Consider the following 227,281-nt stretch of genomic DNA (forward strand, 5'->3'; position numbering starts at 1 on the left):
GTTGGCGTTGGCGTTGGCGTTGGCGTTGGCGTTGGCGTTGGCGTTGGCGTTGGCGTTGGCGTTGGCGTTGGCGTTGGAACCGGTGTCGGTGTGGGCGTGGGTGTGGGTGTGGGCGTCGGTACGGGCGCGGGAACCGGAGTCGGTACGGGTGTTGGCGTTGGCGTCGGTGTTCCGCCGCTACACGCTCCGAGATCTTCCCATACACCATACGCGCCCGACTGCGCGGGGTTGTCACCCTGCGTCCACCACTTGTTCCGATAGTTGCGCCCGTTGTATGTCACGCGCGTGCCGGGCTGCGCATAGGTCTGATCCGCGGACCATGACGTATTGCATCCTGCGGGCGTCGGCGTCGGCGTCGGCGTCGGCGTTGGCGTTGGCGTTGGCGTTGGGGTTGGCGTTGGGGTTGGCGCTGGCGCTGGCGTTGGCGTCGGCACGGGAACAGGCGCGGGAACAGGCGTCGACGTCCCGCCCCCCGTGCCGATGTCGCGCCACAAGGTCGGCGTGCTCGACGGCGTCCATCCCGCCCCCGGATACGCGGTATGCGACTGCAGCGCCTGATAGACGCGGCCGTTGTACGTCACCGTCGCACCCGGCGCGTAGGTCGCGCCTTCGCGCCATGCCTCCTGAGCGAGCGTCATCCCGGCGTGAAGCATGAGCGCGGCCGGCAGCACTGCCAACTTTCTGCGAATCGATAACATCACTGTTCTCCAGATATGATCGGCGCGCACGCGGTCGATGCGATCGCCGGATAGGTCGGGCTACCGCCGGCTCATGTTTCTTTCCGGGTAGTAGGTGAACTTCCATTCCGAATAGCTCGTCTGCGTGGCGAAGCTCGCGTAGAGGTCGGGAAAGCCGTCCTTCTTCAACGGCGCCTCCGTCGACGCGCTGTACACGCCGTACAACTCTCCGTCCGGGCCGCGCACGGTCTGCCACTCGCCGTTGGTCATCGGGTCGGCATAGGCGGCGCGCAGATAGCGCTGCACGAACGAAGCGCGCGGGTCGCGCAGCAGATCCTCGAAGCGCTTCGGAAACGCGCCGCTCTTGTCGGCCTTGACATACGCCGCGATGGCCGCGCGAATGGCGTCGCCCTTGCGCAGGAGTTCGTCCTCCTTCGCGCGCTGCACTTGCGTCGTCCAGACTTCACCGACCTGCATCAGATAAATGGCGATCAGCGCGACGCACATCAGCGCCCACAACATGCCGAAGCCGCGTTGCCGCGCGGCGCCCGGCCGCTTACCACGAGCTGTAGTCGGTCCCATCCTTTGCCTTGCCTTTGGCGCCGCTGCGCACGTTGTAGACGCCGGGCGTGCCGTCGGCGGGCGGCTCCGTCGTCCATGTGGCGCGGCTTTGCGCGACGGGGTCCATCGGCACCTCGCGCAGATAGCGCTTCTGCACCAGTTCGTCGAGCGATTGCGGATAGCGCCCCTGATCGGCGCGAAAGCGGTCGATGGAATCGCGCAGCGCCGCGAGGTTCTGATGCAGCACGGTTTCGCGGGCCTTGTCCGCCTGGCCGAAATAGCGCGGCACGACGAGCGTGAGCAAGGTCGCGACGATCGCCAGCACGACCAGCAACTCGATCAGCGTGAATGCGCGGCGCAGCTTCGTCAGCATGACGGTCACCATTTGCGATAGGGCACGCCGTTCAGCCCCGTGCCCTCGGAAAGCGAATACACGTCGTAGACGTCGTCGCCTTCGCTCGGCGAGTCCGCGTCGCTCGCGTAGCTGCGCTTGCCCCAGGTCGAATCGTCGGAGCGGCTCGGGCAGTCGCACATCGGATCGCGCGGCACGCGCCGCAGGAAGTAGATGCGCGTGTGCTTCGGATTGGTCTTGTCGACCACGCCCTCGACCAACGTGCCGAGCTTGGGCGGATAGCCCGTTTCGCCGAGCGGACGGTCGAACTTGCCTTCGTCGCCGGCCTTCTTGTACGCATCGATCGCATCGCGGATGCTCCACAGCGCGCGCCTCAGATCGTCTTCCTTCTGGCGCTGGACGGCCACCTGCACGAGCGGCGCGGCGACCATCGCCAGCGCGGCGAGGATCGCGAGCGTGACCAGCAGTTCGATGATCGTGAAGCCTCGTTGCATCGCGGGGGCTCGTAGCATGGGTCAGGGCTGGGTGCGCGTCGTCGGCTCGGGCGCGGCGCCCGGTCTGGGCGACGGCAAAGCGGCGACGGGCGGCGGTGCGGGCGCAGCGGGTGGCTGGGGCGGCTGGGGCGGCTGCGGCATGGCGGGCGGCGCGGGCATGGCGGGCATCGCGGCCGGCGGCGGCAACATGCGCACGCTTTCGTTGCTCGCGACCGGATCGCGCTCGGTCGTGATGCGGTTCTCCGTGCCGGAGTCGAACTGCATCACGTTGCCGGCGGGCATCGTCTGATTGCGCACGATGCGCGGCGTCAGCAGCAGCACGAGCTCGGTCTGCCGGTCGTCGTTGACGCGGTCGCCGAAGATGCGGTCGAGCAGCGGAATGCGGCTCAAGCCCGGCAGGCCGGAGCCCGCGGCGCGCTCGTTGCGCTGCAGGAGCCCCGCGAGCATCTGCGTTTCGTTGTTGCGCACGCCCATCACGGTTTCGGCCGTGCGCGTGCCGATCTGATAGGCGACGAGTCCCGTGGACGTCGTGATCGTATCGGTGACGTTCGACACTTCCATGCGCAGCTTCACCTGCACTTCGTCGGAATTGACGATCACCGGCGCGACCTCAAGCGTCAGGCCCACGTCCTGATAGTTGATGCTCTCCGAGCTGAAATTGCTCGACAGCGTGGTCGTGACGACAGGCAGCCGGTCGCCGATCAGCACCTTGGCCTTCTCGCGGTTTCTCACGCGGATGCTCGGATTGGCGAGCGTGCGGGTCTTGCCCTGCGTCTGCAGGAAGTTCACGCCGACCGGCCCGATCCGCACCAGCACGTCGCTGCTGTTGAGATTGCGCAATTGCTGCAGCGTGACGGTGTTCGGCGGAAGGGTCGTGCCGTCGTCGGCGGTACCGGACTTCAGGCCGAACTGCACGCTGTCCGGATACTGAATGCCCATGTGCAGCAGATCGGACGACGACACTTCGAGAATCTGCGCATCGATCACGACTTCGGCGGGCGTCACGTCCAGCGCGCGGATGAGGCGCTCGGCGACCTTGATGGTGTCCGGCGCGTCGCGCATGATGATCGCGTTGGTGCGCTCGTCGAGCACGGCGTCGCGCGTCTTGACCATCTGCTTGAGCACGCCGAGCACCTGCGCCGCCTGCGCGTTCTGCAGATAGAACGTCCGCACGACGAGATCCTTGTACTCGGTCTCCTTGTCGGGCCGCTTCGGATAGATGAGGATGGAATTGCCGCTCACCACCTTGCTCGCGAGCTGGTTGGCCTGCAGCACCATCGTCAGCACCTGCTTGACGGGCGTGTTGCTCGCGTAAATGGTGGTCGGCGTGGCGGCCTGCACTTCGCGGTCGAAGGTGAAGTTCAGCCCGGTGATGTTCGCCACCAGCTCGAAGATGCTGATGAGCGGCTGGTCGCGGAACTGCACCGTGATCGGCTGGTTGAGATCCTGATTCAGCTTCGGGGCGAGATCCGCCGCCTTCGGCGCGAGCAGGTCGTCGCGCATCCGCGCCGCGCGTGCGTTGTCGGGCTGCTTCGCGAGCACGTCGTTGAGGATCGCGAGCGCCGTTTGCGGCTGATCCAGCCGGATCGTGTCGGCGTATTGCACGGCGCTGTCGATCCCCGCCTGCTTGTCGATCCAGGCGATCATCTCGCGCGCGTTGTCGTCGCCGGGCGCGGCGGCTTGCGCCTTGTGCGCCCACGCGAGCGCCTGCGCGGCGTCGCCCGCGCGGTACGCCACGGTCGCGCGCTGCAGATACTCGGTCGACAACTGGCGCTGCAGCCGCAGATGCCAGCTCTTGATCTCGAGATCGTCGGGATACTGCGCGCTTTGCTCCGCGAGCAGGGCCAGTTGCGCGTCGGGCGGCATGCCGGCGAGCCGGTTCTGCAAGTCCTGACGATGCAGATCGCCCGCGCACGACGCGATGAGCGGAAGCAGAAGCCAGATGGTCACATCCTTGAGCCGGCTCATTTGAGTTCCCCGAGTGACAGCGTTTGCCGACGCTTCAGCGGCAGATACGTCAGGCGCACTTCCTTGCGCGTGATGTCCTCGATCCGCCATGCGTTCAGAATGACGTCGCCGCGGCGCAGGAAGCCTTTCTTCTGGCAGTCCGCGCAAAGCGCGAACTCGCGCCCGGTGCTGGCGAGCACGATGTAAAACGCGCCTTGCTGATCCAGCCAGAGCGTGCGAACGGTGAACGGCAGCGGCGGCGGCTCCGGCGGCGGAGGCGGCTTGACCGATCCGGGCGGAGGCGGCGGTGGCGGCGGCGGAGGGGGCGGCTGCCAGTTCTGGCTGGGAAAAAGATCGATGCGCGGCCGATCGTCGGCGGCGACCGCGGCCGGCGCGCTGGCCTGTGCCGCCGAGGCGGGCGCAGGCGCCGTGCGCGTCGGCGCTTCGGTGTCCTGCGCGGGTGCGTCGTCCTTCGCGCCCCGGAAATACGAGAACACGATCAGGCCGAGCGTGACCGCGAGCAGGGCCCGTATCGGCTTCGAGATCTTCAGCGTGCGGACATCGAGCGGCTTCATTTCGACGCCTCCACGAGAAACGCGCATTGCAGACGCACTTCCAGCTGCGTCTCGCCGATATTCGGCCGGGATATCGTGAGGCGCTCGCAGCGCACGCCCGGCAAAGGCCGCAGTTCCGCGAGGAAGCCGCGCAGTTGCGGATAGCTGCTGGTGAAGGTCGTGTCCACGATGTAGCGCCGCAACGTCGAGTCCTTGTCCTGCGCGGCGAGCTGGTAGGAGATCTGCGGAATCGCCACGCCGTTTCTCGCGGCGATCGCATGCAGACTGTGCAGGAAGACGAAATAACGCTGCTCGGCGCTGACGGGCGCGAGCGCCTGGTCGGGCGAGGGCGGCGGGGGCTGGGTGAGCTTCGCGGCGCGCGCGTCCAGATCGGTTTCGCGCGCGGCGATGTCGCTCCGCAAGGGCAGCGCCTCCACGAGCGTGATGACCGCCGCGCCGCCGACGAGCAGCAGCGCGAGCAGGCCGAAGGTGCCGAGGCGCCATTGCGCGCGTTGCAGCTCCCATCGCCACCGGTTCATCGGCGCCCCCCGCTGGACTGGCCCGCGGACGGCGGCGGGGAGGGCGCGGGCGATGCCGCCGTTGGCGCGGACGATGCCGCCGCCGGCGCGGAAGCGGGCGCCGCGTCCGCCGCCTGGCTGGCCAGCGGCTGCGCGACGAACGGTTTCCACGTGACCTGCAACGCGGTTTCCACCGATTTGACCGGCGGCCCCGGCTTCTCCGACTGGCGCTTCACCGACACGCTCTCGGTGCCGGGCTGGGCCTGGAACCAGTCGGCATAGGAGAGGGCTTCCTGCGCGGAGCGCGTCTCGAATTGCATGTTGATCTGCCGCGCCGCCGTGACGATATCCACGGTGAGCAGCGCGATATTCGGATGCCAGCCGCCCTCGATCAGATCGCGCGCCGGCTCGGCCGCATAGCGCTGCTGCGCCATCAGCGTCGCCTGCTGCGCATCGCCGGCGGCGCGATTCGCGTTGCTGATGGTCTTGAACTTCGCTTCCTTTCGGGCGATGACCGATTCGCGCTCGTCGAGCGCCGCGCCGTGATCCTTGAGCACATCGAGGTATTGCATCGCCGCGATCACGACGACCACGCCGATGACCAGCGCGACCAGTCCGGCCACGGGATTCGCCCGGTTGGGGCGATGCAGGTCGATGACGGGGGCTTTCATGCGGCGCCGTCCCAGGGCGACGGCAGCCACTCGATGAGCGATGCGTCCGCGGCCCAGTGACGGGCGTCGCGTGGCCCGATCACGTAGCGTCGCTCGGGCGGCGCGTCGACGCATAGCGCGAAGGCGTCGCGCAGCACGTCGTCGAGCCCGCCGCCCGTCGCGCGGAACACCGGCAGCCCGATGAACGCCGTCCAGCCGCCGCCCCGGCGCACACCGATGTGCGCGATCGCCGCATCGCCCTGCGCTTGCTCCAGTTCGACGATCGCGATCGCGCCGTCACGGATGCGCGCCGCATGCTTCTGGAGCGCGAACGTGTAGCCGGGCTCGATGCCGAGCAATTGCAGCCTGCGCTTCTTGCACAGCCGCTCGATGCCCGCGCAGAGCGCTTCGGGTATCGCGGCGGCGAGACGCCCCTGGCCCCACGCGCCGTCGCTGACGGCGTAGCGCCAGGCTTCGCCGCCCGCGCCGCTTCGAAGCGCCAGCGCGCGCGCGGCCGGCACCCAGTCCTGCGGCTTCGCGAGCGCCTGCCACGGCAACGCGTAGTAGCACGCGAACGGCGCACCGACCACCACGCGCAGCGCGTGCAAGCCGGGGCTCGCCGGCTTCGGCGCGAGCGTTTCGATCGCGGCGAGCGCGGCGGCAACGTCGCCCGGCGCGGGCAGCGGCAGCGGCGCATCGGCGTCGCGCGCGGGTTTGAGCGCGCGGGCGTGCTGGCCGTCGACCCAGAGGGTGGTGCGGCTCATGAACGCGGCGCTTTTCGCGGACGCCGCCCTGAACGGCGCAGCGTTCGCGAGCCCGGGCTTGCGCGCCATCGTGCGCCATGCCTCGATCCGGTCGGCCCAACGTGACATGGTGTTCTCCGTCAGGCGTCGACTTTCGTGACGCGGTTCACTTCGGCGAGTGTCGTGCGCCCGTCCGCGACCGCGCGCAGCGCGATTTGCCGGATCGGCACGAAGCCGCCCTGATAAGCGAGCTGCTTCAACTCGATGACCGGCCGGCGCTCGACGAAGCATTGCTTGATCGCGTCGTTCAGGCGCAGCACTTCCGCGATCGGCTGACGTCCGAGATAGCCCGTGCGTCTGCACATCTCGCAGCCCGCGCCCTTGCAGAAGCGCCAGTTGGCGACCTGTTCCCGCGTGAGCGCCGAGGCGCGCAGGAGCGCGTCGTCGGGCGGCGCGTCCTCGCGGGCGCAATGCGGGCAGTTCTTGCGCATCAGCCGCTGCGCGACCGCGCCGAGGAGCGCGTCGACGAAGCTGTGCATGTCGACGCCCATGTGCAGGAAGCGGTCGAGCACGGAGAACACGTCGTTCGCGTGCACCGACGTCAGCACGAGGTGGCCCGTCAGCGCCGCCTGCACCGCAATGCCCGCGGTCTCGCCGTCGCGAATCTCGCCGACGAGGATCTTGTCCGGATCGTGGCGCAGGATTGAGCGCAGGCCGCGCGCGAACGTCAGTCCTTTCTTGTCGTTGATCGGGATCTGCAGCACGCCCGGCAGCTCGTATTCGACCGGGTCCTCGATCGTGATGATCTTTTCCTCGCCGGTGTTGATCTCGGTGAGCGTGGCGTACAGCGTCGTCGATTTGCCCGAGCCGGTCGGCCCCGTCACGAGCAGCAGGCCGTACGGCTCGTGCGCGATCGAGCGGACCAGCTCGACGATCTCCGGCTCGTGTCCGATCGAATCGAGCCGCAACGCGGTGCTGCTCGCGTCGCCGCGCTGCTTGTCGAGCACGCGCAGCACCGCGTCCTCGCCGTGGATCGACGGCATGATCGACACGCGGAAGTCGATCTCGCGCTGATTGATGAGCGCCTTGAAGCGCCCGTCCTGCGGGACGCGCCGCTCGCCGATATCGAGGTCCGCCATGACCTTGAGGCGCGATAGCACCTGCTCGGCCGTATCGGTGCCCGGCGCGCTCGCCGTTTCCTGCAGCACGCCGTCGATGCGGTACTTGATGACGAGGCCCGCCTTCGTGCTCTCGATATGGATGTCCGACGCGCGCGCCTTGAGCGCGTCGTACAGCGACGAATTGACGAGACGGATCACCGGATGCACATCGGCGGCGAGGGTCGCCAGCGTGATCTCGACGCCGGTATCGGCCGATGCGCCGCTCTTGCCGTCGACGCTGATCTGCGTGAGCGCCTGATGCGCCGACTCGTGCAGCGCGAGATACGCCATCAGTTCGGCGGGCACGCAGAAGGCGAAGCGGAACGGCTTCTTCACGCGGTTCATCGCCCAGGCGCGCAGCGGCGCATCGAACGGATCGGCGAGCACGAGCCAGAGCGCGGCGTCGGCGTCGGAGGCGAGCAGGCACTTGCGCGACATCGCGTCGCCAAAGGACAGCAACTCGAAGCGCGGATCAAGCGTTTCGAGCGCGGCGGCGTCGAAGCCGCGCAGGCTGAGCATCTGCGTCACGCTGTGCAGATAATCGACGGGATCGCGCTGCGCGTCTTCCCAGACCTGCTGCTGCCGGGGACGCGGGACGGGGGCGGCACTGCTGGCTCGTTCCATGATTTCACCCCACCGCGCCGGCGAGCTGGAAGATCGGCATGTACAGCAGAAAGATGATCGTCCCGATGACGCCGCCGACCACCAGCATCAGCACCGGTTCGACGACGCGCATCAGGGTGTCGATGGCGCGGTCCAGCTCTTCGTCGCAGAACTCGGCCGAGCGCGTGACCATGCCGGGCAGCTCGCCGCTCTGCTCGCCGACGCGGATGAGCCGCTCGGCCACCGGCGTCGTCAGGTTCGCGGCGGGCAGCGCGCCCGACAGCGGCTTGCCCGCGCGAATCTCGTCGAGCGCCTGCGTGAGCGCGGTGCGCAGCTGCGCGGGCAACACCTGCGCGGCCAGTTCCATCGACGTCACCATCGGCATGCCGCCCGCGAGCAGCAGCCCGAGCGTGCGATAAAAGCGCGTGAGCGCGAAGAGGCGCTGATAGTCCGCGAGCTTCGGCAGCGCGAGGAACGCCGCGAACAGCTTGCCGCGCACCTTCGCGCTGCGCAGCGACAAGCCCGCGCCGACGAGCGCCGCGAGTATGCCCGCGAGCAGCACGCCGCCGTGCGCCGCGACGAGGTTGCCCCAGGCGAGCATCACGCGGGCGGAGAACGGAATGTCCTTCATCGATGCGAACACCTGACTGAACTTCGGAATCACGTAGAACGCGAGGAACAGGACGATGAGCGCGCCGGTCGCGATGACGATCGACGGGTACACCATCGACGACACGACTTTCTTGCGCACCGCGGAAAGCCGCGCGTCGTAGTGGTGATAGCGCTTGAGCGCCTCGGCGAGATGGCCGGTCTGCTCCGCCGACGCGACGGTCGCGACATAGAGCGGCGGAAAATGCTCCGGCTGACGCTCGAGCGCGCGCGACAGCGGCTCGCCTTCGTACAGCGCGGCGACGATCCGTTGCAGCACGGTCCGGTTGAGGCCTTCCTTGCTCTTGTCGCGCAGCGTCTCGACGGTTTCGACGAGGCTCAACCCCGCATCGAGCAGGGCGATCAGCTCCTGCGTGAAGAGCGCGCGCTCGAACACCGGCTTGCGGAAGGTGAAGCCGGGCTTCTTTCGATCGACGGGGGCCGCATCGACCAGCGACAGCCCCATCTCCGCGACGCTCTGGCGCAGTTGCGCGTCGTCGGCGGCATCGAGCTCCAACTCCTGCCGGCCGCTGTCCGTGTCGACCTGAACGCGATATCGCATGGCGGTCACCGCGCCCGTCATTTGTTGACGATGTCCGCGTCTTCGCCGCTTCCGCCGGGCTTGCCGTCGGCGCCGTAGGTCATCAGGTCGTAGTCCTTGCCGTTTTCTCCAGGCGTGCGGTAGATATACGGCTTGCCCCACGGATCGTTCGGGATCGCGCTGCTCATGTAGGGGCCTTCCCAGCCCGAGGTGTTGCCGACGTTCGTCATCAGCGCGGCGAGGCCGGCGTCCGTCGATGGAAAGTGGCCGGTGTCGAGCCGGTAGCGGTCGAGCGCGCTTTCGATGCCCTTCATCTGCGAGGCGGCCGTCTTGCTTCGCGCCTTGCCGACTTCGCCGAACAGCTTCGGTCCGACGTAGCCCGCCAGCAGCGCAATGATCAGCAGCACCACCAGCAGTTCCAGCAAGGTGAAGCCGCGCCGGCGCAGGCCGATGTCCGGTCGCGCCAGTCTCGTTCGCAATGCGCTCGCCGCCGGCGATCCGGCGTTGCTCAATCGTTCAGGCATGGCTGCTCCTGCAAGTTCGAATACGTCGCCATGCGCGCGATCGCAGATGCGGCGTCATGCGATCGCGCGCCCTACACCGGACGTCACTTGAGTCCGTCGCTCATGACTTTCAGGAGCTCCGCGTTGGGACCGTCGCCGTCGAGTTCCCAGCTGAAGGCGCCGCGCAGGTTCTGCGCCTTGACGTAGTCCATCTTGATCTTGATGGCGGCCTGCGAGTCGTAGGACCACCACTGAGTGCCGTCGAACTTGTAGGACGTCTTCGCGACGGGATGCTCATACAGGGTGCCGCCCGCGCTCTGAGGATGCGGTAGTCCTGGATGCCCTCCTCGTATTTGCCGGGCGCGGGCTTGCTGGCCTTCTGATAGAGACCGTTGCCTTGCGGCCCTGCGCTGACCCCCGTCCATCCCCGCCCGTAGAACGGAATGCCGACCACGATCTTCGACGTCGGCACGCCCGCCTTGAGCAGGCTCTTGACCGCACTGTCGACGTTGTAGGTCGGCGCGTACCCGCCCACCTTGTAGTTGGGGCTCTCGGGGTCGGCGTAGAGCGGCGCCTGGAAGTCCGTCGGTCCGGTGGCTTCCCAGCCGCCGTGGAAGTCGTAGGACATGATGTTGATCCAGTCGAGCGACTTGCTGTATTCGCCCGGCTCCGTGTTGTCGATCTTGTCGCCGCCCGTGCCGATCGCGACCGTCAGCGAATAGTGCTTGCCGTTCTGCGAGCCGATCGCGTCGAGCTGTTTGCGGAACTCCGCGAGCAGGAGCGTGTAGTTCTTCTTGTCGTTCGGATCGACAGTGTTGTACGGCTGACCGCCGCCGCCCGGAAATTCCCAGTCGATGTCGATGCCGTCGAACACGTCTGCCCCGATGCCGTCGCCGCCCGCGTTGGAGCCGGCGTCAAACGGCAGGTTGCCCTTGATGTAGACGTCGATGCAGGACGCGACGAGCTGCTTGCGCAGCGCATCGGTGGTCGCCGCCTTGCCGAACCATCTGGACCAGGTCCATCCGCCGAGCGAGATGATGATCTTCACGTTCGGATACTTGGCCTTCAACTGTTTCAACTGGTTGAAATTGCCCTTGAGCGGTCCGGCCTTGCCGCCGCCGTAGCGCGGATCGTTTTGCGGGAAGTCCCAGGCGTCGCTCTTGCCGTTGACCGATTCGTTCGCGCTGAAGCCCTTCTGATAGTCGGCCCACGCGTCGCCGCCGGTGCCGGCGTCCTGGGCGTTGGGGTTGGTCGCGCCGGGCTCGGCCTTGTTGATGATCCCGCATTCGTAGCCGCCGTTCTTTTGATAGATGTTGCCGAACGCGTAGTTGATGAACGTGAGCATCTTGGCCGAGCCGGACGTGTCGACGTCCTTGAGCTTGAAGTTGCGATCGTAGATGCCCCATTGCGCGAAGTAGCCGCCGACTTCGCGTCCGCCGGTGGGGGCGGGAGCTGGAGCTGGCGCGGGCGCAGGCGTTGGCGTTGGCGTTGGCGTCGGGGCCGGAGCGGGCGTTGGAGTGGGTACGGGCGTTGGCGTTGGCGCGGGTGTCGGGGTTGGCACGGGCGTCGGCGTCGGCGTCGGTGTTGGCGTAGGTGTCGGAGTCGGAGTCGGAGTCGGCGTTGGTGTCGGAGCGGGTACGGGAACCGGCACGGGTGCAGGCGCCGGTGCCGGCGTCGGACCACCTGCGCAAGCGCCGATGTCCTCCCACACGCCGTACGCTCCGGATTGCCCCGGATTGTCACCCTGCGTCCACCACTTGTTCCGATAGTTGCGGCCGTTATACGTCACACTCGTGCCCGCATTGGCATACACCTGCGTCGCCGACCATGCCGCAAAGCATGCAGAGGGCGTTGGGGTCGGAGTCGGTGTAGGCGTCGGCGACGGAGTAGGCGTTGGTGTCGGAGTAGGCGTAGGCGTAGGCGTCGGAGCCGGAGCCGGAGAAGGTGTTCCCGACCCGCCGCCCAGATCTTTCCACAGCGTCGGCGTGGTGGATGGCGTCCAGCCTGCGCCGGGATAGGCCGTGTGCGTCTGCAAAGCCTGATAGGTGTGCCCGTTGTAGGTGACCGTCGTGCCTGCCGAATAGGTCACGCCTTCTGCCCAGTCCGCGCCGTATGCGCCGACTGAATAAGCGACGAGCATGGCCAAGGTCAGCGTCGTGGATTTGGAGTGCTTACGAATGAGATTCACAGGACGGCCCCCTTTGTTTCACCTTCTGTTCGTTTCGACTCTTGGTCTGATCCGGCATTTGAGCGAAATAACACAATTGCCGAGCGCGGTAATGCCGATATATAGATAACTCACCCGACCGCTTGAAGCAAGATTGAAGTTGACGATTAGTTTTCCTTTGGATTCGATTTTATGAATAAACAGGACGCGAAAGCCGCCTGTCCATTTTGCGGAAAACCGAGGCGTTGATTTCGATCGTTTCGTTTCGGCGCGTGCGCGCGCAATGCCTGACGCATTGCCTTCGACACATTCGAAACGGACGGGCAAGTGATTGCCATGCCGGAACCGGCGCGTTGCTTTCGATGGAACCGGACACGCGCATCGTTGATAAAACGACGATGCGAATCGGAAATGCAACGCCGCTTTAGACGCGAATTCGATTGATGCGGAAATCAACCGGCCGGCCAGCGCAGAGTCGAAGATCGCGCATTATCCGCTTCTTCTTTTGCGCTTCGGGACAACGGCAGGCAATCATGCCCGCCATGTAAAACACCCCAAAGGCCGGACGGATATCCAGCCTTTGGGGTGCGGATGAACCGATGCGGAACGTTTAGTCGAGCGCCGCGCGCGCCGCCTTCGCTGCCGCCCGCACCTGATCCGGCGCGGTGCCGCCCGCGTGATCGCGGCTCGCGACGGACCCTTCGAGCGTCAGATATTCGAACACGTCTTCGCCGATGAGATGCGCGACGTTCGGCAGTTCCTTCTTCATTTGTTCGAGCGACAGGTCCGCGATATCGCACTCGCGGTCTACGCAGATGCGCACCGCATGCGCGACCGCTTCGTGCGCGTCGCGGAAGGGCAGGCCGCGCTTCACGAGATAGTCCGCGAGGTCGGTCGCGGTCGAGAAGCCCTGCAGCGCCGCCGCGCGCATCGCTTGCGGCTTCACCGTGATGCCCGCCGCCATTTCCGCGAAGATGCGCAGCGTGTCCGCGACCGTATCGACGGTATCGAACAGCGGCTCCTTGTCTTCCTGATTGTCCTTGTTGTACGCGAGCGGCTGGCCTTTCATCAGCGTGAGCAGCGCCATCAGATGGCCGTTCACGCGGCCGGTCTTGCCGCGCGCAAGCTCGGGCACGTCGGGGTTTTTCTTCTGCGGCATGATCGACGAACCCGTGCAGAAGCGGTCCGCCAGATCGATGAAGCCGACGCGCGGGCTCATCCACAACACGAGCTCTTCGGAAAAGCGCGACACGTGCGTCATGATGAGCGCGGCCGCCGCCGTGAATTCGATGGCGAAATCGCGGTCGGACACGGCATCGAGCGAGTTCGCGCAGATGCCGTCGAAGCCGAGCGTCTTTGCGACCGCGTGACGATCGATCGGATAGCTCGTGCCCGCGAGCGCCGCCGCGCCCAGCGGCAGGCGATTCACGCGCTTGCGTGCATCGCGCATGCGTTCGGCATCGCGCGAGAACATTTCGACGTAGGCCAGAAGGTGATGCCCGAACGTCACCGGCTGCGCGACCTGCAGGTGCGTGAAGCCGGGCATGATGGTGTCGGCGTGCTTCTCGGCCATGTCGATGAGCGCGACGCGCAGATCCTTCAGCAGCTCGCCGATGCGGTCGATCTCGCCGCGCAGCCACAGGCGGATGTCGGTCGCGACCTGATCGTTGCGCGAGCGGCCGGTATGCAGACGCTTGCCCGCATCGCCGATCAGCGCGGTGAGGCGCGCTTCGATATTCAGATGCACGTCTTCCAGATCCAGCTTCCACTCGAACTCGCCGCGCTCGATTTCGCCCTTGATCTGCGCCATGCCGCGCTCGATCGCGGCGACGTCGTCGGCGCTGATGACCTTCTGCGCGGCGAGCATCGACGCGTGCGCGAGCGAGCCCTGGATGTCGACGAGGGCGAGGCGCTTGTCGAAGAACACCGACGACGTATAGCGCTTGACGAGCTCCGACATCGGCTCGGAGAAGCGAGCCGACCAGGCCTCGCCTTTTTTGTGGAGTTGGGACGTCATGGTGATGTGCAGTGGCGGTTGAGGCGGCTTTTTCGGCAAGCCGGAAGCCTACGATTTTAACAAAACGAGCTACGCGTCCCCGACGAGAATCACGAGCTTCAAATCCTCCCGGTGCGCCGGCTTGAAGGTGATCTGATTGAACACCACGCGTCCGCGCGCCGGATGATTGAACGCGCGCTCGCCGCCTTCGCGCTCGAACACGTCCTGCGACGCCCAGTAGCGCGCGAACGCATCGCTGGCGGCGCTCAGATTGTCGATGAGCGCGCGCGTCGGCGCATCGTTCAGATGGCGGATCGAATCGGCGCGGAATTCGGCGGCGAGGCGTCGCGCGCGCGTCTCCCAATCGACGATGAGATCGCGCGCCGCCGGCGACGTGAACGTGTAGGTCAGCAGATTGCGATCGTTCGTGCCGTCGAGCCAGCCGACGAAGAGATCCGCCGCATGCTCGTTCCAGCGCAGCGCGTTCCATTGACGATCGAGCACATAGGCCGGCGCGCCGATCAGCGCCACCGTCTGAAGGAGCGCGGCGGGTGCGTCCTGGCTCGCGGGATCGGGCTCGGCGGGATCGCGCTGCGCCGCCAGCTCGAAAAGATACGCACGTTCGGCACGCGACAACTGCAGCGCGACCGCGATGCGCGCGAGGGCATCGGCGGAAGCGGACACCGGGCGGCCTTGCTCGATCCACGTGTACCAGGTGGGGCTCACGCCGCAGAGTTGCGCCACTTCCTCGCGGCGCAAGCCGGGCGTGCGGCGGCGCGGACCGGGCGCGAGCCCGACGGCTTGCGGCGACAGCCGCTCTCGATGCGCGCGGATGAATTCGCCCAGCGCGTGCGCGGGCGTTTCGGCGAAGGGGTCGTGCTTGTCGGGATGATTCATTCAGACTTCAAACGCGCGTTCTGGCGTCGACGGGTGGTTTAGATACCAGAATATCTGCTCAACTTGTACTGGTACAAAGCGGGCTCTATTGTAGCGGCAGGCACTAGAGCCATAACGAAACCGGAGCCCACGATGAAACACCACGACCAGGTCGCCGATGCCTTCGGCAGCACCGCCGCCGCCTATCTCACGAGCGCCGTCCACGCGAGCGGCGCCGATCTGCAGAATCTCTCCGCGACCTTCGCGGCCACCTGCGGCAACGCGAGCGTGCTGGACATGGGCTGCGGAGCGGGCCACGCGAGCTTCGCGATCGCGCCGCACGTGCGCGAGGTCGTGGCGTACGACATCGCGCCGCAGATGCTCGCGACGGTCGAAGCCGCCGCGACGGAACGCGGCCTGACGACGATCCGCACGCAGCAGGGCGCGGCCGAAACGCTGCCGTTCGCGGACGCCGCGTTCGACTGGGCCGTGAGCCGCATGAGCGCGCATCACTGGCGCGACGTGCCGGCCGCGTTGAAGGAAGTGCATCGCGTGCTGAAGCCGGGCGGGCGGCTGAAGTTCATCGATATCGCGGGCATCGACGATCCGCTCTACGACACGCACATTCAGGCGATCGAAATCCTGCGCGATGCATCGCATATCCGCGACTATCGCGCCGACGAATGGATCGCGATGCTCGATGCCGCCGGCTTCGACGCGCAAGTCACGGAGCGCTGGCGCATTCCGCTGGAATTCGAATCGTGGGTGACGCGCATGCGCACGCCGCCGGAGCGCGTGACGGCGATCAGGTCGATGTGGAAAAGCGCGCCCGATGAAGTGCGTCAGTATTTCGGCGTGAAGGACGACTGCTCGTTCGAGCTGGACGCGATGATGATCGAAGCGAAGCGAAGGGGCTAGGAAGGAAAAACGGCGTCGTGCCCCAACGACACGACGCCGCGAAACATCAACCCGTATTGCGCAGTCCCGCCGCAATCCCGTTGATCGTCAGGTGAATCCCGCGACGCAGCCGCACGTTCTGATCGCCGGCGCGGTGGCGCTTCAACAGTTCCACCTGCAAGTGATTGAGCGGATCGAGATACGGGAAGCGGTTCTTGATCGAGCGCGCGAGCAGCGGGTTGTCAGACAGACGCTCGCTTCTGCCGGTGATCTCCGCGAGCACGTTCGACGTGCGCTCGTGCTCCGCGACGATCTTGTCGAACACCGTCTTGCGCAGCTTCTTGTCGGTGACGAGCTGCGCATAGCGCGACGCGACGGCGAGATCGGTCTTCGCGAGCACCATGTCCATGTTCGACAGCAGGTTCTTGAAGAACGGCCATGTCTTGTGCATCTTGCGCAGCGTCGCGAGCCGCTTCGCGCGTTCTTCGTCCGAGCCCGCCTTGTCGAGATAAGCGGTCACCGCGCTGCCGAAGCCGTACCAGCCCGTGAGCAGCAGACGGCACTGGCCCCACGAGAAACCCCACGGAATCGCTCGCAGATCCTCGATCTTGCGCTGCTTCGGGTCCTGCAGCTTGCGCGACGCCGGCCGGCTGCCGATGTTCAGCTCCGCGATCTCCGAGATCGGCGTGGACAGGAAGAAGTAGTCGGTGAAGCCGGGCGTCTCGTAGACGAGCGCGCGGTACGCGGCCATCGCCGAATCGGAGAGCGTCTGCATCGTCGCTTCGAATTGCGGCAACTGCGCGGGCGCGTTCTCGTGCGGCAACAGCGATGCTTCCAGCGTCGCCGCAACCACCGTCTCCAGATTGCGTCGCCCGATTTCCGCGTTGGCGAACTTGCTCGCGATGACCTCGCCTTGCTCGGTGAGGCGGATCTGCCCGTCGACGGTGCCGGGCGGCTGCGACAGGATCGCCTGATAGGTCGGGCCGCCGCCGCGGCCGACCGTGCCGCCGCGGCCATGGAAGAGCCGCAAGGTCGTGCCGCGTTCCTTGAACAGCGCGACGAGCGCCAGCTCCGCGCGATACAGCTCCCAGTTCGACGTGAGGAAGCCGCCGTCCTTGTTGCTGTCGGAGTAACCGAGCATCACTTCCTGCTCGTTGCCCGCGTTCTCGATCAGTTTGTCGATGCCCGGCAGCGCGAAGAATTCGCCCATGATGACGGGCGCGTTGCGCAAGTCGGCGATGGTCTCGAAGAGCGGAATGACCATGAGGCCGTCGCGCGCCGGATCGTCCTTGGCGCCGAGACAACCGTGCAGCACGCCCGTTTCCTTCTGCAGCAGCATCACTTCCAGCAGGTCGCTGACGGTTTCCGTGTGCGAAATGATGTAGTTGCGCACCGCGCGCGCGCCGAACTTCTCGCGCGTTTCGCGCGCCGCTTCGAGCACGCCGAGCTCGCTCTTCGCGAGATCGGAATAGTGCGCGTAGGGCAGACGCAGCGGGCGCGGCTGCGCCAGTTCCTTCAGCAGCACCTCGCGCTTCTGTTCCTCGGACAGCGACGCGTAATCCGCGACGACGCCCGCACGCGCGAGCAGTTCGGTCACGACCGCTTCGTGGATATCCGAGCTTTGCCGCAAATCGATGCTCGCCAGATGAAAGCCGAACACTTCGGCGGCGCGCGCGAGCGGCGACAGACGCAGGATCGACATCGACGCGCCGTGATGCTCCGCGAGCGAATCGATCAGCACGTGCAGATCGCGCACGAATTCGGACGCATCGGCGTAAGGCTTCGCGCGAATCTGCGGCGCGCCCGGCCCCGCGCTGCGCACCGCGACGACGCCTTCGCCGAGCCGCACGCGCGCGCTCGCCGCGAGCCGCGTATAGATGCCGATGAGCGCGCGGCGATACGGTTCGTCCGTGCGATGCGGCGACTGGTCGGGCGAGGCATCGGCGAGCGCCTTCAGGGCATCGCTCGAACCGGCGAGCAGGTTCGACACGGACAGTTCCGCGCCGAGCTTGTGCACCTCTTCCAGATAGTGTTCGAAGATCACGATCGCCTGACGCGTGACCGCGGTTTCGAGCGTCTCGCCGGTGACGAACGGATTGCCGTCGCGGTCGCCGCCGATCCAGCTTCCCATCTGGAAGAACGGCGGCAGGCGCACGGGCAGGCCGTGCTCGGCGAGCGCGCCTTCGATATCGGCGTAGAGCGCGGGAATCTCGGCGAGGAAGGTCGCGCGATAGTAGGACAGCGCGTTGTCGATTTCATCGGTGACGGAGAGGCGCGCGTCGCGCAGCATGCGCGTCTGCCATAGCGAAGTGACTCGCGCGCGCAGCACGGCTGCATTCTGCGCGCGCTCGCGGTCGGTCAGTTCCTGATCGCGCTCGGCGAGCAGGCGCGCGATGTCGTGCTGCGCGTCGAGAATGCTCTTGCGCGAGACTTCGGTCGGATGCGCGGTGAGGACGGGCACGATCAGCGCATCGCCGAAAAATTTCTCCAGCATCTTGCGCGTCGCGCTGATGTTCTTGTGCTCGCGCATGCGCTCGATCGCATAGGCGATGGTGCCCGGCTGCGAGCCCGAGCCCGCGAGCGCGTGAATGCGGCGGCGGCGATTGTGATGCCGGTCCTCGGCGATATTCGCGAGATGCGAAAAGTAGCTGAACGCGCGCACGACGGACACCGTCTGCTCCGGCGTCAGCGCGCGCAGCTTCTTCTCCAGCGCCTGGGCGGCTTCGCTGTCGTCCTCACGGCGGAACTTCACGGCCGTCTGACGAATGGCTTCGACGACATCGAACACGGCGTCGCCTTCCTGCTCGCGCAGTACTTCGCCGAGCAGGCGGCCGAGGAAGCGGATGTCTTCGAAGAGCGGGCGGTCCTTGTCGTCGCGCGTGCGGCTCGCGGGCTTCGGACTGGCCGCGCCGTTCGCACGCAGCGTTTTCGCCCGCTTCGCGACGGGTTTCGCGGCGGCCTTGATGCCTGGCTTCGCCTTCGGCGCAATGGCCGCTTTCGATGCCTTCGCGGCCGTGGCGGCCTTCGTGACGATGGGCGACGACGCCGGGCGGGGCGCGTCGGAGGAGGAAGACTTGGGCAATGCGGCGTTGCGGCGCGCCGCGCGAGCCGATCCAGAAGACGTCACGTTGGGTTCCTCTCAGAAGCTGCGAAGCCAGGGCACATCGACGCGACGCCGCGACCCGAAAAGGGCGAAGCATCGAGCAGGAAACCGCAGACCGTGCGAACGGCCGTGCGTCAAACCGGCGACAGCATGCCGCGGCGTTCGGCGCGCCCTGAAGCGTTCATCGCGCGCGACGCGGCGAGCGCCGCTGTTCACATCGATGGAAACGCACCGCGGACGCCCCGAAAGGCGCATCGGACAAGGCTCTCGCGCGCTGCCTGGGTGTCGGTGGACCGTGGCGTGCGTGCTACCATTGTTCGCTAATGTCTATTCATCCATCCCGTCATTCGATCGAGCATCAATGAATTCCGAGACGCATTCCACGACACCGCCCACGAGCATAACCATCGCTTCGCGGGAAAGCCGGCTGGCGATGTGGCAAGCCGAGCACGTGCGGTGTGCGCTGCACAAATTATATCCATCTTGCGACGTGAAAATCCTCGGAATGACGACGCGCGGCGATCAGATTCTCGATCGTACGCTGTCGAAGGTCGGCGGCAAGGGTTTGTTCGTGAAGGAGCTCGAAGCCGCGCTCGCCGATGGCCGCGCCGATCTCGCCGTGCATTCGCTCAAGGACGTCCCGATGGAACTGCCCGAAGGCTTCGCGCTCGGCGCCATTCTCGAACGTGAAGACCCGCGCGATGCCTTCGTGTCGCCGCATTTCGAATCGCTCGACGCGCTGCCGGCGGGGAGCATCGTCGGCACGTCGAGCCTGCGCCGCGAAGCGATGATCCGCGCGCGCTTTCCTCATCTCGAAGTGCGTCCGTTGCGCGGCAATCTCGACACGCGTCTCGGCAAGCTCGACCGCGGCGAGTACGCGGCCATCATTCTCGCGGCGGCGGGCCTGAAGCGGCTCGGGCTGGAAGCGCGCATCCGTGCGCTGCTCGATCCATCGGAGAGTTTGCCGGCGGCGGGGCAGGGCGCGCTCGGCATCGAGATTCGCGCCGATCGCGCCGATATGGCCGCGTGGCTCGCGCCCTTGCACGATGAACGAACCGCGCTCGCGGTCGAAGCGGAACGCGCGGTGTCGCGCGCGCTCGGCGGCAGTTGCGAAGTGCCGCTCGCGGCGCATGCCGTATGGCGCGAGGGCGCCCTGCATCTGCGCGGCGCGGTGTCGATGCCCGACGGCAAACGCGTGCTGCGCGCCGAAGAAACCGTGCGTTCGCCCGATCTCGCCGCCGCGCTCGCGCTCGGCCAGCGCGTCTCCGCCGATCTCGCAGCGCAAGGCGCCATGGACATCGTCGACGCACTCACGACGATGAGCCGCGCGGACGGCCCCAACACCGCGCCCTCGGGGCCGAAGTCCTGATGGCGAGCGCACGCCGCGCCACCGTCATCGTCACGCGTCCGGACGGACAGTCGTCCGCGTTGCTCGCGCTGCTTACCGGCGCCGGCTTCGATACGCTGGAATTCCCGCTCATCGATATCGCGCCCGTCGCCGACGATGCCCCGCTGCGCGCCGCGCTCGACGAACTCTATCTGCCGCCGGATGCCGCGGCGCGCTACGCGCTCGTCGTATTCGTGTCGCCGAATGCGATCGACCATGCGTTCAGCCGGCTCGGCGCGCCGTGGCCCGCGGATCTGCCGGTCGCGGTCGTCGGTCCCGGCTCGGTCGCGGCGCTCGCGCGACAGGGCGTGCACGCGCCGTCGCATCGCGTGATCAGTCCGTCGACGGAAGAAGCCGATCCGCGCTTCGATTCCGAAGCGCTCTACGCCGCGATCGAAGCGCATTTCGGCACGAACGGTCTGGAAGGCAAGCGCGTGCTGATCGTGCGCGGCGACGGCGGCCGCGAGTGGCTCGCCGAGCGGCTCATCGAGGCGGGCGCGCAGGTCGAAAAAGCCGCCGCCTATCGTCGCGTGCTGCCCGAGCCGTCGATGCAGAAATGGGAGCGCATCCACGAACTGCTGGCAGGCGAGCCGCATGCGTGGCTGCTGACGAGCTCCGAAGGCGTGCGCAATCTCGCCGAGCTCGCGCACGAGCATCTCACCGCCGACGAAATCGTGCGCCTGAAGCGCGCGCCGATCGTGTGCCCGCACCCGCGCATCGCCGAAGCCGCGCGCGGGGCGGGTTTTGATAGGATTACGGTGTCCGGCGCGGGCGACGAACGCATCGCACACTCGCTGGAGGCGCTGTTCCCGCCCGCTACCGCCGCCGCGTCCGCGCATGCGGCGACATCACGCGATCCGGAGGCCCACGCACAAGCGAGCGCATCGAGCTCGATCCATTCCTCATCCGCGCCGACGGACGCCAACCCGGCCACCGCGCCGGCCCACCAAACGGCTCAATCACGCATGACTGACTCGAACGATTCCAAGAAAGCTTCACCTCAGCCGAACGTGACACCGCCCTTGCCGCCGAACACGCCCTTCACGCCTTACGAGCAGCAGAAGCGCCGCGGCGGCGCGGGCATCGTGGTGTTGTGGTTCGTCGTCGTCATTCTGGCGGTGGCGGCGGGCGCGGGCGCCTTCGTCCTGAACCGCAAGTTCGACCGCGCCGACGCGCAGCTCTCGCAACGCGTCGCCCAGTCCGACGAGCAGAACGCCGATCTTCGCGCGAAGGCCGATCAGGCCGCGAGCGCCACCACGGCGCTCAACACGCAGATCATCCAGTTGCAGGGCAAGCTCGCCGACGCCGAAGCGCACAGCCAGGCGCTGCAACAGCAATATCAGGATCTCGCGAGCAACCGCGACGACTGGACCGTCGCCGAAGTCGAGCAGATTCTGTCGAGCGCGAGCCAGCAGTTGCAACTGACCGGCAACGTGCCGCTCGCGCTCTTCGCGCTGCAAAGCGCCGATACGCGCCTTGCCGCGACTACCGGCCCTCAAGTGGTGGCGATCCGCAAGGCGATCGCGCAGGACATCGACAAGCTGAAGGCCACGCCCACGACCGATCTCACCGGCCTCGCGATCAAGCTCGACACGGCCATCGATCAGGTCGACCAGTTGCCGCTGTCGGGCGAGGCGCCGATCGCCCGTGCCCGCGCGCAGGCGGCCGAGCCGGCGAATAGCGCGTCGATCGCGGCGGCGACCGGCGAGCCGCGCTGGAAGGTGCTGTGGCATCAGATCACGAACGGCATCGGCCAGCAGTTGTCGAGTCTCGTGTCGGTGCGGCGCATCGACAATGCCGACGCGATGCTCGCATCGCCCGATCAGGGCTACTTCGTGCGCGAGAACGTGAAGCTGCGTCTGTTGTCCGCGCGTCTGTCGCTGCTGTCGCGCAGCGAGACGACGCTCAAGGCGGACCTGCACGCCGCCGACGCCGCGCTCGCGCGCTACTTCGATGCGTCGTCGAAAAAGGTTCAGGCCGTGCGTGAGCTCGTGAAGCAGGTCGATCAGGCGTCGCTCGCCGTCGCCGTGCCGAACCTGAACGCGAGCCTCGCCGCCGTCCATCAGTTCAAGCGAGGCGGATGATGACGATTCGTGGACTCATCTGGCTCGCGCTGCTGTTCGCCGTCGCGGTGATCGTCGCGACCGTCGGCGGCTTCAACAACGGACAGATCCTGCTCGTGATCCCGCCGTATCGCGTGGACATGTCGCTCAATCTGTTCGCGGTGGCGCTCGTCGTGCTGTTCATCGTGCTGTACGCGATCATCCGCGCGGTACGCGGCGTCTGGAAGATGCCGTCGCGCGTGGCCGCGTATCGGGTGCGCAGCCGGCTCGCGAAGGCGAATGCCTCGCTGCGCGATGCGGTCGGGCATCTGTACGCCGGGCGCTTCTCGAAGGCCGAGAAAGCCGCGCGCGATGCGCTTTCCGTCGATGACAACAAGGGTGCGGCCGGGCTCATCGGCGCGAACGCGGCGCATCGTCTGCATGAATACGCGCGCCGCGACGAATGGCTCGCGCAGGTCAGCGGCGCGGACTGGCAGGATGCGCGTCTGATGGCCACCGCCGACATGCGCGCCGATGGCCGCGACGCCGACGGCGCGCTCGTCGCGCTCACCGAGATGCAGGCCCAGGGCGGACGGCGCATCCACGCGCAGCAGATCGCGCTGCGCGCGCAGCAGCAGTTGAAGAACTGGAGCGAGGTGCTGAAGCTCGTGCGGATGCTGGAAAAGCGCGAAGCGCTGCATCCGGCGGTCGCGGTGCGTCTGCGTCAGGTTGCGGCGGAAAACCTGCTGCGCGATCGCCGGCACAATCCGGACGCGCTGATGGAACTGTGGCAATCGCTGTCGGCGACGGAGCGTCAGTCGCCGCGCCTCGCCGATCTCGCCGCCGAACTGCTGATCACGCTCGAGCGCCGCGCGGAGGCGAAGAAGATCGTCGAGGACGCGCTCGCGCATAACTGGGACGCGCGGCTCTTGCGGCGCTATCCGGATTGCGTCGTCGGCGGCGACGCGTTCCCGCTGATCCAGCGCGCCGAAGCGTGGCAGAAGGAGCGCACCGAAGACGCCGACCTGCTGTTCACGCTCGGCCGGCTGTGCCTGCATCAGCAGTTGTGGGGCAAGGCGCAGGCGTTCCTCGAATCGGCGCTGAAACTCGCGGACAACGAGCCGCTCAAGATCCGCACGCATCGCGCGCTCGCCCGTTTGCACGAGCAACTGGGCGACACGGAGAAGGCGGCGGAGCATTACCGCGCAAGCGCGCTGGCGATGAACGTCGTGTAATCCGGCGGCACTGCGCTTGCTTGGGGAAAGGGCCGCGTCGAGCGGCCCTTTTGCATGGCACCCGATGCGTACGGCGCTTTTCGCGTTGTCTGTACGGCATCGCACGGCTACCGTACGGGCAACATGGTCTAGTTTTGTTCTACCAATTGGATGATGGCGACGTGCGTTCAATGCGTCGTTGCCATCGGAACAGGGAGGCGGAGTGAAACGAGGGCTGCACACGTTCATCGGGCTCGCGCTCGTCGTCGTCCTGTCATGGCCCGACACGTCGCACTATTTCGCGCAGGGCATCGTCACGACGGCGCCGTGGACCGGAAGCTGGTCCACCGCACCCGCCATCACCCCCGATTCCGGCTTCAACAATCAGACGATTCGCCAGATCGTGCATACGAGCATCGGCGGCACGGCGGCGCGTCTCAAGTTCTCGAATCTCTTCGGCGAGAAGCCCATCACCATCGGCGACGTTCATATCGCGCGCCATTCGCGCGGCGCGCGCACGATCGCGAACACCGATCGCCAGGTGACCTTCAACGGCCAGACTTACGTGACGATTCCCGCGGGCGGCTCGGTGCAGAGCGACGCCGTCGCGTTCCAGGTGCCGGCGCTCGCCGACATCGCCGTGAGCATACACATACCGTCGCAGACGCCGCCGCGCTCGACCGGCCATATCGACGCCATGCAGGACGTCTACATCGCGCCGGGCAACGCGAGCGCCGATTCGACGTTTTCCGGCGGCGTCGCGAATGCGGCGGGCGGCCAGTCGTACTATTTCCTCACCAATGTCGACGTGATGAACGCCGCCGCGACGGGCGCGGTGGTCGCGTTCGGCGCATCGATCACGGACGGGATGGAATCCACGCCGAACATGAACCGGCGCTGGCCGAACCGGCTGGCGGACCGGCTGATCCGCGCGGGCATGAACGTCGGCGTGCTGAATCAGGGCATCAGCGGGAATGACTTCTTCACGGACGGCTCGGGCCAGGCCGGGCTCACGCGCTTCGGCCGCGATGTACTCGGGCAGGCAAACGTGAAGTGGGTGATCATTTCCGACGACGCCGTGAACAATCTCATCGGCGGCGATCCGCCGACCGCGCAGCGACTCATCGACGCGTATCAGCAACTGGTGAAGCAGGCGAACGACGCGCATGTGGGCGCGATCTGCTCGACCCTGACGCCGTTCGAAGGCGTGGCCGAATGGACGCCCGACATCGAGAGCACGCGGCAGACGGTGAATGCGTTTCTGCGCGGCCGAACCAGCGGCTGCGATGCCGTACTCGATCTGGCCGCGGTGCTGGGCGATCCGGCAGGCGCGGATCGCGCGTCCGCCTATGCGCCTTCCTACAACAGCGGCGACGATCTGCATCCGAACGACGCGGGCATGCAGGCGATCGCCAATGCGGTCGATCTGAACTGGTTCGCCGCGCTGCCGCCGATCGACGCGCCGAGCGCGTGCGGCCGGCTCACGTCGGGAGAAGGGCTCGGGGCCGGGCAATCGCTCGCGGCGTGCAGCGGGAACGTGGCGCTGAGTATGCGGGACGACGGCTATCTGGTGGCGGTGCTGAACGGCCAGGCGATCTGGTCATCGCGTGTGAGCGGCACGCCGGGCGTCGAAGTCCGCATGCAGGAGGACGGCAACCTCGCGATGTTCGACAGCAACGGCGCGATGGTCTGGCAGACGCATACCTCGGTTCCCGGCTCCTATGCGCTGATCCAGAAGGACGGGCATCTCGTCATCTATTCGCCGCACGGCACGGCGCTGTGGTCGAGCGCGGGATGAGAGAGGGATGGGCGCGCCGTCCGGAAGAAATCAGTACGTGGGAACCGACGGATCGACCTGACGCGACCACGCATCGATGCCGCCGTAGAGATTGAACATCTGCGTGAAGCCGCGCGATTCCAGGAACATCGCGACCTGCGCACTGCGCGCGCCGTGATGGCAGATGCAGACGATCTGCGCTTCGTCGTCGAGCTCCTCGCTGCGCGCGGGGATGTCGCGCATCGGAATCGTCACGATGTTGGCCATCTGCGCCGTCTGGATTTCCCACGGCTCGCGCACGTCGAGCAGAACGGGAGCGGGGCGCGAGGTATCCGCGAGCCACGCGGCGAGTTCGGGTGCGGTGAGGTTTTGCATGGAGATTCCTGCAGGATGCGCGCTGCCGGACGGGCAGGCAGCGCGCTTTCGGCTGTTAGAACTTGAACAGCGACGGATGCACCGCGTTCGTGAGCGGCGCGACGAGCGTCTCGAACACGTCCGACACGCGGAACTGCTTTTCATCGACGCGCGTGATGATCTGCGCCTTCATGACGGGCGCCGAGCCGACGAACGCCGCAATGCGCCCGCCGATCTTCAGTTGCTCGAGAAACTCCTGCGGCATGACCGGCAGGCCGCCCGACACGCAGATCACGTCGTAAGGCGCGCCCTGATTCCAGCCGAGCGCGCCGTCGCCGGTGATGACCTCGACGTTCGCCACGCCGTTTGCAGTCAGGTTCTGCTTCGCGAAATCGGCGAGTTCCGGCGAGATTTCGACCGTGGTCACGCTGCGGCCGCGATGCGCGAGCAGCGCCGCCATATAGCCGGAGCCCGTGCCGATTTCCAGCACGGTTTCGCCCTTGTGAACCGCGAGTTCCTGCAGGATGCGCGCTTCGACCCTGGGCGCGAGCATGCGCTCGCCGCCGGACAGCGGAATTTCGAGGTCCGCGAAAGCGATGTTGCGGTACGCGGCGGGAACGAAGTTCTCGCGCTTGACGATCGTGAGCAGATTCAGCACGTCCTGGTCCAGCACTTCCCACGGACGAATCTGTTGCTCGATCATGTTGAAACGCGCTTGCTCGATGTTCATGTTCTGTGTGCGTAATGGCGACCGGAGGCAGGCGTGCATCGCGGCCGGATGCGGGGCTAGAAAACTACGGGATTGTAGCAAAAGGACGGGTTTTCCCGCCTGTTTCGCGCATCGGGCCGGCTGGCGCTAGTGCGGCAGCCGGATATCGAACTTGAAGGTGACGAGCCGCGCGAGCAGGATGAACGCCGTCGAAATGAGCACGTTGTAGATCGTGTCGACGTCGAGCCGGTCCAGCCCGAGATAGATCCAGCAGCCCGCGAACGCGCACACGGCGTAAGGGCGCGAGTCGCGCAGGATCAGCGGGATTTCGTTGCACAGCACGTCGCGCAGCACGCCGCCGAACACGCCGGTGACGACGCCCATCATCGTCGCGGTGAAGGCGGGCATTTGCGCGTCGAGCGCGATCGAGGTGCCCGACACGCTGAAGAGGCCGAGCCCGACCGCATCGGTGACGAGCAGCGCACGCTGGTCGAAGAGGCGCGATGTCACGCGGAGAAAGAGCGGCGCGAAGATGGCCATCGCGAAGATGAAGAGCACGTAATCCTGATGCTCGACCCAGTAGAACGGGCGGCGCGAGAGCAGCACGTCGCGCACGGTGCCGCCGCCGAACGCCGTGACGAGCGCGACGAGAAAGGCGCCGACCGCGTCGAGCCGGCGCTTGCGCGCCTCGATGAGTCCCGAGAAGGCGTACGCGAAAATCGCGAGCGCCTCCATGACGGCGATGGCGAGGCTGAGTCTAGGATGCACTGTCCGGCCCGGGGTGAGGGTGTTTCCCGAGGCTCTTGTCCTGCGGATGATTGTGATGACGCGGCGCGCCGCCCGGCTGCAGCAGCACGAGCACGGCGCCCGCGCCGCCGTCGTGCGGGCGCGCCTGACAGAACGCGATCACTTCCGACTTCTGCACGAGCCATGCGCGCACCTTGCCCTTCAGCACCGGCTCCTTGCCGATGGACCCGAGCCCCTTGCCGTGGATCACGCGCAGGCAGCGCAAGCCGCGCTTCACCGACTCACGGATGAACGCCGCGAGCGCTTCGCGCGCTTCCTCGCGGCGCATGCCGTGCAGATCGAGCTGCGCCTGAACGATCCACGCGCCGCGCCGCAGCTTCCTCACGACTTCCTGGCTGATGCCGGGACGGTAGAAGGACAGCGTTTCGTCGATGTCGAGCAGGCTTTCCGGGTCGTATTCGTCGGAAAGCGCTTCCTGCAGCACGGCTTCCTCGTCGCGCTGGCTCTGCAGCGGCACGGGCGGGGGCGGCACGCGCGTGACGGTCGTGCGCGGCGGCGTCTTGAGCGGCTCGACTTCGCCGATCGCGCGGCGGAACTCGTCGGCATCGGCGACGGCTTCGCGCTCGGCGCGCGCCGCCGCGACGCGCTGCACTTCGCGTTTCGCGGCGTCGGCCTTGAGCGCGCTCTTCAGCGACGAAAGTCCGCCGAAGCCTTCGCGTTTCACGGCGGCGGCAACATCGCGCGCATCGAGCGGCTTCGCTTCAGCGGGCGCGGCCGGGCGCGGCGCGACCTTCTGCCGGGCTTTCGGTTCGTTCGGGTGAGGGAGATTCTTCGGCATCGTTCGGCCAGCGAAAATCGTCAAGGAACGTGAGCGGACACGACGCATTGCGCGCCGATTGTGCCACGCGCGCGCCGCGTGCCGGATGCCGGCGCATGAAACGATGGCCCGCGGCTACGGCCCGCGCGCGTCGAAACAAAAACGGGCCGGCGGTGCGAACCGTGGCCCGTCGTTCGTGCGGACGCGCCGTCTCGCGCCCGCGCGGGTCGATCAGCGATCCGCTTCGTGGCTCATCGAATGCGGCGTCGGCGTCTCGTTGATGGTCTCGAGATAGCGTTGCGCGTCGAGCGCGGCCATGCAGCCGGTGCCCGCGCTCGTGATGGCCTGGCGATAGACGTGATCCTGCACGTCGCCCGCCGCGAACACGCCGGGGATGCTCGTCGCGGTCGCGTCGCCGGTGGTGCCGCCCTTCGTGATGATGTAGCCGTTCTTCATCTCGAGCTGGTTGACGAAGAGATCGGTGTTCGGCTTGTGGCCGATCGCGACGAACACGCCCTGCAGCGCGATGTCCGTGGTCTTGCCCGATTGCGTGTCCTTGATGCGCAGGCCGGTGACGCCGGACTGGTCGCCGGTGACTTCGTCGAGCACGTGGTTCCACTTGATGTCGACGACGCCTTCCTGCTCTTTCGCGAGCAGGCGGTCGATCAGGATCGGCTCGGCGCGGAACTTGTCGCGGCGATGCACGACCGTCACTTTCTTCGCGATGCCCGCGAGGTAGATGGCTTCCTCGACGGCCGTGTTGCCGCCGCCGATCACCGCGACTTCACCGTTGCGATAGAAGAAGCCGTCGCAGGTCGCGCAGGCCGACACGCCCTTGCCCATGAACGCCTCTTCCGACGGCACGCCGAGATATTGCGCCGATGCGCCCGTCGCGATGATGAGCGAATCGCAGGTGTACTCGCCCGAATCGCCGATCAGGCGCAACGGACGCTCGTTGAGCTTCGCGGTGTGGATGTGATCGAACACGATCTCGGTGTTGAAGCGGCGCGCGTGTTCCTCGAAACGCTGCATCAGTTCGGGCCCTTGCACGCCCGACGGGTCCGCCGGCCAGTTCTCGACGTCCGTGGTGGTCATCAGCTGGCCGCCTTGCGCGAGGCCGGTGATGAGCAGCGGCGACAGGTTCGCGCGCGCGGCGTAGACGGCGGCGGAGTAGCCGGCGGGGCCGGAACCGAGAATCAGCACTTTGGCGTGTTTGGGCGAAGACATGATGATGGTCCGTTATTAATGGTCGGCTCGGAAGTGCGCCGGTTGTGCGTTTTACGGCGCTCCGTCGATAACTGTCGGGCAGCAATATCGACGCCAGCCGCGCGGCGCGTAGCCGCGAGAACGCGCCGGAGCGCTTCCGATGAACCGTATCTAGGTGCAAAAGGGGGATTATAAAGGCCGCCGGAAAAGCCTTCCGAATGAACCTTTCAATCGGATTGATAGGCGGCGGGCGCGGCGCCGGCCGCATGACGGGCGCGTGACGAGTGTTACAGGTTGCAAGTACGTGCCCGGTTTTGCGCCTTTCACCGCAATGCAGCGTTTACAATAGGCCACCGTTCCATGCGGCCTGTGCATAGGCGCGAGGCCGCAAAAAGCGACACAACGCGACACCGAATCAATGGCCAAAGCAACCTATTCCGCGAGCCCGCAGGCATTGCCGCACCGCATGTCACGGCTCTTCACCGAGATTCGCTGGATTCTCCAGGTCGCGCTCGGACTGTTCCTCGTGATGGCGCTTCTCTCGTACAGCCGCAAGGACCCGAGCTGGACGCACGCCGTGAGCGTCGATCACATCGCGAACTGGGCGGGGCGTGTCGGCGCATACACGTCGGACATCCTGCTGCTCATCTTCGGACTGTCCTCGTACTGGCTGATCGTGCTCCTCGCGCGGCGCATCGTCGCGAACTATCGGCGGCTCGTTCAGCAGACCGCGCAGCCGCCCGTCGCCGATGAAGACGCGCCGAAGGACCGCACCTGGCTCGCCGAGGCGTTCGCTTTCGTGCTCGTGCTGCTCGCGAGCGACGGCATCGAGGCGCTGCGCATGTGGTCGCTCAAGGTGCAGTTGCCGCGCGCGCCCGGCGGCGTGGTCGGCGACGTGATCGCGCGGCATGTCTCGCATGCGCTCGGCTTCACGGGCGCCACGCTCTTTCTGTTGATCGCGCTCGCGATCGGCTTGTCGATCTATTTCCGCTTCTCGTGGCTGTCCGTGTGCGAAAAGGTCGGCGACGGCATTCTCAACGCGATCACCGGCGCGCAACTGCGCCGCGAAGCCGGGCGCGACCGCAAGCTCGGCGAAGCGGCCGCGGTCAAGCGCGAGGGCAAAGTGGTGCGCTCGCGCGAGAAGAGCGAGGATCACGAGCCCGTGATGATCGTGCCCGCGGCGCCCACGCCCGCGCGCTCCGAACGCGCCGAGAAGGAAAAGCAGGTGCCGCTCTTCAAGGACCTGCCGGGCGATTCCACGCTGCCGCCGCTCGCGCTGCTCGATGCGCCGCCGAAGACGCAGGAAACCATCGCCGCCGATACGCTCGAATACACGTCGCGTCTCATCGAGAAGAAGCTGAAGGATTTCGGCGTCGAGGTGAGCGTGGTCGCGGCCTATCCGGGGCCGGTCGTCACGCGCTACGAAATCGAGCCCGCGACGGGTGTGAAGGGCAGCCAGATCGTCGGTCTCGCGAAGGATCTCGCGCGCTCGCTGTCGCTCGTGTCGATTCGCGTCGTCGAGACGATTCCGGGCAAGAACTTCATGGCGCTCGAACTGCCGAACCAGCGCCGTCAGACCGTGAAGCTCTCTGAAATCCTCGGCTCCGAGGTCTACGCGAACGGCGCCTCGCCGCTCACGATGGGCCTCGGCAAGGACATCGGCGGCAATCCGGTCTGCGCCGATCTCGCGAAGATGCCGCACCTGCTCGTCGCGGGCACGACCGGCTCGGGCAAGTCCGTCGGCATCAACGCGATGATCCTCTCGCTGCTCTACAAGGCGAGCGCGGAACAGGTGCGCCTCATCCTCATCGATCCGAAGATGCTCGAAATGAGCGTCTACGAAGGCATTCCTCATCTGCTGTGCCCGGTCGTCACCGACATGCGGCAGGCGGGCCACGCGCTCAACTGGGCGGTCGCGGAGATGGAGCGCCGCTACAAGCTCATGAGCAAGATGGGCGTGCGCAATCTCGCGAGCTTCAACACGAAGATCGACGAAGCGAAGAAGCGCGACGAAAAGATTCCGAACCCGTTCAGCCTGACGCCGGACGAACCCGAGCCGCTCACGCGCCTGCCGAACATCGTCGTCGTGATCGACGAGCTCGCCGACCTGATGATGGTCGTCGGCAAGAAGGTGGAAGAGCTGATCGCGCGGATCGCGCAGAAGGCGCGCGCGGCGGGCATCCATTTGATTCTCGCGACGCAGCGTCCTTCGGTCGATGTGATCACCGGCCTCATCAAGGCGAATGTGCCGACGCGTATGGCGTTCCAGGTGTCGTCGAAGATCGATTCGCGCACGATTCTCGATCAGCAGGGCGCCGAGTCGCTGCTCGGCATGGGCGACATGCTGTATCTGCCGCCGGGCACGGGGCTGCCGGTGCGCGTGCACGGCGCGTTCGTGTCGGACGAGGAAGTGCATCGCGTGGTCGACAAGCTGAAGGAGCACGGCGAGCCGAACTATATCGAGGGCATTCTCGAAGGCGGTCTCGCGGGCGACGGCGATGAAGGTTCCGCGGGCGCGGGCGGAGCGGGCGGCGCCGATGGCGAAGCCGATCCTTTGTACGATCAGGCGGTCGAGGTCGTCATCAAGAACCGGCGCGCGTCGATATCGCTCGTGCAGCGGCATTTGCGCATCGGCTATAACCGGGCGGCGCGCCTGCTCGAACAGATGGAGAACTCGGGGCTCGTCTCGGCGATGTCGTCGAACGGCAACCGCGAGATCCTCACGCCGGCGCGCGACGCGGAATGACGCGTCTCATCACGCGCGGCGGGCATTACATGGAGAACAAGACGATGAAGCAATACACGGGGCGCACGGCGATCAAGGCAATCGGTGCGGCGATGTTCTCGGCGTCGATGCTCTTCGCATCGCACGCATTCGCGAGCGGCACGGAACAGTTGAAGGCGTTCGTGTCGCAGGTCCGCGCGGCGCGCGGCGACTTCACGCAGCAGGAGATCAAGGCGCCGGGCAAGGCGAACAACGGCGCGACGTCGACCACGGTGCCGACCAAGGGCGCCACGTCGAGCGGCACGTTCATGTTTGCGCGGCCGGGCAAGTTCATCTGGTCGTATCAGAAGCCGTACTCGCAGATCCTCCAGGCCGATGGCGACAAACTCTACGTCTATGACAAGGATCTCAACCAGGTGACCGTGCGCACGCTCGGCGGCGCGCTCGGCGCGAGCCCGGCGGCGATCCTCTTCGGCAGCAACGATCTGGAAAAGAACTTCAATCTGCGCGATGCGGGCGAGAAGGGCGGCATCGACTGGCTCGAGCTCACGCCGAAGTCGAAGGACACGCAGTTCGAGACGGTCGGCATCGGCTTCAAGGACGGCAACCTGCAGGCGATGGAGCTGCACGACGTCTTCGGCAACGTCACGCTGCTCACGTTCTCGAACATCCAGAAGAACCCGCCGATCAAGAGCGATACGTTCAAGTTCACCGTGCCGAAGGGCGCGGACGTGATCAACGGATAAGACGCTGCTGCGCGGCTCCGAGCGGGCCGCGCGATCCTGCATCAGTCAACGATAGCTCGTGACGAGCGTCACCGCGGTGCCGGACGGCGGGGCATCGTCCTTCGTGCGCATCGACAGCGTGCCGCCCATCGCGCCCACGAAATATGCGCCGCTCGGACCGGGCTTCACGACACGCCCCTTGTGATCCGTGAAGCTGGCGGTCAGGGCGTCCGCGGTGCGCGCCTGGCCCACCACCGACAGCGACACGTCGGCATTGGTCGGACTGTACGGCATTGGCAGGAAGCTCACAAAGGTGGTGCCGCCACTCGTGCCGGTTATCTGGGTCGGCGCCGCGGTCGAGCCTTGCGCGTGCGCAGCAGACCCCACGGACATCGCAAACGACGGCGCCAGAATTGCGCCGATGAACGTGACGGTGCCGCCCGCCGCCGCGGTTGCTTCGCCCGCGATCGAAAAACACGCGGTCGCGCTCATCACGGCGATTTTTCCAATCAGTGCTGCAACTCTCAGGTTCGCTGTGTTCATCTTTTCCCCCATTGAAAAGAAGGTCGTCTGCTTTATCGCGGCTGCATATCCGGCACGGCAGGAACGCACATCGGGCCGTCCGGGGGAGGTCGGTGGTCTTATTTTTGAGATGTGTGCCGACAGATATTAGGAGAATTCGTATTGGTGGGGCAATACGAATTTGATAGTTAAACTGTAAAAATAGGTGTTATTGGTCTGGGGGCATTTCTGCTGTCAATTAACTTGATTAGTGGCAGTTAAATCGACATGCGCTTGCTGTGAATATCAGGCGTGGGCGGCTTGCATGTCGGCGATGAATGCCTCCACGATCTCGTGCTTCGCACCGCGCGCGACATTCCCGCGCTCGGCGCGCGTGACCATCTGAAACGCGACGCGATAGCGCATCGACTTCGGGTTCAGCGGCGCGAGCAGACCTTCCTTCACGTAGGGCGCGGCAAAATGCTCGGGCAGATAGCCGAGATGGCGTCCCGACAGCACGAGCATCGCGACGGCCTCCATGTTGTCCGCGACCGCGCCGATCTTGCGCGGCGTGAGTTCGCCCGCTTCGGGCAGCGGATAGCTGCGCCACGCCCAGTCGTGCTCGAACGCCTGCGCGACGCCGACGCGTCCCGCGCGCGCGAACAACGGATGCTCGCGTCCGCAGTACGCCAGTTGATCCTCCGCGAAAATCTCCGTGTATTCGAGCGACGGCACGCGATGCCAGAAGTAGCCGATCGCCATCTGAATCCGCTCCGACAGCAGCATTTCCTCGAGCTCGCCCGGCGAGCGCACGAGCACCGCGAAGCGCACGGATTCGTCGCGCTGCCGGAAGCGAGCGATCGCCTGGCTGACGCGCGCGTTCGCGCTGACCGGCGTATTGCCGATCATCCCGAGCGTGAGCGTGCCGACGAGCTTCTTGCCGACGTTGCGCGCAGTCGAGTCGAACGTGTCGATGGCTCCGAGCAGCGTCCGGCACGCCTCGACGAACTGCTCGCCGCGCGAGGTCAGCGCGAAGCCGCCGCGCCCGCGCTCGCACAGCCGGTAGCCGAGCCGCGTTTCTAGAGTGGCGAGCTGCGTGCTGATGGTCGACTGGCCGACGTTGAGCGTCGCCTGTGCCGACGAGACGCCGCCCGCATCGACGATGGCGAGAAACACGCGGATCAGGCGCAGATCGAGATCGGAGAGATGAGTGAACATGGGCGCCGCCGCCGATACATCGATGGACATCGATGTGAAGTTAATTTCATCGCCATTTTAACTTCGCCCGGAAGCGGCTATTAATTGTCAGGTGACCACTCGCATTCATCTGACGCCATGAATACATCCTCGCTTTTCGCGCCGGCCGAGCACTTCGATTCGCACTTCCTCGAACAGCGCGCCGAGCGCCCGCAGCCGCTTTCAGGCAACCAGATGCCGCGCTGCGGCGGCATCACGACGATGATGCGCCTGCCGCACGTCCAGTCGGCGCAAGGGCTGGATGCATGCTTCGTCGGCGTGCCGTTCGATCTCGGCACGTCTAACCGCACCGGCGCTCGCTTCGGTCCGCGCCAGGTGCGTAGCGAGTCCGTGCTGCTGCGCCCCTACAACATGGCGACGCGCGCCGCGCCCTTCGATTCGCTGCGCGTCGCGGATATCGGCGATGTCGCGATCAATCCGTACAACCTGCTCGATTCGATCGACCGCATCGAGCGCGCGTATCGCGAGATCCTGAAGCACGGCTGCAAGCCGCTCACGCTCGGCGGCGATCACACCATCGCGCTGCCGATCCTGCGCGCGATCCACGCGAAGCACGGCAAGGTCGGACTGATCCATATCGATGCCCACGCCGACGTCAACGACACCATGTTCGGCGAGAAGATCGCGCACGGCACGCCGTTTCGGCGCGCGGTGGAAGAAGGTCTGCTCGACTGCTCGCGCGTCGTGCAGATCGGCCTGCGCGGAACGGGCTACGAGGCCGGCGATTTCGACTGGTGCCGCGAGCAGGGCTTTCGCGTCGTGCAGACGGAGGAATGCTGGAACAAGTCGCTCGCGCCGCTGATGGCCGAAGTGCGCGCGCAAATGGGCGATGGCCCCGTCTACATCACGTTCGATATCGACGGCATCGATCCGGCGTTCGCGCCCGGCACGGGGACGCCGGAGATCGCGGGACTCACCGTGCCGCAAGCGCTGGAAATCGTGCGCGGCGCGCGCGGGCTGAATATCGTCGGTGCGGATCTGGTGGAAGTCGCACCGCCGTACGACCCGTTCGGCACGACCGCGCTGCTCGGCGCGAATCTCGCGTTCGAACTGCTGTGCGTGCTGCCGGGCGTGGAGTATCGGGCGTCGAAGTAACGCGGTAGTTGCGTGCGCTGATAGTGAAAAGCCGCCATTCGGCGGCTTTTCTTCTTGAAGACGCCTATCAGGCGTATGCGCGACGCCTTCCCGACACGAGCAGCAGATAGCACACGGCGCCGAGCGCGAGCGCGGGCAGCGTCGCGCCGAGATTCGGCAGCCATTGATTGATCGCGTGATACGCGGCAATCCCGATGCCCCACGCGATGAACGCGCTCACGTGCCAGCCGCCCGAATAGCCGTAGCGGCCATCGACAGACCCGAGCGCGGCCGTATCGATGCGGCGCTTTCTCACGATGAAGTGATCCGCGAGCACGACGCCGAAAAGCGGCGCGAACACCGAGCCGATCAGGAGCAGGAAGTTCTGGTACTTGCCCATCTCCACGACGAGCGCGACCAGCGTGCACAGCGCGCCGAACGCGCACGAGAGCATCGGCACGCCGGCGCGCGCCCAGAACGTGCCCGTTGATACGGCCGCCGAGTGGATATCGGCGAAGGCGTTGTCGGTTTCGTCGATCAGGATGAGAAAGAGCGCGAGGCCGCCGCCTGCCTGCGCGAACGCGGTGGTGAGAAGCGCATCGCCGCCGCCTGCCGCGAGTCCGTAGATCGCGCCGAGCGCATAGAACCACAGATTCGCGATGCCGTAGCCGAAGAGCGTGCCGCGAAACGCGCCGCCGGGACTCTTGCCGAAGCGCGTGTAATCGGCGATCAGCGGCAGCCATGACAGCGGCATCGCGACGACCAGATCGATGCCCGCGCCGAACGCCATTTCGCCGGTTCCGGCGCGCGCCATCAGCGCGGCGAGATCGTGCTTGGCGAGCAGATTCCACGTGAGCCAGCCCGCGCCGCCGAGCAGCAGCCAGATGCCCCAGGTCCGCAGGAAGCGCCGCACGAACGAGAGCGGGCCGCTCACCGCGAGCAGTGTCGCGAGCGCGCCGAAGATGAGCGTCCAGACGAGCGGCATCGAGAAGTGGAACGACTGCTTCGCGAGGGCTTCGGCGGAATCGCGCATCACGATGATCTCGAACGAGCCCCAGCCGACGAGCTGTATCGCATTGAGCACCGCGGGCACCGACGCGCCGCGCACGCCGAGCGTCGGCCGCAGCGACGACATCGCCGCGAGCCCCGTATCGGTGCCGACGACGCCCGCGAGCGCGAGCAGCACGACGCCGATCACCGTGCCGATGACGATCGCCGCGAGCGCATGCGGCAGCGATAGGCCCGGCACGAGCAGCGCGCCCGCCTGCGCGACCAGGAGGCCGATGCCGAGCGAGAACCACAGCGCGAAGGCGTCGCTCGTGCCGAAGGCGCGCCGCTCGGGCGGCACGGGCGTGAGCGGCGCGTACGTGGCGCTGCTGTCGATATCGCCGAGAGTGTCTTGCTGCATGGAATAGCGTCCCTATATTGTCTGGTCGAGCCGAACGTGTCCGCGCGCGCGGCTGTCATAATTATCCGATTCTGCGGTCCGATTGCCCCGCGCGACAACCTGGCCGAATGGCCGATGCACGAGCGCGCTGCAAAAGGGCAAGATTATCGCCGCGTTTGGCTCAACCGCGCTCGTCGATCCGATCGAGCGCCTTCGCGCATCCATTGCGCCCGACAAGCACATGTTCGAAGAAAACCGTGGCACCGTTCCGCTCGCGGAGCGCCTGCGCCCTCGCACCATCGACGACGTGATCGGCCAGAAGCATCTGCTCGGTCAAGCCAAGCCGCTGCGCGTCGCGTTCGAATCCGGCGAGGCGCATTCGATGATTCTCTGGGGCCCGCCCGGCGTCGGCAAGACCACGCTCGCGCGCCTCATGGCCGATGCGTTCCATGCGCAGTTCATCTCGCTTTCGGCGGTGCTGTCCGGCGTGAAGGATATCCGCGAGGCCGTGGAGACCGCGCAGATCCATCGCGCGAACGGGCATCAGACGCTCGTGTTCGTCGACGAGGTGCATCGCTTCAACAAGAGCCAGCAGGATGCGTTCTTGCCGCACGTCGAATCGGGGCTGTTCGTATTCGTCGGCGCGACGACGGAGAATCCGTCGTTCGAAGTGAACAGCGCGTTGTTGTCGCGTGCGGCGGTGTATGTGCTGAAGAGCCTCGACGCCGACGAGCTGAAGGAGCTGCTCGAGCGCGCCACCAAAGAACTCGGCGGCCTGACATTCACCGACGAAGCCCGCGACGCGCTGATCGGCTCCGCCGACGGCGATGGCCGCAAGCTGCTGAACAACCTCGAAATCGTCGCGCGCGCGGCGGCGCAGCAAAAGCAGACCGACGTCGACGGCGCGTTGCTCGGCAGCGCGCTCGCGGAGAATCTGCGGCGCTTCGACAAGGGCGGCGACGCGTTCTACGACCAGATCAGCGCGCTGCACAAATCGGTGCGCGGCAGCAATCCCGACGCGGCGCTCTACTGGTTCTGCCGCATGCTCGACGGCGGCGCCGATCCGCGTTATATGGCGCGGCGCATCGTGCGCATGGCGTGGGAGGATATCGGTCTCGCCGATCCGCGCGCCGCGCGCATCGCGCTGGATGCAGCGGAAACCTACGAGCGGCTCGGCACGCCGGAAGGCGAACTGGCGCTCGGCCAGGCATTGATCTATCTGGCCGTCGCGCCGAAATCGAACGCCGGCTACAACGCGTACAACGAGGCGCGGCGCTTCGTCGGCAAAGATCAGTCGCGCGGCGTGCCGGTACATCTGCGCAACGCGCCGACCAAGCTGATGAAGGAACTCGGCTACGGCCACGAATACCGCTACGCGCACGACGAGCCCGATGCCTACGCGGCCGGCGAAACCTATCTGCCCGACGGCATGCGCGATCCGCACTGGTATCAGCCGACACCGCGCGGGCTCGAAGGCAAGATCGGCGAAAAGCTCGCGCGTCTCGCGGAACTCGACGAAGCGTGGCGGCGCGAGCATCGCGACGAGAAGAAGCGCTGAAATCGCCGCCGTTCGTTTCGCACGCGGGCCAATGGCGTTTCGCCATGCGCACCGCCGATTGCGCCCGTCGCGCGATGACCGTGCGCTAAAATCGGCGTTTCCGATTACTTAACAAGCAGCCCCGCCATGCTCGACATCCAACACCTCCGCAAAGACCTGGACGGCGTCGCGAAGCGCCTCGCCGATCGAGGCTACACGCTCGACGTCGCCGCCTTCGCCGCGCTCGAAGCCGAGCGCCGCGAGATCCAGACCCGCACCGAAGAGCTGCAGGCGCGTCGCAACAGCCTGTCGAAACAGATCGGCGCGATGAAGGGCCGCGGCGAGGACACGTCGGCGGTGATGGCGGAAGTGGGCGGCATCGGCGACACCATGAAGGAATCGGCGGCGAAGCTGGAAGACATCCAGAAGCGCCTGTCGGACCTGATGCTGACCGTGCCGAACCTGCCGCACGAAAGCGTGCCGGTGGGCAACGACGAAACGCAGAACGTCGAAGTGCGGCGCTGGGGCACGCCGCGTTCGTTCGACTTCGAGATCAAGGATCACGTCGATGTCGGCGCGCCGCTCGGCCTCGACTTCGAAACCGGCGCCAAGCTCTCGGGCGCGCGCTTCACGCTGCTGCGCGGTCAGATCGCGCGGCTGCATCGCGCGCTCGCGCAGTTCATGATCGACACGCACACGGAGCAGCACGGTTATACCGAGGCGTACACGCCGTATATCGTGAATCCGGAGATCCTCTACGGCACGGGCCAGCTGCCCAAGTTCGCCGACGACATGTTCCGCGTCGAGAAGGGCGGCGACGAGAACACGGTCACGCAGTACCTCATTTCGACGTCGGAGATCTCGCTCACCAACACCGTGCGCGACGGCATCCTCGAAGCGAACGCGCTGCCGGTGAAGCTCACCGCGCATTCGCCGTGCTTCCGTTCGGAGGCGGGCTCGTATGGTCGCGATACGCGCGGCCTGATCCGCCAGCATCAGTTCGACAAGGTCGAGATGGTGCAGATCGTGGCGCCGGAGCATTCCTATGCCGCGCTCGACGAGATGGTCGGTCAGGCGGAGACGATTCTGCAGAAGCTGGAGTTGCCGTATCGCGTGATTACGCTCTGCACGGGCGACATGGGCTTCTCCGCGGCGAAGACGTTCGATCTCGAAGTGTGGCTGCCTGCGCAGAACACCTATCGCGAGATTTCGAGCTGCTCGAATACCGAGGCGTTCCAGGCGCGTCGCATGCAGGCGCGCTTCCGCAATGCGCAGGGCAAGCCTGAGTTCGTGCACACGCTGAACGGCTCGGGGCTCGCGGTAGGACGCACGCTCGTCGCGGTGCTGGAGAACTTCCAGAACGCCGATGGCTCGGTGACCATTCCGGCGGTGCTGCGTCCGTACATGCGTGGTGCAGAAAGAATCGAAGTTTCGACGTCGGTCTGACGTTAATTTTCAAAAAGGGGCTTGGAAACGTCAGAAGACTTCGATATACTTTCGTTCTTCGTTGAGCAACGACCCGCTTAACGAAGGCCGATCGAAGCGAGTGAAGTGAAGCGCCCGGTTGGTAGACGGAGAGGTGGCAGAGTGGTCGAATGTACCTGACTCGAAATCAGGCGTACGGTTTTCCCGTACCGTGGGTTCGAATCCCACCCTCTCCGCCAAAATTCTGAAACCCCGCAAGTCGAAAGGCTTGCGGGGTTTTGCTTTTGGTCGGCAGGTTGCTTGAAGCGGCGTCGCGCCGGGCGGCCGCCGCTTATATCTCGCTTACCTCAGGTCGTACACCGCGCAATATCGAACCGCAGTTCCGGCTCCGGCACGCCGCCATCATCGCCCGACGACTGCTGTACCTTCACGATCGAGCCATAAGCCGAAGGCGTCAGCGTCACGAGCCAGGCGTTCGATCCGACCATCAGCTCCGTCGATCCCTGATCGCGTCTCGTCTGCGCGGACGGAATCATGCGTTGCAGACAACTCGAAATATCCGACGCGGCCCGCGCCGACGAAACATGAATCACAGGCTTGGACGCGCGCAACTCGGGACCGCTCGTCGAGCTGCACGCGGCGAGGGCGGCGACGCCCGTGAAGACAGCGCCCAGGTAGGCAAATCGATGCGAGTTCATACCGCTCCGGCAAGTTCGAAACCGCGACACTAAAACACAAACAAGCGCTCGTCACAAGGGCGCGCAACCAACGCGGCTCATCCGAAAACAACACACTGGAAGCCTCGAAATGCAGCGCGCAAGCGCCTTTCCAAGCGGCGACCGTCGGCGGGAGTGCTATCATCGGCCCCATTGTCCTCGCGCATCGCCTGTCTGAAACACAGACGAAAACGCGCGTGGGCAGCACGCATCCGGCACGAACCCATTCGCATTGCTCAATGGCCATCACGCTCAAGACACCCGCCGACATCGAAAAGTTGCGCACCTCCGGCCGCATGGCCGCCGAAGTCCTGGCGATGATCGCCGAACACGTTCGCCCGGGCGTCACCACCGACGAACTCGACGCCATCTGCAACCGCTTCATCGTCAACGAACTGAAGGCCATTCCCGCCAACGTCGGCTACATGGGCTTTCCGAAGACGGTCTGCACGTCGGTGAATCACGTCGTGTGCCACGGCATTCCCGGGCCGAAGGAACTGAAGGACGGCGACATCATCAACATCGACGTCGCGATCATCAAGGACGGCTACTACGGCGACACGAGCCGCATGTACTACGCCGGCACGCCGAGTGCGCAAGCGCGCCGGCTCACCGAAACGACCTATGAAGCGATGCTCGCCGGCATGCGCGAAGTGCGCCCCGGCGCCACGCTCGGCGATGTCGGCGCGGCGATACAGAGCGTCGCGCATCGCGAAGGTTTCTCCGTGGTGCGCGAGTACTGCGGGCACGGCATCGGCCGCGTCTATCACGAAGATCCGCAAGTGCTGCACTACGGTCAGCGCGGCGCGGGCCTGCGTCTGAAGCCGGGCCTCGTCTTCACGATCGAGCCGATGGTCAATGCGGGTCGCGCGGCCACGCAGCAATCGCGCGACGGCTGGACCGTGACGACGAAGGACCGCTCGCTGTCGGCGCAATGGGAGCACATGGTCGCCGTGACCGATGACGGCTTCGAAGTGCTCACGCCGTGGCCCGACGGCACCGGCGCCTACGAAGCGCCATGAGCATCGCGGCCGGAACCCGTGTGCGCTGTAAAGCACTTTCCGGGATTTAGGAATTGACGGGTTCGCCCGTTCGGTTGAAGCTATGCCAATGGCCCGCGCGCCGGACCGGCCGACAGAGCCGCACGCGCATGGAGCTCGAAAGCGAGAGAGAAATAGTCTGCATGAGCGCCCGCATGAGTCCCTCATTGACCGTCAGCCGCATCGCCGCGCAACAAGGTTCGGTGTTGCGCGAGCTTCGCACGGCATCGCTGCGCGAAGCACCGTACGCATTCGGCGAGACGCTGGAAGATGCGTTGCTCGTCGAGCCGAAGTGTTTCGACGAAACCGCGGCGCTGCACTCGAGTTCGCCCCGGCTCGCGACATTTCTGCTCTACACGGAAGGCCATTCCTGCGGTCTCGTGCACGCGTACATCGAAGAGACGCCGGCCGCGCGCGCGTTCGTGAGTGCGCTGTGGGTCGCGCCGGCCGTGCGGCATCTGCGCGGCGGTGAACTGCTCGTGAACGTCGCATCGCAATGGCTCGCCGCGCAGGGCGCCGCCGAGGTGCATGCGTGGATCTCCGAGGAGAACCGCACCGCGATGCGCTTCTATGAGCGACTCGGTTTCGGTCCCACCGGCGATCGCCGCGCGATGCCGTCTCACGAGCAAGAAGCCGAGGCGCTCTTCGTGCTTCATATGGACGCCGAGTATCCCGCCTGACGCGCGTCAGTCGCGTTCTGTCGTCGCTTAGCGCGCGTGCCATGGCACCGCACGGCCGGCATTTCCCATTTCCGATCGCTGAAATCGGTCTCAAAAATTATGGCCGTGTGCGGCAACGCCTGTAAAATACGCAAAATTTTTGGCCGTTCTTATGTCGCTCAACAAAACGCCCTTTTTCGAACTGCGCAGCGGCTCCGTCGACACGCTTCTCTTCGTCGTCAAGACTCCCGACCTCGATGCCTTGCGCACGGAACTCACGCGGCGCTTCGAAGCGACTCCCGAATTCTTCGCCAATGATGTCGTCGCCATCGACGTGCGCCGTCTCGCCGATTCCGCGAAGGGCGGCGAAGGCGAGCGCGTGTCGCTCGCGGAACTCGAGACCTTGCTGAAGAGCGTGCGCATGCGCCCGATCGGTATCGTCGCGCTGCCCGCGCAGACGTGGGCGATCCAATGGGCGAACGAAGGCGGCCTGCCGATTCTCGAAGCGCGCGACCGGCGCGGCGCGCCGAAGCCATCGTCCGACGAAGCGAAGCCGAACACCGAAGCCGCCGCGGTCATCGAAGCGGCCGTCGCGAAAGAGCCCGCGCCCGCGGTGCTGCCGCAGCCGGCGACCATCATCGACCGTCCGCTGCGTTCGGGCCAGCAGGTCTACGCGAAGGGCGATCTCATCGTGCTCGGGCTCGTGTCGTACGGGGCCGAGGTGATCGCCGAAGGCAATATCCATATCTATGCGCCGTTGCGCGGCCGCGCGCTCGCAGGCGTGCACGGCAATCTCGACGCGCGCATCTTCTGCACCTGTCTCGAGCCGGAACTCATCTCCATCGCGGGTATCTATCGGACGACCGAGAACCCGCTGCCCGCCGATGTCGCGAGCAAGCCGGTGCAGATCTGGCTGCAAGACGAAAAACTCATGATCGAACCGCTGCGTCTGACCTGAAAGCTGCGCGCCCGATGCCCCTGGCGCGCGCTCGAAAGCAACGCGAGCGGACCTATTGACGAACACAAGGTACTTGTATGGCAAAAATCATTGTGGTGACTTCGGGGAAGGGCGGCGTCGGCAAGACGACCACCAGCGCGAGCTTCGCATCGGCGCTCGCATTGCGCGGCCACAAGACGGCCGTGATCGACTTCGACGTCGGTCTGCGCAATCTCGACCTCATCATGGGTTGCGAACGCCGCGTGGTGTACGACCTGATCAACGTCATTCAGGGCGAAGCGAACCTGCATCAGGCGCTCATCAAGGACAAGAAGTGCGAGAACCTCTACATCCTGCCGGCATCGCAGACGCGCGATAAAGACGCGCTCACGCTGGAGGGCGTCGAGAAGGTCATCGACGAGCTGGTCAAGATGGACTTCGAGTACATCGTCTGCGATTCGCCCGCGGGTATCGAGTCCGGCGCGCTGATGGCCATGCACTTCGCCGATGAAGCGCTCATCGTGACGAATCCGGAAGTGTCGTCGGTGCGCGACTCGGACCGCATTCTCGGCATCCTGTCGTCGAAGACCAAGCGCGCGAAGGAAGGCAAGGAGCCGGTGAAGGAACATCTGCTCATCACGCGATACAACCCGAAGCGCGTGAGCGAGGGCGAGATGCTGTCGCTCTCGGACATTCAGGAAATCCTGCGCATCGAGCTGATCGGCGTGATTCCGGAATCGGAAGCGGTGCTGCATGCTTCGAATCAGGGCTTGCCGGCGGTGCATCTGGACGGCACGGATGTCGCCGAATCGTACAAGGACGTGGTGTCGCGCTTCCTGGGAGAAGAGAAGACACTGCGCTTCACCGATTATCAGAAGCCCGGTCTGCTGCAACGCATCTTCGGCACCAAGTAAGGGGACGCAATGTCGATTCTTTCGTTTTTGCTGGGCGAGAAAAGAAAGTCCGCTTCGGTCGCGAAGGAACGCTTGCAGTTGATCATTGCGCACGAGCGCGCGGGTGGCAGAGCCGCCGCCGATTATCTGCCGGCGTTGCAACGGGAACTCGTTGCCGTGATTTCGAAGTACGTGAAAATCTCCGATGACGATATTCGAGTGAGCCTCGAGCGTCAGGACGACCTCGAAGTGCTTGAAGTGAAGATCGAGATTCCGCAGGCGTGATGCTGCGTGCGATGCGCGGGTGCGCGTCGCATATCGCAAGAAATGTCAAAGGCCAGGATCAGGCGATCCTGGCCTTTTTGCTTGTTGCGACAACGTTTGCGTTTCAGTCTTCGCTGGTTTCCGTGTCCGCTGCCAGTCAGTGACAGTTCACTGACACTTCACCACAAAACATTCCGGATTTGCCCTTTTGGCGCGCCCGCGCGTGTCATCGTCTGCGCACGCTTGCGCATTGAAAAAGCAAGCGGGCGTTCTCGTCCGTGAAGCCTTCATCCGCGCGTCATGCGCGTTCATTGTCTTCGAACACGAGGTCGATCATGAAACTGTCTTTCCGCCATCTGGCTGCTCAGGCTGCGCTCGTCGCCGCCGGTGTCGTGTGCGCGTCCGGCGCATTCGCCGATGTGGTGATCGTTGCACCGAGCGCTCCGCCCGCGCCGCGCTACGAGCCCGTTCCGCCGCCGCGCGCAGGTTTCGTCTGGGTGACCGGTCATTGGAGCTGGGAAGGCCGCTATGTGTGGCAGGCCGGCCGCTGGATGGAGGCGCGTGCGGGACAGCGCTGGGTACCGGGCGTGTGGGCGCCTTTCCGTGGGCAGTATCGCTACGTTCCGGGTCACTGGATCTGATTCGCTGACGCCGAGTGAGGCTTCGTCGTCGCGTGGATCTTCATCGCGATGACGAACGCCGGCTCATGCGCGGGCCAGAAAAAAGAACAGGCGCGAGGCTTTCGCCAGGCGCCCAAGAAACGCTCCCGCGATAAGCAGGAGCGGAGAGGAGAAGAGAGCCGCGCGTTAGTTCTGACGAAGTCAACGAACGGCATTACCTGCTCAGAGCAGGCCCGCCGGGGAAAGTTCAATCAATCCCGCAATTTCTTTGCAAACCCGGCGTCCGATATTGGTGCCGATCGATTCACGCGGTCAGTACTTCGAACGCGAGCACCGCCAGGATCGCGCCGACGTTCGCGATGACCGCTTCGAAAACCACGCCGCGCCATGTCGCCGGGCGGAACTTCACCGCGAGAAGCAGCGCCGTCAGAAGCGCGATGGCGATCATCGCGACGAGATGCGAACTGTCCAGATGAAAGCGCATGGCGGCCTTCCTTTTTCTATCGCGCACAACTTTCGGCGCGGGGCGTGATCGAGCTCATTTCCAGTATAGGCAGCGGACATATTTACGGGAAAGCGGACTAAAAAGTCATTTTGCCGCCAGCTTGCCGACTGCCATCGAGTGTTAATTTAAATACCGGCTGATTCAGGGAATTTTCTTTCCCGGCTAAGTACAAACCCCGCATGTGCGCCAAACCAGTCAGGCGGCGCGCCGAACCGCATGTTCGCTGGAGCATTCGCCCAGATGACTTCCCCGACGACACGTTCTCTCGAAGTCGATTTCTTTCGGGGAATCGTGCTGCTGATTATCGCGGTGGACCATATAACGGGAAGTGTGCTTTCCCGCTTTACGCTACATCAATATGCGTTTTGCGATTCTGCCGAAGTGTTCGTGTTTCTCGGAGGTTATGCGTCGGCGGCGGCTTATACGGCGCTTGCGACTCGCCGTAGCGATTCTTCCGCCCGCCGACGCTTTTTCAAACGCAGCTGGGAAATCTATCGCGCGTATCTGTTTACGGCGTTTCTGATGCTGATCGGCGGCGGACTGCTGATGGCGCTGAAGGTCGATACGCCGATGGTCCAGTACACCGAATGGCCGACCTTCCTCGCGCGGCCAGCGGGCCTCATCGCCGATATCGCGTTGCTGCGTCAGCAGCCGTATCTCTCGGCCGTGCTGCCGATGTACTCCGTGTTCGCGCTCGCCGTGCCCGTGATCGTGCCGCTCGCGCAGAGAAAGCCCGTCGTCGCGATGTTCGGCAGCCTGCTCGTGTGGCTCGCGGCCATGCCGCTGCTGCGCTTCCTGCCCGGCACCTACGGGGAAGCGTGGTCGTTCAACCCGTTCGCCTGGCAATTGATGTTCATGACCGGCGTGCTGGCGCGCGTCCAGCCGATCAGCGGCGATTTCCACGCGGGCAAGTTCGCGCGCTGGCTGACCGCAGGTGCGATCGCGATCGCGCTGACCTTTGCGTTCTTCAAGCTTTTCCTCGAGACGCAGGCGCCGCCGGGATACATGAAGCAGAACCTCGCGACGCTGCGCATCGTGAGCTTCGCGGCCATCGCGTGGATCGTCGCGCGCGGCGTCCACGCGGGCTGGGTCGGCAAGCTCGCGCGCAAGCTGCCGGGCATCGTGACGATCGGGCAGCAGGGTCTCGTGTGCTTTATCGCGGGCACGTGCGTGTCGCTCGTGCTGGATTCGGCGCTGCGCGCGATGGGCGTGCTCGGACTCGGGCGCTATCCGTCGCACTGGATTCTCGGGCTCATCGCCGATGGCATCGCGATCGTCAGCCTGCTGTGGCTCGCGCGCTTCTGGGCCGATCGCAAGGCGGCGAAGTCGGCGCGCGCGAAGGGGATCGAGCGGCCGACGCCGCGCATCCGGGTCATCGAGGACAGGCCGGTGCCCGCCCATGCTGCCAACCGGCGCGATCGCTGAGCGCGCCGGCCGGTCTCCGGTTCACTTCAACGTGATGTTGCGCGTCTCGCGCATGCACAACACGGCGACGAGGCTCACCGCCGCCGCCGCCGATACATACCCGCCCACCCACGCAAGCCCGCCGCGATTGGCAAGCAGTTGCGCGATGTACGGCGCGACCGACGCGCCCAGAATCCCGCCGAGGTTGTACGCGACGCCCGCGCCCGTGTAGCGCACGTTGGTCGGGAAGAGCTCGGGCAGCAGTGCGCCCATCGGAGCGAAGGTGACGCCCATCAGGAAGAGCTCGATCGTGAGGAAGAGTGCGACCTGGATCGTGTCGCCGCTGCCGAGGAGCGGGGCCATCGCGAAGCCGGAGAGGATCGCGAGAAGGCAGCCGACGATCAGCACCGGTTTGCGGCCGAAGCGGTCGCTGGCGATCGCGGAGATCGGCGTGGCGATCGCCATGAACAGCACGGCGAAGCACAGCAGGCCGAGGAAGGTCTCGCGCGCGAAATGCAGCTTGGCGACGCCGTACGACAGCGAGAACACCGTCGAGATATAGAAGAGCGTGTAGCAGACGACCATCGCGAACGCGCCGAGCAGCGTCGGCACGAGATGGCTGCCGAGCAGCGTCGCGATCGGCACCTTCACGCGCTCGTGCCGCTCGACGGCCGCGCGGAACGCCGGCGTCTCCGCGATTTTGAGGCGCACGTAGAGACCGAGCGCGACCAGCACCGCGCTCACGATGAACGGCACGCGCCAGCCCCAGCTGCGAAACTGCTCGTCCGACAGCGTGAGCGCGAGACCGAAGAAGAGCCCGTTCGATGCGAGAAAGCCAATCGACGGCCCGAGCTGCGGGAACATGCCGAAGAGCCCGCGCTTGCCCTGCGGCGCGTATTCGGTCGCGAGCAGCGCCGCGCCGCCCCATTCGCCGCCGAGGCCGATGCCTTGCCCGAAGCGCAGGATGCACAGCAGGATCGGCGCGAGGCTGCCGATCGAATCGTAGCCGGGCACGAAGCCGATCAGCGTCGTCGAAACGCCCATCACCAGAAGCGATGCGACGAGCGTCGATTTGCGCCCGATGCGGTCGCCGAAATGCCCGAACAGGAACGAGCCGATCGGCCGCGCGAAGAACGCGATGCCGAACGTGACGAACGCGGAGAGCGCCTGCGCGGCGGGCGAGTCGTGCGGAAAGAACACGGGACCGATGACGAGCGCGGCCGCGGTCGCATAGACATAGAAGTCGTAGAACTCGATGGCGGTGCCGATGAAGCTCGCGAAAATGACGCGAGAAGCGCTTTGGGATCCGTCGCCGGGCTTTGCGGCGGAAAGCGAGGATGAGGACATGCTGTCTCCGTTGTCGTGTTGCAGTGTTGCGAAGCATTGTCGCGCGCATCGCCGGGCGAGGGCGATCGAAGTGGCGAGCGGTGTCATCGCTCGGTGCGCGTCAGCCTTTTGTAGGGATTGCGATGCGATGGCAGGAAAGCCAGGGTTTGACGGCGCGCGCGAGTAGCGCGCGATGTCGCGGCGCAGTTGGGCTGCGCTCAGGCGCTTCGCGCGACGTGCGGGGTGAGCATGAGGCGAAGGCCGCGCCGGAAGCAGGTCCGGCAGGGGTGCAAAAAATTATAACGAGCGTGCGCGGCGAGCGCCAATCAATCGATGGTCGTCGCCTGTGGCGAGTGCGAGGTTTGCAACTGGAACTGACCGTTGTCGTTGAACATCCAGCCCTCGAAGAGTTCGAGCTGGCCGTTGCCGTTCAGAAGCCGCGCGGGCGGCGCGGGCAGCGGGGCTGCGCGGCGCAGCGATGCGAGCGCGGTGGCCTCGGCGTCGTCGTCGCCATTGGTGCGATACACCGACGAGTCGACGACGCGCCCGCCGCGATCCACGGTGAATGACACGAGCACGAACGAGCGCAGCATCGCCTGAGGCGTGCCCTTCAGCACGAGCGTTGGATTGCGCTCGAAGATGCGCTGTGCGACGCGGGTCTTGTACTCGTCGAGCGTTAAAGCGGGGCCGGCCGGCGGGGCGGTGCGTGCAGCCACGACGCTCGGTGGCGGCGTGATGATGCAGGCGGTCGTCGCGAGCGCGCCGATCACCGCAATGAGGAGAGAGCAGGATCGTGGCGCGAACATCGCAGGCATGACGGAGAGGGCGTTACTTTAATAGTAGTCGCTCCGAACTCCGGGAGCAGGAAATAAACGTGCGCCAGCGCGCGCTCGGGCGCGGGATTTGCTGACGATGCTTTCATTCCAAAGCACCGAGGGAGGCAGTCATGAGCAGCGAGACGAATCGTCCGGAAGGCGAACAGCCCGTCGAACACAGCGACAACGAAAAGAGCAAGTTGCCCGAGCGCGATGACGAAAACCGCAAGCAGGGTCCGAACGACAGGCCCGGCAAGCAGTCGGGCGAGGGCGAGGCGCCGGTCGGCTGAGCCGCGCGCGACGTGCGGCATCGGCGCGGCGGTGCTAAGGTAGTGAGGGGATGTCCCCGGTTTTCGGGAGGATGCCATGTCACGCAAGAACGATCCTGCACAGTCGGGCGCGCCCGCACGGCAACAGCAAACGGCTTCCGGCGCGCAATCGAAGAGCGAGACGAAACCTGCCGCGCCGAAGCAGGATGCGGCGAAGGCAGAGCCGGTTCCGCACGTTCGGCCGCCTGTCAGATCCGACGATAACTGAAGCGAAGGGCGGCGCCCATGCGCGCCGCTCTTGGCTTTGAGGTCAATCAGTCGGTATAGGGCTTGACGAGCTCGGCGCAGTGTATCGGCGCGGTCGAACGAACCGCGCCGGTTTCGGCCGCGCGCGTTTCCACGCAGCGATAGACGCTATTGGTTTTCTGAAGCACGTAGGTGTCTTCGGGAAGCCCTGAACTGCGCGCGGCGACGCTCGTCACCGCGACGATTCCATAGCCGTTCTGGATCAGATCGAAGAGGTTTGTTTCGGTCGCGCGCCATTGCGCGTTGGGCTGAGGCTGGGCCTGTACCGGCAGGCTTGCGGCGGCGATGCAGCCGAAGAGGATGGGCAGGATGCGGCCTGGCTTCATGGGCGGTTCTCCGCGGTGTTATCGATGAGGCGGTTAGATGCCGTTGCGGCCGCCGTGTTCACACCGATTGTCTTTGAAGCGCGGTTGTTGAATTCAGGCGGCGAAAAAAACGGCCTCGCGCGATGCGAGGCCGAAAGTCCAACCTTACCCATTGAAGGCCTCCTTAAATCGAGAATGGGGAAACTCGGCAAGGAGGCATGGGGAAGATACGTGGCTGCGGGCGCGTCGGATATGCGGTTTGTCTGAAAGTCGGGGTATGGGCGATGTCGGTCGATTTGCGCTTTGGAGAATCTTTCAGGATATCGAAGCGAGTGGTGGGGCGGTTGTGCGAGTGCTTGCTCCACATGGGGTTGGGTCGAGCTCTGCGAAGGCCGGCGCGCGGCTGAGCCTGAACACACTTGGAAGCTCGTTGCTGATTTTGCCCCTGACGCCCCGGCAACATGAATCAACGTTTGTGGCGTTCGGCAGACATTCTGGCCGAACGATGGACTGTCCATTTCGGAACGACGCACTGGTTTTGGCCGGCTCTTTCGTGCTACCTCTGTTCCCCTTCAAAGACAGCACAAAGGGGGGGGCACGGTACATGTTTTATCTTGCACCGTACTACGGCACCCACAGCGAGCACCTTAAGCACATCCACCTCTTCTGGCGCAGCGTGAACCAGTCGATTCATCTGAGCGTGCGGGACTCACACACGGTCGATCCGGTTCGCCATTACTGTTTTGGAACCAGCCAACACTTCACTGAAGTGACTCGCAGCGAGATTGCGGACATATCCGTGGCCATGCAGATCGCGCGAGAGGCGTTTCTTCAGAACGGGTTCCTCCATACTTCCCTGACCGCTTGCGACACTGAATTGCGGTCTGTGCTCGCGCGTATCGATATCCATCGCGGCCCAGCATATTTTCCATACGAAGTCAGCGAGGTTGCTCAAGCGGTGCTTGATGAGGTGAAGCACGGCAATCTCGTCTTCGTGCCGACGAACGAGGATTTGCGAATTTGCGTCAAGGCCATTCAAGAGGATCGGAAAAAACGGCACGCATCCGACGCACAGCAGCCGCGGAGCGCAAATCCCTACGCGACCATCGAGCAGATGATCGGCGAGCCGTTGCGTATGCCGCAGAATCTTGACACGTTATCGCCGCTCGACGACGTGCAGCCGTTCAAGTATCACCCGGGCATGCCCGACGGTGAAGTTTTCGACCTTGCCAAGACGCCAAATGCCGGCGAACCCGGTAGCTGGTACACGAATTCAGGTAGCGGACAGATGCGGTTATACGGTGACGGTGGTCAACCTGTCGTTGACCTTGATTTCGAGCACGACCATGGACAAGGCGTACCGCACGCCCACAATTGGAGCATCGATCCTCTTACTGGAAAAAATAGTCGCGGCTCCGGCGTTCCGTTCTCAATTCTTCCGTAGGGCTTCCAGATGATCACCTCGAATTTCACCTGCACCAAGGACCTTGCCGCGCTTCCCAGCTTTCACGACGCCGAACTCATATCGGTTGAGCATGATCCAGATGCCAAGATTCTTGCTGTCAGATTCAAGCGAGTGTCTGGCCCGGTTGAAACGTTGGTGTTCTCCGGCGTGATAGCGCAGCGAATGATCGACTTTTCAGACCAGAACGTCGCATCTCGCCTTTTGATTTCTCCGCTGCATCACTTTTCAATGGATGACCTGCGTACATGGATGTGTTGGATGCACAGCCGTGAGGACGCGAAGGCGCCGGATGTGGATAGCACAATCGTCGAGCGGCTTCATCAAGACGTGGTGGACGGGCGCAAGGCGCTGTTCATTCTCGAACCTTCCTGCGGTGCAGAAATGGCGGTGCTCTGCGAATCCATCGCGATCCGCACCTAGTAGGAAAAGGTGATGTTTGGCGCCATTGTTCACATCGCCGTGAGATCGCTGGGACGGGGCGCGTCGAAGTCTGTGAAGATCGGCGCGTGGTCGTGCCGGTACAGGATTGGCGGCCCATTGCCGTTTCTACCCGCGATGTCTTGCCTGTTTTTCGCCCCCAAAACGACAAAGCCCCGTAAGCTTTTGAACTTACGAGGCTTTCCCTCAATCTCTGGCGGAGGCGGTGAGATTCGAACTCACGGAAGGATCGCTCCTTCGCCGGTTTTCAAGACCGGTGCCTTAAACCGCTCGGCCACACCTCCAGCAAGGCGCGTATTGTAGCGCAACTGACACGCCGCGAGGAGCGTTCAACCTTCGAGCGATTTCGTCGCCCTGAGCGCGGGGAAAAGGCGCATCCACAAAAGCGCGACGACGATCGTGCCGATCCCGCCGATCAGCACTGCCGGCACCGCGCCGAAGAGCCCCGCCGTCATCCCCGATTCGAACTCGCCGAGCTGGTTCGACGTCCCGATGAACAGCGAGTTGATCGCGCCGACGCGCCCGCGCATTTCATCGGGCGTCTGCAACTGCACGAGCGACATACGCACGACCACGCTGATCACATCCGATGCCCCGAGCATCGCAAGCGCGACAAGCGACACATAGATATTGCGCGACAGCCCGAACACGACGGTCGCGATCCCGAACGCAATGACGCCGCCGAACAGCGCGTGGCCCGCGCGCTGCCGCAACGGAAAGTGCGCGAGCCAGATCGATCCGGCGAGCGCGCCGACGGCGGGCGCCGCGCGCAGAATGCCGAGTCCCCACGGCCCGGTATGCAGGATATCGCGCGCATACACAGGCAGGAGCGCCGTCGCGCCACCGAGCAGCACCGCGAAGAGATCGAGCGACAGCGCGCCGAGAATGACCGGCTTGCCGCGGATGAAACCGATACCGGAAAAGAGCGCCTCGAACGACAGCGGCGCGCGCATGCGTACTGCCTCGTCGATTCTGATCGCGGCCACCGCGCACGCCGCGACGAGAAACGCGACCGTCACTGCGCCGTAGACCGTCAGCGCGCCGAGGCCATAGAGCACGCCGCCCATCGCGGGGCCGAGAATCTGCGCGGTCTGGTTCGCGGACGTCGACCACGCGCTCGCATGCTGCAACTGATTGCGCGCGACGAGATTGGGCAGGAGCGCGGCCATCGACGGCGATTCGAACGCGCGCGCCGCGCCGGTGATGGCGGCGATCGCATAGATCGGCGCGACGTCGTGCCAGCCGTGCCATGCGCCGAGACACAGCACGAGCGCGGCGATGCCTTCGATCGACTGACACACGTACGCAATCGTGCGCCGATCGTAACGATCCGCGACGTGCCCGACGACGAGCGTCAGCACGAACATCGGCACGAACTGCGCGAGGCCGACGAGACCGAGCGCGTAAGCACTATGCGTGATCGAATAGACCTGCCATCCGATCGCGACCGACATCATCTGAAACGCCACCGAGGACATCACCCGCGCGGTCCAGAAAAGCGCGAACGGCCGATGCCGCATCACCGGGCCGGGCGCCATCGTGGGCGCGCTCAATTTTGCGGGTCCTTCAGAAACAGTTCCTGGAGATCGTTGAGAAAGCGCTGGCCGAGTTCGGTGGGCGCGATGCGCTCGATGTCGCGGGTGATGAGACCGCGCTTCTCGGCTTCGACGAGCGCCGGTTCGATCGCGGACAGCGCGAGTCCCGTGCGCTCGACGAACGCATGCACCGGAAAGCCTTCGACGAGACGCAGCGTGTTCAGCATGAACTCGAAGGGCAGATCGCGCGGGCCGGCCTCGCGTTCTTCCTGAATCGCGGTTTCGGTGGGCGAGAGCGCATGATCCATGTAGCTCGCGGGATGCTTGAAGCGCGCCTGACGCAGGATCTTCGACGGAAACGACAGCTTCGTATGCGCGCCCGCGCCGATGCCGAGGTAATCGCCGAAGCGCCAGTAGTTGAGATTGTGGCGGCTCTGCCGATGCGGCTTCGCATACGCCGACACTTCATAGCGCGCATAACCGGCCTCGCGCGTGCGCTCGTGAATCCAGTCCTGCATGTCGGCGGAAGCGTCGTCGTCGGGAAGGACGGGCGGATACTTCGCGAAGACCGTGTTCGGCTCCATCGTCAGGTGATACAGCGACAGATGCGGCGGCGCGAAGGAAATAGCCGTTTCGATATCGTGCCTGCATTCATCGAGCGATTGCTGCGGCAGCGCGAACATCAGGTCGAGATTGAAGTTGTCGAAATGCTTCGCCGCGATTTCGACGGCTTTTCTGGCCTGCGTCGCATCGTGAATGCGGCCGAGCGCCTTCAGATGCGCTTCGTTGAAGCTCTGAATCCCGATCGACAAACGGTTCACGCCGCTCGCGCGAAACGATGCGAACTTCGCGGCCTCGAACGTGCCGGGATTGGCTTCGAGCGTGATCTCGGCATCGGCATCGATGGGTAGCAACGCGCGCGCGTCCGACAGGAGCCGGTCGAGTCCCTTCGCCGACAGCAGCGAAGGCGTGCCCCCGCCGATGAAGATCGTATGCACCTGCCGTCCCCACACGAGCGGCAGCGCGCTTTCGAGGTCGGCGCGCAATGCATCGAGATAGCGTTCCTCGGGGAAGGTGTCGTCTTTCCACTCGTGCGAATTGAAATCGCAGTACGGGCACTTGCGCACGCACCACGGGAAATGCACGTACAGCGAGAGCGGCGGCAGCGACGTCAGCCGGATGCTGCCCGGCGACGTGAATGCCTGCACCACGTTGATGGTCTTCGGTCCGGCGCTCACGCAAGTTCCTTCAATCGTTGCAGCAGATCGCGCAGCGCGAGCGCGCGATGGCTCAGCGCGTTCTTGCGCGCGGGATCGAGCTCGGCGGCGGTGGCATTGAGCGCCGGCAGGAAGAAGTGCGGATCGTAGCCGAAGCCGTTCGCGCCACGCGGCGCATCGATCACTTCGCCATGCCAGCGGCCTTCCGCGATGAGCGGCTCGGGGTCATCGGCGTGACGCACGAGCACGAGCACGCAGAAGTAATACGCGCGGCGATCCGCTTGATCGGCGAGATCGGCGACGAGGCGCGCGTTGTTCGCGGCATCGCTCTTTGCGCCGCCATCCATGGACGCATAGCGCGCCGAATACACGCCCGGCGCGCCGTTCAGCGCGCGCACGCACAAGCCGGAATCGTCCGCGAGCGCGGGCAGTCCCGTCGATGAAGCCGCATGCCGCGCCTTCGCCAGGGCGTTCTCGACGAAGGTCACGTGCGGCTCGGGCGCTTCGGGCACGCCGAGCTCGCCCTGCGCGATCAGTTCGATGCCCGCCGCATCCAGCAGCGATGCGAACTCGCGCAGCTTGCCCGCATTGTTCGATGCGAGCACGACGCGGCCAAGACCATTGACATCAGACACCTTGAGTCTCCAGCGCTTCCTTCTGCTTCAGGATCAGCGCCTTGATGCCGCTGTCGGCGAGCGCGATCAGTTCGTTCATCTCGTCGCGCGTGAACGGCGCGCCTTCTGCCGTGCCCTGCACTTCGACGAAGCCGCCCGCGCCCGTCATCACGACGTTCATGTCGGTGTCGCATTGCGAGTCTTCGTCGTAGTCGAGATCGAGCACGGGCGAGCCTTCGAAGATGCCGACGGAAATTGCCGCGACGAAGTCCTTCACCGGCGACTGCGCGATCTTGCCCGCCGCGATGAGCTTAGTGACCGCATCGTGCGCCGCGACGAACGCGCCCGTGATGCTTGCCGTACGCGTGCCGCCATCGGCCTGGATCACGTCGCAGTCGATATGCAGCGTGCGCGCGCCGAGCGCGTTCAGATCGAACACGGAGCGCAGCGCGCGGCCGATCAGACGCTGGATCTCCTGCGTGCGGCCCGTCTGCTTGCCGCGTGCGGCTTCGCGGTCGCTGCGCGTGTGCGTCGCGCGCGGCAGCATGCCGTATTCCGCGGTGAGCCAGCCTTGCTCGCGGCCGCGCAGAAACTCGGGCACGCGCTCGGCGATGCTCGCCGTGCAGATCACTTTCGTATCGCCGAATTCGACGAGCACCGAGCCTTCCGCGTGCTTCGTGTAATTGCGCGTGATACGCACGTCGCGCAGCTGATTCGCGCGGCGGCCGCTCGGGCGCGGGGGAGAAGGCTTGAGCAGGGGAGAGTCGGTCATGGGTGCAAGAAAGAGAGAGTGGAACCAGCGAACCCACCGATTTTATCGTCATTCAACCGTGGACGTTGCGCGCGCGTCATGCATCACGAAGCAGCATCTCGAAGCGGCATCCGGGCGAGCCCTGCGACAAAAATGGGATAATGCGGATTCCTCGCCCGGCGGCCAAACGCGTGCCATTCCCAGCACTTTCGAGAGCGCCCGGGCGTTTCGTATCGAACCGGCCTTCGCAACGAAGGCTCATATCGCGAGACGTACCATGATCTACAGCATGACAGGCTATGCCAGCGCGACGCGCGAAGTCGTCGCGGATGGCGCGGGACCCAATGGCGCCGGCGGTTCGGGCGTCGGTGTATCGGTGGAATTGCGCACGGTGAATTCGCGCTTTCTCGACCTGAACTTCCGCATGCCCGAAGACGTGCGCGCAACCGAGCCGCAATTGCGCGAAATGCTGATGACCAAGCTCTCGCGCGGCAAGGTCGATATCCGCATCAATCTGAATCGCGTCGAGCAGACGGCGAACGCGGGCGCGCTGAATCGCGAAGCGCTCACGCAACTCGCGACGCTCGAGCGCGCCGTGCTCGATGTCTTCCCCGACGCCGAGCGCATGCGCACCGGCGAAATCCTGCGCTGGCCCGGCGTGCTCGCGGAAAGCGCGGTGTCGCAGGAAACGCTGCGCGAAGCGGTGCTCGCGTGCGGCAAGCAGGCCATTGCCGATCTCATCGAAGTGCGCGCGCGTGAAGGCGCGGCGCTCGGCAACGTGCTCATCAACAACGTGACGGAGATGGAAGCGATCGTCGCGCGCATCACGCCGCTCGTGCCCGAACTGATCGCGAAGCATCAGCAGAAGATCGTCGAGCGCCTGCAGGACGCGCTCGGCATCGCGACGACCGAAGGCGGCACGATGGTCGCGACGAGCGTGCCGCGCGAGGAAATCGCCGAGCGCATCCGCCAGGAAGTGACGATGTACGGTATTCGCATCGACATCGCGGAAGAGCTGCAGCGTCTCACCGCGCATCTCGCCGAGACGCGTCATGTGCTGCAGAAGGGCGGCAAGGTCGGCAAGCGCCTCGACTTCATGATGCAGGAGCTGAACCGCGAAGCGAACACGCTCGGGTCGAAGGCCGCCGCGAAGGAACTCGCCGATGCATCGATGACGCTCAAGTTGCTCATCGAGCAGATGCGCGAACAAGTACAGAATCTGGAGTAACGCAACATCATGCCGAACACCACGCACCGCTCGCATAGCCACTATACGGGCATCTATCCCGGCAACCTGTTCATGGTCGTGGCGCCTTCGGGCGCGGGCAAGTCCACGCTCGTGAACGCGCTGCTTGCCGAGGACAAGGACATCCTGCTGTCGGTTTCGTACACCACGCGTGAAGCGCGGTCGAAGGAAACCAACGGCGTGCAGTATCACTTCGTGTCCGTCGATGAATTCATGGAGCGGCGCGACAAGGGCGAGTTTCTCGAAAGCGCGGAAGTGCACGGCAACTACTACGCCACGTCGAAGCTGTGGATCGCGGACCAGATGAAGCAGGGCCATGACGTGCTGCTGGAAATCGACTGGCAGGGCGCGCAGCAGGTGAAGAAGCAGTTCCGCAACGCGGTGGAGATTTTCATTCTGCCGCCGTCGCTCGATGCGCTCGAAGACCGTCTCAAGAAGCGCGGCCAGGATTCCGAAAAAGTGATCGTGCGGCGGCTGCTCGCGGCCGGCAGCGAGATGGCGCATGCGTCGGAAGCGGAGTATGTCGTGATCAACGAGAACTTCGATCGCGCGCTCAACGAATTGCGCTGTCTCGTCGCGGCGACGCGTCTGCGCTTCACGTCGCAATACGCGCGCAACACGCAGCTTTTCGTCGATCTCGGTATCCACTCCACGCCGCAATCGTGACGCACTGCAGTGGCCGGTCATTCGGTCACATAAGGTAGAATAAAACCCACATCGAGAAGGAAACAAACATGGCCCGTATCACCGTTGAAGACTGCCTGAAACAAATCCCGAATCGCTTCGAGCTCGCGCTCGCGGCGACGTATCGCGCGCGTCAGCTCGCACAAGGCCATACGCCGAAGATCGAAAGCCGCGACAAGCCGACCGTCGTTGCGCTGCGCGAAATCGCCGCGGGCCAGGTTGGTATCGAAATGCTGAAAAAGGTGCCGGTCTAAAGGCCGCCCGCTTACTCGTTTCAACTCGTTTCATTTAGCCGTTTCATTTTTCGTAATCGACGACCACGCGCGTCACTACCACGGAGGCGAAGATGAGCCAGACACCGTTGCCCGTCTCCGCCGCCGTGGACCCCGACATCGAAATCGACGCCGATTCCGTGCTCGATGCCGATAAGCCGCACGCGGCGCGCAAGTACATCGATGCGGTCCTCGAACAGTCGTTCCGCCATCTGTTCGGCCCGACCGCCACGCCGGAGCAGCCGCGCAAGCATGACGTCGTTTCCATCTCGAAACTGACGAACGCGCTCGCGAGCTACATCACTCCGGAAGAGATCAAGGAAGTCAAGGCGGCTTTCCATTTCAGCGACGAAGCGCACCTCGGGCAGTATCGCCAGAGCGGTGAGCCGTACATCACGCATCCGGTGGCGGTCGCGGAAATCTGCGCGGGCTGGAAGCTGGATGCGCAATCGATCATGGCGGCGCTGCTGCACGACGTGATCGAAGATCAGGGCGTGACCAAGACCGAGATCGCGGAGCGCTTCGGCGCGAAGGTCGCGGAACTGGTCGACGGCTTGTCCAAGCTGGACAAGATGGAATTCCGCAATCGCGAGGAAGCGCAGGCGGAAAACTTCCGCAAGATGCTCCTCGCGATGGCGCGCGACGTGCGCGTCATTCTCGTCAAGCTCGCCGACCGGCTGCACAACATGCGCACGCTGGGCGCGGTGCCGCCGGAAAAGCGCCGGCGCGTCGCGCGCGAAACGCTCGATATCTACGCACCGATCGCCCACCGGCTTGGTCTGAACAATACGTATCGCGAGCTGCAGGACCTCTCGTTCGCGAACTTCAATCCGAATCGTTACGCCACGCTCGAAAAAGCGGTGAAGGCCGCGCGCGGGAACCGCCGCGAAGTGGTCGGCAAGATTCTCGAAGCGGTGCAGCGCACCATCGCGGACGCGAAGATCAACGCGGAAGTCACCGGCCGCGAGAAGACCATCTACAGCATCTACAAGAAGATGCGCGACAAGCAGTTGTCGTTCTCGCAGGTGCTGGATGTGTATGGTTTTCGCGTGGTCGTCGAGAGCGCGCTCGAGTGCTATACGTGCATCGGCGCGCTGCATGCGCTCTACAAGCCCGTGCCGGGCAAGTTCAAGGACTACATCGCCATTCCGAAGGTGAACGGCTATCAGTCCCTGCATACGACGCTCGTCGGCCCGTTCGGCGCGCCGATCGAGTTCCAGATCCGCACGCGCAAGATGCACGAGATCGCCGAAGCCGGCGTCGCGGCGCACTGGCTCTACAAGAACGGCGGCGCGGATCTGAACGATGTCCAGAAACGCGCGCATCAGTGGCTCAAGTCGCTGCTCGACATTCAAAGCGAAGCGGGCGATTCGAGCGAATTCCTCGAACACGTCAAGATCGACCTGTTCCCGGACGCCGTCTACGTGTTCACGCCGAAGTCGAAGATCATGCCGCTGCCGCGCGGCGCGACCGCGCTCGATTTCGCGTATTCCATTCACAGCGACCTCGGCAATCAGTGCGTCGCGGTGAAGATCAACAACGAGCTCCTGCCGCTGCGCACGGAGCTGAAGAGCGGCGATATCGTCGAAGTGATCACCGCGCCGTATTCCAAGCCGAATCCCGCTTGGCTCGGCTTCGTGCGCACCGGCAAGGCGCGCTCGGCCATCCGTCACTATCTGAAGACGATGCGCCTCAACGAGTCCGTCCAGCTGGGCGAACGGCTCGTCGATCAGAGTCTCAAGGGCTACGGTCTCGCGTTGTCCGACGTCACGCCGGAAGTGTGGGAAAAGCTCGTGCTCTGGACCGGCAACAAGACGCGCCAGGAAATCTTCGCGGATATCGGCCTCGGCCGTCGCGTGGCGGCGGTGATGGCGAAGCGCATCGAAGTATTGATGAACGGCATCGCCGACGACGACGAGCATTCGCATCGCGAGCATCACAACACCAATACCGCGCCGCCCGTGGTCATCACGGGGACGGAAGGAATGTCGGTGCAACTGTCGCCGTGCTGCCGCCCGATTCCCGGCGACAACATCATGGGCTACATCGGCATCGGGCTCGGCATGGCGATTCACACGACCGAATGCCGCGTCGCGCAGCGGATCCACCGGCGCGATCCGGGCCGCTGGATCGACGTCGCGTGGGCGCCGCAGCCGGGACGTCTCTTCGACGTCGCCGTGAAGGTGCTCGTGAAGAACACGAAGGGCGTGTTCGCGCGCGTCGCGGCGGATATCACGTCGGCGGATGCGAACATCGTCCATATCGCCATGGATGAGGACGTGTCGCAGGAAGCGAAGCTCCTGCGCTTCGTGATCCAGGTCAGCGACCGCGTCCATCTGGCCAATGTCATGCGCCGCGTGCGCACCAATCCGGACGTGATGCGCATCGCGCGCGAGCGTCCGAGCGACGAACCGCATCACCGCAATCAGGACGGCGGCATGCGCATCGACCGCGAGCGCGCCGACTACTGACGCGGCGCGCGGGTACGCGGCGTGCATGCCTGTCGTCGTCCGACGAACAGGAGAGAGCGCCGCAATGAACACTTCCGATCTCGAAGGCTCCACGCTCGATTATTGGGTCGCGCGCGGGCTGCATGAATTCATCCGCGAGATTCACTTCACCGACAGCGGAGAGACGCTCTCCATTCGCGGCAACGACCGCGGCAAGCCTTGGGACGGCCGCTTCCTGCCTTCGACATCATGGGAGGCAGCATCGGTCGTGCTGGAGCGCGCGTGCAAGCTCGAGATGCATGATCACGGGCGCGGCGAGGTGGTCTGCACCGTGAGCTTCGGCAAGGACGGCAAGCCGGTGGAAGGGCGGGGCGCGTCGCTGCGCCTCGCATTGTTGCGCGCGTTCGTGCGGCATGCGTTCGGCGATACGGTCGAGGGCGAATATCTGCGTCGCCCGCAGTCGCTGCTGGGCGCGCGCGCCGAGCCGATCGGGGAATCGAGCGCGGTGGCATCGGTGGAGGACGTGCCTTCGCCCGACAGGCATATCGGCGATATCAGCCCGGTGCCGCGCCCGTAGTCGGCGGATCATGTTCGGACGCGGAAAACAAAAAGGGCCTTCCGTGTGGAAGGCCCTTCGAAAAAATGGCGCGGCTGGCAGGATTCGAACCCACGACCCCTTGGTTCGTAGCCAAGTACTCTATCCAACTGAGCTACAGCCGCACGCAAAACGGTACTGCTTGTTACTTCTGCGCTTATGGTTAAGCGCTCGATGCTTTCACTATTGACGCGACCGTCAAGGAGAAAACACCAAAATAGGTGGCGCGGCTGGCAGGATTCGAACCCACGACCCCTTGGTTCGTAGCCAAGTACTCTATCCAACTGAGCTACAGCCGCACGCAAAACGGTACTGCTTGTTACTTCTGCGCTTATGGTTAAGCGCTCGATGCTTTCACTATTGACGCGACCGTCAAGGAGAAAACACCAAAATAGGTGGCGCGGCTGGCAGGATTCGAACCCACGACCCCTTGGTTCGTAGCCAAGTACTCTATCCAACTGAGCTACAGCCGCACGCAGAAGCGGAATTATAGCCAAGCCTGTTTTGAAATGGAAGGGGTATTGACCGAATTATCGATTTTTCTTCCACGAAGCACGCGCGAGGCGTGGTAAGTTGATGTTTCGTAAGCAAAGTACCTCCCGGAATTCGACATCGATTCGCATCATGAACAAGGCATTTGTCAAAGAGTCGGACGACACCGACGACGACCTCGAACTCGGCCATCCGGACGTCCCGGCGGGCACGAAGAACTACATCACGCCTGCGGGCCATCAGCGGCTGCGTGACGAGCTTCTGCAGCTTCTCGACACCGAGCGCCCGGAAGTGGTCAGGCTCGTCTCCTGGGCCGCTTCAAACGGCGACCGCTCGGAGAACGGCGACTATATCTACGGCAAGCGGCGCCTGCGCGAGATCGACCGGCGCATCCGCTTTCTGGGCAAACGTCTGGATCTCGCGGAAGTGGTGGACAGCAGCAAGCAGGAGAACGTCGACCAGGTGTTCTTCGGTGCGACAGTGGACTACGCAGGCGACGATGGCGATGTGAAAACCGTGACGATCGTCGGCGTGGACGAGGTGGACCTTGAGCGCGGCTACGTGAGCTGGATCTCGCCGGTGGCGCGGGCGCTGCTGAAGGCGAAGATCGGCGATACGGTCGCGTTGCACACGCCCGCGGGCGTGCAGCAGATCGATATCCTGGACGTGCGATATCCGCATTGATCCGGGACGCTGTGCGGTAGGGACGAAAAAAAGCCGCTCCGAAGAGCGGCTTTTCTACAGCGGTACTGCGTGTGAAGCTTAGAAGCGGTGACGCATGCCGACCGTAGCCGAAACTTGATTGTTCGACGACGCGATGCCCACGCCGTTGATCGTCGCGCCGCCCGGCAGGCCGTCCGTGTCCGTCACGTGCTGGTATTCGCCCTGCAGGTACACGTCGGTACGCTTCGACAGCGCGTATGCCGTTTGCAGGTTGAACTGATGGAACTTCGGCTTTTCGCCTTCGATGCGGCTGTCGGTGTACGTGTAGTTACCCGCGATCGACAGAGCCGGCGTCAGGTTGTAGCGGCCGTTCACTTCGTAGTTCGTGAAGCGTGCGCTGTTGCCCAAGCCGACCGAGCCCAGACCTTGCGTGCCGACGTTCGTCAGGCCTACGCCGTTGTCGAACATCGTCTGCGTGAACACGAAGCCAACCGTCGCCGGGCCGAACGCGTAGTTCAGGCCACCGCCGAAGATGCGCTGACGGCCCGACGCGAACGGCGTCTGATCGTTCGTGACCGCGCCAGCCGTCTGGACGCCCGTGACTGCGTTGACCGTGCCGGCGTTGTTCGACTGGAAGTACGCACCAGCGACGTTCAACGGACCGTAGTTATACGACACACCCGCGCTGTACGCACGGTTGTTCGCGAAACCGCCAGCCTGGTTCGAGAAGCCGTACATCGCGCCGAACTTGAAGCCAGCATAGTTCGCGCTCGTGTACTTGACCGAGTTGTCGACGCGGAACGTGTTGTCGAGGTTGTCGTTGTCGAACGGGTGGGCGAACTGCGTGCCACCGTATTGCGTGCCCGTCAGAGCCAGCGGTGCAATGAAGTCGACGACGGAGTCATATTGACGGCCGAGGGTCACTGCGCCGAACTGGTTGCTCGACAGACCGACAAACGCCTGACGGCCGAACTCACGGCCACCTTGGCTGTTCGTGCCGTTCATGATGTTGAAGCCGTTCTCCAACGTGAAGATCGCCTTCAGGCCGCCACCGAGGTCTTCCGAACCACGCAGGCCCCAACGGCTGCCGTTCACGGAGCCGCTCGTCGCCTTCCAGTTGCTGTGGCCCGAGCCGCCGCTGCCCGGAACGATGTTGTTGTTCGTGTACGTCAGGCCTGCATCGATCAGGCCGTACAGCGTGACGCTGCTTTGCGCGTGAGCGGCGGTGGCAAAAACGCCCGTCAGGGCGGCGACCATGAGAGTCTTTTTCATCTTTGTAACTCCGAGAGCAGATTGGGCCGGGGACCCAGGCTTTGAGGAAACCCTCGCTCCGGCGCGCTGCGAGAGGCGCGGGCGGAGGAGCAGTGCGTCGGCGGAGCGACACACTTGTTTCCGGACCAGACGAAGTGTAAAGACGGTGTTACAGACAGGGCGTTCCAATTTCCGCAATAAACCATTGTTGATGCGGCAATGATCTCGCTAAGGCATATTTTTCTTTATATACAAGGGTTTATCGGCGAATAAAGTCGTAAGGGGCGAACTGTCAACCAAACGACGTTGCGCATGCGCGACATGAATCGGCGCGGAAATACAACGGGAAAATTCGCAATGAGCATTGTTGATGTATCTGAAATAGAAGTTTGCCGGTTTTGCAGGTAATTTATTCGGAGCGCATCGCTATACTTCAGTTTCTGCTTTCCGAAGCAGACTTTTTCGTTGACGGAAAAAGATCTCCAAACTTTGTCAGCGCGACTTCCCGGTCGCGCTTTTTTTTTGCGTCGTCCGTTCTAGTGCGACGCCGTGACTTCTCCGCCCTTCACCGGCTCGCGGTCGAGCGGCCTCTATCACGTGGTGCCTCGCATTCATGGGCTAGGACAGCAGATTCTGACGTGCAGGATCGAATTCAAACGATGTCGCGGACTCCATCGCCGACAAGATCGATTGCGTGGGAAGCGATTTGAAACCATTTCGCGATTCGGTGTAGTTGAACCATCGTCACGATTCCCCCTTTACACTTAAGTTGCGATTTAGTTTTCATGTTGCTTAATGCCGGAGGATCGGGCAAGACGATTAAATATTCACGATTGCAATGATCCGGTTAGAGGGCGATATTTGTAATCGACGCGCCCGCTCTTTACTGCTACCAGATTCGATTACTTTCAAGTTGCGGTTATGTATCTCAAATGAATGTGATGGAACTGCGCATTCGAATTCACTGCCTTTCCAAAATGAAAATGGTTAATCGCGCGCATTGAGCGAAAGGTATCAATGCCTGCTGCGCCCGGTGCTGCGGAGACGCTTGCGCGGCGCATCGCTAGACGCCAGCGGCGGCCGAGCAGGCGCGACCGATCCGTCGCGAACGCGGGCGTCGGCGGAAAACATGAAAAGTATCTTTGTTAATCGGGGATTCCGATTACGGGTTGTCCGCTATTGCGATGTGATCAACTTTTAATGGTCACGCGCCTGAAATCGGAAAAGCGGTCGGTCGACATCCCAAGCAAAAAAATCGCTGACGCGAAGCGCCTTCGGCATCGCGTAATGAATCCCGATGCGGTATAAGCCAGCGATCCCTTGCAGCAAAAGCCCGCCGACCCGTGCTGCGTTAGAATGGGCAATCCAGCGAATCTCTCCCCCGGCCCATCGCGCCGTCTCGTTCGTTCATCCACGATGCAACTCGATCCGTCAATCAGCTTTGCCTATCCCTCCGAACCCATTGCGTTCGTCGATCTCGAAACGACCGGCGCGACGTTCGGCGTGGACCGCATCACCGAGATCGGCATCGTGGAGATCGGCCCGTCCGGTGTGTCGCAATGGACGTCGCTCGTCAACCCGGAAAAGCGGATTCCCGCGTTCGTTCAGCAGTTGACCGGCATCACCGATGCGATGGTGCGCGATGCCCCGACGTTCGAGCAGCTCGCCGCCGGCTTGCTCGAGCGAATGAACGGCCGCCTGTTCGTCGCGCACAACGCGCACTTCGATCACGGCTTCCTGAAGGGCGAATTCAGGCGCATGGGTCTTCGCTTCGCGCCCGACGTGCTCTGCACGGTGCAGCTTTCGCGCGCGGTCTATCCGTCGGAAAGCCGTCATGGCCTCGATGCGCTCGTCGAGCGGTTCGCGCTCGTGCCTGCCGCGCGGCACCGCGCGCTTGCCGATGCCGACCTGCTCTGGCAATTCTGGCAACACCTGCATCGCGCGCACGCGCCGGATGTCATGCGCGCACATCTCGAACGCGTGACGCGCCGGTTCCAGCTCGCCGCGCACATCGACGAGGACACGATCGAGCAGATTCCCGCCGGCTGCGGCGCCTACATGTTTTATGGCGATGACGACGCGCCGCTCTACGCCGGCAGAAGCGTGCGACTGCGTCAGCGCGTGCGTTCGCATCTCGTGGGGCCGCGGCGTTCCGCGAAGGACCTGCGTCTCGCCGCGCTCGTGCGCCGCGTCGAGTGGAAGGCGACGTGCGGGGAAATCGGCGCGATGTTGGCCGAGGCGCAGTGGATCGCGAGTTCGCGTCCGGCGCACAACCGCGCGACGAAGACGCGTCCGGGCGATGTCGGCAGCGCGCCGTGGCCGCACGCGGGCGCGATCGCGATCGAGGAGCGCGACGAGGCATCGGGACGACGCGCGTGGCACGTCATCGACCGCTGGTGCTATCTCGGCACGGCCGACACACTCGCGCAAGCCGGCGCACTGCGTGCGAATGCCGACACGCCCGTGTTCGAACTGTCGACGTACCGCGTCCTGAGCGAACGTCTCGCGCGCGGACTCGCGGTCACGCCGCTCGCTGCCGCAACGCCGGCGACTGCCGTTTAAGACGCCATCAGCCGATCGCGCCGACGCCGCCCGTCGCGCAGACGTGGGACAGCGCGCGCATGAGCGGCGGGTTCATCGACGAGTTATAGCGCGTCAGATGCTTCCATCGCGCCACGCTTTCGGCGAGGCGAACGGGGCAGTCCTCCGCATGGCGAAGCGGCTCGACGTGCGCGAGCGCCGATACGAGAGACTGCGTGAGCCGGTCGAGCTTCGGACGCGTGTCCTTGGCGAGATCCGGCGGCGATTCTTCGGGCGCCGCCTTCAGCGCGCGCCAGTTGGCGAAGAGCGCGTTCTGCACGTCCTTGCTGGCATCGATCTGGTCGCGGAAGAACTGGCGCGCGAACTCGGGGTCGACCTGCGCGGCCGTGGCCTTTTCCTCGACGTGCTTGAGCAACGCCTCTTCGCGCGGCGTGTCGGTGACAGGTTCGTGATGCGCCCACTTCCAGCGCGCGACCGGCTCCGCGAGCGCGAGCCGTTGCGAAACCAGGGCGATGAGATTGGTGAACGCGGTGTCGTCGCCGTCGGCTTGTGCGGACGCGGGCGCGGCGAGCGCGAGCGCGCAGGCGACAGAGGCGAGGAGGGGAGACTTCGATCGGCGGCGCATCGGTGTCCGGGAAAAAGCTCCAAGAATAGCGCACCGCACGGTCATTCCGAAACGACGGCAGCCAACTGAAGGGATCAGATTCGACGGGGCGAGCCGAGTCGCACGACTCGCCCGATTGCGGTCATGAACGAGGGGCGCGAGGCGTCCTGGCGTGAGCCATGTGCGGACCGGACGGTCCGCGTGTGCCGCGCGCGGCAGGCGTCGTTCTCACGACGACGGCGTGATCCAGCGTGTCCGCCTATTTCGACTGCGCCGATTTGCGCTGTTCATCGAAGAACGCGCGCACATGCTCGGGCAGTTCGGTCGCGAGAAATTCGACGGCAACCGGTTCCGGATCCGGACAAAACACCTTGTCGGGCGTCGGGATTTTCGTCGGTTTCGCGTCCATGATTTTTCTCCTCTGTGACATCAACAATTGCGCTACTGGCCGATGCGGCTATTGCGCCGCCGCATGCGGCCGAAATACGAAATACGGTTCCCTGTATAAATGCGTTATCGGATCGCGACCGCTCAGGCTTGAGCCAAGTGCCGCCTCTGATTACCCAAACGCATGATCGTTCGTCCTGGGGCGGGTAATGCTCGGCTAAGTCATTACCGGCCCTCGAATTTCTTGCTGCAAAAACTACGGTGTCCTACTTCTCGATGGCTGCCCGGCGCAACGCGCCCAGCCTGGATTCGCACGAAGTGCAACCACCGCGTACTTAAACTGTAGCTTTTCCTCTATGGATATAACGATACCGGGAAACCAGCGTTGACGCTCGATGGTGCAAGGCGGAAAATGGCTCGTTGTGGTAGGAAACCGCACATATACGATCAATAAGACGCGCGGCCGCAGCGGAATGTGAAATCGGTGCGGGCCATTTGCCGCCGAAATCGCAAGCCTGTGTATCGCGTGTGCGCTCGTTGCATGAGCGCAAGTGGTGGCGCAGCGTCAGACGCCGTGAAGGCAAGATCGCTGTCCAGAAGACCAAAAGCAAAAACCCGCGTCACTTGCGTGTACGCGGGTTTTAAAATTTCTCTGGTGCCGGAAAGAGGAATCGAACCCCCGACCTTCGCATTACGAATGCGCTGCTCTACCGTCTGAGCTATTCCGGCTCCATTGTTGCTTTCGTTTGATTCGTCAGCAACGAAGAAGTGAGATTATGCAGAGCATTCGGCGTTTTGGCAATACCTGAGTCAAATTTTCTTTTCGAGATGGTAGCGCGTCACGCGATCCACTTCGCTCTTCGAGCCGAGGAACACCGCGACGCGCTGATGCAGACTCGTCGGCACGATATCGAGGATGCGCTCTTCGCCGTTCGTCGCGGCGCCGCCCGCCTGCTCGACGATGAAGGACATCGGGTTCGCTTCGTACATCAGGCGCAGTTTGCCGGGCTTCGACGGGTCGCGCTTGTCGGCCGGATACATGAAGATGCCGCCGCGGTTCAGGATGCGGTGCACGTCGGCCACCATCGACGCGATCCAGCGCATGTTGAAGTCTTCCTTGCGCGCGCCGTCCTTGCCCGCGTTCAGTTCGCCGATGTAGCGCTGCACCGGCTCATACCAGTGACGCGTGTTCGACGCGTTGATCGCGTATTCGCGCGTTTCGACCGGAATCTTCATGTCGCGCTGCGTGAGCACCCACGAGCCGAGCTCGCGATCGAGCGTGAAGCAGTTCACGCCGTGGCCGGTCGTCAGCACGAGCACCGTCTGCGGGCCGTACACCGCATAACCCGCCGCGACCTGCTGCGAGCCCGGCTGCATGAACGCCGCTTCGCTCGGCTCGACGCCGTCAGGGCAGCGCAGCACCGAGAAGATCGTGCCGATCGACACGTTCACGTCGATGTTCGACGAGCCGTCGAGCGGATCGAACGTCAGCAGATAGTTGCCCTTCGGGTAGCGGTTCGGGATCGGGAAGATCTTTTCCATTTCTTCCGATGCCATCGCGGCCAGGTTGCCGCCCCATTCGTTGGCTTCGAGCAGGATTTCGTTCGAGAGCACGTCGAGCTTTTTCTGCACTTCGCCCTGAACGTTCTCGCTGCCGGCCGAGCCGAGCGCTTCGCCCAGCGCGCCCTTGCTCACGTGATAGCTGATCTGTTTGCACGCGCGCGCGACGACTTCGATCAGGAGACGCAGGTCGGCCGGCAGATTCTGGTGTTCACGCTGCTGCTCGATCAGGTACTTCGAAAGCGTGGTGCGGCTGGAGATGGAGGACATGCTTGAGCTCCGTGAGCGTTAGACGAATGTTCACGATTCTAACCGCTCGACCCCGCCGCTCCATATGACAGCGACCGCGCGCATCCGCCATAAACGAGAACGGCTGTCGCGCGAAATTCCGCGCGACGGCCGTCGGACAGCAAAAATCCCCGACGAAACAGGGCTTAAGCGGCGAGCGCCTTCTCGACCACCTCGCGCACGTCCCGCGATTTCGCCTTCGACGCGACTTCGCTCAAAGCCGCGTGCATCTTCTCGCGGAGTTGCGGCGTGAAGCGGCGCCACAGTTCGAGCCCGCGCGCGAGACGCGCCGCGACTTGCGGATTGAGCGCGTCGAGCGCGATGACCTGCTCGGCCCAGAACGCGTAGCCGGAGCCGTCGGCGGCGTGGAACTGCGCCGGGTTGCCGCTGCAGAAGCTGAAGATCAGCGAGCGCGCGCGGTTCGGGTTCTTGATGTTGAACGCCTGATGCTGCATCAGCTTGCGCACGATCTCGATCACCTTGCGGTCCGGCCCGCCGCGCTGCGTCGCCTGGAGCGCGAACCACTTGTCGATGACGAGCGCCTCGTTCTCGAAGCGGCGATAGAAGTCCGCCAGCGCCGCATCCGCGACGGTCGCATCCGCGCCCTTCGTCGCGCTCGCGAGCAGCAGCGCGGAGAGCGCCGCCGAGCGGTCGGTCATGTTGTTGGCGGCGTCGTACTGCGCCTGCGCGAGCTTGACGGCCTCGCGCGGATCGTCGAGCTGGCTCAGATAGGCGAGGGCGAGATTCTTCAGGCCGCGCTTGCCGGCGTCTTCCGGCACCGGGCGATATTCGCCCGAAGTGCGGTTCGCTTCATACGTCGCGAGCCACTTGTCGCGCAATTGCGACGCGAGGCGCCGGCTCATGAAGACGCGCGCCGCGTGCACGGCGGCCGGGTCCGACACGCTCATCTGCTCGGCGAGATAGCTTTCCGACGGCAGCATCAGCGCGAGCTCGCGGAACGCGGGCGTGAGCGTGGTGTCGTCGAGCACGCGGGCGAACGCGGCGATCACCTGATCGTCGATGGCGAGCGCGTCGCCCTTCGCGGCGCGCTCGGCGAGCGACAGCAGCTCGCGCGTGGCGAGTCGCTGGCCGGCTTCCCAGCGGTTGAACGGATCGCTGTCGTGCGCGAGCAGGAACGCGAGTTCTTCGTTCGTATAGTCGTATTCGACGATCACCGGCGCCGAGAAATTGCGCAGGAGCGACGGCAGCGGCGCCTCGTTCACGTCGACGAAGGTGAACGACTGTTCGCGCCCAGTGAATTCGAGCACGCGCGTCGTGCCGTTCGGCTCCTTCTCGCCTTCGAGGCGCAGCGGCAGATCCGCGCCGTTCCTGCCGATCAGGCCGACCGAGAACGGAATCAGGAGCGGCCCTTTCTGCGTTTCGCGCGCGGCCTCGGACGCCTCGGCGTAGCCTTGCATGAGCGTCAGCGTATAGCGCTTGGTCGCGGCGTCATAATGCGCGCGCACGGAGACGCGCGGCGTGCCGGCCTGGCTGTACCAGCGCTCGAACTGCGCGAGATCGCGATGATTCGCATCGGCGAGCGCCTGACGGAAGTCGTCGCAGGTGACGGCCTGGCCGTCGAAGCGCTGGAAGTAGAGGTCCATGCCGCGGCGGAAGCCGTCGCGGTCGAAGAGCGTCTGATACATCCGCACGACTTCCGAGCCTTTCTCGTAGACGGTCATCGTGTAGAAGTTGTTGATCTCGACGTAGCTCTCGGGGCGCACCGGATGCGCCATCGGGCCGGCGTCCTCGGCGAACTGCATCTGACGCAGCACGCGCACGTCCTCGATGCGCTTGGTCGCGCGCGCGGCGGCGCTCGCGGCGCCTTCGACGTCGCCCGCGGCCATATCGGCGGAGAATTCCTGATCGCGGAACACGGTCAGGCCTTCCTTCAGGCTCAACTGGAACCAGTCGCGGCAGGTCACGCGGTTGCCGGTCCAGTTATGGAAGTACTCGTGGCCGACCACGGCCTCGATGTTCGAGAAATCCGTGTCCGTCGCGGTTTCGGGGTTCGCGAGCACATACTTCGTATTGAAGATGTTGAGGCCCTTGTTCTCCATCGCGCCCATGTTGAAGTCGCTCACCGCGACGATCATGAAGCGGTCGAGATCCAGCTCCAGCCCGAAGCGCCTTTCGTCCCAGCGAATCGAGTTGATGAGCGAATCCATCGCGTGACGGGTTTTATCCAGATCGTGCGGCTCGACCCACACCTGCAGGAGCTTCTCCTTGCCCGAGCCCGACTCGATGCGCTCCTCGATGCACACCAGCTTGCCCGCGACCAGCGCGAACAGATAGCTCGGCTTCTTGAACGGGTCTTCCCATGTGGCGAAGTGACGGCCATCGGGCAGATCGCCTTCCGCGATCAGATTGCCGTTGGACAGCAGCACCGGATACGCGGTCTTGTCGGCGCGCAGCGTGACGGTGTAGGTGGCCATCACGTCCGGGCGGTCGAGGAAGTAGGTGATGCGGCGAAAGCCCTCGGCCTCGCACTGCGTGAAGAAGTTGCCGCTGGAGACATAAAGTCCGGAGAGCGTCGTGTTCCCGGCCGGATCGCAGATGCTTTCGATGCTCAGCTCGAAGGCATCCGCCGGAATCTTGCCGATTGACAGTCCGGTTTCATGGACCCGGACATCCGCGTGCCCGACGCCGTCGATCGCCGCGCTCACGAATTCGAGCTGTTCGCCCATCAACTCGAGGCGCGAAGCGTCGCCCTGGGCGTCGGGGTTGCGGCGCAGCTTCATCGTATTCTTCACGACCGTGCGCGATGGCACGAGATCGAACTCGAGCGCGACGGAGTCGATCAGGAAGGCGGGCGGCGTGTAGTCCTGGCGGCGGATCACTGCGGATGCGGTCGTGGTAGACATGGCAAGATCTTCAAAGTGAATGGGGCGGCGCGGACGCACGTCGTGGCCTCGTCGCTCGGGGCACGCATGCGGGCGCGGCATGTCGAACCATTGTACAAAACACCCGTCGATCGTGAGCGGCGCCATCGGCGCCATCGGCGGCCTCGCTGGCCGCTCGCGCGAGCGGCGCACGTGCGCGCAGCCCTCGCGCTATCTATAACTAAGAAAGGCAGTGTCCGAAGTGAGGATGACCATGAATTTCCCGATCAAGGCGCTCGTCAGATGGGTGCTCATACTGGCCGCGATGTGGCTCGCGGGCTGCACGACCTACGTGCAGACGCAGGTCACCGCGTTCTCCGACTGGACCGGCAGCGATGCGACGCGCACCTACGCGTTCGCGCGTCAGGGCGAGCAGCAGAACAGCATCGAGCAGACGACATACGAGACGCTCGTCGCCAACGAGCTGTCGAAGTACAACTTCCGGCAAGTCCCCGACGCGAGCGCGAACTATCAGGTGGCGCTCGCCTATTCGGTGCGCGGCGATCTCGTGACCGTGCGTCAGCCGGTCTACTACGATCCCTGGCCGATGTACGGCCCGTACGGCAGGCCGTACTGGGGGCCGTGGGCCGGCTGGGGTCCGTATGGCCCGTGGGGCCCGACGGGCTACGTCGATCAGAGCTATCCGGTGTACATCCACGCGCTGCAGATCCGCATGACCGATCGCAATTCGGGCCGCGAAGTCTACAAGGTGATCGCGGTGAATTCGACGGGTGACCCGTCGCTTTATCAGGCGATGCCGTACCTCACGCGCAGCGCGCTCGCGAACTTCCCGCTCGGCAACGGCACGGTGCGCACGGTGACCTTGCCGGTGGACAGCAGCGGCGGCGTTTCGAACGAAACGGCGGCGTCGCTCAACTCGAACGGGCGCAATGTGGCGCCCGCGCCCGCGGCCAAGACCGTGGACTGAGCGTCGGAGAAAACGGGCGGCGGGGCGCGTCGGAAATTATTGCCACGGCGCGCGATCGCCGATACTTTTCGCGCCTTCGCGCAACGTTTCAAAAGCGCCCGGCGGCCTTTAACAAACAGGGTTTCATCACCGCGGCGACGGGCCGCAATATATGCAGCTTCGGTGAATTAGCGATATATTCGCGGGATGACAAAATCGTGTCCGCCCCGTCCTGAAGCCGTTCCCAAGCCCACCACATGGGATGCGCGGCTCGCTCGCCGCCTCGTCACGCCGCTGGTCGGCACCCCGGTAACGCCGAATCATCTGACGACCCTGCGCCTCGCCATCGGTGTGGCCGGCGCGTACTATCTGTCGCTCGGTGAGTTCTGGATGTGCACGCTCGGCGCGCTCCTCATCGCGCTGTCGAATCTCGTCGATCACACCGACGGCGAGCTTGCGCGCATCAGCGGGCAGTCGAGCAAGATCGGACACTTCTATGACCTCGCGGCCGATGCGCTCGTGACCGTGCTGCTCTTCCTCGGCATTGGCTTTTACGTGGCGGTGCATCATCCGTCGATGATCGTGCCCGCGCAATGGCTCGGCGGCATCGCGGGCGTGTCGGTTGCTCTGATTTTTTTCCTGCGCATGCGCATCGAGTCGATGGTCGGCAAGTCCGGCACGAAGCAGGCGTCGATGGCCGGATTCGAAACCGAAGACGTGCTGTATCTGCTGCCGGTCGTCACCATCCTGAACGGCATGACGCCGTTTCTGATCGCCGCGTCGATCGGCGCGCCGCTCTTCGCAGTGTATGTGGCGGTGGATTATCAGCGCGTCACCCGGCACCTGAGACAGCGCGTGCAGGCGTCGCGCGCAAAAGACGGCAACGATTTCCAGGCGGTGAAATGAGCGATACGGCAACTCCGGACAACACGCTGACCCAGCCGGCGCATGCGTCGGTTGCGCGCCCGTCGAAGCGCGACATCGACGCGACCCTGAACGCGCGCCTCGCCGCGCTGCAAGCGCCGAAGCTGCGCGACGAATACGGCGAGCAGGGCGCGTTTCTGTACATCGAGGATTTCCTCCCGCGCGATTACACGGAACGCCTGATTGCCGCCGTGCGCGACGTGATGCCGGCCGTGAACCGCAACTATCTGCCGGGTCACAAGGCGGGCGGCAGCGTGAGCCGCCATACGCTCGACAAGCTCGCGCCGTTCATCGCCGATCTGTACCGCTCCGAAGCGCTGATCAAGTGGCTGGAGACGATCACCGGCGACAAGCTGCAACTCTCGCCCGAAGACGATCCGCACGCCTACGCGCTTTACTTCTACACGCGTCCGGGCGATCACATCGGCTGGCATTACGACACCTCGTATTACGAAGGCCGCCGCTATACGCTGCTGCTCGGCGTGATCGACGATTCCTCCTGCGCGCTCGAATACGAACTGCACACGCGCACGCCGGAGATTCCGGATCAGCCGGGCTCGGTGCAGTATCCGCCCGGCGCGTTCGTGCTGTTCGACGGCGACAAGCTGCGCCACCGCGTCACGCCGCTCGGCGAGAACGAAATGCGCGTGTCGCTCACGTTCGAGTACGTGACGAACCCCAACATGCGGCCGTTTCAGCGCTTCATCTCGAACATGAAGGACTCGATCGCGTATTTCGGGTTCAGGCAGGTCTTTCGCCGCAAGGGCGGCAAGAACGGACCGGCATGAGCCGCGCGGGCACATTGCTGCTTTCCGTCGGCGTGGTGTTGTTCATCGCGCTGCTCGGCTGGCAAGGCTTCGGTTCGGTGGCGTCCACATTGGCCGCCGCGGGCTGGGGTCTGCTCGCGGTCGCGGCGTTTCACTTCCTGCCGCTCGTCGTCGATGCCGGCGCGATCAGCGTGCTCTTCTCACGCAAGGAGCGCGACGTCTCCCTGCGCGACGCGCTGCTCGCGCGCTGGGCCGGCGAATCGGTGAACAGCCTGATGCCCGCCGGCCAGATCGGCGGGCCGATGCTGATGGTCCGCTATCTCGCGCAGCGCGGCATGCGCGCGCGCGATGCCGCCGCCGTCATCACCATCAGCACGACGATGCAAACCGTCGCGCAGCTCATCTTCGCGCTGATCGGCGTCGTGCTGCTGACGGGCTACGCGGCGGGCGGCTCGTCGTCGAGCGTGACGATCGCCGTGCTCGCGGTGATCGGCGTGATCGGCCTCATGATCTTCGGCTTCTATCTGGCGCAGCGGCGCGGTCTCTTCGGCCGCGCGATGCGTTTCGCGTCCGGCATCGCCGCGAAGTTTTCGGCGAAGCGCGACTGGTCGTCGCTCGTCACGCGCGCCGAAGCCGTCGATGCCGCCGTGCACGAGCTCTATCGCGAGCGCCGCAAGGTCGCGTCGAGCTTCGGCCTGAGCCTCATCGGCTGGATCGTCGGCACGGGGGAAGTGTGGCTCGCGCTGCATCTGCTCGGCCATCCGGTCGGCTGGACCGAAGCTTTGCTGCTCGAAAGTCTCGGCCAGGCGATTCGTGGCGCGGCCTTCGCCATTCCCGGCTCGCTCGGCGTGCAGGAAGGCGGCTATCTGCTGCTCGCGCGTCTCGTCGGCCTGCCGCCCGAGGCGGCGCTCGCGCTGTCGCTCGCGAAGCGCGCGCGCGAACTGCTGCTCGGCGTGCCGGGCCTCGTCTATCTGCATTTCGTTGAAAAAGGCTGGCAGCGCCGCCGTCTCGCGCGCGTGCCGGATATCGACTGACCCACCCACGAAGGGAACACAACCATGCGCGCAATTATTCTTGCGGCCGGGATGGGCTTGCGCCTCGTTCAGCCCGAAGGCCAGCAAAAGCCGAAGTGTCTGCTGCGTTTCGGCGACGCCTCGCTGCTCGAACGTCATCTGCACTTTCTGAAGGCCGCCGGCGTCGACGAAGTCGTCTTCGTGACCGGCTTCAAGAGCGAGCAGATCGAAGCGGAGCTCGCAGCCATCGACTGGAAGCCGAAGACGGAAATCGTCGTCAACGACGAGTTCACGCTCGGCAGCGTGCTGTCCGTGCACACCGCGCGCGATGCGATGACGCGCGGCGGCGATATCCTGCTGATGGACGCCGACGTGCTCTATGACGAGCGCATCGTCGAGCCGCTCGTCGCGGGCGGCAGCGTGAACCGTCTGTTGATCGACCGCGATTTCGAAGCGGGCGACGAACCCGTGAAGCTGTGCGTCGAGAACGGCGTGCCGGTCGAATTGCGCAAGCAGGTCGCGGCGGGGCTGAACTATGACACCATCGGCGAATCGGTGGGCTTTTTCCGCTTCGATGAAAAGACCGCCACGCGTCTTGCCGAGATTTGCGCCGATTACGTCGCGACCGGCCGCGCGAAGATGCCGCACGAAGAAGCGGTGCGTGACCTGTTGCTGGAGAATGTGCAGAACCCGTCCCACGTGTTCGATATCGCCGATGTGACCGGCGCACCGTGGATCGAAATCGATTTTCAGAACGATGTGAAGCGCGCGGCCGACGAAGTCCTGCCGCAATTGAACGCGCTGCGTCAGTTTGCAGGAGCATCCCAACAATGAACGCACCCGGAAACATTCCCGTCGGCTACTCGCGCACGCTGCGCCTGCGCGAGATGCTGCAGAGCAATCGCCTCGAATTCCTGATGGAAGCGCACAACGGCATTTCGGCGCGCATCGCGAAGGAAGCCGGCTTCAAGGCGATCTGGGGCTCGGGCCTGTCGATCTCGGCGCAATTCGGCGTGCGCGACAACAACGAGGCGAGCTGGACGCAGGTCGTCGACAACCTCGAATTCATGGCCGACGCGAGCGATCTGCCCATTTTGCTCGACGGCGACACCGGCTACGGCAACTTCAACAACGTGCGCCGTCTCGTGAGGAAGCTGGAGCAGCGCGGCATCGCGGGCGTGTGCATCGAGGACAAGCAGTTTCCGAAGACCAACAGCTTCATCAACGGCGAGGCGCAGCCCCTCGCCGATATCGACGAATTCTGCGGCAAGATCAAGGCGGGCAAGGACTCGCAGAGCGATCCGAACTTTTCGATCGTCGCGCGCGTCGAGGCGCTGATCGCGGGCTGGGGCATGGAGGAGGCGCTCAAGCGCGCCGAGGCGTATCGCCAGGCGGGCGCGGACGCGATCCTGATTCACAGCAAGCTCTCCAAGCCCGACGAGATTCTCACGTTCGCGCGTGAATGGGCCGGGCGCGGTCCGCTCGTCATCGTGCCGACGAAGTACTACAGCGCGCCGACCGACGCGTTCCGTCAGGCGGGCATCAGCTGCGTGATCTGGGCGAACCATCTGATCCGCGGCGCCGTTTCGGCGATGCAGGCGATCGCGAAGGAAATCCACGACAGCGAGACGCTCGTCAATGTGGAAGACCGCATCGCGTCGGTGAACGAGATCTTCCGTCTGCAGGACGCGGATGAATATTCGGCGGCCGAAAACATCTATCTGACGGCCGCGAATGAAAAGCGCAGCGCGATCGTGCTGGCCGCGAGCCGTGGCGCGGGCCTCGAAGCGCTGACGGAAGAGCGCCCGAAAGTCATGCTGCCGGTCGCGGGCAAGCCGCTTCTGCGCCATCTGGTCGAGGCGTTCAAGAAGGAAAGCATCAACGACATCACGGTCGTCGGCGGTTATCGCGCCGATGCGATCGAGACGGGCGGCATTCGTGTCGTCGTCAACGAGAAGCATGAGTCGACGGGCGAGCTCGCGTCGCTCGCGTGCGCCGTGAAGCACATGAACGGCGATACCGTCATCTCCTACGGCGACCTGCTGTTCCGCAGCTACATCCTGCGCGATCTGGTGGAGTCGGACAGCGACTTCTGCATCGTCGTCGATTCTTCGCAGGCGCCGCAGGCGGGCGCTGCCGCAACCGACTTCGCGTATTGCTCGACCGCCGACGATCGCGCGCTCTTCGGCCAGAAAGTGTGGCTCGAAAGCGTGGTCGGTGCGGGTCAAAGTCTCACCGATGGCCGCGCGCCGCAAGGCCGCTGGATGGGTCTCATCAAGGTGCGCGCCGGTGCGCGCGAACGTCTTGTCGCGACGCTCGGACAACTGCAGCAACGCGCCGACTTCGACCAGCTCGACACGGCCGCGCTGCTCAACGCGCTGATCGCCGCCGGTCAGAAGATCGAAGTGCACTACGTGCACGGCCACTGGCGCGGTGTGAACGATCTCGACGATTTCCGTCGCGCGGGCGATTTCGCGCACGGTCAGACGCCCATCGGTTCGGAAGGCACGGAGAACGCGCGTGATTGAGGCCGCCCAGTTCGTCGAGGCCGCGCGCCAGCGGGGCTTCGACTGGTATGCCGGCGTGCCGTGCTCGTTTCTGACGCCGTTCATCAACTACGTGCTGCAGGATGAATCGCTGCACTACGTGTCGGCGGCGAACGAAGGCGATGCGGTCGCGTTGATCGCGGGCGTCGCGCTCGGCAGCACGGGCAAAGGCAGCGTGAAACGACGCGGCATCGCGATGATGCAGAACTCCGGTCTCGGCAACGCGGTGAGCCCGCTCACATCGCTGACATGGACGTTCCGTCTGCCGCAATTGCTGATCGTCACGTGGCGCGGCCAGCCCGGCGTCCACGATGAGCCGCAGCACGCGCTGATGGGCCCGGTCACGCCGCAGATGCTCGAGACGATGGAGATTCCGTGGGAGCTTTTCCCGACGGAAGGCGATCAGATCGGCCCGGCGCTCGATCGCGCGACGGAATACATGGACCGCACCGGCCGCCCGTATGCGCTCGTCATGCAGAAGGGCAGCGTCGCGCCGTATGAGCTGAAGAAGACCGGTTTGTCAGGCGTGCGCGCGAATGCGCATCCCGCGGCGGTGCAGCGCTTCGAAGGCGAGCGCGTGACGCGTCACGATGCGCTTCGGAAAGTCATCGCGAACACGCCGAAGGATTCGACGGTCGTGCTCGCATCGACGGGCTTTTGCGGCCGCGAGCTATACGCGATCGACGACCGCGAGAACCAGCTCTATCTCGTCGGCTCGATGGGTTGCGTGACGCCGATGGCGCTGGGCCTCGCGCTCTCGCGCCCGGATATCACCGTCGTCGCGCTCGATGGCGACGGCGCCGCGCTCATGCGCATGGGCGTCTTCGCGACGCTCGGCGCCTACGGCCCGTCGAACCTGATTCACCTGCTGCTCGACAACGGCGCGCACGAGTCGACGGGCGGCCAGGCGACCGTATCGCGCGAAGTCGATTTCGCGTCGATCGCGTCGGCGTGCGGCTACGCGCTCGCGCTCGACGGCGACGACATCGGCGTGATCGATCGTCTGTTCGAAACACGCAACGTGGACGGCGTGCGCTTCGCGCGCCTGTCGATCAGGACCGGCACGCCGTCCGATCTGCCGCGCCCGAAAATCACGCCCGAGGACGTGCGCGCGCGCCTGCAACAACACATAGGAGGCCGATGATGCTGCTGCTCAATCCGGGTCCTGTCACGCTGACCGAACGCGTGCGCAAGAGCCTGCTGCAAACCGACTTGTGCCATCGCGAGCCGGAGTTCTTCGATCTTCAGGATGAGGCGCGCAAGCGTCTCGTCGCTGCTTACGAGCTCGATCCCGCCGTGTGGAGCGCCGTGCTGATGACGGGCTCCGGCACCGCCGCGGTCGAAAGCATGATCGCCGGGCTGGTGCCTGAAGGCGGGCGTCTGCTCGTCGTGGAAAACGGCGTGTATGGCGATCGCATCGTGCAGATCGCGAAGCAGTACGGCATCGGCCACGAAATCGTGAAGTACGAGTGGATGCAGGCGCCGGACATCGACGCGATCATCGCGCTGCTCGACAGCAAGAAATTCACGAATGTCGCGATCATCCATCACGAAACGACGACGGGCCGCCTGAACACGATCGACAAGCTGTCACGCGCATGCGGCGAGCGCGGCATCGGTCTCCTGCTCGACGCGGTGAGCAGCTTCGGCGCGGAAGCAATCGACTTCGACGGCGGCGGCATCGCCGCAATCGCCGCGACGGCGAACAAGTGCCTGCACGGCGTGCCGGGCGCGGCGTTCGTCATCGCGAAGCGGGATGCATTGGCGAAAGCCGCGAATCGCACGTATTACCTCGGCATCGCGCGGCTGGCGAAGCTGCAGGACGAGCGCAACACGCCGTTCACGCCGTCGGTGCACGCGTATTACGCGCTCGTCGAAGCGCTGCGCGAGTTCGAGGAAGAAGGTGGCTGGCGCGCGCGCCACAAGCGCTATGCCAAGCTCGCGGAGCAGGTTCACGCGGGACTGGCCAATCTGGGTATCGAGAGCGCGTTGTCGCCTGAGGAATCGTCGGTGGTGTTGCGGGCGTATCGGCTGCCCGCCGGCATGACCTACGAAAAGCTGCACGATGCGCTCAAGGCCAAGGGCTTCGTGATCTACGCGGGGCAGGGCGGGTTGTCGAAGGAACTGTTCCGCATCTCGACGATGGGCGCGCTCGACGCGAACGATATGGACCGGCTGATCTCGTCGTTCGTCGAATTGCTGCGCTGATTACAGCTTGCAAAAAATCGCCGTGATGAAGGGCGCGACGTGGTGCACGGCCGCGTCGCTGCCCGCCGCGCGCACCTTTTGCGCGACTTCGTCGTCGCCGCCCCACACTACGGCGCCATACGCCGCATCTCCGATCGGTTCGCCCTTGCCCTGTTTGAAGAGCGGATCGTCCTTCTGATACGCCACCAGCGCGTACACCTTGAAGCCGTACGCGGTCAGCGTCGCGCCTTTGACCGGCCTGAACGCGTTGATCGAGTTGTTCTCGACGCGCATCGGCTTCGCTTCGAGCAGATGTTTGTCCTGCAACGGCGCGATGAAGTCGTGCGGCGTCGATTTGCAGTCGAGCTGCCGCTCCAGCGCCTCGGCGTGGGCGAGTACGGCCATCGACGCGAACGTCATCGGCAGAACAAAGCGAATGAGTCGGAAGGCGTTCATGGCGGCGCAAGGAACGTGACAGCCAGCACTTTAACGAGAATGCAACATTTGTGCTCAATCCGTCGAGCGAATCGTCGCCTGCCGGGTGTCGCCGCATACGAAAACGCCCTTCGAGCGAAGGGCGTCCGTCTCGTAGCTTCCGGGAAAGTTCAGGCCGCCAGCTCCAGCTTCGCCGTCTTGCGCGTGTCGCGCGAATGCACGCGCTTGCCTGCGGCGTAGGTCTCGAACACCGCGCGATCGTCGCCGAGCAGCGCGAACGCGAACAGCAGCTCTTCCAGCGATTCCGTGCGCGACGTGCGGCGCGCGAGCAGCGGCGTCGAGGCTGGATCGAGCACGACGAAGTCCGCTTCGCTGCCGGGCGCGAGCGTGCCGATCTTGTCGTCGAGTTCGAGGACCTGCGCGGCGCCGGTCGTCGCGAGCCAGAACATGCGCGTCGCGGTCAGATGATGGCCCGTCAGGCGCGCGACCTTGTGCGCTTCGTTCATCGTCTGCAGCATGGAAAACGATGTGCCGCCGCCGACGTCCGTCGCGAGCGCCACCGGCATGTTCGCCGCGCCGGCCTTCTCGAAGTCGAACAGACCGCTGCCGAGGAACAGGTTCGACGTCGGGCAATGCGATGCCACCGCGCCGGTTTCCGCCATGCGCTCGCGGTCGCGGTCGTCGAGATAGATGCAGTGGCCGTACACCGCGCGGCGGCGCAGCAGGCCGTAATGGTCATAGATGTCGAGATAGCTGCGATGCCCCGGAAACAGGCTTTCGACCCATTTGATCTCGTCGGTGTTTTCGGCGACGTGGCTCTGGATGAACACATCGCCATGTTTCTGCGCGAGCGCGCCGCACGCTTCGAGTTGCGCTTCCGTCGATGTCGGCGCGAAACGCGGCGTCAGCGCGTACTGCTGCCGGCCGCGCCCGTGCCAGCGCGCGATGAGCTCGGCGCTGTCGTCGTAGCCGGATTGGGCCGTGTCGCGCAGAAACTCGGGGCAATTGCGGTCCATCAGCACCTTGCCCGCGATCATGCGCGTATTGCGCGCTTCGCTTTCGGTGAAGAACGCGTCCGCCGATTGCTTGTGCACCGTGCAGTAGACGAGCGCCGTCGTCGTACCGCACGCGAGCAGTTCGTCGATGAAAAAGCTCGCTGTCTCGCGCGCGACCGCCGGATTCTCGAAACCGCGCTCCGTGGGAAACGTGTACGTGTTCAGCCACGGCAGCAAGCCCGGCGCGGGTGACGCGATCATGTCCGTCTGCGGATAGTGGATGTGCGAGTCGATGAAACCCGGCACGATCAGCTTGTCGCGCATCGAATGCACGGTCGCGTCGGCGGCGAGCCGGTCGCGGATCGACGCATACGCGCCTGCCGCGACCACCTTGCCGTCCTCGACGATCAGGAGGCCATCGGCCTCGTACACCGCGCCATCGGCGGCATGCGCGGGGTCTTCGCGAAAGGTCAGCAACTGGGCGCGGTAGGCGGTCTGAGTCATGATGCAACGTCTCCGAATATATGTATTTACAACTGCGAAAGCAGCACTAACGAAAAGGCCGCGATGATCCACATCGCCGGCTTGATTTCCTTCGCGCGCCCGGTCGCCGACTTCAGCACGACGAACGCGAGAAAGCCGTACGCGACGCCATCGGTGATGGAGTAGGTCAGCGGGATCAGGATCATCGCGAGGAACGCGGGAATGGCTTCGTCGAAGCGATGCCATTCGATCTGCGTGATCGCTTCCATCATGAACACGCCGACGAGCACGAGCGCGGGCGCGGTCGCGATCGCCGGAACGAGCGACAGGAGCGGCGAAAGGAACAGGAACGGCAGGAAGCACAAGCCCGCGACGACCGCGACGAGACCCGTGCGCCCGCCCGCCGAAATGCCCGCCGCCGATTCGATGTATGCGTTCGCCGGGCTCGTGCCGAGCGGCGCGGACACGAGCGCCGAGAACGAATCGACCATCATCGACTGACGGATGTTGCGCGGATTGCCGTCACGGTCGTAGAGCTTGCCGGCTTCGGAAATCGCCATGAAGGTGGAGAGCGCGTCGAAGAACGACGTGAACAGCATCACGAAGATGAACGGCCAGTAGATGACCTTGAGCGAGCCCATCAGGTCGAGCTGGCCGACCGCGGAAAAGTCCGGCGCGGCGAACAGCCCGTTCCAGTTGACGAGCGTCTTCGTCGCGATGGCGGCGGGCCAGTACGCGGTGCCGTCGCCATAGAAGCGGCCGATCGGAATCGCGATGATCGTCGTGAACACGATGCCGAGCATCAGCGCGCCCGTGACCTTGCGCGCCACGAGCACGGTCGTGACGGCGAGCCCGACGAGGAACGTGATGACGACCGGATTCAGCGACGCCGAATGCACGATCGTGACCGGATCGCCGACGACGAACTTCGCATTCACGAGCCCGATCAGGCTGATGAACAGACCGATGCCGCACGACACCGCGTGCCGCAGATTCGCGGGAATCGCATCGACGACGAGCTTGCGCGCGTTGAACGCCGCGAGCACCGCGAAGATCACGCCGGACCAGAACACGCAGCCGAGCGCCGTCTGCCACGGCATCTTGCCGCCGTGAACCATGACGAACGCGAACAGCGCGTTCATGCCCATGCCGGGCGCGACCAGCACCGGATTGCGCGCGTAGAGGCCCATCGCGCAGCTGCCGAGAAAGCTGACGATGACGGTCGCCGTGAGCGCCGCCGGAAAGGGCACGCCCGCTTGCGACAGGATGCCCGGGTTGACGACGATGATGTACATCGCCGTGAGGAAGGTCGTGATGCCCGCGACGATTTCGGTCTTGGTGCGGGAACCCGCGGCGCGAATGCCGAAGAAGCGTTCGAGGGCGGTGTGGTCGGTTTGAGGAGTGGCCGTTGTTTCCATCTTTCTTGTTTACTGCTTCCAGTGCTTATCCAGGCGCGCGATCATCGCGGCGCGCTCTTCTTCGGTGACGAACGAGGCTTCGAGACTGTTCTTCAACAGCGTGTAGACCTCGTGATCCGTGAGCTTCAGCGCATCGACGATCGCGAAGTAGTTCGCGTTGACGTAGCCGCCGAAGTACGCGGGATCGTCGGAGTTGATCATCACCGCGACGCCCTGATCGAGCAGGTCCTTCAACGTGTGCTTCGTCATGTCGTCGAACACGCAGAGCTTGATGTTCGACAGCGGGCACACGGTCAATGCGATGCGCGCATCCGCGAGACGCGCGACGAGCGCCGCGTCCTCGATGCTGCGCACGCCGTGATCGACGCGATCCACTTGCAGCAGATCGAGCGCTTCGTACACATACGATGGCGGTCCTTCCTCGCCCGCATGCGCGACGAGCTTGAGACCGCGTTCACGCGCCTTCGCGAACACGCGCTCGAACTTCGACGGCGGATGACCGCGCTCCGACGAATCCAGCCCGACGCCGATCAGGCGATGCTTGTACTTGTCGAAGAGGGGCAGCGCGGCGTCGAAGGTCGCGAGCGCGTCTTCTTCGGAGAGATGCCGCAGGAAACACAGGATCAGCCTGCTCGACAAGCCGCGCTTCTCGCCTTCGAGCAAGGCAGCGTCGAGGCCCGCGACGACCGTTTCGATCGATACGCCGCGCTCGGTATGCGTCTGCGGATCGAAGAAGATTTCCGCATGCGCGACGTGGTCCGCGAGCGCGCGCTCGACGTAGGCCATCGTCATGTCGTAGAAGTCCTGCTCGGTCAGCAGCACGCTCGCGCCGGCGTAGTAGATGTCGAGGAAGGACTGCAGATCGGAGAATGCGTAAGCGGCGCGCAACGCCTCGATGGAGTCGTACGCGAGCTTCACGTTGTTGCGTTTCGCGAGCGCGAAGATCAGCTCCGGCTCGAGCGACCCTTCGATATGGATATGCAGCTCGGCTTTCGGCGCGTGCGCAATCTTGTCGGCGAGTGTGGGATTCATGGCTTTGTTGTGTTGGGGCTACGGTTTCCGCCTGTGGGTCAGGCAGTCTGTTGCGACGACGCGTGGCTCGAAGCGTTGGCTTCGACCGCCTGCAGCAGTTGGGCTGCCGCTGCAACGGCGATCACTTCGGGCGCCTTGTCGACGATGCCGTCGATGCCGATCGGGCACACCATCCGCCCGATGCGCGCGGGGTCGATGCCGCGCGCCGCGAGCCGGTGCTCGAACTGCTTGCGCTTCGTGTGCGAGCCGATCATGCCGAAGAACGCGAAATCGCCGCGCACGAGAATGCGTTCGGCCAGCGCGAGATCCATCGTGTGGTTGTGCGTCATCACGATGAAGTACGTGTTGGGCGGCGCATTGTCGACGGCTTCGTCGGGTGCGTCGTTCGGCTCGATCGTCACGTTGTCCGGCACGAACTGCGGCGCGGGAAATGCCGCGTCGCGCGCGTCGACCCAGATCACGTGGCAGGGCAGCGTCGCGAGCACGCGCACGAGCGCGGCGCCCACGTGGCCCGCGCCGAACAGCACGACCTGGAAGTCGCGCGGCGCGATGGTTTCGGTGAGCAGCGCGCCGCTCTCGTCGAAACCGGCGCCGTCCCAGAGCAGACAGTCGGCATCCGTCGCGCCCGGTTCGGGATCGGAGAGCATCACGGCATCGGGCATCGGCGCGAACGAGACGCTGCGCACGGTCGACACACCCTGCGCAGTGCGTTTGAGCAGCGTCGTCACCCAGTTCAGGTCCGATACGTCGAGCCGCTCGAACGCCAGCACGACCGCGCCGCCGCAGCACTGGCCGAGGCTCGGCCCGAGCGCGAAACGCTCGAGCCTTCTCATGCGCGGGCTGCGCATGCCGTCCTTCAGCACTTGCCGTGCGGTTTCGATGGCCTTCCATTCCAGATGGCCGCCGCCGATCGTGTAGCGCGCTTCTTCGCGCGTGACGATCATCTTCGTGCCCGGCTCGCGCGGCGCGGAGCCTTCGACACGCGCGACCGTCACGAGCACGACGGCGTCGCCGTGCGCGAGCAGGTGTTGCAGGTCGTTCAGCCAAACTTGCATCGAGTGAGCTCCAAAGTCGATCGTGTTGCGGGGTTCTGCGTCGTCGCAGGGCGCTAGTTTACCGGGGCGGCTTCTTCGGCCTCGACACGGAGCGCGTCGATGGCATCGAGAATCGCTTCGGGCGTCGCGGGCGCGCGCAGCCTCGGCGCGTCGGGCGTATCCGGCGCCACGGCCGCGATCGCCGCGCGGATCGCGAGCAGCACCGAAAACGACAGCAGCAAGGGCGGCTCGCCGACGGCCTTCGAGCGGAATATCGTCGGCTCGGCGTTGTCGTTTCGATATAGCGCGACGTTGAATTTGGCGGGCGCATCGCTGACGGCCGGAATCTTGTACGTCGACGGCGCGTGGGTCATCAGGCGTCCGTCGCGGTTCCACCACAGTTCCTCGGTCGTGAGCCAGCCCATGCCCTGGATGTAGCCGCCTTCCACCTGTCCGATGTCGATGGCCGGGTTGATCGAGCGCCCCGCGTCGTGCAGCAGGTCGGCGCGCAGGAGCTTCCATTCGCCGGTGAGCGTATCGACGACGACTTCCGACACCGCCGCCCCATACGCGAAGTAATAGAACGGATGGCCCTGCAGCGTCTGCGCGTCCCAGTGGACTTTCGGCGTCGAGTAGAAGCCATCGGACCACAACTGCACGCGCGCGAGATACGCCGCCGCGACGAGTTGGTCGAACGGCATCTGCCCGCCATTCGATTCGACGACGCCGCCATGAAATTTCACATCCGATGCCGCGCCGCCGAGCTGCTTCGCGGCAAGTTCGGCGAGCCGCGCGCGGATCGTGAGCGCCGCGGCTTCGGCGGCCTTGCCGTTCAGGTCGCTGCCCGTCGATGCTGCCGTCGCCGATGTGTTCGCGACCTTCGATGTATCCGTCGCCGTCACGCGCACGCGCTGCAAGCCGATGCCGAGCACGCTCGCGACGACCTGCGCGACCTTGGTGTTGAGCCCCTGACCCATCTCGGTGCCGCCGTGATTGACGAGCACGGAGCCGTCTTTGTAGACGTGCACGAGTGCGCCCGCCTGATTCAGAAACGGCACGTTGAAGGAGATGCCGAACTTGACCGGCGCGAACGCGATGCCGCGCTTGAGCACCGCGCTCGTCGCGTTGAACGCGGCGATATCGGCACGACGTTGCTGATAATCGCTCGACGCGACGAGTTCGTCCGTCAACGCCGCGATCACGTTGTCCGCGACCGGCTGGCCATAGGGCGTCACGTCGCGATCGCCGATGCCGTAATAGTTCGCGCGCCGCACGTCGAGCGGATCGCGCTTCAGGCGATGCGCGATTTCATCGAGCATCACTTCCATCACGAGCGCGCCTTGCGGACCGCCGAAGCCGCGAAACGCCGTGTTCGACTGCGTGTTGGTCTTGCAGCACAGCGCGCGGATTTCGACATCGCCGAGATAGTAGGCGTTGTCGAAGTGGCAGACGGCGCGCGTCGCGACCGCGCCCGACAAGTCCGCCGAGTAGCCCGCGCGCAACGCGATCTCGACGCGCGCGCCCACGATGCGCCCGTCATCGTCGAAGCCGCATTCGTATTCGTAGACCGCGTCGTGGCGCTTGCCGGTGATCATGAAATCGTCGTCGCGATCGGCGCGCAGCTTCACGGGGCGCTTCAGCAGATGCGCCGCGAGCGACGCCACGCACGCGAACACCGCCGATTGCGATTCCTTGCCGCCGAAGCCGCCGCCCATGCGGCGGCATTCGCACAGCACCGCGTGCGTCGGCCAGCCGAGCATGTGCGCGACGACCTGCTGCATCTCGCTCGGATGCTGCGTCGAGCTGTGCACGAGCATGCCGTCCTGCTCTTTCGGCACGGCATACGCGACCTGTCCTTCGAGATAGAACTGCTCCTGTCCGCCGACTTCGAACTCGCCTTTCAGACGATGCGCGGCGCCCGCGATGCGCCCGGCCGGATCGCCGCGCCGCAGATGCAGCGGCGGCAGCACGAACTGGTTGCGCGCCTTCGCCTCGCGCGGCGTGAGCACGGCTTCGAGCGGCTGGTAACGCACGACGTCCTCGCTCTTCGCGAGCGCGGCGGCGCGGCGCGCGAGATCGTGACTTTCCGCGATGACGGCGAATATCGGCTGGCCGAGATATTGCACGACGCCGTCGGCGAGGATGGGGTCGTCGTGCAGCACCGGGCCGCAGTTGTTTTCGCCGGGAATATCGGCGGCGGTGAGCACCGCGACGACGCCGGGCGCGGCGCGCACCGCGTCCAGATCCAGCGACACGATGCGCGCATGCGCGTGCCGCGACAACCCCAGCGCCGCGTGCAGCGTGCCGCGCAATTCGGGAATGTCGTCGGTGTAGATCGCTTCGCCGCTCACGTGCAGCGCCGCCGATTCGTGCGGCAGCGCGGCGCCGGCGGCGTCGGTGGCGGCGTCGAGGGCCATCGGTTCCGAGACCAGGTTCATGGCGCTTCCTCCACATGGGCGCCGTACGCGAATGCGTTCACTTCGGCGAGCGCGAGCGGGGCGTCGGGACGCGTTTCCAGATAGAAGCGCCGCAGCACGTTGCGCGCCACCTTCGCGCGATAAGCGCTCGATGCACGCATGTCCGTGAGCGGCTGAAAATCGGTGTCGAGCGCGGCCATCGCGGCACGCACGCTGGCGTCGTTCCATTCGTGGCCGATGAGCGCCGCTTCGGCCTGCGTCGCGCGCTTGGGCGTCGCCGCCATGCCGCCGAACGCGATGCGCGCATCCGTTACGCGATGGTCGTCGTCGAGCCTGATCGCGAAAGCCGCGCACACGGCGGAGATATCCTGGTCGTAACGCTTCGACACCTTGTACGTGCGAAAGCGCATCGCCGCGACCGGGCGCGGCACGCGGATCGACGCGACGAATTCGCCCGCGTCGAGCGCGGTCTTCTGATAGCCGAGATAGAACGCGTCGAGCGGCATCGTGCGAAGTTTCTCGGCCTTTTGCAGCACCAGCTCCGCGTTCAGCGCGATGAGCGCGGGCATCGAATCGCCGATGGGCGAGCCGTTCGCGACATTGCCGCCGAGCGTGCCCGCGTTGCGGATCGGCCGCGATGCGAAGCGCGTCCACAGCTCGGCGAGCTCGGGATAATCGGCGGCGAGCGCGGCGTACGCCTCTTCGAGCGATGCCGCCGCGCCGATCGTCAGCGTCTGCGCATCGCGCTCGATCGTCTTCAGTTCGTCGACGTTGCCGATGTAAAGCACGTCGCCGAGATCGCGGAACTGCTTCGTCACCCAAAGGCCGACGTCGGTGCTGCCCGCGAGCAGGCGCGCGTCCGGATGCGCGGCGCGCAGCCGGGCGAACTCGGCCCGCGTGACGGGCGCGTGGAAAGCCGGCGTGCCGAATTCCGCGCCGCGTGCGTCGGGCGCGCGATATTCGAAGGTCTGCGTGCGCTTCAAGGCGGCGAGCTGGCGCTTGATCGCGTCGGCATCGAAGGGCGGGCGCGGGTAGTCGAACATGCGCTGCGCGGCATCGACGATCGGCCGATAACCCGTGCAGCGGCACAGATTGCCGGATAGCGCGGCGGCGATTTCATCGCGCGACGGCGGGCCCGCATCGCGCGGATGGCTGTGATAGAGCGCGAACAGCGACATCGCGAAGCCCGGCGTGCAGAAGCCGCATTGCGAGCCGTGGCAGTCGACGAGCGCCTGCTGCACCGGATGCAGCGCGCCATCCGCGCCGCGCAGATCTTCGACGGTGAAGAGCGCGCGCGAATCGAGCGTCGGCAGAAACTGGATGCATGCGTTGACGGCCTTGAGCGCGAGCTCGCCGGCGGCGTCGAGTTCGCCGGTCACGACGGTGCAGGCGCCGCAATCGCCTTCGGCGCAGCCTTCTTTCGTGCCGATGCAAAGCGCCGTCTCGCGCAGATGCTGGAGCACCGTGCGCGTGGCAGGAGCGTCGCCGATCTCGTGCACGGCGCCGCGCTGAAGGAAGCGGATGGTTTGCGTTGTCATGGTCAGGAAGACATTGCGGACCGGGCGCGCGTTACGCGGTTTCCGTCCGCTTCATGGGTTGCCGTGGAAAAAACCTCGACCTGCTTCTGAGCGGAACGGACTGCGCGCACGTAGATCGCCATCCAGACACGAACATATCATCGCAATATCCCAAAAATATTGCGGCTCACGTATCAAGATTATGCGGATGCGCTGATGCGGGAAAGGGAAAGCGCGTCGGAAGCGACGCGTTGGGGCGATGAAGAAGAGGCGCGGGCGGCGCGGACCGGCCGCCCGGCATAAATTACCGTACCGTCGAGCGCAGCTTGCGCTTGAAACGCAGGCTCGCGAGGACCAGCACGAAAATGAGCGCGAACGCGATCAGCGACCATTGCGGCAGCGAGAGGCCGAGAATCGGCGGATACGGCGTTTCGCACAGCCCCGCCACCTTGAAGACCTGCGGCAGCCAGCTAGCGGGCGGCAGACCGTCGACGATGGGCTGAAGCGCATCGAAGCCGCAACTGAAGCCGGGATGCGACTGCACGTACACATGGCGCACCGCGGTGACGAGTCCGCCGAACGCGGCAATCGCGACGAGCGTTTCGAGGAGCGCAATGCCGCGCCAGTTCCGGAAGGCCGCCCCGAGGAACGCGAAGATCGCGACCAGCACGAAGAAATAGCGCTGGATGATGCAAAGCGGGCACGGATCTTCGTTATGGAAGAACTGAAGATACAGCGCGCCGCCGACGAGACCGAGACTCACGAAACCGAGCAGCACGAGCAGGCGTCGCTCGCGGCGCATCACCCGGTCGTCCTGATGCATCGTGAAGTGGTGTAAAGAGTTGTTCATTGTTCCGCAACGATTCGAGAAGGAAGCACTTGGGCTGCGCGGGTATGGCGGTGAATTCTAGCGCGAACACCCGCCGCAACCCGTCGGACGCATGTCTGACGTTCAGCGCGTGGTCGCCAGCACCGCTTCGACGGCGCGACCGATCGACAGCAGCGCGTCGTCCGCGTGCGGCGCGCCCGCGAGCATCAGTCCGACGGGCGCCTCGCCGCGCGGATGGCAGGGCAGTGACAATGCGCACGCGTCGAGAAAGTTGAACGCGGTCGGATTGCGCAGAATCAGCGCGTTGGTGCGCGTGAAGGCGTCGTCGTCGGCTTCCAGCTCGGCGATGCGCGGCGGCAGCACCGGCACCGTCGGGCAGACGATGGCGTCGAAGCGCTGCCAGAGCGTCGTGCGCGCTTCCTCGATCATCGCGGCGCGGGCCTCGCACAGGTCGATGTAATCCGCCGCGCTCGCCGCTTCGGCGCGCGTGAGGCGCGCCAGCACGCGCGGATCGTACTCGCCGCCGCGCTCGGCCATCAGCTTCCGATGCCACGCGTGCGCTTCGATCGCGACGAGCGGAAAGCGGCTGATCTCCGGCAGGCGGTCGAGCGGCGCGAAGCGCACGTCCTCCACGAGCGCGCCCGCCGCGGCGAGATGATTGACGGCCGCGGCGACCGCATTCGCCACAGGCGCCTCGACGCCGTCCGTCACGTAGTTCGTGAGCACGCCGAGGCGCACGCCGTCGAGCGGGCGCGTCGCGGGCACGCCGGGGTCGCGGCCGGCGAGGATGCGGTCGACGAGCGCGCAGCACGCGACCGACACGCCGATCGGCCCGAAGGAATCGAGCGACTTCGAGAGCGGGATGCCGCCTTGTTTCGGGATGCGGTCCGCGGTCGGCTTGAAGCCGGTGAGGCCGCAGAGCGCGGCGGGAATGCGGATGGAGCCGCCGGTGTCGGTGCCGAGCGCGACGGCCGCCATGCCGTCCGCCACCGACGCCGCCGCCCCCGACGACGAGCCGCCCGCGATGCGCGCGTCGCCCGGAACGTCGGCGCGCCACGGCGAGCGCGGCGTGCCGTAGTGCGGGTTGAGGCCGAGGCCGGAGAACGCGAACTCGCTCATGTTGGTGCGCCCGACGATCACGGCGCCCGCGCGGCGCAGGCGCGCGACGGTCGGCGCGTCGGCCTTGGCGGGCGCGGCGCCGTTCAGCACGGTCGAGCCGGCGCGCGTCACCTGGCCTTCGATATCGAAGAGATCCTTGATCGACACCGGAATGCCCGCGAGCGGCGACAGCACGGTGCCGGCGCGGCGCAGCGCGTCGTGCGCGTCGGCGGCGGCGCGGGCGTGATCGGCGTCGACCTGGAGAAAGACGGTCGAGCCCTGGCCGGCCGGATCGGCGATGCGGTCCAGCGCGGCCTCGACGAGCGCGCGGCTCGTCGTGCGGCCGGCGCGGAGATCGGCGGCGAGTTGGGCGAGAGGGGCGAACTGCGGCGAAGTGGTCGGCATGGCGTCGGGCAGTGGCGGTGCCGTTGCGAGAAGCCGGGCATGTCCGGCGCTTCGCATCGGCAGTGAATGGACGGGCGCTCAAGTCTCAAACTCGGTCGCCCGAGGTGGCTGTCATTCTAAGCCACCGACGCCGATCGGGCGCCTGCCGAAACGCCGTTCAGATGGTCCGCGAGAAACGCCGCAGTGTTGCCTGCCCGAGATAGCGGTCGAACACCGACGCGACGTTGCGCACCAGCATGCGTCCGGCGGGCAGCACACGGATCGCGTCGCGCGAGAGATCGATGAGGCCGTCGCCGGCCATCGGCGCGAGGCGCGCGAGCTCGTCGGCGAAGGTCGAGGGAAATTCGATGCCGTGCGCATTCGCGATATCGTCGAAACGCAGCTCGCCGCCGCACATGAGACGCATGATGACTTCGCGGCGAAGCTGGTCGTCGGCGGACAGGCGCACGCCGCGCGCGATGGCGAGCTGGCCCGCGTCGATCGCCGCGGCGTACTCCGGCAGGTCGCGGGCATTTTGCGCGTAGACATCGCCGATCTTGCCGATCGACGACGCGCCGATGCCGATCAAATCGCAATCCGCATGTGTGCTGTAGCCCTGAAAGTTGCGCTGGAGCGTGCCGGCTTCGAACGCGCGCGCGAGCTCGTCGCCGGGCAGCGCGAAGTGATCCATGCCGATGTACACGTAGCCCGCCTCGCTCATGCGCGCGATCACGCGCTCGAGAATCGCGAGCCGCACGGCGGGCGAGGGCAGCGCGCTTTCGTCGATCTGCCGCTGCATCTTGAAGAGCTGCGGCATGTGCGCGTAGCCGAACACGGAGACGCGGTCGGGCTTCAGACCGATGATCGCGTCGAGCGTGCGCGAAAAGCTTTCGACGCTCTGATGCGGCAGGCCGTAGATCAGATCGACGCTCACCGACTTGAAGTGATTCTTGCGCGCGGCGTCGAGCACGGTTTCGGTCATCTCACGCGGCTGGATGCGGTTGACGGCGTGCTGCACGCGCTCGTCGAAGTCCTGCACGCCGAGGCTCAGGCGATTGAAGCCGAGCTCGCGCAAGAGCGCGATCGTTTCCGCCGATGCCTCGCGCGGATCGACTTCGATCGAATATTCGGCGCGTTCGTCGGAAACGAGCTCGAAGTGCTCGCGCGTCGCGGACATCAGCTCGGCCATCTCGGCGTGCGAGAGGAACGTCGGCGTGCCGCCGCCCCAGTGAAGCTGCGTCACGGGGCGCGATGTATCGAAGAGTTCGGCCTGCAGCGCCAGCTCGCGCTTCATGCGGTCCAGGTAGGGGCGGGCGTGCGCGCGGTTCTTCGTCGCGACCTTGTTGCAGCCACAGTAGAAGCAGACGGTGTCGCAGAACGGGATATGGAAATAGAGCGAGAGATCGGCGTCTGCGCTGCCGTTTCGCGCCGCTTCGCGGTAGTGCGCGGGATCGAATGAGTCGGTGAACTGGACGGCGGTCGGATAGGACGTGTAGCGCGGGCCTTGCGCGTCGTAACGCGCGAGCAGGTCGGGGCGAAAGAGCGGGGCGGCGGGAGTCATGGCGGACCTTTAAGAATCGTCCGAGTGTAGTCTGGCGTTCCGCGCGGTCATTGCGTGATAAGGTCGCAGCCCGATGGCAGCGATTTGACGAAGCGCAAACAAGCGGCGTGGGACAATGCTGTTTTGGTTCGTTTTGTCCTGTCCCGTCATGTCGATTCATTCGCCCCACGCCTGCCGCGAGGGCTGCGGTGCGTGCTGCATCGCGCCGTCCATTTCCAGTCCGATCCCGGGGATGCCGCAGGGCAAGCGCGCGGGCGAGCGTTGCGTCCAGTTGGACGATGATCTGCGCTGCCGGATTTTCGGGGATCCGCGACGGCCCGCATGTTGCGGCGGGTTGCAGCCTTCCGCGGAGATGTGCGGGGAGACGCGGGAATATGCGCTGGTGTGGATCGAGCGCTTGGAAAGACAGACGCAGCCGACGCAACTGTCATGACGAACGGCGGTCCAATCCGCGAACCGCGCCACATGGCGCAGACCTGAATAAAGAGCATTGGAGGATCACGCATGACGGAACCCGTCGCGCCGTTGCGGCGCCGGTTCGTGCTCGCGGCACTGTTATCGCTGCCTGCACTCGCACTCGCCTCGAAGGCTCACGCCGCCTCGAACTCGATATTCCCCTTCATTCCGGATCACTACACATTCTCGACGCAGCAAGTTCAGGCCGCCGTCGCGCGCAAGTTTCCGCTGCAGCGCACGGCCTCGCAAATTTTCGATGTCGTCCTGAGCAATCCCGTCGTCGGCATGGCGCCGGATCGCAATCGCGTGACGGTGCGCGTGGATGCACGTCTGTCGACGCCCTTCATGCCGAACCCCGTGATCGGCGCGTTCACGCTCTCGACGCAACTCGGCTACGACGCGCCGAGCCGCTCGGTCATTCTCGTCTCACCGTCAGTTGACGACGCGCAGTTCAGCGGTGACGCCGCGCAGTACAACCAGCAGATCGCTTCGGTCGGGGCACAGCTTGCAGCTCAATTACTCGACCGCTATCCGATCCACGCCTTCAAGCCCGAAGAACTCCAGTTCGCGGGCGTGTCTTATGAACCCGGTACAATCACAGTCCTTACAAACGGCATACGTGTGCAGATCGTCGAGAAGTGAGTTGAAAACGCTGCGCAATGTGCTTCACAACCAACGACGATAACGGCGAACAAGGGCTGACGGATGGACTGGATATTGATGGTGAAGGCGCTCATTCTGGGTGTCGTGGAGGGCTTGACCGAATTCCTGCCGGTCTCGAGCACGGGGCATCTGATCGTAGCGGGCAGCTTGCTGAATTTCACCGACGCGCAGTCGAAGACTTTCGACGTCGTCATCCAGTTCGGCGCGATTCTCGCGATCTGCTGGGAATATCGCGCGAAGATCGGCTCGGTGGTCACGGGTCTGCCGGCCCGCTCCGACGCGCGGCGCTTCACGCTGAATGTGATCATCGCGACGATTCCGGCCATCGTGCTCGGCCTGCTCTTCGAGAAGCACATCAAGTCGGTGCTGTTCTCGCCGGTGCCGGTATCGGTGGCGCTGATCGTCGGCGGCATCGTGATTCTGTGGGCCGAGGCGCGCCAGCGCGAACGCGGCGCCCTGACGCGCGTGCATTCCGTCGACGATCTTTCCTACGGCGATGCACTCAAGGTCGGCCTCGCACAATGCTTCGCGCTGATTCCCGGCACGTCGCGGTCGGGCGCGACCATCATCGGCGGGATGCTGTTCGGACTCGAGCGGCGCGTGGCCACGGAGTTTTCGTTCTTCCTCGCCATTCCGATCATCTTCGGCGCGACGCTCTACGAAATGGCGAAGTACTGGCGCACGCTGACCGTGAGCGACATCGGGCTCTTCGCCATCGGGCTCGTGGCCGCGTTCGTGAGCGCCTTCGTGTGCGTGCGCTGGCTGCTGCGCTACGTCGCGTCGCACGACTTCACGGCGTTCGCGTGGTATCGCATCGGCTTCGGCCTGCTGATCCTGATCGTGGGCTACAGCGGCGGTTTGAGCTGGGCCGACTGATTTCCTTCGCGCCATGAAAAACGCCACGGCTTGCCGTGGCGTTTTCTTTTGTTTTCCCGACGCGCTCAGCGGCGGCGGAACATCAGGTCCCACACGCCGTGTCCGAGCCGCAATCCGCGCCGCTCGAACTTCGTGACCGGGCGGAAATCGGGCCGCGGCGCGTAGCCGTCGGCGGTGTTTTCGAGCGCGGGTTCCGCCGACAGGACTTCGAGCATCTGCTCGGCGTAGTTCTGCCAGTCGGTCGCGAGGTGGATATAGCCGCCCGGCTTCATGCGCGACACCAGCAGCGCGAGGAATTTCGGCTGAATCAGACGGCGTTTGTGATGACGCGCCTTGTGCCACGGATCGGGGAAGTAGATGTGCACGCCGTCGAGGCTGTCCGGCGCGATCATGTGTTCGAGCACTTCCACCGCGTCGTGCTGCAGGATGCGGATATTGCCGAGCGCATGTTCGCCGATGAGCTTGAGCAGCGCGCCGACGCCCGGCTCATGCACTTCCACGCCGATGAAATCGTCGCCGCCGCGCGACGCCGCGATTTCCGCCGTGGTCGCGCCCATGCCGAAGCCGATTTCCAGCACGCGCGGCGCCTTGCGGCCGAACACTGCGTCCCAGTCGGCGAGTTGCGGCGCGTAGGGCACGACATAGCGCGGGCCCAGCTCGTCGATCGCGCGTTGCTGGCCCGGCGACACGCGGCCCGCGCGCGTGACGAAGCTGCGGATGCGGCGACGGTGCAGCGTCGAATCTTCGTTTGCTTCGGATTGGGCGTCGTGCTCGACGCCGTCGGCGTCGTGGGGATCGTGGTTCATGGCGAGGCGATGCTGGAAACTAAAAAGCCGCCCAAGCGTGACTTAGGCGGCTTTCGCGATGATTCTGGAGCGGGCGATGGGAATCGCACGCTCGAATAAGGCCATCCGCAAGTGCTTGATTAAATAAAACAAACGAGCGGGCAAAACCCGCCCATGTGACATGCTTCTGTGGGAGCGGATTGTATCAGACTGACGGCGAAGACTGATTGTCTTTGACTGAATCCGGCGCAGTAGCGCTCGCGTTTTTTGCTGACGCTTCGTGTGCTTTCAGTAGCGCGTCTTTGACCCATGCAGGGGTCAAACAGTCTGACAGCTCGGCAAAATAGCTGTCGGTGCTATCGCCTTTCGCGTCAGGGAATGCCCATCCTCGATTTGTCGTGCGCTCGAACACCACTATCCCTCGTGGCGAAAGTTCAAGGGAGAAGTGACTTCGAATTTGGTCACGCTCTGGCAATGCACCTAGAAACTGACCACGTGGGTCCAGCACGCAGTGAGCAAGGCTGCGGACGTTCTGCTTAAGCCGGAACATCGATTCGGTAACCAAGCCGGGAGTGGACGCGCTAGTGACCCCTCCACCCGGGGCGAAATATGCCTTTCCGGCCACGATCAAAGGTGCATCCAATCCCGACCGGCGAAGCTCATGTCGATGTTGGTCGCTGATTTCCTGATTAGATGCGAGCACGCGCTTCAACTGAAAGCGCTCAATCAGCTCAGGCCAGTTCGTGCCGATAATCTCGATCAAGCGCTGACGTGCGAACAACAAATCGTCGCCGCGATGAGGCAGAACATCGACGAAAGCTGCGTAGTCATGGCCAAACACGGCAAACAACAGATAGTCCGCTCGCCTCGAAAAATATTCTCGTTTTGGATGCGGGTCTAAGTCGAGATGCAGGTGATGGATACCCCAGTCGGCCCACAGCAAGTCGGTTCGCGCCGCTCGTTTCTTTCCACTGGTGTCGAAGTCGACTAGTCCAGTGCCCTGATGCGCATTGATGTTTTCGCCTATCGCAACTTTTACCTTAATCACGTCAAAAGCACGCTTAGCTGATGGGCTAAGCGTCTTTGGGAACTCGTCGGAAAGGAATATCTGTCGCGGGCGTGGATCGATGAACCGTAAGCGAAAATCCAACCAGCGAAGGAGGGGCGCGTTCAGATGGTTGACCGTGTCGGTATGGCGAAGCCCAACGAATTTTATGAGCTTGCCCGCAATCTGATCGACGTTTTTAAGGAACTCGGATACCAGCGCATCGGCGTCTTGCATGTGTTTGTTTTCCCCGTTGACCCGCTTCGGGATTATGCGGCATCGTTCGCCAGCTCACTGCTGACTGCCGTCCTCAAGCTGCTTCGATGCGGTCCAGCAGTCGGCATAGCTGCCCCCGGTGCCATTGACTGCCGTTCGGCGTCTTGATCCCCAGTGCGTTCAGTTCTGCCACCATTTCGCGTTGCGACAGGTTGCGGGCGCGGAACCCTGCTACCACGCCCGCCAGCTTGGCCGCGAAGGCGTCGGCGGCTTGCTGGCGGGCCTCCACGTTCGGCTTGAGGTTCGCGGCTCCTGCCGTCCCGAGCTTCACGCCACGTGCCTTTGCCGCCGTCAGTGCATCCTTTGTGCGCTTGCTGATCTGGTCTCTCTCCCACTCGGCCATTACGGCGTGCATCTGGATCATGACCTTGTTGGCCTGCGGCATATCAGCGGCGACGAAGTCGCACCCGGTCTCAAGCAAGCCTGAGACGAAGTGGACGTTGCGGGCCAGTCGGTCCAGCTTGGCGATGATGAGCGTCGCACCACGACGCTTGCACAGCTCCAGCGCGCCGCGAAGCTGTGGACGCTTTTCGAGTGCGTTCGCACCCTTGCCGGTCTCTGTCTCGGTGAAATCGCCCACCAGCTCCCAATCGCCACCGTTCAGGTAGCGCGCGACGGCGTCGCGCTGGGCATCGAGCCCTAGACCCGATTGCCCCTGACGTGCCGTGCTGACCCGGTAATACGCGACGAACGGACCTTGTGCCATCTCTTCCCCCTGAATGCTGGCCTCACGGCAAGACGAGCGTTTAATGTGAGGCCAGTATCGCACTCAGGCGAGCTCTAGTCAACGGATATACTTATTGACTAGATGATGAGTAGACGCTAGAATTGGAAACTGTCACCATTTCAGAGTCACCCATGCCAGAAGAATTGTTGAGCACCCAAGCCGCCGCCGAGCTGGTCGATGAGGCGATCCCCGAAGCGGGCGGTTCTGCCTACTGGTCACGCGTTCTCACCAACAACCGCCGCGAGGAACGCAACCCACCGCACCGCATCCCATTCGAGCGAATCGGCACTGGCGCGTTTTACCGCCGTGAGGACGTCGCCGCGTTCATCGAATTCGAGAAGTCACGACGTCTTGGTGTCCTCAAGCTGTCCGGCCGAGCAGCGGAGGCTATTCGCGCCTTTGGCATCGGCGAGAAGGGTGGCAGCGCGAGCGGGCGCAAGCTGAACGTTTCCGCCGTCACACTCCAGCTCGATCAAACGACAGGGGCGCGCTTCGTGCAGCTCGTCACGAGCGACCCTCTCATGGTCTATCGGCTGGAGCTGGGCGAAGCGAAGGCACTGGCGAAAGAGCTAGCAGACGTGGTCCACGCGGGCGAGCGAGGTGCGCGATGACTAGCACCACCGTTGACACGATCTCAGCCGCAGATGCCGCATTCATGCTGCGTGCTTATCTAGGGACGCTCCGCAGTTGGGCTGATTTCCTTTCTGACTGCATTCGCAGCAAGCAGGACATCGCCGGTCATACTCTCATGCCTTGCGCGGAACGCTATTACCGTGGACTTTACCGCCCGGTTTACGCAGTGTCGGACGTGAAAGCGTTCATTGAGAAAGTGCAGATAGCGATACCTAGCGCAGGCAAAACGCCCATCAAAACGACTGCGCTAGCGATCGACCCGACCAAGCGCTGGGACGCGAATAAGTTCGACTGCGACGGCGCACCTGTGGCGCGGCGCTCGCGCGTTTCGACCCGCTATGCTCACGCGACCCGGAGCCACATAATCCACTAAAACAGTCAGCTTTTACTGTCGCCACAGAAAACAAAAAGCCGCCAGCGGGCAAAGAACCACGCGGCGGCGAATATAACCTAACACATGGATTATAGCCGCCCCGACGCCGCCGACTTATCCGCCTTCCGCTGCGCCAAGAAGAGCGCGCGCATCGACTACGCAACCTTCACGACGAGCGCTCGCATCGCATTGCCATCCACGAAAGGCCGCGTCGAATGGCATGGCACTGGCTTCACGGTCCACGACCCCAAGCCATACGACCTACAGGCCCTCGACGGGCTTCCCCTGACTCGCCTTGAGGTCGCGGTGGATGTGCGGCCACCACCGGCGATCCTGTCTGAGCAGCGACGGCACGATCTGGCGGACATATTCGACTGCATCACCCGCCGGATATGGCCGTTCGACGGCGAGGGCCTACAGCCCAGCTACCGGGCATCGAAGCGTAAGGGCCACAATGACTGGCTTGTCCAGACCGTCTACCACGGTCATGATGACGGGGAGGGAGAGCGGCGGATGCCATCGATCCACGAGACCCTGTATCTGGGCCATCGCTACGACTATAGCCGTGCCGACCAGAACATGCCGAACACCGCCCAGGTGCGCGTCTACTACAAGAAGAAGGACAACGGGGAGACCCTGCCAGAGAGCAAACACGTCATCCGCACAGAGGTGACGCTGGCGACGCATTGGCTTCGCGAGCGCGGCATCAGCAGGACTGGCCAGCTACTAGCGGGCTTCTCGTTCCGCGATCATCTATCGCAATACTTCCGGTTCCTGCATCCTGAGGCGGGCCGCATCAAAAATCCTGCCACAGGGGGCACGGATGTGCACGGCGTGCTGAACGAAGCTCGCCAACGCATCCTGACCCGTGCAGCGATAACGGGCGGCGTCGCCTCGTGGCTATTCGAGGATCGCGCCATCGTTGATGTCAAGCAACGCGACAAGGAGATGTGCAAGGCGTTCGCGACCGCGCTGGACAACCTCAGCCGCACTTACCGCCCCGTGTAGTGTGGCTACCTATAACTGTAGTAGGGATGCTCCGTTACCGAGTCTTTATGGATCAATGAGTTAAGTGTGGTTTAGACCGCTTTGGTGCGGGTTTGGGAGCCGAAAAGCTGTAAATTGGCCGACGCCGTCATTAAAAACTGAATTAATTCCTGGTATGGTCGTTTGCTCATAAACGAGGCGAGGGACTATATGCAGCACCTGTCACTAGCCAAGCAGCGGACCTACTGAAAAGCACGACGCAGGGTTTCGTCGTCGGCAATGTGAGGCATTCGCTGCCCTTTTTGGCCAGTCTGAAATCATACGAAACTAGTAACGAATTATACGGTGTGGCGGGAATTTTCAATTGCTGCGCGTGCAGCTTTTACCGGGGTAGACCAATGAAAATGACAATGTCGGCGCTGTGTTTGGCGCTTAGTGCCATGCTTGGCGCGTGTGCGGTTAATGAGCAGCCGCAAACAGCGGACGCGGTAAAGAGTGCAGTTCGAACAAGTCAAAACGCCGCGCATACGATGGCGTTTTATGATGGACCGGGCTACGCACCGGCACACTCGGATAACAGCAACTTTGTGAAAGATGCGACGCTGCACGCGGGTTACTCAGCGACGGCCAAAACGGCAATTTATTCGCTGCTGGTCTTCACCTACTACAGTCAAGGCGGCTTTCGCGCATACGACCAAGCGGCGGACGATGCGGGTAACAGCTTTCCCGCTGTTATGATGGACCACGACGTGCAGTGCTATTCGTTCTGCGCGCGCTATGAAACAACCCAAATCCGGCTATCCCGCGAATATCTTGAGAGTCACGCGCAGTCTGGGATTAGCCTGAGCATGACGGGGCAGCTTGGCGGCATCGTGTCATTCACGGTTCCCGCATACTACGTGCAGGGTTTTCTAAGCGCTACGCGCGCCACCAACTGACCCGCCTGAAAAGCAAAAGTCTTAGGTTTCGTGCGGCCTTCCGATGGCCGTCTAGTCGTCAACTGGTGGCCAAAAAGATGAAACCTTATAGGGCGGAATTTGCCTTGTTTTTCTTTCGGCTTGCTGCCACTTTCTGACGCTCTGCGCACTTGATTGCGATCATCGCTTCCTCAATCCTGAACGGCGCTACGCCGTCGAGTGCGGGGAAGCGCAGATCCTTCAGGTTCTCTGCCAGCTCGTCGGCGTTGCGGTCCTTCGTATAGCGGCTCCCGCTCTGCGTGTGGCCGCGCTCATGGCCCGCCAACTGGGCTTGAACGCGCTCAGACAGGTCAAGCCGCTCCAGCGCCGTCACGAAGCCGTGCCTAAACGAGTGAAACGTCTTCATCCCGTTGCGCTCGATGCCGAGCTTGTCACCTAGAAAGCGCTCATTGAACCACGACCCAGCGGGCTTGCCGTAGCCCTTCACCCGGTCGCGCTTCAGCTCGGGGAACAGCCGCGTGTGGCCCGCCCGTCGCAGCGCGCCGACATACTCAGGCAGACCGAGGCGCTCCAGCTCGCCATGTAGCGGCACCACGCGCTCGGCGTTGATCGTCTTCAGCGACTTGTCCGGCTCGTCGATCTTGTCCGCACCGTTCAGGTTGAAGTCCAGAAACCACGTCCCAGCCTTAGACTGCCTCACGTCGTCAAGGTAGAGCTGCGATAGCTCATTGATCCGCCCGCCAGTAAGCAGGCCCAGCAGCGGGAGCCAGTAGTAATACGGTCGCCAGTGCGTGAAGCCGTTTTTGCCGATGACCTCTCCCGCACCACGTTCGAACCAGTCCTGCGAAAAGATGCGCGCCAGGTCGTCGGGCGTGAATATCTGCCGCTCATCCTGCGCGCGCTTTGTCGTGCCACGCCCGCGCCGGTAGTCTGACGCCGGGTTGAATCGCATCATCCCAGCTCCGACGCCGTAGCCGAGAATCTCGCTCAGGCGGCCCACGTGACCCTTGATGGTCTTCTCCGACTTGCGTTGCAGGCCGTCGCGCTGCGCGATGTCAATCAGATCCTTGAGCGTCGTGGACGCGCCGTATTTGCGCCGTGACTGGTAGACGTCCGTCGGTAGCAGGGCGAGTAGCCGCGCGAACTCCAGCACGGTCTCTTTCTCGATGTCGCCCAATGCCGGATCGCCCATCAGACCCGAGAACAGACCCGCCTCAGTCGTCATGCGCCTGGACTGGTCGGCTCCCCAGTCCCGGTCTTGCCGGTAGCTCTCGAACAGCTCAGAAAAGCGCTTGTGGCCGTGTTTTGCGGTAATTGGGTCATAGATGACGGGAGCCGTCACAGCGTTCGCTGGCGGCTCTGTGGAGGCCATAGGTGCGGTGGGCAACCCTACCGCCAACCGCGCCCGCACCCGTGCGACCGCCGCTTTCTGCACGACGCACTCGGACGAAGACAGCTCTACCGGCTCGCCATCGACAAGGAAGCCGGTTGTCCCTGTTCCCCAGAACACGGACTCATGTGCCACGGCACCGACCGCGAACTGTCCGAGCGTGGCACGACTGTTGAAGAAGCGGACCACGCCGGAATACAGGTCAAGCTCGCCACGAGCGGTGGCGTCGTCCAGCACGAAGGAGCCGTCGTAATCGCGCTCTACGGCGTCCAGGTCGGGAACCGTCCAGCAGCGCAATCTCTGAACGCGGGCGAAGGCACGCGCACGGTCGGACACTAGCTCGCCAGCAAGTGCGCCAGGCGAGATGCCGATAGATGCGGCGGCTTCGGTGAGGGCAATCATCCCGTCGCCGACGAGCAGCGGGTTTTCGTGTCTGAGTCGTTCGATGTCCATCGCCAGAAAGCGCTCTCGCCAGTGCAGTTGGATTCTCAGCGCCGCGCTCTTGGCGGCGTCCAATGTTCGCAGGCCGGTAGAGGTGTGAATCTCCGTCCGACCTACTAATGGGCGCAGCCGCTTTGGGACGACCAGACGAACCGCGTAGATGCCGCTCGGGCGGCGATAGAGGCACGATGCCGGCATGGCGACCACCACTGTAGTAGCCTTGCGGAGTATTCGTGCCGTCAGGACCGTAACCGTCAAGAAATCAACGGTTTAGGCGCAAGATGGAGCGGGCGATGGGAATCGAACCCACGTCAGTAGCTTGGGAAGCTACGGTAATAGCCATTATACGACGCCCGCGTGAGCCGAGTATTGTAAGCGCAACGCGCCCGAAGGCGCAATTGCGCGGGATTCAGATGCCGAACAAGGTCATCGAAACGGCGACGCGCGTCACGACCATCAGCAAGACCTGCACGATCACGAAAAGCAGAATAGGCGAAAGATCGATGCCGCCGAGGCGCGGCAGAATGCGGCGCAACGGATCGAGAAACGGCGCGGTGATCTGATACAGCAGCGGCATCGCCGGCGATTGCGGATTGAGCCACGAGAGCAGCGCCATCAGGATCGTCACCCAGATGATGAGGTTCAGCGCCCATTTCACGACCGTCAGCAGCGCGACGAGCAGCAGCATCGGCAACATGAGCGTCGGATCGATGCCCGCGAGAACGACCATCAACGTGACATAGACGGCCGAGGCGATGATCGCGGCGACGATGCTCGCCCAGTCGATCTTCCCGCCGGGCAGGATCTTGCGCAGCGGCAGCACGAGCCAGTTGGTCGCCTGCATCACGGCGTTCGAGACGGGGTTGTACGGCGGCATGCGCACGACCTGTATCCACGCGCGCAGCAGGAGCGCCGCGCCGAACAGGGTGAAAAGGGTATTGAGCAGAAAACGGGCGATCTCGCCGAACATCTCGGGTCCTCTAGGATGCGTGCAGTGCCGGAACGTGCGCCGGGTCGAATGAGCGAAAGGTTGAAGGAAGACGGCCGCGCTAGCGAGCGGCACGCCGGGCGCGTGTGATGCCGCTGATGGGGCCGTCCGCGCGGCGCGAATCGTGAATGCTGACCTTGATCATTGTTCGTTCTCTGAGCTTGAGTATCGTGCCGAAGCCATCGCGACGCGCGCAGCGAATGTCGATTCGCCCCTGTGCGCCCGGCGATGAAGCCTCGCGATTCCTGATTGCGGCGCCTGTATCCCCGCCCGCCAGGCTTGCCTGGTGGGGCGCCGGACGTCACCTTAACATGGCTTTAAGGCGGCTTGGGGTGTTGTCGCATGCGGTGCGAGCGTTCGACCGCTCAAGTGTATGAAGGACCGGTGAAAGCCATGTGCAAGCGTGCTTCGCTCGTGAACGCCAGCATCGGAAAACCCTAATGTTGTGATTTTGAGACGATCGTTAAAAGCACGTTTCGCGCAAAACTGGCAGGATATAAACACGAAAGTGAAAGAGCGAAAAAGTGGGAGCCGCCGGCCCATTGTTTCTTTCCGCCGAATAAACGGAATAAAAGAACCGGGTTTCAGCATGCCGCAAAGGCGTGGTTTCCGGTGAATGTGGTTAAACACACATCTGCGCGAGAAATTCGTTTCTTTGCGCACATCGATGAACGAACAGGGCGCTCGATACTAAATAGAACACGGATTCAGCGGACAAAGTGAGCGGCGCAGAGCCGCCGGCTTGTCCTCAGGTTTCATTCGCTACGTTCGGAGGTTGCCATGAGCATTTTCTCTTATCGAAAGCATCTGCGATTCTTGAGCCAAGCCCAACGGCGCCGTTGGTGGGACCAGAAAAAACGCCTGACGCCGCGCGTCGTGATCGGCGCGGCCTACGTGCCGCCGAATGTCACGCGCGAGTTCGCGTATGTCAAAGTCGGCTGAACGGCACCGGGTTCGAGTATTTCGTGCTTTACATGAAAAGCCCCGCCGGGCGCATTGTCCGGCGGGGCTTTTCCGCTCATTTGTAATCGAAAGTTACGCGCTTTTTCTTTCCATCCGCCGATGCCTTGCCGAAGTGGTCGCACAGGTCCGCCGAACGGGCGATCGGAGGTTGCTTGCCGGCGACGTCTGGCTTTCAAATTCGCATGCGCGTTAAGGAACTTGCAATTTGCAACAAATGGTCCCGCCGAGCCGCAGGCTTTTTCGATAAATTCGTCTCATACCGTCGCTCGTGAGCCGTAAAGACCGGCCAACACGCGAAGCGGCGAGGAGAACGAAAGTGAAAAAGCTCGGTGGTTTGTTGGTCGCTGGCGCGTTTGGCGCAGGTCTCGTCAGTGCCGCGCAAGCGCATGTTTCGGTTGGCGTGGGTATCGGGGTGCCGGCCTATCCGGTTTATGCCGCGCCGCCCGCGCCCGTTTATGTGGCGCCGCCGCAGCCGGTGTATGTCGCGCCGCCGCCCGTCGTCTACGCGCCGCCGCCCGCGGTGGTCTATGGCGGATACGGATATGGCGGCTATGGCTACTACGGCCGGCCGTACTATCGGCATCACGGTTACTATCGTCACGGCCCGGGCTACTGGCGTCACTGACCGGCCTCGTCGGCGAACGCGAAAGGCGATGCAAGCTGAACTGCATCGCCTTTTTTCATGTGCGCGCCGCTTTTGAGTTTCACGTCGGAACTGGGAGAATGGTGATCCTCCTCACCTCACGTTCCGACTCCGATGTCCTCACTTCCCGCCCCGACTTTCGATGACGTCGCCGATGCCGCCCGGCGCATCGAGGGCGTCGCCCATCGCACGCCCGTCCTGACGTCCCGCACCGCCGATTCGATCGCCGGCGCGTCGCTCTTCTTCAAGTGCGAAAACTTCCAGCGCATGGGCGCATTCAAGTTCCGTGGCGCATACAACGCGATTTCCCATTTCGACGACCGTCAGCGCGCCGCGGGCGTCATCACGTACTCGTCGGGCAATCATGCGCAGGCGATCGCGCTGTCCGCGAAGCTCGCCGGCATCCGCGCGACGATCGTCATGCCCGAGGACGCGCCCGCCGCGAAGATGGAAGCGACGCGCGGCTACGGCGGCGAAGTGATCACTTACGACCGTTACACGCAGAATCGCGAGGAAATCGGCCGCAAGCTCGCCGAGGAACGCGGCATGACGCTGATTCCGCCCTACGACCACCCGCATGTGATCGCGGGGCAGGGCACGGCAGCGAAGGAACTGATCGAAGAAACCGGCCCGCTCGACTATCTTTTCGTGTGCCTGGGCGGCGGCGGGTTGATCGGCGGATGCGCGCTCGCGGCGGCGGCGCTGTCGCCGGAGTGCAAGGTGATCGGCGTCGAGCCGGAAGCGGGCAACGACGCGCAGCAGTCGCTCGCGCGCGGCGAGATCGTGCATATCGAGGTGCCGCGCACCATCGCGGACGGCGCCGCGTCGACGCACGTCGGCGAATACAACTTTCCGATCATCCAGCGTCACGTCGACCGGATCGTCACCGTGAGCGATGCGCAACTCGTCGAGACGCTGCGCTTCTTCGCGCAACGCATGAAGATGGTCGTCGAGCCGACCGGCTGTCTCGCGGCCGCCGCCGTGCTGCAGAAGGTCGTGCCGGTCGAGGGCAAGCGCGTCGGCGTGATCGTGTCGGGCGGCAACGTCGACCTGGCGAAGCTGGCGCAGTTCGTCGCCTGAGGACGATGCGCGCGGACGCTTACGACGCCGCGTGCACGATCAGATCGCGGTAGCCGTTGACGATCACGCTGTACGAGAAGTACGCGAAAAGCAGCGCGGACATCACATGGCAGGCGCGCAGGAGCTGGGTTCCGGCGCGCTTCCTGCCGTGGCTCGCGAGCGTGCAGATGAAGATCGTCCAGCCGAGCCCGCCGCAGAAGAAGCCGATGAGAAACACGGAGGCGCTGACGGGACTCGTCGCGCCGGCCTTCGCGATGAGGGCGCCGCCCACCGCCGCGAACCACAGAATCGCGCTCGGCGACGACACCGCGAGCAGGCATCCGCGCACGAAGCTTTTCCAGTGCTTCGGGCGCGGCACGGAGAAATCCGCCTCGCCTTCGACAGGCGGCGCGGACGCCGGATTGAGCGCTTCACGCGCCATCTTCCACGTCAGAAAGAGCAGGACGATCGCGCCGCCGATCCACACGACCCAGCGCACCGCTGAAAACTGCAGGAGCGCCGACATGCCCGCGAGCGCGAGCGCCGCATAGAACAGATCGCCGAAGCACGTGCCGAGGCCGAGCACGAGGCCCGGCCTGAAGCCATGCGACAGCGCGAGCGAAATGATCGCGACGTTGGCGATTCCGATATCCAGACACAGCGACAGCGACAGAAAGAAACCGTCGGACAGCAACGACCACGAATGCATGTTGTTATGGATGATGGTGAAGCGTGAAGCTCACGTCGAGACGGCCGGTGGGCACGCTCATCGTGTTGCGTGTCGGCGGGTTGCGGAAGGTGGCAAGCGCATCGCGTTGCTGCTCTGTGCCGATGCCGAGCAGATCGAGCACGTGAACGACGACCGCGTTGAGCACCGACGTGTTGCCGTCCTCGACCTTCACCGCGATGCCGAGCGGGCCTTGCTCGCGGCGCACGCCGATCGCATAGCTCGCATCGGCGCCGGTCTTGCCGACGAGCGCACCGTCGAACGCCTGCATCAGCAGCGTGCAGAAGCGTCCTTCGCCCGCGACGAGCTCGGGATGCGACGTCATCGCGCGATGGATGCGCGCGAGCGGCGAGCCTTCCGGCGCGGCGGCGATCTTCACGAAGAGGCGCGCGAGACGTTCGAGCGGGAAGGCGGGCGTCGGCAGATTGCAGCCGTCGATGGCCCATTGCACTTCGTCGTCCGCGAGATCGACGGCGCGCGCCACCGTGCGCTTCACGTGCATCTGCAGCGGGTGATCGGGCAGGTGGTAATCGGCGAGCGGCACGTTCATCGCACGCGCGCCCGCGAGCATGCCCGCGTGCTTGCCGGAGCAGTTGCTGCACACGGCGGTCGGCGTGAAATCGCGCCTGATCCAGTCTTTATAGACTGCTTCGGAGATCGGCGGATGGCCGCCGCAACGCAGATCGCTTTCGCTCGCGTTCGAGCGGGCGAGCATCGCGCGGGCGCGCTCGATATGACGCGGCTCGCTGCTGTGCGAGGCGCACATCAGCGCGAGGTCCTCGTCGGTGAAGCCGAAGCGCTCCAGCGCGCCCGTTTCGATGACCGCAAGCGCCTGCGCGGGCTTCGCGGCCGAGCGCGGCAGCGTCACGCGGTGCGGATCGCCGAAGGAAAACACGAGACGTCCGTGGGCATCGACGACGGCGACGTGCGCCACATGCGTGTTTTCGATGACATCGCCTCGATAGAGCGTGGCCGCGATCATTTTTTATCCAGTCCGATTTCAGTCCAAAGCGCATCGACGCGCCGCTTTACGGCTTCATCCATCACGATCGGGCGGCCCCATTCGCGATTCGTTTCGCCGGGCCACTTGTTGGTCGCATCGAGTCCCATCTTCGAGCCGAGCCCCGCAACCGGCGACGCGAAGTCGAGATAGTCGATCGGCGTGCTGTCGACCATCACGGTGTCGCGCGTGGGATCGACACGGGTCGTGATCGCCCAGATGACTTCCTTCCAGTCGCGCACGTTGACGTCTTCATCGACCACGACGATGAACTTCGTATACATGAACTGTCGCAGGAAGCTCCACACGCCGAACATCACGCGCTTCGCGTGGCCGGGATAGCTCTTCTTCATCTGCACGATCGCCATGCGATAACTGCAGCCTTCGGGCGGCAGATAGAAGTCGGTGATCTCGGTGAACTGCTTCTGCAGGAGCGGCACGAACACTTCGTTCAGCGCGACGCCGAGCACGGCGGGCTCGTCGGGCGGCTTGCCCGTATAGGTGGAGTGGAACAGGGCGTCGCGGCGCATCGTGATCTTCTCGACGGTAAAGACCGGGAACCACTCCTGTTCGTTGTAGTAGCCGGTGTGATCGCCGTAGGGCCCTTCGAGCGCGTGCTCGTATTTTGCGGCTGCGCCCGTCGATGGACGCGGCGGCGCGCCTTCGGGGGCGGGCGGCGGCGTGCCGTCTTGCGGATAGATGAAGCCTTCGAGCACGATCTCCGCGCGCGCGGGCACCTGCAAGGTGTCGACGCCCGGCGTGAGGCACTTCGCGAGCTCCGTGCGCGAGCCGCGCAGCAGGCCCGCGAACTGATATTCGGACAAGGTGTCGGGCACCGGCGTCACGGCGCCGAGGATCGTCGCGGGATCGGCGCCGAGCACCACCGCGACGGGATACGGTTTGCCGGGATTCGCGAGCGCGAACTCGCGGAAATCGAGCGCGCCGCCGCGATGCGCGAGCCAGCGCATGATCAGCTTGTTGCGTCCGATCAGCTGCTGCCGGTAGATCCCGAGATTCTGTCGCGGCTTGTTCGGCCCGCGCGTGACCGTGAGTCCCCAGGTGAGGAGCGGTCCAGCATCGCCGGGCCAGCAGGTCTGGATCGGCAGGCGGCTGAGATCGACGTCATTGCCTTCCCACAGCACTTCCTGACAGGGCGGCGCGCTGACCGACTTCGGCGCCATGTCCCACACGGCCTTGGCTAACGAGAGCAGCTTGCCCGCGTCCTTCAGGCCCTTCGGCGGCTCGGGTTCCTTGAGCGCGGACAGCAGTCTGCCGACATCGCGCAGCGAACTCAGCGCGGCGACATCGCTGCCGAGGCTGACATCGGCGCCGCTTTGCGGCTCGGTCTCGATGCCCATGCCGAGCGCGACGCGCCGCGTCGTGCCGAACAGGTTCGCGAGCACGGGCATGGTATGGCCGGTGGGCGCTTCGAAGAGCAGCGCCGGTCCGCCCGCGCGTAATACGCGATCCGAGACTTCGGTGATTTCCAGAACAGGGGAGACGGGCTGCCGAATGCGGCGCAGTTCACCGAGCGCTTCGAGGCGGGCAGTGAAGTCGCGCAGATCTTTGTATTTCATCGATGGTCGGAATTGGACTCGAAGGCGCCCGAAGCACGAGGCTTAGAGGGGCGGAACGGCTGCGCGCTAAGCGATTGTCGATTTTACCTGCGTCGGCGTCCGTGCGTTGGGGGACATTCAGTAAATTCCTGTGGGAAAGGCCCGCGAGACGTGCGTTTCGAGCGCTGAACACCGTTCATCATAACTGTAAGTAATTGAAACGAAGGTTTATATCATTGACGGATCATTAAACCCTGTTAGAATCGCTTGGCATCAATTGCAGGTTTTGAAACTTTTTACCTAAGCCTCAGGTCTTTCAGACGCACATGCGTCGCCTGCGCCGCTCCTGCCCGGCGACTCGTGGCTGTTGGTTTTCATTGCCGGCGTTCACACGCCGGTTTTTCGCGTGGAAAGTCACGTGCGCGTTCAGGGCATGCAGTTCGTGCCGCGCAACCCGGTGGTGTTACCGGGGATCGGCTTTCCAGACGGCGCATGCCGTATCCCCGATGCCGCTTACGCTTGCCAAGAGCCGGCGGTGTCTGATTTGTGTGTCGAATATGTGTTTAATTCGTATTCATCTGCGCAAATCATGCAACATTGGGAGTATCGATGAACGCTTCAGTTTGGTGGGGTTCCGACACCCGCGCCGCGCAGATCGTGCGTATGGTGCTGCGTCGCGGACGCTGGTTGAGTCACCATCTCTTTGCCATGGTGGGTTGCGCGGCCGTTGTCGGCGCGCTCGCCCTCTGGCTGGCGCCTTCGTGGCGCACAACGTTTGCCGCAAGGATCATGCCCTTCGTGTCGGCCGCCGTCCAGGCCGGTCCGGCGCGCCTGCTCGCGGGCCAGCCGCTGCCGCCGTTCGCGGCGGTGCATCGCCAGCCGAGCGATCCGATGCTGCCCGTCAACCTCGCGGCCAACGCGGCGTCGGCGAAGCAGAAGGCGCCCGGCGCGCTCGTGCCGTCGCTCGGCGCGGCCGCATCGGACGATGCCAGCACGCATCATCTCACCGGCGGCATCAGCCTCGCGATCTCGCCGAACGGGCTCGATCCCCGCACGATGCCGTCCGTCGGCATGCTGGCGAGCATGATTCCGGCGCAGCGCGTCGTCGCCGATGCGCGCGATGATCGCGTGCTGGTCTCCACGCGCGAGCAGAAGCTCGTCGCGAACTTCATCGCGCGCCGCTATCGTGTGGCGGAAGATCCGGTCAGCGAGCTCGTGCGCGCCGCGTTCGACACGGGCCGCGAAGTCGGCCTCGATCCGCTCCTGCTGCTCTCCGTGATGGCGATCGAATCGGGCTTCAATCCGTACGCCGAAAGCGGCGTCGGCGCGCAAGGCCTGATGCAGGTGATGTCGAAGGTTCATTCCGACAAATTCCAGTACTTCGGCGGCTCGCACGCGGCGCTCGATCCGCTCGCGAACATCAAGGTCGGTGCGCTGGTGCTGAAGGACTGCATCGCGCGTGGCGGCTCGGTCGCGGGCGGTCTGCGCTATTACGTCGGCTCGACGACCCAGGACGACGGCGGCTACGGTGCCAAGGTGCTGGCCGAGCGTTCGCGTCTGCGCGATGTCGCCCGTGGCCGCAACGTGCCGGTCAATGGACCGCAGGCGCCGGTTCAGGCCGCGCCGAAGCAGGTGCTGGCGTCGGCATCGGCGGATAGCAAGCGCGTGCACGTGACGATCGATACGGCGAAGAAGTCCGCATCGCAGGACGATGGCGACGGCGAAGCGAAGCACGTCGCTTCGGCGGAGTTCGGCGCGTAAGGCTGTCGCTGGATGTAAAAGAGAAAGGGCACCCGAGGGTGCCCTTTTTTTGTGTGCTGCGCGATTGCGATTATCGACTGAACAATGAGCCCAATCGCTGAACCGCTTCCTCCAGCTTCGAATACGCCGTCGCGTACGAAAGACGAAGGTAGCGCTCCGGCGCGTGGAAGCCGAAATCCGCGCCCGGCACGAGCACGACGCCCGCGTCGTGGAGCATCGAGTGCGAGAGGGCGTCGCTGTTGCCGGCGGTGGGATGATGAACCGTGGTCGTATCGGCGTAGACGTAGAACGCGCCGTCGGGCACGACCGGCACGCCGAAGCCGAGCGAACGCAGCGCCGGCACGATATAGTCGCGCCGCCGCTTGAACTCCAGCCGGCGCGCTTCGTAGATCGCGATCGTCTCCGGCTCGAAACAGGCGAGCGCCGCGTGCTGCGCGAGCGCCGATGCACAGATGAACAGATTCTGCGACAGCTTCTCGACCGCGCTGACCATCGCGTGCGGCACGACGAGCCAGCCGAGCCGCCAGCCAGTCATGTTGAAGTACTTCGAGAAGCTGTTGACCGTGACGACATCGTCGCCGAAGGAGAGGGCGGACACGGGCTTCGCGTCGTAGCTCAAACCCTGATAGATCTCGTCGACGATCGTGAAGCCGCCGCGCTCTCGCACCTTGTCGACGATGCGCCGCAACTCGTCCGGCTCGATCGACGTGCCCGTCGGATTCGATGGCGACGCGAGCAGCACGCCGCGCGTCTTTTCGCTCCAGTTTTCCTCGACGTGTTCCGCCGTCAACTGAAAGCGCTCGGCCGGGCCGCTCGGGATCAGCACCGGCTTGCCGTCCGCCGCCGACACGAAGTGCCGGTTGCACGGATAGCACGGGTCAGGCATCAGCACTTCGTCGCCGTTATCGACGAGCGCCATGCACGCGAGCAACAGCGCCGCCGACGCGCCCGCCGTCACGACGATGCGCTCCGGATCGACCGTCAGACCGAACGTATCGCGATAGTGCCGCGAAATCGCCTCGCGCAGCGCGTGGATGCCGAGCGCGTTGGTGTACTGCGTGACGCCGCGCTTCAGCGCGTCCGCGGCGGCGCGGATCACCGGCTCGGGCGCGGTGAAATCCGGCTCGCCGATGCTCATATGGATGACGTCGCGGCCCGCGCGCTCGAGCGCCTGAGCCTCTTTCATCAGCTCCATCACATAGAAGGGCTCGATCGCATCGACGCGCGACGCGAGCCTGACGAGCGGTTCCGAAACGTCGGTCATTTACGCACCGCGTCCGCGCGCCTGCGCTTCGGCGGGACGCATCACGACGGCCAGCTTGTCGAGCACGCCGTTCACGTACTTGTAGCCGTCGGAGCCGCCGAAGGTTTTCGTCAATTCGACGGCTTCATTGATGACGACGCGATACGGCACGTCGATGTGATGCTTGAACTCGAACGCCGCAACGAGCAGCACCGCCCGCTCGACCGGCGACAACTGCTCGATCGGACGGTCGAGGCACGGCTGCAGCTGTTCGGACAGCGCGTCGGATTCCTTGATCACGCCGTGCAGGATCGCATCGAGGTGGTCCTTGTCGGCCTTGTCGAAGCCTTGCGAATTGCGCAGTTGCGCGTCGATTTCGCCGGCGGGCGCGCCCGACAGCAACCACTGATAAAGCCCTTGCGTCGCGAGTTCACGCGAGCGGCGTCGTGCGCTCTTCATGCGCGGTCCTCGTCTTCTTCGTCTTCGTCTTCTTCATCGCCGTCGAGCTGTTCGAGCGCGACGGAGAGATTCGCCATCTCGACCGCCACGCGCGCGGCGTCGCGGCCCTTCTCGGTCATGCGGGCGACGGCCTGCTCGTCGTTCTCGGTCGTCAGCACGGCGTTCGCGACCGGAATGCCGAAGTCGAGGGCGATGCGCGAAATGCCCGAGCCGCTTTCGTTCGACACCAGTTCGAAGTGATAAGTCTCGCCGCGCACGACGGCGCCGAGCGCGATCAGCGCGTCGAACTGGCCGGATTCCGCGAGCTTTTGCAGCGCGAGCGGGATTTCCAGCGCGCCGGGCACGGTGACGAGCAGCACGTCCTGGCCGATCACGCCGAGGCGCTCCAGCTCCTCGATGCAGGCATCGGCCAGGCCGTTGCACACCGGTTCGTTGAAGCGCGACTGCACGATGCCGATGCGCAAGCCGTCACCGTCGAGGTTCGGCTGGTATTGTCCGATTTCCATGAATTGGATCCTTCGCTTGGAATTGTCTGGAATAGGGTTGGGCGGCCGGCGGTCTCAGGCCGAGCGCAACTGGGTAATGGCGGGTTCCACCGGCGCGGCCGTCGTGGGGCCGCCGGGCATCGGAATGAAGCCCGTCACTTCGAGCCCGTAGCCCGACATGCTGCCGAGCTTGCGCGGGTTCGCGAGCACGTCCATCTTGCCGACGCCCAGATCGCGCAGGATCTGCGCGCCGATGCCGTACGTCTTGAAGTCGATCGGGCGGCGCTTGAGCTCGGCGGCCTTGTCCTGCTGATCGAACGCGCGGAATACGTCGATGAGATGCTCCTTCGTGTCGCCGCAGTTGAGCATGACGATCGCGCCGAGATCGCGGGCGGCGATCTCTTTCATGGCGGCGTCGATGGTCCATGAGTGCGTCGACGAATCGATTTCGAGCAGATCGAGCACCGAGAGCGGCTCGTGCACGCGCACCGGCGTCGCGCGGTCGGGGCTCGGCGTGCCGCGCACGAGCGCGATGTGCGGCGAGCCTGTCGGCTCGTCGCGATACAGCACCGCGCGGAAGGGGCCGTGCGCGGTCTGCATGGTGCGCTCACAAACCTTCTCGATGATCGATTCCGTGCGGCTGCGATAGTGAATCAGATCGGCGATGGTGCCGATCTTGATGCCGTGCTGCTGGCCGAACTCGATGAGATCCGGCAGGCGCGCCATCTCGCCGTCGTCCTTGATGATCTCGCAGATCACCGCGGCGGGCGTGAGGCCTGCGAGCGCGGTCAGGTCGCAGCCGGCTTCCGTATGGCCCGCGCGCACGAGCACGCCGCCCGGCTGCGCCATGATCGGGAACACGTGGCCCGGCTGCACGATGTGCTCGGCGCGTGCGTCATGCGCGACCGCCGTGGCGATGGTTTTCGCGCGGTCGGCGGCGGAGATACCGGTGGTCACGCCTTCGGCCGCCTCGATGCTCACCGTGAACGCCGTACCGTACTGCGTGCCGTTGCGGTGCGTCATGAGCGGCAGATTCAGCAGCTTGCAGCGTTCCTGCGTGAGCGTGAGACAGACGAGGCCGCGGCCGTACTTCGCCATGAAGTTGATGGCTTCGGGCGTGACGAATTCGGCGGCGACGACGAGATCGCCTTCATTCTCGCGGTCTTCTTCGTCGACGAGAATCACCATCCGGCCGGCTTTCAGTTCAGCGATGATCTCAGGAGTGGAGGCGAGCGACATGATGACGTCCCGTACGGGTCCGGTTTGGGGAAAGCGCGTATTTTACGCCACGCCCGGGCGACAGTCGGTGAAATCGGCGGACAGACGGCCGCGAAGTTTGCCTATGCCTTTCGGACGAATGGCGCCGCGGCGGCCCGTCTGGAATACGCGTTACGACGCGCTCATCATCCGCTCGACATACCGCGCGATCAGGTCGATTTCCAGATTGACCTTCGTTCCGGTCTTGAGCGCATTGAGCGTCGTGACTTCGACGGTATGCGGGATCAGGTTGATGGAGAACTCGCAGCCGTCGGCGCGGTCGCTGACCGAGTTCACCGTGAGGCTCACGCCGTTCACCGTGACCGAGCCCTTGTAGGCCAGATACTTGCCGATGTCCTTCGGCGCGACGATGCGCAATTCGTGCGATTCGCCCACCGGCTCGAACTTCGAGACGAGGCCCAGGCCGTCGACGTGGCCCGAGACGAGATGTCCGCCCAGCCGGTCGTGCGCGCGCAACGCCTTTTCCAGATTCACGTCGGCGCCGGCGTCGCCGAGGCCGACCGTCTTGTTCAGGCTTTCGCGCGATACGTCGACATCGAAGGCAGCGGCGGACTTCTGAACCACCGTCATGCACGCGCCCTGGATCGCGATGCTGTCGCCGAGCTCGACATCGGCGAGATCGAGACTGCCCGCGGCGACCGTCAGACGGACGCCCGCGTCCTCCGCGCCGAGCGGCGTGACTTTTTCGATGCGGCCCACCGCCGCGACAATTCCTGTAAACATCGGCTTCGTTTCCTTGAGTCGGTGCGTGGTCAGCTTGCGACGTTCGTCCCGGCGAAGCGCGCGAGGATGCGCAGATCGTCGCCGAGCCGGTCGATGCGGTGAAACTTCAGATGCGGCCGCGCATCCAGCGTCGCGGGCGGCGCGAAGTCGAACATGCCGGGCGCGCTGCCGAGCAGGCTCGGCGCGAGATAGATCAGCAGTTCGTCGACGCAGCCCTCGCGCAGCAGCGAGCCGTTCAGCTTGTGGCCCGCTTCGACGTGCAGCTCGTTGATGCCGCGATCGGCGAGCGCGGTGAGCATCGCGGGGAGATCGACCTTGCCATGCTCGTTCGACAGCTCGATCAGCTCCGCGCCTTTCGCGCGCAATGCGTCGATGCGCGCGGCATCGGCGTCGGCGCTATGGAAGATCCACGGCGGCGCGCCGTCGAGAATGCGCGCCTGCATGGGCACGTCGAGGCGGCTGTCGATCAGCACGCGTTGCGGCTGGCGCGGCGTGTCGACCGCGCGCACCGTCAGTTGCGGGTCGTCTTCGCGCACCGTGCCGATGCCGGTGAGGATCGCGCAGGCGCGGGCGCGCCACGCGTGGCCGTCTGCGCGTGCGTCTTCGCCGGTGATCCACTGGCTTTCGCCCGTGGGCAGGCCCGTGCGGCCGTCGAGCGTGGCCGCGACCTTCATGCGCACCCACGGACGGCGGCGCGTCATGCGCGACACGAAGCCGATGTTCATCTCGTGCGCCTCGTTCGCGAGCAGGCCGCAGCGCACGTCGATGCCCGCGTCGCGCAGCATCGCGAGGCCGCGCCCGGACACGGACGGGTTCGGGTCTTCCATCGCCGCGATCACCTTTTCGACGCGCGCGTCGATGAGCGCGTGCGCGCACGGCGGCGTGCGCCCGAAATGGCTGCACGGCTCGAGCGACACATACGCCGTCGCGCCGCGCGGGTCCTTGCCGCGCGAACGGGCGTCCTTGAGCGCCTGCACTTCGGCGTGGTCCTGGCCGGCGGGCTGCGTGAAGCCCATGCCGATCACTTCGCCGTTCTTGACGAGCACGCAGCCGACGCGCGGGTTCGGCGTCGTCGTGTACATGCCGCGCGAGGCGAGCGCCAGTGCGCGTTCCATATGAGTGAAGTCGGTTTGCGAGAACATCGGCGCGGCCCGATAGCGTCAGGCGGCGAGCGTGGCGAACGCGCCGCGCGCGGCGTCGATCGTCGCGTCGATGACGGCGTCGTCGTGTGCGCTCGACACGAAGCCCGCCTCGAACGCCGACGGCGCGAAGTACACACCCGCGTCGAGCATCGCGTGGAAGAACGCGTTGAAGCGCTTCGTGTCGCCCTGCTGGATCTGCGCGAAGCTGCCCGGCACCTGATCCATGAAATACAGGCCGAACATGCCGCCGATCGAATCGGCGGAGAAGGGCACTCTGGCGTCGCGCGCGGCGGCGGCAAGACCGTCGACGAGCTTGCGTGTCTGCTTCGCGAGGTCGTCGTGGAAGCCGGGGCGCTGGATCAACTGCAACGTTTTCAGGCCCGCGGCCACCGCGATCGGGTTGCCCGACAGCGTGCCCGCCTGATAGACGCCGCCCAGCGGCGCGAGATGCGCCATGATGTCGCGTCGTCCGCCGAACGCCGCCGCCGGCATGCCGCCGCCGATGACCTTGCCGAGGCACGTCAGATCCGGCTTGATGCCGTAGACCTGCTGCGCACCGCCGAGCGCGACGCGGAATCCGCACATCACTTCGTCGAAGATCAGCACCGAGCCGTACTCGTTGCAGCGCTCGCGCAGCGCGTTCAGGAACTCGGGCGTCGCGCGCACCAGATTCATGTTGCCCGCGACCGGCTCGACGATCACCGACGCGATCTCCGAGCCGAACGCCTGGAACGCCTCGTTCAATTGCTCGACGTTGTTGTACTCGAGCACGGTCGTGTGCTTCGCGATATCGGCCGGCACGCCCGCCGATGTCGGATTGCCGAACGTCAGCAGCCCGGAGCCCGCCTTGACGAGCAGGCTGTCCGCATGACCGTGATAGCAGCCTTCGAACTTGATGATGCGGCTGCGGTTCGTGAAGCCGCGCGCGAGGCGCAGCGCGCTCATGGTCGCTTCGGTGCCGGAGGACACCATGCGCACCTGCTCGATCGACGGCACGAGCTTGCAGATTTCCTCGGCGATTTCGATTTCGGCTTCCGTCGGCGCGCCGAACGAGAAACCGTGCACGAGCACGCGCTGCACGGCTTCGAGCACTTCGGGATGCACGTGGCCGAGGATCATCGGGCCCCACGAGCCGATGTAGTCGATATAGCGTTTGCCGTCGGCGTCCCAGAAATACGGTCCTTCCGCGCGCTCGATGAAGCGCGGCGTGCCGCCGACCGAGCGGAACGCCCGCACCGGCGAATTCACGCCGCCGGGGATGGTTCGTTGTGCGCGTTCGAAGAGAGCTTGATTCTTGGACATGGATGGCGGCCTGCGCTGAAAGTGGATGCGGGAATCGCGAGGGATGGGCGCTCGGGCGGCGACGCGCGCAGTGCGAGAAACGCGTGTCCGACGCGAAAAACGTTGCTGAAATTGTACCGGAGTCGATGCGAACGGGCCGTGTCGCGCCTGGATCGGCGTCGGACGTTTTGCCGTTTTTCGCACGGCCTAGCCCGATGCGGCGGGCGCGGATGGCAGCGTGGGCGGCCGGGAACGCCTGCCGGTCCGCTCCGTCCAGCGCTTTTCGAGCGCGCCTTCGGCCATCGGCTTGATGAGGGTGCCGGACATCTGCGCGTCCCACGTCTGCACCGAGAACGGATGCGCGCGCAATTCGTCGCGGGTGACGACGACTTGCTCGTGCGCATCGACGAGCCAGTCGTACACGAAGTCGATGCACAGCCGATAGCCGCGCTTGCTGCCGGCATCGGGCACTTCATACGGCGCGCGCGTCACGTATCCCGACGCGAACACGCCTTTCGGTTCCTGCGACACGCGATGCACGAACACGCGATCGCCCGGCATGAGTCCGCGCGCGGTGCCGCAGCCCCAGACATCGGTGATGGCCTCGCCCGCGGCCACGCGACGCGCGACATCGGGAAGTTCGGGCCACGGCCACTTTTTGGGGCTCCAGATCAGCAGAAAGGCGGTCATCGGTTCGACGCAACGTGACGAAAAGGAGCGATGAGCTTAGCGCAACGCGCCGGTCGGGGCCGGATCGCGGCAAAGCGTCGCGTACAATGAGCGCTCGCTCGCGCGGCGGAAAGCCGCGCTGCTCCGCTCATCCCCGTCCTGCGAACTCCATGCCCGATACCACCCGGCGCCGGCCCGATGGCCGGCTGCTCCTGTTGCTCGGCGCGCTCGCCGCGTGCGGCCCGCTGTCGATCGACATGTATCTGCCGAGCCTGCCCGCGCTCGCGGCGTCCTTCGACACGACTCCGGCCGCCGCGCAAACCACGCTCACGAGCTTCATGTTCGGCTTCTCGTTCGGCATGCTGCTCTACGGCCCGATGTCCGACGCGTACGGACGGCGGCCCGTGCTGCTGGGCGGCATCGTGTTGTACGCGCTCGCGAGCATCGGCTGCGCGATGGCGTTCTCCATCGACGCGCTCGTCTTCGTGCGCTTCCTGCAGGCGCTCGGCGCGGGCGCGGCATCGGTGCTCGCGCGCGCCATCGCCCGCGACGCTCACGCGCCGAGCGACGCCGCCCGCGTGCTGTCGATGCTGTCCATCGTCACGTCGATCGGACCGTTGCTCGCGCCTTTGATCGGCGGGCAATTGCTGCTGCTCGGCGGCTGGCGCATCGTGTTCGTTGCGCTGACGCTCTTCGGTCTGACGTGCGCGGTGACGGCGTTTCTGCGCGTGCCCGAAACCTGGCCGAAGGAGAAGCGCGCGAGCGCGGCGGTCGGCAAGTCGTTCGCCGCGTACGGACATTTGCTGACCGATCCCGTCACCTGGGGCCACATGATGTGCGGCGGCATGGCGTTCGCATCGATGTTCGCGTACATCACCGCGACGCCGTTCGTCTATATCGATTACTTCCACGTGAAGCCGCAGCACTACGGGCTGCTCTTCGGGCTGAACATCATCGGCATCATCGCGGGCAATGTGCTGAACACGAAGTTCGTCGGACGCGTCGGCGCCATGAAGATGATTTCGGCCGCGTCCTTCGTGAGCGTCGGGGCGGCGCTCGCGGTCGCACTCGTGTCGCTGACGGGCTGGGGCGGGCTGTGGTCCATCGTCGTGACGCTGTTTTTCGTCGTCGGCGTGGTGGGCTTGCTGTCGGCCAATTGCACCACGGAGCTGATGCACCGCTATCCGCACAATGCGGGCGCGGCCGCCGCCGTTTTCGGCGCGATGCAGCTCGCGCTCGGCGCGCTCGCGAGTCTCGCGGTCGGGCTCTTTCATGACGTGTCGCCGCACGGCATGGGCATCGTGATCGGCACCTGCGGCGTGCTGACCTTCGCGGGGCGCACGCTGGTGCTGCGCTCGCATGCGGCGCCCGTCAGGGTTTGAATGGTGCGTGCGCGCCGCGGGCGGCTTCGTCCGTTCCGGCGAAAAAAAAACCTCGCCGGAGGGCGAGGTCAAGATGTGGTCAAGCTTGTTTTTCGCGGTTTTCGGTTCAGGTCGTGCCGGGTCAAAGGTGCTTCCTGGGTCGAAGGCGCGTTTCGTGGATTCGGTAGGGTCCTGGTCAAAGGTGCTTACCGGATCGATTCGGTTTCAGGGGCGATAGGCGTGTCTCCGGGTCGATGATCAGCATTGCCTGGGTCAAAGGTGCTTCTGATCGCGGTTCGTTTCGGTTCAGTTCCGTTCCGTCATTCCCTGTTTGCGGCGCCGCCGTTGTCGACCACGATGACGCTCTTTTCGCGCGCGGGTTCTGTCCACGGAACCCGCTTGCTGAGCTGCGACAAGGAATAGGTGTAACTGTACGTATCCGCAGACTTGCGACCTATCGAACGAATTCGAATCGGGGGCGGACGCGCGACTCCGGCTGAAACGGGCCGTTGCGCGTCCTGCAACGAGCGTTACGGACGCGCCCCCAGGTTCGTCGCGAGAAAGGTGAATGCCGCCGCTTCCGCCTGCGCGACCGCTTCGGGCTCGACGCCCGCACCATGACCGCCTTCGCCGGTTTCCTGATACCAGACGTTCGCGTGCCCTTGCGCCTGCATCCTGGCGGCCATCTTCCGCGCGTGGCCGGGATGCACGCGGTCATCGCACGTCGACGAGGTGAAGAGCACGGGCGGATAAGACACGTCCGCCTTCACGTTCTGATACGGCGAATACGCCATCAGATGACGCAGGTCATCGGCGTCGTCCGGGTCGCCGTATTCGTCGATCCACGATGCGCCCTGCAACAGCAAATGAAAGCGCGCCATATCGACGAGCGGCACTTCCGACAGCACCGCGCCGAAGAGATCGGGCCGCTGCACCATGCACACGGCCGTCAGCAGGCCACCGTTGCTGCCGCCGCGAATCGCGAGTTGTTTCGCCGTCGTGACGCCGCTATCGATGAGCGCCTGCGCCACCGCGATGAAGTCGTCGAACGACACCTGCCGGTTCTCGCGCAACGCGGCCTGATGCCACGCCGGTCCGAATTCGCCGCCGCCGCGTATGTTGGCGATCGCGTACAGTCCGCCGCGCTCCAGCCACGCGATGCCGGTGGTCGCGTCGTAATGCGGATCGAGCGCGACTTCGAATCCGCCGTAGCCGTAGAGCAGGCAAGGGCGCGCATCCGTGTCGCGCCCGGCGTCCTTGCCGATCAGCCAGTACGGAATGCGCTCGCCGTCCGGCGCGATCGCGTGACGGCGCACGGCGGACAGGCCGCTCGCATCGAACTGCGCCGGCAGGCTGGCGAGCAGCGCCCAGGGCGCGTCGCTCGCGAGATCGGCGTGATGGAGCGATGGCGGCATCAGAAAGTGCTCGACGTGAATGAGCACGGTGTCGTCGCGCTCGCTGTCGATGGAATCGACCCAGGACTGGCTCGCGTCGGGCAGCGTGAACTCGCGCGGTTCCCACTCGCCGCTTTCTTGCGATGGCGGGCGCATGAGCGTGACGCGCGGCGTGCCGTCGTCCATCTGCGAGACGATCAGCCAGTGCTTCGTGAAGTCGATGCCCGCGAGCACGAGACGTTCCGACGGCGTGAAGAGCGCGGTGAACTGGCGCGAGCCCGCGAGAAAGGCGTCGCGGCGAATGACGGCGAGCGTGCCCGGTGCATGGCGGCGGCCGCCCGCATTCCAGTATTTGCGCGGCGTGACGAAGAGCCAGCCGTTCCAGTGCTCGATGTCCGCATGCGTCGGCAGATCGTATTGACGCCATTCGTTGGCGGTTTCGTCGAGCCAGTAGTTGAGCGTGTCGTAGAACGTGACCGCGCGCGAGGCGAGATGCAGCTTTTCGAGCGGATCGTAGTCCGCGCCCGCCGATACGTCGCGCCGCTCGCCTGCGAACACGACGGGCGCATCGGCGAGCCGCGTGCCGCGCTTCCAGCGGCGCGACTCGCGCGGAAAGCCCGAGGTCGTGAGCGCGGGGCGCGGGTTCGTCTTGCTGTCGTCCCAGCCGACATACACCGTGTCGCGATCGATCCACGAGATATCGTGCTTGCCGACATCGGGCAGCGTGAAGCCGTCCGCGACGAAAGACTTCGACGCGATGTCGAACTCGCGCACCATGCACGCGTCCGAGCCGCCCGGCGACAGGCTCACCAGCGCGCGATCGTAATCGGGGTAGAGCATGTCGAAATCGGCCAGCGCCCAGCGGGTGTCGTCTTTTTCGTTCGTGTTGAGGTCGAGCGCATCGACGTCGAGGATGGTTTCCCAAACGGGTGCGCCCGCGAGCCACGCGCTCCACGGCGTGCGCCGCACGATGCCGAGCGGATGCGCGTCGTCCTGCCATGTGTTGTAGGCCCAGTCGCCATAGCGCGAGCACGTGACGATGCGGTCCTTCGACGTGTACGCCTTTTCCAGACGCCCGGCGAGCGCGCGCGCGTCGGCGGTGTTGCCGAATGCGGCTTCGGTGCGGCGATTCTGGGCATCGACCCAGGCTTGCACGCGTGCGTCATCGAGCGCTTCGAGGCCGATGAAGGGATCGGCGCCGTCGGAAACAGGCCAGGCGAGGTCGGGATGCGAGGGGAGAAGAGTCATGCGGCTCAAGGTGGATCGAAGTGCAAAAGGTCGATTGTGCCCTGTAACGGTCACCCAACGAAAAACGCCACGGCGAACCGTGGCGTTTCGAGTCGATGAAACAGCAAGCTCAAGCCAGCCGTTCCTCCGTCTGCGGATCGAACAGCACAGCCTTCGACACATCGAACAACAGCGTCATGTTCGACAGCGGCTGCGGGTTGGAGGCCGGGTGCACGCGCGACACGATGCGCTTGCCGTTCACCTGCGCGAACACGAGCGTGTCCGGCCCGGTCGGCTCGATCACGTCGACGCGCACGTCGACCGGCTGCAGGCTGGCATCCGACACATCGTGGGCGCTGCGCGAATCCGTGATGCGCTCCGGACGCAAGCCGAGGATCACGTCCTGACCGAGCTTGCCGCGCAACCGGCCCGCATCGAACGGCAGATTCAGCACTTTCTGCGCGACGCCCGTATCCAGCTGCAACCCGACGCCCGAACCCGCCTCGACGAGCTTGCCCGTGATGAAGTTCATCGGCGGCGCGCCGATGAAGCCCGCGACGAACAGGTTCGACGGCGAATCGTAGATTTCCTGCGGCGCGCCGAACTGCTGCACGATGCCGTCCTTCATCACCGCGATGCGGTCGCCGAGCGTCATTGCTTCGATCTGATCGTGCGTCACGTAGACGATCGTCGTGCCGAGGCGCTGATGCAGCAGCTTGATTTCCGAACGCATCTCGATACGCAGCTTCGCGTCGAGGTTCGAGAGCGGCTCGTCGAAGAGGAACATCACCGGATCGCGCGCGAGCGCACGGCCCATCGCGACGCGCTGACGCTGACCGCCGGACAACTGCCCCGGCTTGCGGTCGAGCAGATGACCGATCTGCAGGGTCTCCGACACGCGATCGACGATCTTCTTCTGCTCGTCCTTCGGCACCTTGCGGATATTGAGGCCGAACGAGATGTTGTCGCGCACGCTCATCGAAGGGTAGAGCGCGTAGGACTGGAACACCATCGCGATGTCGCGATCCTTCGGCGACAGATTGTTGACCGTCTTGCCGTCGATCATGATGTCGCCGCGGGTCACGGTCTCCAGCCCCGCGATCATGTTCAGCAAGGTCGACTTGCCGCAGCCCGAGCCGCCGACGAGGATCAGGAACTGACCGTCCTCGATATCGATGTTGACGCCCTTGAGAACCGGCACCCCGTTCGGGTAGGTCTTGTACACGTCACGGATGGAAAGGCTTGCCATGTGAATCCTCTATATCTCTACCGGGCGATGCCCGATTAACCCTTCACCGCGCCGGCCGTCAGCCCGCGCACGAAATAACGTCCGGCGATCATGTAGACGAGAATCGTCGGCAATGCGGCGATGATCGCGCCCGCCATGTCGACGTTGTATTCCTTCACGCCCGTCGATGTGTTCACCAGGTTGTTCAGCGCCACCGTGATCGGCATGGAATCCACGCCCGAAAACACGATACCGAACAGGAAGTCGTTCCAGATCTGCGTGAATTGCCAGATCAGGCACACCATGAAAATCGGCAGCGACACGGGCAGAAGGATCTTCGTGAAGATCGTGAAGAACCCCGCGCCGTCGATGCGCGCCGCCTTCACGAGCTCGGCCGGAATGCTCACGTAGAAGTTGCGGAAGAACATCGTCGTGAACGCGATGCCGTAGATCACGTGGACGAGCACGAGGCCGCTCGTCGTGTTCGAGAGGCCGAGATAGCCCTGCAGGCGCGCCATCGGCAGAAGAATGGCCTGGAAGGGGATGAAGCAGCCGACCAGCAACATCGTGAAGAAAGCGTCCGCGCCGCGGAAGCGCCAGTGCGTGAGCACATAGCCGTTGAACGCGCCGACGAACGACGAGATCAGCACGGCCGGTATCACCATGCGCACCGAGTTCATGAAGAACGGCTGCATGCCGTCGCAGCGCACGCCGGTACATGCTTCCTGCCACGCTTTCACCCACGGTGCGAACGTGAAGTGCGAAGGCGGCGTCAGCAGGTTGCCGGTGCGCAGCTGGTCGAGATCCTTGAACGACGTCGACAGCATCACGTAGATCGGGAACAGGAAGTAGAGCGCGAAAAGTATCAGCACCGCGTAGATGACGGCGCGGCTCAAAGTCATCTTAGGCTGCATTGCGGGTGCTCCTCGATTCGAGATACATGAGCGGCACGAGCACCGCGACGACGGTGGCGAGCATCATCATCGACGATGCGGCGCCCACGCCGAGCTGTCCACGATTGAACGAGAACGTGTACATGAAGATCGCCGGCAGCGACGACGACGTTCCCGGACCGCCCGCCGTCAACGCGACGACGAGGTCGAAGGTCTTGATCGTGATGTGGCAGAGAATCAGCAGCACGGAGAAGAACACCGGGCGCATGCTGGGAATCACGATCTTGCGGTAGATGGTCGGCAAGGTCGCGCCATCGACTTGCGCGGCCTTGAAGATTTCGCTGTCCACGCCGCGCAGACCGGCAAGGAAGAGCGCCATCACGAAGCCGGTCGATTGCCACACCGCCGCGATCACGACGCAGAAAATCGCCTTGTCCGGATCGCCGAGCCAGTTGAACGAGAAGCTCGTCCAGCCCCAGTCGTGGAACACTTTCTCCAGACCGAGGCCCGGGTTCAGAATCCACTGCCACGCGGTGCCGGTCACGATGAACGAGAGCGCCATCGGGTAGAGGAAGATCGCGCGCAATGCGCCTTCGTTGCGGATCTTCTGATCGAGAAGGATCGCGAGGAAAAGGCCGAGGAACACGCAGATGCCGATGAACGGAATGCCGAACCAGCCGAGGTTGGCGGCCGATGTCCACCAGACGTCGTTGGCGAAGAGCTGCCTGTACCGGTCGAGGCCGGCGAAGTCGTAGCGCGGCATGAGCCGCGATTCGGAAAGCGACAGATATCCCGTAATGGCGATGAAGCCGTACACGAAAACGAGCGCGATCACGATGCTGGGAGCGAGCACCAGCTTCGGAATCAGGCGATCGGCGAGCGCCGCCGTCGGTGAGGCGCGACGGGGCGGATTTTGCGGTTTCTTGTCCGCGGTAATGGAGGCAGTCACGACTCGACTCCTGGAAGATGCGCCGGCGCTGTCGTGCGTTGGGCGGCACGGATCAGCGCGCATGCGGCGGATGGCTGCGGCGCTTGAATGGTGCGACGTTACTTGTGGCTCACGAACCGCCCGGCGCGTGCATGGGCACACGCGCCGGGCGGACACTGCCCTTACTTCGTCTTGGCGGCGTTCGCGAGCGCCTGCACCGCGCTCTTCGAATCCTGCGACGAATTCATGAACTTCGTCACGACGTCCGTCATGGCGCCGGCGACGGCATCGCCCTGAGCCATGCCGTGCGCGAGCGACGGCACATAGCCGCCCGATTTGATCGCCGTCTGTTCATCAGCGTAGGACTTCTTCGCGCAGTCGTCGAACTTATCCATCGGGACGCCCAGACGCACCGGAATCGAACCCTTGTTCAGGCTGAACTGCTCCTGGAATTCAGGCGACATGATGGTCTTCGCGAGTGCGAGCTGGCCCGGCGTCGCGGCCTTCTGGCCCTTCTGCTGGAAGAACACGAACGAGTCGACGTTGAAGGTGTAGGCCTTTTCCGTGCCCGGCACCGGCGCGCAGATGTAGTCCGTGCCCGCCTTCTTGTTCGCGCCGGCGAATTCGCCCTTCGCCCAGTCGCCCATGAACTGCATGCCGGCCTTGCCGTTGATGACCATGGCGGTCGCCAGGTTCCAGTCACGGCCGGTGCGGCCGCTGTCGAAGTAGCCCTGGATCTTGCGGACCGTGTCGAACACCTGAATCATCTTGTCCGACGTCAGCGTCTTCTGGTCGAGATCGACGATCGCCTTCTTGTAGAAGTCCGCGCCCTGCGACAGCACGACGTCTTCCCACAGCGTCAGGTCCTGCCACGGCTGGCCGCCCATTGCGATCGGCATGATGCCCGCGGCCTTCATCTTGTCGGCGACCTGGAAGAACTCGTTCCAGTTGGTCGGCACCTTGCCGCCGGCCTTGTCGAGCGCGGCCTTGTTGATGTACAGCCAGTTCACGCGGTGCACCGAGAAGGGTGCAGCGACGTAGTGGCCGTCGGCGTGGATGATCTTGTCGATTTCAGGCGGCAGATTCTTCTTCCAGTCGCCGGCGACGGAATCGATCGGCACGAGCACGCCTTGCTCGGCCCATTCCTGGATCAGCGGGCCCTTGATCTGCGCTGCCGTCGGCGCGTTGCCCGAAATCACCTGTGTCTTCAGCGCGGTCATCGCGGCCGCGCCCGCGCCGCCCGCGACAGCGAAGTCCTTCCAGGTGTATCCCTGCTTCGTCATGTCGTCCTTGAGCACGCCGACTGCCTTGGATTCGCCGCCGGACGTCCACCAGTGCAGCACGGAAACGGCTTCGGCAGCCTGAACCGCCGACGCCGTCGCGCCGCACAGAAGACCTGCGGCGCACAGCGCGCCCATGAGCTTACGGACTTTCATTGTTTATCTCCTCCAGACACCTGAACAAGAAACGATTGGCTCCCGATGCCGCGAGTAGCGTGCTAGGAAGCGGTGGTCAAAAAACGGCAAAGCTGAATGGCCGGAAATCGGCGGTGTCGGCGGGGAAGCGGCAGGCGCAAGTCACCACGAGCGCGGCGTGCCGGGCCGGCAGACCGATGTACGGCCGCACGGCTCTCAAGAGATGAGTGAGTTGAATCGCAACGGCTGTCTCCTCTTTTGATTTTTGCTCAGCCACGCAAGCCCGCCTCGCAAGGCGCGCCCGATAGCGAGCGGGAGGTTCGAGCGCTCGCCGGGCCGGATGGGGCGCCTTCCGTGGAAAGCGACGACCCGCGGGCTCCGTTAACATGCGCTCGGAACGTCTACTCTGAAAGAACCGCGCTGCCGGATTCAACCGATTGACCGCGCGATTTATCCGTCGATGACATTTCCTCTTGATTTGGATTGTAGTTAAACTACAATTCAGTGTCAAAAAAAATTTTATCGGACTACGGCCGCCTCGGCGCGCCCGGTGGTCTCATGGGCAGCAAGCCCCGATTCGACTCACATCCAGTTCTCGAACCCACGTAGAGACTCATGCAAAGCGACTCGAACTTCACCTTCGTACTTTTCGGCGGCACCGGCGATCTCTCCATGCGCAAGATTCTTCCTGCGCTCTTCGAGGCGCATCGGGCGGGCATGCTCAATCCGGCGGGCAAGATCGTCTCGGTCGCGCGCGAAGCCAAGGAACAGGGCGAATATCGCGCCTGGGTCGAGGATCATGTGAAGCCGCACGTGTCGAAGAACGGCGTCGACGAATCCGTGTGGCAAAGCTTTCTCGATCGCTTCCAGTACGTCGGCATCGACCTCGGCCGCTCGGAGGATTTCGTTCTGTTGCGCGACGTCCTCGCGCAGTTCGGCGGCACGCGCGTGTTCTATCTCGCGACGGGGCCGTCGCTCTTCGTGCCGATCTGCCGCGCGCTCGCCGATGTCGGGCTCAATCAGGATTCGCGCATCGTGCTGGAAAAGCCGCTCGGCTACGACCTGAAGTCGTCGAACGCGATCAACGACGCCGTCGGCGAAATCTTCCAGGAAGAGCAGATCTACCGGATCGATCACTATCTCGGCAAGGAGCCGGTGCAGAACCTGCTGGCGCTGCGTTTCGGCAATGCGCTCTTCGAACCGCTGTGGCGCCGCGAATGGGTCGAAAGCATCCAGATCACGATCGCGGAAGAATTGGGCGTGGAAGCGCGCGGCGACTTCTACGACAATACGGGCGCGCTGCGCGACATGGTGCAGAACCACTTGCTGCAACTGCTCTCCATCGTGACGATGGAGCCGCCGCACTCGATGGACTCCGACTCCGTGCGCGACGAGAAGCTGCGCGTGCTGCGCGCGCTCAAGCCGGTCGACGAGCGCGATATCAGCCGCGTCGCGGTGCGCGGGCAATATCATGCGGGAGTGATCCGCGGCGCGGCGGTGCCGGCGTACGCGACGGAGCCGGGCGTGCGTCCCGACAGCACGACGGAAACCTTCGTCGCGCTGAAGGTGGAGATCGAAAACTGGCGCTGGGCGGGGGTGCCGTTCTTCCTGCGCACGGGCAAGCGGCTCGCGGACCGCGTCGCCGAGATCGTCGTGAATTTCCGCGCGGTGCCGCACTCGGCGCTCGGCGCGAATGCGCTGCGCGCGGGCGTGAACCGGCTCGTGATCCGGCTGCAGCCCAACGAGTCGATTCGTCTCTATTGCCTGGCGAAGCAGCCCGGCGAAGGCATGAATCTAGCGAGCGTGTATCTGGACCTCGCGTTCGATCAGTTCTTCAAGGAAGGACAGATGGAGGCGTACCAGCGCCTGCTGCTCGACGTGATTCACGGGCGGCTCGCGCTGTTCGTGCGGCGTGACGAGCAGGAAGCGGCATGGCGCTGGGTCGAGCCGATCCTGAACGCATGGGCGTCGTCCACCAACAAGCCCAAGCCGTACGCGGCGGGCACGTGGGGACCGGCGGCGTCGAGCGCGATGCTCGCGCAGGCGGGCACGTGCTGGCGCGAAGAAGAGAATTGACGGCGTGACGCCGACGCCGCCCGAACGAGGCGCGCGGCGGGCACGCGAAGACGGGAGACCGCGTTCGCGCATCATCGCGATGGTGCGAACGAACGCGGATCGATAAACAAACAAGCAGGAGGAGCAGTGATCGAGCTTCGCACTTTCGACGATCCACGCGCCCACTCGGACGCGCTGGCGAAAGCCGTGAGCGACGCGCTTAAGGCGTCCCTCGCGGCGAGGGGCGCGGCATCGGCCGACGCCACGGGACAAACCGCTCACGCGACGCTCGCCGTATCCGGCGGCACGAGCCCGAAGCCGTTCTTGCAAACGCTCTCGCGCGAGCCGCTCGACTGGGCGCACATCGACGTGACGCTCGTCGACGACCGCTGGGTGCCCGAGACGGATTCCGCGAGCAATGCGCAGCTCGTGCGCGACACGCTTCTGCAGAACGCGGGCGCGGCGGCGTACTTCCTGCCGCTCGTCGATACGGGCAAGCCGCTGGAAGCGCATATCGCCGAATTGAACGCGGATGCGCGCCGCCGTCTGCCGGATGTCGCCGTGCTCGGCATGGGCGAAGACGGCCACACGGCCTCGATCTTCGCCGATGCGACGGAATGGGATTTCGCGATCTCGACGCCGGACCGCTTCATCTCCGTGCATCCGGGCGCGGCGCCGCATGCGCGCGTGAGCCTGTCGATGTCGGCGCTGACGCAGATCGGGCAGCTGTATCTCTTCATCGCCGGTCAGAAGAAGCTCGACGTACTGAACGCGGCGCTCGCCGCGCCGCAAAAGAACGCCATCTCGACGTTGGCCCACGCTGAAGGAGTGAAGCTCGATGTCTACTGGTGTGCATAAGACAGCGACTCAGCACGCCGACGGGCCGCGGCTTCTGGCCGACATCGGCGGCACGAATGCGCGCTTCGCGCTGGAGACGGCGCCCGGCGAGATCGGGCAGATCCGCGTGTATCCGGGCGCCGATTACCCCGGCATCGCGGAGGTGATGCAGCAGTATCTGAAGGACACGAAGGTCGGCCGCGTGAATCATGCGGCGATCGCGATCGCGAATCCCGTCGACGGCGATCACGTGCAGATGACCAATCACGACTGGAGCTTTTCGATCGAAGCGACGCGCCGCGCGCTCGGCTTCGATACGCTGCTCGTCGTGAACGACTTCACCGCGCTCGCGATGGCGCTGCCCGGCCTGACCGACGCGCAGCGCGAGCAGGTCGGCGGCGGCTCGCGCCGGCAGAACAGCGTGATCGGCCTGCTCGGGCCGGGCACGGGTCTGGGCGTATCGGGGCTGATTCCGGCCGATGACCGGTGGATCGCGCTCGGCAGCGAAGGCGGTCACGCCACGTTCTCGCCGTTCGACGAACGCGAAGACCTCGTGATGCGCTATGCGCGCCGCAAGTTTCCGCACGTGTCGTTCGAGCGCGTGTGCGCGGGTCAGGGGCTCGAGCTGATCTATCGCGCGCTGGCGGAGCGCGACAACGTCGCGGTCGCCGACAAGTTCACCGCCGCCGACGTCACGACCCGCGCTCTGGACGGCGAAGCGCTCGCGCTCGAAGCGGTGAACTGCTTCTGCGCGATCCTCGGCACGTTCTCCGGCAATATCGCGGTGACGCTCGGCGCGCTGGGCGGCATCTATATCGGCGGGGGCATCGTGCTCAAGCTGGGTGAGCTGTTTCACAAGTCGCCGTTCCGCGAGCGCTTCGAGGCGAAAGGGCGCTTCCAGCAGTATCTGTCGGGCATTCCCACGTACATCATCACGGCCGAATATCCGGCGTTTCTCGGCGTGTCCGCGATTCTGTCGGAGCAGCTGTCGAACCGCGCGAACAGCGGCTCGTCGGCGGTGTTCGAGCGCATCCGCCAGATGCGCGATGCGCTGACGCCCGCCGAGCGGCGCGTCGCCGATCTCGCGCTCAATCACCCGCGCTCGATCATCAACGATCCGATCATCGACATCGCGCGCAAGGCCGACGTGAGCCAGCCCACCGTGATCCGCTTCTGCCGCTCGCTCGGCTGTCAGGGGCTGTCGGACTTCAAGCTGAAGCTCGCGACGGGCCTGACCGGCACGATTCCGGTGAGCCACAGCCAGGTGCATCTCGGCGACACCGCCACCGATTTCGGCGCGAAGGTGCTCGACAACACCGTGTCCGCGATTTTGCAGTTGCGCGAGCATCTGAACTTCGACAACGTCGAGCGCGCGATCGACATTCTCAACGGCGCGCGGCGCATCGAGTTCTACGGGCTCGGGAATTCGAACATCGTCGCGCAGGACGCGCACTACAAGTTCTTCCGCTTCGGCATCCCGACGATCGCTTACGGCGACCTCTACATGCAGGCCGCCTCCGCCGCGCTGCTCGGCAAGGGCGACGTGATCGTGGCGGTCTCGAAGTCGGGCAGGGCGCCGGAACTGCTGCGCGTGCTCGAAGTGGCGATGCAGCAGGGCGCGACGGTCATCGCGATCACATCGAGCAACACGCCGCTCGCCAAACGCGCGACGGTCGCGCTGGAAACCGATCACATCGAGATTCGCGAATCGCAGCTTTCGATGATTTCGCGCATCCTGCATCTCGTGATCATCGACATTCTCGCGGTCGGCGTGGCGATTCGCCGTGCCGCGCCGAAGCCGGGCGCGAAGCTCAGCGACGCGGTCGCGCAGAAGCGCCAGTCGAGCGGCGATGACGCCGCCGCGGTGCTCGACTGGCTGAGTCACGGGGCATCGGGCATGGCGCGGGACTGAGCGCGTTCGGGCATCAAACGAAAAGGCCGCCGATGTGAATCGGCGGCCTTTCGCATGTAAGCTCGCGGCACAAAAAAACGGTGCGATATCGGCTTGGACATCGCACCGGACACGCCTCTCGCAGTGACGTGAAAACCTTCTGCGAAGCTATGGTTCGCCGCGAGTCGCCGATCAGAACGAGTGCTGGATGCCGGCGTACACACCCGTCTGGCTATGGCCGGGAAGCGGGTTGTCGGTCGCGGCGGACGAGCCGAAGCTGTTGGCGTTCAGCCCGTAGTTCGCGGTCTTGCTGTTCTGCACCGTCGCGATCTGCAGATCGAGCAGCGCGCGCTTCGACAGGTTGTACGAACCGCCGACCGTGTAGATGGTCGCGTTGCCCGCGCCGTTGTTGCCGTTCACGTGATACACCGCCGCGATCAGCGCCGCCGCCGGCGTTGCCTGCCACGTCACGCCGCCCCATTCGTGATCGAGCGTGGTCGGCTGGCCGGGCAACTGGCCGGTCATGCCAGACGTGCGGATCGCCTGATAGCCGCCCTGAAGCTTGAACTGGCCGAGGAACACGTTGAGCATCGCCGTGTATTCGCGCGAGTAGGCGTAGGCGCCGTTGCTCGTGTCATAGCTGCCGCCGAGCGAGCCGTTTGCCGGATTGCGAATTTCGTCATAGATGCCGCGGACCTGGAAGAGCGGCGCCGTGTACGTGATCTGCGCGCCCGCCTCGCGGCCTTGCGTGGTCGTGCCGTTACCGTTCCAGCTCGTCGCGTTCGAGAGCGCGTACTGGCCGTAGAAATCGAAGCCGGCGACCTTCGGCGACTGATACGAGACGTTGTTGCTCGATTGCGGCCAGTTACGGCCACGCACCAGCGACGCCGACGACCAGTTCGACTGCCCGAACGGATCGAAGTCCCACACGCCGTTCGAGATGAAGAGCTCGCGGCCCAGCAGCATCGTGCCGAACTGATTGTTCGCAATACCGACCGTCGCCCAGCGATTGAAGAGACCGCCGTTGCCCGGACCCTGACCGTTCATCGTGTTGAAGCTGCCTTCGAGCTGGAACACGGCGCGATTGCCGCCGCCCAGATCCTCGGCGCCCTTCATGCCCCACAGGCTCGTGCCCCAGTCGCCGCTTTCCGCCCTGAAGCGATTCGTGCTGCCGGTCGCCGCGCCGTTCGGACCCGCGCCGGTCGGCACGCCGGTCATATATTCGAGGCCCGCGTCCAGGCGGCCATATAGCGTGACGCTGCTCTGGGCATGTGCCGCTGCGCTGAACGCCAACAATGCTGCCGACGCGAACAAGACCTTCTTCATCATCTCCTCCAAACCCTGTCAAAAAATCGAAGTCGTGGTTGCTGCCTGCGACGCGATGCGAGGACATCGCGCCGAAACCGTCATCGAAGAGCGGACGCGTGCAGCGGGCCGTCGCGTCGGCATTCCTCGGATTTTTGACAGGATTTTGAAGTAAAACTACTTATTTGCGCCTGTATTTTTGTAGTTTTGCTTGCCACTTTGACAAATGTCGTCCGCCTCCATCAGCGCGTGACGTCGATAACCGGGCGCCCCAAATAAAAAACGGTGCGATACCCTTTCGGGCACCGCACCGATACGCGCCTCTCGCAGCAGCGTGAAAACTCTCGAAGCTATTTTCTGTTCAGACTCGTCGATCAGAACGAGTGCTGGATACCTGCGTACACGCCCGTCTGGCTGTGGCCGGGGAACGGGTTGTCCGTCGAGGCAGCCGAGCCGAAGTTGTTGGCGTTCAGGCCGTAGTTCGCGGCCTTGCTGTTCTGCACCGTCGCGACCTGCAGGTCGAGCAGGGTGCGCTTGGACAGGTTGTACGAGCCGCCGACCGTGTAGATGGTCGCGTTACCCGCGCCGTTGTTGCCGTTCACGTGGTAGACCGCGGCGATCAGTGCCGCCGCCGGCGTCGCTTGCCACGTCACACCGCCCCACTCGTGATCGAGTGTGGTCGGCTGGCCGGCCAACTGGCCCGTCATGCCCGAGGAGCGGATCGCCTGGTAAGCGCCCTGAACCTTGAACTGGCCGAGGAACAGGTTGAACATCGCCGTGTACTCGCGCGAGTACGCGTATGCGCCGTTGCCGCCGTTGCCGCCGTCGATCGGGTTGTATGCGCCGCCGAGCGTACCGTTCGCCGGGTTGCGGATTTCATCGTACATACCGCGGATCTGGAAGAGCGGCGACGTGTAGGTGATGTACGCGCCAGCTTCGCGGCCTTGCGGGGTCGTGCCGTTACCGTTCCAGTTCGTCGCGTTGGACAGCGAGTACTGACCGTAGAAGTCGAAGCCCGCGACCTTCGGCGACTGGTACGAAATGTTGTTGCTCGATTGCGGCCAGTTGCGGCCACGCACCAGCGATGCCGACGACCAGTTCGACTGGCCGAACGGATCGAAGTCCCACACGCCGTTCGAGATGAACAGCATACGGCCCATCAACAGGGTACCGAACTGGTTGTTCGCCATACCGACCGTTGCCCAGCGATTGAAGAGACCGCCGCCGCCCGGGCCCTGACCCGTCATGGTGTTGAAGCTGCCTTCCAACTGGAACACGGCGCGATAGCCGCCGCCCAGGTCTTCGACGCCCTTCATCCCCCACAAGCTCGTGCCCCAGTCGCCGCTTTCCGCCTTGAAACGGTGCGAACTGCCGGTGGCGGGCGCGCCGGCCGGACCGGTCGGCACACCGTTCATGTATTCGAGCCCGGCGTCCAGGCGGCCATACAGCGTCACGCTGCTCTGAGCGTGCGCGACCGCGCTGAACGTCAGCAGTGCTGCCGACGCGAGCAAAGCTTTCTTCATCATCTCCTCCAACCCTGTCAGAAAATGGAACCCAAGTGCTGCTGTGTGGTTCGATGCGAGCGCACCCAACCGAAAATTGTTTTCAGAGGAAGGACACGCGCGGGCTGTGGTGCTGTGGCGATTCGCGCGTCGTGGGCACGAACCCGACGCCGATCCGTCGATCGGTGTCGTTCCTCTGTTTCTTTTGGACTTTTGAAGTAAAACTACTTTTTCGGTACTTCGTTTTGGTACTTTCGTTACCAATTTAACAAAATACGTTTTAGCCGCCAAAGAAAATCGACTCTTCCGGGATGTTTGTGTCAAAAATGCAATGCCCATGTGGTAGGAAAGCTACCCACAGGATGGGAAACGCCCCGCAAAGCCTTATGCCGTCGAGGCTTCAGCGCGTTGTAAGTTTCAGGGTCAGGTTTGTCGCCTATTGACGCGAACGTGGCGCGGCGCTAGGTCGAAGAGGCGCGGGAAAGAGATTGGCAGGCCCGCGCGCGGACGCAAAAAAAGCGCCTCGCGGGCGCCTTTTCTGGAGTGGAAGGTTGCTGGTTGCCGCTTACTTCAGGCTGCCCGACAGGAACTGCCTGAGGCGCTCGCTCTTCGTATTGCCAAAGACGGCATCCGGGTGGCCTTCTTCCTCGATGCGCCCCTGGTGCAGGAACACCACGTGGTTCGACACGTTGCGCGCGAACGCCATCTCGTGCGTGACGACGATCATCGTGCGGCCTTCCTCGGCGAGCGTCTGCATCACTTTCAGCACTTCGCCGACGAGTTCCGGATCGAGCGCGGAGGTCGGCTCGTCGAAGAGCATGACGTCGGGATGCATCGCGAGCGCGCGGGCGATCGCCACGCGCTGCTGCTGTCCGCCCGACAGATGCGACGGATACTGCTTCTCCACGCGCGGCGCGAGGCCGACCTTCTCGAGATACGTGCGCGCGCGCTCCTCGGCTTCCTTCTTCGAGAGCCCGAGCACGTTCACGGGCGCCTCGATCACGTTCTCCAGCACGTTCATGTGCGACCAGAGATTGAAATGCTGGAACACCATCGAAAGCTTCGAGCGGACCTGGCGCAACTGCTTCTGGTCAGCCACTTTCAACGCGCCGTGCTTGTCCTTCACCGTGCGGACTTCGTCGCCGTCGACGAAGATGCGCCCCTGGTTCGGCTGCTCCAGGAAGTTGATACAGCGCAACATCGTGCTCTTGCCCGAGCCCGACGAGCCGATGATGCTGATCACATCGCCGGCGTTCGCCTTGAGCGAGACGCCCTTCAAAACTTCGTTGCTGCCGTACTGCTTGTGAATGTCGTCGACGACTAGCTTGTGCTTCTGGGAATTCATGGACGGTCCTTGGCCTCGCGCGATGGACTTTTATTTGCCTTGCGGCCGCAAATACGCGAGCCAGCGATGCTCGGCGCGGCGGAACAGCCACACGAGCGCGAACGAAATGCAGAGATAGAGCAGGGCGGCGATGCCGAACGCCTCGAACGACTGATACGTCGCCGAATTGACATCGCGCGCGATCTTGAGGATGTCCGGCACGGTCGCCGTGAAAGCGACGGTCGTCGCGTGCAGCATGAGGATCACCTCGTTGCTGTAATACGGCAATGCGCGGCGCAGCGCCGACGGCAGAATCACCCGCCGATACAGCGTGAAGCCCGACATGCCGTACGCGCGCGCCGCTTCGATCTCGCCATACGGCGTCGCCTTGATGGCGCCCGCGAAGATTTCGGTCGTGTAGGCGCACGTGTTCAGCGTGAAGGCGAGCAGCGTGCAGTTCATGCCGCTTCGGAAAAACTCGGCGAGCAGCATGTGATCGCGCACGACCTGCAGGCTATACAGGCCCGTATAGCAGAGCAGCAGCTGCACGTAGAGCGGCGTGCCGCGAAACACATACGTATAGAGCCACACCGCGCGCGACAGCAGTCTGTTCTTCGACACGCGCGCGACCGCGAGCGGCACCGAAAGACAGAAGCCGAGGCCGATGGAAATGACCAGCAGCCACATCGTGATCGCGAGACCGGTGATGCGGTAGCCGTCGGTGAAGAGGTAGTTCTTCCAGTATTCCTGGATGATTTCGATCATGATCCCTGCCGCTCTTGAATGGACCGATTAGAGGTCAGCCTTGCGCACGCCGATGGAATAGCGCCGCTCCAGCCAGATCAGCACGAGATTCGAGATCGTGGTGATCGCGAGATAGATCGCGCCCGCGATCAGCGTGAAGAAGAAGAAACGCAGCGTGCCCTTGCCGGCGTCCTGCGAGGCCTTGACGACGTCCGCGAGACCGATGATCGACACGAGCGCGGTCGCCTTGACCATCACCTGCCAGTTGTTGCCGATGCCCGGCAGCGCGAAGCGCATCATCTGCGGAAACATGATGCGCGAGAAGGTCTGCCAAGGCGTCATGCCGTAGGCCGCGCCCGCTTCGAGCTGGCCGCGCGGCACCGAGAGAAAGGCGCCGCGGAACGTCTCGGTGAAATACGCGCCGTAGATGAAGCCGAGCACCAGAATGCCGGCGAGGAACGGATCGATGTCGATCTGATCCCAGCCCATCGCATCGGTGAAGAGGTTCAGCCAGATTTGTATGCTGTAAAAGAGCAGCAGCATCAGCACGAGATCGGGCACGCCGCGGATGAGCGTCGTGTAGACGGTGCCGAGACCCGACGCCATCCGGCTTTTCGAGAGCTTCGCCGCCGCGCCGATCAGGCCGATCACGAAGGCGAACGCGAGCGACAGCACCGCCAGCTTGACGGTCTGCCAGGTGCCCGCGAGGATCAGCGGACCGTAGCCTTGCAACATGGTGATTCCTTGGTAAGGTGCCTTACGTGCATGGAGTGCGATGGGCGCGGCGCGCGGTGGTCGTCCGCGCGGGATGTTCCGCAGGCCCACGCCCTGGCGGCAGCGTCCGTGGGTGACGGCGTTGCGCGCGATGCCAAACTATTCATGTTTCTCCTCAGCCGGTGGCGCATTCCCCGCGCGGCTCGGCTGTTCCTTCATCGGCCTTCTCCGGCTTCGCGGCCAGCGGTCGGTATTCTAGATGGTCAAAATTGCGCGCCGCCGTTGCTGCTAACCCTGCCGTCGTGCGGTTTGCGCGCCGGTTTTTCCGGTGCCGAATGCCCGGCGCGGGCGATTCGCGGGCGATCGCCACCCGTTGCCATGCCGAAAAGCGCGGTATTTTACCCGAACGCGGGCGGCGCGCGGGTGAGAAGCCGGAGCTGTCCGATTACATGCATCAGCGGAACAATGTAGTGCCGCCGCGCGCGTTGTTTGAAAGGGGCCGCGCCCTTACATTCTCTCCATCGCAAAACAACGCCTTGGGCGGGAGCAAACATCATGATCGAGATTCGCCGCAGCAACGAACGGGGTCACGCCAACCACGGCTGGCTGGACTCGTATCACAGCTTCTCCTTCGCCGATTACTACGATCCGGAGCACATGCACTTCGGCGCGCTGCGCGTGATCAACGAAGATCGCGTCGCGGGCGGGCAGGGCTTCGGCGCGCATGGGCATCGCGACATGGAAATCGTGAGCTACGTGCTCGACGGCGCGCTCGCGCATAAAGACAGCATGGGCAACGGTTCGACGATCCGTCCCGGCGATGTGCAGCGCATGAGCGCGGGCACCGGCGTGCGCCATAGCGAGTTCAACGGCTCGCCGACGGACACCGCGCACTTCCTGCAGATCTGGATCATTCCGGATGCGCCGGGCGGCGCGCCGGGCTACGAGGAAAAGCGCTTCACGGACGAGGACAAGCGCGGCCGCCTGCGCGTGATCGCATCGCCGGAAGGCGCGGACGGCTCGGTGAAGATCGGCGCGAACACGCGCATCTTCGCAGGCCTCTTCAATGGCGACGAGCGCGCGGACTTCGACGTGCCGGCCGGCCGCCGCGTCTATGTGCATGTGGCGCGCGGCGCGGTGACGGTGAACGGCGAGGCGCTCGGCGCCGGCGATGCCGCGAAGCTCGAGGACGTGTCGAAGGTCACGGTGGAGAAGGGCGAGAACGCGGAAGTGCTGCTGTTCGATCTCGCCTGATCGTCGTCCGAATGTGTCGAAGGCCGCGGAGCGTTTGCTCCGCGGCCTTTTTCATGCGCCGTGCCGACTTACGGCTTCGCGGTCGCCGACGCGCCCGCTGCCGCTCCCGGCGCGCCGTCCGGGCCGCCGCGGTGCTTGCCCCAGCGCTCGTGCATCTTCTGCTGATGCTCGTGCATCTTCGCGAAGTGCTTCTTGAGCGCCGTGCTGACGGTCGTCTTCTGCTGATCGTTCAGCGCGTTGTAGAAGTTGAGCCACGCGGTCGCGGTCTGCTCGCGCAGTTGCGCGTTCTGCGCCTCGATCTTCTGATGCGCGGCGTGCATCGCGTTCAGATCGAGGATCGGCTGGTTTTCCATCGACTTGAACTGGTCGTGCATCTGCTTGTGGCTCTCGCGCATCGCCTGATGATTCTGCTTCATCGTGGTGAGCGCGGTCTGCCACAGCTTTTCCTGATCCGCACTCAGCTTCAACTGGCCGTGCAGCTCGTCCAGTTGCTTCTGCATGCGCATTTCCATGCGATGTCCGCCGTGGCCGCCGTGGCCGTCCATCATCGCCGGGCCGCCGGGGGGCGGTGCGGGCGGCGCGTCGTTCGTGGCGGCGTAGGCCGTGCCGAAGGTCAGCGCGATTGCAGCGGCGGCGGCAGTGAGGATGCGGTATTGCTTGGCCATCTTGATACTCCCTTGATTGTTGTCGAAGCCGAAGCCGCGAGGCCTTGATCGATGCGTCAGATGGTGCGTCGAGGTCTTGCGCTTGTCGGTGAGACACAGCGTAGGGCTTCCCGGCGGTGCCCGTGTTACGGCATCGGTCAGGCTTGTTACGCCGGTTTACGCCTCGCTTTCGTCGTAACACCCGGTAACCCTTATGGCACGGCTGTCATCAATCTCGGTCTGACTCACGCGCTAAACTCCATCCCATGACTACGCAAATACTTGTCGTCGACGACGACGCCGAACTGCGCGACCTTCTGCGCGACTATCTGGTCCGGCAGGGCATCGAGGTATCGGTGCTGCATGACGCCGGCGGTCTCGAACGCCGCATCGAGCGCGAGCGGCCCGATCTCATCGTGCTCGATCTGATGATGCCGGGCGTCGACGGTCTCACCGCGCTCAAGCACTTGCGCGCATCCGGCGACGATATCCCCGTCATCATGCTGACCGCGCGCGCGGACGACGTGGACCGCATCGTCGGGCTGGAGCTCGGCGCGGACGATTACCTCGGCAAGCCGTTCAATCCGCGCGAACTGCTCGCGCGCGTGCAGGCCGTGCTGCGCCGCCGCCGCACCGTTCCCTCGGCCGCGCCCGAGCAGCGCGAGCCGTATTCGTTCGGCCGTTTCCGGCTGGATTTCCAGTCGCGCACGCTGCAACAGGACGACAAGCCGCTCACGCTGTCCGGCAGCGAGTTCGCGCTGCTCAAGATCTTCGTGAACAACCCGATGCGCACGCTCACGCGCGAGCGCCTGCTCGAACTGCTGCACGGCCCGGAATACGACGGCACCGACCGCGGCATCGACGTGCAGGTGTGGCGTCTGCGGCGCATCCTGGAGACCGATCCTTCCGCGCCGCGCTTCATCCAGACGGTGCGGGGACGCGGTTACGTGTTCGTGCCGGACGGCGAGCAAAATGCGCCGGGCAATTGACACGCTGTTCGGGCGGCTGGTCGTCATCGTCATCGGCATGCTGGTGCTGTCGCATGTCGCGTGGTTCGCAATCATCCGCTTCGAGCGCGACAACGTGCAGACGCGCTTCGCCGTCGAGGAAGCCGTGTTCCTCGTCGAGGCGGTGCGCCAGCACATCGCCAATACGCCGGATCAGCCCTTGCCGCCGCGCGTGCACACCGTGCCGCTCGGTAGCGCGGACGTGCCGAAGCCGCCCGGCGAGGACATCCCGCCGCCGCTGCAGCGCTTCGTCGAAGACCTGAAAGACCGTCTGCCCGACGGCACCGAAGTGCGCCTGAACGAGCCCGGCGGACCGCCGAGCGTGTGGGTGCACGGCGCGAAGGACGCGGGTTGGATCGTCGTGCCGGTGCAGCCGTTGCGTCCGCCGCGCTCGCGCGACCGCATGCTGGTGTGGCTCGCGCTGATTTTCTCGACCGCCGTGCTCGCCGCGCTGTTCGCCGCGTGGCAGTTGCAATCGCCGCTGCGCTCGCTCGCGCAGGCGGTCGCGCGCTTCGGACGCGGCCAGCCGACGCCGCCCGTGCCCGAGCGCGGCCCGCGCGAATTGCGCCAGCTCACGCACGGCTTCAACCAGATGGTGCGCGAGGTCTCGCAGACCGAGAACGACCGCGCAGTGATGCTCGCCGGCGTCGCGCACGATCTGAAGACGCCGCTCGCGCGCCTGCGCCTGCGTGCCGAAATGATGGACGACGAGAAAATGCGCGACGGCGTCGTGCGCGACGTCGATTCGATGGCGCATATCGTCGATCAATTCCTCGTCTTCGCGCACGACCGCGCGGACGGCAGCGAGCCGGTTTCCGTCGACGAGCAATGCGAGCGGATCACGCGGGCGTATCGCGCGGTCACTCCGGGCGCGCAGCCTATCCGCCTGGATCTCGAAGCGGGGCCGGCCTTCGTGCTGCCCGCGGCCACGCTGGACCGCCTGCTGTCGAATCTGCTCGACAACGCCCACGCGTATGGCGCGCCGCCTGTCGTCATCGAGACGCGGCGGGATGCGAAGGGGTGGGTGCTGTCGGTATCCGATCACGGCAAGGGCATCGCGCCGGACGATCTCATCAAGGCGAGCCGGCCGTTCGTGCGGCTCGATCCGGCGCGCGGCGGCAGCGGTCACAGCGGGCTCGGGCTCGCCATCGTGGAGCGGCTCGCGCGGCGCGCGGGCGGCGAGTGCGAGATCGGCAATCGTGCCGGGGGCGGCCTGCAAGTCGCGATGGTCTTTCCGTTCGACATCGCTTCGCGGACGGTGGAAGAACGCCGCGAAGAGCGCGCGCTGTAATGGCGCGCTGAATCACCGGGCGGCGCGGCGTCAGTCGAACAGGGTTTCGAGCGCCGACGCCGCCTCGCTGTCCACCGTGTTGTACGTCACCGTCGACGCCTCGAAGATGTAGTGCGTCGTGTACTTGCCGAGGCGCGAGAGAATCTCTTCCTGAATCACTTCGGGCGCGAGGTCGATCTTCAGGAACCACGCCGTCGACGAAAGCCGCGTCTGAAACGAGCCGTATTCGGCGAGCAGGTGGTCGAACGTTTCTGCGTCCTGATCCCGGCACACGATGACCAGATTTCCCTTCATGTATTCCTCCCGATTGTCCCGATTGGGGCCAGCGGCATTCGATATCGTCGAATATCGATGATACCTGCGGGATGCGTGCGCGTCGCGACAGGCACGTGACCGTGCGATGACTCGACGCCGCGCTGAAGGGCCGCGCGCTATTTGCCCGCGAGCGTGTTCTCCGCCTGCCGCGCGGACGAGCCGGGGTCGGCGGGACGCACTTCGCTGCGGTCGCGCCCGCGCGACTTCGCCTCGTAGAGCGCGAGGTCGGCGCGCGAGAGAATCCATTCGAGGGCGTCGTCGGGCGCGAGCTCGGTGATGCCGATGGACACCGACAGCGCGGCGTCATCAGGCAGATGCGCGCAGTGCTCGTGATGGAAGCGCTTTCTCAGGCGCTCCAGCACGGCTTGCGCATCGGCGAGCGAAGTCTGCGGCAGCAGAATGCCGAACTCCTCGCCGCCGAGCCGGCCGATCGCATCGCTTGGACGCAGTTGCGCGCGGCACACTTCGACGAAGTGCTCCAGCGCGCGGTCGCCCGACGCGTGTCCGAAGCGGTCGTTGATCTGCTTGAAGTGATCGAGATCCGCGATAGCGACCGACAGCGGCGTGCCGACCGAGCGCGCGAGCTCCACTTCGTGACGTAACGTATCGAGGAAATAGCGCCGGGAGAGGGCGCCGGTCAGCGCATCGTGGCGGGCCTCGGCCGACAGCAGCGTATTGGCCGACTGCAACTGCTCGGCGAGATCGCGCGTCGCGCGGTGCAGGCGCCGCTCGCGCGAGTACGAGGTGGCGATCACGATGGCGAGCGTCACGACGCCCGCCATCGTCAGGAACACGAGCAGGCGGTCGCGGCTGTGGTTGCGGCTGATTTCCGGCCAGCTCGTGAGCGGATGGACGATGTGCGCCGAGAGGCCCGAATTGAGTCCGGTGCGCTCGTCGTACAGCGAAGGCACGTTGCTGCCGTTCGCGGCGTAGAAGGTCTGCGCGAGCGCGGGCGCGAGCCAGTGCTCGGAGGCGCGCATCTGCTCGCCGATGTGCGACACGCGCAGCTCCGGGAACGACTCCCGCCGGTAATGCTCGATGCGCTCGCGCGGCGTCATGCGCTCGACGGGCGCGTTGGGCATCGCCTCGTATTCGAGCCGGCCGTCGTGCGCCATCACGACGACGCCGTTCTCGTCGGTCACGAAGGTGCCGGCGCGCGACACCCAGTGCCGCAGCCGGTCGATGCTCACCTTCGCGATCACCGCGCCGACGAGCAGGCCGTCCTCGTAGGCGGGCGCCGCGATGAAGATGCCCGGCTCGCCGGACAGACGCCCGACGCCGTACATCTCGACGAAGCCGCCGAGCAGCGCCCGCACGACATACCCGCGCCCGCTCATGTCGTAGCCGATGAAGCTGTCGTCGTCGGCCGCATTGCTCGCCGCGATGCAGAAGCCCTTGTCATTGACGAGCCAGATGGAATCGAGGCCGGAGAACCCCTGGGCGTCGTGCAGGAAGAGGTTCACCTTGGCGAGGGCGGGCCGTGCGCTCCAGTCCTTGCGGCGTTCGAGTTCCGTCGCGGCCGGGTTCGAGGCATAATTCCGCGACTCCGCCAGCGCCCGCTGCGTGAGGTCCATCTGCGCGAGCGTGGCGGGAATGGCGCGCGACATCGCCAGATCGCTCGCGATGATCTGCGCCATGTTGTCGACGATCGATGCCGCCATCTGGCGCTCGGTGCGCACCGTCGCCGTCATCTCCTGTTGTACCATTCGGTCCGACAACAAGCCGGCGGCGATCCAGCACGCGAATGCCAGCGCCGCGATGCCGAGCGTCGCGATCACACGGTGCAGGATGAGCTTGTTCATCGATCTCGGGCGGGCTGAAAAGTCACGCCGCGCGCGGGCAGCGCGCGCCGGGCCGTCCGGCCGGGCCGGTCTGCGCGAAGCGGGCAGGGCGGGCGCGCGGCTTGCAACGCGTGAGGTCCGCCGCTCCTCGGCTCATGCCCGAAACGGGACGGCGGGCGTGGCACAGGCGGTTTTCCGGCTCGAATCTGGCGTCTCGCATCGCATCGGCGCTCAATTTATTGTTCGTAATAGCCAAGATTGGACGATGTTTTTGCCCGCCTATCAAGCGCCTTGTTACGGCGGGCGACGTGCGCCCAACACAACGGACGCGCGCCGCGCACGAGCGCTCTGCGCCTCGCCGCCCGGCTGGCGCGACCGCAGCCGGACTGAAAGGAAGCGAAATCACGCGGGCGCCGGGGCGCGACAGACGCGGGCGGCCCTTCATTTTGCCCGTGCCGTGCCGAAGAGCAACAGAAACATCGCACGATTCGCGCGCCGGACCGCATGAAGGTTGTGCCTGTCATATCGGTTGGTGTAGTGTCGCTCGGTTCAGCGCGGGCATCTTCCGACGCGGCGACCGCCCGGCGCCGCCGATCGCGCGCTGCGTGTCGTCGTTTTGACGGCTGCATGCGTTGAGCATGAGGCCGTCCCGGGCAAAAGGCTTCTTGCCCGCCTGACGGCCCGCGTGCCGTCTCAAGCAACATCCCGCGCTCGCGCGGTCGGAACAAAGCCTTACGGGGAGGGCCTTGCATGGAATTTGGTTTCAATCTGAATCGCACGGCGAATGCGTCGGCGTGGCGGCTCCTGCCCAACCGCTGGGATTTCGTGGCGTTCCCGATGATCATCTGCATGATCGCGCTCGCCGCCGTCGGTTTTCACGAAACCCTGGCGCCGATCTCGACACTGCAGACGCAGGCGATCTCGCTCGACCCCGCGAACCTTCCCGAATACGCGTTGCGCACGACCCTGCGCATGCTCGCCGCGATGGTGGCGTCGCTCGTCTTCACGCTGGTCTACGGCACGCTCGCCGCGAAGAGCCGGCGCGCGTCGCTCGTGCTCGTGCCGATTCTCGACATCCTCCAGTCGGTGCCGGTGCTCGGCTACATCTCGTTCACGGTGACGTTCTTCCTCGCGATGTTCCCGGGGCGCGTGATCGGCGCGGAGTGTGCGGCGATCTTCGCGATCTTCACGAGCCAGGCGTGGAACATGACCTTCAGCTTCTACCAGTCGCTGCGCACGGTGCCGCGCGATCTGGACGAAGTCTCGCGCGGCTTTCACCTCACGAACTGGCAGCGCTTCTGGAAGCTGGAAGTGCCGTTCTCGATGCCCGGCCTCATCTGGAACATGATGATGTCGATGTCGGGCGGCTGGTTCTTCGTGGTCGCATCCGAGGCGATCACGGTCGGCAACCGCACGATCGTGCTGCCGGGCATCGGCGCGTATCTGGCCACGGCCATCGGCGAGCGCAATCTCTCCGCGATCGGCTGGGTGATCCTCGCGATGATCATCGTGATCCTCGCCTACGACCAGCTGATGTTCCGTCCGCTCGTCGCATGGGCCGACAAATTCCGCATGGAGTTCACGAGCTCGGGCAACGAGCCGTCGTCGTGGCTGCTGGACCTGATCCGCCGCACGCGCCTGATTCACCGTCTGCTCGTGCCGGCGGGCTGGATCCTCGCCAGGTTGGCGCGCGTGCCGATCCGGCTGCCGTCGCTGCAGGGCGCGTTCGAGAACGTCGGGCTGCCGCTGCGCGCGCGGGTGCCGTCCACGCGCACGGGCGATATCGCATGGGGCACGGCCGTGCTGCTGGTCGCGGTGTTCGTCGTGTGGAAGGTCGCGTCGTTCGTCGCGACGGGCGTCACGTGGGGCGAAGTCGGCCACGTGTTCCTGATGGGCTTCGTCACGCTGCTGCGCGTCGTGGTGCTGATCGCGATCGCATCGGTGATCTGGGTGCCCATCGGCGTGCTGATCGGCCTGCGTCCGTCGCTCGCGGAGAAGATGCAGCCGCTCGCGCAGTTCCTCGCCGCGTTCCCGGCGAACCTGCTGTTTCCGGTGTTCGTCGTCGTGATCGTGCGCTGGAACCTGAACCCGGATATCTGGCTGTCGCCGCTCATCGTGCTCGGAACGCAGTGGTATATCCTCTTCAACGTGATCGCGGGGGCGTCCGCCTATCCGAACGATTATCGCGAGGCCGCGACCAATTTCCAGATCCGCGGCTGGCAGTGGTGGAAGAAGGCCATGCTGCCGGGCATCTTTCCTTATTACATCACCGGAGCGATCACCGCTTCGGGCGGCGCGTGGAACGCGAGCATCGTTGCGGAGGCGGTGTCGTGGGGCAACACGAAAGTCGTCGCGCACGGCCTCGGTGCCTACATCGCCCAGACGACCGCCGACGGCGATTACCCGAAAATCATTCTCGGCATCGCCGTGATGTCGCTGTTCGTCACGCTGTTCAACCGACTGTTGTGGCGCCCGCTATACGCCTACGCCGAAGCAAGACTCCGGCTGGATTGAGGACGAGTTCCGATGCAGAACCTGAAAAACACGCAGACGTCCGCGGCGCCTGGCTTCCAGCGCCCGCAAGGCGCGCCGCCGCGCCTCGGGGAGGAAATCCTGCGCGTCTCGAACGTGAGCCGCGGCTTCAACAAGACGCAAGGCGAACTGCTCGTGCTCGACGACGCGAACCTCGCGCTGCGCGAAGGAGAGATCGTCGGCCTGCTCGGGCGTTCGGGCTCGGGCAAATCGACGCTGTTGCGGATCATCGCCGGGCTGATCGAGCCGACGGCGGGTGAAGTCACGTATCTCAAGGAGCCGTTGAAGGGCCCCGCGAAGGGCGTCGCGATGGTGTTCCAGACCTTCGCGCTGTTTCCGTGGCTGACCGTGCTGCAGAACGTGGAAGCGGGCCTGGAAGCGCAAGGCGTGGGCGCGCGCGAGCGGCGCGAGCGCGCGTTGGCCGCGATCGACCTGATCGGTCTCGACGGCTTCGAGAACGCGTATCCGCGCGAGCTGTCGGGCGGCATGCGCCAGCGCGTCGGTTTCGCGCGGGCGCTGGTGGTCGATCCCACGCTGCTGCTGATGGACGAGCCGTTCTCCGCGCTCGACGTGCTGACCGCCGAGAACTTGCGCACCGACCTGCTCGATCTGTGGACGCAAGGGCGCATGCCGATCAAGTCGGTGCTGATCGTCACGCACAACATCGAGGAAGCGGTGTTCATGTGCGACCGGATTCTCGTGCTGTCGTCGAATCCGGGCCGCGTGATGGCCGAGATCAAGGTGCCGTTCAAGCATCCGCGCAATCGTCTGGACCCGGCGTTCCGGCGTCTCGTCGACGATATCTACGCGAAGATGACCGCGCGCCAGATGGACGAAACGAAGAAGAAGGGGCTCGAGCTGGGAACCTGGCTGCCGGACGTGTCGACGAACCTGATGGCGGGTCTCATCGAAACGCTCGCGGCCGCGCCGTATCACGGTCGCGCGGACATGCCGGAAATCGCGCGCACGCTGCATCTCGAGGTGGACGATCTGTTTCCGGTCGCGGAAGTGCTGCAGCACCTCGGTTTCGCGGATGTCCGCGAGGGCGATATCTTCCTGACGCCGCAGGCGCGCGTGTTCGCCGAATTCGGCACGCAGGAGCGCAAGATGATGTTCGCCGAGCATCTGCTGCGGCACGTGCCGCTGGCGGCGCGGATCAAGAAGGTGCTCAACGAGCGGCCGGGGCATCGCGCGCCGCGGTTGCGCTTCGAGCAGGAGCTGGAGGATTTCCTTTCCGACAAAGCTGCGCAGGAGACGCTCGATGCGGTGATCGACTGGGGGCGGTACGGGGAGATTTTCTCGTACAACGATCAGACGGAGATGCTGAGTCTGGAGGATGTGGAGGCTTGAGCTCGCTCGTTTGAAGCGAATATGAAGCGCGGTTTTCCGAAGAAGGGAACCGCGCTTTTTCGTTTCTAATTGGCCATCTGGCTGACTGTCGCCGCAAACCGCGGCAACGTAACTTTCTCGTCTTGAACATCATTGCCGTGTGTGTAAGACTACACACGCGGCATTCGGAGACGAGATGGATTCATCGCGGTTGATACGAATGCTTTTGGACGATGGCTGGGAGCTCGTGCGGATCAGGGGCAGTCATCATCATTTCAAACATCGGAGCGGGAACAGGCGTGTGACGGTCACTCATCCCAGAAAGGACGTGCCGATCGGAACGGTCAGAGCCGTCCTGAAGGGCGCCGGGATGCTGAACCGGCTTTATTCGTCGTAACGGAGCATCGGACATGGAATTTGCCATTGCCATTCATAAAGATCCTGAAAGCGTGTACGGCGTGACCGTGCCGGACGTGCCCGGCGTATTCTCTGCCGGAGAAACGATCGACGACGCGATTCGGAACACGAAGGAAGCGATCTTCTTCCACGTTTCATCGATCATCGAAGACGGGGAGGAAGTCACCGTCCATTCGTCGAAGATCGAAGACCTCATCGCCAACCCCGACTACGAAGGCGCCATCTGGGCCTTCGTCGAAGTCGACCTGTCGAAGCTCGATTCGCGCCCGGAGCGCATCAACATCAGCCTGCCGCGTTTCGTGCTGCACAAGATCGACAGCTACGTCGAAGCGCGCCATGAAACGCGCAGCGGCTTTCTCGCGCGCGTCGCGCTGGAAGCGATCGCGAACGGCTGAAGCCATAAAAAAGCGCGGTGTCCGCAACGGAAACCGCGCTCTCGCATGCCCGAGCCGCCGAAGCACTACTGCAGATTTCCCCATCGCTCGACCGCCGGTTCCGCCGACGCCCACTTCCAGCCCTCCGACTGCTGGCAAGCCGTCGCGATGAACCACTCGGCGGGCGCCTTCGCGTCGTCGCCATCGACCACGGAGAAGGCGAACTCCTTGCAGGTCGCGAGCGCGCTGCTGAATTCGCGCAGCACGCGCACTTCGCCATGGCCGTTTTCGACCGGCAACGTGTGCTTTACCTTCCAGGGCCGCGTCTCGCCGACCTGAGCGACGCCCGCCGTCACCGCGATCATGACCTGCTGATCCTGATGCAGCGATTTGGTCACGCGCTTCACAGCTTCGTCGGTGGCGGCCTGCACCGCGACGCCCACGCCGAAGCCGACGGCCGGGTTCGTGGTGAACGCGCCCGTCGCGATGCCCGCCACCGCGCCCGTCGCCGCGCCGATCGACGCGCAGCCGCTCATCGTCATGCAGGCAGCGGCGCCCGCGGCGGCGAGGCCAAGACGCCAGCCGATGAGTCTGTCGACACGCTCGGTCATTGCAGCGAGCCCCAACGCGGCGTCGCCGGCTCGGCGGACGCCCACTTCCACTTGTTGCCGTCGCGGCATACCGATGCAACGTAGAACGCGCTGTCGGCGGGTCGGTCCTTCGTCGCGTCGCGATCGACGGAGAACACGATCTCCTTGCAGTCGAGCACGCCGCTGCTGATGGTGCGGCTCACCGTCACGCGGCCTTTCTCGTCTTCTTCGATCGGCACCGAATGCACGATCTTCCACGGCGCGACTCCGCCGACCGCGAGCGGTCCGGCAACCGAGGCGATCTCGTCCTGCGTGTTGGTATGGATGACGCGCTGCGAGTACTGGACGCCCGCCCGCGCCGCGGCGACCGCGCCGAGGCCGATGCCCGTCGCCACCGCCGCATTGCTGGTGACGCTGTTCGCCACAGCCGCGCCCGCGATACCGGCGCCGGCCGTCGCGCCCTCGCTATAGAGCGAGTTGCATCCGCTGAGGCTCACGCAAGCGATGGCGCCCGAGATGATCGCGGCGAGCGCGGCGGCGCGCGGGCCGCGCCAATGGACCCTGATCTGCATGTTGCTTTTCCTTCGTCTGCCGTTTCCCGACGCTTGCCATCGGTTTTGGGAAAACTCGAATCTTCTTGAGGTTTCGGCCTCAGGCCGCCGCCCGGCAACGGAAAGAGACGTTCACGATGCGCGGGCTTCGCGCATTCTGAAGCATGCTTCTAATTACCGCTTCGAGAAAATTGCAAGAAATTGCAAGCGAGCAGGGCACGCGGCGATCCAGGTCTCGAACGCAGGCAAAAAAAAAGCGAGCGCGGCCATGCGCGCTCGCCATTCGTCATGCCGATGCAAGAGCTTTGCTTCGGCTCAGTTTTCGCTGCCCGAAGCGGCATCGCCTGCTTCGGTGTCCTCGTTCTCGTACGCACCGAGGCGGTTGTACAAGGTCTTCAGGCTCACGCCGAGCGCCTTCGCCGCGCGCCGTTTGTCGCCGCCGCAGTGCTTGAGCGTGCCGAGGATGATCTGCTTCTGCGCATCGGCGAGCGGCGTGCCGACCCACACGTTCATCGCGTCGCCTTGCGTGACCGGCTTTTTCACGCGCGACGCGAGATGCGGATGCGCGATTTCCACCGTCTTCTCCGCGAGAATGAACGCGCGATAGACGGTGTTCTTCAGCTCGCGCACATTACCGGGCCACGAGTAAGTGCGCAGCACGTCGAGCGCGCGCTTGCTGAAGACCTTGCTCGTGCCTTCCTGCGCGTTCATCTCGGCGAGGAAATGCTGCGCGAGCAGCTCGCGATCGGCATCGCGCTCGCGCAAGGGCGGGGCGCGCAGCGGAAAGACGGCGAGGCGATACATCAGATCCTCGCGCAGGCCGTTTTCCTTCACGGCCGCGATGGGATCGCGGTTGGTCGCCGCGATCACGCGCACGTCCGAACTGATGAGATCGTTGCCGCCGACGCGGAAGAACGTGCCCGTCTCCAGCGCGCGCAGGAGCTTCACCTGCCGCACCGGCGACATCTCGGTGACTTCGTCGAGAAACAGCGTGCCGCCGTTCGCGTGCTCGAAGTAGCCGATGCGCCCCTGCACCGCGCCCGTGAAGCTGCCTTTCTCGTGGCCGAAGAGTTCGGCCTCGATGAGGTTGTCGGGAATCGCGCCGCAGTTCACGGCGATGAACGGCGCGTCCTTGCGCGCGCTGTGGTCGTGAATCGTCCGCGCGACGAGCTCCTTGCCGGTGCCCGACTCGCCGATGATGAGCGCGGTCGCATCGGTGGCGGCGACGCGCTCGATCTGCGCGTACAACTCCTGCATCACGGGCGACGAGCCGTAGAGCAGTCCATAAGACTTCAAGCCCGGCACTTCCCCTGTGCTGCGCCTTTTCTGCGCGGGTGTATCGCCGACCGCGATGGGCCGCGGATCCAGATCGGTTGACGCCATGTGTCCTGATCGTTCCTGAGTTCTGCGAGTGTGATGGCGGGCGCGGCTGGCCGTATGCGCGAGCGCCTCCGGACCTAGCCGTGTGGGCGCAGTTCGGCGCGCGCGAAAGGCGCAACCGTGGATGACCGCGCGCATCGGCATCGCATTGGCACGTATCGCGCCCGTGCGCGCTGCCCGTCGTGCTCACGCTAGCCGTGAGCCGCTTTTCCTGATCGTGCGTCGGTCCAGACTCGCGTGCGCCGGGGGCTTCCGCCGTCCCGACTGCTTACAAACGAGCCTATCTCATAAACGCTATTTAACCATTCGCAACGACCTTGCGGCAATGCGCGGGGCGCGGTGCCGCGCATTTTGTCGAAGCAGGCGTGCGCGCCCGATCCGCTTCCGGAAAGGTTCTCCTTTACGCGCTGAGAATTTACAACGCGACGGCGTAATTGTTACCCGGTCGCCGGCAGAACCGGCTTCTCGCATGGGGCCACTCGATGCTTCGCGGTGATGGCATGAAAGCTGCATCAGCAATGTCATCGTGATTCTTATTCGAAAGATCGCCGACGAGCACCGCGTCCGAGGCGAACACGCGAGGATGGGCGAGAGAGGCAACGCATCATGGACGATTTCTTCAATTTCGACGCAACGGCGCACGAGCGCGCGAGCCCCGCACGACAGACCACCCGCACGCGGCGCGTTTCCGGCGCGACCGGCAACCGGCAGGAACTCGCGGCGGGCGAGCAGATCGACATCTATCACTGGGCTGCCGTCGCGCTCGTGACCGCGCTGATGTGCGCGGTGCTAGGCTATGCAGCGGGCACGCCGGCGCTCGCGCGGGCCGCGAACGTGACGAGCCTCGTGTTCGGCGCGATGGGCGGCGCGCTGATGGCAAGCGGCGTCGTGCGCAGCCTGCGCGCCCGCGTTACGGCGGGCGGGCGCCTGTCCGTGCATCGCGTGCCGGTCGCCGAGTCGCGCTAGCCTCGCGCCGACCTGCGCCGGCTCCACATCGATTCCACTTGGGCGAGGACTTCATTCCATGAGTCAGACGACTGTCCAGCTTGCGTTGGGCAAGCAAAAGATCATCGAAGACATCAAGGTGCTGCTGAACGACGCCGAGGAATTGCTGCGGCTTTCGGCGACGCTGCCCGGCGAAGGCGTCGACGCGCTGCGCTCGCGCCTGCGAGAGCACGTCGATGCGGCGCGCGTCACGCTGGAAGATGCGCAGGCGAACGCGCAGAGCCGCTATCGCGCGGGCGTCGACTGCACCGAGAAATACGTGAAGGACAACCCATGGCAGTCGCTCGGTATTGCGGCTGGCGTCGGCTTTCTGGTGGGGCTTCTGGTTTCACGCTGATTCGCCGCGCATTCACGAGCAATTGCGCAGGCGGCGGCATCGGATTTTCTTGACGACGGGAGAGAACACAAATGGCACGGCCTTCGATCGGAATCTTCGGCGCGCTGTTCGCAGTGGGCAGCGTTCTCGCATGGAAATGGGTGCAATCCCGGGATGCCGCCGGGCGGCGCACGGCGCGTGATCTGAGCCGCTGGGAAGACGAGGGCGGCAAGGTGCTCACGCCCTCGAGCGGCGGCGCGCCGGGCGTGAACGGCCACGGCGCGGTCGGTGGCACCCCCGATGCGTGGCATTTTCCGCGCAGCTGAATGGCGCGCGGACTGCCGAACGCAAAGCGACGCGAATTGTTTTAACCCGCTCGCGTATTAATGGTGCGACCAATGAAACGCACGCTGGCTCAGCGTGCGTTTTTATCTTGATAAACGCTTATAATCGTCAAAACTCCGGCCATAAGTTGCCTAAATGGAAAAACTTACGGTGAGTTTGAGCCAAGCGTGCAGAACATCGGAAATTATTTTATTTTTCGCGCAGTTTGCGTCGCGCCGATTACCCGAATCGCGCGGAACCGTGAATCGCACCGGCCCGAGCGGCGCCCTTGCCGCACGGAGAAGACCACGCCACCACCCGGCGTGTGACCCTGAAACGCTTTGGAAGAATTCGAGACGCAATGCCACACGTATTGATTGTCGATGACGATCCCAGTACCCGCGAGGCGCTAGCCGCGATCATCGGCGAAGACGGATTGACGACGGCGACCGCCAGCGATTTGCGCGAGGCGCGCATTCAGCTCGTGCGTCAGACGCCGGACGTCGTATTCACCGATCTGAAACTGCCCGACGGCACCGGCGTCGATCTCTTCGAAGATCTCGACCCGCGCTCGGGCGTCGAATTCGTCGTCATCACCGGTCACGCGACCGTGGAATCCGCCGTCAGCGCGCTCAAGATGGGCGCCGCCGACTATCTCGTCAAACCGATCAACATGCAGCGCGTGAAGGCGATTCTTTCGCGCCTGCCGCGCGCCGGCGATCTCAAAGCGGAAATCGGCACCTTGCGCGGCGAACTGCGCCGCATGGGCCGCTTCGGTCTGATGCTCGGCAATTCGCCCGCGATGCAGACCGTGTATGACCAGATCGGCCGCGTCGCGCCGACGGCCGCGTCGGTCCTGCTGATCGGCGAGTCCGGCACCGGCAAGGAAGTCGCCGCGCAGACGCTTCACGAACTCAGCCTGCGCCGCAAGCATTCGTTCATCGCGGTGAACTGCGGCGCGATCTCGCCGAACCTGATCGAATCGGAAATGTTCGGCCACGAGCGCGGCTCGTTCACCGGCGCGGATCGCCAGCACAAGGGCTATTTCGAGCGCGCGAACGGCGGCACGCTGTTCCTCGACGAAATCACCGAGATGCCCATCGAGCTTCAGGTGAAGCTGCTGCGCGTGCTGGAGACGGGCATGTTCATGCGCGTCGGCACGACCAAGGAGATCGAGACGGACGTGCGCCTCATCGCCGCGACCAACCGCGATCCCGAGCAGGCCGTGCTCGAGGGCAAGCTGCGCCTCGACCTCTATCACCGCCTGAATGTGTTCCCGATCAACCTGCCGCCGCTGCGCGAGCGCGGCAAGGACGTCGAACTGCTCGGCCAGGCATTCCTCGACGAACTGAACGCCCGCTACAACACGAGGAAGGACTTCCCGTCCGCCGTGCGCGAGATGCTGGCCTCGTACAACTGGCCCGGCAATGTGCGCGAGCTGAAGAACTACGTGCAGCGCGCGTACATCATGTCGGCATCGGATTCGGACAGCACCGCCACCGTGCCGCTGCAGATTTCGCTGTCGAAGCCGTCGGCGGGCACGGCGGTGACGATTCCCTTCGGCACATCGCTCGCGCAGGCCGATCGCCAGCTCATTCTCGCGACGCTCGACCAGTGCGGCGGCGTGAAGACGCGCGCCGCGGAAATCCTCGGCATCAGCCTCAAAACGCTCTATAACCGGCTCGTCGAGTACGGCGAGGACGCGAACAAGGCGGCTGTCGGCGAGGGCGGGGATGGCAACGAGTCGGACAGCGAAAATCCCTGAACTTCGCTTATCTTTAGACGAAAACACCGCCTGCGGCTTTTAAAACCGCAGGCGTTTTTCATTGGCAGGCGCGTTTTCTACGCCGATAATGTGACCGGAGGATGCGAGCCGGATGCATTCGAGGGGCATGCCCCTTGCTGTCGATCAAGTGACATCCGCACGCGCCGCGCAAGGGGCGCCTGAGCCGGATGGAAAGTACGATCACAAGACCGCAAGGAGCCCGACATGTTCCCCCGTGTTCCCGACCGCGCCCATGCAAGTACCCGTATCGAAGCACAGACGCCGCAGCCGCCGGACCCGCCGGTGACGCCGCCCGACCAGCCGCCGCCGACGCCGATTCCGCCGGATACGAACCCGGACCCGACGCGCGAGCCGCCGGAACCGCCGTCGCAGCCGATCGGCGATCCGCCGCCTGGACCGGGCGAAACGCCGCACGTGTACTGACGTAGAAGGACGCTGGAGTGCAGACGTTGGACAATGCCCAGAATTCGTGCAAGGTTTGAATAAGTTTCCATCCCGAACGTAGGGATTACAACGGATGACGCAATAATGACCGGCGACACGCGTTGTCGCCGGTCGTTTTTTCTGAAGCTGCGCTCGCAAAAGCGCATCGGTCCGACGCCGCCGACGTCTCTATCGCGACGGCCTTCTTCTCTGGAGGGCATCATGAGGCATCCCGCACTTCGACGCTCCGCACGTCACTCTTCCAAGCGCGAAGCGCGCGCCGAAGCCGCCAAGACGGCCGGCGCGCAAGGCGCGTCCGCGCCACCCGCCGAGCACGATCCCGCCGGTCAGAACCGCCCCGCGCCCGGCGCTCCGCCCGATGGCGATCACAACCAGGGCGGCGTGCGCCGTGAGGGCATCGACTATCAGCGCGATCTGGGCTCCGAGCAGGACGCATGATTCCGGCCGGCGGCAGCGCCCGGCAAAAGAACAAAAATTTCTACGCGGCGGGCGTTCGCCGCGTGTTTTCGTTCGTCCGTAACATCTTCATACAAACTTTTATTTACGAAAACCAACATAACGGCACAGCTTTTGCATACCCTTAATCGCCAATTCGAGCATGCAACGACAACTGATGAGGTGATGCTTTAATGAGCAGATTGATCGTGGTATCGAATCGCGTCGCGCCGACCCAGGAAGGCAAGCCCAGCGCGGGCGGTCTCGCAATCGGCGTTCTGGACGCGCTCAAGGAGACGGGGGGCGTGTGGTTCGGGTGGAGCGGCGAGATCGTCGGTGAGGCGGGCGCGCCTGTCCTGGAGAAGGGCGGCAAGGTGACCTACGCGACCGTCGGGCTCACGCGCCGCGATTACGACCAGTACTATCGAGGATTCTCGAACGCCACGCTGTGGCCGACCTTTCACTATCGCAACGATCTTTCGCGCTTCGATCGCGAGGAATACGCGGGCTACATGCGCGTCAACGCGAATCTCGCCGCGAAGCTCAAGACGCTTCTCAAGCCCGACGACATCATCTGGGTGCACGACTATCACATGCTCCCGTTCGCGCACGAGCTGAGAAAGCTCGGCGTCGAGAATCCGATCGGCTTCTTCCTGCACATTCCGTTTCCGGTGCCCGAGATGATGCGCACCGTGCCGCCGCACGAGGAATTGATCGCGGCGATGTGCCAGTACGACGTCGTCGGCTTCCAGACGGACGCCGACAAGCAGTCGTTCATCGATTACGTCGAGCGCACCGGCCGCGGCCACTACAGCGACGACGGCATGCTGCAGGCGTTCGGCCGCATGCTGAAAGTGGGCGCGTATCCGATCGGCATCTATCCGGACGCGATCGCCAAGGCCGCCGAGCAGTTTTCGAACCGCAAGCAGGTGAAGAGCCTGCGCGACAGCATGCGCGGCCGCAAGCTCATCATGAGCGTCGACCGGCTCGATTATTCGAAGGGCCTCGTCGAGCGCTTCCAGGCGTTCGAGCGGCTGCTGCTCAACGCGCCGGGCTGGCACGGGCGCGTGTCGCTCGTGCAGATCGCGCCGCCGACGCGCTCGGACGTGCAGACCTATCAGCGCATCCGTCAGAATCTGGAGGGCGAGGCGGGTCGCATCAACGGACGTTTCGCGCAGCTCGACTGGACCCCGATCCAGTATCTCAACCGCAAGTACGAGCGCAATCTGCTGATGGCGCTGTTCAGGCTTTCACAGGTCGGCTATGTGACGCCGCTGCGCGACGGCATGAATCTCGTCGCGAAGGAATACGTGGCGTCGCAAGACCCGGCCGATCCGGGCGCGCTCGTGCTGTCGCAGTTCGCGGGCGCGGCGGATCAGTTGCCGGGCGCGCTGGTCGTCAATCCGTTCGATCTGTCGCAGATGTCCGAGGCGCTGGAACGCGCTTTGTCGATGCCGCTCGCCGAGCGTCAGTCGCGCCACGCCGACATGATGGCGCCGCTGCGCGAGAACAATCTCTCGGTCTGGCGCGATTCGTTCCTGTCGGATCTGCGCAGCGTCGCGACGGCAACGTCGGTCACGGAAAAGACGGTCAAGACGGTGAAGCAGGGCGCGAGCGAAGCAAAGCGTCCGGCGGCGAAGGCCTGAATCCGCATCTATCGACGTCTTGCACTCACGGCCCCGCGCTTCGAAAGAAGCGCGGGGTTTTCTTTTGCATGTCCGACGCCGCGCCGTTCGCGGAACGGGTTTTGCGGACTCGTCATGGACACGATCGAAGGAGGTCATGATGAGTGGAAGCACATTGAATCCGCCCGAAGACGACGGCGTGGAATACGGCAAGGGACACGGCACCGGCGCGCTCGGCCCGAGCGACTCGTCGGACAGCGGCTCGGACGTGCAGGGCGAAAAGCGCTATCCGGGCGATATCGAAGACGAGCTCGACGCGCACGCGATCGGCCAGTCGAATGCCGAGCTCAACAGCGACACCGACCGCTACGGCACGGGCGAAGCGGCGTCGGCGGATGGCGACAACAATCTGCAAGCGGACGCCGATATCCTGCCGGACGACATCGAAGATGAAACGCGCGACCTTCCCGACGAGGACGCCGACCCGGCCGCCGATCGACCCTGATCGAGAGACGTCGCAGCCATCCGAACGCGGCGCGCTCCCCACGGAGCGCGCCGCTTTTTACACGCGCTTCGCATCGCCGGTCTAACATCGTCGGTTGATACCTCTCGCCGCGCTCACGATGGATCAGGACGTCTCCGCCAATCAATCCGCGCCCGTCGCCTCCGGGCGCACGTCGCGTTTCGGCTGGCTCTCGTGGATCGTCGATCCCATCACGCAATGGACGCAGGACCACTGCCTGATGTTCTCGGCGGCGATCGCGTTCTTCGCCGCGTTTTCGCTCGCACCGACGCTCGTCATCGTGATCGCGGTGGCGAGCGTCTTCTTCGGCGCCGATGCCGTGCAGGGGCGGCTCTTCGATGAAATCAGCGGCGTCGTCGGCGTCGATGCGGCGCATACGCTGGAGGCGATCGTCGCGAACGCGTGGCATGCGGATATCGCGCGCAGCACCGCGATACTCTCGCTCGCGGGCGTGCTGATCGGCGCATCGGCGACATTTTCCTCGCTGCACAGCGCGCTCAACGTGATCTGGCCGACGCCCGCCGTGAGCACGCGCGAGAGCATCGTCACACTGCTGCGCGTGCGGCTGATGTCGTTCGGGCTCGTGGTCGGCGCGGGCCTGCTGGTCGCCGTGCTGCTCGTGCTCGATGCGCTCGTCGAACTGCTCGGTCACTGGGTGCTCGGCGACGGCAGTCCGTTCATCGTGCTGTCGGGGCTCACGCGGCGCGCGATATCGCTCGGCGTGCTGATGATCGCGTTCACCGTGCTGCTCAAGTTCCTGCCGACGACACGCATGCTCTGGCGCGATGCCGCGCTCGGCGCCGTGGCCGCCGCGGTGCTCTTCGAAGGCGGCAAGCGCCTCTTCGCGTTCTATCTCGCGCACGCGGGCACGGCGAACACGTTCGGCGCGGCGGGGTCGCTCGCGATCATTCTCATGTGGCTCTATTACTCCGCGGCGGTGTTCCTGCTCGGCGCGGAACTGGCGGCGACGGCGGCGAGAAAGCGCACGCACCGCGCATCGGGCTGGCGCTGATGCTGACGTTCGAAGCACCGGCCACCGGCGAAAAAAAGGCCGTCCGCGAACGGACGGCCTGTCGGCTACGCTCCTGTCACTCAGGCGCCTCGCTTGACCGGGTCGTCGCCGAGTGCTCGAGAGCGCGAAAAGCGCTGAGCGTGCGCGCGCCGCATTACGCCTGACGGCGCAATTCGGCGGGCGGCACCTTCATCAGATGGCGATACTTCGCCACCGTGCGGCGCGCGACGATCACGCCCTGATCCGCGAGCATCTTCGCGAGGCTCACATCCGAGAGCGGATCGCGCGTGTTCTCCTTCGCGATCATTTCCTTCAGCAGCGCGCGCACCGCGGCCGCCGAACACGTGCCGCCGCTTTCCGTGCTCAACTCGCGCGGGAAGAAGTGCTTGAACTCGAAAATGCCGCGCGGCGTGGACATGTACTTGTTCCCCGTCGCGCGCGAGATGGTCGATTCGTGCAGGCCGAGCTCGTCGGCGACATCGCGCAGCACGAGCGGCTTCAGCGCGATCTCGCCGTAGTCGAAGAACGCCTTCTGGTGCGAGACGATGCATTCGGCGACGCGCTGAATCGTCGTGAAGCGCTGCTGCGCGTTGCGGATCAGCCAGCGCGCTTCCTGCAACTGCTGTGCGAGCGGCGAACGGCTCGCGCCCGCCGACTGCGCGAAAAGCTCCGCATACATGCGATGGATGCGCGCGCGCGGCAGCACCGCCGGGTTGATCGTCACGACCCATTGCTTCTTGACCTGACGCACGATGACATCGGGCACCACGTAGTTGTCCTCGCTCTGGCCGTAGTTCTCGCCCGGCTTCGGATCGAGACGGCGCACGAGCGCGCACGCGATGCGCAGTTCGTCCGCGCTGCAGCCGATCTTCTTCTGCAGTTCGGCCTGCTCGCGCCGCGCGAGACGCTCCAGATGATGCGCGACGATTTCGAGCGCGACGGCGCGCCCCGGCGTGTCTTCTTCGAGCGCTTCGAGCTGCAGCGTGAGGCATTCAGAGAGATTGCGCGCGCCGACGCCCGGTTTGTCGAGCGACTGCACGAGCTTCAGCGCGATAGTGAGTTCGTCTTCGTGCAACGCCGGATCGATGTCGACGACGTTTGCAAGCTCGCTCAGTTCCTGCCGCAGATAGCCGTCGTCATCGAGCGCTTCGATGATGAGTTGCGCGACCGCGCGATCGCGCTCGTTCAGCTGATAGAGGCGCAATGCATCGTGCAGCGTCTCGTGCAGCGACGGCTCGATACGCACCCAGTCGGCGGGATCGGAGCCTTCGCCGTCGCCGTTGTTGCGCGCGGCGCCGCGGCCGAAGGGATCGGACGAGAATTCGCTGATCGAATCGTCGCGCGAGCCGGCATCGGCGCTTGGCTCGCTCTCCATGCTGGTCTCCGGCGCGAGCGGCGCTTCGGCGGCGCCATCGGCCGCGGTCGACACGGTCGATTCGCTCATCGAGTTGCCGTTGTCCGCACCGAGCGCGTTGTCCTCGGTTTGCGACTCGTCGTATTCGAGAAAGGGATTGGTGTCGAGGGCGTTTCGCAGTTCCTGCTGGAACTCCAGCGAAGAGAGTTGCAGGAGACGGACCGACTGCTGAAGGCGCGGCGTAAGCGCTAGCGTTTGCTTGGCGCGGAGTTCGAGTGTAGGCGGCATTGCTTGCTAGTCCTCGATTGTTCTAGACGTGATGGGCAGGTTTGCGACTACTCAAGCAACGGCTGTGCCATGTCGAGGTAAGGCCGCGCCGCGACTACGTTTTTCGCGATCGGCTCAGTTCTTTTTGAAGCGTTTGCCCGCCTCTTTCACGCAGTTTTTACACGGCTTCAGACAAAAGCGCCGCGCGTTTCACGCTTCGCCGGGCGCGCTGCGGCGGGCATTCGGACGAACGTCGACGATTTGTTCGAGAACGCGTCATCGCCTTGACGGGCGGTGATCCGGACGTGTTCGCCGGCCTGTTCGGTCGCGCGCACTTCCGATGCGGCATGCAAGTTGCGGATCAGGGGCACGATCCCCGCGCCACGCTTGGGGACGTGATCGAAGAGCCGCCTCGCGCACGGGATCGGGCGAACGGGGCGCCAGACCAAAATCGAAAATGGGAGCAATGCCATGAAGACGACTCAAATCCTGAAGGCAGCCGGCGGTATCGCGTGTGTCGTGTTCGCGCTGAACGTAGGCGCGCAAACCAATTCGGCGTCGTCGACGAAAGGTGCCGACACGTCGATGGGCCAGAAGGTCGACGACAGCGCGATCACGACCAAGGTGAAGGCCGAGCTGCTCGGCGCGAAGAACGTCAAGTCCACGCACATCCACGTGAAGACGCACGGGGGTGTCGTTTCGCTGACGGGCTCGGTGCCGTCGGCCGAAGACAAGACCGCTGCGGAGGACGTCGTCTCTAACGTCTCGGGTGTTGCTTCCGTGAAGAATCATCTTAAAATCGCCGCCAAGTAATGGCATAGTTCCTATGCCCGGCTCGCCAGGGCGGGCCGCGGTCCAGTGCCAGCAGCACGGAACCCGCGCGGGTTCGACGATTCGCCGCGAGTGGCGAGGACTCGGACGAAGCGCGGGTTCGCGCATCGGGGCATCGCGGTTCCGGTCGCATCGGAGGCGGTGTCGGTCGCAGTCGCAACATCGAGCAGCTTCACGCAGTGCGCATCACCTCGCAGCACTTCGAAACCTAAAAAACGAAGTACGACCGTTCAGGACGGTACTCACACAGGAGGCTCACGAGCGCGCAGCAGCCCGGTGCTCGGAGGCCCCGACAAAGGAGCTCTTCATGAAGACGAAAAAGATGGCATTGATCGGCGCGCTGGCGCTGGCATTCTCGACGACGGCATTCGCGCAGGCAGCGTCCGATGCGACCGCGACGGGCGCGAACGGGCAGGCGAAACCGCAGAAGGGCACGACGCTGCATCAGCAGAACAAGGCGCAGAAGCTGAAGGGCGCGTCGGCGGCGGCGGCGGCTTCGGCGCTCGGCACGAACGACAAGGGCGCGCCGCAGTAACGCGCGCTTCTCATCGTCGTCTCTCGTCCTCGGGACGAACGAACGGCCGCATCGCGCGGCCGTTTGCTTTTTGCGCGGCCCTTATCCTTCGGTGGGCCGCGTCAGGCTTCGCGTCAGGATTTCGCGGCAGCGTACTGATCGCGCAGATCGCGGATGCGATCGTGATTCTCGATCACGCCCTGGTACTGACGCTCGACCACCGCGCGGATATCGGCGGGCAGATCCTTGTCGAGCGCTTCACGATAGTTCTTCTTCGCGGCGTCTTCTCCGCGCTCGCATTCGGCCAGAATCGCGTGATCGCTATGGCCGCTCACGGCCGACTTCACATCGACCCAGCCGCGATGCAGCGCGCCGGCCACCGAGCCGCCGGTTTCAGGCTTGCCGCCCAGACGTGCGACGATGTCCTGCAGTTCGCGCGCGCCTTCCGTGCACTTTTGCGCGCGATTCTGAAACAGCAACTTGAGGCTTGGATCACGCGTATCCTCGGCGGCCTTGAGAAAACCCTTTTCGCCATCCTTCGAGGTTTCGACGAGATCGTTGAGTACCGATACGACGTTCGTGCTCATGTAACACCTCCTTTTAGTTTCGACGTTGCCACAGCGCGACCCCACCGGGTGCGGGTCGCCGATTCATTGCGCACGCGGCGTGCCACCGCGGCCGGCAGCCGGGGCACATCGCTTGCTCTGGCCATGGGATGACAGCGCGCGCCCGAATCGAGACGCGCGCACGAGCACGGCAACGGGAGAGCGTAGTGAAGTCTTTCAATCGACTCGCGAATCGCGAGTTTCTGATCATCGTGGCGATCGCCGCGTCGGCGCTGAGTCTGCATGTCCGCCAGCGCACGATCGAGATGCACGCGCAGGCCGCGCACGCGCCGCGCGAAGACTACGGCCGCATCTGCGAGCCGCCCGCGGCGAACGTCGGCGAGGCGCGCATGATGTCTGCGGACTGCGGCATTCGGGCCGACGCGCGGCGCGATCGTCCGCACGCGCCGTGGGTCTGAATCGGCTCACCGGGCGAGCCACGCAACAACGCCCGCGCGAGGCGGGCGTTGTCGCTGATCCGGCCTGACGGACTGGTCACATGCGCGTTTGCGCGAATTCCCCCACCGGATGGGGCGGCTGCAGCGGATCGAAATCGCTCCAGCGGCCTTGCTTCCAGCGTCCCGACGCGCGCTCGATATCCATGCCGCCTGCCTCGCGCAGCGCCGTGGCGGCCTGATCCTGCGTTTCCGGCGATACGTGGACCGCGACGAGCACGCCCGCATGGCGTGCGGGCTCCTCGGCGTGCGCGGCCGTCGTCGGCTTCTTCTTCGTGTGCGACATCGCGCCGGCGAGCGATCCCACATACGCGCCGACGCCCGCCGCGATCACCGAAACGAGCAGCGGTGACTTGAAGATTGCGAATATCGCCGCGCCCACGATCGCGCCGATGACCGCGCCGATCGTCACGCCCTTGCCGGCGCCCTTGGGCGCGCCGCTCGCGCCCGCATCCGTGCCGACGTCGCCGCCGACCGGAAAGCGCGCGTGCTGGCCGCTCGGATTGACGAAGAAGAGCGTCACGTCTTCTTCCAGGAAGCCGCCCGCGAAGAGCTTCTGAGCTGCCGTTTCGGCGGCGCGAAAGGTCTGAAATCGGCCCGCAATGATCAGGGACATTGTTCCCTCCTTGTTGGCTGAGCTACGTGAGTCGGGTCGCGTTGCGTGACAGGCCGGTCAGTCGGGTTCCATGCCGGCGACGCGGAACAAGCCGCTTCTCAACACGGCGGGCTGGCCGCCGTTGTCATCGAGCACTTCGGCGCATACCGCGCGGATGCGCGCCGAACCGCGCGCGAAGGCATCGAGCAGATCGTCCTCGCGCGGAGACTTCGCGCCGAAGTGATCCTCGAGCGCCTCGGCGCTGATCGAGCATACGACCGGTTCGCCGTCGATGAGCGCGGCGAAGTGGACCGCGAGATCATCGCCGTCATAAACGGGGGCTTCGTCCGCAAACGTGATATGCATGGTGGAGTCCTCATAGGCGGGACGAGAGGCGCAACGGGACGCGAACGCGCGCCCGGCGGCATTCGCGATGCTCATGACGCCGCCTTCGCTTTCGCGAGTTGCTGCGCCATCTCGCAGTGATGGCTGATGACCGGCAGCGCCTTCGTCGCCGCTGCCTTCAACGCGGTGTCGTTGCCGCTTTCGCTCTCTTTCCTGAACAGCTCGACAGCCTTCTGATGCCCGCTCACGGCTACCTGTTCAATATAGGCCTTGTCGAACTCCGCGCCCTGAAGATTTTGCAAGCTGCCGATCAAGGCCGAATCGGCGGCGGGCGGCGCGGTGATGCCGTGGCGTTTCGCGAGCACGTCGAGATTGCGCGCGAGCTTGGTGTGATCGATGATCATTCGCTGTGCGAACTCCCGCACCTGCCGGCCGCTCGCGTGCGTGAGCGCGAGCTTGCTCGCCGCAAGCTCCGTCGCGCCCGCCTGGCCGGCGTCCTGCAGAAACTGCTGATCGATGGGCGAGAGCGTCTGGCTTTGCGCGTCGCCCGCGCCCGCCGTGCCTTGCGTCTGCGCCTGCGCAGGCGGCGCGAGCGCGGCAACGGCGGCGAGCGACAACGCGATCACGCGCGTGTACGACATGGGCGATCTCGACATCGAATTGTCTCCCATGCAATGGGTCAGGCGGCGCGCGTCTTGCCGAGCGCCTCGATCAAAGCCTTGTTGAACGCGGGCAGGTCGTCGGGCTTGCGGCTTGTGATGAGATTGCCGTCGATCTGCACTTCCTGGTCGACCCACGTGCCGCCCGCGTTGCGCACGTCGTCCTGCAGGCTCGGCCAGCTCGTCATCGTGCGGCCCGCGACGATGCCCGCCGAGATCGGCAGCCAGCCGCCGTGGCAGATCACGGCGATCGGCTTCTTCGCCTTGTCGGCTTCCTTCACGAAGTTCTGCGCCTTGGCATCGAGCCGGATCGCGTCGCCGTTCACGACGCCGCCGGGCAGCACGAGCGCGTCGTAGTCGGCGGCGTTCGCGGCGTCGAAGGTCACGTCGACGTTCACCTTGTCGCCTTTGTCGACATGCTTGAAACCCTGGATCTGTCCGGGCATCTGCGACACGACATGCACTTGCGCGCCGGCTTCCTTCAGCGCGCGCTGGGGCTCGACGAGCTCCGCCTGTTCGAAGCCGTCGACGGCGAGAATCGCGACCTTGCAGCCGTTGAGGGAATGGGCCATCTACACACTCCTTGTTGCTGATTTCGAACGCTCCGCATGCGCGGAATCCCTGTCCGGAGTTTCAGCAAAGGCTGTGCCCAGCGCGGCGGCCGGGCGGGAGCGCGCATCAGGCGGGTTCGGCGCTGCGCTTGCCCGTGAGGCGCAACATGCTGACCACGGCGGCGGCGGCCGAGAACGCCGCCGCGACGGCGAGCGCGATCACGGGGCCTTCTTTCGGCGCGAAGCCGAAGATCAGCGCGACGAGCGCCGCGCCGAGCGTCTGCCCGGTGAGACGCGCGGTGCCGAGCATGCCGCTCGCGCCGCCGCTGCGATGGCGCGGCGCGGACGCGAGCATCTGACGATTGTTGGGCGACTGGAAAAGCCCGAAGCCGAGCCCGCATACGGCCATGCGCCACGCGATGTCGAACGCGGACGGATGCGCGCCGACGTTCGCGAGCAGCACGAGCCCGACGGTGAGAATCGCGAGACCGATGCCGCCGAGCAGCCCCGCCGAATAGCGGTCCGCGAGCACGCCTGCCATCGGCGCGACGAACACGATGACGAGCGGCCACGGCGTCATCAGAAAGCCGGTCTCGACCTGGCTCATGCCGAAGTTGTTCTGCAGCAGGAAGGGCAGCGAGACGAACGCGAGCATCTGCGCGCAGAACGAACAGACCGAGGTGCCGACCGACAGCGCGAACACCGGAATGCGCAGCAGATCGACGGGCAGAAGCGGCGCGCTTTGCGTCAGTTGCCGCTTCACGAAGAAGTAGCCGATGACTGCCGTCACGATGATCTCGCCGACGAGATATGGCCGATGCTCGCCATGGCCGAAGCCGTCGATCGCGACGATCGCGATGCCGAAGAAGAGCGCGTTCATGATCGCGCTGATGTAGTCGTACGGCTGCCGATGCCCCGGCGTGCGCGGCAGCGACTTCCATCCGATCGCGAGCGCCGCGACGCCGATCGGCACGTTGATCGCGAAGAGCCACGGCCAGGTCGCGACGGAGAGCACGCCCGAGGCGACGGTCGGCCCGATCACCGACGAGATCGCGACGACCGATGCGTTGATCGACACACCGCGCCCCAGTTGATCGTGCGGATAGATGATGCGCACGAGCGCGGTGTTCACGCTCATGATGCCCGCCGCGCCGAAGCCCTGAACGACGCGCGCGAGGGTGAGCGCCGCGAGCGAGCCCGACAGCGCGCACGCGAACGACGACACCGTGAAGAGCGCGAGCCCCGCCATATACACGCGCCGGTAGCCGATGCGATCGCCGAGCGAGGCGAGCGGCAGCAGCGAAATGGTGATGGCGAGCTGATACGCGTTGACGACCCAGATGGAGTCGGCGGGAGAAGCATTCAGATTGCGCGCGATGGTCGGCAGCGCGACATTGGCGATGGCGCCGTCGAGCACCGCGAGCGTGACGCCGAGCGCGATGACGGCAATGGCCCAGTATCGCTGGGGCAGCGGCAGACCTGGTTCGGAATCCATCGATGGGCGGGAAGTGGCGGGCGGCGCATTGTATGGCGCGCCGTTTTCAAATGGCTTGTAGGCGAGGCGCGGCCGGAAAAGCCGCGCCCGGTGCCCGCGCTCACTTCAGTTCGTAGAGGCCGGTGTAGGTCGCCGAATCGATCTCGTTCAGATGCGTCATGAAGCGCGCGACCGCGTTGGTCGTGTTCACGTCGAGCGGCAGGCTCTCCGCCGAAAGCGCATGGATGCGGAAGATATAGCGATGCGGCTTGTCCCCGCGCGGCGGCGCCGCGCCGCCGAAGCCGACCGTGCCGTAGTCGTTGCGCAGTTGCAGCGCGCCTTGCGGCAGCAGACTGCCGTCGGCCTTGCCGGCGTTGCGCGGCAGCGAGCGCGCATCGGGCGGAATGTTGACGACGATCCAGTGCCAGAAGCCGCTGCCCGTGGGCGCGTCGGGATCGTAGACGGTGAGCGCGAGGCTGCGCGTTTCGGCGGGCGGATCTTCCCATTGCAGCGCCGGGGAAACGTTCTCGCCCGAGCCGCCGAAGGCTTGCTGGTCGAATTCCTGCGCGTGCGTCATGAAGCCGTTCGCCGGAAACTCGTCGGACCAGATGCGGAAATCAGCCATGAGAGTCGTGCCTCCTTCTTCTTGCGATGTGGATGGATGCGGCACAGCGCATCGCGCCGCGTGGTGTCGCGGTCATGCGAGCGCGTGCAGCAAACGTGCCCGAGCGCGGCGCCGCGAGGAGCGCGAGCGCAGCGGCGGCGAAGCCAATCGAGTGTAGCATCCGCCCCCGATATCCCGCTGGCGCAAACGTCGCGGCTCAAGGTGCGCAAGAGGCCGATTCGGCCCTGCAAAAATGGCGCGATACAATAATGAGATGAATTCAGCCGGCGCGAGCCGAAAGGACGACCATGCCCAACGACCCGCGCCGCGCTGCCGGTCAATTCATGCCGGCGAGCGTGCCGGAGGACGATGCCGACATGTTCGACCTCGCGCCCGTTTCGCTCTGGCTCGAGGACTTCAGCGCCGTGCGCGAGCAGTTCGAGCGGTGGCGCGCGGCGGGCGTTACCGATCTGCGCGCTTTTCTCGCCGAGGATCCGGCGCGCATCGCGGAATGCTCGACGCGCATTCGCGTCGTGAAGGTCAATCAGCGCACGCTGTCGCTCTTTCATGCGAAGGACGTCGATCATCTCGTGCAGAACCTCGATCGCGTGTTTCGCGACGACATGCTCACCACGCACGTCGACGAGCTGGAGCAGTTGTGGTCCGGCAAGCAGCGCTTCGTGAGCCAGACGGTCAACTACACGCTCGACGGCAAGCGCCTCGACGTGCTGCTGAAGGCGGTCATCCTGCCGGGGCACGAGGACACGTGGAGCCGCGTGCTCGTCACCATCGAGGACATCACCGAACTCGAAGCGATGCGGCGCGCGGCCGCCGCGAGCGAGCTCTATGCGCGCGGCTTGTTCGAGCATTCGCCGGTGTCGCTATGGGTGGAAGATTTCAGTTCCGTGAAGGCGCTGCTCGACGATGTGCGCGAGCGCGGCATCGTCGACTTTCGCACGTTCACGAACGTGCATCCGGAGTTCGTCGAACGATGCATGCAGGAGATTCACGTGCTCGACGTGAATCAGCACACGTTGCGCATGTTCGCCGCGCCCGACAAGGCGACGCTCCTCGCGCGCCTGCCCGACGTGTTCCGCGACGACATGCAGCAGCACTTCCAGGAGCAGCTGATCGATCTGTGGGACGGCCGGCTCTTTCATCAGCGCGAAGTGCTCAACTATTCGCTCGAAGGCAACGAGGTGCATGTGCATCTGCAGTTCTCGGTGTTTCCGGGGCATGAGGCGCGCTGGGATCTCGTGCTCGTCGCGCTGACCGACATCACCGCGCGCAAGAAAGCCGAGGCGTATCTGGAGTTCCTCGGCAAACATGATGTGCTGACGAAGCTGAAGAACCGCTCGTTTTATATCGACGAGATCAATCGCCTGGAGCGCAAGGGTCCGTTCCCGGTGACGGCGATCGCGGTGGACGTGAATGGCCTGAAAGCCGTCAACGATCAGCTCGGCCACGCCGCCGGCGATGCGCTCCTGCGCCGCGCGGGCGAAGTGCTCGGCAAGGCGGTGGAGAAGCCGTTCCAGGCGGCGCGCATCGGCGGCGACGAGTTCATGGTGCTGCTGCCCGGCACCGACGAGCGCGGCGGCGAGACGGTGATCGACAGCATTCGCCAGTTGCTCGAAGTGAACAACCAGTTCTACTCGGGCATGCCGCTATGCTTCGCGATGGGCGCGGCCACCGCCCACGAAGGCGAGCGCCTCGAACCGATGCTCCAACGCGCCGACGCCGCGATGTACGCCGAAAAGCGCGCGCACTACGACGGCAAGAACGCGTGATTACTTCTGCTGCGTGACTTCGTCGATGCCGCGATTGAGCGCGGGGCACGCTTCACCGATTTCCTTCCGATACTCCGCGGGATTGCTCGTCTTCAGCTTCTCGAAGCGGTCCACGGCGGGCTGCGCCTGAGCGAGACCGAGCTTCCATGCGCCGTCGAAATCCGGGGCGTCGGGATAGCTCGTGCGGACGGCATCCTTGAAGCGCGCGACTTTCGCGGCATCGATATGACAGACGTCCGCCGCGCCGCGCGCGATGTTCGCGCTCGTCATCACGCCTTCGGCGGCCATCTGTTGTTTCGGTGACGGATGGCCCGCAGGCGGGGCGGTCTGCGCGGTCGCGGAAAGACAGCATGCAGCGAGAAACGAGGCGGCGAGAAAGTGAGAACGCTTCATGCGGATATGAATTTCGATTTGTCTGCGGGGTAAAAAAATTATAGGTGAAGCCCTCTGTATCGAACGCCTGTTATGGCAAAGATGCGTCGATAGCGCGTGCTAGAATCGATTTTCAATGCCGTTCTCAGACAGAAAAATGAAAAAAGGAAGCAAGGCCGCCAGTGCTGCGCCCTCGTCGACCACAGCAGAAGGGCGGCGCAAGTACGATCCTGAGGAGACCAAGCGGAACATTCTGGACATCGCCACGCAGGAGTTCTCGGCGATGGGCCTGGCCGGGGCGCGCGTCGACGCCATTGCGGAGCGCACCAACACCACGAAGCGCATGCTGTACTACTACTTCGGCAGCAAGGAAGGGCTGTACGAAGCGGTATTGGAGCAGGTCTACGGCGATATCCGCGCACTGGAGCAGGAACTGCAGCTCGCGGAGATGGAGCCGGAAGAAGCGCTGCGCGAATTCGTCGGCTTCACGTTCGACTATCACGACAAGCATCGCGATTTCGTGCGGCTCGTGACGATCGAAAACATTCACGCTGCGAAGTACATCGAACAATCGAAGACCTTCAAGGCGCGCAATTCGACGGTCGTGAAGACCATCGAGGACCTCATCGCGCGCGGTGTCGCGGCGGGCAAGTTTCGCGACGACATCGATCCCATCGATCTCCATCTGATGATCAGCTCGTTCTGCTTTCATCGCGTCGCGAACCGTCATACGTGGGGCGCGGCGTTCGGGCGCGATCCGTCGGGTGCGCGTTCGCGCGCGCGTCATCGCGAGATGATCGTCGATGCGATGCTGCGCTTCATGCGGCGCGACGCCTGATCTTTTCATCGCGCGAATAGCAAAACGGCGACACTCTCACGAGGTCGCCGTTTTTCAGTGCCGTCGATGAATCAGCGTTCCAGCAAGCTCTGGAAGTGCGCGAACATGCGCTCGGCATCCGGCTCGCGTCCCGTGAAGATGCGCAGCGCATCCACCGCCTGACACACGGCCATGCCGCCGCCGCTCACCGTGCGGCAGCCGAGCGCCTTCGCCGCTTTCAGCAGTTCCGTTTCGAGCGGGAAGTAGACGATTTCCGCGACCCACAATTCCTTGTGCAGATGGTCCGCCGGCAGCGGCAGGCCGGGCAGCTTCGCCATGCCGGTCGGCGTCGCGTGGATGAGGCCGCTTGCCGCCGCGAGCGTCTCGCGCAGATCGCCGCCGCTTTTCACGGTGCGATCCGGAAAGCGCGCCGCGAGTTCGGCGGCCAGCGACGCGGCACGCGCGTCGTCGGAATCGAACAGCGTGAGCTCGCGCGCGCCCATCGTGAGCGCCGCATGCGCGACGGCCGCGCCCGCGCCGCCCGCGCCGAGCTGCACGACGCGTTCGAGCGGCGCGCCGGGCAGCTCGCGCTGGAATGCACGCGCGAAGCCCGACCAGTCCGTGTTGTAGCCGATGCGCTTGCCGTCCTTCAGCACCACCGTGTTCACGGCGCCGAGCGCGCGCGCGTCGGGGTCGAGATCATCGAGCAACGGGATCACGCTTTGCTTGCACGGATACGTGATGTTCAGCCCGTCGTAGCCCATGCGCTCGGCCGCGTCGAGCAGATCGGGCAGGGCGGACGGCTCCAGTTCCAGCGCCTGCAGGTCGATACGCCGATACACGTAATTCAGCCCGAGATTGCTGCCTTCCTTTTCGTGCATGGCGGGCGTGAGCGAGCCGCCGATGCCCGATCCGATCAGGCCGATGAGATACGAAGTCTTGTTGGTCATGCGAGCGCTCCGGCATGGATGAGCACTGCATGCTGCAGTGCGAAATTGAGTACGTCGCAGTGTGAACGCACGCGCGAGCCTTGTCGGTTCGTGTTTTCACTAATTTGTACGGTCTAGTTAGTTTGTTATTATCTCGCAGAATGACATGGATTGCGCGCCGCGGTTTTCCGTCCCGATGTGGACGTCCTACACTGGAAGGCACCGCTTTCGATCCATCCCGCGTTCACTGAATTGCAATGAGGAGGCAGCGATGCTGCGTTCAATCCGGACATCCATCGCGACGGTATCCATCAGCGGCACGCTTCCCGAGAAGCTGCAGGCCATCAAGGCGGCCGGTTTCGACGGCGTCGAGATCTTCGAAAACGATCTCGTTTATTTCGACGGCACGCCCGCCGACGTGCGCCGCATGTGCGCCGACCTCGGCCTCGAGATTTACCTGTTCCAGCCCTTCCGCGATTTCGACGGCGTCAGCGCCGAGCGTCTCGCGAGGAACGTCGAGCGCGCGAAGCGCAAGTTCGAGCTGATGCACGAGCTCGGCACGGACCGCATTCTCGTGTGCAGCAACGTGTCGCCGGACACCATCCGCGACGACGCGCTCATCACCGACCAGCTCGGCGTGCTCGCGAACATCGCCCAGGAAGCGGGCGTGATCGTCGCGTATGAAGCGCTCGCGTGGGGCCGTTACGTGAACTCGTACAAGCACGCGTGGAAGCTCGTCGATGCCGTGAATCATCCGAGCCTCGGCCTCGCGCTCGACACGTTCCATACGCTGTCGATCCGCGATTCCGTCGACGAGATCGCGTCGATTCCGGGCGAGCGCATCGCGTTCGTGCAGATCGCCGACGCGCCCCTGCTCGCGATGGACGTGCTCGAATGGAGCCGTCACTATCGCTGCTTTCCGGGGCAGGGCGCGTTCGATGTCGCGGGTTTCACGGCGCGCGTGCTCGAAGCGGGCTACAAGGGTCCGCTGTCGCTCGAAATTTTCAACGACGGCTTTCGCGCCGCGCCTACGACGATCACGGCGGCGGACGGCTATCGTTCGCTGCGTTTCCTCGAAGAGCAGACGCGCGAACTGATGGGCGACAAGGCGCCGCCCGAACTGTTCAACCCGCCGGCGCCGCCGGAGCACATCGGCTTCCAGTTCCTCGAATTCGCCGTCGACGACGCCACGCGCGAGCACGTCGCGCAATGGCTCGGCAGGCTCGGCTTCCGGCTCGCGGGCAAGCACCGCTCGAAGGATGTCGCGCTGTATCGGCATGGCGCGGGTTCGATCGTGCTCAATGCCGAAGGCGATTCCTTCGCCAGCGCGTTCTTTCAGAAGCATGGCCTGTCGTTGTGCGCGTCGGCGTTTCATGTCGACGATGCGAAACAGGCGTTCGAACGCGCCGCGGCGTACGGCTCGAAGCCGTTTTCGGGGCGCGTCGGCCCGAACGAGCGCGTGGTGCCGGGCGTGCAGTCGCCCGACGGCAGTCTCGACTATTTCGTCGACGAAGCGCCCGGCGCGCCGACGCTGTGGGAATCGGATTTCATCCTGACCGACATCGACGGGCCATACGAAGTCGGACCGCTTTCGCGCATCGATCACGTGTGTCTGTCGCTGCCCGCCGATGCGCTCGATACGTGGGTGCTGTTCTTCCGCAGCGCGTTCGGCTTCGAAACGGAGGCCGCCGTGCTCGTGCCCGATCCGTACGGTCTCGTGCGCAGCCGCGCCGTGAGAAGCCGCGACGGCTCGGTGCGCATCGCGCTGAACGCGTCGATGGACCGCTATACGGCGGTGTCGGAATCGCTGTCGACGTATCGCGGCTCGGGATTGAATCACGTCGCGTTCAGCACGCCCGATATCTTCGATGCGATTCCGCGCCTCGAAGCCGACGGCGTGAAGTTCCTGCGCATCCCGCGCAATTACTACGATGATCTCGTCGCGCGCTTTGGCCTGCCGGACGAGCTGATCGACACGATGCACGAGCACAACATCCTCTACGATCGCGACGAGCGCGGCGGCGAGTTCTTCCACGCGTACACGGAGCAGCTCGATCAGCGCTTCTTCCTGGAGGTGATCGAGCGGCGCGGCGGTTACGACGGCTACGGCGCGGCCAACGCGGCGGTGCGGCTCGCGGCGCATGCGCAACAGCAGCAGCGCGCGCGTCGGGCGGCGTGAGATCGGCCGGTACGTAGCCTAGAATTCAGACATGGCGGGAACAAAAAGCGGGAGGGCGCCATGTGGGATTTTTCGAGCATATTCGTCGGGCTCGCGTGCCTCGCGACGATCGTCATCGTGCTGCTCGCGCAGGATTGGCGCGACGAGCATCGCAAGCGCGTGGCGGCGCGCGGTCATGCGCAACGTCATCCGCTGCGCGAATGGTGGCTGCGGCATCGGCATTGAAGCCGGCCCGAAGGCTTCAGGGCGCTTCGCCGCCCGCTGCGGCGATGGGTGCGTCGTCATCGTCATCGTCGGCGGCGGCGCGGCTATTGGCTTCGAACGCATCGAGATGCAGATACAGCCGATGCACGGTCTGAAGCTGCGTGTGCGAGAGATGTGACCGGCGCGTGATGGCTGCGAGCCGCTCGCGCCAGTACGATGGCGGCAGCAATGGACCGCCTAGATCGCATGACAACGAGCGACGCAGCACCCGTTCGAGGTGCGTCAAGTCCTGGTCCGCCAGCAGTGCCGAAAACGCGCCCTGCGGCTTGATATCGGGGATGTGGTCCATTATTCCGATGGCGGCGGGGTTCGGCGAAACTTGATAGGTACAAACCCTGTCTTTTCATTGTTTCCCGAAAGCCCGAGTTTCTTCACGCCGAAGCCGATACCGTCGATAGCGTTTGCTATACTCTGCGCTCGCTCGCCGACGCATCGGCGACGCGCGGTCCGCTCCCCGTAGTTCAATGGATAGAACGAGTGCCTCCTAAGCGCTAGATGCAGGTTCGATTCCTGCCGGGGGGACCAAGGATTCCCGCACGCCGCCCATCGCGGCCCGTCTTCTTTTCTTCTCCCCCCGCACACGGCCCGCGTTGAACCGCAAGCCGTTTCCCGCCGATAATGCGACCACTTAAGACTCGCCGTCACGGCCCACGCGCCCATGACCGAAATCCAGTCCGCGGTGTTCGTCTTCATCCTTCTGCTCGCCAGCACGGGTCTCGGCGCGATCGTGCGGCCGCTCCTGCCCGAGGAGCACAAGGCGCAGGAAACGGTGCAACTCGTCCAATTGGTTGTCGGCATGCTCGTGACATTCGCGGCGCTCGTGCTCGGTCTTCTGACCGCATCGGCGAAAACGAGCTTCGATACCACCAATAGCGACGTGCGCAGCTACGCGACCGCGCTCATCGAGCTCGACCGCGCAATGCGCGACTATGGCGCCGAGCTCGATCCCGTGCGCGCGCTCCTGCGCTCGTACACGGCGGCGGCGATCGCGAGCACGTGGCCGCACGAGCCGCGTCCGCCGGGCGATGACTATCCGAACGTCGAGCCGTCGAAAGGAAAAGCGGACAACCTCGCGAGCATCAGGCTCGGCGCGATGCTGAACCAGGGACAGCACGCCGTACGCATGCTCGATCCGCGCGACGACTATCACCGCCAGCTCGCCAGGGACAGCGCCGCGCGCTTCGAGCAGCTGATCGCGCTGCGCTGGAAGCTGATCGAGGAGGCGCACGGGTCGATCGCTTATCCGTTCGACCGGATTCTCGTCGGATGGCTGCTCATCATCTTCCTGTGCTTCGGGCTGATCGCGCCGCGCAACGCGCTCTCGCTCGTGACGATCATGCTCGGCGCGCTGTCGATCGCCTCGGCCGTGCTCGTGATCCTCGATCTCGACACGCCCTTCACCGGCCCGATCATGATCGGCAGCCAGCCCATGCGCGACGCGCTCGCGTATCAGAGCCGCTGATGCACTACGACGATTCGCGCCTCGTCGCGCTTTACGACGCACTCAATCCCTTCGCCGCCGATACCGCGTTCTATCTGGCGCTGGCGCAACCGGCGCGGCATGTCGTCGATCTCGGCTGCGGCACGGGACTCTTCGCGTGCGAACTGGCGAAGCGCGGCCAGAGCGTGACGGGCATCGATCCGTCGGCGACGATGCTGCGCGTCGCGCGCTCGCGTCCGTATGGCAACGAGGTGACGTGGATCGAAGGCGATGCGAGCGCGCTGCCGTTCGTCGGCGCGGCGGATCTGCTCGTGATGACGGGACACGTCGCGCAGGTCTTCATCGACGATGCATCGTTGCTCGCGACGCTCACGGCCGCCCGTCGCGCGCTGCGGCCCGGCGGCGCGATCGCGTTCGAAAGCCGCAATCCGGCGGCGCGCGCGTGGCAGAACTGGACGCCCGAGGGTTCGGCAAGACGCATCGAAGCGCCGGACGGAAGGACGGTCGAAGTGTGGCAGGAACTGCACGCGGAACCCGATCCGCTCGCGACCGGGCGCGTCGCGTTCACGACGCACTATCGATTCATGCCGAAGCCCGGGACCGACATCGCCGAAGAAACGCTGAGCGCGCAAAGCGAGTTGCGCTTTCGCGCGCAAGACGAGCTGACGCGCCTGCTGACGAAAGCGGGTTTCGCGCGTATCGACTGGTACGGAGACTGGGATCGCGCGCCGGTGGATGAGACGAGCCGCGAGCTGATCGCGGTGGCGCGCTGAAATCCGAAGCTGTAGACGAAGCCAAAGCCGCCGCGCGGACGCGGCAGCGCGAATCAGAACTCGACGACGACGAAATCGGCCTTGCCCACGTCGCACAGCGGGCAGCGCCAGTCGGCGGGGATGTCGTCGAAACGGGTGCCGGCGGCGATGCCTTCGTCCGGCAGGCCTTCTTCCTCGTTGTAGATCCAGCCGCAAATCAGACAGACCCAGCTTTTGTATTCGATGACTTCGCTCACGACAGACTCTTGATTCGAAAGGAATAAACGGACGGCGTGCGGCTTTCGGGACGCGCGGCGCGGCGACCCGGCATCTTACAGGAATCGGCGCCGGCGTTCCCCGATCGCGCCGCCAAGCGCGACGCCGTGCCGCATTGCGTGATCCGCAGGATCGTACGGATACGCCGTCGCGAAAGCCCGGTGTATGCTTTTCGGGGCTCCGGCGCCGACTTCGCGCCAACGACCGGTTTCACAACATGGAGAGAACGATGAACAAAAAGCTCTTGGGCGCGATGCTGACTGGCGCAATCCTGCTCACGCAATACGCCGGCGCGGCGCATGCGCAGGCGCGCGTCTATTTCATCGAGCCGAAGGACGGCGCGACGGTGACGAGCCCCGTGCACGTGAAATTCGGCGTCGACGGGATGTCGGTGGCGCCTGCGGGCACGATGACCGATGGCACCGGCCATCACCATCTGCTGATCGATAGCAAGCCGCTACCGAAGGGCACGGTGATTCCGGCGAACGACACGTCGCTGCACTTCGGCAAGGGCCAGACCGAAGCCGACGTGAAGCTGCCGCCCGGCGATCACACGCTGACGATGCAGTTCGGCGACGGCGCGCATCGCTCCTACGGGCCGGACATGGCGCAGACGATCAAGGTGCACGTCAAGTAACGGCGCATCGCACGCAGGACAGGGCCGCCGCGGATCGCTCCGGGCGGCCTTTTTGCTTGTATGAGGACGGACGCCGCCGCGCGCGCCGTCTTGTCCGTTCGGCCGATGCGAGGCGCCACACGCGCTGCGCCCGGTACAATGGGCGCTTCCATCGGTTGTCGTGTTCGTCGCCGATTCAATCGCTATTCATCCGGTTTTCCCATGTCGCTTTATTCCATTTCGGACGCGCAGCTCGCGTTCGGCCACGTCGCATTGCTCGACCACGCCGACTTCTCGCTCGAAGCGGGCGAGCGTGTCGGGCTGATCGGCCGCAACGGCGCCGGCAAGTCGTCGCTGCTGAAGATCGTCGCGGGTCTTGCCGCGGCCGATGACGGGCTCGTCACGCGCCAGAGCGAGCTCACGACCGTCTATGTGCCGCAGGAGCCCGAGTTCGATCTCGACGCCACCGTGTTCGATGTCGTCGCCTCCGGTCTTACCGATGCCCGCGCGCTGCTCGACGAATACGACGCGGTCGCGCACGCGCTCGCGGACACGCCCGAGGGCGCGAAGCACGACGAACTGCTCGCGCGCATGAACGCGCTGCAATCGGCGCTCGATACGCGCGATGCGTGGAACTGGCGCACGCGCGTCGCGACGACGCTCGCGCAGATCGGCCTCGACGGCGACGCGCGCACGGGCGCGTTGTCGGGCGGCATGAAGAAACGCGTCGCACTGGCGCGCGCGCTCGTCGTGCAGCCGGACGTGCTGCTGCTCGACGAGCCGACCAACCATCTCGACTTCGAAGGCATTCGCTGGCTGGAAGATCTGCTCGTCACGTTGCGCTCCGGCCTGCTCTTCATCACGCACGATCGCGCGTTTCTCGATCGCGTGGCGACGCGCATCGTCGAACTGGATCGCGGGCGTCTGCTGTCGTATCCGGGCAATTTCAGCGCGTATCAGACGAGAAAGGCGCAGCAACTCGAAGTCGAGAAAATCGAACAGGAGAAGTTCGACAAGCTGCTCGCGCAGGAGGAAGTGTGGATTCGCAAGGGCGTCGAGGCGCGGCGCACGCGCAGTGTCGGGCGCATCGCGCGGCTCGTCGAGATGCGCAACGAACGCGCCGAGCGTCGCAACGTGCAGGGCAACGTGAAGCTCGATGTCGGCCAGGGCGAGAAGTCCGGCAAGATCGTCGCGGAGCTGACCGACGTGACCAAGCGCTACGGCGAGCGCACGATCGTCGACCGCTTCACGGCGACTGTCATGCGCGGCGACAAGATCGGTTTCGTCGGCCCGAACGGCGCGGGCAAGACCACGCTCCTCAAGCTCATTCTCGGCGAACTGCGGCCCGATGAAGGAAGCGTGCGCACCGGCACCAACATCCAGGCCGCGTATTTCGATCAGATGCGCGCGCAGCTCGATCTCGACAAGTCGCTCGCGGACACCATCAGCCCGGGCAGCGAATGGGTCGAAGTGAACGGCGTGAAGAAGCACGTGATGAGCTATCTCGGCGACTTCCTGTTCGCGCCGGAGCGCGCGCGCTCGCCGGTGCGCTCGCTGTCGGGCGGCGAGCGCAATCGCCTGCTGCTCGCGCGTCTCTTCGCGCGTCCCGCGAACGTGCTCGTGCTCGACGAGCCGACCAACGATCTCGACATTCCCACGCTCGAACTGCTCGAAGAACTGCTCGCCGATTACGACGGCACCGTGTTGCTCGTGAGCCACGACCGCGCATTCCTCGATAACGTCGTGACCTCGGTGTTCGCGGCCGAAGGCGGCGGCAAGTGGCGCGAGTATGTCGGCGGCTTCTCGGACTGGCAGATTCAGCGCGAACGTTCGGAGCGCATCGCGGAGGAAGCGGCGCGTCAGAGCGCGAAGGAAACGCCGAAGGAAGAGGCGCCCAAGGAAAGCGCCGCCGGGCGCAATGCGCAGCGCACCGTGAAGCTGTCCTTCAAGGAGCAGCGCGAACTGGAGGCGCTGCCGGGGCGTATCGCCGAGCTCGAAGAGGAGCAGAAGACCATCGGCGCGCAACTCGAAGACGGTTCCATCTTCGCGAAGGATGCGAAGGAAGGCGCGCGTCTTTCGGAGCGGCACGCGGCGATCGAAGAGGAATTGCTCGTCGCGCTCGAGCGCTGGGAAGAGCTGGAAGCGAAGCGCAAGTAAGCGCTTTTGCGGGCCGCGCGCGTGTCGATTGCGTGAACGCGAATCATGCATGTGAAGCGAGTTTTGACGCGCCGAGGTGGGCGCGGCGAGCGAAAACCGCTATTCTCCTAGCGCGGCTCGGATCGGCGGGCGGTTTTCCGCCTCGCTCATCAGGCATCCGGCCAGGCATATTCATCAAGCATTCGCCGGCCTATCGGGCGTTGCGTTGTGGCATTTCCCCGCGAGCGCGCCCGAGAGCCGGATCAACGTTCAACTATGTCCACGAAAAAATCCAGCGCAATGGCGACAGGAACGGAACGAGGCAAACGCCCTGTCATGAACGCCAAGGCAGCCGGCTACAGCGAAGCATCGATCAAGGTGCTCAAGGGCCTGGAGCCGGTCAAGCAGCGGCCCGGCATGTACACGCGGACCGAGAATCCGCTGCACATCATTCAGGAAGTGATCGACAACGCCTCCGACGAAGCGCTCGGCGGCTACGGCAAGCAGATCACGGTCACGCTGCATAACGACAACTCCGTGTCCGTCGAGGACGACGGCCGCGGCATTCCGTTCGGCCTGCATCCGGAAGAGGGCGTGCCGGTCGTCGAGATCGTGTTTACGCGGCTGCACGCGGGCGGCAAGTTCGATAAAGCCGCGGGCGGCGCCTATACGTTTTCGGGCGGTCTGCACGGCGTCGGCGTATCGGTGACGAACGCGCTCGCGACGCGTCTCGAAGTGACCGTCTGGCGCGACAACAAGGTCGCGCAGCTCGCGTTCTCCAACGGCGATGTCGTCGAGGAACTCACGACGCGCGCCGCCGAGCGCGGCGCGAAGAAAAGCGGCACGCGCGTGCGCGCATGGCCGAATCCGAAGTACTTCGATTCCGCGAATCTGCCGCTCGGCGAACTGCAGCGGCTCCTGCGCTCGAAGGCCGTGCTGCTGCCGGGCGTCGAAGTGGTGCTCGTCATCGAGAAAACGGGCGAGCGTCAGACGTGGAAGTACGAAGACGGCCTGCGCGGCTATCTGCTCGAAGGCATGGGCGGCAGCGAACTGCTGATTCCCTTGTTCGAAGGCGAGCGCTACGCCGAAAGCTCGAAAAACACCGAGGAAACCTTCGCGGAAGGCGAGGGCGCATCGTGGGTCGTCGCGTGGAGCGAGGAAGGCACGCTCCTGCGTGAATCCTATGTGAACCTCATCCCGACGCCCGCGGGCGGCACGCACGAATCCGGCCTGCGCGACGGCCTCTTTCAGGCGGTGAAGAACTTCGTCGAGATTCACAATCTGCAGCCGAAGGGCGTGAAGCTGCTCGCGGAAGACGTGTTCGCGCGCGTGTCGTTCGTGCTGTCGGCGAAGGTGCTCGACCCGCAGTTCCAGGGGCAGATCAAGGAACGCCTCAATAGCCGCGACGCGGTGAAGCTCGTGTCGTCGTTCTCGCGGCCGGCGTTGGAGTTGTGGCTGAATCAGCACGTCGAATATGGCAAGAAGCTCGCGGAACTCGTGATCCGTCAGGCGCAGGCACGCACGCGCGCCGGCCAGAAGATCGAGAAGAAAAAGAGTTCGGGCGTGGCCGTGCTGCCAGGCAAGCTGACCGATTGCGAATCGACCGATATCGCGCGCAACGAGCTCTTTCTCGTCGAGGGCGATTCGGCGGGCGGCTCCGCGAAAATGGGCCGCGACAAGGAGTTCCAGGCCATCCTTCCGCTGCGCGGCAAGGTCCTGAACACGTGGGAAACCGAGCGCGACCGGCTCTTCGCGAACAACGAAGTGCATGACATCGCGGTGGCGATCGGCGTCGATCCGCATGGTCCCGACGATCAGATCGATCTGTCGAACCTGCGCTACGGCAAGATCTGCATTCTTTCCGATGCCGACGTCGACGGCGCGCACATCCAGGTTCTTCTGCTCACGCTCTTCTTCAAGCATTTCCCGCAACTGATCGAGCGCGGCCATGTGTGCGTCGCGCGCCCGCCGCTCTTTCGCGTCGATGCCCCCGCGCGCGGCAAGAAGCCCGCGCAGAAGCTCTATGCGCTCGACGAAGGCGAGCTCGAAGCGATCCTCGACAAGCTGCGCAAGGACGGCGTGCGCGAAACGGCGTGGACCATCAGCCGCTTCAAGGGTCTCGGCGAAATGAGCGCGGAACAACTCTGGGACACGACGATGAACCCCGACACGCGCCGCCTTCTCCCGGTGAGTCTCGGCGATCTCGGCTTCGATCTCACGGTGTCGCGCATGACGATGCTGATGGGCAAGGGCGAAGCGGCATCGCGCCGAAGCTGGCTCGAAGAGAAGGGCAACGAAGTCGAAGCGGACATTTGAGCTCGACTTAAGCAACGCACAACGGATATTCGATGGGAATCACAGACGATCTCTTCGCCGAACAGACCGCACCGGACGGCGAACAACTCACGCTCGGCGATTACGCCGAACGGGCTTATCTCGACTACGCGGTGAGCGTGGTGAAGGGCCGCGCGCTGCCCGATGTCTGCGACGGACAAAAGCCCGTGCAGCGCCGCATTCTCTACGCGATGAGCGAGATGGGCCTCGCATCCAACGCGAAGCCGGTGAAGTCGGCGCGCGTGGTCGGCGATGTGCTGGGCAAATATCACCCGCACGGCGACCAGTCGGCGTACGACGCGCTCGTGCGTCTCGCGCAGGACTTTTCGATGCGCTATCCGCTCATCGACGGTCAGGGCAACTTCGGCTCGCGCGACGGCGACGGCGCCGCGGCCATGCGCTATACGGAAGCGCGCCTCACGCCGATCGCGCGCTTGCTGCTCGATGAAATCGATCAGGGCACCGTCGATTTCATGCCGAACTACGACGGCTCGTTCGAAGAGCCGAAGCTCTTGCCCGCGCGTCTGCCGTTCCTGCTGCTGAACGGCGCGTCGGGCATCGCGGTGGGTCTCGCGACAGAAATTCCGTCGCACAATCTGCGCGAAGTCGCGACGGCCGCCGTCGCGATGATCCGCGATCCGAAGATCGGCCACGCCGGTCTGATGGAAAAGCTGCCCGGGCCGGATTTCCCCGGCGGCGGCCAGATCATCTCGTCGCCTGCGGAAATCTCGGCGGCGTACGAGACCGGCCGCGGCAGCCTGAAGGTGCGCGCGCGCTGGAAGATCGAGGAGCTCGCGCGCGGTCAGTGGCAGGTCGTCATCACGGAATTGCCGCCGGGCGTGTCGAGCCAGAAGGTGCTCGAGGAAATCGAGGAACTCACCAATCCGAAGATCAAGCTCGGCAAGAAGACGCTCACGCCCGAGCAGGTCCAGACCAAGCAGACGCTGCTCGGCCTGCTCGACGCCGTGCGCGACGAGTCCGGCAAGGATGCGCCCGTGCGTCTCGTGTTCGAGCCGAAGTCGAGCCGCATCGATCAGACCGAGTTCGTCAACTCGCTGCTCGCGCATACGAGCCTCGAATCGAACGCGACGATCAACCTCGTGATGATCGGCGCGGATGGGCGTCCGCGTCAGAAGGGCATCGTCGAAATCCTGCACGAGTGGGTCGGCTTCCGCTTCGTGACGGTCACGCGGCGCACGCAGCATCGCCTCGGCAAGGTGAACGACCGCATCCATATTCTCGAAGGGCGAATGATCGTCTTCCTGAATATCGATGAAGTCATTCGCATCATCCGCGAGTCCGAGGAGCCGAAGCAGGCGCTGATCGAGCGCTTCAATCTCTCCGACCGGCAGGCAGAGGACATCCTCGAAATCCGGCTGCGTCAGTTGGCGCGGCTGGAGGCGATCAAGATCGAGCAGGAGCTGTCCGATCTGCGCGACGAAAAGACGAAGCTCGAAGAGCTGCTCAATAGCGATGCCGCGATGAAGCGTCTGCTCATCAAGGAAATCGAGGCCGACGCGAAGCAGTTCGGCGACGATCGCCGCACGCTGATCCAGCAGGCCACGCGCGCGACGTTCGAGGCGCGTGTCGTCGACGAGCCGGTGACGGTCGTCGTGTCGCAGAAGGGCTGGGTGCGCGCGCTGAAGGGCCACGGGCTCGATCCGGCGGGCTTCACGTTCAAGCAGGGCGACGGGCTCTATGCCGCGTTCCAGGCGCGCACGCCGGATTCGCTCGTCGCGTGGGGCAGCAAGGGGCGCGTGTACTCGGTGCCGGTCGCGGCGCTGCCGGGCGGGCGCGGCGATGGCGTGCCGGTGACGTCACTGATCGAACTCGAATCGGGCACGCATCTGCTGCATTACTTCGCAGCGAATGCTGAGCAGCAACTGCTGCTTGCATCGAGCAATGGTTTCGGGTTCGTCGCGAAGCTGGGCGATCTCATCAGCCGCCAGAAGGCCGGCAAGGCGTTCATGACGATCGACGAAGGCTGCGCGCCGCTCGCGCCGATGCCTGTCGTGCCCGGCGCGACCTATGTGGCATGCCTGTCGAGCACGGGGCGTCTGCTCGTGTTCGGCATGGACGAGATGAAGACGCTGTCGGGCGGCGGGCGGGGTGTCATTCTGATGGGGCTCGATCCGAAGGAGACGCTGCGCCAGGCGCTCGCCATCGATACGCGCGGTGTCGTGATGATCGGCACCGGGCGTGGCGGGAAGGTGAAGGACGAGAAGCTCGCGGGCTCGCAGTTGCAACTGCATCTGGGCAAGCGCGCGAGGAAGGGACGTGCGCCGGATTCGTCGTTGAAGGTGACGGATTTGCGGCCGGTGTTTGAGGAGTGACGCTCAATGCGCCGTGACGCGATGCCGATATAAGGTCATCGCGTGCGGGAATCATCGAGAAACGCCTCGTCGCGATCATGCGGCGAGGCGTTTCTTTTTGTGTTTATCGTGAGCGGCTGGAACTGACGCGCCGAGTCTTAGTCGAACGCCCAAACTTTAGTCAACGAAGTCAGCTCGGGAACACAATGAACAAAGCCATCGAAGCGGCGCTCTTTCTGCATCTGCTCGGCGTAGCGGTTTGGATAGGCGGCATGGTCTTCGCGCATTTCTGCTTGCGTCCCGCGCTCGGCGATCTCACGCCGCAACTGCGTCTGCCGCTGTGGGAGTCGGTTTTCGCGCGCTTCTTCAACTGGGTGGCGGGCGCGGTGCTCGTGATCCTGCTCACCGGCGGCTTCCTGCTGATGCAGTTCGGCGGCGGTCACGCCGCCTGGCCGCTGCACGCGATGGCCGGGCTCGGCATCGTGATGATGCTGATCTTCGGGCATATCCGTTTCGCCGTGTTTCCGCGCATCCGCCGCGCGGTGCAGGCGCAGAACTGGCCCGACGGGGCGAGAGCGGTGGGAACCGTGCGACGCCTCGTCGTGATCAATCTCGTGCTCGGCGTGGTGACGATCGGCACGGCTGTCCTGTCACGCGGGCTCTGAACGTCTGAATCAGCCGCCGCGCTCATCGGTGAGCGCGGCGTCCTTGCGCGATCGCGGCGACTGCCCGCGCGGCCATCCGCACACACCGAAGCGATCGAGCAGCGCCTGCACGCCGTCCGCCGGCACGGGCCGCGAGAACAGGAAGCCCTGCGCTTCCACAGGTCCGAGCGCGGCGAGCCACGAAATCTGCTCCTCCCGCTCCGTGCCTTCCACGACGACCGTCAGCCCCAGCGAGCGCGCCAGATTGACGATCGCGGACACCATCACGCACACGCTGCGGTCTTCGGGAATCGCCTGGATGAACGAGCGATCCACCTTGAGGGTATCGACCGAAAAGCGGTTCAGATACGACAGCGACGAGTACCCCGTGCCGAAGTCATCGAGCGCGATGCGCACGCCCAGCCGCTTCAGCGCGATGATCTTCTCCTGCACGAGCTCCGGATATTCGACCATCACCGTTTCGGTGATTTCGAGCTCGAGCTTGTCGGGCGGAATGCCGCTCGCCTCGATCGCGCGCGCGACCGTCTCCAGCAAGTCGCCGCGCCAGAACTGCACGGCCGAGATGTTCACCGCGAGCGAGAGTCCGGTGTAACCATCGCGCTGCCACTGCGCGAGCTGCATGCACGCGGTATGAATCACGAAATCGCCGACCGCCACGATCAGCCCGGTCGATTCCGCCACAGGAATGAACTCGTTCGCCGGAATGAGCCCGTGCTGCGGATGATTCCAGCGCACGAGCGCCTCGAAGCCGGTGATGCAGCGGCGCGTCAGATCGATCTTCGGCTGATAGACGAGGAAAAGCTGCTGCTCGGTCAGCGCGACGCGCAGTTGCTGCTCCCACTTCATCAGATGATCCGCGCGATGCGACAAATGCGGCGAATAGAACTGATAGCAGTTCCGGCCGGCGTCTTTCGCGCTGTACATCGCGAGGTCGGCTTTTTTCAGCAGGTCGATCTCGCTTTCGTTCGACACCGAGAAGAGCGCAATGCCGATGCTCGCATGCAGCACGAACGCGCTGCCGCGCACGTCGAAGGGCGTGGCGAACATCGTCGCGATATCGTTGGCGAGCGTCACGGCGCGCTGCTCGACATCGTCGCCCTTCACCACGACGACGAACTCGTCGCCGCCGATGCGCGAGAGCGTGCCGCTCTGCCCGACCGTCTCCGCGAGCCGCGAGGCCGTCATCTGCAGAACGATGTCGCCGGCGTTGTGACCGAGCGTGTCGTTCACCGTCTTGAAGTTGTCGAGGTCGATGAAAAGCAGCGCGAGCCGTCCGATGTTCTCCGGTTGCGCCACGTCGTGCCTGAGCGCGCGCAGCGTCGAATAGCGGTTGCGCAGCCCGGTGAGCAGGTCGTACTCGACGAGATGCGTCATCTCGCGCTCGCGCCCGAGCAGCTTGCCGATCAGACCCGTCGCCACCGCGAAGAAGCCGAGCATGGCGAGCGAGATGAAGACCGCCATCAAAAGATAAACGTTGCGCGTGTGGTTGTAATCGGTCATCTCCTCGCGTTCGGAGAGGCCGACGAGCACGCCGAGCGGATAGCCGTCGATATGCCGGTACGACACGATGCGCTTCACGTGATCGATCGGATCGACATAGATGCCCGACGCGTGATCCGTCGTCGGATACACGCCGCTCGCGCTGAACTCCCCGTGCGCGTGCTCGCCCGATGCGTTGCGGGCAGCGCTGCCTTTCGCCACCGCATGGGCCGCGGCGTTCTCCGCGAGGTTGCCGCCCGTGCTGCGCGCGAGCACGGCGCCGTTGTCGGACACCACGGCGATGACGCCTTCATGACCGATCGACGCGACGTTGTAGAAGTCGCTCGTGAAGTAGGCCGGATTCTCCGACACGACCACGACGCCCGCGAACGAGCCGTCCGGATGATTGAGCCGCCGCGTGATCTGCAGCGTCCAGAGCCCCGACACGCGCCCGCGCACGGGGCGGCTGATGTAAAGCAGGTCGTCGTTGGAGTGCGCATGGACCTTGTAGTGCTCGCGATCGGACAGGTCGATGGGTTTCGGATGCGGGTCCGACGTATTCGCGACGAGCGTGCCGTATTCGTCGATCAGCGACACTTGCACGAGCGTGTCGCTCTGCACGACGCCTTTCTCGACGGTGGCGATCAGATCGAAGTTGTCGGGCGACTTCTCGTACTCGTATTTGACGAAGCGCGTGATCTGGTCGACCTGATGAATCGCCTTGATGGTGTGCTGTTCGAGCGCCGACGAGAGAATGGCGGCGGAGGCCATCGATTCATGCGTGGTCGCCTCGCGCTCGACGGAGAGCCGCGCAAAGATCACTGCCCACAGGAGCGCGAGCACGAACGTGCCGAGCACGGGAATGGCGAGCAACGCGCGCCGGCGCCGCGCGGACGGCGCGCCGAGAACGGTGTCGAAGGCGTGCGAGCGGGGATGCTTCATGGCGCGTTCCGGCGCACTGGATCGCGTAGCGCGTGACGTGCTGCGAACTGCGCGAATGGGATGAAGCGATGCATGTCGTGAGGCGTTCGGCCGAAACGAGTGAATATACCGTGCGAGGCGCGCAGCGGATGGTCGGTGGAGGGTCTGTCCGGGGTTCGATCCACGGCCCGGTCCAGATTCCCATGCACATCCGGACCGACGTCAACAGGCGGCGCAACGGCCGTTCCACGAGCCGATTCGTGCGGCAGCGCCCGAACTCCGCCATGAGCGAGACGACGAACGTTCGGTGTCGTTAGAGGCATACGTTTGCGCTGCGGTGCAAGCGACTCACCTTCACGACGCCCTGATGGTCCGCCGATGTGAACCGCATTGCGATCTGATCCCCGATTGTTCAGATATTAACGAAGCCGCGGGGATTAAGAAAGGGGGCGCGCTTGGGGGTATACGCGCGGCCGGGCGCCGCGCGTAGGTCATTGTTTCAGAGGCAGAATGTGCCGTCGACGATAGTTACCGTACGGCCGCCGATCCAGATCGGGGCGCCGCTCGCGTCATCGTCGTAGGCGATGCTGACGCGGCCGTCGCGTCCGAGCGCCGTGCCTTGCCGCACGGTGAAGGCGGTGCCTGGTCGCCGGCCTTGGGCGCTCAGCAATGTCGCCAGCGCCGCGTTCGCGCTGCCCGTGACCGGATCCTCGATGTTCTCCGCGCCGAGCAGCGTCACGCGCAACTCGAAGGTCGCGGGCCCGCCCGGTTCGTGCGGCCCATAGACGGCGATGCCGTGCGTGCCAACTTGCGCGACGAGCGCTTCGAGCGCCTCGCGCGCGCCGCCGTGCAACGACATCGCGAGACATTGCGCCGCGTCCTGCACGCGCACGACGAGCCACGGCGCGCCGTTGTTCACGGCAGCGGGTGGCGCGCTGAAATCGATTACCGCCGGCGCGAGGGCGGTGGCGAGGCGCTCGTTCTGCGCGTCGGTCAGCGGCACGATGCTCGCGGGCGGCGCGGCAAACGCCCACTCGCCGTTCTCGCGTGCAGCGAGCGTCACCAGTCCGACGCCGCATTGCTGCACGAGCCGGCCCGGCGTCTTCGGCTCGTAGCCACTGTCGATGAGCGCGTGCGCGCTGCCGAGCGTCGGATGACCGGCGAAGGGCAGCTCGACCGCCGTCGTGAAGATGCGCACGCGATAGTCGGCGCGCGGATCGGTCGGCGGCATGAGAAACGCCGTCTCCGACAGATTGGTCCAGCGCGCGATTTCCTGCATGCGCTCCGTCGACAGACCCTCGGCGTCGAAGATCACCGCGAGCGGATTGCCCTTGAACGGAACTGCCGTGAAGACGTCGACCTGCTTGAACTGAACCGTGCGCGAAGACATGATTTTTTCTCGTTCTCAAGATAGAAAAAAGCCCGACGCGCGCAACGCGTCGGGCTGTGCCTGCATGCGGCGAAGACCCGCTTTACGCCACTTCCGCGATCAGCTCGATCTCGACGCACGCGCCGAGCGGAATCTGCGCGACGCCGAACGCCGAGCGCGCATGCTTGCCTGCATCGCCGAAGACTTCCGCGATGAGTTCGGACGCGCCGTTCGTCACGATGTGCTGCTCCGTGAAATCGAGCGTCGAGTTCACGAGGCTCATCACCTTGACGATGCGCTTCACCTTGTTCAGATCGCCGACGTGCGCGTGCAGCGTCGCGATCAGATCGATGGCGACGCTGCGCGCCGCAGCCTTGCCTTCTTCCGTCGAGATGTTGGCGCCGAGCTTGCCGACATGCACCTTGCCGTCCTTCTTCGCGATGTGTCCCGAGAGATACACGGTGTTGCCGCTCTGCGCGCTCATCACATAAGCGGCGGCGGGCGCGCCCGCGGTGGGCAGGTCGATGCCGAGTTCCTTCAGCTTGTCGTACACATTGGATGCCATCGGTTGCTCCTGAGAAAGATGCGAAAGATGCGAAAGAGGCGCTGATGCGCCCCGGAGAATCAGATGCTCGCGCGGATCAGCGCGCCGAGCTTCGCCACGCCTTCGTCGATCGTCGCGGGCGGCACCGTGACGAACGACAGGCGCATCGTATTGTGCTCGGCCTCGTTCGCGAAGAACGGACCGCCCGGCACGAAAGCCACGTTCTGCGCGATCGCCTGCTCCAGCAGCTTCATCGAATCGATGTGCTTCGGCAGCTTCACCCACACGAACATGCCGCCTTCCGGGCGGTTCCATTCGACTCCGGCGGGCATGTGCCGTTCCAGAGCGTCGAGCATCGCGTGACAGTGATCGCGATAGAGGGCGCGGATGGTCGGCACGTGCTGATCGAGGAAACCGTCCTTCACGACTTCGTAGACGATGCGCTGCGTGAGGCTCGGCGTATGCAGATCGGTCGCCTGCTTGGCCTGCACGAGTTTGAAGTGCAGTTCCTCGGGCGCGATGATGTAGCCCACGCGCAGTCCCGGCGCGAGCACCTTCGAAAACGAGCCGAGATGGACGATGTGATCGGGCGCCATCGAGAGCAGTGTCGGCAGCGGGGCGCCGGCGTAGTCGAGTGCGCCGTAGGGATCGTCCTCGATCACCGGAAACGATGCTTTCTGCGCGAACGCGGCGAGCGCGCGGCGGCGTTCGAGCGGCAGGCGGCGGCCGGTCGGATTCTGGAAGTTCGGCTGCGCGTAGAGCAGGCGCGCGTTCGCGGTGAGCGCGGCGTCGAGCGCTTCGGGAATCAGGCCGGATTCATCCGTCGGCACCTGCACGTAGTGCGGCTCGAAAAGCGAGAACGACTGCAGCGCGCCGAGGTAGGTCGGCGTTTCGACCAGCACGCGGCTGCCCGGATCGACGAGCGTCTTGCCGAGCAGATCGAGCGCCTGCTGCGAGCCGGTCGTGATGAGCACCTGCGTCGGACGGATATGCGCGCCGTTCACGGAATAACGCGCGGCGACCCATTCGCGCAGCGGCATGTAACCTTCGGTCGCGCTGTATTGCAGGGCGGCGGCGGGCTGATCGCGCAGGATGCGCTCCGACGCGTGACGCATTTGCTCGACGGGAAACGTCGCGGGCGAGGGCAGGCCGCCCGCGAAGGAAATGACTTCCGGCCGCTCCGTGACCTTCAGGATTTCGCGAATCGCCGAACTGGTGAGCTTGCGTGCGCGTTCGGAGAGTTGCCACGACGTGGCGCGGAAATCGGCTTGATTCATGAAATGCCTCGATTGTCTCTGATGTGTCTCGGGATTGGTTTTATCGCGGAGCGTGCCGCAAACGTCAATTATCGCGCGAGTGCGTCATCTTGCGTGCGTCGTGCGGGCCGCGGCCACGGCGGGTGGCGGCGCGGCGCGCACCGCGGCCTTGCGGCCGAGCACCACGGTCACGATGACGGCGGCCGCATAGAGCCACGTCGACGCGCTCACGTGCTCGCCGAAGAAGAGCGCGGAAAAGGCCATCGTGAAGAAGATCTGCAGCAGTTGCACCTGCCCGACGCGCGCGATGCCGCCCATCGCAAGGCCCGCGTACCACGCGAAGAAGCCGACGAACTGCGAAAACAGCGTGACATAGCCGAACGCGAGCCAGGTCTTGAGCGCGAGCGGCTCCGGATGCGTCGCATGGCTGCCGAACAGTTGCGCCCACGCGAGCCAGCCGACCGGCAGCAGCAGGAACGGCGCGGACAGCACGAGCGCCCAGCAGATCACTTGCCAGCCGCCCATCTGACGCGCGAGCCGCGCGCCTTCCGCGTAGCCGAGCGCGCCGATGCCGACCGCGACGAGCATCAGCAGATCGCCCGCCTGGAAGCCGCCGCCGCCCGCCTGCAGCGCGAACACGACGACGATCGCGCTGCCCGCCACGGCGCTCGCCCAGAACGCCTTCGACGGCCGCTCGTGCGAGAGCCATGCGGCATAGATGGCGACGCACAGCGGCTGCAAGCCGTTGACGACCGCGCCGTGCGATGCGGGCACGCTTTTCATGGCCCACGCGGAAAACACCGGAAACGCGATGATGACGCCGAGCGAGACCACGGCGAGGCTCTTGACCTGCGGCCAGGTCGGCAGCTTTTCGCGGCGCCAGACAAGGAGTGCGGCGGCCGGAATCGCCGCGACGAGCGCGCGCCCGAGACCATTGAGCAGCGGATGCACCTCCGCGACGACGATGCGCGTCATCGGCAGCGTCAGGCTGAATATGACGACGCCGATCAGGCCGAGCAGCATGCCTTCGGTTTCGCGAGTCTTCATCGTGAGGTGTCTCCTTGTCTGGCTGGCGCGCGGGCGCGTCAGTCGGGTGTATCGGATGTATCGGATGTATCGGGTTCGTCCTGCGTATCTGTCTTCTTCGTGCGACGGCGCTTCGCTGCCTGCCGCGCTTCTTCCTCTCGCGCCTGCGCCTGTTCTGCCGACTCTCCGAGCGTCAGCAGCGATCCGTCCGGCAGATCGAACTGCGCGACGAGCACGGGCGCGCCCGCTGTCTCTTCGACGCGCATCAGATGCGTCGCGCCGAGCCACGCGAGCTGATCCGCGACGGCCTCCGCGTCCGGATGAAAACCGGTCAGCGAGCGCAGCGCGATGCCCGTATCCGGCAGCGCGCCGCTCGGATGGCGCGGCGTGTCCCACTGGATCAGCGACGGCACGACGCCATCGCCGGCGCCTTGCCATGCGGGAAAGGCGCCGTCGTCGGGGACGGTCAGGCCCCACGTATTGCCGCCGCGCGACATCGCCGCGACGGGCGGGATGCGCGCCGGATACTGCTCACGCCAGCGCACCAGCGACTTCGGACGGTCGACGCGCGCGACCCAGTGCACGAGCTGCGGGCCGTGCTCTTCGAGTCGGCGCTGCATCGCCGGGTCGTCGAGCGCGAAGAGGCGCGGGCGCGGTGCATCGACGGGAGCGGCCAGCGGATCGACCGCGATCACTTCGAGATACGCGCCGCCCCACAGATTCAGCAGCCGGTTGTGCGTGCGCATCAGCGGATGCGCGCCGCCGGACGCCGTCTCGACGCCGAATTTCGCGGCGACGAACTGCGCGCCTTCTTCCAGCGTGCGGGCGGCGATCACCAAGTGATCGAGTTTGAGTCGATGTTCGGTCATGACGGACGAGGCGAGCCAATAGGGGCCGATAGCATAACGCCTCCGTCTCGCACGCCGGACAGCCCGAAAGCAAAATGTAGCGGCTATCACCGTAACAGTAACGGTACAATCGGACCAATACTATTCGGTACAGTTTTCATCGGCGCACAGCCGCGCTTGCCGTCCATCGGAGGCCGCATGTCCGTTCCGCTCGACCAGATTCCCGCCCCGCACGATGCCGCCCAGCTCACGCTCGTCGATCAGCTGGTGCAATGGGGCCGCCGCCGCATCGACGAGCGCGTGTTCCGCCCCGGCATGCGCATGCCGTCGATCCGCAAGCTCGCGCTCGACAAGGGCGTGTCGCGCTTCACCGTCGTCGAGGCGTACGAGCGGCTCGTCGCGCACGGCTATCTCGATTCGCGCCGCGGCTCCGGCTTTTACGTGCGCGAGCGCGTCGCGCCGGCGCTGGTCGCGAAAGGCGAGCCGCCGGCGGTCGCGGCGGAGCGCGAGCCGGTGCAGAACACCATCGACGTGGTCTGGCTGCTGCGCAACATGCTGCATACGTCGAGCCCGGAAAAAGGGCCGGGGCTGGGCTATCTGCCGGGCCGCTGGCTCGACGGCGAACTGATCACCAACGCGCTGCGCGCGCTATCGCGCCAGAGCGGCGCGCAGATGCTCGGCTTCGGCACGCCGCAAGGCTTCCTGCCGCTGCGCCAGCAGTTGCAGACGCGGCTGGAGGAACTGGAGATCGGCGCATCGGCGGCGCGGCAGATCGTGCTCGTGTCGGGCATCACGCAGGCGATCGACCTGATCGCGCGTCTTTACGTGAAACCGGGCGACGCGGTGATCGTCGGCGATCCGGCGTGGTTCCAGATGTTCGGCCGCTTCGCGTCGCAGGGCGCGCGGCTCGTCGGCATGCCGTACACGCCGGACGGCCCGGATCTCGACGCGCTCGAAACGCTCGTCGCGACCTGGCGGCCGAAGATGCTGATCATCAATTCGGTTTTGCAGAATCCGACCGGAACGTCGCTGACGGCCGCGCAGGCGTATCGCATTCTGCAGCTCGCGCAGGAATACGACTTCATCGTCGTCGAGGACGATGTCTACGGCGACCTCTGCCCGACGGGTTTTCCCGCGACGCGCCTCGCCTCGCTCGATCAACTGAAGCGCGTGATCTTCCTCGGCAGCTTCTCGAAGACGCTCGCGGCGAATCTGCGCGTCGGCTATATCGCGGCGGCGCCCGAGGTGGCGAAGGCGCTCGCCGACCAGAAGATGCTCGTCGGCATGACGAGTCCGGAGCTCAACGAGCGCGTCGTCTATAAAGTGCTGACGGAAGGGCACTACCGGCGGCATGTGGAACGCTTGCGCGCGCGGCTCGACGGCGTGCGCGACAAGACCGCGCGCATGCTGGAGAAAACCGGGCTCAGGCTGTACTCGACGCCGTCGGCGGGCATGTTTCTGTGGGCGGACACGGGCGTCGACTCCGACGGCCTCGCGGCGGCCGGACACGAAGCCGGCTTCCTGTTAACGCCCGGCAGCCTGTTTTCTCCGCATCAGTCGCCGACGACGTGGATGCGCTTCAATATCGCCAATTGCGGCGATCCGGCACTGCCCGAACTGCTGTCGAACTGTCTGGAGAAGGCCGCGCGGCGCAGCGCCTAACGGCCGCGGCCCGGCAGGTTGCGCCGCTCGCCGGGCGCGCGGATGAAGTCGGCGAGCACGGCTTCGTAGAGCGCGAGCGCGTCGGGCATGTGCCGGTAGCGATGCTCGTAGAGCCGGCTTTGCCCGTCGCAGAATTTCAGCGCGAAATAGTCCGCGAGCAGGTTGCCTTGCGCTTCCATGTTGAAGTCGGAGAGACGCTTGCCCTCGGCGAGCGTGTACGCGTACGGCAGGCCGATGCGGATCGCGCCGCGCAGCCGCACCGGATAGCCGAGCTGGAACTGCCAGACGTGCGTCATCTCGTGAATGAACCACATGCGATTGCCGAGGTCGCAGGCGGAGAAGTCGTCCCGAAAGCAGCCGCGCGGAAAATAGAGATTGCCGTTCGGCGCCATCGCCGTGCGCGGCGGCTGCAGGCCGAGCGGGAGATAGGCGCGCGCATGGACCTTGACGGCCGGATAATCGATCGCATCGCGGAACACGAGCCGGGCCATCTGCGCTTCATCGCGCGTGAGCGGGCGGGCGTGGCGGTCGAGTCGGCGCAGGAGGGGCATCGCGGGTGGCGGGCGTGATCGGTCGTTCGGGAAGCCGCATCTTATCCGGACGCTTAGGCTCTTGAAAGTCGCCCGGCCGCCCTTATATCGCACGAATTGGCTGCGTGACCGATTGTCGCCGATCATCGGACATGAACGCGGCCGAGTCGATCGCACTAACGAAATCAACACAGAGGACCCGACCATGGCGCAAGAAACCATGAGCTTTCAGGCGGAAGTGAAGCAGCTTCTGCACCTGATGATCCATTCGCTCTACAGCAACAAGGAAATTTTCCTGCGCGAACTGATTTCCAACGCATCCGATGCCGCGGACAAGCTGCGCTTCGAGGCCATCGAGAACAGCGCGCTGTACGAGAGCGATCCCGACCTGCGCATCCGCGTGTCGTTCGATAAAGCCGCGCGCACCGTCACCATCGACGACAACGGCATCGGCATGAGCCGCGACGAAGCCATTTCGCATCTCGGCACGATCGCGCGCTCCGGCACGAAGGAGTTCTTCTCCAAGCTCTCCGGCGACCAGCAGAAGGACGCGGCGCTGATCGGCCAGTTCGGCGTGGGCTTCTATTCGGGCTTCATCGTCGCTGACAAGATCACGGTCGAGACGCGCCGCGCGGGCCTCCCGTCGAATCAGGGCGTGCGCTGGACGAGCGCGGGCGAGGGCGATTTCGAAGTCGAGGACATCGAGCGCGCGCAACGCGGCACGACCATCACGCTGCATCTGCGCGCCGACGAAGACGAGCTGCTCTCCACGCACCGGCTCAAGTCGATCATCCAGAAGTATTCGGATCACGTCGCGCTGCCCATCCTGATGAAGAAGGAAGAATGGGACGCTGAAAAGAGCGAGATGGTCACGAAGGACGAGGACGAGACCGTCAACCAGGCGAGCGCGCTCTGGACGCGTCCGAAGAACGACATCAGCGACGATCAGTACAAGCAGTTCTATCAGCATATCTCGCACGATCACGACGATCCGCTCGCATGGACGCACAATCGCGTCGAAGGCCGCAGCGAGTACACGCAACTGCTGTACGTGCCGAAGCATGCGCCGTTCGATCTGTGGAACCGCGAGCATCGCGGCGGTCTCAAGCTGTACGTGAAGCGCGTGTTCATCATGGACGATGCCGAGCAGCTGCTGCCCGCGTATCTGCGTTTCGTGAAGGGCGTGGTCGATTCGGCGGATCTGCCGCTCAACGTGTCGCGCGAACTCCTGCAGGAAAGCCGCGACGTGAAGGCCATTCGCGAAGGCGTGACCAAGCGCGTGCTGTCGATGCTCGAAGAGATCGCGACGTCCTCGGCGGAAGCCACCGAAGACGCCGACAAGCAGAAGTACGCGACCTTCTGGAACGAGTTCGGTCAGGTCTTGAAGGAAGGCATCGGCGAGGACTTCGGCAATCGCGAGCGCATCGCGAAGCTGGTGCGTTTCGCATCGACGAACAACGATTCCGACGAGCAGAACGTGTCGCTCGCGGATTACGTCGCGCGCATGAAGCCCGAGCAGACGAAGATCTACTACGTCACCGCCGATAGCTGGCAGGCCGCGAAGCACAGTCCGCATCTCGAAGTGTTCCGCAAGAAGGGCGTCGAGGTGCTGCTGCTGACGGATCGCGTCGACGAGTGGATGCTCTCGTTCCTGAACGAGTTCGACGGCAAGCCGCTGCAGAGCGTCGCGCGCGGCGACCTCGATCTCGGCGCGCTCGACGACGAGGAAAAGCAGCAGCAGGAGAAGGTCGGCGAGGAAATGAAGCCGCTCGTCGAGAAGATGAAGGAAGCGCTCGAAGGCAAGGCGAAGGACGTGCGTCTCACGTTCCGTCTCACCGATTCGCCGAGCTGCCTCGTCGCGGATGAAGGCGACATGAGCGGTTATCTGCAACGCATGCTGAAGGCGGCGGGGCAGAAGGCGCCGCAAGCGGAGCCGATCCTCGAAGTGAATCCGGAGCATCCGCTCGTCAAGGCGTTGAATGCAGACAGCGCCAATTTCGCCGACTGGTGCCATCTGCTGTTCGATCAGGCCTTGCTCGCCGAAGGCGGCGCGCTGGATGATCCGGCGAGCTTCGTGAAGCGGACGAATGCGCTGTTGCTGGCGCGATAAGCCTGCTCGAGTCTGAGCGTTTTCGATGAACGCGCCGCCGGGAAACCGGCGGTTCCGGACTGCTGACAAAGCCCTGGCCTGTGCCGGGGCTTTGTCGTTAACCGAGCGGTGCCCGCTGGCCGCTGCGGCGTAGAACCTCGAGAAGATTGAGCTGCTGATGGTCCGCTTGCGGTGGCTTCTACTTTATTTACGCCGCCCGAAAACGGGCATCCGGCAAGTGTCAGGACGGGATTCGCATCCGGCTGAAAAAGAGAGCTTCACGCTTCGAAAAACGTGAGGTTGGTCCGCGGTCTGCGCCGCCTCCCACAGGCGGCTCTTTCTAATTCTCTTTTGACTTCCCGCGTCATGCATCGAGGTGCATTCGCACGCTCGTCGGCTATTCGGCGGGCGTCGCGGCTGGCGCAACTGGAATGCAACACAGCGGTGCGATCGCCGAAACGGCCATCATAAGTCCTCGCGGCGCTGTGTCCTGGAAACCCCGCCAGACGCGATTGCGCGTGACAAAGCTGCGGCAGCACCCCCTCGTCGTCTTAAATTTTCGAATATGTTTTATAGGAATTTTTTGCGACTAGTCTCATGTGATCCGACGAAGGCCATCTCTAAAATGATTTTCATCCGATGACCGCCTACTTCCCCGACAGCGAGCGCTCGATTTTTTAGAGTCGCCAACTTGTTCGGACGACTCTGAGATGAGTGGATAGTGCGCGGACCACGTCCCATCTTCAATTCTTAGAGGTTGCCACATGAACAAGATTTATCGAATCGTCTGGAATGCAATTTCGTGCAAGTCGGTTGCGGTGTCGGAGCATGCGCGTGGACGCGGCAAATCCTCGGGCAAGTCGAATACCACCACCTGCGTATTGAAAGCGGTCGCGCTTGCGGCTATCACGTTGAGCGCTCCGGCAGCGTTCGCCGGCAACATCGCCAACTGTAATAAGCCGGGAGACGGAAGCGGCGGCGCTTGGGGTTCGTACAACGGCGGCTGGGTGGGGCAAACCTACAACACGTCGGGATCGGAACTGGACTGCCGCCACGGCTCGGGCGTGATCCTCAGCGAATCGACGGCCGCGTCGGGCGGTGGCCTCGACGGTGCGAGCGCCTATATCGCGATCGGCTCGACTGGCTACGAGAGCACGGGCCAGATGACGCTGCACGGTCCCAACGGCATCACGCTCGACGGCGATGTCCTGATCACCGGCAATCTGACGCTGGGCGGCAACGTTGCCATTCCGTACTTCCACTCGAATTCGACGCTGCCGGACTCCGTGGCATCGGGCACGGACGCTGTCGCGATCGGCGGCAACGCAATTGCGAGCACGGCGAATTCGGTCGCGCTGGGCGCCGATTCGCTCGCTGATTCGACGACGCTCTCCACCTCCGGCTTCAAGCCCGGCAGCACGGCAATCGCCGGGGCGACGGCCGCGGGCGAAGTCTCGATCGGCAAAGCGGGCGCGGAGCGCCGCGTGACCAACGTGGCGGCGGGCCTGAACGGCACCGACGCCGTGAACGTGAGCCAGTTGCAGTCGGAAGACGCGAAGCTCAACCAGATCGGCGCGAATACGGCGGCCGCACTTGGCGGCGGCTCGACGTACGATTCCACGACGGGTGCGATCACCAACCCGACCTACGTGATCGGCGGCAACACATACAACACCATCGCGGGTGCGTTCACCGACATCGACAATCGCACGACGCAGAACACGACGCAGATCGCGAACATCGATGACCGCGTGACGCAGAACACCACGCAGATCAGCAACATCGATGAGCGCGTAACGCAGAACACTACGCAGATCGCCAACATCGACGACCGTGTAACGCAGAACACCACGCAGATCAGCAACATCACCACGCAACTGAACAACGGTGAAGTCGGTCTGGTCCAGCAGGATGCGGACACGGGCAACATCACGGTCGCCAAAGCGCTCAACGGCTCGACCGTCGATTTTGCCGGCACGAAAGGCGCGCGCAAACTCACGGGCGTGGCAGCAGGTGATGTGAACACATCCAGCGCCGACGCGATCAACGGCTCGCAGCTTTACACCGTCGCGGAATCGGCGGCCAGCGCAATCGGCGGCGGCTCGTCGGTGAACAGCGATGGCTCGATCTCCGCGCCGACTTATGTGATCGGCGGCAACACGTACAACACCATCTCGGGTGCGATCACCAACATCGATGACCGCACGACGCAGAACACGACGCAGATCGCCAACATCGACGACCGCGTAACGCAGAACACCACGCAGATCAGCAACATCGACGATCGCGTAACGCAGAACACCACGCAGATCAGCAACATCGACGACCGCGTGACACAAAACACGACCCAGATCAGCAACATCACCACGCAACTGAACAACGGTGAAGTCGGTCTGGTCCAGCAGGATGCGGACACGGGCAACATCACGGTCGCCAAAGCGCTCAACGGCTCGACCGTCGATTTCGCCGGCACGAAAGGCGCGCGCAAACTCACGGGCGTGGCAGCAGGCGATGTGAACACATCCAGCGCCGACGCGATCAACGGCTCGCAGCTTTACACCGTCGCGCAATCGGCGGCCAGCGCCATCGGCGGCGGCTCGTCGGTGAACAGCGATGGTTCGATCTCCGCGCCGACTTATGTGATCGGCGGCAACACGTACAACACCATCTCGGGCGCGATCACCAACATCGACGATCGCACGACGCAGAACACCACGCAGATCGCGCAAAACTCGACCGACATCTCGAACCTCACCACGCAACTCGCCAGCGGCCAGGTCGGTCTCGTGCAGCAGGACGCTGCGACGAACGGCATCACCGTGGCGAAAGACACGGGCGGCACGACGGTCGATTTCACGGGCACCGACGGCCAGCGCACCTTGACGGGCATCGCGGCAGGCGCGATCGGCGCATCGAGCACCGACGCCGTGAACGGCTCGCAGATGTACAACGTGAGCACGTCGATGGCCAGCGCGCTCGGCGGCGGCTCGTCGGTGAACGCCGATGGCACGATCACCCTGCCGAGCTATGTCGTGGGCGGCGTGACGGTCCATAACGCCGGCGACGCCATCTCGAACATCGATGCCCGCACGACGCAAAACTCGGACGCCATTTCGAGCCTGGCATCGGACATGAGCAACGGCAACGTTGGCCTCGTCAGGCAGGACCCGTCGTCCCGCACGATCACCGTGGCGAAGGGCACCGACGGCACCGTAGTCGACATGTCGGGCACGGCCGGTGCGCGCACGGTAACGGGCGTTGCGGCGGGCTCGGTGAGCGCAACGAGCACGGACGCGGTCAACGGCTCGCAGTTGTACAACATCGCGCAATCGACGGCCAGCGCAATTGGCGGCGGCGCAACGGTCAACGCGGACGGCACGATCTCCGGGCCGACGTTCAACGTGGGCGGCACGACCGTGAACAATCTCGCTGATGTGGTGACCAACATCGACACTCGCATGACGCACACCACGTCCGAAATCAACAGCATCAACAACACGCTCACGCAGATCGCCACGGGCAACGCCGGGGTCAAGTACTTCCATTCGAATTCGGAACTGGCGGACTCGCAGGCCATGGGCGCCAATGCGGTCGCGATCGGCGGCAATGCGAAGGCGACGGCAGACAACTCGGTGGCCATCGGCGCGAACTCGGTGGCGGATCGTGCGAACACGGTATCGGTGGGCGCGGAAGGCAGCGAGCGTCAGATCACTCACGTCGCCGCGGGCACGCAAGGCACGGACGCCGTGAACGTCGATCAGCTGAACCAGATGGTCTCGAACGCGACGGGTTCGCTGCCCGCAGGCGTGAGTGCGAAGGACTACACGGATCAGCGCATCAACGCGGTGCAGAACTCGGTCAACCAGGTGGCCAAGAATGCCGACGCCGGTGTGGCCTCGGCGATGGCCATGCCGAACCTGACGCCGTCGCGGCCGGGCAACACGGTGATCGCAGCGGGCGCGGGCGCGTATCGCAGCGGCTCGGCGGTCGGCGTCGGCGCAACCTACCGTTCGCGTAACAGCAAGTGGCTCGTCAACAGTGCGCTGTCGTTGAGTTCGACGGGTGACCTGGGCGTTCGCACCCACGTCGGCTACGAGTTCTGATTGGGCTATCGCCGAAAGTAGTGCATGCGGTAACAGGGCGTCGGAGGGAACGGGCGGTGGCGAAGGCCGCAGCCTGATTCTCTCCGATGCCTTTTTTGCGCGCTCAATCGCGCGCACGCCCATCGTCAGCGCGGTGCTGCTGGCAAACAGCAGCACCGCGAGCAACTGCACTGTCAGATCCATGCTGCCGGTCGCCGTGCGAATCATTCCGATCATCCACGGACTCACGATCCCGCTCGTTAGTCCGATGCTGCCGATGAACGCGATCTCCGCCGCCGCGCGCTTGCCCGGAAGATGGCTCGCGGGCCACGGCCCAGAAGATCGGCAGCGTGGCGAAGTTCAGGGTCGCGGCGAGCGACAGGATCGCGGGCACGGCCGGCAAACTCGCGGAATGCAGCGTGAGCGCCGCCAGCGCCATTACTCCGCCCGCCGTGCAGCATGCGAAGTGCTTGCGCCGCTGATGGCCCGCCTGCGGCGGCTTCTACTTTATTTACCCCGCCCGAAAGCGGACATCCGGCAATTGTTGGAACGGCGGCCAGGCCGATCGCTACGCATCGATGCGATCAGGACGGGATTCGCCTTCGACTGAAAAAGGAAACCCCACGCTTAGAAAAACGTGGGGTTGGGGTTCTTACTTCCGCTTGCGCTCCTTGTTCGACTGCGCCAGAACCGACGCCGCAAGGGTCTTGGTTTCTTCGGAATACTTGCTGCTGTGAAGCACTTCGCTTGCCTTGTGCTCCAGTTCGGCGCTCGTCTGCTTTTTCGTGTGCGATTGCGACAAGGCCGACGCGGCGAGACTTTTCTTGACGGCCGATGCCTTCGGATCATGCAGCGTTTCGGCCGCGAGATGCGCTACCTTCTTCGATGTCTGTTTCTTATTTTCCGACATTCGATGTCCTCTCAGTGATGAGCCAGGGTTCGCGCCTGGCGCGCGGCCGGACCTGACTCGCATGACCGGCGACTCAGTTTCTTCCGATGAGCGCGCCAGCTCCATACGAATCGTCCTAAGCGCTGGCGGTCCTATAATCACCGCCATGCTCACGCCCAACGATCCCACCGACGCACACTGGCGCGTCGTCCCGCTTCCCTCGCTCACCGACGCACAAAAGGACTGGCTTACGCGAGGCGGCTCCCTGACGGCGCACTTGCGCACGCTCGGCGCGGTGACGGTCGAAGTCACGCGGGAAACCGTCGATATGCCCTGGCGCGACGAAGCGCGCGCGCTCGACATCACGCTGCGCACGCCCGTGTGGGTGCGCGAAGTCGCGCTGAACGTGGATGGCGTGCCGTTCGTGGTCGCGCACAGCATCGTCGCGCTGGAACACAGCACGGGCGTATGGCAATCGATGCGCCGCCTGCGCACGCGGCCGCTCGCGGAACTGCTCTATAGCGACAGCAGCGTGTCGCGCTCGGCGCTCGCGAGCCGGCGAATCACGGCGCGGCATCCGTTGCATCGGCTCGCATCGATGCAAACGGACGGCCAGCCGCGTGCGCTCGTCGCGCGCCGCTCGGTATTCAAGCGGCACGACGCGCCGCTGATGGTCACCGAATGCATGCTCGATGCGCTATGGACGAAGCTCGCCGCGATGCGCGGATCACATCGGCGCGAGCACGCGCGTTCTTACGATCATCTGAGCTCGCACGCGAAGCGCGTCGCGCACGGCGAGGCGAAATGAAGCTCGACGGATTCGCGCCCGTCGGCGATGACGCGACGCACACGCTCATCCTCGGCAGCTTTCCGGGCGTCGCGTCGCTCGCGGCGACGCAGTACTATGCGCATCCGCGCAACCAGTTCTGGCGGCTCGTGGGCGCGGCGATCGGCGAGGATCTGCACGCGCTCGCCTACGATGATCGCCTCGCGCGTCTCGTCGCGCACGGCATCGGCCTGTGGGACGTGCTCGCCGCCTGCGAGCGCGAAGGCAGCCTGGATAGCGCGATCCGCAACGCATCGCCCAACGATTTCGCCGCGTTCCACACGCGCTTTCCGACGCTGCGCAAGGTGTGCTTCAACGGCAAGACTTCCGGCAAGTTCGCGCCTGTCTTGAGCGCCGCGGGCTACGCCACGCTCGTGCTGCCGTCGTCGAGCGCGGCCAATGCTATCCTCTCGTTCGATCAAAAATTGCGCATCTGGCGCGACATCCTCACCACACAATGACGAATCTCATCAAGCGCGCGTCGGCGGAAGCGCGCGCGTTCAGCCGCAAAAAAGAAAACAGCAAATCGAAGGGCAAGCGCGACCACGATGATCGCGACGACCTCGCGAACGCGCCGCGCATCGACGCGCCCCGCAAGCCGCGCTTCGCGCCCGTCACGTTCTCGGAAGAGGGCGGCGTGCGCTATCTGCATTTCGGCACCGAATGGGTGCAAGGCGCGATGCGTCTGAAAAAGCCCGATCACATCGAGCTCGAATACGCGCAGCAGATGATGGCCTGGCTGCTTTTCATCGAGACGCCCGAACGGATCGTGCAGCTCGGCCTCGGCGCCGCCGCGCTCACCAAGTTCTGCCATCGCTTTCTGAAGCGCGCGAAGGTGGAAGCCGTCGAGCTGAATCCGGCGGTCGTGATCGCCGCGCGCGCGATGTTCGAGCTTCCCTACGACGACGCGCGCCTGACCGTCACCGAACGCGATGCGTGGGAGTTCGTCAACGACCGCGCCAACCACGGCACCGTCGGCGCGTTGCAGATCGATCTGTACGACGCCACCGCGCGCGGCCCCGTGCTGGACAGCGTTTCGTTCTATCGCGCTTGCCGCGCATGTCTCACGCCGCGAGCGGGCGTCGTCACGATCAATCTGTTCGGCGATCATCCGAGCTTCGTGCGCAACATGCGCCATCTGAACGAAGCGTTCGACAATCGCGTGATCGCGCTGCCCGAAGTGCACGACGGCAATCGCGTCGCGCTCGCGTTCGCCGGTCCGTCGCTCGACGTGCCGTTCGCCGCGCTGGATACGCGCGCGAAGCTGATCGAAGCGCAGCTCGGCTTGCCCGCGCGCAAGTGGGTGAAGGGTCTCGCGGAAAGCGCGGGCGTCGCGACGAGCGGCTCGTTCTCGATCTGATCGCGGAAAGCAGCGACATCCAAGGCCGGAACGCCGGTTCCGGCCCATTCGCAAAAAGCGTTCAAATCCAACGGAATAGTCGGGATTCTCCCTGCTTGACCGGGTTTCGTCGGTCCATATACTCCCTCTGTTATTTTGAGACGCTCTAAGCGGCACGTCTACCCGACGACCGGCATCCCGCCGGGCTCGCAATAACCACGCATCAACGACGCGAATCAAAACAAAGAGGAGACCGTTCATGGCTCACGAAGCTGCGACCGGCACCGGACAACCGCGCAACAAGCATTGGCTTTGGCTTCTGATCCTTCCCTGGATCGGTGTGGTATGGGTGCCGTTTTACAACAAGATCGAGCCCGTTCTGTGGGGCTTTCCGTATTTCTACTGGTATCAGCTTCTGTGGGTGCTGATCAGCGCGGTCATCACGGCCGTCGTCTATATGAAGACCAAGGCGCTGCCCTCGGGACGTAAGAACGGAGGTGCGCGATGATGAACACCACCGCAACCTTCGTCTTCGTTCTCTTCTTCGTCGGCGTCACGATTCTCGGCTTCATCGCCGCGCACTGGCGCAAGGGCGATCTCGCCCAGCTCGACGAATGGGGCCTCGGCGGGCGCCGCTTCGGCACCATCGTCACGTGGTTCCTGCTCGGCGGCGATCTCTACACCGCCTACACGTTCGTCGCCGTGCCGGCGCTCGTGTTCGGCGCGGGCGCGACCGGCTTCTTCGCGCTGCCGTACACCATCCTCATCTATCCGTTCGCGTTCGTCGTGTTCCCGAAGCTCTGGAGCATCGCGAAGCGTCACGGCTATGTGACCGCCGCCGACTTCGTGCATGCGCGCTACAACAGCCGCATGCTCGCGCTCGCCGTCGCGCTGACGGGCATCGTCGCGACGATGCCTTACATCGCGCTGCAACTCGTCGGCATCGAAGTGGTGATCGGCGCGCTCGGCTTCTCGACGCAAGGCTTCATGGGCGATCTGCCGCTCATCATCGCGTTCGCGATTCTCGCCGCGTACACGTACACGTCGGGTCTGCGCGCGCCCGCGATGATCGCCGTGGTGAAGGACGTGCTGATCTACATCACGATCATCGCCGCGATGATCGTGATTCCCGCGCAGCTCGGCGGCTTCGGCCATATCTTCAGCACCGTGCCGCCTGAAAAGCTGCTGCTGAAGGCGCCTGATGCGGCGAGCCTCAACGGCTACAGCGCGTACGCGACGCTCGCGGTCGGCTCGGCGCTCGCGCTCTTCCTGTATCCGCACTCGGTGACGGCGATTCTTTCGTCGAACTCGGGCAACACGATCCGCCGCAACATGTCGCTCCTGCCGGCGTACTCGCTGGTGCTCGGCCTGCTCGCGCTGCTCGGCTACATGGCGCTCGCATCCGGCGTGAAGGACATGCCGGAGTACGCGTCGTACTTCAAGGCCTACGGCGCGAACTTCGCGGTGCCGGCGCTGTTCCTGCACTACTTCCCGTCGTGGTTCGTCGGCGTGGCGTTCGCGGCGATCGGCATCGGCGCACTGGTGCCGGCGGCGATCATGTCGATCGCGGCAGCGAACCTGTACACGCGCAACGTGCATCGCGAGTTCGTGAACACGTCGATGACGCCGGAGCAGGAAACGAACGTCGCCAAGCTCGTGTCGCTGATCGTGAAGGTGGGCGCGGTCGTGTTCATTCTCGCGCTGCCGCTGACGTACGCGATCCAGCTGCAACTGCTCGGCGGCATCTGGATCATCCAGACGTTGCCCGCGCTCGTGCTCGGTCTCTATACGCGCGTGCTCGATCACCGCGGCCTGCTGATCGGCTGGGCGACGGGCATCGGCGTGGGCACGTGGATGGCCGTGTCGCTGCAGCTGAAGGGCTCGATCTATCCGCTGCATCTCTTCGGTTACACCGTGCCGGGCTACGCGGCCGTGTGGGCGCTGATCGCGAACCTGATCGTCTCGATCGTCGTGAGCGTGCTCGTGCGCGTGCTGGGCCTCAAGCGCTCCGAGGACCGCACGCGTCCGGAAGATTATCTGGACATCGTCGAAAGCTGATCCGCAAGCATGCGACGCGCGTCGGACGTCCGTCCGACGCGATTCGCGAAAAGCTGGTAAAACGCCCGTAACAGCCGCTGGCCGTTGCGGGCGTTGTCTTTTCCGGCAGCCTTACGACCGCCTGTGTTCACGACACGAGCGAACCATGCTTTCTCCGACATCGACGCCGCCAAGGCGCAGCCGTCTCTCGCGCGTCCTTCACTGGATCGCCTCGCCTTACTTCCGCTACCGGCACGCGAACCTGATTCACGGCGTGCGCGTCGGCCTCGCCATGGCGATGTCGATCGCCGTCACCACGGGCATCGACGTGCCGCACGGCGTGTGGGCATCGGTGTCCGTGCTCGTCGTGGTGGGCGGGCTGCAGCATTACGGCAACATCCGCAAGAAGGCGGCCGAGCGCGCGATCGGCACGATGCTCGGCGCGCTGTTCGGGCTCGTCCTCATCCTCACGCAGATGATGACCGGCTCGCTGATGCTGTTCTTCGTCCTGATGTGCGTGATCGCGGGCGCCTGCGCGTATTACGCGATCGGCAAGGCGGGCTATGTGGCGCTGCTCACGGCGATCACGATGGTCATCGTCTCCGGTCACGGCGACCTGCCGCTCAGCACCGGCTTGTGGCGCACGGCGAACGTGCTGATCGGCGTGGTGATCGCGCTCGCGTTCTCGTTCGTGCTGCCGCAATACGCGACGTATTCGTGGCGCTACCGGCTCGCGGACAATCTTCGCGAGTGCGCGAGGCTCTACGGCGCCTTGCTCGACGGCACGCCGCTCGTGGCCGACCAAACCGCGCGGCGCTTCTACGCGATGAGCCAGCGGCTCGTGCAATCACGCGCGCTGATGGAATCGGTCGCGAAGGAAACCGACGTGCCGATCGCGCGCCTGGAGGAGATCCAGCGGCTGCACCGCTCCGTTCTCGCGGCCCTCGAACTGCTGATCATGTCGATGCCCGAAGTCACGGGCGCGGCGGGGAGCCGCTTCGCAATCGCGTGCTCGCCGCGCGAATACGCCATACGCCTGCAGCTTTTGCACATGGCGCGTGCATTGCGGTTCGGGCGCGTAGGCTTGCTGTACCGCGCGGTGGATGTATCGGTCGAGCCGCACGCGAGCGGCGACGATGAGAAGAACGAGACGACGCAGGGCATGCACTGGCTCGCGATGCGCTTCGCCGAGCAGGTGGACGGCTTGCGGCTGCGTCTGTCCGAAATCGAGCGGCAGTGGAATATCGAAGGCGCGCGGCCGCTCAATGGATGATGCGGGCGAGACTCAGGCTGTCTGAAGTTCGCCCTGGTGCACCACGTTGATGAGCCACGGCACGCCGAAGCGATCCGTCACCATGCCGAAGCCCTGTGTCCAGAACGTGGATTGCCACGGTGTGAGCACGTTGCCGCCTTCGGCCAGCATGTTGAAGATGCGCTCGCCGGATGGTGCGTCGTCCGCGGCGATCGACAGCGTGAAGCCCGCGTAATCCTTGCGCGGCTGACCGTAGCGGCCGTCCGACACCAGAATGGCGTTCCCGCCGACGTGAAACACCGCGTGCATGACCTTGTCTTGCCAGTCGGGCGGGGCATTGCCGCCGTCCGGCGCGTCGCGGAAGCGGATGAGTGCGGCGATCTGCGCGCCGAACGCCGTCTGATAGAGCTCGAGCGCGGCTGCGCAATCGCCGTTGAAGAAAATATAGGTATCCAGTTGCATGACCGAACGACTCCGTGCCTGTGAAGCGGACATGCCGCCGAAACCCGGAAGTCTATTGCAACGGAATGCCGCGTCCACACGGAAAGAGTCAAATTAGGTCAAGAAAAAATGCAATGAAAAAAAACGCGAAACGAACCAGTGCGGCCGGTTCGTTTCGCGATCTTTTCGTCGGACTTTCGGACCATCCGACGCAGTGTTCAACTCGACGCGTCGGCAGGGGCGAAAGCGAGCTTACTTGAGCGCGGTGATCAGCTTTTCGAGCTTGATCGCATCGGCGGCGAACGCGCGGATACCTTCGGCGAGCTTTTCGGTCGCCATCGCGTCGTCGTTGACGAGGAAGCGGAAAGTCGGTTCGTCGACAGCGATCTTTTCCACGTTCTCGTTCTTCACCGAGTCCGGCGAAAGCTTGCGTTCGACCTTGTCATTGCTGTCGGCGAGCTTCTTCAGGAGATCGGGGCTGATCGTCAGCAGGTCGCAACCGGCGAGCTCGGTGATCTGGCTCACCGTGCGGAAGCTCGCGCCCATGACCTCGGTCTTGTAGCCGAACTTCTTGTAATACGTGTAGATACGACGCACCGACTGCACGCCCGGATCGTTCGCGCCGCCGTTTTTCACTTCGTCCCATTCCGCGCCGGCGGCCTTCTTGTACCAGTCGTAGATGCGGCCGACGAACGGCGAGATCAGCTGCGCGCCAGCCTCGGCGCATGCGACCGCCTGCGGCAGCGAAAAGAGCAGCGTCATGTTGCAGTGGATGCCTTCCTTCTGCAGCTGCTCGGCCGCGCGGATGCCTTCCCACGTCGACGCGAGCTTGATCAGCACGCGATCCCGGCTGATGCCCGCGTTCTCGTACAGCTTGATGATGTCGTGCGCCTTGTCGATCGACGCCTTGGTGTCGAACGAGAGCCGCGCGTCGACTTCGGTGGACACGCGCCCCGGAATGATCTTCAGAATCTCGGTGCCGAATGCGACGAGCAGATTGTCGATGATCTGCGGCATCGGCTTCGTCGCGTGCTCCTTGACGGTCTTTTCGAGCAGCGGCTTGTAGTCGTCCTTCTGGACGGCCTTCAGGATCAGCGACGGATTCGTGGTCGCGTCCTGCGGCTTGAACTGGATGAATTGCTGGAAGTCGCCCGTGTCGGCGACGACGGTCGTGTATTGCTTGAGCTGGTCGAGAGCGGATGTCATGTCGAGTCTCAGACGCGTTGCGCCTTGTCAAATTGCGGTAACCAACCCGCGGATTGCCCCTGAATGCGACGCCGCCCGGCGACTTCGTTCGCGCGGCGCGCCCCTGAATGTCATTCCCTCATTTTAGTCCCGAGCGGGGCGAACGCGCTGATGCCATGCGCGCCCGCACCCGGCGAGCCCGATTTCGACCCGCCGCGCCACCACGCGTTCAATCCACCGTGTAGGCCAGCTCGTGCCAGCGGTGCACCGTGCCCGAGCCCAACTGACCGCGCGCGAAACGCATCTTGCGCACCTCGTCGAGCGCGTGTGCGTCCTTCGACGCGTCGCCGCAGCTCATCTTGAGGACGACGTCCTGGACGTGCCCGGCGTCGTCGAGCAGCACGCGCACGATGGTCTTACGTTTCTGGGCGCCGGGCGGCGTGGTGCGCGCCAGCAGTTGGTCGATCAAAGCCATGACGGAACGACGAGAAATCGGTTGCGGAAAGACTGGCACGAAAATCGGGGCCGATTCCGTCATTGTAGGCCGCGTCAGGCGCGTCTGGCGTTGAGCACGAGATGCGTCGCGACGCCCGCGATCAGCCCCCAGAACGCGGAACCGATCGACAGGAGCGTGAGGCCCGAAGCCGTCACCATGAACGTGACGAGCGCGGGCTCGCGCTGGCGCGCGTCGTGCATCGCGTTGGCGAGGCCGCTCATGATCGAGCCGAAGAGCGCGAGCGCCGCCACCGAGACGACGAGCTCTTTCGGAAATGCGGCGAACAGCGCCGCGATGGTCGCGCCGAACGTGCCCGCGATCAGATAGAAGACGCCGCACCAGACGGCCGCCGTGTAGCGCTTGTCGCGGTTCTCGTGCGCTTCGCGGCCGGTGCAGATCGCGGCGGTGATGGCCGCGAGGTTCACGCCGTGCGAGCCGAACGGCGCGAGCACGAGCGACGCGATGCCGGTCGTCGAGATGAGCGGGGCGGAGGGCGTCGTATAGCCGTCCGCGCGCAGGACGGCGATGCCCGGCACGTTCTGCGACGCCATCGCGACGACGAAAAGCGGAATGCCGATGCTGATCGCCGCGGCGAGCGAGAACGCGGGCATCGTGAACACCGGATGCGCGAGCGCGATGTGAAAGCGCGAGAAGTCGAGCAGTCCGAGCCCGCCCGCCACCGCGATGCCCGCGACGAGCGTCGCCGGAATCGCGTAACGCGGCATGAAGCGCTTGCCCGCGAGATAGGTGAAGAACATGACGATGACGAGCGCCGTCCGATGCTCGGCCGCGCGGAAAATCTCGATGCCGATCTCGAACAGGATGCCCGCGAGCAACGCGGCGGCGATGCCCGACGGGATGCGCTTCATCAGCGTGTCGAACCAGCCGGTGAGGCCGACCGCGGTCAGCAGCACCGCGCAGACGATGAACGCGCCGATCGCATCGGCGTATGCCACGTTCGGCAGCGACGAGACGAGCAGCGCCGCGCCGGGCGTCGACCACGCGACGACGATGGGCGCGCGATAGCGCAGCGACAGGCCGATCGTGCAGACCGCCATGCCCATCGAAAGCGCCCAGATCCACGACGAAATCTGCGCGTCGGACAGATGCGCAGCCTGGCCCGCCTGGAACATCAGCACGAGCGAACTGGTGTAGCCGGTCATCATCGCGACGAAGCCGGCGACGATGGTCGAAACGGACGAGTCAAAAAAGGGGCGCAGCGCGACGGGCGCCGGAGAAGAGGCTTTCATGCTGGTCGTTCTGGTGAGTTATTTCGACAGCGCGCGCATCGCGGCTTCGAGGCCGGCCATCGTGAGCGGGTACATGCGATTGCCGAGGACGTTGCGGATCGCGGAGATCGACTGCCGGTATTCCCACAGGCGCTCCGGCTCGGGATTGAGCCACGCGTGATGCGGGAACTGGTCCGCGAGACGGCGCAGCCACACCGCGCCCGCCTCGGCGTTGTTGTATTCGACGGAGCCGCCCGGCTGAAGCACTTCGTAAGGGCTCATGGTCGCGTCGCCGACGAATATCAGCTTGTAGTCGGGCGTGAACTTGTGCAGCACGTCGAAGGTGGGCGTGCGCTCCGTGTGACGGCGGCGGTTGTTCTTCCACAGATAGTCGTACACGCAGTTGTGGAAGTAATAGAACTCGAGATGCTTGAACTCGGCCTTCGCCGCGGAGAAAAGCTCCTCGACGCGCTTGATGTGATCGTCCATCGAGCCGCCGACATCGAGCAGCATCAGCACCTTCACGTTGTTGTGGCGCTCGGGGACCATCTTGAGATCGAGCCAGCCCGCGTTGGCGGCGGTGCTGCGGATCGTGTCGGGCAGGTCGAGCTCTTCGGCCGCGCCTTCGCGCGCGAAGCGGCGCAGACGCCGCAGCGCGACCTTGATGTTGCGCGTGCCGATTTCGACCTGATCGTCGTAGTCCTTATACGCACGCTCGTCCCATACTTTCACGGCCGTGCGATTGCCCGACGATTCCCCGCCGATGCGGATGCCTTCCGGGTTATATCCGCCGTGCCCGAACGGCGACGTGCCACCCGTGCCGATCCACTTGTTGCCGCCCTCGTGACGTTCCTTCTGCTCGTCCATCAGCTCCTTCAGGCGCTCCATCAGCTTGTCGAGACCGCCGAGCGCTTCGATGCGCTTCTTTTCCTCCGCCGTGAACTCGCGATCCAGCCGCTTTTTGAGCCAGTCGAGCGGAATGTCGAAGGCTTCGTCCGGAAGCTGCGTCACGCCGTGGAAATACGCGCCGAACGCACGATCGAACTTGTCGAAGTACTTCTCGTCCTTCACGAGCGTCATGCGCGCGAGAAAGTAGAACTCGTCGAGCGATGGAGAAATCACCTGCGCCTTCAATGCTTCGAGCAGGGTGAGGTATTCCTTCACCGAGACGGGCAGCTTCGCATCGCGCAGCGAGTAGAAGAAGTCGATCAGCATGGCGCGCTCTCCATCGCGATGAGTGTCAGCGGTCGAGCCGGTAATTCAGATTGGCGCGCACCGCCGGCCATTCCGATTGAATGATCGAAAACACGACGGTGTCCCGCAACACGCCATCCTTCCCGACCTGATGATTGCGCAGAACGCCGTCCTGCTTCGCGCCGAGCCGCGCGATCGCCGTGCGCGACGCGTGGTTCATGAAATGCGTCCGGAACTCGACCGCGATGGCGTCGAGCTTCTCGAACGCGTGCGTCAGCAGCAGCAGCTTGGCTTCGGTGTTGAGCGCGGTTTTCTGGACGCGTCGTGCGTACCACGTATGGCCGATCTCCAGCCGCCGGTTCGCTTCATCGACATTGAAATAGCGAGTGGAGCCGACGATGTCGCCGGACTTCGCATCGATCACCGCGAAGGGATGCGCGCCGAGGCGGTCGCGCATGTCGAGCGCGGTGTCGATATAGGCGCGTGTCTTGTCGGGCGAGGGCACGAAGGTGTACCAGAGCTTCCACAGTTCGCCGTCGCTCGCGGCGGCCGTGAGCGCCTGTTCGTGGTCGGCCGTGAGCGGCACGAGCCTGACGTGCTCGCCTTCCAGCGTGACGGGTTCGATCCAGCGGCTCATGGCTTAACGGTGATTGCGGTTCATGAAGAGCAGCCGCTCGAACAGCGCGACGTCCTGCTCATTCTTCAAAAGCGCGCCATGCAGCGGCGGCACGATCTGCTTCTGATCCGACGAGCGCAGCGCCTCGGGCGGAATGTCTTCCGCTAGCAGCAGCTTGAGCCAGTCGAGCAGTTCGGACGTCGACGGCTTCTTCTTCAGGCCCGACACGCCGCGCAGTTCGAAGAAGCTCTGCATCGCCGCGGCGAGCAGGTCCTGCTTGATGTTGGGGAAGTGCACTTCGACGATCGCCTTCATCGTCTCGGCGTCGGGGAACTTGATGTAGTGGAAGAAGCAGCGGCGCAGGAACGCATCGGGCAGCTCCTTCTCGTTGTTCGACGTGATGATGACGAGCGGCCGGTGCTTCGCCTTCACGAGCTCGCGCGTCTCGTAGACGTAGAACTCCATGCGGTCGAGCTCGCGCAGCAGGTCGTTCGGAAATTCGATGTCCGCCTTGTCGATCTCGTCGATCAAAAGCACGCTTTGCTGGTCCGACTCGAACGCCTGCCACAGCACGCCCTTCACGATGTAATTGCCGATGTCCTTCACGCGCTCGTCGCCGAGTTGCGAATCGCGCAGGCGCGAGACCGCATCGTATTCGTAGAGGCCTTGCTGGGCCTTGGTCGTCGACTTGATGTGCCATTGCAGAAGCGGCATGCCGAGTGCGCCCGCGACTTCCTCCGCGAGCATCGTCTTGCCCGTGCCGGGTTCGCCCTTGATGAGCAACGGCCGTTGCAGCGTCATCGCGGCGTTGACCGCGAGCTTGAGATCGTCGGTTGCGACGTATTGCGATGAGCCTTCGAAACGCATGACGAAGATCCGGTTGGCAAAAAAATCCCAGTATAAGTCAGAAGACCTTTCGGCATTGAGGGCCGCCGGGTATCGTTTGAGCCGCTTCATCGGCGGGCGGTGTCAGCGCGCCGACCGCGTGTGAAGCGAGCGCGCAGGCGGGCTCATCGCTTGTACAGGGACGAATTGTCGCATCCGAAACGGCTGCTTTTCAGCCGATTCCCCTTGCCAGCAAGGCTTCCGCGCGGTTCGCGTGTGGACGGAGGGTAGGTCGCGCGGTACAATTAGCGCGATTTTTTTGGCCTGCGTGGCGATAGACCCCTGTTGCAGCAAACAGTCCCGAGAAGCTTGTAATGCGCTCGGCGCGGGCCGCGGCCTTTGGAGCGCCGGATTTCCCCTCAAGCCAGGTTAGAAGAGCTATGAACAATTTCGTCGGCAAATGTGCCGTGATTGCAGCGCTGTCGGGTCTCGCCGGCTTCGCGACCCAGGCGTCGGCCGACGTCGTCGGCAACGCGAAGGCCGCAGAGGGCAAGGTCGCGATGTGTATCGGCTGCCACGGCATCCCCGGCTATCGCACCGCGTACCCCGAGGTGTACGAGGTGCCTATGCTGGGTGGCCAGAACGCGCATTACATCGCCAATGCGCTGCACGCCTACAAGAAAGGCGACCGTCATTTCGACACGATGCGCGCCATCGCGACGACGCTGTCGGATCAGGACATCGCCGATATCGCCGCGTACTACGCCGCGCAGACTCCCCAATCGAAGAACAATCCCGACAAGTGATCCGCGCGTGACAACGCAAAGCGACAACGGGTAGGAGAATTCATGAAGCCGTCCAAGGCACTTCACACAAGCTTCAAGGCAGCATGCGCGGCAGCGGCGCTCATCGGCATGACGGTCGGCAGCGCGCACGCGGCGGACGTGAGCAACGGCAAGGCGCTGTCCGACAGCCACAACTGCGCGGCCTGCCACGGGCCCGGCCTCAACAAGCCGGTGAGCGGCGAGTATCCGCGGCTCGCGGGTCAGCATGCGAGCTACATCTACTGGGCGCTGCGCCAGTATCAGATCGGCGGCAACAATCCGAACTTCGGCCGCAACAACGCCATCATGGCGGCGCAGGTGCAGAACCTGTCGCTGGGCGATCTGAAGGACATCGCGGCGTATATCGAATCGCTCGACGGCAGCCTCGTGCTGAAGAAGTAAGTCCGCGTCGGATTCGCTCTGAAAACGAAACACCCCGCTTCGCGCGGGGTGTTTTCGTTTGAGCGCGCGGTGCGCCGGCGTGCTCGCGGAGGCCTAGTCGCGCGACGCGCGGCGTTCGATCAGCGCGAGATAGGCGTCGGTGTCGGGCGGCGTGCCCGAGCGCTGCGCTTCCCAGATCACCTGACCGAGGCAGTCCATGATCGCGTGCTGCGCGTCGTGCGGCGAGCCGAGGCGCGCGACGAGTCTGTCGTGCGCGCGGCGGATGCCGGGCGGCTGATCGATCGAGAGTTGCTCGCTGATCGCGAGATGCATCGACAGATGCAGGAACGGGTTGGTCTGGCCGCGATCGGGCGAGTAATCGGCTTCGCGCGATTCGGGATTCGCGAGCGCGTCGTGATACTCCGGATGCTCGCCGATCCAGTCGGCGGCCATGCTTTCGAGCGGCGTCAGAATCTCGCCGGCGCGCTCCTTGCGCCACGTTTCGGTGAAGAATTGGCGAACTTCGTCGCGACTGGGGTTGAACATAAGATATTGATTCGATTGCGGGTTTCTCAGCCCGTCATTGTAAACCGCATGGCGCCGGTTCTGCCGAAACCGGCTCACTCCACCGGCGCGGGCGTCTTCGGCCGATATTCGCAAAGCGGTTCGATCGCGCAATGCCAGCACTCGGGCACGCGCGCCTTGCAGACGTAGCGGCCGTGCAGGATCAGCCAGTGATGCGCGTCGTGCAGGAACTCCTTCGGCGTGAATTTCTCGAGCGCGGTTTCGACCGCGCGCACGTCCTTGCCGGGCGCGAGCCCCGTGCGATTGGCGACGCGGAAGATGTGCGTATCGACGGCGATCGTCGGCTGCCCGAACGCCGTGTTGAGGATGACGTTCGCGGTCTTGCGGCCGACGCCCGGCAGCGCCTCCAGCGCCTCGCGCTGGTCCGGCACGTCGCCGCCGTACTGATCGATGAGAATGCGGCACGTCGCGATCACGTTCTTCGCCTTCGTGCGATACAGGCCGATCGTGCGGATGTACTCCGACACGCCTTCCTCGCCGAGCGCGAGCACCGCCGCCGGCGTGTTCGCGACGGGGAACATCTTGCGCATCGCCTTGTTGACGGAAACGTCGGTGGCCTGCGCGGAGAGCATTACGGCGATCAGCAGTTCGAACGGAGTCGTGTATTCGAGCTCGGTCGTCGGATGCGGATTCAGGCTTTGCAGCGTCTCGAAGATGGCGTGTCGTTTCCTGGCGTTCATGGTCCGATGTCCGCGCGCTACGCGGGTTTGTCGCCATCGTCGGAACGGGGCGCGTTGTCGTCGTCGTTCAGCCCGAGACGGCGGCGTCGTTCCTCGGCGGCGTCGATCTGCGCCTGCACTGCGGCGCTCACGTGCGCCGTGTTTTTCGGGCCGGCGCCGAGCTTCGCCATCTCTTCCTTTTTCTTGCGCGCACGTTCGAGCGCGGCCTGAATGATCGCGCGTTTCTTCGCTTCCGGATCGTCGGCCGCGGCCGGCGCGGCCTGCGTCGCGGGCTGCATGGCCTCCGCCGTCTGCGCTTTTTGCGCTTCCTGCGGCTCTTGCGCCTGCGCCGCGCGCGATGCCTGACGCGCGCTCGCCCGTGCCTCGGCCGCCGCGCGCTCGCGTTCGAGACGCACCGTGCGCCGGTCGTGCCGCGCGCGCGCCGCATCGGCGTCTTCCTGGCTCCATGCGTCCCAGCCGGTGCGCTCGCCGGTCGCGGGCACCATCGCGATGCAGTCGACCGGGCAGGGCGGCACGCACAGATCGCAGCCCGTGCACAGTTCGGCGATGACCGTATGCATCTGCTTCGCCGCGCCGACGATCGCATCGACCGGACACGCCTGCATGCACAGCGTGCAGCCGATGCACACGTTCTCGTCGATCACGGCGAGAGGCCGCGGCCGCTCTTCGCCATGGGTGACGTCGAGCGGGATCACCGGCTTGCCGAGCAGCGCGGCGAGGCGCGCGATGCCTTCGGCTCCGCCCGGCGGGCACTGGTTGTAGTTTGCCTCGCCCGCGGCGATGGCCTCAGCGTAGGGCCGGCAGGCGGGATAGCCGCACTTGGTGCATTGCGTCTGCGGCAGCAGATCTTCGATGCGCTCGGCGAGCGTCTTGGAAACGGTTGCGGTCACGAGGAATTGCGATGATGCCTGGGGGACTGGCGCAGCGTGCGCGAATGCTTTGCTGTGATCACGCGCAACGCGCTGCACGCGATGAAAACGCTTCGGCGTCCACGACGACGGCACGCTGCCTGTTTCGGCGCACGACCCGCATTCCGGGCGCGCGCTCCTTTTGCTCAACATTATCGCCGAAGTTGCCGGAAGCCGTGACGCATGCCTTCCAATCCTAATTGCCAATGTTCTTCGATATGCGCATAATCGAAGCGCTTTTCCGTTTGACCGCAGGACGGTGTTTCCCAATAACCCTGGGCAGCGCCCGTTCACGTCATGTACCCCAATGCGGGCCGCGTGACGCTAATTCGGCAACGCGGCTCCCGAGTCATGCCACCATGAATCAGCCGAAAATCAAAAGAGATCCTGAAGGCACCCGGCGCCGTATTTTGCTTGCCGCCGCAGAAGAGTTTGCTGCCGGCGGGCTATTCGGTGCCCGCGTCGATCAGATCGCCCGCAGGGCGGAGACCAATGAACGCATGCTCTATTACTACTTCGGTAGCAAGGAGCAGCTATTCACGGCCGTGCTCGAACATGCACTTTCCGCGCTCGTCGATGCCGAGCGTTCGCTCGAGCTCGATGGCATCGCACCTATCGAGGCGATGACACGTCTCGCGCATTTCGTCTGGGATTACTATCGCGATCACCCGGAACTGCTGCGTCTCATCAATAACGAAAATTTGCATGAGGCGAGATATATCAAAGGATCGAATCGGATACGCGAACTCATATCGCCCATCGTGGCGACGCTCACGGCCATTCTGGATCGTGGCCAAAAAGCCGGACTGTTTCGCACCGATGTCGATCCGCTCAAGTTCTATATCACGCTGTCCGGGCTCGGCTATTACATCGTCTCGAACCGCTTCACGCTGGAAGCGACCATGGGGCTCGATTTCGGCGAGCAGGGACAGCGCGACCAGATCGTGCGGATGAATACCGAGCTGCTGCTGGCCTATTTGACGCGCCGCTGATTCAGCGCTTTCGCGCAACGCGCCGCCGAAAAGAAAAACGTCGCGCCTCTTGCAAGGCGCGACGTTTTCGTCGATCCGATGGAATCGGTCCCGACGCGGTCGTGCTTACGCGGGCACGGCTTCGGTCTTCGGCGTTTTATCGTGCTCGAGGATGAACTCGCGCAATTGCGGGTACACCATCGTGCGCCAGCGGCGTCCTGAGAAGATGCCGTAGTGGCCGGCCTTTTCCGCCGTGAAGTGCCGCTTGTGCTTCGCAGGAATGCCCGTGCACAGGTCGTGCGCGGCGCGCGTCTGGCCGCTGCCGGAGATGTCGTCGAGCTCGCCTTCGATCGTGAAGAGGGCGGTGTGCTTGATGTCCTGCGGACGCACGAGCTCGTCGTTGACTTCCCACGTGCCTTCGGCGAGGCGGAACTCCTGGAACACGATGCGGATCGTCTCGAGGTAATACTCGGCGGCCATGTCGAGCACGGCGTTGTATTCGTCGTAGAAACGGCGGTGTTGCTCGGCGTCGTCATCGTCGCCGCGCAGCAGATTTTGATAGAAGTCCCAATGGGCCGTGAGATGGCGCTCCGGATTCATCGCGACGAAGCCCGCATGCTGCAGGAAGCCCGGATACACCTTGCGCCCGACGCCGGGATAGTTGGCCGGTACCGTGTAAATGACGTTGTTCTCGAACCACTCGTAGGAGTGCTCGTTCGCGAGCGAGTTGACCGACGTGGGGCTGCGGCGCGCGTCGATCGGGCCGCCCATCATCGTCATGGTGCGCGGCGTGTCTTCGCCGCGGCTCGCCATCAGCGAAATCGCGGCGAGCACCGGCACGGTGGGCTGACACACCGAAATGACGTGCAGATCCTTCGCGCCGATATGGCGGATGAACTCCTGGATGTACTCGACGTAATCGTCCAGATGGAACGGACCGTTCTCGGTCGGCACCATGCGCGCGTCGATCCAGTCGGTGATGTACACCTTGTGGTCCTGCAGGAGCGTGCGCACGGTGTCGCGCAGCAGCGTGGAGTGATGCCCGGAGAGCGGCGCGCACACGAGCACGATCGGCTCGTTCTTCAGCTTGGTGACGGTGGCGCTGTCGTCCGCGAAGCGCTTGAAGCGCAACAGGCGGCAGAACGGCTTCTCGACCACCGTCTGCTCGACGATCGGAATGTTGTGGCCGTCCTTGACGATCTGATGGAGTTCGAACTCCGGCTTCTCGTAATCCTTGCCGAGCCGGTAGAGCAGTTCGTAACCGGCGGCGAAACGGCTCGAGCCGGGAATGTAGGCGAGGGGACTGGCCGGGTTGACGAACGACTTCGATGCGGCCTCGGCCCATGCTGTCAGGGGAGACAGCATGGCTCGCTGAAATTCGTGAATTTGATAGAGCATGGTTGCCCCAGTAACTCCGGTGGAAACCGGTACGCCCGTTGATGCCGGCACAACCGGCGACGAGCTTCAACGGCATTCGATGATCCCCGGCGGCGCGGCGGGCTGTCGCCACGCCGTCGGGGCACTGTCTTTCCTGCGATGCTTCAATGCCTTTCCGTGTTGCCACCTGCGCGTTATCGACTTTAGGCAAACGAAGCTTGAGTCGAGGCAAGATTTTCCGCGCATTAAACGTTCAATTCAACCGATCGGTTGAAATTGCCGGCCTGAAAACAACAGACTCCGACATGTTACGTATTGTGCATTGCAGCAATATTACCGGTAAAGGACTCATTTCGCCAAGTAAAACAAACATTTAAGACTTTCCCGTCGCAGCATCGACTTCGGCTTGCGCTTCCGCCTCTTCGTGATTTTCAGAGCCGGTCGGCTGGCCAGTCGCCTTTGCCATTTCCTCTTCGTGACGCATCAGGTTCATCCCGGTGTGCACGAGCGCCACGTGGGTGAATGCCTGCGGAAAATTCCCGACCATGCGCTTCGCCACCGTGTCGTACTCCTCGGCCAGCAACCCGACATCGTTCGCCAGACCGACGAGGCGCTCGAACATCTGATGCGCTTCGTCGATCCGGCCCTGCAAAGCCAGGTTGTCGACCAGCCAGAAGCTACAAGCCAGAAACGTGCCTTCCCCAGGCGGAAGTCCGTCCGCGACTTCGGTGGTGTGATAGCGCTTCACCAGACCATCGTGCGTTAGTTTGGTCTCGATCGCATGTACGGTTCCGGTCACTCGCGGATCTTTTGGCGGCAAAAATCCGAGCAACGGGATCAGCAGCAGGCTTGCATCGAGCGCGTCGCTGCCGTATGCCTGCGTGAAGGAGTTCAGTTCCGGGTTCCAGCTTTTCTTCAGCACCTCGGCGCGGATGCGCGCGCGCATTTCGCGCCAATGGTCGATCGGACCGGGGAGATCGAACTTCTCCGACGATTTGATCGCGCGGTCATAGGCGACCCACGCCATGACCTTCGAAAACGTAAAGTGTTGGCGTCCGCCACGCACTTCCCAGATGCCTTCGTCGGGTTGTTCCCAGATGGTGTCGAGATGCTGGAGCATCGCGCACTGGATCGACCAGGCGGTTTCGTCGCTCTGCAGGCCGCCGACGCGCGCGAGGTGCAGCGCGTTCATCACTTCGCCGTAGACGTCGAGCTGCAACTGATCGACCGCCCCGTTGCCGATGCGCACCGGCGACGCGCCCTCGTAGCCCGGCAGCCAGGGAATCTCCCATTCGGGCAGGCGGCGCTCGCCGGCGATGCCGTACATGATCTGAATCTGCGACGGCGAGCCCGCCATCACGCGCCCCAGCCACGCCCGCCACGCGCGGGCTTCGTCGTAGTAGCCGCCGCGCATCATCGCGAGCAGGGTGATGGTCGCGTCGCGCAGCCAGCAGTAGCGATAGTCCCAGTTGCGCGTGCCGCCCAGCTGCTCGGGCAGCGAAGTCGTCGGCGCCGCGACGATGCCGCCCGTCGGTTCGTACGCGAGCGCCTTGAGCGTGATGAGCGAACGGCGGATCGCGCTCGCCCATCGGCCATTGAGTTCGCTTTGGCCCGACCATTCGCGCCAGTGATTCTCGGTGCGCGCGAGCTGCGTATGCGGATCGGAGGCGTGCGGCAGGCGCAGATGCGACTGCGAATAACACAGCGAGAAGGGCACGCGCTCGCCCGCCTTGATATCGAAGCAGGCGGTCGTATGCATGTTCTCGCCGACGAGATCGACCGGCGTGCGCAGTACCGCGAGATCCGGTCCGGCGATCGCGCGGATGCCGCTGTCGTCGGGCAGACGGCTGACCCACGGTACGGCCGAGCCGTAATCGAAGCGCAGCACGAGCTCCATCTTCATGCGCACGGTGCCGCGCCGTCCAATCACGATGCGCACGAGCTCCGAATGGCCGTTGCGCAGCGGCATGAAGTCGACGAGGGTCACCGCGCCTTCCGGCGTTTCGAAATCCGTTTCGAGGACGAGCGTGTCCTCGCGATAGCGGCGCCTGATGACGGGCGATTCGCCGTCCGGCATGTCGGGTGCGATGAGCCATCGGCCGTGCTCGGGCGTGCCGAGCAAGGCGGCAAAGCACGCGCCGGAGTCGAAGCGCGGCCAACAGAGCCAGTCGACGGAACCGTTGCGGGAGATGAGGGCGGCGGTGTGGCCGTCGCCGACCATCGCGTAGTCTTCGATCAGTGCTGGCATAAGCGAACATCTTCCTGCTGGCGGCGCGGGACGAAACGAAACGCGCCGCGGGTTGAGCGAAGGATTCGGGGCGCAGGTGCGTCGGGCCCCGGGCGAAACGCGGCGGCGTCGATGAGCGACAAGCACGCCATGCATGCCTTCTGGCCGCATTCTGCCGCAATCGTTCGCAGCAAGCAGAAAACCGGGCCGCGCGCGATTTCGGCGCGTAACACTCGATGCGGCGCCATGCCACCCCCGCTTGGCGGAAAAAGGCGAACGAAGCGCCGATTACGCCGTTGATCAAACATTCGACTGATGTTTAGAATGAAGTTTCGCGAAAGATGCAGGCGCCGCTTCCCGTTCATTGCATTCGGCCCTGAAACTCTCCCGCCTTTCGCGCGTCTTTCAAACATGGCCCTCACCGATCCCATCCATACGGGCCGTGCTGCTGATCCGCAAATCGTCGTGCGCCAAACCGGTCTCGCCGGCTCCATCGACCGGTCCCTAACGTAGCGTTTTCGAGGAACGGAATCCCATGCTCTATCCGTCGAAAGCCGATTGCATCGCCATTCTTTCCGCCGCGAGCCGCGTCTCCGACGCCGAAGCACTGCTCGCGCTCGATCACAAGCACCTCGGCCTGTCGCGCAACGCGATGGAAACGGCCGCGGCCTTTCTCACCGAACGCGGCTGCTTCAGCCGCTATAGCTTCGGCACCGCCGGCGTTTCGGTCGGTGCGCTGTCGTTGCAGGGACGCCTGCGTCTCGATCAGCTCGCAAACGGCTGACAGCGCGCGCAATCCCGACGCGGCCGGTCCGCGTGTTCGTCTTTCGTGACACTTTGCGCACGCGCGCGGGTCAACCCGCGCGCGTGCGTTCGCTCGTGCGCGCGCGGCCGCGGAACCGCCGGCGCGAATCGGCGTCACACGGTCAGCCGCAGGCACGCTAGAAATGTGTCGATCCCATGCCGAACAGGCCGATCAGCCCGATCACGATCAGATAGATCGCGACGATGTAATTCAGAAGCCGCGGCATGACGAGAATGAGGACTCCGGCGATCAGGGAGACCAGCGGCCCGAGAGCGAGGTGGATAGTCATCGCGGCAACTCCTGTTGTTGGTTCGAAGCGTGTCGGCCGGCCTGGCGTGCGTGGTGTATCTTGACTGCGAACCGCCATCGGTTGCGAGGGCGCCCACGTCTTTGGAGCGGAATTTGCTCCCGCACGTCACGGGCCTTGCGATGCCGGCGCACGCGCGCGTCGCCCCATAACAAGCAGCAAAGAGACGATGAGGAGGTTTCATGCACCCGAGCCATCCCCGCGGCGCGAATACGCTCATACCCGCCTTGCAAGACGCGCGCCCGCTGCATGCGCGACCGATGTCGTGGGCCAGGGGCGTCACGCTGATGCTCTCGCTGGCGGCGGCGCAGGCGTTCGCTCAGACGGCTGCCGCGCCCGCCACGCCCGGCGCTGCGAGCGGCGCGGCGACGCTGAATGCGTCGGGTGGCGAGGTCTACGATCTGCTCATCGGCACCTACACGGGCGGCGGCAAGAGCGAAGGCATCTATGTGTATCGGTTCGATACGGGCAGCGGCGAGCTGTCGCGCATCGCGTCGGCGCAGACGGTAAATCCTTCATATCTGGTCGTGAGCCGCGACCGGAATTACGTGTACGCCGTGAACGAACTGCCCGGCGACAATGGTCCGGCGACGCAGCGCGGCGGCGTGAGCGCCTTTCGCTTCGATCGCGCGAGCGGCCAGTTGAGCTTCCTCAATCGCGTTTCATCGGACGGCAACGATCCGTGCTATCTCGCGATCTCACCGGACGGCAAATATCTGCTCACCGCCAATTACTCGGTGGCCTCCAATCCCGGCGGCAGCTTCGCGGTCTTTCCGCTCACCGCCGACGGCCACGTCGGCACGTCGGTGCTGACCGTGCATCACGAGGGCGGCGGCCCGGTGAAGGGGCGGCAGGACAATGCTCATGTCCACTCGACCGTGTTCTCGCCCGACGGCAAGTACCTTTTCGCGCAGGACCTCGGCGTCGACAAGGTGTACGGGTACCGCTACACGCCCGATCCGTCGGCATCGAGCCGCGGCCTGTTCGGTCCGACCGAAGCGCGCTATACGCCGATCAAGCCCGGCTCCGGGCCGCGTCATCTGATCTTCGATGAAAGCGGCCGGCACGCCTATCTGACGACCGAGCTGAACGCATCGGTGCTCGTGTTCGACTACCGCGACGGCAACCTCACGCAGGTGCAGGCCGTATCGATGATCGCGCCGGGCTTCAGAGGCAAGATCGGCGGCGGGGCGATCCATCTGTCGCCGGACGGGCGCTTCCTCTACGCCACCAATCGCGGCGACGCGAACGAGCTGGTCGCATTCTCGGTCGATCCGCAGAACGGCCATCTGAAGCTCATCAAACGCTATCCGACACTCGGCAAGACGCCGCGCGAATTCGCGATTGATCCGACCGGGCGCTGGCTCATCGTCGGGAATCAGGAGAGCGACAGCGCGTACTTCTTCCGGCGCGATCCGCAGACGGGCGAGCTCGCGTCCGATCCGAAGCGGCTGTCGATCGGCTCGCCGGTCGATTTCAAGTTCGTGTCGCCTTCGTGACAGACTAGCGAGGTTCCGAGGCGGCCGAGCCGCCGCGATTTACCCAGCGACACGCGGTCCGACGAAGATGAAAAAAATCCTGGTCAAGGCGGTCACGGTCTCGATGTTGTGCGCGCCGCTCGCGGCCCATGCGAGCGACAAGGAATGCGACTACAAGCGCGACTGGATGTCGTCGGCGTGCGAGCGCGTGATGCGCGTCTGGCACGAAGGCACCTGGGATCTGTATCTGACGGGCTACGGCTGGCATATCAATGGCTACGAGGACCCGAGTCACCTCAACGCCAATTCGTGGGGCGGCGGCGCGGGCAAGCACTGGACCGACGCGAACGGCAATCAGGACATCCTCTTCGCGTTCGCCTTTCTCGATTCCCACAAGAACGTCCAGCCGATCGCGGGCTACGCGCGGCAGTGGTACACGACGCCGGTGCTGGGCGGACTGTCGCTCGGCGGCGGCTACTTCGCGGGCTTCACCGCACGCAGCGACATCGCGCACTATCTGCCGCTGCCGATCGCGCTGCCGATCGGCTCGGTACGATATCGGCGCGTATCGGCCATGGCGACGTTCATCCCGCGCATACCGGGCATCAACAAGGGCGATGTCGCGTTTTTCTGGGGCCGCTATGAATTCTAGTAGGATGCCTCCGGCGTCCACCCTCTCGCGCGTGCGCGACTGAAAGGTGTACTGAGAAAACTGTAAGGCAATGGCAGGGAACGCAAGTTGAACACCACTCACACATTCGACGCGAGGGAGCGCTCGGCGAGGCGCAGTGAACCCGCGCCGCCGGGATTCATCAGCGCTTTCAGCTTCAAGGGCGGCGAGGCGTTGCGGCTGTCGTGGGACGAAGCGCGCGAATCCATTACGGGCGATGGGCCGACGTGGCTGCATCTGTCCGCGAACGACGACACCGTCGAAGGCTGGCTCGAAGGCGTCACGTCGATGCCGGATGTCGCGCGCGAGTTCCTGAACGGCGAGGACAAGCGTCCGCGCGTACATATCGGCTCGAACTTCATGTATGGCGTCGTCGCGGATCTGGAGCTCGTCGCGAAGACGCCGGATGCCGCCGCGCCCGGCGCGCGCGAGGCGAACCGCGCGACCGGCGCGCTGCGCTTCTACGTCGACCGGCATCGCATGGTCACGGTGCGCGCGCGGCCGCTCGAATCGACCGACCGGCTGCGTCACGCGGTGCTGGAGGGCGCGACCTTTCGCGATACGGTCGATCTCTTCGCGGGCCTCATCCGCGCGCTGAACGATACCTTCGCGGACCGCATCGACGAAATCGGCGACTGTCTCGACGATGTCGAGGAGAACGTGCTCGAAGGCAGCCATTCCAAATGCCGCGCGGTGCTGGGCGACGTGCGGCGGCGCATCGTCGAAGTGAGGCGTTTCATCGATCCTGAGCGCAACGCGCTGACGCAACTCGTGCTGCGCAAGCTGGAATGGGCCGAGCCGCGCTCGATGGAAGCGCTCACGCAGGCCATACAGGTGTTGAACGGCCTGGGCGGCGGCCTGGAAGGGCTCTACGAGCGCGCGAAACTTTTGCAGGATGAAATCGCGGCGGCGCTTTCGGAGGACATCAACCGCAAGCTGCTGTGGCTCGCGATCATGTCCGCATTGCTGTTGCCCGCCACGCTCGTGACGGGCATCTTCGGCATGAATGTGGCGGGGCTGCCGGGCACGAAGGATCCGGAATCGTTCTGGATCGTGGTCGGCGTGATGGCGTGCGGCGCCGCCATCACGATCTTTCTACTGCGCCGGTTGCGGCTCTGGTAAGGGTCAGTCGGCCGGTCCGGGCGGCGCGAGCACTTCGCGGTTGCCGTTGGTGCCCATCGGCGAGACGAGGCCGGCCGTTTCCATCTGCTCGACGAGACGCGCCGCGCGGTTATAGCCGATGCGCAACTGCCGCTGCACCGACGATATCGACGCGCGCCGCGTGCGCACGACGAAGGCCACGGCTTCGTCGTAGAGCGGATCGGCTTCGGTGTCCGGAGAGTCGCCGAAGAGATCTTGCGTGCCGCCGCCTTCGCCCGTCGGTCCCGAGAGAATGCCTTCCTCGTACTCCGGCTCGCCGAACTGCTTCAGATGCTCGACCACGCGATGCACTTCGTCGTCCGCGACGAACGCGCCGTGCACGCGCTGCGGATACCCCGTGCCGGGCGGCAGGAACAGCATGTCGCCCGCGCCGAGCAGCGATTCCGCGCCCATCTGGTCGAGAATCGTGCGCGAATCGATCTTCGACGACACCTGGAACGCCACCCGCGTCGGAATGTTCGCCTTGATGAGGCCGGTGATCACGTCCACCGACGGCCGCTGCGTCGCGAGGATCAGGTGGATGCCCGCCGCGCGCGCCTTCTGCGCGAGACGCGCGATCAGCTGCTCGATCTGCTTGCCGGCGACCATCATCAGGTCCGCGAGCTCGTCGATGACGACGACGATCAACGGCAAGGTGGACAGCGGCTCGGGCGCATCGGGCGTGAGCGAGAACGGGTTCGTGAGCTTCTTGCCCGCAGCCTCGGTGTTGCGGATCTTCTGGTTGAAGCCCTGCAGGTTGCGCACCCCGACCGCCGACATCAGCCGGTAGCGCTTCTCCATCTCGCCGACGCACCAGTTCAGCGCGTTCGACGCGAGCTTCATGTCGGTGACGACCGGCGCGAGCAGATGCGGAATGCCTTCGTAGACGGAAAGCTCCAGCATCTTCGGATCGATCATGATGAGGCGGACGTCCTCGGGCTTCGCCTTGTAGAGCAGCGAGAGGATCATCGCGTTGATCGCGACCGACTTGCCCGAGCCCGTCGTGCCCGCGACCAGCATATGCGGCGCCTTCGCGAGATCCGTGACGACCGGATTGCCGATGATGTCCTTGCCCATCGCGATCGTCAGATTCGACTTCGAGTTGCAATAGACGTCCTGCTCGAGAATCTCCGACAGGCGGATCATCTGGCGCTTCTGATTCGGCAGTTCGAGACCCATGCAGGTCTTGCCGGGAATCGTTTCGACGACGCGGATCGACGTGAGGCCGAGGCCGCGCGAGAGATCCTTCATCAGCCCGACGATCTGACTGCCGCGCACGCCGAGCGCCGGCTCGACCTCGAAGCGCGTGATCACCGGACCCGCGGACGCGCCGACGACCGTCACCGGCACCTTGAATTCCTGAAGACGCTGCTCGATCAGCTGTCCCGTTTCGTTCAGACGCTCTTCGGAGACCGGTTCGATTTCGCCGGAAGCCGGCTCGAGCAGGTCGAGCGTCGGCAGTTCCACCGACGATGCGTGCGGCGCGTGGAACTCGAATCCGTTCGGCGCAGAGTTGCGCACGGGTGCGCGCGGCTCGGACGGGGCGGGCGGTGCGCTGGGCGCGACCGGTGCGGCGTGCGCGGATGTCGTGATGGCCGTGTTCCCGTTGCCCGGGAAGCGCACGATGTTCGACGGCGACGCGAATTCGTCGCCCGCTGCCTGACGCTCGGCGATGGGCTGTTCCTCTTCCTGCTCGGCTGGCGCTTCGAAGCCGGCCTCCGGCTCGTCGACGATGCGCAGGAGCGGCGGGGCAGGGGGCTCGTCGTCGTCTTCGTGGGACTCGGAAGCGTCCAGCCACGGGGGCGTCGGCGTGATGTCGCGGAAGTGCGGCTCTTTCGGCGGTTCTTCGGCGAGCGGCGCGGGTTTCGCCTCATTCCACTCGGGCAACGGCGGCGCGGACGGCATTGCCTCACGCGCCGGTTGCACGGCGACGGGTTCCTCGGGCTGCGGCGCGTGCATCGGCTCCTCGTCGCTTGCAGGCGGCGCGACCGGTTCGATGGACGCAGGTGTATCGATCGCCGCGGGCGCGACGTCGGGAATGGTCGGCTCCAGAAGGCGGAAGTCGAACAGTGGCGGCGGCTCGACGAGCGCGGGCGCGATCGCGTGGGCATCGATCAGCTGCGATTCGATGCGTTCTTCGATGTCCGGCACTTTGGGCGCTTCGGGTGTTTGGGGCGCTGCCGGTGCTTCCGGTGCCTCGCTGGGCTTCGTCGTCACGGTTTCCGGTTCGACGCGCGTCTCATGTTTCGCCTCGACGATGCCCGGCATCGCTGCATCGACAGTCGACGGCGCGACAGTCAGCGGCGCCGATGCCCCGGCGCTCGGCTCGATGGCGGACTGTCCGGCGCGTGTCATCGCCACATGGCCGCGAGCGAGACTCGCGCCGGCCAGCGATGTCCACAACGCAGCCTTCTCCTCGATCGAACGCAGCGTGGCCTGAATCGCATCGGGCGCAGGCGGCGGCGTGGGCGGTCCGAGCGATGTGGCCGGGCGCGAGAAGGCGGGCGCGGCGAGCGGCGCGGGCGCGAACTCGCGTGTGGCGGCGACCGCGGTGGGGCGCACGGCAGGGCGCCTGAAACCCTGCGGCGATTGCGGTGATTGCGGCAAGGGCGGTTTGCGCGCCGGGTTCACGCCCGTCACAACTGAAGTGGACGTGCTCGCCATGCCCGAGGTGCGCTGCGCGGGCATCGAAGTCACCGGGCCGCGCACGGGCGCGGGCGCGGTTCGCGGCGCGGCCATCGACGGCGTCTGCACGCGCGGCTTCTCAGTGGCGACGGATGCGCGCAAGCCCGAGCCCGAAGGCTCGAACGCGGACGCCCGGCGCGGCGGAAATTGCGTGCGTCCGTCGCCATTCGCCGGCGACCCGGACTGATCCAGCCAGCCCAGGGGCGCGACCGGCTCCATCTGCGGCAACGGAGGCGAGACGCCGGCCGCTTCGAACGCCG

Annotated in this window: 212 protein-coding genes, 8 tRNA genes and 3 pseudogenes (1 of these 223 cut by a window edge); 100 read left to right on the plus strand and 123 right to left on the minus strand. The window is 64.6% G+C overall.

Annotation, left to right across the window (positions count from 1 at the left end; genetic code table 11):
* The 15 genes and pseudogenes from AWB78_RS48155 to AWB78_RS03905 all read right to left on the minus strand — a co-directional run.
* Positions 1-698, minus strand: a 698-nt coding sequence (locus AWB78_RS48155) for a carbohydrate-binding protein (protein WP_332460075.1), incomplete at its 3' end; no start/stop codon positions are given.
* A 60-nt stretch (positions 699-758) separates the two neighbouring features.
* Complete coding sequence (locus tag AWB78_RS03835) at positions 759-1,259, minus strand: type II secretion system protein (protein WP_062602443.1); 501 nt, start codon at positions 1,257-1,259, stop codon at positions 759-761.
* A complete protein-coding gene (locus AWB78_RS03840; protein WP_062602938.1) occupies positions 1,234-1,611 on the minus strand; it encodes a type II secretion system protein in 378 nt (125 codons plus the stop codon). Before AWB78_RS03840 ends, AWB78_RS03835 begins: the two co-directional genes overlap by 26 nt.
* A 5-nt stretch (positions 1,612-1,616) precedes the next feature.
* The gene (locus AWB78_RS03845) at positions 1,617-2,084 is read right to left on the minus strand and encodes a type II secretion system protein (RefSeq protein WP_062602445.1); all 468 of its coding nucleotides are present in this window, start codon (positions 2,082-2,084) and stop codon (positions 1,617-1,619) included.
* Positions 2,085-2,105: 21 nt separating this feature from the next.
* Complete coding sequence (locus AWB78_RS03850; RefSeq protein WP_062602447.1) at positions 2,106-4,052, minus strand: secretin GspD/PilQ domain-containing protein; 1,947 nt, start codon at positions 4,050-4,052, stop codon at positions 2,106-2,108.
* A complete protein-coding gene (locus AWB78_RS45710) occupies positions 4,049-4,606 on the minus strand; it encodes a hypothetical protein (RefSeq protein WP_062602448.1) in 558 nt (185 codons plus the stop codon). The genes AWB78_RS03850 and AWB78_RS45710 overlap by 4 nt, the downstream gene beginning before the upstream one ends.
* Entirely contained in the window at positions 4,603-5,124 is a 522-nt protein-coding gene (locus AWB78_RS03860; RefSeq protein ID WP_062602450.1) for a hypothetical protein, read from the minus strand. The genes AWB78_RS45710 and AWB78_RS03860 overlap by 4 nt, the downstream gene beginning before the upstream one ends.
* Entirely contained in the window at positions 5,121-5,774 is a 654-nt protein-coding gene (locus tag AWB78_RS03865) for a hypothetical protein (RefSeq protein ID WP_062602451.1), read from the minus strand. The genes AWB78_RS03860 and AWB78_RS03865 overlap by 4 nt, the downstream gene beginning before the upstream one ends.
* Entirely contained in the window at positions 5,771-6,625 is an 855-nt protein-coding gene (locus AWB78_RS03870; RefSeq protein ID WP_062602453.1) for a hypothetical protein, read from the minus strand. The genes AWB78_RS03865 and AWB78_RS03870 overlap by 4 nt, the downstream gene beginning before the upstream one ends.
* A gap of 11 nt (positions 6,626-6,636) precedes the next feature.
* Entirely contained in the window at positions 6,637-8,280 is a 1,644-nt protein-coding gene (locus tag AWB78_RS03875) for a GspE/PulE family protein (protein ID WP_062602455.1), read from the minus strand.
* Between the two features lie 4 nt (positions 8,281-8,284).
* Complete coding sequence (locus AWB78_RS03880; RefSeq protein WP_062602942.1) at positions 8,285-9,469, minus strand: type II secretion system F family protein; 1,185 nt, start codon at positions 9,467-9,469, stop codon at positions 8,285-8,287.
* A 17-nt stretch (positions 9,470-9,486) separates the two neighbouring features.
* Positions 9,487-9,972 (minus strand): type II secretion system major pseudopilin GspG, encoded by a 486-nt coding sequence (gene gspG, locus AWB78_RS03885; RefSeq protein ID WP_232477604.1) that lies wholly within the window; start codon positions 9,970-9,972, stop codon positions 9,487-9,489.
* An 83-nt stretch (positions 9,973-10,055) separates the two neighbouring features.
* Positions 10,056-12,091 (minus strand): annotated as a pseudogene (locus tag AWB78_RS47510) (glycosyl hydrolase family 18 protein).
* Positions 12,092-12,728: 637 nt separating this feature from the next.
* Positions 12,729-14,135 carry an argininosuccinate lyase gene (argH, locus tag AWB78_RS03900; RefSeq protein ID WP_062602456.1) on the minus strand — a complete coding sequence of 469 codons (1,407 nt, stop codon included), beginning with the start codon at positions 14,133-14,135 and terminating at the stop codon, positions 12,729-12,731.
* A gap of 69 nt (positions 14,136-14,204) precedes the next feature.
* A complete protein-coding gene (locus AWB78_RS03905; protein ID WP_062602458.1) occupies positions 14,205-15,011 on the minus strand; it encodes a helix-turn-helix transcriptional regulator in 807 nt (268 codons plus the stop codon).
* Positions 15,012-15,143: 132 nt separating this feature from the next.
* Between AWB78_RS03905 and AWB78_RS03910 the strand changes: the two genes are divergently transcribed.
* A complete protein-coding gene (locus AWB78_RS03910) occupies positions 15,144-15,908 on the plus strand; it encodes a class I SAM-dependent methyltransferase (protein ID WP_062602460.1) in 765 nt (254 codons plus the stop codon).
* 46 nt (positions 15,909-15,954) lie between these two features.
* On the opposite strand, the gene ppc is transcribed toward AWB78_RS03910, so the two are convergent.
* Positions 15,955-19,014 (minus strand): phosphoenolpyruvate carboxylase, encoded by a 3,060-nt coding sequence (gene ppc, locus AWB78_RS03915; protein ID WP_062602461.1) that lies wholly within the window; start codon positions 19,012-19,014, stop codon positions 15,955-15,957.
* Positions 19,015-19,351: 337 nt separating this feature from the next.
* Here ppc and hemC point away from each other — a divergent pair, with 337 nt between their 5' ends.
* The 4 genes from hemC (at position 19,352) to AWB78_RS03935 (ending at position 25,431) form a co-directional block, all read left to right on the plus strand.
* Positions 19,352-20,359, plus strand: coding sequence for a hydroxymethylbilane synthase (hemC, locus tag AWB78_RS03920; protein WP_062602463.1), 1,008 nt, complete (start codon positions 19,352-19,354; stop codon positions 20,357-20,359).
* Positions 20,359-22,461, plus strand: coding sequence for a fused uroporphyrinogen-III synthase HemD/membrane protein HemX (hemDX, locus tag AWB78_RS03925; RefSeq protein WP_062602464.1), 2,103 nt, complete (start codon positions 20,359-20,361; stop codon positions 22,459-22,461). Before hemC ends, hemDX begins: the two co-directional genes overlap by 1 nt.
* On the plus strand, positions 22,461-23,654 hold the full coding sequence (locus AWB78_RS03930) for a heme biosynthesis protein HemY (RefSeq protein ID WP_062602466.1): 1,194 nt from the start codon (positions 22,461-22,463) through the stop codon (positions 23,652-23,654). Before hemDX ends, AWB78_RS03930 begins: the two co-directional genes overlap by 1 nt.
* Positions 23,655-23,856: 202 nt before the next feature.
* Positions 23,857-25,431, plus strand: coding sequence for a GDSL-type esterase/lipase family protein (locus AWB78_RS03935; RefSeq protein WP_062602470.1), 1,575 nt, complete (start codon positions 23,857-23,859; stop codon positions 25,429-25,431).
* A gap of 30 nt (positions 25,432-25,461) precedes the next feature.
* On the opposite strand, the gene AWB78_RS03940 is transcribed toward AWB78_RS03935, so the two are convergent.
* The 5 genes from AWB78_RS03940 to trxB form a co-directional block, all read right to left on the minus strand.
* Positions 25,462-25,785, minus strand: a complete 324-nt coding sequence (locus AWB78_RS03940) for a rhodanese-like domain-containing protein (protein WP_062602477.1) — start codon at positions 25,783-25,785, stop codon at positions 25,462-25,464.
* A gap of 55 nt (positions 25,786-25,840) precedes the next feature.
* Positions 25,841-26,494, minus strand: coding sequence for a protein-L-isoaspartate O-methyltransferase family protein (locus tag AWB78_RS03945; protein WP_062602478.1), 654 nt, complete (start codon positions 26,492-26,494; stop codon positions 25,841-25,843).
* A 126-nt stretch (positions 26,495-26,620) separates the two neighbouring features.
* Positions 26,621-27,208: a trimeric intracellular cation channel family protein gene (locus AWB78_RS03950; protein WP_198399211.1), complete on the minus strand. Its 588-nt coding sequence runs from the start codon at positions 27,206-27,208 to the stop codon at positions 26,621-26,623.
* Positions 27,209-27,230: 22 nt separating this feature from the next.
* Positions 27,231-28,058, minus strand: coding sequence for a Smr/MutS family protein (locus tag AWB78_RS03955; RefSeq protein ID WP_062602482.1), 828 nt, complete (start codon positions 28,056-28,058; stop codon positions 27,231-27,233).
* A 210-nt stretch (positions 28,059-28,268) separates the two neighbouring features.
* Positions 28,269-29,264, minus strand: a complete 996-nt coding sequence (trxB, locus tag AWB78_RS03960) for a thioredoxin-disulfide reductase (RefSeq protein WP_062602484.1) — start codon at positions 29,262-29,264, stop codon at positions 28,269-28,271.
* A 397-nt stretch (positions 29,265-29,661) separates the two neighbouring features.
* Here trxB and AWB78_RS03965 point away from each other — a divergent pair, with 397 nt between their 5' ends.
* Complete coding sequence (locus AWB78_RS03965) at positions 29,662-31,989, plus strand: DNA translocase FtsK (protein WP_062602486.1); 2,328 nt, start codon at positions 29,662-29,664, stop codon at positions 31,987-31,989.
* Between the two features lie 44 nt (positions 31,990-32,033).
* Positions 32,034-32,714 (plus strand): outer membrane lipoprotein chaperone LolA, encoded by a 681-nt coding sequence (gene lolA / locus AWB78_RS03970; protein ID WP_062602944.1) that lies wholly within the window; start codon positions 32,034-32,036, stop codon positions 32,712-32,714.
* A 45-nt stretch (positions 32,715-32,759) separates the two neighbouring features.
* Here the strand turns inward: lolA and AWB78_RS03975 are convergent, their stop codons facing one another.
* Both AWB78_RS03975 and AWB78_RS03980 read right to left on the minus strand, forming a co-directional pair.
* Positions 32,760-33,236 (minus strand): hypothetical protein, encoded by a 477-nt coding sequence (locus AWB78_RS03975; RefSeq protein ID WP_063958935.1) that lies wholly within the window; start codon positions 33,234-33,236, stop codon positions 32,760-32,762.
* Positions 33,237-33,500: 264 nt separating this feature from the next.
* Positions 33,501-34,412, minus strand: coding sequence for a LysR family transcriptional regulator (locus tag AWB78_RS03980; protein ID WP_062602946.1), 912 nt, complete (start codon positions 34,410-34,412; stop codon positions 33,501-33,503).
* 117 nt (positions 34,413-34,529) lie between these two features.
* Between AWB78_RS03980 and speB the strand changes: the two genes are divergently transcribed.
* Positions 34,530-35,546 carry an agmatinase gene (gene speB / locus AWB78_RS03985; protein ID WP_062602494.1) on the plus strand — a complete coding sequence of 339 codons (1,017 nt, stop codon included), beginning with the start codon at positions 34,530-34,532 and terminating at the stop codon, positions 35,544-35,546.
* Between the two features lie 67 nt (positions 35,547-35,613).
* Here speB and cytX read toward each other — a convergent pair whose 3' ends face one another.
* Positions 35,614-36,933: a putative hydroxymethylpyrimidine transporter CytX gene (gene cytX, locus AWB78_RS03990; protein WP_062602496.1), complete on the minus strand. Its 1,320-nt coding sequence runs from the start codon at positions 36,931-36,933 to the stop codon at positions 35,614-35,616.
* Positions 36,934-37,153: 220 nt separating this feature from the next.
* Between cytX and AWB78_RS03995 the strand changes: the two genes are divergently transcribed.
* The 3 genes from AWB78_RS03995 to AWB78_RS04005 all read left to right on the plus strand — a co-directional run bounded on the left by AWB78_RS03995 (position 37,154) and on the right by AWB78_RS04005 (position 40,113).
* A complete protein-coding gene (locus tag AWB78_RS03995; protein ID WP_062602948.1) occupies positions 37,154-38,470 on the plus strand; it encodes a replication-associated recombination protein A in 1,317 nt (438 codons plus the stop codon).
* A 126-nt stretch (positions 38,471-38,596) separates the two neighbouring features.
* Positions 38,597-39,895 (plus strand): serine--tRNA ligase, encoded by a 1,299-nt coding sequence (gene serS, locus AWB78_RS04000; RefSeq protein WP_062602498.1) that lies wholly within the window; start codon positions 38,597-38,599, stop codon positions 39,893-39,895.
* Between the two features lie 127 nt (positions 39,896-40,022).
* Positions 40,023-40,113, plus strand: a tRNA-Ser gene (locus AWB78_RS04005).
* 108 nt (positions 40,114-40,221) lie between these two features.
* Here AWB78_RS04005 and AWB78_RS04010 read toward each other — a convergent pair.
* Positions 40,222-40,572, minus strand: a complete 351-nt coding sequence (locus AWB78_RS04010; RefSeq protein WP_062602500.1) for a hypothetical protein — start codon at positions 40,570-40,572, stop codon at positions 40,222-40,224.
* A 257-nt stretch (positions 40,573-40,829) separates the two neighbouring features.
* On the opposite strand from AWB78_RS04010, the gene map reads away from it, so the two are divergent.
* From map to AWB78_RS04040, 6 genes are all read left to right on the plus strand, one after another.
* On the plus strand, positions 40,830-41,612 hold the full coding sequence (gene map, locus AWB78_RS04015) for a type I methionyl aminopeptidase (RefSeq protein WP_062602501.1): 783 nt from the start codon (positions 40,830-40,832) through the stop codon (positions 41,610-41,612).
* A gap of 173 nt (positions 41,613-41,785) precedes the next feature.
* Positions 41,786-42,310: a GNAT family N-acetyltransferase gene (locus AWB78_RS04020; protein WP_062602950.1), complete on the plus strand. Its 525-nt coding sequence runs from the start codon at positions 41,786-41,788 to the stop codon at positions 42,308-42,310.
* 151 nt (positions 42,311-42,461) lie between these two features.
* The gene (minC, locus tag AWB78_RS04025) at positions 42,462-43,247 is read left to right on the plus strand and encodes a septum site-determining protein MinC (protein WP_062602503.1); all 786 of its coding nucleotides are present in this window, start codon (positions 42,462-42,464) and stop codon (positions 43,245-43,247) included.
* 77 nt (positions 43,248-43,324) lie between these two features.
* Positions 43,325-44,140, plus strand: a complete 816-nt coding sequence (gene minD / locus AWB78_RS04030; RefSeq protein ID WP_062602505.1) for a septum site-determining protein MinD — start codon at positions 43,325-43,327, stop codon at positions 44,138-44,140.
* 9 nt (positions 44,141-44,149) lie between these two features.
* Positions 44,150-44,404: a cell division topological specificity factor MinE gene (gene minE / locus AWB78_RS04035; RefSeq protein WP_061126061.1), complete on the plus strand. Its 255-nt coding sequence runs from the start codon at positions 44,150-44,152 to the stop codon at positions 44,402-44,404.
* A gap of 314 nt (positions 44,405-44,718) precedes the next feature.
* Positions 44,719-45,024: a YXWGXW repeat-containing protein gene (locus tag AWB78_RS04040; protein ID WP_062602507.1), complete on the plus strand. Its 306-nt coding sequence runs from the start codon at positions 44,719-44,721 to the stop codon at positions 45,022-45,024.
* Between the two features lie 283 nt (positions 45,025-45,307).
* Here AWB78_RS04040 and AWB78_RS04045 read toward each other — a convergent pair whose 3' ends face one another.
* Complete coding sequence (locus AWB78_RS04045) at positions 45,308-45,487, minus strand: hypothetical protein (RefSeq protein ID WP_062602509.1); 180 nt, start codon at positions 45,485-45,487, stop codon at positions 45,308-45,310.
* Between the two features lie 261 nt (positions 45,488-45,748).
* Between AWB78_RS04045 and AWB78_RS04050 the strand changes: the two genes are divergently transcribed.
* Positions 45,749-46,933, plus strand: coding sequence for an OpgC domain-containing protein (locus AWB78_RS04050; protein ID WP_062602511.1), 1,185 nt, complete (start codon positions 45,749-45,751; stop codon positions 46,931-46,933).
* Between the two features lie 21 nt (positions 46,934-46,954).
* Here AWB78_RS04050 and AWB78_RS04055 read toward each other — a convergent pair whose 3' ends face one another.
* Together AWB78_RS04055 and AWB78_RS04060 are read right to left on the minus strand one after the other, a co-directional pair.
* Positions 46,955-48,259, minus strand: coding sequence for an MFS transporter (locus tag AWB78_RS04055; RefSeq protein WP_062602513.1), 1,305 nt, complete (start codon positions 48,257-48,259; stop codon positions 46,955-46,957).
* 305 nt (positions 48,260-48,564) lie between these two features.
* The gene (locus AWB78_RS04060; RefSeq protein WP_062602515.1) at positions 48,565-49,053 is read right to left on the minus strand and encodes a TonB family protein; all 489 of its coding nucleotides are present in this window, start codon (positions 49,051-49,053) and stop codon (positions 48,565-48,567) included.
* Positions 49,054-49,184: 131 nt separating this feature from the next.
* Between AWB78_RS04060 and AWB78_RS47520 the strand changes: the two genes are divergently transcribed.
* Complete coding sequence (locus tag AWB78_RS47520; protein WP_198399204.1) at positions 49,185-49,343, plus strand: hypothetical protein; 159 nt, start codon at positions 49,185-49,187, stop codon at positions 49,341-49,343.
* 293 nt (positions 49,344-49,636) lie between these two features.
* On the opposite strand, the gene AWB78_RS04065 is transcribed toward AWB78_RS47520, so the two are convergent.
* Positions 49,637-49,954, minus strand: coding sequence for a hypothetical protein (locus AWB78_RS04065; protein ID WP_062602517.1), 318 nt, complete (start codon positions 49,952-49,954; stop codon positions 49,637-49,639).
* A gap of 583 nt (positions 49,955-50,537) precedes the next feature.
* Between AWB78_RS04065 and AWB78_RS48165 the strand changes: the two genes are divergently transcribed.
* Both AWB78_RS48165 and AWB78_RS04075 read left to right on the plus strand, forming a co-directional pair.
* Positions 50,538-51,377: a hypothetical protein gene (locus tag AWB78_RS48165; RefSeq protein WP_232477605.1), complete on the plus strand. Its 840-nt coding sequence runs from the start codon at positions 50,538-50,540 to the stop codon at positions 51,375-51,377.
* A 9-nt stretch (positions 51,378-51,386) separates the two neighbouring features.
* Positions 51,387-51,818 carry a hypothetical protein gene (locus AWB78_RS04075; RefSeq protein WP_062602521.1) on the plus strand — a complete coding sequence of 144 codons (432 nt, stop codon included), beginning with the start codon at positions 51,387-51,389 and terminating at the stop codon, positions 51,816-51,818.
* Positions 51,819-52,030: 212 nt separating this feature from the next.
* Here the strand turns inward: AWB78_RS04075 and AWB78_RS04080 are convergent.
* From AWB78_RS04080 to rph, 5 genes are all read right to left on the minus strand, one after another.
* Positions 52,031-52,120: transfer RNA gene (locus AWB78_RS04080), tRNA-Ser, on the minus strand.
* A gap of 45 nt (positions 52,121-52,165) precedes the next feature.
* Complete coding sequence (locus tag AWB78_RS04085; protein WP_198399213.1) at positions 52,166-53,374, minus strand: MFS transporter; 1,209 nt, start codon at positions 53,372-53,374, stop codon at positions 52,166-52,168.
* Positions 53,375-53,385: 11 nt separating this feature from the next.
* Positions 53,386-54,609 carry a radical SAM family heme chaperone HemW gene (hemW, locus tag AWB78_RS04090; protein WP_062602532.1) on the minus strand — a complete coding sequence of 408 codons (1,224 nt, stop codon included), beginning with the start codon at positions 54,607-54,609 and terminating at the stop codon, positions 53,386-53,388.
* On the minus strand, positions 54,606-55,223 hold the full coding sequence (rdgB, locus tag AWB78_RS04095) for an RdgB/HAM1 family non-canonical purine NTP pyrophosphatase (RefSeq protein WP_062602534.1): 618 nt from the start codon (positions 55,221-55,223) through the stop codon (positions 54,606-54,608). The genes hemW and rdgB overlap by 4 nt, the downstream gene beginning before the upstream one ends.
* Positions 55,216-55,974, minus strand: a complete 759-nt coding sequence (gene rph / locus AWB78_RS04100; protein ID WP_062602535.1) for a ribonuclease PH — start codon at positions 55,972-55,974, stop codon at positions 55,216-55,218. The genes rdgB and rph overlap by 8 nt, the downstream gene beginning before the upstream one ends.
* A 256-nt stretch (positions 55,975-56,230) precedes the next feature.
* Between rph and AWB78_RS04105 the strand changes: the two genes are divergently transcribed.
* From AWB78_RS04105 to AWB78_RS04125, 5 genes are all read left to right on the plus strand, one after another.
* Positions 56,231-57,181 (plus strand): YicC/YloC family endoribonuclease, encoded by a 951-nt coding sequence (locus AWB78_RS04105; protein ID WP_062602537.1) that lies wholly within the window; start codon positions 56,231-56,233, stop codon positions 57,179-57,181.
* Between the two features lie 9 nt (positions 57,182-57,190).
* Positions 57,191-57,865 carry a guanylate kinase gene (gene gmk, locus AWB78_RS04110; RefSeq protein WP_062602538.1) on the plus strand — a complete coding sequence of 225 codons (675 nt, stop codon included), beginning with the start codon at positions 57,191-57,193 and terminating at the stop codon, positions 57,863-57,865.
* A gap of 68 nt (positions 57,866-57,933) precedes the next feature.
* Positions 57,934-58,137 carry a DNA-directed RNA polymerase subunit omega gene (rpoZ, locus tag AWB78_RS04115; RefSeq protein WP_006999799.1) on the plus strand — a complete coding sequence of 68 codons (204 nt, stop codon included), beginning with the start codon at positions 57,934-57,936 and terminating at the stop codon, positions 58,135-58,137.
* Positions 58,138-58,229: 92 nt separating this feature from the next.
* On the plus strand, positions 58,230-60,626 hold the full coding sequence (locus tag AWB78_RS04120) for a RelA/SpoT family protein (protein WP_062602540.1): 2,397 nt from the start codon (positions 58,230-58,232) through the stop codon (positions 60,624-60,626).
* 64 nt (positions 60,627-60,690) lie between these two features.
* Complete coding sequence (locus AWB78_RS04125) at positions 60,691-61,182, plus strand: phage protein NinX family protein (RefSeq protein WP_062602543.1); 492 nt, start codon at positions 60,691-60,693, stop codon at positions 61,180-61,182.
* 66 nt (positions 61,183-61,248) lie between these two features.
* On the opposite strand, the gene AWB78_RS04130 is transcribed toward AWB78_RS04125, so the two are convergent.
* The 3 genes from AWB78_RS04130 to AWB78_RS04140 all read right to left on the minus strand — a co-directional run bounded on the left by AWB78_RS04130 (position 61,249) and on the right by AWB78_RS04140 (position 61,673).
* Positions 61,249-61,325, minus strand: a tRNA-Arg gene (locus AWB78_RS04130).
* Between the two features lie 97 nt (positions 61,326-61,422).
* A tRNA-Arg gene (locus AWB78_RS04135) sits at positions 61,423-61,499 on the minus strand.
* 97 nt (positions 61,500-61,596) lie between these two features.
* Positions 61,597-61,673, minus strand: a tRNA-Arg gene (locus tag AWB78_RS04140).
* A 151-nt stretch (positions 61,674-61,824) separates the two neighbouring features.
* On the opposite strand from AWB78_RS04140, the gene greB reads away from it, so the two are divergent.
* Positions 61,825-62,376 carry a transcription elongation factor GreB gene (gene greB, locus AWB78_RS04145; RefSeq protein ID WP_062602544.1) on the plus strand — a complete coding sequence of 184 codons (552 nt, stop codon included), beginning with the start codon at positions 61,825-61,827 and terminating at the stop codon, positions 62,374-62,376.
* Positions 62,377-62,454: 78 nt separating this feature from the next.
* On the opposite strand, the gene AWB78_RS04150 is transcribed toward greB, so the two are convergent.
* Complete coding sequence (locus AWB78_RS04150) at positions 62,455-63,627, minus strand: porin (RefSeq protein ID WP_062602546.1); 1,173 nt, start codon at positions 63,625-63,627, stop codon at positions 62,455-62,457.
* Positions 63,628-65,022: 1,395 nt separating this feature from the next.
* On the opposite strand from AWB78_RS04150, the gene AWB78_RS04155 reads away from it, so the two are divergent.
* Entirely contained in the window at positions 65,023-66,168 is a 1,146-nt protein-coding gene (locus AWB78_RS04155; RefSeq protein ID WP_062602547.1) for an exonuclease domain-containing protein, read from the plus strand.
* Positions 66,169-66,175: 7 nt separating this feature from the next.
* Here the strand turns inward: AWB78_RS04155 and AWB78_RS04160 are convergent, their stop codons facing one another.
* From AWB78_RS04160 to pepN, 5 genes are all read right to left on the minus strand, one after another.
* On the minus strand, positions 66,176-66,772 hold the full coding sequence (locus AWB78_RS04160; RefSeq protein ID WP_062602548.1) for a chorismate mutase: 597 nt from the start codon (positions 66,770-66,772) through the stop codon (positions 66,176-66,178).
* A gap of 238 nt (positions 66,773-67,010) precedes the next feature.
* Entirely contained in the window at positions 67,011-67,160 is a 150-nt protein-coding gene (locus AWB78_RS47525) for a hypothetical protein (RefSeq protein ID WP_198399205.1), read from the minus strand.
* Positions 67,161-67,791: 631 nt separating this feature from the next.
* Positions 67,792-67,867 (minus strand) — tRNA-Thr (locus tag AWB78_RS04165).
* Between the two features lie 81 nt (positions 67,868-67,948).
* A complete protein-coding gene (locus tag AWB78_RS04170; protein ID WP_062602550.1) occupies positions 67,949-68,968 on the minus strand; it encodes a class 1 fructose-bisphosphatase in 1,020 nt (339 codons plus the stop codon).
* A 164-nt stretch (positions 68,969-69,132) separates the two neighbouring features.
* Entirely contained in the window at positions 69,133-71,850 is a 2,718-nt protein-coding gene (gene pepN / locus AWB78_RS04175) for an aminopeptidase N (protein ID WP_062602952.1), read from the minus strand.
* A 232-nt stretch (positions 71,851-72,082) separates the two neighbouring features.
* Here pepN and AWB78_RS04180 point away from each other — a divergent pair, with 232 nt between their 5' ends.
* The 8 genes from AWB78_RS04180 (at position 72,083) to AWB78_RS04215 (ending at position 80,233) form a co-directional block, all read left to right on the plus strand.
* On the plus strand, positions 72,083-72,796 hold the full coding sequence (locus AWB78_RS04180) for a DUF4136 domain-containing protein (protein ID WP_062602957.1): 714 nt from the start codon (positions 72,083-72,085) through the stop codon (positions 72,794-72,796).
* Between the two features lie 186 nt (positions 72,797-72,982).
* Positions 72,983-73,681 (plus strand): CDP-alcohol phosphatidyltransferase family protein, encoded by a 699-nt coding sequence (locus AWB78_RS04185; protein WP_062602551.1) that lies wholly within the window; start codon positions 72,983-72,985, stop codon positions 73,679-73,681.
* A complete protein-coding gene (locus AWB78_RS04190; RefSeq protein WP_062602553.1) occupies positions 73,678-74,487 on the plus strand; it encodes a HalD/BesD family halogenase in 810 nt (269 codons plus the stop codon). The genes AWB78_RS04185 and AWB78_RS04190 overlap by 4 nt, the downstream gene beginning before the upstream one ends.
* Positions 74,484-75,500 (plus strand): flippase-like domain-containing protein, encoded by a 1,017-nt coding sequence (locus AWB78_RS04195; RefSeq protein ID WP_062602555.1) that lies wholly within the window; start codon positions 74,484-74,486, stop codon positions 75,498-75,500. The genes AWB78_RS04190 and AWB78_RS04195 overlap by 4 nt, the downstream gene beginning before the upstream one ends.
* A gap of 24 nt (positions 75,501-75,524) precedes the next feature.
* Complete coding sequence (locus AWB78_RS04200; protein ID WP_062602557.1) at positions 75,525-76,313, plus strand: phosphocholine cytidylyltransferase family protein; 789 nt, start codon at positions 75,525-75,527, stop codon at positions 76,311-76,313.
* The gene (gene aepX, locus AWB78_RS04205; RefSeq protein ID WP_062602559.1) at positions 76,310-78,007 is read left to right on the plus strand and encodes a phosphoenolpyruvate mutase; all 1,698 of its coding nucleotides are present in this window, start codon (positions 76,310-76,312) and stop codon (positions 78,005-78,007) included. Before AWB78_RS04200 ends, aepX begins: the two co-directional genes overlap by 4 nt.
* On the plus strand, positions 78,000-79,169 hold the full coding sequence (gene aepY, locus AWB78_RS04210; RefSeq protein ID WP_062602561.1) for a phosphonopyruvate decarboxylase: 1,170 nt from the start codon (positions 78,000-78,002) through the stop codon (positions 79,167-79,169). Before aepX ends, aepY begins: the two co-directional genes overlap by 8 nt.
* A complete protein-coding gene (locus tag AWB78_RS04215) occupies positions 79,169-80,233 on the plus strand; it encodes a 2-aminoethylphosphonate aminotransferase (protein WP_062602562.1) in 1,065 nt (354 codons plus the stop codon). Before aepY ends, AWB78_RS04215 begins: the two co-directional genes overlap by 1 nt.
* Here the strand turns inward: AWB78_RS04215 and AWB78_RS04220 are convergent, their stop codons facing one another.
* The 10 genes from AWB78_RS04220 to hemN form a co-directional block, all read right to left on the minus strand.
* The gene (locus tag AWB78_RS04220; RefSeq protein WP_062602564.1) at positions 80,234-80,668 is read right to left on the minus strand and encodes a hypothetical protein; all 435 of its coding nucleotides are present in this window, start codon (positions 80,666-80,668) and stop codon (positions 80,234-80,236) included. It abuts the gene before it with no gap.
* A gap of 149 nt (positions 80,669-80,817) precedes the next feature.
* Entirely contained in the window at positions 80,818-82,146 is a 1,329-nt protein-coding gene (guaD, locus tag AWB78_RS04225) for a guanine deaminase (protein ID WP_062602566.1), read from the minus strand.
* Between the two features lie 26 nt (positions 82,147-82,172).
* Positions 82,173-83,543, minus strand: coding sequence for an NCS2 family permease (locus AWB78_RS04230; RefSeq protein WP_062602568.1), 1,371 nt, complete (start codon positions 83,541-83,543; stop codon positions 82,173-82,175).
* A 9-nt stretch (positions 83,544-83,552) separates the two neighbouring features.
* Complete coding sequence (locus AWB78_RS04235; protein ID WP_062602569.1) at positions 83,553-84,575, minus strand: adenosine deaminase; 1,023 nt, start codon at positions 84,573-84,575, stop codon at positions 83,553-83,555.
* Between the two features lie 38 nt (positions 84,576-84,613).
* A complete protein-coding gene (xdhC, locus tag AWB78_RS04240; protein WP_062602571.1) occupies positions 84,614-85,630 on the minus strand; it encodes a xanthine dehydrogenase accessory protein XdhC in 1,017 nt (338 codons plus the stop codon).
* 53 nt (positions 85,631-85,683) lie between these two features.
* The gene (gene xdhB, locus AWB78_RS04245) at positions 85,684-88,047 is read right to left on the minus strand and encodes a xanthine dehydrogenase molybdopterin binding subunit (protein ID WP_062602573.1); all 2,364 of its coding nucleotides are present in this window, start codon (positions 88,045-88,047) and stop codon (positions 85,684-85,686) included.
* Complete coding sequence (gene xdhA, locus AWB78_RS04250; RefSeq protein ID WP_062602575.1) at positions 88,044-89,564, minus strand: xanthine dehydrogenase small subunit; 1,521 nt, start codon at positions 89,562-89,564, stop codon at positions 88,044-88,046. The genes xdhB and xdhA overlap by 4 nt, the downstream gene beginning before the upstream one ends.
* A 283-nt stretch (positions 89,565-89,847) precedes the next feature.
* A complete protein-coding gene (locus tag AWB78_RS04255) occupies positions 89,848-90,366 on the minus strand; it encodes a disulfide bond formation protein B (RefSeq protein ID WP_062602577.1) in 519 nt (172 codons plus the stop codon).
* A 129-nt stretch (positions 90,367-90,495) separates the two neighbouring features.
* Positions 90,496-91,875, minus strand: coding sequence for an amidase (locus AWB78_RS04260; protein WP_062602579.1), 1,380 nt, complete (start codon positions 91,873-91,875; stop codon positions 90,496-90,498).
* A 157-nt stretch (positions 91,876-92,032) separates the two neighbouring features.
* Entirely contained in the window at positions 92,033-93,415 is a 1,383-nt protein-coding gene (gene hemN, locus AWB78_RS04265) for an oxygen-independent coproporphyrinogen III oxidase (protein WP_062602581.1), read from the minus strand.
* Between the two features lie 115 nt (positions 93,416-93,530).
* On the opposite strand from hemN, the gene AWB78_RS04270 reads away from it, so the two are divergent.
* The 3 genes from AWB78_RS04270 (at position 93,531) to AWB78_RS04280 (ending at position 95,410) form a co-directional block, all read left to right on the plus strand.
* The gene (locus AWB78_RS04270; RefSeq protein ID WP_062602582.1) at positions 93,531-93,848 is read left to right on the plus strand and encodes a YkgJ family cysteine cluster protein; all 318 of its coding nucleotides are present in this window, start codon (positions 93,531-93,533) and stop codon (positions 93,846-93,848) included.
* A gap of 71 nt (positions 93,849-93,919) precedes the next feature.
* On the plus strand, positions 93,920-94,513 hold the full coding sequence (locus tag AWB78_RS04275) for a DUF1439 domain-containing protein (RefSeq protein ID WP_062602584.1): 594 nt from the start codon (positions 93,920-93,922) through the stop codon (positions 94,511-94,513).
* A gap of 63 nt (positions 94,514-94,576) precedes the next feature.
* The gene (locus tag AWB78_RS04280) at positions 94,577-95,410 is read left to right on the plus strand and encodes an undecaprenyl-diphosphate phosphatase (protein ID WP_062602586.1); all 834 of its coding nucleotides are present in this window, start codon (positions 94,577-94,579) and stop codon (positions 95,408-95,410) included.
* Between the two features lie 65 nt (positions 95,411-95,475).
* On the opposite strand, the gene trmB is transcribed toward AWB78_RS04280, so the two are convergent.
* The 3 genes from trmB to AWB78_RS04295 all read right to left on the minus strand — a co-directional run bounded on the left by trmB (position 95,476) and on the right by AWB78_RS04295 (position 98,222).
* The gene (gene trmB / locus AWB78_RS04285) at positions 95,476-96,216 is read right to left on the minus strand and encodes a tRNA (guanosine(46)-N7)-methyltransferase TrmB (protein ID WP_062602588.1); all 741 of its coding nucleotides are present in this window, start codon (positions 96,214-96,216) and stop codon (positions 95,476-95,478) included.
* Between the two features lie 184 nt (positions 96,217-96,400).
* Positions 96,401-97,477: a hypothetical protein gene (locus tag AWB78_RS04290; protein WP_062602590.1), complete on the minus strand. Its 1,077-nt coding sequence runs from the start codon at positions 97,475-97,477 to the stop codon at positions 96,401-96,403.
* 73 nt (positions 97,478-97,550) lie between these two features.
* Positions 97,551-98,222 carry a recombinase family protein gene (locus AWB78_RS04295; RefSeq protein WP_062602592.1) on the minus strand — a complete coding sequence of 224 codons (672 nt, stop codon included), beginning with the start codon at positions 98,220-98,222 and terminating at the stop codon, positions 97,551-97,553.
* Between the two features lie 152 nt (positions 98,223-98,374).
* On the opposite strand from AWB78_RS04295, the gene AWB78_RS04300 reads away from it, so the two are divergent.
* The 4 genes from AWB78_RS04300 to AWB78_RS04315 all read left to right on the plus strand — a co-directional run bounded on the left by AWB78_RS04300 (position 98,375) and on the right by AWB78_RS04315 (position 101,174).
* Positions 98,375-98,854: a hypothetical protein gene (locus AWB78_RS04300; protein ID WP_232477606.1), complete on the plus strand. Its 480-nt coding sequence runs from the start codon at positions 98,375-98,377 to the stop codon at positions 98,852-98,854.
* Positions 98,851-99,249 (plus strand): hypothetical protein, encoded by a 399-nt coding sequence (locus tag AWB78_RS04305; protein ID WP_062602594.1) that lies wholly within the window; start codon positions 98,851-98,853, stop codon positions 99,247-99,249. Before AWB78_RS04300 ends, AWB78_RS04305 begins: the two co-directional genes overlap by 4 nt.
* A gap of 84 nt (positions 99,250-99,333) precedes the next feature.
* A complete protein-coding gene (locus tag AWB78_RS04310; protein ID WP_062602595.1) occupies positions 99,334-100,257 on the plus strand; it encodes a hypothetical protein in 924 nt (307 codons plus the stop codon).
* Positions 100,258-100,634: 377 nt separating this feature from the next.
* Positions 100,635-101,174 carry a hypothetical protein gene (locus AWB78_RS04315; protein WP_157697404.1) on the plus strand — a complete coding sequence of 180 codons (540 nt, stop codon included), beginning with the start codon at positions 100,635-100,637 and terminating at the stop codon, positions 101,172-101,174.
* Positions 101,175-101,259: 85 nt separating this feature from the next.
* Here AWB78_RS04315 and AWB78_RS04320 read toward each other — a convergent pair whose 3' ends face one another.
* The 3 genes from AWB78_RS04320 to AWB78_RS04330 form a co-directional block, all read right to left on the minus strand.
* The gene (locus AWB78_RS04320; RefSeq protein ID WP_232477607.1) at positions 101,260-103,194 is read right to left on the minus strand and encodes a site-specific integrase; all 1,935 of its coding nucleotides are present in this window, start codon (positions 103,192-103,194) and stop codon (positions 101,260-101,262) included.
* 72 nt (positions 103,195-103,266) lie between these two features.
* Positions 103,267-103,341: transfer RNA gene (locus AWB78_RS04325), tRNA-Gly, on the minus strand.
* 52 nt (positions 103,342-103,393) lie between these two features.
* Positions 103,394-103,954, minus strand: a complete 561-nt coding sequence (locus AWB78_RS04330) for a YggT family protein (protein ID WP_062602601.1) — start codon at positions 103,952-103,954, stop codon at positions 103,394-103,396.
* Positions 103,955-104,788: 834 nt separating this feature from the next.
* On the opposite strand from AWB78_RS04330, the gene AWB78_RS49270 reads away from it, so the two are divergent.
* The 3 genes from AWB78_RS49270 to AWB78_RS04340 all read left to right on the plus strand — a co-directional run bounded on the left by AWB78_RS49270 (position 104,789) and on the right by AWB78_RS04340 (position 106,658).
* Positions 104,789-104,914 (plus strand): hypothetical protein, encoded by a 126-nt coding sequence (locus AWB78_RS49270; protein ID WP_269768918.1) that lies wholly within the window; start codon positions 104,789-104,791, stop codon positions 104,912-104,914.
* A 337-nt stretch (positions 104,915-105,251) separates the two neighbouring features.
* Positions 105,252-105,560 (plus strand): hypothetical protein, encoded by a 309-nt coding sequence (locus AWB78_RS04335; RefSeq protein ID WP_062602603.1) that lies wholly within the window; start codon positions 105,252-105,254, stop codon positions 105,558-105,560.
* 132 nt (positions 105,561-105,692) lie between these two features.
* Positions 105,693-106,658, plus strand: a complete 966-nt coding sequence (locus AWB78_RS04340) for a threo-3-hydroxy-L-aspartate ammonia-lyase (protein WP_062602606.1) — start codon at positions 105,693-105,695, stop codon at positions 106,656-106,658.
* Between the two features lie 19 nt (positions 106,659-106,677).
* Here the strand turns inward: AWB78_RS04340 and AWB78_RS04345 are convergent, their stop codons facing one another.
* The 3 genes from AWB78_RS04345 to AWB78_RS04355 are packed head-to-tail and all read right to left on the minus strand — an operon-like array spanning position 106,678 to position 109,941.
* Positions 106,678-107,346, minus strand: a complete 669-nt coding sequence (locus AWB78_RS04345; protein ID WP_062602607.1) for a LysE family translocator — start codon at positions 107,344-107,346, stop codon at positions 106,678-106,680.
* A gap of 4 nt (positions 107,347-107,350) precedes the next feature.
* A complete protein-coding gene (locus tag AWB78_RS04350; protein ID WP_062602611.1) occupies positions 107,351-108,346 on the minus strand; it encodes an asparaginase in 996 nt (331 codons plus the stop codon).
* A complete protein-coding gene (locus tag AWB78_RS04355) occupies positions 108,343-109,941 on the minus strand; it encodes a UbiD family decarboxylase (protein WP_062602613.1) in 1,599 nt (532 codons plus the stop codon). The genes AWB78_RS04350 and AWB78_RS04355 overlap by 4 nt, the downstream gene beginning before the upstream one ends.
* A 346-nt stretch (positions 109,942-110,287) precedes the next feature.
* Here AWB78_RS04355 and AWB78_RS46260 point away from each other — a divergent pair, with 346 nt between their 5' ends.
* The gene (locus AWB78_RS46260) at positions 110,288-110,533 is read left to right on the plus strand and encodes a hypothetical protein (protein ID WP_157697405.1); all 246 of its coding nucleotides are present in this window, start codon (positions 110,288-110,290) and stop codon (positions 110,531-110,533) included.
* Positions 110,530-111,681 carry a transglycosylase SLT domain-containing protein gene (locus AWB78_RS04360; RefSeq protein WP_062602614.1) on the plus strand — a complete coding sequence of 384 codons (1,152 nt, stop codon included), beginning with the start codon at positions 110,530-110,532 and terminating at the stop codon, positions 111,679-111,681. The genes AWB78_RS46260 and AWB78_RS04360 overlap by 4 nt, the downstream gene beginning before the upstream one ends.
* Before the next feature lie 70 nt (positions 111,682-111,751).
* Here AWB78_RS04360 and AWB78_RS04365 read toward each other — a convergent pair whose 3' ends face one another.
* From AWB78_RS04365 to AWB78_RS04400, 8 genes are all read right to left on the minus strand, one after another.
* The gene (locus tag AWB78_RS04365; protein ID WP_062602616.1) at positions 111,752-112,945 is read right to left on the minus strand and encodes a pyridoxal phosphate-dependent aminotransferase; all 1,194 of its coding nucleotides are present in this window, start codon (positions 112,943-112,945) and stop codon (positions 111,752-111,754) included.
* A complete protein-coding gene (nusB, locus tag AWB78_RS04370) occupies positions 112,946-113,383 on the minus strand; it encodes a transcription antitermination factor NusB (protein ID WP_062602617.1) in 438 nt (145 codons plus the stop codon).
* Entirely contained in the window at positions 113,380-113,889 is a 510-nt protein-coding gene (gene ribH / locus AWB78_RS04375; RefSeq protein ID WP_062254302.1) for a 6,7-dimethyl-8-ribityllumazine synthase, read from the minus strand. The genes nusB and ribH overlap by 4 nt, the downstream gene beginning before the upstream one ends.
* A gap of 54 nt (positions 113,890-113,943) precedes the next feature.
* Positions 113,944-115,107 (minus strand): bifunctional 3,4-dihydroxy-2-butanone-4-phosphate synthase/GTP cyclohydrolase II, encoded by a 1,164-nt coding sequence (ribBA, locus tag AWB78_RS04380; RefSeq protein WP_062602619.1) that lies wholly within the window; start codon positions 115,105-115,107, stop codon positions 113,944-113,946.
* A 150-nt stretch (positions 115,108-115,257) separates the two neighbouring features.
* On the minus strand, positions 115,258-115,869 hold the full coding sequence (locus tag AWB78_RS04385; RefSeq protein WP_062602620.1) for a riboflavin synthase: 612 nt from the start codon (positions 115,867-115,869) through the stop codon (positions 115,258-115,260).
* Positions 115,870-115,898: 29 nt separating this feature from the next.
* Positions 115,899-117,011, minus strand: a complete 1,113-nt coding sequence (ribD, locus tag AWB78_RS04390) for a bifunctional diaminohydroxyphosphoribosylaminopyrimidine deaminase/5-amino-6-(5-phosphoribosylamino)uracil reductase RibD (RefSeq protein WP_062602622.1) — start codon at positions 117,009-117,011, stop codon at positions 115,899-115,901.
* 18 nt (positions 117,012-117,029) lie between these two features.
* Positions 117,030-118,313: a glutamate-1-semialdehyde 2,1-aminomutase gene (hemL, locus tag AWB78_RS04395; protein WP_062602624.1), complete on the minus strand. Its 1,284-nt coding sequence runs from the start codon at positions 118,311-118,313 to the stop codon at positions 117,030-117,032.
* Between the two features lie 186 nt (positions 118,314-118,499).
* Positions 118,500-118,982 (minus strand): hypothetical protein, encoded by a 483-nt coding sequence (locus tag AWB78_RS04400; RefSeq protein WP_062602626.1) that lies wholly within the window; start codon positions 118,980-118,982, stop codon positions 118,500-118,502.
* Between the two features lie 149 nt (positions 118,983-119,131).
* Between AWB78_RS04400 and AWB78_RS04405 the strand changes: the two genes are divergently transcribed.
* Positions 119,132-120,343, plus strand: a complete 1,212-nt coding sequence (locus AWB78_RS04405) for a Bcr/CflA family multidrug efflux MFS transporter (protein ID WP_062602627.1) — start codon at positions 119,132-119,134, stop codon at positions 120,341-120,343.
* A gap of 509 nt (positions 120,344-120,852) precedes the next feature.
* On the opposite strand, the gene AWB78_RS04410 is transcribed toward AWB78_RS04405, so the two are convergent.
* The 6 genes from AWB78_RS04410 to AWB78_RS46265 all read right to left on the minus strand — a co-directional run bounded on the left by AWB78_RS04410 (position 120,853) and on the right by AWB78_RS46265 (position 127,684).
* Positions 120,853-122,964 (minus strand): prolyl oligopeptidase family serine peptidase, encoded by a 2,112-nt coding sequence (locus tag AWB78_RS04410; RefSeq protein ID WP_062602630.1) that lies wholly within the window; start codon positions 122,962-122,964, stop codon positions 120,853-120,855.
* A 109-nt stretch (positions 122,965-123,073) separates the two neighbouring features.
* Positions 123,074-124,192, minus strand: coding sequence for an ABC transporter ATP-binding protein (locus AWB78_RS04415; protein WP_062602632.1), 1,119 nt, complete (start codon positions 124,190-124,192; stop codon positions 123,074-123,076).
* Between the two features lie 35 nt (positions 124,193-124,227).
* Positions 124,228-125,085 (minus strand): carbohydrate ABC transporter permease, encoded by an 858-nt coding sequence (locus AWB78_RS04420; protein WP_062602635.1) that lies wholly within the window; start codon positions 125,083-125,085, stop codon positions 124,228-124,230.
* The gene (locus AWB78_RS04425; RefSeq protein ID WP_062602637.1) at positions 125,075-126,013 is read right to left on the minus strand and encodes a carbohydrate ABC transporter permease; all 939 of its coding nucleotides are present in this window, start codon (positions 126,011-126,013) and stop codon (positions 125,075-125,077) included. The genes AWB78_RS04420 and AWB78_RS04425 overlap by 11 nt, the downstream gene beginning before the upstream one ends.
* 161 nt (positions 126,014-126,174) lie before the next feature.
* On the minus strand, positions 126,175-127,428 hold the full coding sequence (locus tag AWB78_RS04430) for an ABC transporter substrate-binding protein (RefSeq protein WP_062602640.1): 1,254 nt from the start codon (positions 127,426-127,428) through the stop codon (positions 126,175-126,177).
* A gap of 76 nt (positions 127,429-127,504) precedes the next feature.
* A complete protein-coding gene (locus tag AWB78_RS46265; RefSeq protein ID WP_157697406.1) occupies positions 127,505-127,684 on the minus strand; it encodes a hypothetical protein in 180 nt (59 codons plus the stop codon).
* A gap of 338 nt (positions 127,685-128,022) precedes the next feature.
* On the opposite strand from AWB78_RS46265, the gene zwf reads away from it, so the two are divergent.
* The 3 genes from zwf (at position 128,023) to AWB78_RS04445 (ending at position 132,211) form a co-directional block, all read left to right on the plus strand.
* Positions 128,023-129,483 carry a glucose-6-phosphate dehydrogenase gene (gene zwf, locus AWB78_RS04435; RefSeq protein ID WP_062602642.1) on the plus strand — a complete coding sequence of 487 codons (1,461 nt, stop codon included), beginning with the start codon at positions 128,023-128,025 and terminating at the stop codon, positions 129,481-129,483.
* 126 nt (positions 129,484-129,609) lie between these two features.
* Positions 129,610-130,320, plus strand: a complete 711-nt coding sequence (gene pgl / locus AWB78_RS04440) for a 6-phosphogluconolactonase (protein WP_062602644.1) — start codon at positions 129,610-129,612, stop codon at positions 130,318-130,320.
* Entirely contained in the window at positions 130,301-132,211 is a 1,911-nt protein-coding gene (locus tag AWB78_RS04445) for a bifunctional transcriptional regulator/glucokinase (protein WP_062602645.1), read from the plus strand. The genes pgl and AWB78_RS04445 overlap by 20 nt, the downstream gene beginning before the upstream one ends.
* A 171-nt stretch (positions 132,212-132,382) precedes the next feature.
* Here AWB78_RS04445 and AWB78_RS04450 read toward each other — a convergent pair whose 3' ends face one another.
* Positions 132,383-133,516 (minus strand): porin, encoded by a 1,134-nt coding sequence (locus AWB78_RS04450; protein ID WP_062602961.1) that lies wholly within the window; start codon positions 133,514-133,516, stop codon positions 132,383-132,385.
* Between AWB78_RS04450 and AWB78_RS47530 the strand changes: the two genes are divergently transcribed.
* The gene (locus AWB78_RS47530; RefSeq protein ID WP_198399215.1) at positions 133,443-133,670 is read left to right on the plus strand and encodes a hypothetical protein; all 228 of its coding nucleotides are present in this window, start codon (positions 133,443-133,445) and stop codon (positions 133,668-133,670) included. The two genes, AWB78_RS04450 and AWB78_RS47530, sit on opposite strands and share 74 nt — an antisense overlap.
* 199 nt (positions 133,671-133,869) lie before the next feature.
* Here AWB78_RS47530 and AWB78_RS04455 read toward each other — a convergent pair whose 3' ends face one another.
* The 4 genes from AWB78_RS04455 to AWB78_RS04470 form a co-directional block, all read right to left on the minus strand.
* On the minus strand, positions 133,870-135,018 hold the full coding sequence (locus tag AWB78_RS04455; protein WP_062602963.1) for a porin: 1,149 nt from the start codon (positions 135,016-135,018) through the stop codon (positions 133,870-133,872).
* 544 nt (positions 135,019-135,562) lie between these two features.
* Positions 135,563-136,342, minus strand: coding sequence for an ABC transporter ATP-binding protein (locus AWB78_RS04460; RefSeq protein WP_062602647.1), 780 nt, complete (start codon positions 136,340-136,342; stop codon positions 135,563-135,565).
* Positions 136,343-136,372: 30 nt separating this feature from the next.
* On the minus strand, positions 136,373-137,086 hold the full coding sequence (locus AWB78_RS04465) for an ABC transporter permease (RefSeq protein WP_062602648.1): 714 nt from the start codon (positions 137,084-137,086) through the stop codon (positions 136,373-136,375).
* Positions 137,087-137,113: 27 nt separating this feature from the next.
* Positions 137,114-137,800 (minus strand): ABC transporter permease, encoded by a 687-nt coding sequence (locus tag AWB78_RS04470; protein WP_062602650.1) that lies wholly within the window; start codon positions 137,798-137,800, stop codon positions 137,114-137,116.
* A gap of 534 nt (positions 137,801-138,334) precedes the next feature.
* Between AWB78_RS04470 and AWB78_RS04475 the strand changes: the two genes are divergently transcribed.
* Positions 138,335-139,033, plus strand: a complete 699-nt coding sequence (locus AWB78_RS04475) for a pirin family protein (protein WP_062602651.1) — start codon at positions 138,335-138,337, stop codon at positions 139,031-139,033.
* Between the two features lie 68 nt (positions 139,034-139,101).
* Here AWB78_RS04475 and AWB78_RS04480 read toward each other — a convergent pair whose 3' ends face one another.
* On the minus strand, positions 139,102-139,698 hold the full coding sequence (locus tag AWB78_RS04480; protein WP_062602653.1) for a Spy/CpxP family protein refolding chaperone: 597 nt from the start codon (positions 139,696-139,698) through the stop codon (positions 139,102-139,104).
* Positions 139,699-139,943: 245 nt separating this feature from the next.
* On the opposite strand from AWB78_RS04480, the gene AWB78_RS04485 reads away from it, so the two are divergent.
* Positions 139,944-140,666, plus strand: a complete 723-nt coding sequence (locus AWB78_RS04485; protein WP_062602654.1) for a response regulator — start codon at positions 139,944-139,946, stop codon at positions 140,664-140,666.
* Positions 140,650-141,975: an ATP-binding protein gene (locus AWB78_RS04490; RefSeq protein WP_062602656.1), complete on the plus strand. Its 1,326-nt coding sequence runs from the start codon at positions 140,650-140,652 to the stop codon at positions 141,973-141,975. Before AWB78_RS04485 ends, AWB78_RS04490 begins: the two co-directional genes overlap by 17 nt.
* Before the next feature lie 30 nt (positions 141,976-142,005).
* Here AWB78_RS04490 and AWB78_RS04495 read toward each other — a convergent pair whose 3' ends face one another.
* Both AWB78_RS04495 and AWB78_RS04500 read right to left on the minus strand, forming a co-directional pair.
* The gene (locus AWB78_RS04495) at positions 142,006-142,269 is read right to left on the minus strand and encodes a double-stranded DNA-specific endonuclease (RefSeq protein WP_014190806.1); all 264 of its coding nucleotides are present in this window, start codon (positions 142,267-142,269) and stop codon (positions 142,006-142,008) included.
* A 137-nt stretch (positions 142,270-142,406) separates the two neighbouring features.
* A complete protein-coding gene (locus AWB78_RS04500) occupies positions 142,407-144,092 on the minus strand; it encodes a sensor domain-containing diguanylate cyclase (protein WP_062602658.1) in 1,686 nt (561 codons plus the stop codon).
* Positions 144,093-144,821: 729 nt separating this feature from the next.
* On the opposite strand from AWB78_RS04500, the gene AWB78_RS04505 reads away from it, so the two are divergent.
* The 4 genes from AWB78_RS04505 to AWB78_RS04520 all read left to right on the plus strand — a co-directional run bounded on the left by AWB78_RS04505 (position 144,822) and on the right by AWB78_RS04520 (position 148,744).
* Positions 144,822-146,585, plus strand: coding sequence for an ABC transporter permease (locus tag AWB78_RS04505; RefSeq protein ID WP_062602660.1), 1,764 nt, complete (start codon positions 144,822-144,824; stop codon positions 146,583-146,585).
* Positions 146,586-146,597: 12 nt separating this feature from the next.
* On the plus strand, positions 146,598-147,953 hold the full coding sequence (locus AWB78_RS04510) for an ABC transporter ATP-binding protein (protein ID WP_062602661.1): 1,356 nt from the start codon (positions 146,598-146,600) through the stop codon (positions 147,951-147,953).
* A gap of 175 nt (positions 147,954-148,128) precedes the next feature.
* Entirely contained in the window at positions 148,129-148,329 is a 201-nt protein-coding gene (locus AWB78_RS04515) for a type II toxin-antitoxin system HicA family toxin (protein ID WP_062602663.1), read from the plus strand.
* Between the two features lie 13 nt (positions 148,330-148,342).
* Positions 148,343-148,744 carry a type II toxin-antitoxin system HicB family antitoxin gene (locus AWB78_RS04520; protein WP_062602665.1) on the plus strand — a complete coding sequence of 134 codons (402 nt, stop codon included), beginning with the start codon at positions 148,343-148,345 and terminating at the stop codon, positions 148,742-148,744.
* Positions 148,745-148,809: 65 nt separating this feature from the next.
* Here the strand turns inward: AWB78_RS04520 and AWB78_RS04525 are convergent, their stop codons facing one another.
* The 3 genes from AWB78_RS04525 to AWB78_RS04535 form a co-directional block, all read right to left on the minus strand.
* Positions 148,810-149,334 carry a hypothetical protein gene (locus tag AWB78_RS04525; RefSeq protein ID WP_062602667.1) on the minus strand — a complete coding sequence of 175 codons (525 nt, stop codon included), beginning with the start codon at positions 149,332-149,334 and terminating at the stop codon, positions 148,810-148,812.
* Positions 149,331-149,885 carry a hypothetical protein gene (locus tag AWB78_RS04530; RefSeq protein ID WP_062602669.1) on the minus strand — a complete coding sequence of 185 codons (555 nt, stop codon included), beginning with the start codon at positions 149,883-149,885 and terminating at the stop codon, positions 149,331-149,333. Before AWB78_RS04530 ends, AWB78_RS04525 begins: the two co-directional genes overlap by 4 nt.
* A gap of 294 nt (positions 149,886-150,179) precedes the next feature.
* A complete protein-coding gene (locus tag AWB78_RS04535) occupies positions 150,180-151,247 on the minus strand; it encodes a sigma-54 interaction domain-containing protein (protein ID WP_062602670.1) in 1,068 nt (355 codons plus the stop codon).
* Between the two features lie 603 nt (positions 151,248-151,850).
* On the opposite strand from AWB78_RS04535, the gene AWB78_RS04540 reads away from it, so the two are divergent.
* The 9 genes from AWB78_RS04540 to AWB78_RS04580 all read left to right on the plus strand — a co-directional run bounded on the left by AWB78_RS04540 (position 151,851) and on the right by AWB78_RS04580 (position 158,714).
* Complete coding sequence (locus tag AWB78_RS04540; protein ID WP_062602672.1) at positions 151,851-152,210, plus strand: hypothetical protein; 360 nt, start codon at positions 151,851-151,853, stop codon at positions 152,208-152,210.
* Between the two features lie 58 nt (positions 152,211-152,268).
* Entirely contained in the window at positions 152,269-152,586 is a 318-nt protein-coding gene (locus AWB78_RS04545) for an ElaB/YgaM/YqjD family protein (RefSeq protein WP_062602674.1), read from the plus strand.
* 71 nt (positions 152,587-152,657) lie between these two features.
* Entirely contained in the window at positions 152,658-152,891 is a 234-nt protein-coding gene (locus AWB78_RS04550) for a hypothetical protein (RefSeq protein ID WP_062602675.1), read from the plus strand.
* Between the two features lie 359 nt (positions 152,892-153,250).
* A complete protein-coding gene (locus tag AWB78_RS04555) occupies positions 153,251-154,654 on the plus strand; it encodes a sigma-54-dependent transcriptional regulator (protein ID WP_062602677.1) in 1,404 nt (467 codons plus the stop codon).
* A gap of 225 nt (positions 154,655-154,879) precedes the next feature.
* On the plus strand, positions 154,880-155,098 hold the full coding sequence (locus tag AWB78_RS04560; protein ID WP_062602680.1) for a hypothetical protein: 219 nt from the start codon (positions 154,880-154,882) through the stop codon (positions 155,096-155,098).
* 222 nt (positions 155,099-155,320) lie between these two features.
* Positions 155,321-155,557 carry a hypothetical protein gene (locus tag AWB78_RS04565; protein WP_062602965.1) on the plus strand — a complete coding sequence of 79 codons (237 nt, stop codon included), beginning with the start codon at positions 155,321-155,323 and terminating at the stop codon, positions 155,555-155,557.
* Between the two features lie 191 nt (positions 155,558-155,748).
* Positions 155,749-157,200 (plus strand): alpha,alpha-trehalose-phosphate synthase (UDP-forming), encoded by a 1,452-nt coding sequence (gene otsA, locus AWB78_RS04570; RefSeq protein WP_062602682.1) that lies wholly within the window; start codon positions 155,749-155,751, stop codon positions 157,198-157,200.
* 136 nt (positions 157,201-157,336) lie between these two features.
* The gene (locus AWB78_RS04575) at positions 157,337-157,684 is read left to right on the plus strand and encodes a hypothetical protein (RefSeq protein WP_062602684.1); all 348 of its coding nucleotides are present in this window, start codon (positions 157,337-157,339) and stop codon (positions 157,682-157,684) included.
* Positions 157,685-157,802: 118 nt separating this feature from the next.
* Positions 157,803-158,714: a YihY/virulence factor BrkB family protein gene (locus tag AWB78_RS04580; RefSeq protein ID WP_062602686.1), complete on the plus strand. Its 912-nt coding sequence runs from the start codon at positions 157,803-157,805 to the stop codon at positions 158,712-158,714.
* Positions 158,715-158,868: 154 nt separating this feature from the next.
* Here the strand turns inward: AWB78_RS04580 and AWB78_RS04585 are convergent, their stop codons facing one another.
* Positions 158,869-160,356 (minus strand): RNA polymerase factor sigma-54, encoded by a 1,488-nt coding sequence (locus tag AWB78_RS04585; RefSeq protein WP_062602688.1) that lies wholly within the window; start codon positions 160,354-160,356, stop codon positions 158,869-158,871.
* A 167-nt stretch (positions 160,357-160,523) separates the two neighbouring features.
* Positions 160,524-160,706, minus strand: coding sequence for a hypothetical protein (locus AWB78_RS46270; RefSeq protein WP_157697407.1), 183 nt, complete (start codon positions 160,704-160,706; stop codon positions 160,524-160,526).
* Positions 160,707-160,806: 100 nt separating this feature from the next.
* Between AWB78_RS46270 and AWB78_RS04595 the strand changes: the two genes are divergently transcribed.
* Both AWB78_RS04595 and AWB78_RS04600 read left to right on the plus strand, forming a co-directional pair.
* Positions 160,807-161,148: a BON domain-containing protein gene (locus tag AWB78_RS04595; protein ID WP_062602692.1), complete on the plus strand. Its 342-nt coding sequence runs from the start codon at positions 160,807-160,809 to the stop codon at positions 161,146-161,148.
* A 325-nt stretch (positions 161,149-161,473) separates the two neighbouring features.
* Positions 161,474-161,701 carry a hypothetical protein gene (locus AWB78_RS04600; protein WP_062602694.1) on the plus strand — a complete coding sequence of 76 codons (228 nt, stop codon included), beginning with the start codon at positions 161,474-161,476 and terminating at the stop codon, positions 161,699-161,701.
* A 113-nt stretch (positions 161,702-161,814) separates the two neighbouring features.
* On the opposite strand, the gene AWB78_RS04605 is transcribed toward AWB78_RS04600, so the two are convergent.
* On the minus strand, positions 161,815-162,267 hold the full coding sequence (locus AWB78_RS04605; protein ID WP_062602696.1) for a PA2169 family four-helix-bundle protein: 453 nt from the start codon (positions 162,265-162,267) through the stop codon (positions 161,815-161,817).
* Between the two features lie 185 nt (positions 162,268-162,452).
* On the opposite strand from AWB78_RS04605, the gene AWB78_RS04610 reads away from it, so the two are divergent.
* The gene (locus tag AWB78_RS04610; protein WP_062602697.1) at positions 162,453-162,704 is read left to right on the plus strand and encodes a hypothetical protein; all 252 of its coding nucleotides are present in this window, start codon (positions 162,453-162,455) and stop codon (positions 162,702-162,704) included.
* 76 nt (positions 162,705-162,780) lie between these two features.
* Here the strand turns inward: AWB78_RS04610 and AWB78_RS04615 are convergent, their stop codons facing one another.
* The 6 genes from AWB78_RS04615 to AWB78_RS04640 all read right to left on the minus strand — a co-directional run bounded on the left by AWB78_RS04615 (position 162,781) and on the right by AWB78_RS04640 (position 166,989).
* Positions 162,781-163,356 (minus strand): glycine zipper domain-containing protein, encoded by a 576-nt coding sequence (locus AWB78_RS04615; RefSeq protein ID WP_062602699.1) that lies wholly within the window; start codon positions 163,354-163,356, stop codon positions 162,781-162,783.
* A gap of 57 nt (positions 163,357-163,413) precedes the next feature.
* Entirely contained in the window at positions 163,414-163,701 is a 288-nt protein-coding gene (locus AWB78_RS04620; protein WP_232477608.1) for a DUF1488 family protein, read from the minus strand.
* A 71-nt stretch (positions 163,702-163,772) separates the two neighbouring features.
* Positions 163,773-164,336 (minus strand): DUF4142 domain-containing protein, encoded by a 564-nt coding sequence (locus AWB78_RS04625; RefSeq protein ID WP_062602967.1) that lies wholly within the window; start codon positions 164,334-164,336, stop codon positions 163,773-163,775.
* A gap of 23 nt (positions 164,337-164,359) precedes the next feature.
* Positions 164,360-164,911 carry a type 1 glutamine amidotransferase domain-containing protein gene (locus tag AWB78_RS04630; RefSeq protein WP_062602702.1) on the minus strand — a complete coding sequence of 184 codons (552 nt, stop codon included), beginning with the start codon at positions 164,909-164,911 and terminating at the stop codon, positions 164,360-164,362.
* Between the two features lie 106 nt (positions 164,912-165,017).
* Positions 165,018-166,385, minus strand: coding sequence for an MFS transporter (locus tag AWB78_RS04635; protein WP_062602704.1), 1,368 nt, complete (start codon positions 166,383-166,385; stop codon positions 165,018-165,020).
* Between the two features lie 100 nt (positions 166,386-166,485).
* Positions 166,486-166,989, minus strand: a complete 504-nt coding sequence (locus AWB78_RS04640; RefSeq protein WP_062602705.1) for a YbhB/YbcL family Raf kinase inhibitor-like protein — start codon at positions 166,987-166,989, stop codon at positions 166,486-166,488.
* A gap of 287 nt (positions 166,990-167,276) precedes the next feature.
* Here AWB78_RS04640 and AWB78_RS04645 point away from each other — a divergent pair, with 287 nt between their 5' ends.
* Positions 167,277-168,755 carry a sensor domain-containing diguanylate cyclase gene (locus AWB78_RS04645; RefSeq protein ID WP_062602707.1) on the plus strand — a complete coding sequence of 493 codons (1,479 nt, stop codon included), beginning with the start codon at positions 167,277-167,279 and terminating at the stop codon, positions 168,753-168,755.
* Here the strand turns inward: AWB78_RS04645 and AWB78_RS04650 are convergent, their stop codons facing one another.
* Positions 168,756-169,148 (minus strand): hypothetical protein, encoded by a 393-nt coding sequence (locus tag AWB78_RS04650; RefSeq protein ID WP_096031743.1) that lies wholly within the window; start codon positions 169,146-169,148, stop codon positions 168,756-168,758.
* Between the two features lie 136 nt (positions 169,149-169,284).
* Here AWB78_RS04650 and AWB78_RS04655 point away from each other — a divergent pair, with 136 nt between their 5' ends.
* Positions 169,285-169,965 carry a TetR/AcrR family transcriptional regulator gene (locus AWB78_RS04655; protein WP_062602710.1) on the plus strand — a complete coding sequence of 227 codons (681 nt, stop codon included), beginning with the start codon at positions 169,285-169,287 and terminating at the stop codon, positions 169,963-169,965.
* A 71-nt stretch (positions 169,966-170,036) separates the two neighbouring features.
* On the opposite strand, the gene AWB78_RS04660 is transcribed toward AWB78_RS04655, so the two are convergent.
* Positions 170,037-170,894, minus strand: a complete 858-nt coding sequence (locus AWB78_RS04660) for a shikimate dehydrogenase (protein ID WP_062602712.1) — start codon at positions 170,892-170,894, stop codon at positions 170,037-170,039.
* Positions 170,895-171,156: 262 nt separating this feature from the next.
* On the opposite strand from AWB78_RS04660, the gene AWB78_RS04665 reads away from it, so the two are divergent.
* Positions 171,157-173,052, plus strand: a complete 1,896-nt coding sequence (locus AWB78_RS04665; protein WP_062602969.1) for a bifunctional sugar phosphate isomerase/epimerase/4-hydroxyphenylpyruvate dioxygenase family protein — start codon at positions 171,157-171,159, stop codon at positions 173,050-173,052.
* A 60-nt stretch (positions 173,053-173,112) separates the two neighbouring features.
* Positions 173,113-173,277, plus strand: coding sequence for a hypothetical protein (locus AWB78_RS46275; protein WP_157697408.1), 165 nt, complete (start codon positions 173,113-173,115; stop codon positions 173,275-173,277).
* A gap of 16 nt (positions 173,278-173,293) precedes the next feature.
* Here AWB78_RS46275 and AWB78_RS04670 read toward each other — a convergent pair whose 3' ends face one another.
* Positions 173,294-173,605 (minus strand): hypothetical protein, encoded by a 312-nt coding sequence (locus AWB78_RS04670; RefSeq protein WP_062602714.1) that lies wholly within the window; start codon positions 173,603-173,605, stop codon positions 173,294-173,296.
* A gap of 161 nt (positions 173,606-173,766) precedes the next feature.
* On the opposite strand from AWB78_RS04670, the gene AWB78_RS04675 reads away from it, so the two are divergent.
* The 3 genes from AWB78_RS04675 (at position 173,767) to AWB78_RS04685 (ending at position 175,530) form a co-directional block, all read left to right on the plus strand.
* Positions 173,767-173,841 (plus strand) — tRNA-Arg (locus AWB78_RS04675).
* 133 nt (positions 173,842-173,974) lie between these two features.
* Positions 173,975-174,778 (plus strand): bestrophin-like domain, encoded by an 804-nt coding sequence (locus tag AWB78_RS04680; protein ID WP_062602716.1) that lies wholly within the window; start codon positions 173,975-173,977, stop codon positions 174,776-174,778.
* Positions 174,778-175,530: a class I SAM-dependent DNA methyltransferase gene (locus AWB78_RS04685; RefSeq protein ID WP_062602722.1), complete on the plus strand. Its 753-nt coding sequence runs from the start codon at positions 174,778-174,780 to the stop codon at positions 175,528-175,530. The genes AWB78_RS04680 and AWB78_RS04685 overlap by 1 nt, the downstream gene beginning before the upstream one ends.
* Before the next feature lie 53 nt (positions 175,531-175,583).
* On the opposite strand, the gene AWB78_RS04690 is transcribed toward AWB78_RS04685, so the two are convergent.
* On the minus strand, positions 175,584-175,766 hold the full coding sequence (locus AWB78_RS04690) for a rubredoxin (protein WP_041730228.1): 183 nt from the start codon (positions 175,764-175,766) through the stop codon (positions 175,584-175,586).
* A 248-nt stretch (positions 175,767-176,014) separates the two neighbouring features.
* Between AWB78_RS04690 and AWB78_RS04695 the strand changes: the two genes are divergently transcribed.
* The 5 genes from AWB78_RS04695 to AWB78_RS04715 all read left to right on the plus strand — a co-directional run bounded on the left by AWB78_RS04695 (position 176,015) and on the right by AWB78_RS04715 (position 183,848).
* The gene (locus tag AWB78_RS04695; RefSeq protein WP_062602724.1) at positions 176,015-176,422 is read left to right on the plus strand and encodes a DUF4399 domain-containing protein; all 408 of its coding nucleotides are present in this window, start codon (positions 176,015-176,017) and stop codon (positions 176,420-176,422) included.
* Between the two features lie 201 nt (positions 176,423-176,623).
* On the plus strand, positions 176,624-178,558 hold the full coding sequence (locus AWB78_RS04700) for an ATP-binding cassette domain-containing protein (protein ID WP_062602727.1): 1,935 nt from the start codon (positions 176,624-176,626) through the stop codon (positions 178,556-178,558).
* Between the two features lie 315 nt (positions 178,559-178,873).
* The gene (locus tag AWB78_RS04705) at positions 178,874-180,853 is read left to right on the plus strand and encodes a DNA topoisomerase IV subunit B (RefSeq protein ID WP_062602729.1); all 1,980 of its coding nucleotides are present in this window, start codon (positions 178,874-178,876) and stop codon (positions 180,851-180,853) included.
* 32 nt (positions 180,854-180,885) lie between these two features.
* Entirely contained in the window at positions 180,886-183,204 is a 2,319-nt protein-coding gene (parC, locus tag AWB78_RS04710; protein WP_062602731.1) for a DNA topoisomerase IV subunit A, read from the plus strand.
* 185 nt (positions 183,205-183,389) lie between these two features.
* Positions 183,390-183,848, plus strand: coding sequence for a CopD family protein (locus AWB78_RS04715; protein WP_062602733.1), 459 nt, complete (start codon positions 183,390-183,392; stop codon positions 183,846-183,848).
* Between the two features lie 9 nt (positions 183,849-183,857).
* Here the strand turns inward: AWB78_RS04715 and AWB78_RS04720 are convergent, their stop codons facing one another.
* The 6 genes and pseudogenes from AWB78_RS04720 to AWB78_RS04745 all read right to left on the minus strand — a co-directional run.
* Positions 183,858-186,269 carry a bifunctional diguanylate cyclase/phosphodiesterase gene (locus AWB78_RS04720; protein ID WP_062602734.1) on the minus strand — a complete coding sequence of 804 codons (2,412 nt, stop codon included), beginning with the start codon at positions 186,267-186,269 and terminating at the stop codon, positions 183,858-183,860.
* Positions 186,270-186,747: 478 nt separating this feature from the next.
* Entirely contained in the window at positions 186,748-187,638 is an 891-nt protein-coding gene (locus tag AWB78_RS04725) for a PhzF family protein (RefSeq protein WP_062602736.1), read from the minus strand.
* Between the two features lie 82 nt (positions 187,639-187,720).
* Positions 187,721-188,182, minus strand: coding sequence for a RidA family protein (locus tag AWB78_RS04730; RefSeq protein WP_062602739.1), 462 nt, complete (start codon positions 188,180-188,182; stop codon positions 187,721-187,723).
* Between the two features lie 59 nt (positions 188,183-188,241).
* Entirely contained in the window at positions 188,242-189,438 is a 1,197-nt protein-coding gene (locus AWB78_RS04735) for an aminotransferase-like domain-containing protein (protein WP_062602740.1), read from the minus strand.
* An 84-nt stretch (positions 189,439-189,522) separates the two neighbouring features.
* On the minus strand, positions 189,523-190,464 hold the full coding sequence (locus AWB78_RS04740; protein ID WP_062602742.1) for a DMT family transporter: 942 nt from the start codon (positions 190,462-190,464) through the stop codon (positions 189,523-189,525).
* Between the two features lie 182 nt (positions 190,465-190,646).
* Positions 190,647-191,312 (minus strand): annotated as a pseudogene (locus tag AWB78_RS04745) (VOC family protein); the annotation flags it as partial.
* Positions 191,313-191,489: 177 nt separating this feature from the next.
* Between AWB78_RS04745 and AWB78_RS04750 the strand changes: the two are divergent.
* Complete coding sequence (locus AWB78_RS04750; protein WP_062602745.1) at positions 191,490-192,953, plus strand: aminotransferase-like domain-containing protein; 1,464 nt, start codon at positions 191,490-191,492, stop codon at positions 192,951-192,953.
* On the opposite strand, the gene AWB78_RS04755 is transcribed toward AWB78_RS04750, so the two are convergent.
* Positions 192,950-193,504: a Rhs element Vgr protein gene (locus AWB78_RS04755; protein WP_082883233.1), complete on the minus strand. Its 555-nt coding sequence runs from the start codon at positions 193,502-193,504 to the stop codon at positions 192,950-192,952. The two genes, AWB78_RS04750 and AWB78_RS04755, sit on opposite strands and share 4 nt — an antisense overlap.
* Before the next feature lie 184 nt (positions 193,505-193,688).
* On the opposite strand from AWB78_RS04755, the gene htpG reads away from it, so the two are divergent.
* Both htpG and AWB78_RS04765 read left to right on the plus strand, forming a co-directional pair.
* Positions 193,689-195,593, plus strand: a complete 1,905-nt coding sequence (gene htpG, locus AWB78_RS04760; protein WP_062602747.1) for a molecular chaperone HtpG — start codon at positions 193,689-193,691, stop codon at positions 195,591-195,593.
* 743 nt (positions 195,594-196,336) lie between these two features.
* The gene (locus AWB78_RS04765; RefSeq protein WP_062602749.1) at positions 196,337-199,675 is read left to right on the plus strand and encodes an ESPR-type extended signal peptide-containing protein; all 3,339 of its coding nucleotides are present in this window, start codon (positions 196,337-196,339) and stop codon (positions 199,673-199,675) included.
* 111 nt (positions 199,676-199,786) lie between these two features.
* On the opposite strand, the pseudogene AWB78_RS48170 reads toward AWB78_RS04765, so the two are convergent.
* Both AWB78_RS48170 and AWB78_RS04770 read right to left on the minus strand, forming a co-directional pair.
* Positions 199,787-200,135, minus strand: a pseudogene (locus AWB78_RS48170) (MFS transporter); the annotation flags it as partial.
* A 171-nt stretch (positions 200,136-200,306) separates the two neighbouring features.
* Entirely contained in the window at positions 200,307-200,564 is a 258-nt protein-coding gene (locus tag AWB78_RS04770; protein WP_062602751.1) for a hypothetical protein, read from the minus strand.
* Between the two features lie 145 nt (positions 200,565-200,709).
* On the opposite strand from AWB78_RS04770, the gene AWB78_RS04775 reads away from it, so the two are divergent.
* From AWB78_RS04775 to AWB78_RS04800, 6 genes are all read left to right on the plus strand, one after another.
* Positions 200,710-201,351 carry a chorismate--pyruvate lyase family protein gene (locus AWB78_RS04775; RefSeq protein WP_062602753.1) on the plus strand — a complete coding sequence of 214 codons (642 nt, stop codon included), beginning with the start codon at positions 200,710-200,712 and terminating at the stop codon, positions 201,349-201,351.
* The gene (locus tag AWB78_RS04780) at positions 201,348-201,830 is read left to right on the plus strand and encodes a DNA-deoxyinosine glycosylase (RefSeq protein WP_062602754.1); all 483 of its coding nucleotides are present in this window, start codon (positions 201,348-201,350) and stop codon (positions 201,828-201,830) included. The genes AWB78_RS04775 and AWB78_RS04780 overlap by 4 nt, the downstream gene beginning before the upstream one ends.
* Entirely contained in the window at positions 201,827-202,729 is a 903-nt protein-coding gene (locus AWB78_RS04785; RefSeq protein WP_062602756.1) for a class I SAM-dependent methyltransferase, read from the plus strand. Before AWB78_RS04780 ends, AWB78_RS04785 begins: the two co-directional genes overlap by 4 nt.
* A 238-nt stretch (positions 202,730-202,967) precedes the next feature.
* A complete protein-coding gene (locus tag AWB78_RS04790) occupies positions 202,968-203,216 on the plus strand; it encodes a DUF3311 domain-containing protein (protein ID WP_062602758.1) in 249 nt (82 codons plus the stop codon).
* A complete protein-coding gene (mctP, locus tag AWB78_RS04795; RefSeq protein ID WP_062602972.1) occupies positions 203,216-204,766 on the plus strand; it encodes a monocarboxylate uptake permease MctP in 1,551 nt (516 codons plus the stop codon). The genes AWB78_RS04790 and mctP overlap by 1 nt, the downstream gene beginning before the upstream one ends.
* Before the next feature lie 145 nt (positions 204,767-204,911).
* The gene (locus AWB78_RS04800) at positions 204,912-206,018 is read left to right on the plus strand and encodes an FUSC family protein (RefSeq protein WP_062602760.1); all 1,107 of its coding nucleotides are present in this window, start codon (positions 204,912-204,914) and stop codon (positions 206,016-206,018) included.
* A gap of 12 nt (positions 206,019-206,030) precedes the next feature.
* Here the strand turns inward: AWB78_RS04800 and AWB78_RS04805 are convergent, their stop codons facing one another.
* The 7 genes from AWB78_RS04805 to AWB78_RS04835 form a co-directional block, all read right to left on the minus strand.
* Complete coding sequence (locus AWB78_RS04805; RefSeq protein ID WP_062602763.1) at positions 206,031-206,459, minus strand: VOC family protein; 429 nt, start codon at positions 206,457-206,459, stop codon at positions 206,031-206,033.
* A 231-nt stretch (positions 206,460-206,690) separates the two neighbouring features.
* A complete protein-coding gene (gene tal / locus AWB78_RS04810) occupies positions 206,691-207,644 on the minus strand; it encodes a transaldolase (protein ID WP_062602765.1) in 954 nt (317 codons plus the stop codon).
* A 208-nt stretch (positions 207,645-207,852) separates the two neighbouring features.
* On the minus strand, positions 207,853-208,098 hold the full coding sequence (locus AWB78_RS04815) for an energy transducer TonB (RefSeq protein ID WP_062602767.1): 246 nt from the start codon (positions 208,096-208,098) through the stop codon (positions 207,853-207,855).
* A gap of 74 nt (positions 208,099-208,172) precedes the next feature.
* Positions 208,173-209,369 (minus strand): benzoate/H(+) symporter BenE family transporter, encoded by a 1,197-nt coding sequence (locus AWB78_RS04820; protein ID WP_062602768.1) that lies wholly within the window; start codon positions 209,367-209,369, stop codon positions 208,173-208,175.
* Between the two features lie 18 nt (positions 209,370-209,387).
* The gene (locus AWB78_RS04825; RefSeq protein WP_062602770.1) at positions 209,388-210,563 is read right to left on the minus strand and encodes a vWA domain-containing protein; all 1,176 of its coding nucleotides are present in this window, start codon (positions 210,561-210,563) and stop codon (positions 209,388-209,390) included.
* 25 nt (positions 210,564-210,588) lie between these two features.
* The gene (locus AWB78_RS04830) at positions 210,589-211,179 is read right to left on the minus strand and encodes a GNAT family N-acetyltransferase (RefSeq protein ID WP_062602772.1); all 591 of its coding nucleotides are present in this window, start codon (positions 211,177-211,179) and stop codon (positions 210,589-210,591) included.
* 3 nt (positions 211,180-211,182) lie between these two features.
* Positions 211,183-212,025, minus strand: a complete 843-nt coding sequence (locus AWB78_RS04835) for an AAA family ATPase (RefSeq protein WP_062602774.1) — start codon at positions 212,023-212,025, stop codon at positions 211,183-211,185.
* Between the two features lie 398 nt (positions 212,026-212,423).
* Here AWB78_RS04835 and AWB78_RS04840 point away from each other — a divergent pair, with 398 nt between their 5' ends.
* Both AWB78_RS04840 and AWB78_RS04845 read left to right on the plus strand, forming a co-directional pair.
* The gene (locus AWB78_RS04840) at positions 212,424-212,789 is read left to right on the plus strand and encodes a c-type cytochrome (RefSeq protein WP_062602775.1); all 366 of its coding nucleotides are present in this window, start codon (positions 212,424-212,426) and stop codon (positions 212,787-212,789) included.
* Positions 212,790-212,831: 42 nt separating this feature from the next.
* Positions 212,832-213,209, plus strand: a complete 378-nt coding sequence (locus AWB78_RS04845; RefSeq protein WP_062602777.1) for a c-type cytochrome — start codon at positions 212,832-212,834, stop codon at positions 213,207-213,209.
* A gap of 93 nt (positions 213,210-213,302) precedes the next feature.
* Here AWB78_RS04845 and AWB78_RS04850 read toward each other — a convergent pair whose 3' ends face one another.
* The 3 genes from AWB78_RS04850 to rsxB form a co-directional block, all read right to left on the minus strand.
* Positions 213,303-213,734 carry a DUF1841 family protein gene (locus tag AWB78_RS04850; protein ID WP_062602779.1) on the minus strand — a complete coding sequence of 144 codons (432 nt, stop codon included), beginning with the start codon at positions 213,732-213,734 and terminating at the stop codon, positions 213,303-213,305.
* A gap of 74 nt (positions 213,735-213,808) precedes the next feature.
* Positions 213,809-214,453 (minus strand): endonuclease III, encoded by a 645-nt coding sequence (nth, locus tag AWB78_RS04855; protein ID WP_062602780.1) that lies wholly within the window; start codon positions 214,451-214,453, stop codon positions 213,809-213,811.
* A gap of 17 nt (positions 214,454-214,470) precedes the next feature.
* On the minus strand, positions 214,471-215,343 hold the full coding sequence (gene rsxB / locus AWB78_RS04860) for an electron transport complex subunit RsxB (protein ID WP_062602974.1): 873 nt from the start codon (positions 215,341-215,343) through the stop codon (positions 214,471-214,473).
* A gap of 377 nt (positions 215,344-215,720) precedes the next feature.
* On the opposite strand from rsxB, the gene AWB78_RS04865 reads away from it, so the two are divergent.
* Positions 215,721-216,353, plus strand: coding sequence for a TetR/AcrR family transcriptional regulator (locus tag AWB78_RS04865; protein WP_062602782.1), 633 nt, complete (start codon positions 215,721-215,723; stop codon positions 216,351-216,353).
* A gap of 105 nt (positions 216,354-216,458) precedes the next feature.
* Here AWB78_RS04865 and AWB78_RS04870 read toward each other — a convergent pair whose 3' ends face one another.
* A complete protein-coding gene (locus tag AWB78_RS04870; RefSeq protein ID WP_062602784.1) occupies positions 216,459-217,730 on the minus strand; it encodes a polyhydroxyalkanoate depolymerase in 1,272 nt (423 codons plus the stop codon).
* A gap of 352 nt (positions 217,731-218,082) precedes the next feature.
* Complete coding sequence (locus AWB78_RS04875; protein ID WP_062602785.1) at positions 218,083-219,957, minus strand: glycoside hydrolase family 15 protein; 1,875 nt, start codon at positions 219,955-219,957, stop codon at positions 218,083-218,085.
* 514 nt (positions 219,958-220,471) lie between these two features.
* Between AWB78_RS04875 and AWB78_RS04880 the strand changes: the two genes are divergently transcribed.
* Positions 220,472-220,720: a hypothetical protein gene (locus AWB78_RS04880; RefSeq protein ID WP_062602787.1), complete on the plus strand. Its 249-nt coding sequence runs from the start codon at positions 220,472-220,474 to the stop codon at positions 220,718-220,720.
* 157 nt (positions 220,721-220,877) lie between these two features.
* Here AWB78_RS04880 and AWB78_RS43220 read toward each other — a convergent pair whose 3' ends face one another.
* Positions 220,878-221,030: a DUF3096 domain-containing protein gene (locus AWB78_RS43220; RefSeq protein WP_074173379.1), complete on the minus strand. Its 153-nt coding sequence runs from the start codon at positions 221,028-221,030 to the stop codon at positions 220,878-220,880.
* A gap of 200 nt (positions 221,031-221,230) precedes the next feature.
* Here AWB78_RS43220 and AWB78_RS04885 point away from each other — a divergent pair, with 200 nt between their 5' ends.
* From AWB78_RS04885 to AWB78_RS04895, 3 genes are all read left to right on the plus strand, one after another.
* Entirely contained in the window at positions 221,231-222,547 is a 1,317-nt protein-coding gene (locus tag AWB78_RS04885) for a lactonase family protein (RefSeq protein ID WP_062602789.1), read from the plus strand.
* A gap of 67 nt (positions 222,548-222,614) precedes the next feature.
* Positions 222,615-223,178 (plus strand): antimicrobial peptide resistance and lipid A acylation PagP, encoded by a 564-nt coding sequence (locus tag AWB78_RS04890; protein WP_062602791.1) that lies wholly within the window; start codon positions 222,615-222,617, stop codon positions 223,176-223,178.
* An 87-nt stretch (positions 223,179-223,265) separates the two neighbouring features.
* Entirely contained in the window at positions 223,266-224,318 is a 1,053-nt protein-coding gene (locus AWB78_RS04895) for a CorA family divalent cation transporter (protein ID WP_062602793.1), read from the plus strand.
* Between the two features lie 3 nt (positions 224,319-224,321).
* Here AWB78_RS04895 and AWB78_RS04900 read toward each other — a convergent pair whose 3' ends face one another.
* Positions 224,322-227,281, minus strand: partial view of a DNA translocase FtsK gene (locus AWB78_RS04900; protein ID WP_062602795.1) — the 3' portion only. 709 nt of this gene lie beyond the right edge of the window; 2,960 of the gene's 3,669 nt are visible here — the last part of the coding sequence; the start codon falls outside the window, past its right edge — the gene reads right to left on this strand; its stop codon occupies positions 224,322-224,324.

The organism is Caballeronia calidae (assembly GCF_900044055.2).
In the GTDB taxonomy this organism is placed as follows: Bacteria; Pseudomonadota; Gammaproteobacteria; order Burkholderiales; family Burkholderiaceae; genus Caballeronia; species Caballeronia calidae.

Coding starts and splice junctions, on each gene's coding strand:
- AWB78_RS03835 (WP_062602443.1), bottom strand. CDS start 1,259: ATGGGACCGACTACAGCTCGTGGTAAGCGGCCGGGCGCCGCGCGGCAA.
- AWB78_RS03840 (WP_062602938.1), bottom strand. CDS start 1,611: ATGCTGACGAAGCTGCGCCGCGCATTCACGCTGATCGAGTTGCTGGTC.
- AWB78_RS03845 (WP_062602445.1), bottom strand. CDS start 2,084: ATGCAACGAGGCTTCACGATCATCGAACTGCTGGTCACGCTCGCGATC.
- AWB78_RS03850 (WP_062602447.1), bottom strand. CDS start 4,052: ATGAGCCGGCTCAAGGATGTGACCATCTGGCTTCTGCTTCCGCTCATC.
- AWB78_RS45710 (WP_062602448.1), bottom strand. CDS start 4,606: ATGAAGCCGCTCGATGTCCGCACGCTGAAGATCTCGAAGCCGATACGG.
- AWB78_RS03860 (WP_062602450.1), bottom strand. CDS start 5,124: ATGAACCGGTGGCGATGGGAGCTGCAACGCGCGCAATGGCGCCTCGGC.
- AWB78_RS03865 (WP_062602451.1), bottom strand. CDS start 5,774: ATGAAAGCCCCCGTCATCGACCTGCATCGCCCCAACCGGGCGAATCCC.
- AWB78_RS03870 (WP_062602453.1), bottom strand. CDS start 6,625: ATGTCACGTTGGGCCGACCGGATCGAGGCATGGCGCACGATGGCGCGC.
- AWB78_RS03875 (WP_062602455.1), bottom strand. CDS start 8,280: ATGGAACGAGCCAGCAGTGCCGCCCCCGTCCCGCGTCCCCGGCAGCAG.
- AWB78_RS03880 (WP_062602942.1), bottom strand. CDS start 9,469: ATGCGATATCGCGTTCAGGTCGACACGGACAGCGGCCGGCAGGAGTTG.
- gspG (WP_232477604.1), bottom strand. CDS start 9,972: ATGCCTGAACGATTGAGCAACGCCGGATCGCCGGCGGCGAGCGCATTG.
- argH (WP_062602456.1), bottom strand. CDS start 14,135: ATGACGTCCCAACTCCACAAAAAAGGCGAGGCCTGGTCGGCTCGCTTC.
- AWB78_RS03905 (WP_062602458.1), bottom strand. CDS start 15,011: ATGAATCATCCCGACAAGCACGACCCCTTCGCCGAAACGCCCGCGCAC.
- AWB78_RS03910 (WP_062602460.1), top strand. CDS start 15,144: ATGAAACACCACGACCAGGTCGCCGATGCCTTCGGCAGCACCGCCGCC.
- hemC (WP_062602463.1), top strand. CDS start 19,352: ATGAATTCCGAGACGCATTCCACGACACCGCCCACGAGCATAACCATC.
- hemDX (WP_062602464.1), top strand. CDS start 20,359: ATGGCGAGCGCACGCCGCGCCACCGTCATCGTCACGCGTCCGGACGGA.
- AWB78_RS03930 (WP_062602466.1), top strand. CDS start 22,461: ATGACGATTCGTGGACTCATCTGGCTCGCGCTGCTGTTCGCCGTCGCG.
- AWB78_RS03940 (WP_062602477.1), bottom strand. CDS start 25,785: ATGCAAAACCTCACCGCACCCGAACTCGCCGCGTGGCTCGCGGATACC.
- AWB78_RS03945 (WP_062602478.1), bottom strand. CDS start 26,494: ATGAACATCGAGCAAGCGCGTTTCAACATGATCGAGCAACAGATTCGT.
- AWB78_RS03950 (WP_198399211.1), bottom strand. CDS start 27,208: ATGGAGGCGCTCGCGATTTTCGCGTACGCCTTCTCGGGACTCATCGAG.
- AWB78_RS03955 (WP_062602482.1), bottom strand. CDS start 28,058: ATGCCGAAGAATCTCCCTCACCCGAACGAACCGAAAGCCCGGCAGAAG.
- trxB (WP_062602484.1), bottom strand. CDS start 29,264: ATGTCTTCGCCCAAACACGCCAAAGTGCTGATTCTCGGTTCCGGCCCC.
- AWB78_RS03965 (WP_062602486.1), top strand. CDS start 29,662: ATGGCCAAAGCAACCTATTCCGCGAGCCCGCAGGCATTGCCGCACCGC.
- lolA (WP_062602944.1), top strand. CDS start 32,034: ATGAAGCAATACACGGGGCGCACGGCGATCAAGGCAATCGGTGCGGCG.
- AWB78_RS03975 (WP_063958935.1), bottom strand. CDS start 33,236: ATGAACACAGCGAACCTGAGAGTTGCAGCACTGATTGGAAAAATCGCC.
- AWB78_RS03980 (WP_062602946.1), bottom strand. CDS start 34,412: ATGTTCACTCATCTCTCCGATCTCGATCTGCGCCTGATCCGCGTGTTT.
- speB (WP_062602494.1), top strand. CDS start 34,530: ATGAATACATCCTCGCTTTTCGCGCCGGCCGAGCACTTCGATTCGCAC.
- cytX (WP_062602496.1), bottom strand. CDS start 36,933: ATGCAGCAAGACACTCTCGGCGATATCGACAGCAGCGCCACGTACGCG.
- AWB78_RS03995 (WP_062602948.1), top strand. CDS start 37,154: ATGTTCGAAGAAAACCGTGGCACCGTTCCGCTCGCGGAGCGCCTGCGC.
- serS (WP_062602498.1), top strand. CDS start 38,597: ATGCTCGACATCCAACACCTCCGCAAAGACCTGGACGGCGTCGCGAAG.
- AWB78_RS04010 (WP_062602500.1), bottom strand. CDS start 40,572: ATGAACTCGCATCGATTTGCCTACCTGGGCGCTGTCTTCACGGGCGTC.
- map (WP_062602501.1), top strand. CDS start 40,830: ATGGCCATCACGCTCAAGACACCCGCCGACATCGAAAAGTTGCGCACC.
- AWB78_RS04020 (WP_062602950.1), top strand. CDS start 41,786: ATGAGTCCCTCATTGACCGTCAGCCGCATCGCCGCGCAACAAGGTTCG.
- minC (WP_062602503.1), top strand. CDS start 42,462: ATGTCGCTCAACAAAACGCCCTTTTTCGAACTGCGCAGCGGCTCCGTC.
- minD (WP_062602505.1), top strand. CDS start 43,325: ATGGCAAAAATCATTGTGGTGACTTCGGGGAAGGGCGGCGTCGGCAAG.
- minE (WP_061126061.1), top strand. CDS start 44,150: ATGTCGATTCTTTCGTTTTTGCTGGGCGAGAAAAGAAAGTCCGCTTCG.
- AWB78_RS04040 (WP_062602507.1), top strand. CDS start 44,719: ATGAAACTGTCTTTCCGCCATCTGGCTGCTCAGGCTGCGCTCGTCGCC.
- AWB78_RS04045 (WP_062602509.1), bottom strand. CDS start 45,487: ATGCGCTTTCATCTGGACAGTTCGCATCTCGTCGCGATGATCGCCATC.
- AWB78_RS04050 (WP_062602511.1), top strand. CDS start 45,749: ATGACTTCCCCGACGACACGTTCTCTCGAAGTCGATTTCTTTCGGGGA.
- AWB78_RS04055 (WP_062602513.1), bottom strand. CDS start 48,259: ATGTCCTCATCCTCGCTTTCCGCCGCAAAGCCCGGCGACGGATCCCAA.
- AWB78_RS04060 (WP_062602515.1), bottom strand. CDS start 49,053: ATGCCTGCGATGTTCGCGCCACGATCCTGCTCTCTCCTCATTGCGGTG.
- AWB78_RS47520 (WP_198399204.1), top strand. CDS start 49,185: ATGAGCAGCGAGACGAATCGTCCGGAAGGCGAACAGCCCGTCGAACAC.
- AWB78_RS04065 (WP_062602517.1), bottom strand. CDS start 49,954: ATGAAGCCAGGCCGCATCCTGCCCATCCTCTTCGGCTGCATCGCCGCC.
- AWB78_RS48165 (WP_232477605.1), top strand. CDS start 50,538: ATGTTTTATCTTGCACCGTACTACGGCACCCACAGCGAGCACCTTAAG.
- AWB78_RS04075 (WP_062602521.1), top strand. CDS start 51,387: ATGATCACCTCGAATTTCACCTGCACCAAGGACCTTGCCGCGCTTCCC.
- AWB78_RS04085 (WP_198399213.1), bottom strand. CDS start 53,374: ATGGCGCCCGGCCCGGTGATGCGGCATCGGCCGTTCGCGCTTTTCTGG.
- rph (WP_062602535.1), bottom strand. CDS start 55,974: ATGACCGACTCTCCCCTGCTCAAGCCTTCTCCCCCGCGCCCGAGCGGC.
- AWB78_RS04105 (WP_062602537.1), top strand. CDS start 56,231: ATGATCTACAGCATGACAGGCTATGCCAGCGCGACGCGCGAAGTCGTC.
- gmk (WP_062602538.1), top strand. CDS start 57,191: ATGCCGAACACCACGCACCGCTCGCATAGCCACTATACGGGCATCTAT.
- rpoZ (WP_006999799.1), top strand. CDS start 57,934: ATGGCCCGTATCACCGTTGAAGACTGCCTGAAACAAATCCCGAATCGC.
- AWB78_RS04120 (WP_062602540.1), top strand. CDS start 58,230: ATGAGCCAGACACCGTTGCCCGTCTCCGCCGCCGTGGACCCCGACATC.
- AWB78_RS04125 (WP_062602543.1), top strand. CDS start 60,691: ATGAACACTTCCGATCTCGAAGGCTCCACGCTCGATTATTGGGTCGCG.
- greB (WP_062602544.1), top strand. CDS start 61,825: ATGAACAAGGCATTTGTCAAAGAGTCGGACGACACCGACGACGACCTC.
- AWB78_RS04150 (WP_062602546.1), bottom strand. CDS start 63,627: ATGAAAAAGACTCTCATGGTCGCCGCCCTGACGGGCGTTTTTGCCACC.
- AWB78_RS04155 (WP_062602547.1), top strand. CDS start 65,023: ATGCAACTCGATCCGTCAATCAGCTTTGCCTATCCCTCCGAACCCATT.
- AWB78_RS04160 (WP_062602548.1), bottom strand. CDS start 66,772: ATGCGCCGCCGATCGAAGTCTCCCCTCCTCGCCTCTGTCGCCTGCGCG.
- AWB78_RS47525 (WP_198399205.1), bottom strand. CDS start 67,160: ATGGACGCGAAACCGACGAAAATCCCGACGCCCGACAAGGTGTTTTGT.
- AWB78_RS04170 (WP_062602550.1), bottom strand. CDS start 68,968: ATGTCCTCCATCTCCAGCCGCACCACGCTTTCGAAGTACCTGATCGAG.
- pepN (WP_062602952.1), bottom strand. CDS start 71,850: ATGTCTACCACGACCGCATCCGCAGTGATCCGCCGCCAGGACTACACG.
- AWB78_RS04180 (WP_062602957.1), top strand. CDS start 72,083: ATGAATTTCCCGATCAAGGCGCTCGTCAGATGGGTGCTCATACTGGCC.
- AWB78_RS04185 (WP_062602551.1), top strand. CDS start 72,983: ATGACAAAATCGTGTCCGCCCCGTCCTGAAGCCGTTCCCAAGCCCACC.
- AWB78_RS04190 (WP_062602553.1), top strand. CDS start 73,678: ATGAGCGATACGGCAACTCCGGACAACACGCTGACCCAGCCGGCGCAT.
- AWB78_RS04195 (WP_062602555.1), top strand. CDS start 74,484: ATGAGCCGCGCGGGCACATTGCTGCTTTCCGTCGGCGTGGTGTTGTTC.
- AWB78_RS04200 (WP_062602557.1), top strand. CDS start 75,525: ATGCGCGCAATTATTCTTGCGGCCGGGATGGGCTTGCGCCTCGTTCAG.
- aepX (WP_062602559.1), top strand. CDS start 76,310: ATGAACGCACCCGGAAACATTCCCGTCGGCTACTCGCGCACGCTGCGC.
- AWB78_RS04215 (WP_062602562.1), top strand. CDS start 79,169: ATGCTGCTGCTCAATCCGGGTCCTGTCACGCTGACCGAACGCGTGCGC.
- AWB78_RS04220 (WP_062602564.1), bottom strand. CDS start 80,668: ATGAACGCCTTCCGACTCATTCGCTTTGTTCTGCCGATGACGTTCGCG.
- guaD (WP_062602566.1), bottom strand. CDS start 82,146: ATGACTCAGACCGCCTACCGCGCCCAGTTGCTGACCTTTCGCGAAGAC.
- AWB78_RS04230 (WP_062602568.1), bottom strand. CDS start 83,543: ATGGAAACAACGGCCACTCCTCAAACCGACCACACCGCCCTCGAACGC.
- AWB78_RS04235 (WP_062602569.1), bottom strand. CDS start 84,575: ATGAATCCCACACTCGCCGACAAGATTGCGCACGCGCCGAAAGCCGAG.
- xdhC (WP_062602571.1), bottom strand. CDS start 85,630: ATGCAAGTTTGGCTGAACGACCTGCAACACCTGCTCGCGCACGGCGAC.
- xdhB (WP_062602573.1), bottom strand. CDS start 88,047: ATGAACCTGGTCTCGGAACCGATGGCCCTCGACGCCGCCACCGACGCC.
- xdhA (WP_062602575.1), bottom strand. CDS start 89,564: ATGACAACGCAAACCATCCGCTTCCTTCAGCGCGGCGCCGTGCACGAG.
- AWB78_RS04255 (WP_062602577.1), bottom strand. CDS start 90,366: ATGCATCAGGACGACCGGGTGATGCGCCGCGAGCGACGCCTGCTCGTG.
- AWB78_RS04260 (WP_062602579.1), bottom strand. CDS start 91,875: ATGCCGACCACTTCGCCGCAGTTCGCCCCTCTCGCCCAACTCGCCGCC.
- hemN (WP_062602581.1), bottom strand. CDS start 93,415: ATGACTCCCGCCGCCCCGCTCTTTCGCCCCGACCTGCTCGCGCGTTAC.
- AWB78_RS04270 (WP_062602582.1), top strand. CDS start 93,531: ATGCTGTTTTGGTTCGTTTTGTCCTGTCCCGTCATGTCGATTCATTCG.
- AWB78_RS04275 (WP_062602584.1), top strand. CDS start 93,920: ATGACGGAACCCGTCGCGCCGTTGCGGCGCCGGTTCGTGCTCGCGGCA.
- AWB78_RS04280 (WP_062602586.1), top strand. CDS start 94,577: ATGGACTGGATATTGATGGTGAAGGCGCTCATTCTGGGTGTCGTGGAG.
- trmB (WP_062602588.1), bottom strand. CDS start 96,216: ATGAACCACGATCCCCACGACGCCGACGGCGTCGAGCACGACGCCCAA.
- AWB78_RS04290 (WP_062602590.1), bottom strand. CDS start 97,477: ATGCAAGACGCCGATGCGCTGGTATCCGAGTTCCTTAAAAACGTCGAT.
- AWB78_RS04295 (WP_062602592.1), bottom strand. CDS start 98,222: ATGGCACAAGGTCCGTTCGTCGCGTATTACCGGGTCAGCACGGCACGT.
- AWB78_RS04300 (WP_232477606.1), top strand. CDS start 98,375: ATGCCAGAAGAATTGTTGAGCACCCAAGCCGCCGCCGAGCTGGTCGAT.
- AWB78_RS04305 (WP_062602594.1), top strand. CDS start 98,851: ATGACTAGCACCACCGTTGACACGATCTCAGCCGCAGATGCCGCATTC.
- AWB78_RS04310 (WP_062602595.1), top strand. CDS start 99,334: ATGGATTATAGCCGCCCCGACGCCGCCGACTTATCCGCCTTCCGCTGC.
- AWB78_RS04315 (WP_157697404.1), top strand. CDS start 100,635: ATGAAAATGACAATGTCGGCGCTGTGTTTGGCGCTTAGTGCCATGCTT.
- AWB78_RS04330 (WP_062602601.1), bottom strand. CDS start 103,954: ATGTTCGGCGAGATCGCCCGTTTTCTGCTCAATACCCTTTTCACCCTG.
- AWB78_RS04340 (WP_062602606.1), top strand. CDS start 105,693: ATGTCCTCACTTCCCGCCCCGACTTTCGATGACGTCGCCGATGCCGCC.
- AWB78_RS04345 (WP_062602607.1), bottom strand. CDS start 107,346: ATGCATTCGTGGTCGTTGCTGTCCGACGGTTTCTTTCTGTCGCTGTCG.
- AWB78_RS04350 (WP_062602611.1), bottom strand. CDS start 108,346: ATGATCGCGGCCACGCTCTATCGAGGCGATGTCATCGAAAACACGCAT.
- AWB78_RS04355 (WP_062602613.1), bottom strand. CDS start 109,941: ATGAAATACAAAGATCTGCGCGACTTCACTGCCCGCCTCGAAGCGCTC.
- AWB78_RS04360 (WP_062602614.1), top strand. CDS start 110,530: ATGAACGCTTCAGTTTGGTGGGGTTCCGACACCCGCGCCGCGCAGATC.
- AWB78_RS04365 (WP_062602616.1), bottom strand. CDS start 112,945: ATGACCGACGTTTCGGAACCGCTCGTCAGGCTCGCGTCGCGCGTCGAT.
- nusB (WP_062602617.1), bottom strand. CDS start 113,383: ATGAAGAGCGCACGACGCCGCTCGCGTGAACTCGCGACGCAAGGGCTT.
- ribH (WP_062254302.1), bottom strand. CDS start 113,889: ATGGAAATCGGACAATACCAGCCGAACCTCGACGGTGACGGCTTGCGC.
- ribBA (WP_062602619.1), bottom strand. CDS start 115,107: ATGTCGCTCGCCTCCACTCCTGAGATCATCGCTGAACTGAAAGCCGGC.
- AWB78_RS04385 (WP_062602620.1), bottom strand. CDS start 115,869: ATGTTTACAGGAATTGTCGCGGCGGTGGGCCGCATCGAAAAAGTCACG.
- ribD (WP_062602622.1), bottom strand. CDS start 117,011: ATGTTCTCGCAAACCGACTTCACTCATATGGAACGCGCACTGGCGCTC.
- hemL (WP_062602624.1), bottom strand. CDS start 118,313: ATGTCCAAGAATCAAGCTCTCTTCGAACGCGCACAACGAACCATCCCC.
- AWB78_RS04400 (WP_062602626.1), bottom strand. CDS start 118,982: ATGACCGCCTTTCTGCTGATCTGGAGCCCCAAAAAGTGGCCGTGGCCC.
- AWB78_RS04405 (WP_062602627.1), top strand. CDS start 119,132: ATGCCCGATACCACCCGGCGCCGGCCCGATGGCCGGCTGCTCCTGTTG.
- AWB78_RS04410 (WP_062602630.1), bottom strand. CDS start 122,964: ATGACTCTTCTCCCCTCGCATCCCGACCTCGCCTGGCCTGTTTCCGAC.
- AWB78_RS04415 (WP_062602632.1), bottom strand. CDS start 124,192: ATGGCAAGCCTTTCCATCCGTGACGTGTACAAGACCTACCCGAACGGG.
- AWB78_RS04420 (WP_062602635.1), bottom strand. CDS start 125,085: ATGCAGCCTAAGATGACTTTGAGCCGCGCCGTCATCTACGCGGTGCTG.
- AWB78_RS04430 (WP_062602640.1), bottom strand. CDS start 127,428: ATGAAAGTCCGTAAGCTCATGGGCGCGCTGTGCGCCGCAGGTCTTCTG.
- zwf (WP_062602642.1), top strand. CDS start 128,023: ATGCAAAGCGACTCGAACTTCACCTTCGTACTTTTCGGCGGCACCGGC.
- AWB78_RS04445 (WP_062602645.1), top strand. CDS start 130,301: ATGTCTACTGGTGTGCATAAGACAGCGACTCAGCACGCCGACGGGCCG.
- AWB78_RS04450 (WP_062602961.1), bottom strand. CDS start 133,516: ATGAAGAAGGTCTTGTTCGCGTCGGCAGCATTGTTGGCGTTCAGCGCA.
- AWB78_RS04455 (WP_062602963.1), bottom strand. CDS start 135,018: ATGAAGAAAGCTTTGCTCGCGTCGGCAGCACTGCTGACGTTCAGCGCG.
- AWB78_RS04460 (WP_062602647.1), bottom strand. CDS start 136,342: ATGAATTCCCAGAAGCACAAGCTAGTCGTCGACGACATTCACAAGCAG.
- AWB78_RS04465 (WP_062602648.1), bottom strand. CDS start 137,086: ATGATCGAAATCATCCAGGAATACTGGAAGAACTACCTCTTCACCGAC.
- AWB78_RS04470 (WP_062602650.1), bottom strand. CDS start 137,800: ATGTTGCAAGGCTACGGTCCGCTGATCCTCGCGGGCACCTGGCAGACC.
- AWB78_RS04475 (WP_062602651.1), top strand. CDS start 138,335: ATGATCGAGATTCGCCGCAGCAACGAACGGGGTCACGCCAACCACGGC.
- AWB78_RS04480 (WP_062602653.1), bottom strand. CDS start 139,698: ATGGCCAAGCAATACCGCATCCTCACTGCCGCCGCCGCTGCAATCGCG.
- AWB78_RS04485 (WP_062602654.1), top strand. CDS start 139,944: ATGACTACGCAAATACTTGTCGTCGACGACGACGCCGAACTGCGCGAC.
- AWB78_RS04490 (WP_062602656.1), top strand. CDS start 140,650: ATGCGCCGGGCAATTGACACGCTGTTCGGGCGGCTGGTCGTCATCGTC.
- AWB78_RS04495 (WP_014190806.1), bottom strand. CDS start 142,269: ATGAAGGGAAATCTGGTCATCGTGTGCCGGGATCAGGACGCAGAAACG.
- AWB78_RS04500 (WP_062602658.1), bottom strand. CDS start 144,092: ATGAACAAGCTCATCCTGCACCGTGTGATCGCGACGCTCGGCATCGCG.
- AWB78_RS04505 (WP_062602660.1), top strand. CDS start 144,822: ATGGAATTTGGTTTCAATCTGAATCGCACGGCGAATGCGTCGGCGTGG.
- AWB78_RS04510 (WP_062602661.1), top strand. CDS start 146,598: ATGCAGAACCTGAAAAACACGCAGACGTCCGCGGCGCCTGGCTTCCAG.
- AWB78_RS04515 (WP_062602663.1), top strand. CDS start 148,129: ATGGATTCATCGCGGTTGATACGAATGCTTTTGGACGATGGCTGGGAG.
- AWB78_RS04520 (WP_062602665.1), top strand. CDS start 148,343: ATGGAATTTGCCATTGCCATTCATAAAGATCCTGAAAGCGTGTACGGC.
- AWB78_RS04525 (WP_062602667.1), bottom strand. CDS start 149,334: ATGACCGAGCGTGTCGACAGACTCATCGGCTGGCGTCTTGGCCTCGCC.
- AWB78_RS04530 (WP_062602669.1), bottom strand. CDS start 149,885: ATGCAGATCAGGGTCCATTGGCGCGGCCCGCGCGCCGCCGCGCTCGCC.
- AWB78_RS04535 (WP_062602670.1), bottom strand. CDS start 151,247: ATGGCGTCAACCGATCTGGATCCGCGGCCCATCGCGGTCGGCGATACA.
- AWB78_RS04540 (WP_062602672.1), top strand. CDS start 151,851: ATGGACGATTTCTTCAATTTCGACGCAACGGCGCACGAGCGCGCGAGC.
- AWB78_RS04545 (WP_062602674.1), top strand. CDS start 152,269: ATGAGTCAGACGACTGTCCAGCTTGCGTTGGGCAAGCAAAAGATCATC.
- AWB78_RS04550 (WP_062602675.1), top strand. CDS start 152,658: ATGGCACGGCCTTCGATCGGAATCTTCGGCGCGCTGTTCGCAGTGGGC.
- AWB78_RS04555 (WP_062602677.1), top strand. CDS start 153,251: ATGCCACACGTATTGATTGTCGATGACGATCCCAGTACCCGCGAGGCG.
- AWB78_RS04560 (WP_062602680.1), top strand. CDS start 154,880: ATGTTCCCCCGTGTTCCCGACCGCGCCCATGCAAGTACCCGTATCGAA.
- AWB78_RS04565 (WP_062602965.1), top strand. CDS start 155,321: ATGAGGCATCCCGCACTTCGACGCTCCGCACGTCACTCTTCCAAGCGC.
- otsA (WP_062602682.1), top strand. CDS start 155,749: ATGAGCAGATTGATCGTGGTATCGAATCGCGTCGCGCCGACCCAGGAA.
- AWB78_RS04575 (WP_062602684.1), top strand. CDS start 157,337: ATGATGAGTGGAAGCACATTGAATCCGCCCGAAGACGACGGCGTGGAA.
- AWB78_RS04580 (WP_062602686.1), top strand. CDS start 157,803: ATGGATCAGGACGTCTCCGCCAATCAATCCGCGCCCGTCGCCTCCGGG.
- AWB78_RS04585 (WP_062602688.1), bottom strand. CDS start 160,356: ATGCCGCCTACACTCGAACTCCGCGCCAAGCAAACGCTAGCGCTTACG.
- AWB78_RS04595 (WP_062602692.1), top strand. CDS start 160,807: ATGAAGACGACTCAAATCCTGAAGGCAGCCGGCGGTATCGCGTGTGTC.
- AWB78_RS04600 (WP_062602694.1), top strand. CDS start 161,474: ATGAAGACGAAAAAGATGGCATTGATCGGCGCGCTGGCGCTGGCATTC.
- AWB78_RS04605 (WP_062602696.1), bottom strand. CDS start 162,267: ATGAGCACGAACGTCGTATCGGTACTCAACGATCTCGTCGAAACCTCG.
- AWB78_RS04615 (WP_062602699.1), bottom strand. CDS start 163,356: ATGTCCCTGATCATTGCGGGCCGATTTCAGACCTTTCGCGCCGCCGAA.
- AWB78_RS04620 (WP_232477608.1), bottom strand. CDS start 163,701: ATGCATATCACGTTTGCGGACGAAGCCCCCGTTTATGACGGCGATGAT.
- AWB78_RS04625 (WP_062602967.1), bottom strand. CDS start 164,336: ATGTCGAGATCGCCCATGTCGTACACGCGCGTGATCGCGTTGTCGCTC.
- AWB78_RS04630 (WP_062602702.1), bottom strand. CDS start 164,911: ATGGCCCATTCCCTCAACGGCTGCAAGGTCGCGATTCTCGCCGTCGAC.
- AWB78_RS04635 (WP_062602704.1), bottom strand. CDS start 166,385: ATGGATTCCGAACCAGGTCTGCCGCTGCCCCAGCGATACTGGGCCATT.
- AWB78_RS04640 (WP_062602705.1), bottom strand. CDS start 166,989: ATGGCTGATTTCCGCATCTGGTCCGACGAGTTTCCGGCGAACGGCTTC.
- AWB78_RS04645 (WP_062602707.1), top strand. CDS start 167,277: ATGCCCAACGACCCGCGCCGCGCTGCCGGTCAATTCATGCCGGCGAGC.
- AWB78_RS04650 (WP_096031743.1), bottom strand. CDS start 169,148: ATGAAGCGTTCTCACTTTCTCGCCGCCTCGTTTCTCGCTGCATGCTGT.
- AWB78_RS04655 (WP_062602710.1), top strand. CDS start 169,285: ATGAAAAAAGGAAGCAAGGCCGCCAGTGCTGCGCCCTCGTCGACCACA.
- AWB78_RS04660 (WP_062602712.1), bottom strand. CDS start 170,894: ATGACCAACAAGACTTCGTATCTCATCGGCCTGATCGGATCGGGCATC.
- AWB78_RS46275 (WP_157697408.1), top strand. CDS start 173,113: ATGTGGGATTTTTCGAGCATATTCGTCGGGCTCGCGTGCCTCGCGACG.
- AWB78_RS04670 (WP_062602714.1), bottom strand. CDS start 173,605: ATGGACCACATCCCCGATATCAAGCCGCAGGGCGCGTTTTCGGCACTG.
- AWB78_RS04680 (WP_062602716.1), top strand. CDS start 173,975: ATGACCGAAATCCAGTCCGCGGTGTTCGTCTTCATCCTTCTGCTCGCC.
- AWB78_RS04685 (WP_062602722.1), top strand. CDS start 174,778: ATGCACTACGACGATTCGCGCCTCGTCGCGCTTTACGACGCACTCAAT.
- AWB78_RS04695 (WP_062602724.1), top strand. CDS start 176,015: ATGAACAAAAAGCTCTTGGGCGCGATGCTGACTGGCGCAATCCTGCTC.
- AWB78_RS04700 (WP_062602727.1), top strand. CDS start 176,624: ATGTCGCTTTATTCCATTTCGGACGCGCAGCTCGCGTTCGGCCACGTC.
- AWB78_RS04705 (WP_062602729.1), top strand. CDS start 178,874: ATGAACGCCAAGGCAGCCGGCTACAGCGAAGCATCGATCAAGGTGCTC.
- parC (WP_062602731.1), top strand. CDS start 180,886: ATGGGAATCACAGACGATCTCTTCGCCGAACAGACCGCACCGGACGGC.
- AWB78_RS04715 (WP_062602733.1), top strand. CDS start 183,390: ATGAACAAAGCCATCGAAGCGGCGCTCTTTCTGCATCTGCTCGGCGTA.
- AWB78_RS04720 (WP_062602734.1), bottom strand. CDS start 186,269: ATGAAGCATCCCCGCTCGCACGCCTTCGACACCGTTCTCGGCGCGCCG.
- AWB78_RS04725 (WP_062602736.1), bottom strand. CDS start 187,638: ATGTCTTCGCGCACGGTTCAGTTCAAGCAGGTCGACGTCTTCACGGCA.
- AWB78_RS04730 (WP_062602739.1), bottom strand. CDS start 188,182: ATGGCATCCAATGTGTACGACAAGCTGAAGGAACTCGGCATCGACCTG.
- AWB78_RS04735 (WP_062602740.1), bottom strand. CDS start 189,438: ATGAATCAAGCCGATTTCCGCGCCACGTCGTGGCAACTCTCCGAACGC.
- AWB78_RS04740 (WP_062602742.1), bottom strand. CDS start 190,464: ATGAAGACTCGCGAAACCGAAGGCATGCTGCTCGGCCTGATCGGCGTC.
- AWB78_RS04750 (WP_062602745.1), top strand. CDS start 191,490: ATGTCCGTTCCGCTCGACCAGATTCCCGCCCCGCACGATGCCGCCCAG.
- AWB78_RS04755 (WP_082883233.1), bottom strand. CDS start 193,504: ATGCCCCTCCTGCGCCGACTCGACCGCCACGCCCGCCCGCTCACGCGC.
- htpG (WP_062602747.1), top strand. CDS start 193,689: ATGGCGCAAGAAACCATGAGCTTTCAGGCGGAAGTGAAGCAGCTTCTG.
- AWB78_RS04765 (WP_062602749.1), top strand. CDS start 196,337: ATGAACAAGATTTATCGAATCGTCTGGAATGCAATTTCGTGCAAGTCG.
- AWB78_RS04770 (WP_062602751.1), bottom strand. CDS start 200,564: ATGTCGGAAAATAAGAAACAGACATCGAAGAAGGTAGCGCATCTCGCG.
- AWB78_RS04775 (WP_062602753.1), top strand. CDS start 200,710: ATGCTCACGCCCAACGATCCCACCGACGCACACTGGCGCGTCGTCCCG.
- AWB78_RS04780 (WP_062602754.1), top strand. CDS start 201,348: ATGAAGCTCGACGGATTCGCGCCCGTCGGCGATGACGCGACGCACACG.
- AWB78_RS04785 (WP_062602756.1), top strand. CDS start 201,827: ATGACGAATCTCATCAAGCGCGCGTCGGCGGAAGCGCGCGCGTTCAGC.
- AWB78_RS04790 (WP_062602758.1), top strand. CDS start 202,968: ATGGCTCACGAAGCTGCGACCGGCACCGGACAACCGCGCAACAAGCAT.
- mctP (WP_062602972.1), top strand. CDS start 203,216: ATGAACACCACCGCAACCTTCGTCTTCGTTCTCTTCTTCGTCGGCGTC.
- AWB78_RS04800 (WP_062602760.1), top strand. CDS start 204,912: ATGCTTTCTCCGACATCGACGCCGCCAAGGCGCAGCCGTCTCTCGCGC.
- AWB78_RS04805 (WP_062602763.1), bottom strand. CDS start 206,459: ATGCAACTGGATACCTATATTTTCTTCAACGGCGATTGCGCAGCCGCG.
- tal (WP_062602765.1), bottom strand. CDS start 207,644: ATGACATCCGCTCTCGACCAGCTCAAGCAATACACGACCGTCGTCGCC.
- AWB78_RS04815 (WP_062602767.1), bottom strand. CDS start 208,098: ATGGCTTTGATCGACCAACTGCTGGCGCGCACCACGCCGCCCGGCGCC.
- AWB78_RS04820 (WP_062602768.1), bottom strand. CDS start 209,369: ATGAAAGCCTCTTCTCCGGCGCCCGTCGCGCTGCGCCCCTTTTTTGAC.
- AWB78_RS04825 (WP_062602770.1), bottom strand. CDS start 210,563: ATGCTGATCGACTTCTTCTACTCGCTGCGCGATGCGAAGCTGCCCGTC.
- AWB78_RS04830 (WP_062602772.1), bottom strand. CDS start 211,179: ATGAGCCGCTGGATCGAACCCGTCACGCTGGAAGGCGAGCACGTCAGG.
- AWB78_RS04835 (WP_062602774.1), bottom strand. CDS start 212,025: ATGCGTTTCGAAGGCTCATCGCAATACGTCGCAACCGACGATCTCAAG.
- AWB78_RS04840 (WP_062602775.1), top strand. CDS start 212,424: ATGAACAATTTCGTCGGCAAATGTGCCGTGATTGCAGCGCTGTCGGGT.
- AWB78_RS04845 (WP_062602777.1), top strand. CDS start 212,832: ATGAAGCCGTCCAAGGCACTTCACACAAGCTTCAAGGCAGCATGCGCG.
- AWB78_RS04850 (WP_062602779.1), bottom strand. CDS start 213,734: ATGTTCAACCCCAGTCGCGACGAAGTTCGCCAATTCTTCACCGAAACG.
- nth (WP_062602780.1), bottom strand. CDS start 214,453: ATGAACGCCAGGAAACGACACGCCATCTTCGAGACGCTGCAAAGCCTG.
- AWB78_RS04865 (WP_062602782.1), top strand. CDS start 215,721: ATGAATCAGCCGAAAATCAAAAGAGATCCTGAAGGCACCCGGCGCCGT.
- AWB78_RS04870 (WP_062602784.1), bottom strand. CDS start 217,730: ATGCTCTATCAAATTCACGAATTTCAGCGAGCCATGCTGTCTCCCCTG.
- AWB78_RS04875 (WP_062602785.1), bottom strand. CDS start 219,957: ATGCCAGCACTGATCGAAGACTACGCGATGGTCGGCGACGGCCACACC.
- AWB78_RS04880 (WP_062602787.1), top strand. CDS start 220,472: ATGCTCTATCCGTCGAAAGCCGATTGCATCGCCATTCTTTCCGCCGCG.
- AWB78_RS43220 (WP_074173379.1), bottom strand. CDS start 221,030: ATGACTATCCACCTCGCTCTCGGGCCGCTGGTCTCCCTGATCGCCGGA.
- AWB78_RS04885 (WP_062602789.1), top strand. CDS start 221,231: ATGCACCCGAGCCATCCCCGCGGCGCGAATACGCTCATACCCGCCTTG.
- AWB78_RS04890 (WP_062602791.1), top strand. CDS start 222,615: ATGAAAAAAATCCTGGTCAAGGCGGTCACGGTCTCGATGTTGTGCGCG.